The following is a 225396-nucleotide window of genomic DNA, read 5'->3' on the forward strand; positions in this document are numbered from 1 at the left end:
TCACTCAAACTCAAAGAGTGATCAAAGCGTCGCGGGATGGAGCAGCCCGGTAGCTCGTCAGGCTCATAACCTGAAGGTCGCAGGTTCAAATCCTGCTCCCGCAACCAAAAACTCAAATCAACGCAAACGGGCTAGACAAGATATCAATCTGGCATGCGGCGCGTTTTGCAAAGCCGCGAAACAGTTTGAATGGAAATTCCAGCGGAAAACGTCGCTACCAAGGAAGCCGCACCCAATCGCAATTCAACAGCAGACCAATCGGAAAGAATTGAATATCGCAAGGCGGGAATTCGCCATTCCGTTGTCGTGTTAGAGCGCACGCGATTTACCCAATAGCTTTTCCGGTCGGACGGGCAGTGCTCATTAATTGTCATCAGTTGGACAATAGCTAAGTTTGGAACGTCTCTCCCAGCATGAATTTTTGACAAGACCCGCAAAAACGAGCTTGATTAACGCCACGTTAAGGGTGGGGATGCCAAATATAAACATCAAAGGTATTTTTGCTGCTATCACTGTGGCTCTGGGCGTGTGCTCCGGTGCAGCGCATGCCAGCACATTGCTGGGAGAAGACGTAACCGGGGCATTGCAGTTTGGCAGTGTTCCGTTGAATTTTTACGATTCCGCAAATGGCTTTGTTCCCAGCGGATACTTGAACTCGAGCGGTTCGACAACGGTCACGATCGCTGACCCGGCCGAGGAATTCGGGTTTATTGATGGATTCTCCGGGATTTACTCAGATTTCACGAATGGCTCATTGATAATCGACCAAGTGGCTTCTTCAGGTTCCGGCGGAGCGAGTAACTGGTCGCTCGTTTTCACAAGTTCCGCTTTCATCGGTGCCACGTTCATCAAAACGTCGGACGCTTTCTCATCGGGCGTGGTGGGCACTCTGCTTGGCGATACGTTCACGGTCGCTTTTGGTGGAGGAAGTCTTTCCACCGGTTCTAATGTGGCGACGTTCTCAATCGAAACGGCGACAGCTGCCGTTCCACTGCCTGCATCCCTGCCGCTTTTCCTGGGTGTACTCATGGCAGGTGCAGCGGTTGTGCGAAGAAAGAGCCGTACATAACCATTTGCTCGGCTCCGCTTTGAAAATCTGTCAAGGGTCTCTTCGTGGAGGCCCTTTTCGCATGTCCTGACGTTCACCTGTTCCTTTCCCACCCGAACGGATTGATTGCCAAATAGTGGGCTCCTCTTGGGCAACATGCGGCTCTAGGGACAACAAGCCTACGGCTCGACATTTCCATTGCAGGGCAGGGATGGCGATCCCAGTACAACCCGGCTTCGAACCCGAGACGGCAGTCTTTCTTTTCAATCCGCTGATCGGCTGATTGTAGATCATTCGGAAGCGTCTGCCGTTTGATTACCACTTTGGCACTGCCTGGGAGCGCTTGCCGAGCGACGTGGAAACGCTGGGCCAACAAATAGTTGGGGCACTCCCCAGTCGCACGTCGTGCGCTCACCGTTTCCCAATGCCGCACAAGAGAGCAACACATCCTAGTAAAGCAAATGATGTAAGAATTTGGTGGAGCCTAGCGGGATCGAACCGCTGACCTCCTGCATGCCATGCAGGCGCTCTCCCAGCTGAGCTAAGGCCCCATCCTTGGGTGCATCTTCGTAAGTTCGTCGATGCCGTGCGCGGGTGATTACGCAATGCTGCGGGCGGGATCAAGCAGAAAAATCCCGCCTCGCAAAAGTTTTTAAGAGTCGTCGTCGCTCTCGCTGGCGACGTCCGCAATTTCGTCCAAAGAGACGTTTTCGTCGTCTTCGTCCTCAAGAACATCATCATCGCCCAGATCAACATCGACGTCATCATCGTCCAGCAGATCGACCTCTTCGCCTTCTTCAGACGCCTTGGCCTTGCCAGCTTTGTCTTCGCCATCTGCTTCGATCTGGCCGCGCTTTCCGGTGTCGAGGTTCACAACCTCACCGGTGTAGGGGCTGACGATCGGATCGCGGTTCAGGTCATAAAAACGTTTGCCGGTGGTCGGGCAGACGCGCTTTATACCCCATTCTTCTTTGGGCATCAGAGATTCCCTTTCAAACTCGTGGTCATGTCGACAATCTGCGCCAACTGCCATAACACTGCGAGCATGTCAAAGCCTTTGGCGCCAATCACGTGGACAAGCGGCATATGGGGCAAATTCGTCTTTCCGGCAACCCACCGATCTCTGTGACCGTACGGCGTTCGGCGCGCGCAAAGAAGCTATCGTTGCGGTTGTCGCGACTCGACGGGCGGGTGACTTTGACACTGCCAAAAGGGGTGAGCGAGCAGGAGGGGCGGGACTTTGTCCTGTCCAAGGAAGACTGGTTGCGCGGGCATCTGGACAAACACGAGGCGGCGGCGATTGTCTCACTTGGACAGTCTCTTCCGATCCATGGAAGAAATGTGGCGCTGGTCCCCGGGTCAGGGCGATCCGTGAAACGTTCCGGCGATACGTTGATGATCCCCGGTGCCGAGGCGCAGGTGCCCCGCCGGGTTCAGGCCTTTTTGAAGACCCTGGCGCGGGACAGGCTTGCAGAGGCATCGGATCGCTACGCTGCGCGCCTTGGCCGTCCGTACAATCGACTGACATTAAGAGACACGCGGTCCCGCTGGGGCTCCTGCACGGCTGATGGCGGGCTCATGTATTCCTGGCGCTTGATCATGGCGCCGCCAGAGGTGCTTGACTACGTGGCGGCGCATGAAGTCGCCCATCTTCAGGAAATGAACCATTCCGCGGCCTTCTGGGCGGTTGTAGAGCAGCTCTATGGCGACTGGCGCGGACCAAGGCGGTGGCTGCGAGAGAATGGCCCGGCATTGCACCGCTATCGTTTCGATTAAGTGCGGGCGGACCGGCGAGAAGGCTATTGACCGCCCTTCATTTGTGATCACAAATGAAGCCATGCAAGCAACCATTTCCCGCCCCGCCGATACCGCCACTTCTGCGCATGATCGCGTGTATCGTGGTCTCAGAAGCCGCATCATGCATGGGCAGATCGCACCGGGTCAGGCTTTGACCCTGCGGGGCCTTGGAAAGGAGTTCGAGGTGTCCATGACACCGGCGCGCGAAGCGGTGAATCGCCTTGTCGCCGAAGGGGCGCTGAGCATGTCGTCCTCGGGGAGAGTTGCAACGCCCGAGTTGTCGAACGAACGGATTGAGGAACTTGCGGCGCTGCGATCCCTGATCGAGGTCGAGCTGGCGTCTCGTGCCCTGCCACGGGCTCACATGGCCCTGATAGATCGGCTGCAAAGCATCAACAGCACAATCGCGGATGCGGTCAGCAACCGTGACGCGGTTGGGTATATCCGGACCAATCTGGAGTTTCACCGAACGCTTTATCTGCGCGCTCAGGCCCCGGCGATGCTGGCGATGTGTGAGACGGTCTGGCTGCAGCTTGGACCGACGATGCGGGCGCTCTACGGGCGTCTGCGACGGTCTGAGCCGCCTCAGTTCCATAGGCTGATCATTGCTGCGCTGAAAGCAGGCGACGAGCCGGGTTTGCGGCTCGCCGTTCGGTCTGATGTGACCCAGGGTCTACGGATGCTCGCCAGTTAGGCGGATGCTGCGCCAAGAGCGGCGTCCATCAGTGCCTTGATGCTGCTTTGCGAGGTCTGCGCGATGATCCGGCCAAGTTCCTGATCCCCTTTCAGCGCAACCAGTGTCGAGCGGCGCGGGATTTTCAGGGATTTCACCAGATCGGACTTGCCGTACTGGTCCCAATCCACGTCGATGAAGACAATGGACTGCTCATAAGCCGGGTTTTGCTTTTTGAGAGCGTTGATAACTCGTTCTTGCGCGGCGCAGGTGCTGCACCAGCTGGCTTTGAAGTCGAGGAAGACGGTATCGCCTGCCTTCAGGTGTTTCGAAACAAGCCCCGGCTTGTAGTCCATGGACGCCGCCGAAGCCGTCAACGGCAGCGCCGTTGCGGCGCCGGTCAGGATGAGAAAGTCGCGTCTGTTCATGAGGTCCTCCTAAGATCAAAGGGAAACGGAAAGGTCGATAAGCCACGTAGGCAAAACCTGGATCAGCCAGGCTTCGATCACGTGATGCCAGTTCAGGATCAGGGCGGTGCCGACAAGGATGAACGTCGCGCCAAGGATCGGGCGGGCTTGTACGGCAAGACGGCGGAGCAATGCGTTGTGCCGCCCAATCGCGCCACGCGTTCCATAAGCAAGCCCGAGAATCAGGGTCGACACACCGGCTGCAAAGCCCAGCATGATAAAGCCCGCCCGCAGGAGGCTCTCACCCTGGCTGGCAAGGCCGATGGCGCTGCCGAGCGTGGGTCCGATGCACGGGCTCCAGACGGCTCCCAAAAGCAGACCGCCGAGGAACTGCCCGGTCAACCCGCCGCGATCAACATTGTCTAACTGAGCATCGGCGCGCGACGACAGGCCAGCAGTGGCGCCGGCCATGATTGCGCTCGCCTGCGGCAAGAGCAGCGCCGCACCGAAGAGGATCATAATGGCCGCCCCGGCTTTTGAGACTGTATCGATATCCAGACCGATGGCATGACCAAAGGCGGTGATGCCAAGCCCGAGACTGACAAAAGACAGGCTCAAACCCGCCGCCATGGCGACCGGCCCGAGGCGACTGGCCTGAAGCGCCGTCGCAATGACAATGGGCAGAACCGGTACCACGCAGGGGTTGATCAGCGTCAGCAGGCCCGCGCCATATGCAAAAACGATTTCCATGCCCTTGTTATGCCGAGAGACATTCCGCGCGTCATCAAACGATGCGCTGACAGGCGGTCACTTGGCTGTGGGAATTGTTTCGTTTCGGTCAGATGAACCCGTTTGCCCGGAAGGAATACTCGGTCTCCTTGCCAATGATCACGTGGTCATGAACAGTCACGCCGATCACGCCGACAGCGCTGACGATCTGTTCTGTCATGTCGATATCCGCAGAGCTGGGTGTGGTGTCGCCGGATGGGTGGTTGTGCACGAGGATCAGCGCAGTTGCGTTCAATTCAAGCGACCGTTTTGCCACCTCGCGCGGATAGACCGGCACGTGATCGACCGTGCCGTCCGCCTGCTTCTCATCGGCGATGAGCTTGTTTTTTCGATCGAGGTACAGAATGCGGAACTGCTCCGTATCCCGATGCGCCATGGCGGTACGGCAGTAGTCGATCAAGGCATCCCAAGAAGACAGCAGATCACGCTCCAGCGTCTTGGCTTTGGTCATGCGGTGCGCCATCGCCTCTGCAATCCGCAGCTGGAGGAAAACCCAACGATCCGCGCCTTGCACCTGAAGGATTCGGTGTTCGGAAGCAGCAATGACGCCACTCAGATCCCCGAACTCTGCCAGCAGACGTTTGGCCAGCGGTTTGACGTCAATCCTCGGAATAGCATTAAAAAGCAGCAGTTCCAGCACCTCGTACTCCGGCATCGCCTCATGGCCGCCTTGCAAAAAGCGTTGGCGCAAGCGTTCCCGGTGGCCGTGGTAGTGAGGACGGGTGTTGCCGCGATCATCCGTGATCAAGCCACCGCCTGCGGCGTTCTTGGGCGAGAGCCTGTCACTGTGCTGGTGGCTGGGCTGAAAAGCAGGGCGGGCGTCGATATCAGGTGGCGGAATGCGCGCTTCGAGGTCTCTCAGCCCTTGCATGGCGGCCTCGGAAAATCCTTTTGCGCCGCCGCTACTACTCGGTTGAGCGTACCCGCGGTTTGCGCCGTCTTTGGTCGGGGCGCTCTTGTTCTTTTTCACGTAATCCAAGTGCCGGGCGATCCAGGCCGGCATGCCAGCGCCGCTCATGCCTCGACCCTCCGAGACAGCTTCGGGAAAAATGATTTAGCCATTGGTGACATGCAGAATCGGCTCTTGGTCCCAGGTCAGGACAAAAGCATGCGTTCACGAAGGTTAATTTGCCGTAAACCACCGGGCGGCCCGCAAGCGCGCCCGAAAAGTATTGTCGCGCGGCAACACGCAGCCATACTGCCCTGTTTTGGTTAGGGCCGTCAGACTTGTCCGAGCGGAGTGTCCGCGATCAGGCCGCCAGCCCCTTGGAACCAAGCCCGAGGAACTTCGTCCGTCGCGCATCTACCAGATCCTTGCCCGATTTCCCGGACAGATCTTCGAGCATTCCTGCGATGGTTTTGCCGACGAGCTGAATCGTAGCCTCGCCGTCTCGGTGTGCGCCGCCCAGGGGTTCCGGAATGACGCGATCTGCGACACCCAGTTTGAACAGGTCCTGCGCGGTCAGCCGCAGAGCCTCAGCCGCTTCGCGCATCTTTTCAGCGTCTTTCCAGAGGATCGAGGCGCAGCCTTCTGGGGAGATCACTGAATATACAGAGTGCTCCAACATCGCCAGACGGTTCGCCGTGGCAAAGGCCACTGCGCCGCCGGAGCCGCCTTCGCCGATGATAACGGATACGAGAGGCACGCCGATTTGCAGGCATTTCTCGGTCGAGCGGGCGATCGCCTCCGACTGGCCGCGTTCTTCGGCCCCTTTGCCGGGGTATGCGCCGGGGGTGTCGACAAGGCTCACCACTGGCAGGCCGAACTTGTCGGCCATTTCCATCAGGCGGATGGCCTTGCGATAACCCTCCGGGCGGGCCATGCCGAAGTTGCGCTCGATGCGGCTCTGAGTGTCGTTGCCCTTTTCATGACCAATGACGACAACGGGCATATCGTTAAACCGCGCAAGTCCGCCCATCACAGCGTGGTCATCCGCAAAGTTCCGGTCCCCCGCCAGCGGCGTGTATTCCGTGAACAGCGCGTCGATATAGTCTTTGCAGTGCGGGCGGTTCGGGTGGCGGGCGACCTGGCATTTGCGCCAAGGCGACAGTTTTTTGTAGAGGTCCTGCAGCAGCGCAGACGCCTTGCGGTCGAGCGCTTTGGCCTCGTCCTCAATGTCCATATCCTCGTTGCCCTGCGCCATGGCGCGCAGCTCTTCAGCCTTGCCTTCAATTTCCGCAAGCGGCTTCTCGAAGTCGAGGTAATGGGTCATGCACGGGTCTCCTTGGTTCCTGCGCTATATGGCCGCGCTTTACGGCGAATGCAACAAAGCAAGATTTGTCGCGCCGGAATGGGTAATGCTGACGGCATGAAAGACAATGAGACACAGACAGGTTTGGAAGGTCGGATCCGCCGCGTGATCCGGCACATCTTTGACAATCCTGCCGGGGATTTATCCGTGGACGCGCTGGCCGAGATTGCCGCTTTGTCGCGGTTCCACTTCCATCGCGTGTTCTCTGCGCTGACCGGCGAAACTGTGGCCGGGGCGGTGCGGCGTATTCGGATGCATCGGGCGGCAATGTGGTTGGCCCATACGCAGATGTCCGTTGGAGAGGTGTCGACGCGATGTGGCTATGACAACGGTCAGAGCTTTGCCCGTGTGTTCAAATCCCAGACTGGCATGACCCCTCTGCAATTCCGGCAACGCGGTGTCCCGGAGCCGGACATTCTTCCCCTCAAGACAGGAGTGAGCCCCATGTTACCGTATGAAATCAAAGACCTTCCGGACCTCCGTTTGGTCGGCCTGCCGCACAAAGGCGCCTACTATGAGATAGGGCGTGCGTTCGAGCAGGTGGGCGCGGTGTTTGCGGCGCAAAACCTCTGGGACCAAGCTGTGGGGATGGTTGGCCTCTATTTCGATTCGCTTGATGAGGTTGAGGAAGCCGATTTGAACAGTTTTGCAGGTGTTGTGGTCAAAGCAGAATTCGACAAGCCTGCGGCCTTGCAGGACTATCTTATCCCGGGCGGTCCTCACCTCGTGACCACGTACAAGGGGCCTTACGCTGGGTTGCCGAAGGCCTGGGAAGACACCTATTGCAATGCAGTCTCTCAAAGCGGGGCCGAATTGGCTGACCGCGCGCCGTTTGAGAGCTATCTAAACAGCCCGATGTTTGTGAAGCCGGATGCGCTGCTGACCGAAATCTGCGTGCCTCTTGTGTCCTGAGGCAGGACGGCCGGTGTCCCGGGGCTTTGCCCCGGGCCGCTGTCATGTCAGCAAAACGGGGATCATCGAAGCAAGCAGCAGACCTGCCATGATCCAGTTGAAGACCCGCAGCCGCGAGGGGTTTGCGAGCATCCGCCGCACAGCGGTTCCAAGTGTCGTCCATGTCAGGGCAGATGCCAGACCCAGCACTGCAAAACTGCCCGCAACCCAGAGAATCGCGCCAAGATCCCGGCTCGTGGCGTACAGCGTGATCGCGCCCAGAGCCATGGACCAGGCTTTGGGGTTGACCCATTGGAATGCTGCCGCCTGCACGAAGCTGAGAGGACGTGCGCCTGAGGTCCGGTCCTGCACTGGCGCTGCATGAGCGATCTTCCATGCCAGCCACAGCATGTAGGCAAAAGACACGATGCGCAGCACGGTGTGCGCAGGCGGCCAAAGGTCGAAGATCTGCATGACGCCAAGGCCGACGGGGACAATCATCAACGGAAACCCGAACGCGACCCCGGCCAGATGCGGCACGGTGCGGCGCAAGCCGAAATTCGCGCCTGAGGCCATGAGCATCAGGTTATTTGGACCCGGAGTGAACAGGGTGGCGGCGCAGAACAATGCAAGGGCGAGTAAGATATCAAGTGTCATCCTGCAATTTCTAGCCAAATGGCGAACAATTAAATTGCAAAGATCGCTGCCAAGGCTGTAATGACGCAATTTATGATCGAAAGCGATGAGATTGACCGCAGGATACTGCGCGAACTGGGCCGCGACGGCAGGCAGTCGAATCTGGCTCTGGCCGAACGGGTCGGGCTTTCCCCTTCTGCCTGTCTGCGCCGGGTCGCGTCATTGGAAAAGCGCGGTGTGATCCAAGGGTATCGCGCCGTGGTGTCTGCAGAGAAAACCGGGATCGGCTTCACGGCCTATATCACGGTGGGTCTGAACACACACACGAAGGCGTCCCAGGAGAGCTTTGAGCGTGCGATGTTGGCGGCCCCGCAGGTGCGGGAGTGCCACAATATCACCGGGGCCGTTGAGTATCTGATGCGGGTCGAAGTGGCCGACCTGCCAGCTTACAAGGCGTTTCACACCGATGTTCTCGGTGCCCTTCCGCAGGTGAATACACTGCAGACCTATGTGGTTATGGGCTCACCCAAGGATGAAAGGGCCTGACTCTACCCGCGCCTGCGGAGGGGTTTTGGGGCGTTGCCCCAGTCGCAGCGTAGCTGCGCCTTCCCCAGGATATTTTGGGCACAAAGAAGCGGAGGCCGGGCGCCTATCCTATGCAGGGCGCCCGGCTTCCTTGCTCAGTTGCCAGCGATCATTTCAGACTGCCGCACGATCACTTCAGCCTGTTTGATCGACGCGATGTCGACGAGGCGGCCTTTGTAGACGGTTGCGCCTTCGTTGTTGGCTTTGGCCTGCTCCATTGCGGCGAGGATTTCACGCGCTTCGGTGACAGCGGCTTCGGACGGGGTAAAGACTTCATTGGCCAGAGCGATCTGCTTGGGGTGGATGGCCCATTTTCCAACCATGCCAAGCGTCGCGGAACGCAGCGCCTGTGCGCGGTACCCGTCATCATCGGAGAAATCGCCGAAAGGACCATCGACGGGCAGCACGCCGTGAGTGCGGCAGGCGGCAACGATGGCAGTCTGCGCCCAGTGCCACGGGTCGGACCAGTGCTTCTGGCCTTCATGCAGCATGTAATAGTTTTCCTGCGTGCCGCCGATGCCGGTGGTCGCCATGCCCATGGAAGCGGCGAAGTCCGCGGCGCCAAGGCTCATTGCGGCCATGCGCGGGCTTGCTGCAGCGATTTCCTCGACATGGGCGATGCCCGCGGCGCTTTCGATGATCACCTCGAAGTTGATCGGCTTCGTGCGGCCCTTGGCGCGCTCGATAGCCGTGACCAGCGCGTCCACGGCATAGATATCTTCGGCGCAACCCACCTTGGGGATCATGATCTGATCAAGGCGCTCGGAGGACTGTTCCAGAAGATCGACCACATCGCGGTACCAGTATGGCGTGTCGAGACCGTTGATGCGCACGGACAATGTTTTGTTACCCCAATCGATGTCGCCGATTGCTTCAATGGCCATTTTGCGGGCCATGTCCTTGTCCGTGGGGGCGACCGAGTCTTCCAGATCAAGGTTGATCACGTCGGCAGCAGAGGTGGCCATCTTCGGAGGCAGCTTGGTGTTGGACGCCGGGCCAAACAGCTGACAGCGGTTTGGGCGCGCGGGGGCAGTGGGCTGGATGCGGAAGGACATGCGTACACCTTTGGGTAAGGAAATTTCGTTTCGAGCTGCTGTTTGGTTATGAAATTACAAGGAGCTGCGCAAGAACTTTGTGCAGGTGCAGCATTTCTACGGGGAGCCCGTCGGTTTGGTGGGAGAATCTTGCGTTCATGATGCAATTTGACGAAGAAAATTCGAGCATGATCAATTCATGGGCGCGTTTTGGGGCGAAATTTTCGAAGGCCAGTGTGCAAAGTACACCGAGCTTTGAAAGGGGGATGCCATGATCGAGACACCATATCTTCTGTTTTTGGGGGATGCGCCTGACGCGCTTGCAGCCAAGGTCGCTCAGGGCATCAAGGATTGGCGCCCGGAAAACTGCGTGGGGCAGTTCCGCATGGAGGGCTGTCAGGCGGACCTTGGTCTGACGGACATGGGCCTTGAAGAGGCGAAAGCCGCAGGAGCGAAGACGCTCGTGATCGGCGTCGCCAACCGCGGTGGCAAGATCAGCCAGAGCTGGAAAAAGGTTCTTGTGGCTGCTTTGGAAGAAGGGCTCGATCTGGCGTCTGGCCTGCATAATCTGTTGCAGGATGAGCCGGACCTCGCAGCCGTTGCGGAGGCTTGCGGTCGGAGTCTGCATGACGTGCGCGTGCCGGAAGTGGACTATCCTATCGCCAGCGGTGAAACGCGGACGGGCAAGCGCGTGCTGGCTGTTGGCACCGATTGTTCTGTCGGAAAGATGTACACGACTTTGGCCGTGGACAAGGCGATGCGCGAAGCCGGGATGAAAAGCACGTTTCGGGCGACCGGGCAGACCGGCATTCTTATCACCGGCGATGGCGTGCCGCTGGACGCCGTTGTGGCAGATTTCATGGCCGGTTCGATCGAATGGCTGACCCCGGACAATGATCCCGACCACTGGGATGTGATTGAGGGGCAGGGAAGCCTGTTTCACGTCAGTTTCTCTGGTGTGACCATGGCGCTGATCCACGGCGGGCAGCCGGATGCGCTGATCCTGTGCCATGAACCGACGCGCGCCCATATGCGGGGCCTGCCGGGGTATAAGCTGCCGACGATTGAGGCGGTGCGGGATCTGTCGCTGGAGCTGGCCAAGGTTGCCAACCCGGCGTGCCAGGTCGTCGGTGTCTCGATCAACACACAGCACATGGGCGAGGCGGAAGCGGCGGAGTATTGCGCGGAGGTCGAAAAACGGCTGGGCCTGCCGACGGTTGACCCGTTCCGCCATGGAGCCGCGAGACTGGCGGAGGCTTTGGCCGCGCTGTAAACGGTGCGCGGCGCTGTTTGCCCGATTGGGCAAAGGCGCCCCGCCCACCGTCCCGATTTGGCACCTGTCCGCGCCTTGGAACGGCGGGTTCGATCGGGATTTTTTGATCAACAGGAAACGAAGGGTCTGGGCATGGGTTTGAAGGTTGAGCGGGATGTGTTTTGGCTGGCTGAGGCATTTACAATTTCGCGTGGCAGCCGGACCGAAGCGCAGGTTCTGACGGTTTCCGTGAGCCGCGGAGGCCATGTCGGACACGGCGAGTGCGTGCCCTATGCCCGCTATGGTGAAAGCCTTGAGAGCGTTGAGGCTGAGGTCATGGGATTGCCCCAGGACGTGACCCGCGCCGCCCTGCAGAACCTTTTGCCCGCCGGTGCGGCCCGCAACGCGGTCGATTGTGCGTTGTGGGATCTGGAAGCCAAAATGGCGGGGCAACGCGCGTGGGAGATCGCCGGTTTGACGGCACCGGGGCCGGAAATCACCGCCTTTACCTTGTCTCTGGGTGAGCCGGACGCGATGGAAGCGGCGGCGCGCAAGCATGCGCATCGCCCGTTGCTCAAGATCAAGCTGGGCACACCCGACGACATGCCGCGTCTCGAAGCGGTACGTCGTGGCGCGCCTGAGGCCCGGATCATTGTCGATGCCAACGAGGGGTGGAGCGCAGAAGTCTACGCGGACCTATGCCCGCATTTGCAGCGCTTGGGCGTGTCTCTAGTTGAGCAGCCCCTGCCTGCCGGCGAAGATGATGCATTGCGCGATATCGCAAGGCCGGTCCCGGTCTGTGCTGATGAAAGCTGTCATGACCGCGAGAGCCTGCCAAAGCTCAAGGGCAAATACGACGTGGTCAACATCAAGCTGGACAAGGCTGGCGGCCTGACAGAAGCGCTCGCCTTGCGGGACGCCGCGCGCGCGGAAGGCTACGATATCATGGTGGGCTGCATGGTTGGCTCCTCGCTGGCGATGGCTCCGGCCGTGCTGCTTGCGCAGGGCGCGTTGGTCGTCGATCTCGACGGACCGCTGCTCTTGGCGGAAGACCGCGCGCATCCGCTGACTTTTGATACAGCCGGTGTGCACCCGTCCGAAGCAGCGCTCTGGGGGTGAGCCATGAAGCCTGTGCTGACAGTTTGACTGTCTGATTGCGGGAAAAGTGGGCCCGGATCCGGCGACGCGACGGGATGCACAGATTTTCACGCACCCTTGACCTTGCCGCAGGAACCTAAGATCACCCAAGCAGGATACTTCTGAGAGGACCATCATCATGACCCGCACCGTCTATCTGAACGGAGAATACCTGCCCGAGGCTGAGGCCAAGGTGAGCATCTTTGACCGGGCGTTCCTGATGGCGGATGGTGTGTACGAGGTGACCTCGGTTCTGGACGGCAAACTGATCGACTTTGACGGCCATGCGAAACGGCTCGAGCGCTCCCTGAACGAGCTTGATATGCCGAAGCCCAAGGCGTTTGACGATCTGCTGGAAATCCACCGCGAGTTGGTCCGTCTGAACGGAATCGAAGAAGGGATGATTTATCTTCAGATCACACGCGGCGCACCGGATGATCGTGATTTTGTCTTCCCGGATCCCGAAACCACGGAGCCGACGCTGGTCCTGTTCACCCAGAACAAGCCCGGTCTGGCAAATAATCCGGTGGCCAAGAAAGGTATCAAGGTCATTTCCATCGAGGATGTGCGCTGGGGGCGGCGGGACATCAAAACCGTGCAGCTTCTCTACCCGTCCATGGGCAAGATGATGGCCAAGAAGGCGGGGGCGGATGATGCCTGGATGGTCGAAGACGGTTTTGTGACCGAAGGCACCAGCAACAACGCCTACATCATCAAGGGCAACACGATCATCACGCGGGCGCTTTCGAACGACATTCTGCACGGGATCACCCGAGCGGCCGTTCTGCGCTTTGCCCGTGAAGCACAGATGAAAGTCGAAGAGCGCAACTTCACCATCGACGAGGTCAAGGACGCGGATGAGGCTTTTGTCACCTCGGCTTCAACCTTTGTGATGCCGGTGGTCGAGATTGACGGCGCTGCAATTGGCGGCGGTGTTCCGGGTGAACGAGCGCTGCGGTTGCGCGAGATTTATCTCGAAGAAAGCCTGAAGGCCGCCGTCTAAGCCCCGCGCATGCGCGATTTCCTCGCCATCGTCGTGATTGTCCTGGTCGTGATCGGACTGGGTGTGTTCCGTGTGCCAAACGAGGACGCGCTGGTGGCGGCGGGGATCAGGGCCGAAGCGCAGGGGGTTCTCTACCAGGCGAAACATCCCTTGTCCGTGGCGGTCGAACGGCGCGCCGTGACCGTTTCCGGCCGGGTGGAAAGCGAGGCCGAAGCCGCGTCCGTGGTCGCTTCGCTCAGGGCGCTGCAAGGTGTCGAAAGCGTTGTCTCCAAGCTGGAGATATTGCCAGCGGTCGACCGCTTTGTCCTGACGATGCGGCGCGAGGTGTCCACCGGAGAAATCGAAGCGGAGGGGTTTGTTCCGAACGCGCAGACGCGGGATGCGATTGGCGGGACGCTTGGCATCGAGGCCAGCCAGTTGACCGTTGCGACCGGCGTCCCGGATGGCAACTGGTCCGACGTCGCAACGCGTCTGGCTGTAGCTTTGGCAGGGCTGGACGTTTCCGGTGTGGCGCGATTGGACGGGCAAACGGCCGTGCTGTCCGGCACAACAACCTTCCCGGCGCAGGCGGATGCGGTGCGCTTCAAGCTGGGTGACATACCGGAAGGCTACGCGCTTGAAACGGACATAAAGGCGCTGGATGACGGTCTGCCGTACAGCTTTATCTTCAGCCGGGATCCTGTGATGGGTGTGCGCTTCGAGGCGAAAACACCACCTGGTTTCGATTGGAGCGCGATGCCGGATCTGCAGGAGGTGTTCAGCCGCCGCAGCTATGAGGCGGCGGGGAACATGGATGACGGGGCTTTTGCACAGGCGCTGACAGCGGTTCTGCCACGGATTCCGGCGTTGCAGAGCGGAGCGATTACCGTGACACCAGGCCTTGTGACCTTCAACGGCGTACCGGTTTCGGATGAGCAGGCGGGGCAGATCGAAGCGTTGCAGGACGCATTGCCGGAGCGGTGGACTATGCTGGCACAGCTTGTGCCCTCCGACACCGGCGCGCCGTTTTGGTTTGAAGCGGATTGGGATGGCGAAATCCTGCGAACCAATGGCGACGTTCCTGCGTTTTTCTGGGGCTGGTTTGATGTGCATGAGCCCGATGCGGCACACCCGGATCCGGGTGAGACCATCGCAGCAAAGATAAACCGACCCGTGTCGGTGTTGGACAGTACGGAGATTGGGAGCATTCCGGATATGAACGACTGGGCCGACCCTGTCTGGACCGGTCTGAAGGCGCTTGTCACCCTGCGGGAGGGGCAAATGCGGTATGATGCGGAGGGGGTGCGTCTGTCCGGTGTCGCAGCCAACCCGGCCGCACGACAGGCAATGCGTGACGCGCTGGGCGATGCGGGCGCGGCGGATGTTCTGCTTGCAGACGATGGCGCGCCGGTGGCTTTCACAGTCTCCTATGATGCGGCAACCGGAGCGGCGATCACCGGCAAGCTGCCAATGGATCTCAACGCGCAGATTTTGGCCGAGGCACTGGGTCTTGAGAGCATGCGCGGCACGCCGACCGTGGGGCCTTACGGCTCCGGCGTGGAGGCATTGAATCGTTTGCGGGCCTTGGCGAATGTTCTGCCGGTCATCGAAACGGCGACGCTCGAATTTGCCGAAGGCGATCTGACGCTCTCGGCCACGGTTACACAAGGTGTGACGCCCGAAGACGTGCCTCTCGACGCAAAGGTTGAACAGGCGGCGGAGCCGCGTCTCGGGACGCAGCGCACCCATGTCCTAACCGGAGAGGCCCAGGTTTTCACCGATGGCTTCTGGTTGCCGGTGGTGCGCCCTGAGGTCTCCGCCTCTACCTGTGAGAAGGGCATGACCTCGTTGCCCGAGGTCCCGTTTCAGGAAGGCTCCTTTGCGCTCCGCTATGACGCGGCTCTTGCGCTTGCGCCCGTGGCGGCCTTCGCGCGGGCCTGCACCTGGACGGGCGATCTTGCGCTGACCATCGACGTGCAAAGCATCGGAACCGGTTTCGAGGCGCTGGACAAACAGCGTGCGCGGCGCCGCGCGGAAGCCATCCGGCAAGCATTGATCAAGCGCGGGGGGGATGCTTCGCGGGTGGCGGCCAACGGTGAGGCGGGGCCAGATTCGATTGGGTACCGCTGGGAATAACCCGTTTCTAGGCTCGCAAACACGCCTTGGCGGCGGCCTGTCCGGCCCAAAGGCCGGTCGCAAGACAGGCGGACAAGAGATAGCCACCTGTCGGGGCATCCCAATCCAGCATCTCGCCAGCGCAATAGGTGCCGGGATGGCTTTTCAGCATGAGATCAACTGTCAGCGCATCCCATTTCAGGCCACCGGCTGTCGAGATGGCCTCGTCAATCGGGCGCGGGCCCTGGTGCGGGACGGGCAGGTGCTTCACGAGCGTTGCCAAGGCTGCGGGCTCGGGCGGCAAAGGGCGGCCGCATTCCATCAGCAAGGCCTGGGCCGCAGGGTTGAGTTTAAGCGATTTGCGCAAGACGTTGGACAGGCTTTGCTTGCCGCGCGGCTTTGACAGGCGGTTGATGAGTGTCTGCGCATCAATGTCCGGGCATAGATCAACGTACAGCGCGGCACCCTCGCGCAGGGCGGGGGTCAGCGGATAGATCGCGCCACCTTCAAGCCCGCGTTTGGAAATCACGGCTTCTCCACGGCTTGTGTGAGCTTCGGACTGGAACCGAACGTTCTTGAGAGGCGCGCCGAAATGACGTGTCATGTGGGCCGACCACGGCACGATCAGCCCGGCGTTTGATGGGGAGAAGGGAGCAACGGGCAGGCCTTGTTCGGCGAAGGGGATGGTCCAGGCGCCGTCTGAGCCAAGCCGCGCCCAGCTTCCACCGCCCAAAGCAAAAATGGTCACATCCGCTTCGAGTGCCGTGGGGCCATCCGGTGTGTCAAAATGGTGCGCCACCCCGTCCCAGCCGGTCCAACGCCACCGGGTGTTCACGGCCAACCCCATACCGTCGAGCCGCGCAAGCCACGCGCGCAGAAGCGGCGAGGCTTTCATGACCTTCGGAAAGAGGCGCAATGTGGAGCCGGTGAACGTGTCTTGCCCCAATCCTTCTGCCCATGCCTTTATCGCATCGGGTGGAAAGGCGCGCAGCATGGGTTCGAGTTTTTCCCGACCGTGCGAATAGTGGTTCAGAAACGTCTCGATGTCCTGCATCCGGGTCAGGTTCAGCCCGGACTTCCCGGCCATCAGGAACTTGCGCGCAAGCGATGGTTTGGCTTCGCAGAGCGTTGTGTCGATGCCGGCGGACACAAGCGCATCTGCAGCCATCAGACCGGCAGGCCCACCGCCAATGATCAGCGCCCGAGGCATTCCGGACCGCCGGGCGTGGGGGTGTGAGGTACGGGCACGCGGTTAAGCATCGTCTTCCGCCTTGCGCAACTCGACCACGCGGCGCGGGTAGGGGATTTCGATGTCATGTTCCTTGAGGGCGTTCCAGATGAGGAAGCCGACGTCAGAGCTGTACTTGTTCTTCCCGTCATCAAGCCCGTTCACCCAAAACTCGACGGCAAACTCGATCCCGCTATCCCCGAAGGCGCGCCATTCACAATCAGGCGGGAACGGATCATCCAGGACGTCCGGATGCGTGGCGACCGCCCTTTCGATGATGTCCGGAACAAGGTTTATGTCTGTGTCATAGCTGACCGAGAACGGGACTTCGTAGCGGTTGGCGCTGCCTTGATCGGAGTAATTGACGATCCGCGTGGTGATGAAGTCCTCGTTCGGGACCACAACCCAGCGGCCATCGAAGGTCTCCAGGATCATCGCGCGGGCCGTTGTCTGAACAATCGTCCCTGCTTCGCCATTGTCCAGTTCGACAAAGTCACCGACGGTGGCCTGTCCTTCCAGCAGCAGGATGACGCCGGAGATATAATTCGACGCGATTTTTTGCAGACCAAATCCAAGACCGACACCAATGGCCCCGCTGAGCACCGCCAAGGAGGTGAGCGGAATGCCCATGATGTTCATCAACAGCAGGAAAGCGATGCCGAAAATGGCGATCTCGGCGGCCTTGGAGGCCAGTTGCCGCGTGGCGGGCGGCATTTCCTGCTGGTTGTTGATGAAGGTCCCGGTCTGCGTGTTGGACCAGCGGCCCAGCCAGAACAGGATGGACCCGGCGATCACACCACGGATCACCGACATGACGGTGAACTCGATGTTGCCGAGGGCAATGGTCATCTCGTTCAACTCGGCAATGGAGTCGTCGAGGAACCCGACTGCATAAAGCGCCATGATCGGCAGCAGGATGAAGCGGCCCAGAACCTTCAGGAAACCATCGGTGACAATCTCGTGCACAAGGATGCGTGCAGCCAGAAACAGGAAGAGACGTTTGCCAAAGGCAATGACAGCGCCAGAGCCGAACAGGGCGCGGGTTGCCTGTTCGCCGATTGCGGTGAAGGCAAAGGCAAGCACCGGCAGCAGGAGCGGTACGAAGATCAGCGCAAAACGCCGGATCGTTGTCAGCAGCCCGCGTTTGCCTTCGGCAGGCGTGAGCCATCCCGTCAGCAGCGGTTTGAGCTGCCGGGTCAGCAGCAGGGCCAGCACGAAAGACGCCGCAAGCAGACCAAACTGCGACCAGGCGGCAGGCGAGGTCAGCCAGGCTTTGGCGATGTCCAGCCCCTGAAGCGCGTATCCCACGACAGGCTGAAGAGCTGGCGGCAGAGAGGCAGGATCAAAGAGCATGGCGCGTCGGAAGCTTTCTGCGAAAACAGGTTTGACCAGACTTGTGCCTTGCACAGCTTGCCGGGGCAAGGGGCGGCGGCGCTTTGGAACTTGCCTTCCGTAACGTGAACAATGACGGATTTCGCTCGGCCATTAACCGCAAGTTCAGGAACAATCGGGAACCCTACACGCGGGGCGTTAGAGAAGCGGGGGCAATTCGCTTGTATCGAATCAGCGTCAGCCTCTTAATAACCCCATCTGTTTAAGGGAGAAAACGTATGTCAAAGAAGTTTGTTTTCGCTGCAATGATGGCCGGAATCGGTTTTTCGCCGGCTCCAGCGGCAGCTGATGATTTCATCAAGGGGCTTGCTGTCGGGATCATTGGCGGTGCGATTGCCAATCAGCCGAAAAGGCGCACAACAACGGTCCGTAGAACGACGAGTTCCAAGCCGAAATACTCCGCTGCGCGTGCCCAAAACCGCGAAACGCAAACGGCACTCAATTACTTTGGCTTCAACGCAGGCTCTCCCGATGGCGTGTTGGGGCGCAAGTCCCGCGCAGCCGTTACGCAATACCAGGTCTTGATGGGCTATGTGGCCTCTGGTCAACTGACGGAGTTCGAGCGGAACTTCCTGATGACATCGTACCAACGCGCCCAAGCGGGCGGTGCGACCACGGCAACCCTGATCGCGCAAAATCCGCGCGGGGTTCAGGGCCTGTTGCTCGATTACCGTGACGAGCAGACGGGCGGCGTGGGCGCGCGCTCGGCGCTGGCGGGGCATTACGGGCTGCCGCCGGTGATCGCCCAGACTGTCAACGAGATTGCCAAGAGTTCCGACCCGACGGCAGAGCAACTGGTGAACCGGCACGGCTTTATCCAGCTTGCGGACATCAACGGCGATGGTCAGACCGACTACATCATCGACACCTCTGTGACCGGTTCGGCCTTCTGGTGTTCGGCGCAGGCTTGTACCGTGCGCGTCTTTGCGTCGACCCCGGAGGGCTATGAACGGAACGATTTTCAGGCGTTCAACGTGACCCCGGCGATGTTTGCCTGCACACGTGGCACCTGTTCCAAAACCAACGATGGCGGCACGCTTATGGCCGCAGCGCCTGTGCCAGCCCCTGTTCCGGCCCCGATGCCACAGCAGCCACAGACCCAGATGGCAGCGGTGACTGTCTCGACAGGCGGCGGGACCGCGCCGGTGCCTTCGGCGGTGCCCTCGGTTCAGGCGCCGCAAACGGCTGCAGTGTCTGGCACGGCCATGCCGAGCTTCTTTGGCGGAGGCGCCGCCCCGGAACGCTCGCTCGCGTCGCATTGCAACATGGTCACGCTCCTGACCACCACCAACGGCGGGTATGTCACGGCGGACACGATGACGGACCCGATGGCGGCCATGGGAGAGCAGATGTGTTTCTCGCGCAGCTATGCGATGGCCAACGGCGACGTGTTGGTGGCGGATTTGACTGGTGTTACGGCCGAGCAGATCTCTCAGCAATGCGCCGGTTTCGGCACGCTGTTGAAAGATCACGTGAATGCCGCGGCGCTGCAGCCGCGCGTCGATGTCCTGCGGAACGTCGGGCAGTTTGTGCTTGGTTCGGGCATGGCCCCGGCGCAGCTTGAGAACACGGCGATGGTCTGCCTGTCGTCTGGCTACAAAACCGATGACATGAATGCGGCAGTGGGGTCTGCGCTTGTGCTGGTTGCGCTGGGCAAGGCGCCTTACGCAGAGCTGATCGGGCACCATCTGAGCCAGGGCTTTGGTATGCCGGAACGCGCGGACTTGTCGCTGGCCTGGTACGGACAGGCGACCGAGGCGCTCGACAGTGGCGCAAAGGCGGTCTTTGGCGCAGGCATGCCGGAACGCGTGACCTTGCTCAAAGCGGCCATGGGCGGTCTTCCGGGCGGTGCCGCGCCAACGGCGCAACCGGTTCAGGCCGGAACAGCAATCCCGGTGTTCGGTTCGGAATAATCTGATCCGCTTACCGCAGCGCGGGCGTCCCAACCGGGGCGCCCGTTTGCCTTTGGGCCTCGGCTGCGGGAGGATGCAGCATGTCCGACCCGATTTGCCCCCTGTGCCTGCGCCATATTCCGGCAGAGGCCAAGCAAAGCCTCCACCACCTGATCCCCAAGCTGAAAGGCGGGAAAGGCGGGCCCACGGTGCTGCTCCACCAGATTTGCCATTCAGAAATCCACGCGGTTTTTACAGAGGCGGAGCTGGCGCGGGAGTACAGCACTGTCGAAGCCTTGCGGGCGCATCCGCGCATGGCCAAGTTCCTCTCGTGGGTCGCGAAACGCCCGCCTACGTTTCATGCCCGCAGCGCAGGTGGAAGACGGAAGCGCTCGAGGTAAGGGGCTATCTTGCGCGGACCTCTTTTCACGGCACGGGCCTCTCGCTAGAGTCCGCGCAGCAACACCGGAGACCAAACCCCATGCCGCACGCACACGTTTTTCCCGTTCGTGTTTATTACGAAGACACTGACATGGCCGGGATCGTGTATCACGCCAACTACCTGAAATTCATCGAACGCGCGCGCTCGGATTGGGTCAAGGAACAGGGGTTGGACCAGAACGCCATGCGCGAAGAGGGCATCGTGTTTGTAGTGCGGCGGATCGAATGCGATTACCTTTTGCCAGCCAAATACGATGACGCTCTCGAAGTCCGGACCACGGTGAAGGCTATGACCGGCGTGCGTTTGGTCATGCTGCAAGAGGTGGTCCGCGGCGAGGAAGCCCTGTTCCGCGCAGAGGTCACGGCGGTTTGCGCGACAACAGAAGGCCAACCGTCTCGGCTTCCTGTGGGTTTGAGAAAGAAGGTTCATTGACTCTTCCAGACCCCGATGTGGTTGTTTCAGTCCGTCAAGGCATGATCTGGGCGGTAGAGAGCCTCGTTGACTTCGAAGAGACACTCAATGCTTTGGGTTTTTCAGGGTACTTCGAAATGATGTTCGATTGGTTTCCTTACAGCGATACACCTGAGCCAATTGATCAAGGAGCTTTGAGCGAGGCTGAGTTGGCAGCAATGGAGCGTGTTCGCTCGGTTATCGGCGCAGCATCCGATGCGACACCGAACGACATGGTACAAGCCGATTTCATTGCGACAGGTTGGCCGCAACGCGTTGCTGTCGTGGCGAAGCAGGCCATCTTAGTTTTCAGAGAGGGTGAGCCGGCAGACGACGCTGTTCCGGCCCTTGGCCGAAAGCCGCCCCGCCCGCCATCCCATCAACGCACGCCAGTCAAGCGATCGTGAGAGCCCCTCGGGCAAAGTCCCGCCGATCCTGCGATATTTCCGGCGGTCTGCCGCAATCTGTTGGCCTTTCCCCTGCAAATCGGGTATGAATCCCGTAATTACGGCCCCAACAGAGGGCTGAGAGGCAGAAAAAGAGCAGGTTCATGGAAACAGAAACCCTTGCGCTCGCGCAGGAGATCGATTTCTCCATGTGGGCGCTGTTTGCGCGCGCAACACTGACCGTCAAACTGGTGATGCTGGTGCTGATCATCGCCTCCATCTGGTCGTGGGGCATCATCATTGACAAACTGGTAGCCTACCGAAAAGCCCGCAAAGAAGCGGCGCGGTTTGATCAGGCGTTCTGGTCAGGGGAGCCGCTGGACGAGCTTTACGACCAGCTGGGCCCTGAGCCAACCGGACGGGCCGAGCGGGTGTTTGCCTCGGGCATGACTGAGTGGCGGCGCTCGCATCGCGAAGATGGCGGGCTGATCGCCAATGCCCAGAGCCGGATTGACCGCAGCATGGATGTGTCCATCCAGAAAGAGGCTGAAGCCTTGCAGAAAGGTTTGCCGGTGCTGGCAACCGTGGGCTCGACAGCCCCCTTCGTCGGGCTCTTCGGCACGGTGTTCGGCATCATGCACTCTTTCATCGAGATTGCGCAGCAGCAGAACACTTCGCTGGTGGTTGTGGCCCCCGGTATCGCCGAAGCGCTTCTTGCCACGGGGCTGGGCCTGATGGCGGCTATTCCAGCCGTTGTTTTCTACAACAAGCTTTCGGCTGACAGTGATCGCATCCTCAGTGGCTACGAGGCCTTTGCCGACGAGTTTTCCACCATCCTTTCGCGCCAGTTGGACAGCTGAGCCATGGCTGCGAGTGTGGTGAAATCCGGGGGCGGGGGCGGAAGCCGCCGCAGGCGTCGCCGCAGGAGCGGTGGCACGCAGCCCATGTCCGAGATCAACGTCACGCCGTTTGTGGACGTGATGCTGGTACTTCTGATCATTTTCATGGTGGCCGCGCCTTTGCTGACCGTGGGTGTGCCGGTGGAGCTGCCGAAGACTGCCGCGCAGGCCTTGCCGCAAGAAACCGAGGAACCTTTGACCGTCACGATCGCCGCAGACGGCTCGATCCTTCTGCAGTCGACCGAAATCAGCCGGGATGATCTTGTTCCGCGTCTGCGGGCGATTGCCGCAGAACGCAGCGATGACCGTGTTTACCTGCGTGCCGATGGCGTTGTGCCTTACGAAGAGGTGGCTCAGGTCATGGGCGCTTTGAACGCTGGCGGCTTTTCGTCGATCGGGCTTGTGACCGACATTGGCGGCCCGGCGCTGAACGGCACGGATCAGTAGGGTCAGGACGTGACAAAGGGGCAGTCCATATCCGCCGGTGCCCACGGCCTTCTGTTGCTGTGGCTCATGGTTGGCGGTGTCTTTGACGCCGATCCGCCTGACATGCAGGTGGCGGATGTCTCTGTTTTGTCCGAGGCGGAGTTTGCGGCGCTCACACAGCCCTCTGCACCGCCCTCGCCCGACCCCGAACCAGAGCCCGAACCGGCTCCTGAACCTACGCCCGCACCTGAACCGGAACCTGAGCCTGCGCCGGAGCCGACTCCGCCGGAGCCTGAACCGACGCCGGAACCAGAGCCGCTTCCAGAGCCCGACCCAGCGCCACAACCGGCCCCTGTTCCAACGCCAATCGAGCCCCCAGCGCCCGATCCCGACCCCGTGCCAGCTCCCACGCCTGCGCCGCCGCCGGTTTTCGCGCCGGAGCAGTCGGTGCGCCCTGTCCCGCGACCCGCCCCGCGCGTTGCGCCAGAGTCTGTTGCGCCCCCAGAGCCGGACACCACCGTGGCCGAAGAGGTCCAGCAGGCCGCAGATCCAGACGCGGAAAACCCGGATCAAGTGGAAGACGCGCAGGAAGCAACCGCGCCGGAAGAGGCGGCAACGGAGATCGTCACCGAAGCCGAGGAACCGGCACACAGCGTCGCCCCAACCGCCAGCCTGCGTCCAAAGACACGTCCTGCAAATGTACGGCCATCGGTACCGGAACAGCCGGTTGAAACCGCCCGGCCCGAGCCTGTCCCGGACGAGGCCGATACGGCCGATGCCGTCACGGCGGCTTTGGCAGAAGCCTTGTCTGGCGGCACGGAGCCTGACGCACCCAGCGGGCCGCCTATGACGCGTGGTGAACGTGAGGGGCTGCGTTTGGCGGTTCAGGAATGCTGGGTCGTGGACGTCGGCAGTCAGGCTGCGAATGTGACCGTGACGCTTGCAATGGAAATGGGCCGGGATGGCCGAGTGATTTCGGGCAGCATCGACATGATCGGTGCCAGTGGCGGCAGCGGCGCGGCGGTTGATACGGCGTTCCAAGCCGCACGTCGCGCGGTGCTGCGTTGCCAGAAAGACGGCTATGATCTGCCGACGGAGAAATACGAGCAGTGGCGAAAGATCGAAATGACCTTCAACCCGGCACAAATGCGTCTGCGATGAGCAGCAAACCGCGCAAATTCCCCGTGACGGCCCCGGTGCCGGGTGTTTTGCAATTCGGTAAATGCGCCTATGGTGGCGCAAACTGCCGGGGATATGAGCAGACCCCGAGGAGGGACGAGACATGATGCGGCGACTTGCCAGTCTTTTGATTGCGGTTCTGGCGCTGATTGGGGGCTTGGCTCCCTTGGCCGTGATGGCTCAGGAACCTCTAAGGATCGAGATCACCGAAGGCGTCGTTGAGCCGATGCCTTACGCGATCCCGGCTTTTGTTGCCGAAACCCCGGATGCAGGACAGCTCGCCGCCGAGCTGAGCCGGGTTGTTGCCGAAGATCTGACAGGCACGGGCCTTTTCCGCGAAATCCCGCGTGACGCGCATATCTCGACCATTGCCAGCTTTGGCGCGCCGGTGCCTTTCGCCGATTGGAAGGCGATCAATGCACAAGCTCTGATCACCGGGGCGGTAAGCCTCGACGGGGCAGGGCGGGTTGTTGTGAAGTTCCGGCTTTGGGACGTGTTTGCCGGCGTCGAACTGGGCGACGGCATGCAGTTCACCGCAACACAGGACGGCTGGCGGCGGCTGGCACATAAAGTGGCCGATCAGGTCTACGCCCGCCTGACCGGGGAGAGCCCGTATTTCGACAGCCGTGTGGTCTTTGTCTCGGAAACCGGACCCAAGAATGCCCGAGCCAAGCGGCTCGCGATCATGGATTACGATGGGGCCAACGTGCAGTACCTGACAGGCTCGGACGCCATTGTTCTCGCACCGCGCTTCTCGCCCAACGGCGAGCGGGTGCTCTATACCAGCTATGCCACGGGCACGCCGCGTGTGCATGTTCTGAATGTCGGTGATGTGCAGAGCCGTGTGTTCCAGGCCGATCAGGGTGTCATGAGCTTTGCACCGCGGTTCTCGCCGGATGGGCGGACGGTGATCTACTCGCTGACCAATGGCTCGAACACGGATATTTGGGCCATGGACATTGCATCGGGCGCGGTGCGTCAGCTGACTTTTGGCCCTTCGATTGAAACCGCGCCGAGCTATTCCCCGGATGGCCGCCAGATTGTTTTCGAAAGCGACCGCAGCGGCACGCAGCAGCTTTACATCATGCCCGCGCAGGGCGGCGAAGCGACACGCATCAGCTTTGGTGATGGCCGCTATGGCACGCCGGTCTGGTCTCCGCGTGGGGATCAGGTGGCCTTCACCAAGCAGAACGCGGGCCGGTTCCATATCGGGGTGATGCGGACCGATGGGTCCGAGGAACGGCTTCTCACGGCATCGTTCCTTGACGAAAGCCCCACGTGGGCACCGAATGGCCGGGTGATCATGTTCTCGCGTGAAACCCAGGGCGCGCAAGGGGCTTCGGCGCTCTATTCCGTGGATATTTCCGGGCGTAATCTCAAACGGGTGCGCACCCCGGCCGGCGGATCGGATCCAAGCTGGGGGCCGCTCCAGTGAGCAAACTTTATCAGACCTGTCGGCTGTGGTAGGCTTTCGGGCAAAATCAACAAAAATGAGCAGGACGGAACGATGACACATATGACAAAGGCGATTTTGCTGATCGCGGCGCTGGCCATGTCGGCCTGTACCAATGCAGATCGGTTTGGTGATGGAGCAGGCGCGGGTGGTGACGCAGGCGCAGCTGTTGGCACTGGGATCATTCCGGGCAGCGCCAACGATCCCACCTCCCCGGCCTATTTCAGCCAGACCGTTGGCGACCGCATCTTCTTTGCCGTTGATCAATCGACCCTGAGCCCCGAAGCGCGTCTGACGCTTGATGCGCAGGCGCAGTGGCTGCTGACCAACTCCGATTTTCTCGCCGTGATCGAAGGGCACGCGGACGAGCAGGGCACGCGCGAGTATAACATCGCGCTGGGCGCACGCCGCGCCAACGCCGTGATGGAATACCTGACGTCCCGAGGCGTTCCGGCGAGCCGTTTGAAGTTTATCTCCTATGGCAAGGAACGCCCGGTGGAGATTTGCTCTGTCGAAAGTTGCTACGCCAAAAACCGCCGCTCCGTGACGGTGATCTCCATGGGTTCGGGTGTCTGACATGAAGTTTGGTGTTGTTCTGGCCCTTGGGCTGACCGTTCTGGCCGGAACAGCCCCGGCGCAGCAAAGCGAAACGCTGGCGGACATTCGGCAGGACATTGTTGTGCTGCAAAACGAGCTGTCGCGTCTCAAGCAAGAGCTTAACACAACGGGCTTCGGCGCGGATGGTTTGCAAACCGGCGGGCCGTTGCTGGACCGGGTGAACGCGATTGAGGCCGAACTTACCCGGATCACGGCAAAGACCGAACAGATGCAAAACCGGATCGATACGGTCGTGCGCGATGGCACCAACCGGCTGGGTGATCTGGAGTTCCGGGTTTGCGAGGTGCAGCCAGGCTGCGACATCGGCAACATCGGCGCCACCCGCCCTCTGGGGGGCGAGACGCCGCAGGTGGTCGCGGTTTCGACGCCGCAGCAGCCCGGCACGGACAGTTTGCCATCCCATTCGGGCGAACTTGCGGTGAGCGAAGAAGCCGATTTCGTCGCGGCCCAGAACGCGCTCAAGGCCGGTGATTTTCATGCAGCGGCGCAAATGTTTGCAACCTTCCGCGATATCTACCCAGGTGGCCCGCTGGAAGCGGCGGCGCTGGTGTTCGAAGGGCGCGCTTATGATGGCCAGGGCGACACGCGCGAAGCGGCGCGGCGCTATCTGAATGCGTACTCGGGCTTCCCGGAAGCGCAGGCCGCGCCAGAAGCCCTGTGGCGTCTGGGCGTGTCGCTCGGCAAACTCGGCAGCACACCGGAAGCCTGCGTGACACTGGCCGAGGTCGCGGGGCGCTATCCGGCTTCCGATTTCGTGCAAAAGGCAGCAGGCAGCCGCGCCGACCTCGGGTGCCAGTAACCGGCCGATGATGGCGGACGCCCCTCTTTCGCTCGATCAACGTTTTACCGATGCCATGGGGCAGCTGATCGGGCCGGATTTCCCGTCTGACATTGGTCTGGCCGTTTCCGGCGGTGGCGACAGCATGGCGATGCTGGCTTTGGCGCACAACTGGGCGCATCGCTGGGGCACGCGGCTTTGGGTCATGACGGTTGATCATGGCCTGCGCGCGGAAAGTGCCGATGAGGCCGCGATGGTCGCCGCCGAATGCGCTACGCTTGGCCACCCTCACGCAACGCTACGCTGGACGTGGGACGGGCAGGGCAACCTCATGGACGAAGCCCGCCGCGCAAGGCTGGAATTGATGTCGTTCTGGAAAGGGCGGCTGAGCCATGTGCTCGTGGCCCACACGCTCGACGATGTGGCAGAGACCTTCCTGATGCGTCTAAAGCGTGGCTCCGGTGTGGACGGCCTGTCCGCCATGTCCACACAGCGCGCTTTGCAGGATCGCCCCGGCGATGCCATGCCGGACCATGATGGCACTTTGCCTCCGCGCCTGAGCGAAGAAGAGGCCAAAGGCCGCCGTCCAAGTTTCCTCTACCGTCCCTGTCTCGCGATGCGGCGGGAGGAGCTTCGCCACTATATTCGAACGCTTCAGGTGCCATGGGCCGACGATCCGTCCAATGATGATCCCGGCTACGAAAGGGTGCGCATGCGGCGGTTGCTGTCCGTACTGGAAAGCGAAGGGCTGCCCGCGTCTGCGCTGGCGCATACCGCGTCGCGTCTGTCGGAGGCGCGCCGGGCACTCAACGAGTCCACCGCCAAGGCCTGGCAGGTGGTTGGCCAAGAGCCGATGGGCACCGGGGATTTGCTGTTTGACCGGGATGGATTCGGGTTGCTGCCAGTTGAGGTTCAGCGCCGGCTGATCGCGTCTGGCCTGCGCTATGTCGCCTCGACAGAGTATGCGCCGCGCGCCGAGAAGGTTGAGACGCTATGGACGCGTGTTCTGTCAGGCGGGGGCGGTACCCTCAACGGGTGCGAGATTCGGCATGAGGGTCCCCGTTTTCGCATGTTCCGAGAGTACAAAGCGGTGGAATCCGAGACACCAACAGATGGGCTTTGGGACGCGCGCTGGTCATTCCAGCTTGGCCGCGCCAGCCATATCGCCGCGCTCGGGGATGCAGGCTGGCGGCAGGTTGCAGAAAAACCCGAAGGTGCGCCGCCTTATCACGCGGCTCGCTCGCTGCCCGCGCTATGGCAGGGAGACAGGCTGATAGCCTGCCCTGCACTGGGTCTGGGCCAGGCAAATTGCATCGTCCTGCGACCGATGCGCCGAAGCGTGCCGGATTTCCATCGTTTCCTTCTTTCGCATTGAACCGCGCGTTATCATGTCTATGTTACGCTGCAACACGCCGACATAGGCGTTTTTCCGAATTCAAAGGAGTTTTCCCTTGGGCAACGCACGCAACATCGCCTTCTGGGTCGTCCTCTTTCTGCTGATCCTGGCGCTGTTCAACCTCTTCTCCGGCGGCGGCTCCACGCTGCAAAGCCGCGAGGCGAGCTATTCCGAGTTTGTTCGCGCCGTTGACGACAATTCCGTCAGCAGCGTGGTCATCGACGGCGAGCAGGTCCGCTTCCGCACCAACGACGGCCAGGACTTTGTCACCATCAAGCCCGAGGATGCCTCGGTCACGCAAATGCTGGTCGACAAGGACATCCCTGTGCGCGCAGAGCAGCAAGAGCAATCCGGCTTCCAGTCCTTCCTGCTTTCGCTTCTGCCGTTCCTTCTGCTGATCGGGGTCTGGATTTATTTCATGAACCGCATGCAGGGCGGCGGCAAAGGTGGCGCGATGGGCTTTGGCAAGTCCAAGGCCAAGCTGCTGACCGAAAAGCACGGGCGTGTGACGTTTGACGACGTGGCGGGCATCGACGAGGCCAAGGAAGAGCTTGAAGAGATCGTCGAATTCCTGCGCAACCCGCAGAAATTCTCGCGTCTTGGTGGCAAAATCCCGAAAGGCGCTTTGCTTGTCGGTCCTCCGGGAACCGGTAAGACGCTGCTGGCGCGGTCCGTGGCCGGTGAGGCCGGTGTGCCGTTCTTCACCATTTCGGGCTCCGACTTTGTTGAAATGTTCGTCGGTGTCGGTGCCAGCCGCGTGCGCGACATGTTCGAACAGGCCAAGAAAAACGCGCCTTGCATCGTGTTCATCGACGAAATCGACGCTGTGGGCCGGGCCCGTGGTCAGGGCTACGGTGGTGGCAATGACGAACGCGAGCAGACGCTCAACCAGCTTCTCGTCGAGATGGACGGTTTTGAGGCGAACGAAGGCGTCATCATCATCGCCGCGACCAACCGCCGTGACGTGCTTGACCCTGCTCTGCTGCGCCCGGGCCGTTTCGACCGCCAGGTGACTGTCGGCAATCCGGACATCAAGGGCCGCGAGAAGATCCTTGGCGTGCACGCTCGCAAGACGCCGCTTGGCCCCGATGTGGACCTGCGCATCATCGCGCGCGGCACGCCGGGCTTCTCCGGTGCTGATCTGGCGAACCTTGTAAACGAAGCCGCGCTTTGGGCGGCACGCGTGGGGCGTCGTTTCGTGACGATGGAAGATTTCGAGAACGCCAAGGACAAGGTCATGATGGGCGCGGAACGCCGCTCCATGGTTCTGACCGACGACCAGAAGGAAAAGACCGCCTATCACGAAGCCGGTCACGCGGTTGTCGGCCTGTCGCTGCCGCAATGTGATCCGGTCTACAAGGCGACGATCATCCCGCGCGGCGGCGCCTTGGGCATGGTTGTCTCCCTGCCGGAGATCGACCGTCTGAACTGGCACAAGTCCGAATGCGAGGAAAAGCTGGCGATGACCATGGCGGGCAAGGCCGCCGAGATCATCAAGTACGGCGAAGAGAACGTCTCGAACGGACCGGCCGGCGACATCCAGCAGGCGTCTGCCTTGGCCCGTGCCATGGTGCTTCAGTGGGGCATGTCCGACAAGGTTGGCAACATCGACTATCGTGAGGCGGCAGAGGGCTATTCCGGCAACACGGCGGGCCTATCGGTATCGGCGCATACGAAAGAGATGATCGAGGAAGAGGTCAAGCGGTTCGTGCAGGAGGCCTACGAACGCGCGTTCCAGATCCTGACGGACCGCAAGGACGATTGGGAACGTCTGGCGAAGGGGCTCTTGGAATATGAAACCCTGACCGGCGAAGAGATCGAACGGGTTATGCGGGGCGATCCTCCGACCTCCGAAGACGACGACGATGGCACCAGTGCCGCTGAGGAAAAGCCCAGCGTGACAGCGATCCCGAAAACCAAACCCAAGGCCAAGCCGAAAGGCGATGGCGGGATGGAGCCGGAACCCACGGCCTGATCACATCACAAGAAAACGGCCGGTCCCTGGGATCGGCCGTTTTTCTTTGTTCGGCCACGTGTCGCAAATGCTTGCACCGCCCCCGCTTTCCTGTTTCGATTCACCGTAATCACCACATCCGGGATAGGAACAATGGCTCAGTCCGATTGGAACCCCACCCTTTATGCAAAGTTCGCAGGGCTGCGTTTGCGCCCGGCTTTGGATTTGCTGTCCCGCGTGCCGGAGTTGCCGGATGGATCGGCGGCCTATGATCTGGGATGCGGCAATGGCGCTGTGGGCCCGGTGCTTCGGGCAAGGATGGGAGACAGGCAGGTTGTGGGAATCGACAGTTCTCCAGCGATGCTCGCCAAGGCGCAATTGACGCAAGCCTACGACTGGTTTGAGGAAACCGATATTGCGGACTGGGCCCCGAACCCGGATGCGCCTGCCGGGCTGATCTTTACCAACGCCGCGCTGCACTGGCTCAAGGGACACGAAACCCTGTTGCCGCGCCTGGCAAAAGCGCTTGTTCCGGGTGGCACTCTGGCGGTGCAGGTGCCGCACCAGAACCGCGCGCCGTCTCACAGGATGTGGCTCAGCCTCGTGGATGAGCTGTTTCCCGGGCGTCTGGATCATGACACGCTGCCCGGCGTTCTTCTGCCGGCGGAGTATCATCACCTGCTCGATCCGCTCGGGCGGTTTGATCTGTGGGAGACGGAATACTACCAACCCCTGCCGGCAAGCGACGATGGTCATCCGGTGCGCCGGTTCTCGGAAAGCACCTATGCCCGCCCGATCTTGTCCGTCCTGAACGAGGACGAACAGGCGCAGCTTGTTGCCGCCTATGAAGCGGTCATTGGAAAGGCTTACCCATCCGCGCCGGATGGCTCGGTTCTGTTTCCAATGCGCCGCATGTTCTTCACTCTTACCAAATCCGCGGCCTGAACTGCCGCCTGCGATCCGGAGATTTTGATGCCCGCTCTGATACCGACCGACCACACTGCCGAGATCACATGGCTTGGGGTGGTGACCAACATGGACCGAGAAGAGCTGTTGTCCGAGGTGCACGACGCGTTGGATCTGCGGTTTGATGGAATCGCCGGATCTGTCCACGGCGGGCTGACCCGCGCGTCCTGTTCCCGTGTCAAATCGCAGTATCCCAAAGGCACGGAAATTCGCAACGAGCGCCAGCTTAGCATCGTGTCGGAAGAAGAGCTTGCGATCATCGCTGAGACGATGGGTGTGGATGCGCTGGACCCAGCGCGGCTCGGCGCTTCGATGGTCATTCGTGGCATCCACGATTTCAGCCATGTCCCGCCGTCCTCGCGTCTCCAGGCCCCATCCGGGGCGACCGTGGCGATCGACATGTTGAACCAGCCTTGCCAGTTCCCGGCCAAGAGCCTGCGGCATGTGCTCGGCGATCCTGCCAAAGGCTTCAAACCCGCCGCTGAAGGGCATCGTGGCGTGACCGCCTGGGTCGCGCGGGAAGGGCGCGTTGCGGTGGGGGATAAGCTGACTTTGCATGTGCCGGGACAGCGACATTGGCAGCCACACGGCTGAGTCCCTGTCTGGTGCCTTGTTGCGTTCGCGCGAAAAGGGTTTCCGATGCACGTCATTTCGTGACTGGGAGAAACGGCGCGCGCCGCACAAAGCGCGAAAAATGTCGGATTTGCTAGGACAGCCTGTCGCATGGGAAGCTAATCCTTTGGTCAATTACAGCAATCCACCAGACCAACGGGACAGCGCGCAAGATGGCTTTCAAGACCGACATCGAAATCGCCCGCGAGGCAAACAAGCTGCCGATCAAGGAGATCGGCGAAAAGCTCGGCATCGCTTATGAGAACCTTGTGCCCTACGGCCATGACAAGGCGAAGGTGAACCAGGATTTCATCAACTCCGTGAAGGACCGCCCGAACGGCAAGCTGATCCTCGTCACCGCCATCAACCCGACCCCGGCGGGGGAAGGCAAAACCACCACCACCGTCGGTCTCGGCGATGGTCTGAACCGGATTGGCAAGAAAGCCGCTGTCTGCATCCGCGAAGCTTCGCTTGGGCCGAACTTCGGCATGAAGGGTGGCGCGGCCGGGGGCGGCAACGCGCAGATCGTGCCGATGGAGGACATGAACCTCCACTTCACCGGCGACTTCCACGCGATCACCGCGGCGCACAACCTGCTGTCGGCGATGATCGACAACCACATTTATTGGGGCAACGAGCTTGAGATCGACGAGCGCCGCGTGACATGGCGCCGCGTGCTCGACATGAACGACCGCGCGCTGCGCGACACCGTGACCTCGCTTGGCGGTGTGGCCAATGGCTTCCCGCGCCAGACTGGCTTTGACATCACCGTGGCCTCCGAGGTCATGGCGATCCTCTGCCTCGCGACCGACCTCGAAGACCTTGAAAAGCGTTTGGGCGACATGATCGTGGCGTACCGCCGCGACCGCTCGCCGATCTACTGCCGCGACATCAAGGCGGACGGCGCAATGACCGTTCTTCTGAAGGATGCGATGCAGCCGAACCTGGTGCAAACGCTCGAAAACAACCCGGCCTTCGTGCACGGTGGCCCGTTCGCGAATATTGCGCATGGCTGTAACTCCGTCATCGCCACGACCACGGCGTTGAAACTCGCCGATTACGTCGTGACCGAAGCGGGCTTTGGCGCCGACCTCGGTGCCGAGAAGTTCATGAACATCAAGTGCCGCAAGGCTGGTCTCGCGCCCGATTGCGTGGTGCTCGTGGCCACCGTGCGCGCCATGAAGATGAACGGCGGTGTTGCCAAGGCGGACCTCGGCGCGGAAAACGTTGATGCGGTGAAGGCGGGCTGTGCCAACCTCGGCCGCCATATCGGAAACCTCAAGCAATTCGGTGTGCCGGTTGTTGTGGCGATCAACCACTTCGTTGCCGACACCGATGCAGAGGTGCAGGCGGTCAAGGACTACGTCACAAGCCAGGGCTCCGAAGCGATCCTGTCGCGCCACTGGGAGCTTGGCTCCGAAGGCTCCGCCGATCTTGCGACCCGCGTTGCAGAGATTGCAGACAGCGGCGTCAGCCAGTTTGCTCCGCTCTACAACGATGAGCTGCCGCTCTTCGACAAGATCGAGCGCATTGCGAAGTCGATCTATCGTGCCGATGAAGTTCTCGCCGATGCAAAAGTGCGCAACCAGCTCAAGGAATGGGAAGACGCGGGCTTTGGCAATCTGCCGATCTGCATGGCCAAAACGCAGTACTCTTTCAGCACCGATCCAAACCTGCGTGGCGCGCCGGTCGGGCACTCCGTGCCGATCCGCGAAGTGCGTCTGTCCGCAGGGGCTGGCTTTGTCGTTGTGATCTGCGGCGAGATCATGACCATGCCGGGCCTGCCACGCAAACCGGCCTCCGAGAGCATTCACCTCAACCAGGAAGGCCTGATCGAAGGTCTGTTCTAAGACGAAATGCAGCGCGCGATCCGATTGCGGATCGCGCGCGCACCGTTTAGGGCAGAGGCGCGAAATCCTTGGATGGAGACACCATGCTTGATCCCGCCGAATGCCCCGATATGCCAACTCTGCGTGACCAGATTGACGTTCTGGACCGCGACCTGATCAACCTGCTGAAAAAGCGTGCGGGCTATATCGACCGCGCCGTTGAAATCAAATCCGCCGTTGGACTGCCTGCCAACATCCCCGCCCGGGTCGAAGATGTGGTGGCCAAGGTGAAGGCGGCGGCGCAGGAGCAGCAGTTGGATTCTGATCTGGTCGAGACGCTGTGGCGGAAATTGATTGAATGGTCGATTGCCCGTGAAGCGCAGACCATCAAAAGAGATTGAAGGGAACCCCATGCGAGCGGCCTTGATTGACGGAAAATCCATCGCAGCGGACATGCGTGCCGATGTCGCAAAAGAGGCCGCGGCCTTGTCAGAGGCCGGATGGTCCCCGAAGTTGGTTTCGATCAGTGTGGGCGACACGGCGGCGGCGGAGCTTTACGTTCGCAACCAAAAGCGCAACGCCGAAAGCGCCGGTGTCGAGTTCGAGGCGCGGGCTTATCCCGAAGAAACCTCGCTCGAACAGCTGACCGGTATTCTGCAGGGGCTCAACGCCGATGCGCGGGTCAACGGCATCATCATTCAGCGTCCCTTGCCGGACCATATCCCGGTCAAGGTGCTGCAAAAGCTGGTGCATCCGCTGAAGGACGTCGAGGGGATGCACCCGGCTTCCATCGGTAATATCGTCTATAACGATCTGGCTCTTGGCCCCTGTACGGCCGTTGCGGCGGTGGAAATCCTCAAAACCTTGCCGCTGCCCATTGAAGGGCTGAATGTGACCGTCATCGGCCATTCCGAGATCGTCGGCAAACCGATTGCCTTCCTGATGATGGGGCTGGGCGCGACGGTGACGGTTTGTCATCACATGACACGCAGCGTTGCCATGCACAGCCGTGCCGCCGATGCGGTCTTTGTTGCCGTAGGCAAACCGGGGCTGGTGACCGGCGATATGCTCAAACCGGGTGCGGCTTTGATCGACATCGGGATCAACCGCGTCGATGGCCCCGATGGGCCGCGCACTGTGGGCGATGCGGATTTCGAGAGCTGTGCCGAAGTGGCCGGCTGGATTACTCCTGTGCCCGGCGGGGTTGGTCCGGTGACGGTGGCGACCTTGATGCAGAACGCGGTTATGGCCACTCGGATGCAGATGGAACAATACCGGGCGTCTTATGCCCGGACAGATTACTGAAGAGGACAACGAGATGACGGCGACTGTGATCGACGGCAAGGCCTTTGCCGCAACTGTGCGTGACAAGGTGGCGGGCCATGTGGCGCGTCTGAAAGACGAACATGGTATTACCCCCGGTCTTGCCGTGGTGCTTGTTGGGGAAGACCCCGCGTCTCAGGTCTATGTCCGCTCCAAAGGCAAGATGACCGTCGAAGTCGGTATGAACTCCTTCGAGCACAAGCTGGATGCGGATACCTCCGAGGCGGATTTGCTGGCGCTGATCGATCAGCTCAACGCCGATCCGACGGTTCATGGCATTCTGGTCCAGCTGCCGCTGCCGAGCCATCTCAACGAAGATCTTGTGATCAACTCCATTGAACCGTCCAAGGACGTGGATGGCTTTCATATCTCCAACGTCGGTCTTCTGGGGACCGGGCAGAAGAGCATGGTGCCCTGCACCCCGCTTGGCTGTCTGATGATGCTGCGCGACCACCATGGCAGCCTGTCCGGCATGGATGCGGTTGTCATTGGCCGGTCCAACATTGTCGGTAAGCCCATGGCGCAGCTTTTGCTGGGCGACAGCTGCTCCGTGACCATCGCGCATTCGCGGACCAAGGATCTGCCTGAGGTGGTGCGCCGCGCTGATATCGTCGTTGCGGCCGTGGGCCGTCCGGAGATGGTTCCCGGGGATTGGATCAAGGATGGGGCCACGGTCATCGACGTGGGCATCAACCGCATTGATGCGCCGGAAAAGGGCGAAGGGAAGACCCGTCTGGTGGGGGACTGCCACTATGAGAGCTGCGCAGAGAAAGCGGGAGCGATTACCCCGGTGCCGGGCGGCGTTGGACCGATGACCATTGCCTGTCTTCTGGCAAACACCGTGACGGCCTGTTGCCGCGCGAATAATCTGGCGGAGCCGGACGGGCTGACCGCCTGATCGTCAGACAGGGACCGGCACCATGGTGCCGGTCAACAGCGCGATCTGCTTTTCCGTGCCGTTCCGAACGGCAAAGACCTCGGACGTGACCACCACAAGCCGCCTGCCGGGCTTGACCACGCGCCCGCGGGCAATCAGGGACTCGCCAATGGCCGGGGAGAGCAGGTGGATCTTGATCTCCGAGGTCACCACCTCCGTGTCCTCGGGCATCACGCTCAGCGCCGAATACCCGGCAGCGGAATCGCCGATGGCAAAGGCAAGCGCCGCATGGGCGAACCCCTGTTGTTGCGACACGTCCGGGGTGATGGGCACTGATATGGTGACCGTCCCGGGTTCTACCGAAAGAATGCGAGCGCCGAGCGTGGTCATCATGCCCTGGCGGGCGAAGCTGTTATAAACTCTGTCCATGCGGCATTGGCGCATGATCCGGCAACAGAGACAAGCCTAGGGCGTTTGCAGTTATAGCCCGGATCACCAATACTCTGCCGCGCTTCGCGCTCTCGAGCCATTGGTGATGGTTGTTGCTTTGATGCAAACTGGAAACGCGTCAGCGCGGCATCGGGATCGCAACGGCGCGCGCGCCGGTGAGAATTGCCATGGCGCCGTATCCCATCATCTCTGACAAAGGCGCGCGGCAGCAGAACAGCCCACCGGTGTAGGCTCCGAAAGCTGGCAGGATCAGGCGCTTTTGATCGACAAGGAAACAGGGGCGGGACAGGCTTTTGCCGCGCGCGGACAGTCTTGCCTTGGGGTGGTAGTGGCCGGAGACCTCCCCGGTTGCCTCCGATGCGATGTGGCGAAAGGTCAGCGGCCCGATGACCAGTGCGTCACGGTGCGCCCCGCCAAGGGATACAGGGCCGGGATCATGGTTTCCTTCGATCCACGTCCAGTCCCGCCCGGCTTGCAGGCGGGTAATCCAAAGCCGTTCGTCCTCGCGCAGGGCCGCTTCAATCTCTGGCGCGTCAAAGCTGTCGCCAAGACAGATCACCCGCTGCGCCGCCGTCGCTTCGATGTCGCGCTCCAGCTTCATCAAGGTCTCGCGGGTCTCGTAGGGCGGCAGCTGTGCGCCGCCAACCGCCGAGAGACGTGCGCTCTTGCCAAGATGAAGATCGGAGACGACCAGCAAACGCGCGTCCGGCCAGAAGAGCGACCCGGACGGCAGGGCTTCGAGAGCCGCTCCGTGAAAATCAAAGGAATGCGAAAGACGCGTGTTCATGACTTGTTCCATGCCATGTCCCTCAAGTCCCGGCAAGAGCTAGCGGGTTAGCCGACCTCGGCCAGCCCGCTTTCCCTGAGCAGTCGGGTTACTTCTTCATCGAGCAGGCGTTCCTCTGCGCCACCGTTTACGGGCACGCGTCCGGGTTCCAGAAACAAGGGGGCCGAAAGCGGTGAGAGGCGGCTGAGGCGAACGTGGTCAATCCGGTTTCCCACGCGGGCGTGCATGTCCCGGATGCGGGAGAAATCGACCAGACCTTTCATGGCTTCAAGCCGCGTGACCTGCATCATCAGGTGATCCGGATCATACTTGAGCAGCGTGTCGTAGAGGATGTCGGAGGACATGGTGGCCTGCCGTCCGGTCTTTTTCGTGCCGCCGAGCCGCCGCTCGATCAATCCGGCGATGGTGGCGGAGGCGCGAAAGGTGCGTTTCATCACGGCGTTGCCGGCAAGCCAGCCATCCAGCCCGACCTCCAGCGCTTCAAGATCGAAAAGCGTACTCGGCTCGCCGACGGCATCCAATCCCCAGAGCAGTGTGGCATAATCTGTGCTGACAAAACCCATCGGGGCGAGGCCCATTTCCTCCATGCGCTTGCTCAGGAGCAGCCCCAGCGTCTGCTGCGCATTGCGCCCGGCAAAGCCGTAGACCACCATGTTTTCCCTCCCATCGTGTGGGAAGGTTTCGATCAACAGGCGGCCGGGTTGCGGCAATTGGCTGTAGTGTTGTTGCAGGCGGAGCCAGTCGGCGGTGTGCCCTGGCAGGCTGGACCAGTCGCTGGCATGAAACAGGCGCAGGATCCGTCCGGAGAGCTGCGTGGAGGTGGCGAATTTGGTGCCGTTGAACGTGGCGATCTTCGGCTTTTTTGCCGCGTCTCGCGTGACCTCGACGATCATTTCGCGCAGGCGGTCATAGCGCACGATCTGCCCGCCGATAAGAAACGTATCGCCGGGCGTCAGGCTGGCGGCGAAGCCTTCTTCCACTTCGCCCAAAGCTGCGCCGCCGCGCCCGCGCCAGCGGACCTTGAGCGTGTCGGTATCCTGAATGGTGCCGATGTTTTGCCGGATACGCTGCGCGGAACGCGGGTCTCGCAGCTGCCACAGGCCATCGGGGCGCTGGATCAGGCGTTTCCATTGGTCATACGCTTTGAGCGCGTAGCCACCTGTCGCGCAAAAGTCGAGGCAGGCATCGAACCTCTTACGGGTCAGCGCCGAAAATGGCCCCGCGCCGTGCATTTCCTCGAACAGTGCATCCGCGTCGAACGGGCCGGAACAGGCGGTGATCAGAATATGCTGGCACAGCACGTCGAGCGGCCCCGGTCCGCGCGGCTCGCCGTCCAGATCGTGCGCCTTTACCGCTTCCAGCGCAGCAATGCATTCGACCACTTCGAAGCGGTTGGCCGGGACGAGCAAAGCTTTGGACGGGGCGTTGTAGCGGTGGTTGGCGCGGCCGATCCGCTGCACCAGCCTTTTCACGTTCTTGGGCGCTCCGATCTGGATCACAAGGTCCACATCGCCCCAGTCGATCCCGAGATCGAGCGAGCCAGTGCAGACAATCGCGCGCAGCTGCCCCGCCACCATGGCAGCCTCGACCTTTTCGCGCTGCGCCCTGTCGAGCGAGCCGTGGTGGATGCCGATGGGCAAAGCCTCTTCATTGGCAAGCCACAGATTGTGAAAGAAGATTTCCGCCTGGGCGCGGGTGTTGTGAAAGATCAGGGTAGTGCGGTGCTGCCGGACCGCGTCCAGCACGGCTGGAATGGCATAGGCCGCGCCACCCCCGGACCACGGAGGCGCTTCTTCGACCTCAAGCATGGAAATGTCCGGTTCCGGTCCGGGATCGGCTTCGATGATTGCACAGGGATTGGGGTGCCGGGCGAGGAACGAGGCCAAAGCTGGCGGGTCTTCAACGGTGGCAGACAGCCCGACCCGGCGTAGGTCAGGGCAAAAATGGTGAAGCCGCGCAAGCGCCAGCATCAACTGGTCGCCGCGTTTGCTTTCCGCCAGAGCGTGGATTTCATCCACGACCACCCGCTTCAACCCCGCAAACATGCGCGGTGCGTCCTCATAGCTTGTGAGAAGAGCCAGCGATTCCGGGGTGGTCAGAAGGATATGCGGAGGATCCGCCCTTTGCCGCCTTTTCTGGGTGTAGGAGGTGTCCCCCGTCCGGTCTTCGACCCGGATCGGAAGCCCCGCCTCTTCGATTGGAATGCGCAGGTTGCGGCGGATGTCAGCGGCCAGAGCCTTGAGGGGGGAGACATAAAGCGTGTGCAGCCCCTCCGTCTCACCTTCCGACAACTCGCACAGGCTCGGCAGAAACCCTGCAAGCGTCTTCCCGCCGCCGGTGGGCGCGATGAGCAAAAGCGACGGCTCGCCCGCCTGATCCAGCATGGCTTGTTGGTGCGGGTGAATGGACCAACCACGCTGGTCGAACCAGTCTTGAAGAGGTGGGGGCAATACCATGATCCATAGATAGCGAGCCTTTGGCAAAAGCAACACGCCTCATCGTCTAAACCCCTTCCCAAGGATTGATTAATCCGCTTCACTCATCGCCGGGGGGACATCCATGCTACACGGAATCCGCATCATCGAATTCGAGGCGTTGGGGCCTGCGCCTTTTGCCGGAATGCTGCTGGCGGAGCTTGGGGCAGAGGTGATCGTCGTGCACCGCAGGTCCGGTGGAGAGAACCCGGCAAAGCAGACGGAAAACCTTCTCGATCGTGGAAAGCGGTCCATCGCGCTCGACCTGAAAAACGCCGATGATCTGAAGGTTGCCAAGGGGTTGATCCGCTCTGCCGACGGTCTGACAGAAGGGCTGCGGCCGGGGGTCATGGAGCGGCTTGGGCTTGGCCCGGAGGAAGCGCTCTGCCTGAACCCCAAGCTTGTCTACGGGCGTATGACGGGTTGGGGGCAGACCGGACCACGCGCCACACAGGCGGGGCATGATCTCAACTATCTCGCCCTCAGCGGGGCTTTGTTCTATGCCGGGCAGCAAGGTCCGCCGCAAACACCGCCGACGATGCTGGGCGATATTGGCGCGGGGGCGATGTATCTCGCTGTCGGAATGCTCGCCGGGTTGCTGAATGCGAAAGCGACGGGCAAAGGCACGGTGGTCGATGCCGCCATTGTCGACGGGGCGAGCCATATGATGGCGCTGCTGCTGTCCATGGGCGCACAGTTTTCGACAACGGCACGGGGGCAATCGCTTCTCGACGGGCCGCATTGGTCGCGCTGCTACACCTGCGCAGATGGCCGGAGCCTGTCCGTGCAGTGCCTGGAGCCACAGTTTTATGCGCTGTTTCTGGAAAGGCTGGGCCTTTCAAACGACCCTGCGTTTGCGCAGCCCTATGAGCCGTCCACATGGGCCGCTGCCACGACACGGCTGGAACAGGTGTTCGCGAGCGCGCCGACGGCGCATTGGGCGGACCTGTTTGCGGGATCGGACGCCTGTGTCGTGCCGGTCCTGACGCCGGAGGAAGCCAAGTCCGATCCGCATATCAGCACGCGAGGTATTTGGCAGGGCGATTTCCCGGCACCCGCGCCCCGTTTTGACGGCGTTGCTGTGCAGCCTGGACCTGTCCCGAACCGGGGACAGGACAGCGCGGCTATTCTATCCGATCTTCAAGACAGAGGTTTCCTATGAGCCAATCAGAAGCCGAGGCACTGCGCGCCTTGCTGGACAGGCGGTTTTCCTGCCGTGCCTATCAGCCGGAGCCCGTTCCGCGCGAAAGTATCGAGGCCGCTTTGGCAGACGCGCAGCGGGTTCCCAGCTGGTGCAACTCGCAGCCCTGGATGGTGCATGCCTGCGGCGTTGAGGAAACGGAGCGGCTTCGGGCTGCGTTGACGAGCCATATCGAAACGGCAACCCATGCACCGGACATCCCATTTCCGCAAAGCTACGAGGGCGTGTACAAGGACCGCCGCCGAACCTGCGGCTGGCAGCTGTATGATGCCGTTGGCGTGGAGAAAGGGGATCGGGCGGGATCGGCGGCAGAGATGCGCAAGAACTTCGCCTTCTTCGGCGCGCCGCATTTTCTGTTGGTCACAACGCCGAAGAAACTGGGCGCCTATGGAGTGCTGGACTGCGGAGCATTTCTGACGGCGTTTCTTCTGGCGCTCGAGGCGCGCGGGATTGCGTCAGTACCGCAAGCCGCCGTTGCCAGCTATTCGGGATTCATGCGTGACTGGTTTGATGTGCCGGATGATCGCGACGTGCTTGTTGGCGCGTCTTTTGGCATCGCGGACGGCGATCACCCTGCCAACAGTTTTCGCACAGAACGGGCGGACCTGCCCGAAGTTGTGATCTGGCGTTGAGACCTCAGTGTCTTCAGATCGAAGAGGAAGAGCCATGTCCGATCATACCGCACACGTGACGGTGCAAACCGACGTTGACGAGAAAGCCGACAAGGTAATCGATGACGGGCTAGAGGTTTTTGGAGAAAAATTTGTTCCCAAGGCCGAGGAAAACCAACAGATCCGGGTCTATGCCCATGCCGCAGATGGCCGGTTCCTGGGCGGGGTGAGAGGCAACACTGGCTATGGTTGGCTTCACATTTGGCAAGTCTGGGTTGACGAAACCGCTCGGCGCCAAGGGTTGGGAACCCGTTTGCTTAAAGCTGCGGAGATAGAAGCTGTTCAGCGCGGGTGTCACTCCGCACATCTCGACTCGCTGAGTTTTCCCGGGGTGCAGGAATTCTACGCGGCACAAGGATGGCTATGTTATGGGGTTCTGGAGCGGTACTTTGCCGAGTACGACTGGCACTCTTTGCGCAAGCGGCTCGTGCCGGTGGATGCGGAAGCGCCCGGAGGCGCTCCCGCGTAGTGATTAATTCGGCACTTCTGCGGTGATGCCTTCGACATAGAAGTTCAGACCAGCCAGATCGCCGTCCGAAGCCACTTCGCCCTCGGCAAGCCAGACAGAACCGTCCTGCTTGTTGATCGGGCCTGTGAAGGGGTGGTACTCGCCCGCCGCGATGGCGTCTTTCATTGCCAGCGCTTCGGCCTTCACATCTGCCGGAACAGCGTCGGTGATTTCACCGATGCCAACCATGCCGGTGGAGATGCCGTCCCATGTGTCTTTGGATTCCCATGTACCATCGAGAACCGCTTGCACGCGTTCGATGTAGTAGGGGGCCCAGTTGTCGATGATCGAAGACACGCGGGGCATGGGGGCGTACTCGCCCATGTCGGACGCCTGACCAAAGGTGATCACGCCGCCCGCTTCCTGTGCTGCCGCTTGCGGTGCGGTGGAGTCGGTGTGCTGCAACACCACGTCTGCGCCGTTTTCAATCAGAGCGCGGGCCGCGTCTGCTTCTTTCGCAGGGTCAAACCATGTGTAAAGCCAGATGATCGAGAACTCGACATCGGGGTTCACCTTCTTGGCGTGCAGATAGGCGGAGTTGATGCCGCGGATAACTTCCGGGATCGGAATGGACGCGATGTAACCAATCTTGTTGGTCTTGGTCATCTTGCCGGCGATGTGGCCCTGAATGGCGCGGCCTTCGTAGAAACGCGCGGAATAGGTCGTCACGTTGTCAGCGCGCTTGTAGCCAGTGGCGTGCTCGAACTTCACGTTCGGGAACTTCTCGGCTACGGCCAGCGTCGGGTCCATGTAGCCAAAGGACGTAGTGAAGATGATGTCCGCACCGGTCAGGGCCATCTGGGTGATGGCGCGCTCCGCGTCGGCGCTTTCCGGTACGTTTTCCTGATAGACGGTTTTCACACGACCGTCGAAATGCGCTTCCATTTTCTGGCGCGCCTGATCGTGTTCATACGTCCAGCCACCGTCACCCGGAGGGCCGATGTAGATAAAGCCAGCGGTCAGTTCTTCTTCTGCAAAGGCAGCGCCGCCAAGGCCAAAGGCCACAGCAGCCGAAGCCAGAAGGGTACGTCTTAGCATGGGTTTGTTCTCCTGTTGGATGGTTTTTTGTCAGTTTAATGGATCAGTGCGACGCGTGGAAGGACCGACCGAGAGAGCCGGGCGCACCATGCGCGCCGCGCGCCGAGATGAAGACAAGCACGATGATCGTGATGAGGTAGGGCGAGGCGCTGAGCAGGGCGACGGGCACATTTGCCCCGGCGGCTTGCAGGTTCAATTGCAGAACCGTGACGCCGCCAAACAGGTAAGCCCCGATCAGCACACGCCCGGCGCGCCAGCTGGCAAAGACCACGATGGCCAGCGCAATCCAGCCCGCGCCTGCGGTCATGCCTTCGGTCCATTGCGGCACGCGCACAAGGCTCAGATACGCGCCACCCAGCCCGGCACAGGCCCCACCAAAGAAGATGGCCATGAGGCGGACCGTGACCACCTTGTAACCAAGCGCATGAGCGCTGTCGTGGCTCTCACCCACCGCGCGCAGGATCAGCCCGGCGCGGGTGTATTTGAGGAAAGCCCAGACGGCGACGACAAGCAGAAGGCTGACGTAGATCATCACATCATGGCTGAAGAGCATTTTGCCGAACACGGGCATGTCCGAAAGGCCGGGAATGTGCACCTTGGAAATCGGCGGCGCTTTCATGCCCTCATAGGGTTTGCCGATCAGGCTCGACAAACCCAGACCCACCAAAGTCAGGCCAAGCCCGGTGGCGACCTGATTGGACAGCAGGAATTGCGTCAGGACACCGAAGCTGAGCGACAGCACAGCGGACGCGGCGGCGGCGGCAAGAAATCCGAAGTAGGGATTGCCGGAGGTCACGGCGACGGCAAAGCCGACCACCGCACCGGTAATCATCATGCCTTCGACCCCAAGGTTCAGAACGCCAGCCTTTTCGACGACCATCTCGCCGATGGCGGCCAAGAGGATGGGCGTCGCCGAAACCATGATGGAGGCGACAAGAAGGACGGGGTTGATCGAACCGAGATCCATTACGCGGCCTCCCTTTTGCCAAACCTGATCCGGTAGTTGGTGAACACGTCTGTCGCCAGAAGGAAGAACAGCAGCATGCCCTGAAACAGCTGAATCGACGCGCCCGGCAGGCTCAGCATCAGTTGTGCCAGCTCTCCACCGATGTAGGTCAGAGCCATCAGTAGCCCGGCCAGAAGGATGCCAAACGGGTTCAACCGGCCAAGGAAGGCAACGATGATCGCCGTGAAGCCGTAGCCTGCGTTGAAGTTGCCGGTGATTTGCCCCGCCGGGCCAGTGACTTCAAAAAGCCCCGCCATCCCGGCCAGAACCCCTGAGATACCAAGGCAGAGCAGGATGATCCGCGCCGGATTGACCCCGGCAAACCGGGCGGCGCGGGGCGCTTCACCGGAGAGGCGGATGTTAAAACCCTGAATGTGCCGGGCCATCAGAACGTAGGCGGCGATGACCGCGATGAAAGCGGTGACAACGCCCCAGTGCATGCCAGTGCCCGCGATGATCTCGGCGTTGTGCGTTGCATCCCACTGCTTGAAATTGCGCGAGCCGGGGAAGCCCATGCCTTCGGGATTGCGCAAAAGGCCTGTGGAGACAGAAATCAGGATGTTCTGCGCCACATAGACGAGCATCAGGGACACCAGAATTTCATTGGTGCCGAACCGGGTTTTCAGAACCGCCGGGATCATGGCCCATAGAAAGCCGCCCAATGCGCCGCACAGGATCATCAGCGGGAAGATCAAGATGCTTTCCGAAGGGTAGAACGCGAGGCCTGCCGCGGCTCCGCAGATCGCGCCCATGATGTACTGACCTTCGGCGCCGATGTTCCAGATACCCGCGCGGAAACCGATGGACAGGCCAATCGCTATCAGGATCAGCGGGCCTGCCTTGACCAGAAGCTGGGGCCTTGAGAAGCCCGCGAACTGCGGATGGAAAAGCGGATCCCAGAAAATCGTGCGCACGGCTTCGATCGGATCAACACCGAGCAAAGCAAACATCAATCCGCCCACCACCATGGTCAGAACGACCGCAAAGATCGGGGTGATAGCGGTCCAGAGCCGCGACGGCTGCGGGCGTTTTTCGAGCGAAATCATGTCAGTGCCTCCGGGCTGGGCCGGGACCAAATCTCATTCATGAGATTTGCCAATTCCATTGATGGAATTGCCGCGCCTCTGCCGTGCCGGTTATCCATGTACATGGGCCACCTCCATGTCATGCGCGCCGCCCATCATCAGGCCAATCTTTTCCATATTCAGGTCCGCCACCGGATGCGCAGGCGACAAGCGGCCTTCGTTCAGGGCGGCAAAGCGGTCAGATATTTCCATCAACTCGTCGAGATCCTGGCTGATCACCACAATCGCCGCCCCTTTGGCCGCAAGGTCCAGCAGCGCTTGTCGGATTGCGGCGGCGGCAGCGGCGTCCACGCCCCAAGTGGGTTGGTTCACGATGAGAACCTCGGGGTTTTGATGAATTTCGCGCCCCACAACGTATTTCTGCAAGTTGCCGCCAGAAAGCGCCCGCGCGGCCGTGTCAGGCCCCGGAGTGCGCACGTCGAACCGTTCGATCACGGCCTCGGTGAATCCTTGGGCCTTGCGCCAGTCGATTAGACCGTTCTTGACGAGGCTTTCCCGCCGCGATGCCGTCAGTACGCCGTTTTCCGTCAGGCTCATATCCGGCGCGGCGGCATGGCCAAGCCGTTCCTCGGGCGCTGACAGCAATCCCATGTCGCGGCGCGCGACCGGGCCGTCGCTGCTGATATCATTGCCTTTGAGCAAGACCGTTCCGCCATCCGACGTCCGTTCCCCGGACAGCGCGGCCAGAAGCTCGTCCTGCCCGTTGCCCGCAACCCCGCCAATGCCCAGCACTTCGCCCGCGCGCACCGCAAAACTCACCTCGCGCAGGGGCGTGCCGAAAGCGCCGGGGGCCGGCAGGCTCAGGGACTTTGCCTCTAACAGAACCGCGCCTTTCTCCACATCCCGCGCAACGGGGGCGGCGAAACTGTTTCCGACCATCAGTTCGGCGAGTTCCTTGGCGGAGGCCTCGGAGGGTGTGCTCTCGCCCACCTTCTTGCCGAGGCGCAGGATCGTGGCGTGATCGCAAATGGCGCGGATTTCTTCGAGTTTATGCGAGATATAGAGGATCGAAGTGCCTTCGGACTTCAGCTGCATCAGTGTCTCGAACAGGATCTCCACCTCCTGTGGCGTCAGCACGGAGGTTGGTTCATCCATGATCAACAGGCGCGGATTTTGCAGAAGGCACCGGATGATTTCGACCCTTTGCCGTTCTCCGGCGGACAGGGTGCCGACGGTACGCGACGGATCGAGCGGCAGGCCATAAAGTTCAGACACTTCCCGGATGCGGCGCGCCAGATCGCGCATGGGCGGCGGATTCTCCATGCCAAGCGCGACATTTTCCGCGACGTTCAACGCGTCGAACAGCGAGAAGTGCTGAAACACCATCGCAACGCCGTTTTGCCGGGCTTCGGAGGGTTTGGAGGGCGAAAAGCTCTGTCCGTCCAGCGTCATCGCGCCTTTGTCCGGCGCAACAAGACCGTAGATCATCTTGACGAGAGTCGATTTGCCCGCGCCGTTTTCGCCGAGAAGCGCGTGAATTTCACCCTTTTGGATGTCGAAGGACACATCGTCATTCGCCACCACGCCGGGATAGGCCTTGGTCAGGCCCTGGATGCCAAGAAGGATGTCCGACATGCGTCCCCGTTCCTTTTTTGTCCATCAATTAGCTGTGCGGCGACCCCGATGGCAATGGCGGCGGGGTGTTTGCCGAGGTGTTTTTGCCCAATTGGGCAGCAGATGCGTTGAATTTGAGCATCCGAGTGACCGAGCGCGGCGAGCCTTTTGCGAAAGCGCGCCCACTTGGTGTCCGAGCCGATCAGGCCGCAAAAAGCGAACCCGTGACCGAGCGCGGCGTGGCACAGGTCAAGGTCCAGCGCGTGCGAATAGGTCACGATCAGGTGGTCCGCGTCCATGGGGGCGTGTGGCATCAGGCGTGCGGGCTGCGCGGCCGGTAGCATGGTGACGCCTGCGGGAATGTCATCGGGAAAGCGTTCGGTTTCGGTGTCGATCCAGGTGACTGCCAGATCCGGAAGCGGTGAGAGAACCTGTACGAGCGCCCGGCCGACATGGCCCGCTCCCCATATCCAGAGGTGGCGCTGCGGCTCGGCCAGAGGCTCGACCATCCAGCCATCCGTGAATGACGAAGGCGGGCGGCACCCTTGACCTCTCGCTTGCGCCAGTACGCGCTTAACAGACAGAGGCATGTCGCCCGGTCCGCGCGCGATGACCGGGCCTTGCAACGCGTCGAGGTCCGGCGCCTCGAACACGTCCGTCCAAAGCGTCACCGCCCCTCCGCAGCATTGACCCATGTCCGGGCCAAGCGCATGGCGCGTCGCTCCGCGCCGCTCAAAGGCGCTTTGCGCGGCTTCCAACTCCAGAGTTCCGCCGCCGATGGTGCCGCTTTGTCCGCCCTCCCAAACAAGCATGGATGCGCCAACCTCGCGCGGCGTGCTGCCGCGCACTTCGGCCACAACGACCCGCGCGACCCGTCCACGTGTAGCAACGGCGGCTTTGAGTTCGGCAAGATCAAAGGACACCGCGCACCCTCCGAACTGCTTTCAGAACGGCTTCCGGCGTGGCGGGGGCGTCAAGCGCAGGATACGCTTCGCCACACGCACTGACCGCATCGGAGAGCGCCATCAGCACGGAAATCCCGTGCATAAAGGGGGGCTCGCCCACAGCTTTGGAGCGATAGATCGTCTCCTCACGGTTTCGCCCGTCCCAGAGCGAGACGTTGAAAACCTCCGGCCGGTCGGAACAGGCCGGGATTTTGTACGTTGACGGCGCGTGGGTGCGTAGCCGCCCATGGTCATCCCAGACCAGTTCTTCCGTCGTCAGCCAGCCTGCACCCTGCACATATCCGCCCTCGATCTGTCCTTTGTCCAGCGCCGGGTTCAGCGAAGCGCCGCAGTCGTGCAGGATGTCCGCGCGCAGGATGCGGTACTCGCCGGTCAGCGTGTCGATCACCACTTCCGAGCAGCTTGCCCCGTAGGCAAAATAGAAAAATGGGCGGCCCTGCCCTTTGATCATGTCCCAGCTGAGTTTCGGCGTCTTGTAGAAGCCGGTGGCGGAGAGGCTCACACGGCCTTCGTAACAGGCTTTGGCGGCCTCAGCGAAGGGCAGGCGATTGCCGCCCACGTGCACTTCGCCGTCCCTGAAGACAACGTCCGCAGGTTCGTCCTGATGAATCCTGGCCAGATGCTCGGCCATGCGATCCCGGATCGCTTCGCAGGCGGCTTTCACGGCCATACCGTTCAAGTCAGACCCGGAGGAGGCGGCCGTTGCAGAGGTGTTGGGCACCTTGGCGGTGTCGGTTGCGGTGATCTTCACCACGTCCATATCCACGCCAAATTCGCTCGCGGCCACCTGGGCAACTTTCTGGAACAGACCCTGACCCATTTCCGTGCCGCCGTGGTTCATGGCGATGGAGCCGTCCTGATAGACATGCACCAGCGCCCCGGCCTGATTGAGATGCGTCAGGGTGAACGAAATTCCGAACTTCACAGGGGTCAGGGCGATGCCGCGCTTGAGCACCGGGTTTTGCGCGTTCCAGTCCGCGATGGCCTCGCGCCGTTCGGTGTAGTCAGAACGCGCCTTGAGCGTTTCAGTCAGATCATTCAGGACAAAGTCCGTGACTGGCTGGCCATAGGGGGTGGACTGCGCTTTGTCTTCCGCAAAATCGCCGTAGTAATTGGCGCGCCGCACGTCGAGCGGGTCTTTGCCCAAGGCGTGCGCCACGTGGTCCATCACCCGCTCGATCCCGAGCATACCCTGTGGTCCGCCGAAACCGCGATAGGCGGTGGCGCTTTGCGTGTTGGTTTTCAGACGGTGGCTTTCAATGCGGACATGATCAAGCGCATAAGCATTGTCCGAATGCAGCATCGCCCTATCCGCAACCGGGTGCGACAGGTCCTGCGCCCAGCCACAGCGGGCGAGTTGCAGAAACTCGACCCCGTGCAGCTTCCCGTCATCATCATGGCCGACCCGGTATTCGATACGGAAATCGTGACGCTTGCCGGTGATCATGAAATCATCGTCGCGGTCATACCGCATCTTGGCCGGACGGCCTGTGGCGCTTGCCACGACGGCGCAGGCGATGGCCAGCGCGTTGCCCTGACTTTCCTTGCCACCGAACCCGCCGCCCATCCGCCGCGTTTCAACGCGCACGGCATGCATGGGAAGATGCAGCGCGTGGGCGACCTTGTGCTGGATCTCGGTCGGATGCTGAGTTGAAGAATGTACGAGCATGTCGCCATCTTCCTGCGGCAAGGCCATGGCGGCCTGCCCCTCGAGATAGAAATGCTCTTGTCCGCCCATGGTGATCTCGCCTTCGAGCACATGCGGCGCGGTGTCGATGGCTTCCCCGGCATCGCCTTTTTGCCAGATACGTGGCTCGCCAAATCGACTGTCCGCATCCATGGCTTCATCGACGGTCAGGATGGCGTCACGGGATTGATAGTCGATTTTCGCAAGGCTCGCGGCCTTGCGCGCGGCAAGATGCGACGTGGCGGCGACAAGGAAGATAGGCTGGCCAAGGTAACGAATTGTGTGCCCGGCGAGCATCGGCTCGTCATGGGCCGACGGTGAACAGTCGCAGTCCGATGGCAGGTCCGAGGCTTCCCAGACGCGCAGAACGCCGGGCGCTTTGCGGACCGGATCCAGATCAATCGCTGTGATCCGCCCGGCGGCGATCTGAGACAGTCCAAAGGCGAGGTGCAGGGTGTTCGCGGGCGCGGGGATGTCATCGACATAACGCGCGGCACCGGTGACATGCAGCCGGGCGGCATCGTGCGGAAGCGGCTTTGCAACGCTCATGCGCGCACCTCCAGCACGGAGGTTGCTGCGCCGAGGTCTTCCAACAGGCAGCGCGAGAGCATGTTGCGCGCCGCGCTCATGCGGTAATCCGCGCTGGCGCGCATGTCGCTGAGTGGCGTGAAGTCCTCTTCCCAGGCATTCCACGCGGCGATGAGTGTCTCATCGGACCACGGCTTGCCGATAATCGCAGCTTCGACGGCGCGGGCGCGTTTCGGTGTTCCGGCCATGCCGCCAAACGCGATCCGGGCCTCTGAAACGGTACCGTTTTCAACGGTTATGTTGAACGCACCGCAAACGGCGGAGATATCCTGATCGAACCGTTTCGACAGCTTGTAGACCTTCAGGGTGTCGGCCTGTTTCGGGATGCTCACGGCCACGACAATCTCGCCCGGGTGGCGATCCTGATTGCCATAGTCGATATAGAACTCTTCCAGGGGCATTTCGCGGTGCGTCTCGCGATACCGCAAATGAACAATGGCACCCAGCGCGATGAGAGGCGGGGGATTATCCCCGATCGGAGAGCCATTGGCAATGTTGCCGCCAATGGTCGCGGCGTTGCGCACCTGTGTGCTGCCGTAGCGGCGGATCATCTCCGCGTAACTTGGAAAATGCGCCTCCATCAGCTTGTGCACCCGGTCCATCGTGACGCCCGCGCCGATGCGCAAATGGGTCTCGGTTTCTTCGATGTGCTGCATGTCCTCGCAGCGATTGAGGAAAATCACCTCTCCAAGCTCGCGCAGCTGTTTGGTGACCCAAAGGCCGACATCCGTGGCCCCTGCGATCAACGTCGCGTCCGGAAGCCGTGCGGCAAGCTCTGCCAACTCGTCGATGGATTGTGGAGCGTGAAAGCCGGGGGACTGACTGTCCCCCGGACCCCCGGTGGATATTTCCGGCACAAAGAAACCGCGGTCTGGTCTGATATGGTTGGGAACCGGTTCCAAGGCTGCGGCTTTGGCGGCGCGGATGATTGGGGCATACCCCGTGCATCGGCACAGGTTCCCGGCGAGCGCGTCGTCAAACGCAGTCTCGCCGTTGAGATGGGCCGTGGCCATGGAACAGGCAAATCCGGGGGTGCAGAAGCCGCATTGCGATCCATGATGGTCGATCATGGCCTGCTGAACCGGATGCAAGGTGCCGTCCGGCGCCGCGAGCCCCTCCACAGTATGCACGGATTTGCCATGCAGTTGCGGCAGGAAAAGAATGCAGGCGTTCAGCGCCTTTGCGCCATCCGCGTCCTGCACCATGACGGTACACGCGCCGCAGTCCCCTTCGTTGCAGCCTTCTTTTGTTCCCTTGAGGCCGCGTTCGTCGCGCAGCCAGTCCAGCAAAGTGGCGGTTGGTGAAACGCCACTCAACGCGATTTTCTCCCCGTTGAGAAGAAAGGCGATTGTCATCGTGAAAAGCCTGCCGCCTTACCATACCTGGCCCAGATTGTCTGGGTCGCGTCCTCGATGCGGCGTAGAAAACGCGTCTTTCTGTAAGTTCAGGCTAGGCGGCGGTGACGCGCATTGGCAAGAAAAAAATGTTGAACCGATGAGCAGTCTCGAAAATCTGCCTGTCTTTTGGGCGGCGCTCTGCGGCGCGGACATCCGCATTTTCGCGCTTCGCTCTTTCGACCGGCTTGGCGAGCGGCTACGGTGCGCCCATGGCCGATCCTCGATTCATTCACCTGCGTACCCACACCGAATATTCCCTGCTTGAAGGGGCTATTCGATTGAAGAAGCTGCCCGCGATGTGCGAGGCGATGGGGCTTCCGGCCATTGCGGTCACGGACACGAATAACCTCTTTTCAGCATTGGAATTTTCGGTTTCTGCCAGTGGTGCGGGCATTCAGCCGATCATCGGATGCCAGTTTGACTTGCGCTATGTTGAGCCTGCCCAGGGGGAGCGCCCGAGGCCGCCTGCGCCAATCGTTTTGCTGGCGCAGAACGAGGCCGGATATGAGAACCTGATGTTGCTCAATTCCTGCCTCTATATGCGGCAGGGATCGGAGCTGCCCTATATCAGTCTGGAGGAACTGGCGCGGAATTCCGAGGATGTGATTTGCCTCACCGGCGGGCCCGACGGTCCCGTAGGCCGGCTGCTTCGCGCCGGCCAGCATCCGGCAGCACAGGCCTTGATGGACCGACTCAATGAGATTTTCGGCGATCGGCTTTATGTCGAGTTGCAGCGTCATCCCGGCGAAGACGGCGCGCCCGAGGCGGAGCGGCTGACCGAGCGGCCCTTTGTCAAGATGGCCTATGCCATGGACCTGCCGCTGGTGGCGACGAATGACGTCTATTTCCCGAAGGAAGAGATGTACGAGGCGCATGACGCGATGATCTGCATCGCCGAGGGCGCTTATGTGGATCAGCAGGAGCCGCGCCGCCGCCTGACGCCGCAGCATTACCTCAAGACGCCGCAGGAAATGGCAACGCTTTTTGCCGATCTGCCGGAGGCCTTGGAAAACACCGTCGAGATCGCCAAACGCTGCGCGTTCATGGCCTATCGCCGGGATCCGATCCTGCCGAAGTTTGCCGATGATGAGGTCAGCGAGCTGCGCCGCATGGCGAACGAAGGCCTGCAGGAGCGTTTGCGGGTCATTCCCCATGCGGTCAGCGTTGAAGAATACCAGGAACGGCTCGATTTCGAGCTCGGCATCATCGAAGGCATGGGATTTCCCGGCTACTTCCTGATCGTGGCCGATTTTATCCAATGGGCCAAAGACAACGACATCCCGGTTGGGCCGGGCCGGGGGTCCGGGGCGGGCAGTCTTGTGGCTTATGCGTTGACCGTGACGGACCTTGATCCGCTGCGCTACAGCCTTCTGTTCGAGCGTTTCCTCAATCCCGAACGGGTTTCCATGCCTGACTTCGATATCGACTTCTGCATGGATCGCCGCGAGGAGGTGATCCGCTACGTGCAGGACAAATATGGCCACGACAAGGTTGCGCAGATCATCACCTTTGGCGCTCTGCTCTCGAAGGCAGCTGTGCGCGATATGGGCCGGGTTTTGCAGATGCCTTACGGGCAGGTGGACCGTCTGTCGAAGATGATCCCGGTGGAAGGCGTGAAGCCGGTCAGTATCGAACAGGCCCTGCGCGATGAGCCGCGTCTGGCGGAAGAGGCGCAGAACGAAGAAGTCGTGGATCGCCTGTTGAAATACGGCATGCAGGTCGAAGGGCTGCTGCGCTCTGCGGGTACGCACGCGGCAGGTGTTGTGATTGCGGACCGCCCGACAGATCAGCTGGTCCCACTCTACCGCGATCCACGCTCGGACATGCCCGCAACCCAGTTCAACATGAAATGGGTTGAGCAAGCAGGACTGGTGAAGTTTGACTTTCTGGGCCTGAAGACGTTGACCGTCATTCAGAACGCGCTGGATCTGATCCTCAAGGGCGGGAGGCAGCTTCACATCGCGGCGGATGGCACCGAGCTTTATGAGCCTGCCGAGGGTGGTGAGAACCAGATGAACCTCATCCCGCTCGACGATGAGGCGACGTACAAGCTTTATGCCTCTGCCAAGACCGTCGCTGTGTTCCAGGTTGAAAGCTCGGGCATGATGGACGCGCTCAAGCGGATGAAGCCCACCTGTATCGAAGACATTGTTGCGCTTGTGGCTCTTTATCGTCCCGGCCCGATGGAAAACATTCCGACCTACTGTGAGGTCAAGAACGGGCTCAAGGATATCACCTCCGTTCACCCGCTCATCGACCATATCCTTGAAGAGACCCAAGGCATCATCGTTTATCAGGAACAGGTGATGCAGATCGCGCAGGTCATGGCGGGCTATTCGCTTGGCGGCGCGGACCTTCTGCGCCGGGCCATGGGTAAGAAGATCAAGGAGGCCATGGACGCCGAACGCCCAAAGTTCGAGAAGGGCGCGGCGGAAAATGGTGTGGACAAGAAAAAGGCGACAGAGGTTTTCGACCTTCTGGAGAAATTCGCCAACTACGGTTTCAACAAATCCCACGCGGCGGCCTATGCGGTGGTGTCCTACCAGACAGCATGGCTGAAGGCGAACCACCCGGTGGAGTTCATGGCCGGTGTCATGAACTGCGATATCCACCTGACGGACAAGCTGGCGGTTTACTTTGAAGAGGTTCGCAAAGGGCTGAAACTGCCCTGGGTACCACCTTGCGTGAACCGTTCTCAAGCGACGTTTGATGTGGTCGATGGGAAGCTGATTTACGGGCTCGGCGCGCTGAAAAACGTCGGTGTCGACGCGATGAAGCTGATCGTCGAAGGGCGCGGAGACAAGACATTTGCGACGCTGTTTGATCTTGCCCGCCGGGTGGAGCTTAAGAAGATCGGCAAGCGACCTTTGGAAATGCTTGCGCGGGCCGGGGCGTTTGATCAACTCGACAGCAACCGTCGCCGGGTGTTCGACAGCCTTGATGCCTTGGTAGCTTATTCGACCGCAATCTTCGAACAGAAAGCCTCGGCGCAGGTTTCTCTATTTGGCGAAGCGGGTGAGGACTTGCCCGAACCGCGCATGTCCCCGGTGACCGATTGGTTGCCTGCGGAACGCCTTGCGGAAGAATTCAAGGCGGTGGGCTTCTACCTCTCCGGCCATCCGCTGGATGACTACATGCCAGCGCTCAAGCGGCAGGATGTGATGACGCTTGATGAGGTAACAGGGCGGGCGGAGCGTGGGGCACTGGTCGCCAAGCTGGCCGGGGTTGTGGCGGGCCGTCAGGAACGCAAATCCGCTCGCGGCAACCGCTTTGCCTTTGCGCAGCTGAGTGACCCGACAGGGGCTTATGAGGTCACGCTCTTCTCGGAGACTTTGGAGAAGTCTCGCGAGTATCTGGAAACCGGGGCCAAAGTGGTGGTGACGGTCGAGGCCACCATGGAGAGCGATCAGCTCAAGCTGCTCGCGCGCGGTGTTGCGCCGGTGGATGCCGTGGCTTCGGGCGGCGGCGTCATGGGGTTGAAAATCCACATCGAAGAACCCGAAGCCCTGCCGCACATTGCGTCGGTTCTGACACGGGCAGTGGATCAACTGCCCAAAGCTGCGCGCGGCCCGGTGATGCTCTGTCTCAACCATGCAGGGCTGCCCGGCGAAGTGGAAATGGACCTCAAGGCGGACTTCCCGGTGACCCCGGAAATCAAAGGCGCGATCAAATCGCTCGATGGTGTTCTTGCAGTCGAGGACTTCTAGCGCGTTTGGGTTTTGGCGTCTCAAAGGGATACCGCATGGCCTCGGGCCTTGGCGGAGCGATTCATTTCAGGTTAAGCATAGGGCGCTTTTGAAACAGGGGCTGTGATGCAGCCTGCGGAGGTTCCATGCGCCTGCCTTTGTTGACCTTGTTCTGCCTAGTGGTTGCCGGTTGTTCGGTGGATCCGCTGGCGCGGGTCGATCGGTTGGATGATGTGGTCGTTGCAGAGGACGCAGGGCGTCTCGACGCCTTGCCGAATTCGGAAGAGCCCGATCTGACCGAGGTCGAAACACCTGCCGCTGCAGTAGCAGAGAAACCGCAGGGCGGGTTTCTTGGGTTTCTGAAGAGGAAAGCTGAAACGGCACAGGCCTCGGAAAATGACCCTGCCGAAGCGCCGCAATCCGCCAGCGCCGCTGTTGAGGAAACACAGGAACAATCCGCCGATGCTGAGCAGGCAGAAGCGCCGTTGCAGACAGCAGAAGCCGCCGCAGAGGATGCACCGCCGCGCGAACGCTCTCTTTTTGTCCGGCTTTTGGGGAAGAACGACACGGACAAAGGCGATCTGACCGAGCCAGAGCAGGTTCAGCTTGCCGCGCTTGCCCCGGAGACGGCGGAGCCTGAAGCACAGGCAGAGCTCGAGGTGGAGCCCCAAAAACGCGGCTTGTTCGGACGGGTTCAGAAAGACGCTGAGCAAAGCGCACCCGCCGGTCCGCAACCCGGAGCGCCGGATTATGCGAAGGTTGGTCCCGGTGTGAAACTCCCTCATGGTGAGGTGGCCCGGCTTTGCGGTGTGTCGCCGCGCAGCTTGGGCAAGAAAGCGGAAAGCTTCCCGAACCGGGGCGGCTATACGCTGTTTGACAGCGAACCCGGAAGCACCGGCGTGCGCAACTTCTATCTTTCCGGATTCGACGATGGCTGCCTGCGTCAATTCAGTGCGGCGCTTGTGATGTTCGGCTCGGTCGAGAGCTATGAACAGATTCACTACGGCGCGCCGGGTATGACCTTGCCGCGTGGTGCGACGGATCAAGCGTATGAGCGGCTGAAAGGGCGTGTTTGCGGCGTGCCGTCAAACAAACCTTGCGGCGCCAAACGCGGTCGGCTGTCAGCAAACACGGCCTTTGTCAGCATCTACGAGCGCTTTGAAAGCACCGGCCGCTGGAGCACGTTGCTTGTGCATGATGGCGCCGTTCTTGCAGTCGACACCAAGGGATAAGCTGGATCTTCGATGAGGTCCCAGATCCGGTCCGGGACAGCGCCGTGCTTCAGTAGTGCGGCGGCGTTTCATCCGCGAAATAGGTCCCGCCACCAGCATCCGCTTCGCGCGTAGCCTCGCGTTGCATCAACATCGCGACCTGCCGGACAAGCTGCTCCATGGCCGAATCCTGCCGGGCGATCACGTCAGAGAGATCTTCGACGGTACGTTCCAGATACGCGATGCGCTCTTCAAGGGCCTGTGTCGTGTCACTCATCTGAGCACCTTTTGCCGGATTGTCGGTCCAGTTAGGCGCTTAGGGGCCCGGCGTCTACCCCGGCCTTTGCTTGCCCCTGCCTGTCCAAATGGGTAGAGGGAGCGCGACCAGTCCAGTCAAGGGAATGAGGCCCATGGCCAAAGTGAAAAAAGCCCCCCGTCCCAAGGCGCAAACGCCCAAGGGATTCCGCGACTATTTCGGAGCGGAGGTGAGTGAGCGCGCACATATGCTGCGAGCCATCGCCGAGGTGTATCATCGCTATGGCTTTGACGCGCTGGAATCCTCTGCGGTAGAGACGGTCGAGGCGCTCGGCAAGTTCCTTCCGGACGTGGACCGCCCGAATGAGGGCGTCTTTGCATGGCAGGACGAAGACGATCAGTGGATGGCACTGCGCTACGATCTGACGGCACCTTTGGCGCGGGTCTACGCTCAGCACCGCAATGACCTGCCTTTGCCGTATCGGCGCTATGCGATGGGGCCGGTCTGGCGCAATGAAAAGCCGGGACCGGGGCGGTATCGTCAATTTTACCAATGCGACGCAGATACGGTGGGTGCGGCAAGCGTGGCGGCAGACGCGGAGATCTGCGCGATGTTGTCCGATACGCTGGAAACCGTAGGGATTCCGCGCGGGGACTATCTGATCCGTGTGAACAACCGCAAAGTGCTGAACGGTGTTCTGGAAACCATGGGTCTGACCGACGAGGCGCAAGCGGCAGATGTTCTGCGGACCATCGACAAGTTCGACAAGGTTGGCGAAAGCGGCGTGCGTGAATTGCTTGGCAAAGGCCGCCTCGATGCCTCGGGGGCCTATATCGACGGTGTTGGTCTGAGTGATGATCAGGCCGCGCCTGTGCTGGCTTTCCTGACGTCGAAGGGCGCGGATGCGGCAAAGACCTTTGCCAACCTGCGGGACGCGATTGGCAGCAGTCAGACCGGGGCCACGGGCGTGGATGAGCTTGAGCAGATCGCGGATCTTCTGCACGCCCAGGGCTATGGCGCGGATCGGATCGACATTGATCCATCGGTGGTGCGCGGCCTCGGTTACTACACCGGGCCGGTTTATGAGGCAGAGCTGACTTTCGAAATTCTCGACGAGAAGGGCCGCAAACGGCAATTCGGATCGGTCTCTGGCGGTGGGCGCTATGACGATCTGGTCAAGCGGTTCACTGGGCAGGAAGTGCCAGCAACGGGCGTTTCGATCGGCGTTGACCGACTGTTGGCAGCGCTCCGCGAAAAGGGCCGCATTCAGAGCACGGCGCAAGGGCCCGTGGTAGTCACCGTCATGGATAAGCAGCGCATGGCTGACTATCAGGCGATGGTTGCCGAGCTGCGCAACAACGGCATTCGCGCAGAGGTCTACCTCGGCAATCCGAAGAACTTCGGCAACCAGCTCAAGTACGCGGACAAGCGCAACTCGCCCATCGCGGTGATTGAAGGGGGTGACGAGAAGGAAAAGGGTGTCATCCAGATCAAGGATCTGATCCTCGGCGCAAAGCTGGCGGCGGACGCCAGCCTGGAGGAATGGAAGGATCACCCAAGCCAATATGAAGTGCCGCGTGACCAGTTGGTCGCCAAGGTGCGTGCGCTTCTGGACCTGCACAAATGACCCTGAGCCAGATCAAGGCCAAGGCCGCCAGCCTGATGGCGGGATTCGAAGGCGAGGGGGCGCAGACGGTTGACTGTGCGATCCTGCAGCCTGCGGAGGTTCTGCTCGACCTCTACGGCGAGGACATTCGCACGCGCGCCTACGTCACGCAGGATCCGGTGCGCGGCGAAGTCATGCTGCGCCCGGACTTCACCGTGCCGGTTGTGGAAATGCATATGGCCGATGGCGCGGAGCCTGCGCGCTACACTTATAGTGGCGAGGTTTTTCGACGTCAGGAAGAGCACCCGGAGCGGGCCTCGGAGTATTTCCAGGTCGGCTACGAGGTCTTTGACCGGACCGATCCGGAGGCTGCGGATGCGGAAGTTTTTGCGCGGTTTTCGGAAGTTCTGGCGCCTTACGGCCTGCGTGCGGTCACCGGAGACATTGGCATCCTGACCGCCGCTGTATCGGGGTTGAAGACCACGGAGGCGCGCAAAGCCGCCCTGATGCGGCATATCTGGCGGCCCCGGCGGTTCCGGGCTCTGCTGGACCGCTACTCCGGCAAAACACCCATACCGGCCTCGCGCAAAGCGCTTCTGGAGAGCGCGGACCCGTGGGTGTCCTGTGCGCCGATGATCGGTATGCGCTCTTCGCGCGAAATCGGGGCGCGCATCGAAGCGTTGCACAAGGATGCCGCCGCCGATCCGATCAGCCACGATGAAGTTGCCTTGATCGATGGGTTGCTGAAAGTCTCCGAAAGCTGCGATTTCGCCTTGGAACGGTTGCTTGATATCGCGGTTGATCTTCCGGCCATCTCGGAGGCGGTCGAGCGGTTCGCGCGGCGCTGCGCGGCGCTGGACGCACGCGGGATCGACACCGGCTCTCTGGCGTTCGAGGCCAGCTATGGGCGCAGTTCGATGGAATACTACGATGGCTTTGTCTTTGGCTTTCTTGCCACCAGCCGCCCGGATTGGCCCGCGGTCTCGTCCGGTGGGCGCTATGACGCGCTGACGCGGCAGCTTGGTCAGGGCCGGGAAATCCCGGCGGTCGGGGGCGTGCTGCGTCCGGGGCTTCTCGTGGATCTGGAGGCAGGGCAATGACGATCAAGCTCGGCGTGCCGTCCAAGGGGCGGCTGATGGAAAAGACCTTTGACTGGTTCGGAGCACGCGGCGTTGGCCTTGCCCGGACCGGATCGGAGCGGGAGTATTCCGGCGAAGTGACAGGTGTGGAGGGCGTGGAGCTGGTTCTGCTGTCCGCCGGAGAGATCCCGCGTGAACTGGCGGCGGGCCGCATTCACCTTGGTGTCACCGGCACGGATCTCGTTCAGGAAAAACTGGTGCAATGGGACCAGAAGGTTGCGCCTTTGGCGGAGCTTGGCTTTGGTCACGCGGATCTGATCATCGCGGTTCCGGCCTGCTGGATTGATGTTGATACGCTGGACGACCTGGATGCAGCAGCGGCGGCGTTTCGTGCGGAGCACGGCTTTCGTATGCGGATCGCAACGAAATATCACCGGCTGGTGCGGGCCTATCTGCATGACGGCGGCGTTGCCGATTACCAACTGGTTGATAGTCAGGGGGCGACGGAGGGGACCGTGCGCAACCTCACGGCGGAGGCTGTGGCGGATATCACGTCGACCGGGGAGACCCTGCGCGCGAACCATCTCAAGGTCTTGGGTGAAGAGCCGGTGCTGCGCTCTCAGGCGACCCTGTTCAAATCGCGGGTCGCGAAGAAAACCGATGCGGAACGCAAGGCGCTGAACGCGCTGTGTGACGTTCTGAAAGTCGGCTGAGACAAGACTGGGGCGCTCCGGGTTATACGAAGCGCCCCTTGGCCTTTAGCCGATCTTGTCTTGTGTTTTCGTCTGGAAATCAGACGCATCATGGCGTTCGTGCAGCTGGCCTGACGGATCGCCACTGGTTCTGTTGACCATCTGCCCACGCTGCACCGCAGGCCGGGCTGCGATCTCATCCGCCCAGCGGATCACGTTCTTGTAGATGCCCACATCGAGGAACTCCGCCGCATCGTAGCTCCCGCCGTGCACGGTGCGCCCGTACCACGGGAAAATCGCGATATCGGCGATGGTGTACTCGTCGCCCACCATGAATTTGCTGTTGGCCAGATGCCGGTCCAGAACATCCAGTTGGCGTTTGACCTCCATGGTGAAGCGGTCGATCGGGTATTCCATGGGGTAGGGCGCATAGGCATAGAAATGCCCGAAACCGCCGCCAAGGTAAGGCGCACTGCCCATCTGCCACATGAGCCATGACAGCATTTCCGCCCGGTTTTCTGTGCTCAGGAAAGCCCCGTATTTCTCGGCGAGATGCATGAGGATGGCCCCGGATTCAAAAATCCGAACGGGCTTGTCGCCGGTGTAGTCCATCAGGGCGGGGATCTTGGAGTTGGGGTTTACCTCGACAAAACCGGAGCCGAACTGATCGCCGTCGCCGATCCTGATCAGCCAGGCGTCGTACTCGGCGGCAAATCCGGCTTCGAGCAGTTCTTCGAACAGGATCGTAACTTTCTGTCCGTTCGGCGTGGCGAGGGAATAAAGCTGATAGGGGTGCGCGCCGCGTGGCAGATCCTTGTCATGGGTCGCGCCGGCAATGGGGCGGTTGAGGGAAGCCCATTCGCCGCCGTTCTCCTTTTCCCAGACCCATTTCTTCGGAGGGGTATACTGTTCGCTCATGGCTTTGTCCTTTGTCGCGTTTGACGCCAAGGTAACCACCCCTGACAGGAATTCCAGAGGCTGGCGGCGGCGGGATACCTGTGCTTTTCTGCACAGATGCAAACTGATCCCCGACCCATTGCGCTTGTGCTCGGTGCCGCTGTCTGGCCGGGCGGGCAACCCTCTCCGACATTGCGCCGCCGCGCCTTGCACGCTGCTGATCTTTGGGTTCAGGGGAAGGTGCGGTTGATCGTGGCCTGCGGCGGGCTTGGGCAGCACGCGCCGAGCGAAGCAGAGGTCATCGCCGCGCTTTGCGAAACCCGCGGGGTGTCCAAAGACGCGCTTCTTTTGGAAGAGAGATCGACCACCACGGAAGAAAACCTGCGATTCGCATTGCCGTTTCTGGCGGACCGTAAGCCGAGCGAGGTGGTGATCGTCACGGACCGGTACCATGCCCCCCGCGCCCGCCTGATGGCGCGCCGACTGGGATTGATCGCGCGCACGGATTGCCCGCCCTTGCCAAATGCGCGTCGCCTGAGGGTGGTTCGGCAGGTTCTGCGCGAAGTGCCTGCTTACGCCTGGTACTGGTTCACCAAGCGCTGAGCTTACAAGACGCCGATCTCCGCCAGCGCCCCGGCCAGTTCCGGCGGAAGGGTGTCTTCGCTTTGGCGCGATCCCGACAAATCGACAGGGGCATCTTCCGGCTTGAGATATCGCCAGCCCTGGAAGGGCCGTTTCGGGGCCGTGGCGGTTCGGATCAAACCCGGCTCCAGAACGATGGCGCAGCGGTCGATGCCGTCTTCTCCCGTCACCCGGTCAAGCCGCAGGATTCGTTGGCGGCACTGGATCAGCCCTTTGATCACCCAGAAGATCGATCCGCCGTTCAAAACTTCGGTCTCGCGCCGAGGCCACATGCGGGTTACGTGGCGCGGCAGACCGTCGGCAAAGCGGGCGCGATAGGTCTCTTGCCAGGCTTCCAGCCCTTCGACGCTTTCCGTGCCGACGCTCAACTTGATCAGGTGTACGGACTTATCCACAGATTCTTCCCCAGATTTCCTATATATCGTATCTTTCTGGTGCCCGTCTTCAAGGTGTTGATGTGGCGCATCGTGAAGAGTAGTCTAGCTATCCATCCGAATCCAACGGAGTCCGAGCCATGACCCGCTTCGCCGCGCCAATCGCAGAACAGATCTGGGATATGAAATACCGCCTCAAAGAGGCGGATGGCACACCGATCGACAGCACGGTCGAGGACAGCTGGCGCCGGATCGCGCGGGCTCTGGCGACTGTCGAACAGGATCAGGCCGGGTACGAAGAGCAATTCTACCACGCGTTGGAGGACTTCAAATACCTGCCCGCCGGCCGCATCACCGCTGGCGCGGGTACTGACCGCAGCGTGACACTGTTCAATTGTTTCGTCATGGGGACGATCCCGGACAGTATGGGTGGTATTTTTGACATGCTCAAAGAGGCCGCGCTGACGATGCAGCAGGGCGGTGGCATCGGCTATGATTTCTCCACCATTCGCCCCAAGGGCGCGCCGGTGCAGGGCGTTGCGGCGGATGCGTCGGGCCCGCTGTCCTTCATGGATGTTTGGGACGCGATGTGCCGCACCATCATGAGCGCAGGCAGTCGGCGCGGGGCCATGATGGCCACCATGCGCTGTGACCATCCGGACATCGAGGACTTCATTTCCGCCAAGTCTGACAGCGCCCGCCTGCGCATGTTCAACCTGTCGGTTCTGGTTACGGATCCTTTCATGGAAGCGGTCAAAGCCGATGGATCCTGGGAGCTGAAATTCGACGGGGTTGTTTACAAGACGATCCAGGCGCGCACGCTCTGGAACACGATCATGCAGGCGACCTACGATTATGCCGAACCGGGTGTGATCTTCATCGACCGGATCAATCAGGCCAACAACCTGAACTATGTAGAGACGATTGCCGCAACGAACCCCTGCGGTGAGCAACCCTTGCCGCCTTACGGCGCCTGCCTGCTTGGTTCAATCAACCTTGCCCGGCTGGTTTCCATGCCGTTCACGGATGCCGCGCATATCGAGGACAAGCATCTCGATGACTTGGTCGCAACGGCGATCCGGATGATGGACAACGTGGTGGATGCCTCGAAGTTCCCGCTCGAAGCGCAACGGCAAGAGGCGCAGAACAAGCGCCGCATCGGGCTTGGGGTGACAGGTCTGGCCGATGCCCTGCTCATGAAGGGTTTGGAATACGGCACCGCAGAGGCCGCCGCGCAGACCGAAGCGTGGCTCAAGCAGATCGCGCGGGCGTCTTATCTGGCTTCGGTGGAGCTGGCGAAAGAGAAGGGGACGTTTCCGCTCTTTGATGCGGAGAAGTATCTCGCGTCCGGCAACATGATGAACATGGACGAGGATGTGCGGGAAGCTGTGCGCGAACATGGCATCCGGAACGCCTTGGTCACTTCCATCGCGCCCACAGGGACGATTTCGCTTTATGCGGGGAATGTCTCTTCGGGGATCGAGCCGGTTTTTGCCTACAGCTATACCCGCAAGGTCTTGCAGAAGGACGGCAGCCGGACCGAAGAGGAAGTGGTGGACTACGCCGTTCAGCTTTACCGCGACATCCACGGGGAAGAGGCGGAGCTGCCGGATTACTTCGTGAATGCCCAGACGCTGGAGCCGCTGGCGCATGTTCGGATGCAGGCGGCGGCTCAGAAATGGATCGACTCATCGATTTCCAAGACGATCAACTGTCCGGAAGACATCTCCTTTTCGGACTTCAAAGATGTCTACATGGAAGCCTACGAGACAGGCTGCAAAGGCTGCACGACCTACCGTCCAAACGATGTGACCGGCTCGGTCTTGAGTGTTTCGGAGGAGAAGAAGGAAAAGGCTCCCGAAGTCATCGCCAAAACCGATGCCGAGCCGCAAACGCCCCATGGCGACGTGGTCTACATGTCGGAGCCGCTCGACCGGCCGGAGCATCTGGAGGGTAACACCTACAAGCTCAAATGGCCGGATAGCGAGCACGCGATTTATCTGACCGTGAACGACATCGTGGTTGGCGGCCGCCGTCGGCCGTTCGAGGTGTTCATCAACTCCAAGAACATGGAGCACTTCGCCTGGACCGTCGCCCTGACACGGATGATCTCGGCGGTGTTCCGGCGTGGCGGGGATGTGTCCTTTGTCGTGGAGGAGCTCAAGGCTGTGTTCGATCCGCGCGGCGGGGCCTGGGTGCAGGGCAAGTACATTCCGTCGATCCTCGCGGCTATCGGAGGGGTGATTGAACGCCACATGATCGCGACCGGTTTCCTCGAAGGCGAAGGCATGGGGCTCAAAGCCGATCCGACCGCGCAGGTGGTCAATATGGACGCCCCGCGCGGCAAGGCCTGCCCGTCCTGCGGCCAATATGACATGCGCATGGTCGAAGGCTGCATGACCTGCGCGTCCTGCGGTCATTCGAAGTGCGGATAACGGGTGTTTGGCTCTTCCCATTCCCGTCCGGTGCTGACAGCATGGCGGGATGACACAAGATATTGTTGACCCCCGTACCCTCGACCGCCTCGCAGATGTCGCCATCTCCGTCGGCCTGAATTTGCAGCAAGGTCAGGATCTTATCCTGACGGCCCCCATGGATGCTCTGCCGCTTGTGCGGCGCATTGCGGCGGCAGCGTATCGGGCCGGGGCCGGTGTCGTCACGCCGATCTTCTCCGACGAGGAACTGACCTTGGCGCGGTATCGCAATGCGCAGGATGAAAGCTTTGATCGCGCGCCGAACTGGCTGCTGGACGGCATGGCCGCCGGGTTTGCCTCGGGTGCGGCGCGGATGGCGATTGTCGGCGACGATCCAATGCTGCTTGCAGAGGAAGATCCGGAAAAGGTGGCACGTGCAGGCAAGGCCAACTCCATCGCTTACCGGCCCGCGCTGGAGCATATCGCGAACTTCAAGATCAACTGGAGCATCCTGAGCTATCCGACGCTATCCTGGGCCAAACGGGTGTTCCCCGATCTGCCTGATGACGACGCGGTGGCCAAGCTGGCGGATGCCATCTTTGCAGCCTCGCGTGTTCTTGGGGAGGACCCGGTCAGCGAATGGAAAGCGCATAACGCAGCGCTCGCGGAGCGGACCGCCTGGCTCAACGGCAAACGGTTTGACGCGCTGCATTTCACCGGTCCGGGCACGGATCTAAAGGTGGGTCTCGCTGACGGTCACGAGTGGATGGGTGGCGCGTCGACGGCGCAGAACGGGGTCACCTGCAATCCCAACATGCCGACCGAAGAGGTTTTCACCACGCCGCACGCGGCAAAGGTCGAAGGGTATGTTCGCTCCACCAAACCACTGTCCCATCAGGGCAGCCTGATTGATGAGATCGAGGTCCGGTTTGAAGGCGGAACAATTACCGAGGCCCGCGCGTCAAAAGGCGAGCAGGTTCTGCTCAAGCTCCTCGATACGGACGAAGGTGCGCGGCGACTTGGGGAAGTGGCACTGGTGCCGCACTCCTCGCCAATCTCGCAATCCGGGCTGCTCTTCTACAACACGCTCTATGATGAGAATGCCGCCTGCCACATCGCTCTGGGGCAATGTTATTCCAAGTGTTTCCTGAACGGCGCGTCACTTTCGGAAGACGAGGTAAAGGCCAAGGGCGGCAACAGTTCCATGATCCACGTCGATTGGATGATCGGAGGGGCGGAGACGGATATTGATGGGATTGCCGAAGACGGCAGCCGCGTACCGGTCTTCCGCCGTGGGGAGTGGGCGCGTTAAGCTTCAGGAATGATGCCCTTTTTCAGGATGATATTGCCGTAAAGACGGCTTTCCCCGGTTTGGACGGCAGCAAAACATCCACGGGCGCGCTCATAGAAGGCGAAGCGTTCCAGTGATCCGAGGTCCGCGGGGTTGTCGGCGGTGCCATCTATGATGCGTTGAAACTGGTCGCAGATCTCCGGGCGCGCGTCCGGATCTCCGACCACCTGCATGGTCAGAGCCGGGTCGGGCACATAGCTGTCGAGCGGCATAAGGGTCAGAATGGCTTCGAGCACTTCGGTTGCGCTAACCCCGTCAAGGCGATGCACGCGCGCGCATGTGGATGTTGCCGGGAAGTTCGCGTCCGCAATGACGATTTCATCACCATGCCCCATGGCGCGCAGATCATGAAGCAGGTCCGGTGAAAGAATGGCGGGAATATTGCGTAGCATGGGGGTCTCCTTGGCTCCACAAAACGCCAGAGCGCGGGAGGTTGCAAGACGTGTCTGAACAGGCGTTGTGCCCCGCCCGGGATCGCGGCAGTCTACGAGCGCAGAACAGGAGCGAGACATGGGATTGATTTGGGTCGGGATCGTGATGGGGCTTGTCGGGACGGCGGCGATGGATCTCTGGGCAATCTTGTTGAACCGTCTGATTGGCCAACCCTTGCCGAACTGGGGCAATGTGGGGCGCTGGGTTGCGCATCTGCCCCGGGGGACCGTGTTTCATGACGATATCGGGGACGTGGCGCCAGTGGCCGGCGAGACCGGCATCGGCTGGGCGTTTCACTACGCGGTCGGGATCCTCTACGGCGTGGTGTTTCTGGTTCTGGCGGGCGGCGGTTGGCTGGCGTCACCGTCTTTTCTGCCGCTCTGGATCTTTGCGCTGGTTACTATCGCGGCGGGATGGTTCCTGCTGCAACCGGGGATGGGGCTCGGCAAAGCCCTGTCCAAAACGGACCGCCCATGGAAAGGGCGGATCATGGGCCTTATTGCTCACACGGTGTTTGGATTCGGCATGTGGTTGCCCGCTGTCGTTCTCTTCTAAAACGAAAAAAAGCGCCCCTCGCAGGGCGCTTTTCCTTTGAGCATCGGCGATGGCCGATGTTCAGAGCAGTTCGATGTTCGACGCGCTTTCGCGGCCGTCACGGCCGGATTGCAGTTCGTACTGAACTTTCTGGTTGTCGGCGAGGCCGGTCAGGCCGGAACGCTCGACTGCGCTGATGTGAACAAAGATGTCTTTGCCGCCTTCATCGGGTGCGATGAAGCCGTAGCCTTTGGTGGTGTTGAACCATTTCACGGTGCCAGTGGCCATATCCGTGGTCTCCTTCAATTAATGCCGCTCGCGGAGGTGCAACGGCCCGGCGTCTGTCAGAGCAAAATCGGTGCTCTGTCGCCGGGTGAGGGAGACAGGTAGGCGATAAAGGTAACTTAGCAGCGCCAGTGTATGGCAGAGCGGGTGATTCTGGGCAAGGGGGGACGACACTGCGGTTGAGTGCGCACCATGGAAAACGGCGGGGCGGATCAAAACCCGCCCTGCCGCGCCTTGTTTAGCGCGTGAACTTCTTGTGCTTCATGCGCTTTGGTTCGAGCGCGTCCGCGCCGAGGCGACGCTTCTTGTCTTCCTCGTAGTCGGTGAAGCCCCCTTCGAACCATTCCACATGCGCATCGCCCTCAAAAGCGAGGATGTGGGTGCAGATGCGGTCGAGAAAGAAACGGTCGTGGGAGATGACCACGGCGCAGCCCGCGAAATCAACCAGAGCATCCTCCAGAGCGCGGAGGGTTTCCACGTCAAGATCGTTGGTCGGTTCGTCAAGCAGCAGGACGTTGCCGCCTTCTTTGAGGAGACGCGCCATGTGCACGCGGTTGCGTTCTCCGCCCGAGAGCGAGCCAACCTTCTTCTGCTGATCGCCACCTTTGAAGTTAAAGGCAGAGCAATAGGCGCGGGAGTTCATTTCCGCATCACCCAGCTTGATCTGCTCGGCCCCGCCGGAAATCGCTTCCCAAACGGTGTCATTGCCAGCGAGATCATCACGCGATTGGTCCACATAGGCGAGCTGCACCGTGTCCCCGTAGCTGATCGCGCCTTCGTCCGGCTGTTCGTTGTCCGTCAGCATCTTGAAGAGCGTGGATTTGCCCGCCCCGTTGGGGCCGATCACCCCAACGATGCCGCCCGGAGGCAGGGAGAAGTTCAGCCCTTCGATCAGGAGTTTATCCCCCATGGCTTTCTTGAGGTTTTCGACCTCGATGACCTTCTGCCCAAGGCGGGGGCCATTCGGAATGATGATCTGCGCGCGGCTGAGCTTTTCACGCTCGGACTGGTTCGCCAGGTCATTATAAGCGGAGATCCGGGCCTTGGATTTGGCCTGACGGGCCTTCGCACCTTGCCGCATCCACTCCAGTTCGCGTTCCAGCGTCTTTTGCTTGGCCTTGTCCTCGCGGGCTTCCTGCTCCAGCCGTTTCGCCTTCTGTTCGAGCCATGCGGAATAGTTGCCCTCGTAGGGAATGCCCCGGCCGCGGTCGAGTTCGAGGATCCAGCCGGTAATGTCATCGAGGAAGTAACGGTCGTGGGTGATGATCAGGATCGTGCCCTTGTAGTCGATCAGGTGCTGTTGCAGCCAGGCGATGGTCTCGGCATCGAGGTGGTTGGTCGGCTCGTCCAGAAGCAGCATCTCGGGCGCTTCCAGCAGCAGCTTGCAGAGCGCAACGCGTCGCTTTTCACCGCCAGACAGCGTGGCGACATTGGCATCGTCGGGCGGGCAGCGCAGGGCTTCCATGGCCACGTCGATCTGGCTGTCGAGATCCCACAGGTTGTTGCTGTCGATCTCGTCCTGCAGCTCCGCCATCTCGTCGGCTGTCTCATCTGAGTAGTTCATGGCAAGCTCGTTGAAGCGGTCCAGCTTGGCCTTCTTCTCCGCCACACCCAGCATGACGTTGTCCCGAACCGAAAGGGATTCGTCGAGCTGCGGTTCCTGCGGAAGATAGCCCACGCGCGCGCCTTCGGCGGCCCAGGCCTCACCGGAGAAATCCTTGTCGATTCCCGCCATGATCCGCATCAGCGTGGACTTACCCGCGCCGTTGACGCCGACCACACCGATTTTCACCCCCGGAAGGAAGCTCAGGCGGATGTTTTCAAAGCATTTTTTTCCGCCGGGATAGGTCTTGGAGACGCCATCCATGTGATAGACATACTGATAAGAGGCCATGATCCGCTCCGATACCATGCGAGAAGTTTGAATGAGGGAAGTATCCTGTTGCGGCGGCAGGTGCAATCGCGGCGCCATTGGAGTTTTTCCACCTTGTCTTGAAGCGCGGGCTGTATGCCCGTATTGCGAAGGAGGTCCAGGATAGACCGCTTGGGGAGAAGGCTTTTGGGTGTGCATGCCGAGGACGGTTTTCTGTTGCGTCCCGGGATGCGGGTCGGGGTTCTGGGAGGATCGTTTGATCCGCCGCATGTAGGCCACCGTCACCTTTCGCTGGAGGCGCTGAAGCGGTTCGACCTTGATCGGGTCATCTGGCTTGTCAGCCCCGGCAATCCCCTCAAACCCGAAGCACCGGCGGCGTTTACCCGCCGTATGGTCGCGGTCAGAGAAATGACGCGGCATCCCAAGCTTCTGGTCAGCGATTTCGAACTTAGGACCGGATCGCGATATACGGCCAACACGCTGGCGCTCATGCAGAAGCGTTGGCAGGGCGTCCGGTTTGTCTGGCTGATGGGGGCGGACAACCTGATCGGGTTTCATGCGTGGAAAGACTGGCAGGGAATCATGGAGCGTGTGCCCGTTGGTGTTCTCGCAAGACCGGGGTCCCGATTGAAAGCCCGGTTTTCGAAGGCGGCGCGGGTCTATGCCCAGGCGCGGCTTCCCGACAGGTCCGCCGGATTGCTTGGCAGGGTTGATGCGCCTTGTTGGTGTTACGTGAACATCCCGCTCCGCCCGGAAAACTCCACGGCGATCCGGGCGAGCGGACAATGGTGAGCGGGACCCGGCAGGGGCATCGGCGAATTGACAAGATGTGATTGGAGAGCGGCTCGAAATGCTTGCTCCCAATTGGGGCTTCCGCTTAGATCGTGACATGACGAAAAACATTTCCAGACGAAGATTTATTTGGTCGGCCTTGTCTTCCGGGGTCGCCATGTCGGCTTTACCGGCATGCGCGAATGCCCCCGAACGGTCTTTGCGCCCGATTGAACGCGGCGCAGGTTTCCTCAAGCAGATCCAAACCCCGGCCGAGGCGCTGATTTCGCGCGCCAAGCTTGGTGGTGACGTCGCGTTTTGCGTGGCGGATGCGCGGACAGGCAACATCCTTGAAGAGTACAAGGCTGGCTTGAAGCAACCTCCGGCAAGTGTGGCCAAGGCTTTGACAGCGGCTTATGCGCTCGACGTGCTTGGCGCAAATCATCAGTTCGAAACCCGGGTTGTGGTGACCGGCGGTGTCAAGAACGGGGTTGTTCAGGGAGATTTGATCCTTGCCGGGGGCGGCGATCCGACCCTCGACACGGACGCGCTTGCGGCGCTCGCGGCCAAGGTGAAGGCCGCCGGGATCACATCCGTGAAGGGCGGGTTCAAGGTGTGGGGCGGTGCACTGCCAAGCGTGCGCACCATCGACACGGGTCAACCGGATCACGTGGGATACAGCCCGGCGGTGTCGGGGCTGAACCTGAACTTCAACCGCGTGCACTTCGAATGGCGCAGGTCGGGGGGCCAATACACGGTGACCATGGAAGGGCGCAGCGAGAAACATCGCCCGGCGGTGAAATTCGCGCGCATGGCTGTCGAGGCGCGTAGCTTGCCGGTTTATATCTACAAGGATCGCGGCGGGCGCGACGAATGGAGCGTCGCGCGCGGCGCGCTTGGCAATGGTGGTGCGCGTTGGTTGCCGGTCCGTAAGCCTGAGATCTATGCCGGTGACGTTTTCCAAACCTTTGCCCGATCTCAGGGGATCACCCTTGGCGCGCCGTCGAGCGTTGGCAAACTGCCTTCGGGAGAGACGGTGGCCCGACATCAGAGCGCGCCGCTCCAAGACATTTTACGAAACATGTTGAAATGGTCGACAAACCTGACGGCGGAATGCGTCGGCATGGCGGCGACCGCGAAACGGTCCGGGAGCAGGCCTGCGGGCTTGAAGGCGTCTGCCAAGGCCATGAACGGATGGGCGCGCGATAAGTTTGGTCTCACGAGTATGAGTTTCGTCGATCATTCGGGATTGGGCGAGGCGAGCCGGATCAGCGCGACAGACATGATGCGCGCATTGCGGGCGCTTCGTCAGGAGAGTGGTCTCAAGACCCTGCTCAAACGGTTCCATTTCCGGGATGAACAACGGCGTATTCTCAAAAACCACCCGGTGGAGGTGCACGCCAAAACTGGCACGTTAAACTTCGTGAGCGGATTGGGGGGCTTCGTGGATCTGCCGGATGGTACGGAACTGGTCTTTGCGATCTTCGCCGCAAACATGAAGCAGCGCGCTGGGCTCGGCAAAGATGACAGAGAGCGTCCGCCGGGTGGGGCGTCTTGGAACAGGCGCGCAAAAACGCTGCAGCAAGCGCTGATCGAACGATGGAGCGTCTTGTACGCGGCCTGAGAGCCTGACGCAGCGAGATGATAGCCTGCCGCGCCAGTGACTATCAGTTCTGGATGACAACCCGCATGTTCTGTTTCCCGACCCGTTGGGTGAGTTCGAACAGGCGCGCGGCATGGTCCGGATGCAGGCGCACGCATCCCGCAGACGCCGGGCGGCCGAGACGACTGATCTGATTGGTGCCATGGATCGCGTAATTGCCATTGAAGAAAATGGCGAATGGCATGGGCGCGTTGTTGTAAAGGCTGGACTTGTGATGCCGGGACAGCCATTTCGCGGACCACGTGCCACGCGGTGTGTATTTGCCCGTGCGCGCGGTCGAGACCGGCCAGCGGTAGGCGACTTCGCCATTGTAAACCACGGTCATGGTTTGGGCAGAAACATCGACCTTGGCCACGAGCGGCGCCGCGGCGCCAATGACAGGCATCAGGCTAAGCAGAATGATGCCGACGACAGTGAAAAGCGTTTTGTTCATTTTGACCCCCGAAACGAAAATGAGTTCTTCCAACCCTAAGCTTATGCATCCACTGTACAGCACCGTTGGTTTCCGATCAGTCATGGAAACCTGACCCAAGCCAGTGTTTTTGCCTAAGGTTTGAAGCAGAAGCGTTTCGAATTGGGGGTAGAGGGCTTACTCCGAAAGGTGCCGAGCCCTGGCACCGCGTTCGATCGCGGCAGCGTGCAGCCGGTCGATGTTCAGTTCGTAACGGATTTCCTCGAGCAACCGCAGTTCGGCTTCGCGCAACGTGCCGTCCGCCGCGGCGACATCGCAGGCCAGTGCATAGGCCGTTTCAAACAAACGCTCGGGGAGATTGTCCCGGATCAGACCGAAAAGCGCGTCGAGCCCGTCTTCCTGTTCGAACAGATCAAACACAAGAGTGGACATGACGCGAATGCGATCGGCGTCATACGTGCCGAAGATCGGCAGGTTGTTGACCGCACTCTCGATTTTCACCAACTCGGCGGTCCGCACGTTCTCATCCGAGGCGGAAACGGCAATCATGAGGGTGACAAGACTGTCCTGGGGGCTGAGCGGGTGCGTGATGTCGTTCATGATTTTGCTTTCTGACGTAATGCGGCGTTGCGGCACAATTTATTGACGCGACTGCCCCGGGGCAATAGGAAGCGCACTCGATATCCCAATTGGAGTGTTTCAGATGTCCGAGATTCGCGAAGCAGCGATGAACTCGAAAGCGTGGCCCTTCGAAGAAGCGCGCCGGATTCTGAAACGCTACGAGAAAAAGCCACCGGAAAAGGGCTACGTGCTGTTCGAAACCGGCTACGGGCCGTCGGGCCTGCCGCATATCGGTACCTTTGGCGAGGTGCTGCGCACAACGATGATCCGCCGGGCGTTTGAGGTGATCTCGGACATTCCGACGCGGCTGATCTGCTTCTCTGACGATCTGGACGGTATGCGGAAGGTGCCCGGCAACGTGCCGCAACAGGATATGTTGCAGGAGCATTTGCAAAAGCCGCTGACCTCCGTGCCGGATCCGTTTGGGACGCATGAAAGCTTTGGCCACCATAACAACGCCATGTTGCGCCGTTTCCTTGATACTTTCGGGTTCGACTACGAGTTTTACTCGGCTACGGAGTTCTATGGCTCGGGCAAGTTTGACGAGGTGCTTCTGCGCGCGGCGGAAAAGTATGATGACGTCATGGCGATCATGCTCAAGTCGCTGCGCGAAGAGCGGCGGCAGACCTATTCGATCTTCCTGCCGATCCATCCGGAGACCGGGCGGGTTCTTTATGTTCCCATGAAGAACGTCGATGCGGCCAAGGGCGAGATCACATTCGACGACGAAGACGGGCGGGAATGGACGCTTCCTGTGACAGGCGGAAATGTGAAGCTGCAGTGGAAGCCCGACTTCGGCGCGCGCTGGGCGGCGTTGAGCGTCGATTTCGAAATGTATGGCAAGGACCATTCGACGAACACGCCGATCTACGACGGCATCTGCCGGGTTCTGGGTCAGCGGGCACCAGAGCACTTTACGTATGAGCTGTTCCTCGACGATCAGGGCCAGAAGATTTCGAAGTCGTCGGGCAACGGCATTTCTATTGACGAATGGCTGACTTATGCCTCGACGGAGTCGCTTTCGTACTTCATGTATCAGAAGCCGAAAACGGCCAAGCGGCTGTTTTTCGACGTCATTCCCAAGGCGATGGACGAATACCATCAGCAACTTCGCGCCTACCACGGTCAAGATGTGAAGGCGCAGCTGAACAATCCGGTTTATCACATTCACAACGGTGATGTGCCGGAGAGCCGCATGGTCGTGCCGTTCTCGATGTTGCTCAACCTCGCCAGTGCGGCAGGCGCACACGACAAAGAGACCCTTTGGGGGTTCATTCGCCGTTATGCGCCTGATGCGACGGCGGAAACGCATCCCGATCTGGACGCGGCGGCGGGTTTTGCCGTGAAATACTGCGAAGACTTTGTTTTGCCGAACAAGGTGTTCCGGGCGCCTGATGAAAAGGAGGCTGCGGCTCTCGAAAGCCTGGCGACGCGGTTGCGGGCGTATGAGGGCGAGGCCAACGATGAAGACCTGCAAAGTCTTGTCTTTGCCGTTGGCAAAGAGAACGGGTTCGAGCCGTTGCGCGATTGGTTCAAGGCACTATACGAGGTATTGCTGGGCCAAAGCCAGGGGCCGCGCTTTGGCGGCTTCATCGCGCTCTACGGGGTGGACGAAACGGTTGCTTTGATCGAAGCAGGATTGGCCGGGAAACTCGGCTGATCCGGATCAGGACCCAATGCGCCGTGCATATCCGCCAAAGGAAGGCGTCGGCGCGGCATGTTCCACTGGTTTTGCAGGCTCCGGCTCTTGCTCGGGCGCTGCAGGTGTGAATGGATCCTCATCTTCGTCAGCTCCGAACGACTGTTCAGCTTCGGCTGGTTGTGTCAGGTCCAGCAGCTTTGCCCGATCATAAACGGCTTGCGTCGGGACGTTGAGCGTTTCGGCGACGTTTTGCGCCTTGCCTTCGAACCAGAGTGTCTTGAACGTTTCTTGAGGCATCAGAAGTTCTTGAGCGAAGCGTCGCGCTTCAAGCAGGGCCGTATCGTCCTTTGGGTGGTATAGAGCCTGAATCCCGACGCCGGGGTGCAACTCGCGTGTTATCGGAATGTGCAAAAGCCAATGTCCCAAGCCTGTGGCGAGCGTCACCCTGTCTTGCCGCGTCCGACCGGTATGGGGCAGCCAAATAACGGGATGTCGGCCCAAGGGAACGTCTAGCAGGACGTCGTTCGGCCTTTCAGAATACTCGACGTCGACGTTGAGCGCCCGGGCGAGCTTGTCCAGCGGACCACCATCCCGCAGCGACATGCCCGGTGTCTGTGACAGCATGTCGTCGACCATTTGCGCGATCTCTTCTCCTGAGATGTCCGCCGCGATAGGTTCGACGTAGGGGTAGCAGGGATAGGCTCGGGGCATTGTCGCTCCTGTTCGGTTTTACAGAAGATTCGTTTTCGGCATTGGCTCGGCTGCTTTTACACGCGGATTCTTTAAGGTTTGCCAAACTAATGCGCCGCTTTTGACCTGAATCTGAGACGATCTACATAGAGTTGATCAAAGGATGGGAGGGTGACATGCGCGGAAGATTATTCGCAATTATACTTGCAGTGCTCTGGTCAGGTTCGCTTTGGGCTCAAGAAGCTTTGCCGCCCAACCCGAAGATACAGGATGTTATCGAAGGGCAGGTTGAAGCTTTTCTCGCGGATGATTTCGGAACCGCCTTCACATTTGCCGGCCCTAGCATTCAGCGGATGTTCCGGGACCCGGAAACCTTCGGATCCATGGTGCGCAACGGCTATCCCATGGTTCATCGACCGTCGGACCTTATGTTTGGCGAACTGAGGGAGATCTCGGGTCTTTTATGGCAGAAGGTCATCGTGGTGGATGGTGCAGGTCAGACCCATGTGCTGGACTATCGTATGGGTGAATATGAGGACGGGTGGCGGATAGATGCGGTGCAAATTTTGCCGACGCCCGGTGTCAGCGCCTGAAACCTGACTTCACGTCATAGTTGTTGTGCAATCCGTAGCGGATTGAATTCGTTCTTTTTTCGAGAGGGTTTATCGCGTGAAACGAGCACCGTACGGTGGTGCAAATACCCGTTAACCTCCGGGCAAGTATTTCTCTTTCCGATCGAGGCAAAATGGCCTCTCGCGTGGAAAGGGAACCCGATGAACAAAGCGATCACCGACGGAATCGTCTTTATGCCGCCGGCCTTTGCAGCCGATAATCTGGGGCAGTTTGCCCGGGGAGATGGAACCCCCGGCTCTGCCACTTACAACGGTTTGCCGACGGCCGCTTTTGTCCCGGCGGACGCGGACTTTGCCGGGTGCCTGGAAGTCCAGAAAACCGACAGCACTCAGAAACTGCGCTATATGGGGCAGACGCCGATCTTCCCCGGATGTTATTTGCGCGTGTCGGTTCGCATCAAGGCGATGGCGGGCAGCCTTGCCAACGTGCGCATTGCCGGTTGGCCGGGGGACGCGGGGGAAAACCAGGTTGGCGGCGTGACAATGACCGGGCCTGAAACCACGCTGACAAGCTACGGCGAGGTGGTTGAGGTCAGCGCGATTGTCGGCACGGGATCGCGCGGCGGTGTGGATATGGCCTGGGGGCCGACGGCGACCTATGGCCATTTCGGGATCGACCTCACCGGCGCCAGCGGCGGTGTTGTCCGCATCGACGATATCGTTATCGAGGACATCACCGAAGCCTTCCTGCGAGACATGATCAACGTCGTGGACGTGCGCGACTTCGGCGCGGTTGGGAACGGCAGCACAAATGACAGCGCGGCTTTCGAAGCGGCGGATGCGGCGGCCAATGGGCGGAAGATTTTCGTTCCGGCAGGCACGTATCGCTTGAACGACTCTGTCGAGATCAACAACCGCATCGAGTTCGAAGGCAAGCTGAGCATGCCGGATGGAGCGATCCTGTCGTTGACCAAGGACTTCGAACTGCCCACCTATATCGACGCGTTCGGCGGGGATGAGGAACTGGCGTTGAAGAAAGCAATCCAGTCGCTGATGAACAACTCCGATCACGAAAGCCTGGACCTTGGTGGGCGTCGTATTTCGATTCATGGCCCGATCGACGTACAGGCGGCGGTTCCGAACCGTACCACCTATGCGCAGCGCCGGGTGCTCCGGAACGGCCAACTCCGGGCCGAGGAAAATGCGGCGTGGGATGAGGAAACGGTGACCAGCCAGGCAACCTATTCCACGAGCAATCAGTGGAAGCTGACCAATGTCGTGAACATTGCCAACATCAAGGAAGGCAGCCTTGTCAAAGGGGCCGGTGTCGGCCGCGAGATCTACGTGCGCAGCGTTGATGTGGGCGCGGGCGAGGTCAACCTGTCTCAGCCGCTTTCGGATGCTATTGGCACGCAGAATTATACCTTCACTCGCTTCAAGTACCTTCTCGATTTCAGCGGCTTTGACCGTCTGAACGTGTTCGAGATCGAAGGGGTGGAATTCCAGTGCAACGAGCGCGCCAATGGTGTGATGCTTGCGCCGCTTGGCACGATCAACGTGATCCGCAACTGTGTTTTCAACCGCCCCGCCAAGCGTGGGATCACCTCTCCCGGTGATGGCTGTCAGGGTATGTTGATCGACCATTGCCAGTTCATCAGCCACGAAGGCGGCGTCTATGCGCAAGACCGTGAAGGGGTGGCGATCAACACCAACGCCAACGATGTGAAGATCCGCAATTGTCGGGCGTCGCAGTTCCGCCACTTCGCGGTGATCAGTGGGGCGCATACGATCATCTCGGGCAACCACTTCTTCCAGGGCGATGCCTCGCCGACCGGGATTCGCACGGCCGGGATCATCATCGCGATCCGCGCCTGCAACTGCCAGATCACCGGAAACTACATCGACAACTGCTTTGTCGAATGGACCAATGAGCGCGAGCCGGAGCCGGACTTTTCCGGGGGCTTCGGCTTTGCTGGCCTGTCGATCACCAACAACGTGATGTTGTCGTCGGAAGTGGCGTCCTGGTTTACCTCGATCGTGGTCAAGCCTTATGGCACCGGCCATCACATCAACGGGATGAATGTCTCGGGCAATACGTTCCGCTGTGTGAATGCCGGGATTGACCGGGTGGAGCGTGTGGACACGTCTTATGCGAACCTGAACTTTGCCAACATGAAGAACGTCTATTTCAGCGGTAACACCTACCACAATATCACCTCGGGCGCGGAAAACCCGCTTCTGGTCAAGCACAGCCAGAACTCGGCCGCGCAGGTTTGGGACGTGGATACAGACAATCGTCTGCCGTTTGGTGGACGGGCGCTTGAGATCGAAAGCCTTGTTGTGCGGTCCCGGCCGCGCGACGAAAACAACGTCTCGAAGTATCACAATCCTTATGCGGTAGGGCAGCAGGGCTCTGATCTCGACAAGGTGCACGTGCTTTGGCCGGAGCCGATGCTTGGGGATGTGACGCTCAAGGTCCGTATGGACAAGTAACCCCTTCGGGGCAAAAGACCGGCCGCCAGTTGGTCAAGCCGGGCTCGTCTTGGACGGGTCCGGCTTTATGCTGTCAGATCGTCGAGGCTCAGAATGAAAGCTTTGCCAAAACCGCCGTTGAGGAAGGCCTCGCTGGGCTGCATCTGCATGATCGAGAAATCGCCGAAGCCGATGTAGAGCTTGGCTTTCGGCTGCAAGGAAACATAGTGCGCGGCAAGTGCGCTGTGTTCCGGATCGCCGTGCCGGACAAAGCGCACGCGGCCCTGCAGGCTCAGGCGCGGATGGGTGAGCGGATCCCCTTTGGGACCCGGCTCCCCCACCATGAGCGAACAGACAGGGTTGGCTTTCAAGGCTGCCGTATGTGCGGCAAGGTCCGAGACCAACGCGAGGGGCAAGCCATCCGGGCCCGGCACAACGCCGATCCGGCTGACCAGAGGCGCGCCGGTATCGGGATCAAGCACCGCGATGGCGCCGAATCTGGCGCGTTGAATGAGCCCTTTGGCAAGGTCGCGGGCTTCGTCGTCTGTCGGGCGGATTGGTGAGGTCATGCTCGTGAAGCTACAGCAAACCCATGACCCGGAAAATCCCGCATCGCTCCGCCTGTCAGAAGTTTCGCCAAATGCCCAGCTTCAAACCCATGGAGGTATCCCCGGTGACACCATAGGTCACGCCGGTTTCCACCATCATTCCGCGTTTGCCAACCGGGAAGACATAAGACGGGGCGAGGCGCAGGAAGGCGGGATCCTCCGCTGGTTGGCCGGTCTGGACTTGCAGGAGAACCTTCCGGTCATTCTTGAGATTCCGGCCCCAGGTTATGTCCATCTTGTAGTCCATCAGCCCGCTTTCGACCTGGTATTCCGCAAGCGTATCCAGCGTCACCCAGCCTTTCTTCAGGCCCCAACCCACGGACAGACCCGGGCGGACCACCGTTTGCTCGCCGATCCGGCCAAGGCCAAGCGCAAAGGCAACTTTCGGCCCGCGATCGCGGTCGCGCAGGGGCCATTGCAGGAAACCCACGGTTTTGCCGTCGCCCGATACGGATCGCCCAAGATCGAGTCCAAATGTTAGCCGGTCCGTCAGCCCATATTCGAGATAGAGCGTGTAATATTGCTCGGTCGGATTTGAGGAGGTCCAGTGTTCAAGGTTCTGTGGCCAGGCGAGGCGCACAGCGGTGCTGAAGAAGCCATGCCCTTTCTCCCGCGGCCACGCGCCTGCAGAGAGGGTCGCCCCCCAAAGTGACAAAACAATTGCCGATATCAACAGGCGCAAGACCATTGTGCCTCCTTCCAGCCCCGTAAGAATGCGTTCATTTCGGTTAATGGCTGGTTAAATCAGGTCGCCGGGGCTGGATTCTCTTTTTCTGCAGGTGCAAAGTGATCCGGTACAACCCCGGGGGTAAACCATGTCTGGCCAGGTCATCACAGTCGCGCAGCAAAAAGGTGGGTCGGGCAAGACAACGACGGCGGTGAACCTAGGTGTTGGTCTTGCCGCTTTGGGCCATCGCGTGGCCTTTGTCGATCTGGACCCGCAAGGGAGCCTCGGGCGTTGGTTCATGACACGCGTGGAGACCCATCCGGAGCGGGTGGAAGGCATGGAGTTCGCCACTTCGTCCGCCTGGGGTATTTCCTACGAAGTGCGCAAGATGACGGCGGATTTCGACTATGTGATCGTCGACACCCCGCCGAAGGCGGACAGCGATCTGCGCCCGGCCTTGCGCGTGGCGGACCTGGTGATCGTCCCCGTCTCGGTCAGCCATGTGGACTTGTGGGCCACCGAAGGGGTGCTGGATCTGGCACAGCGCGAAAACGCGGGCACGTTGCTTGTGATGAACCGGACGCGCGCGGGCACCCGGCTTGGCGCGGACGTGGCCCAGGCGGCGACACAGATGGACGCGGCCATCGCCGAGACAGGCATGGCCAACCGCGTTGTTTATGCGGAATCGCTGGGTCTGGGGCTTGGCGCGCTGGAGATGCCAAAAGGGCCGGCCCATGCAGAAGTGCAGGCCCTCACGGCAGAGGTGGTGCAAGCGCTTTCAAACGGGTAAGAGCGGCACAAAGGAGTGCCCCTTATGACCGATCTTGCCGCCCTTGCCGATCTGATCCGCGCCGATTCCGCCTCGCGCGGCCAGACGATTTCGAAACTGGGGTATTTCTGTGCGCCGTTTCAGCCGCGCTCCGGGCCGTTTGCGGACAAGGTCATCAAAGTCTATCGCGGCCTTCCGGACGCCGAGGCGCTGGACAAGCTGAAACGCTGTCATGACCACTATGTCGAGGCGTTGAATGCTGCCGACGTGGGCCTGCCGGAGACCGAGTTTCATCTGCTGGAGATGGATGGCGCGCGAATCCCGGTGATCGTGCAGGCGGCCCTGCCCACGGATCGGCTCATGCGGCCGCTCATGCAAGCGGGTTCGCGCGACGAGACGCTTGAGATGATGGAAGCGGCAGGCGTTGTGATTGCCCGCTTCTGGCATTGGGCGGAAGGCTCCAACGCCCGCGTCGGGTTTCACCCCTCCATCCGGAACTTTGCCTATGTCGACGGCACAGCCCGGTTCTTCGACACCTTCCCGCCGCTGATCCATTACTCCCGCGACGAAATGGGAAAACTCCTTCTGCTGTTCTCGGAAAAACGCCTGATGCGCATGGTCGGCCCGTTCCTGCAAACGAAGGTCACCGGCATTCAGGATGAATGGTACTCGCCGCCCGAGACGCTGGTTGGTCTCGTCGGCAGCGCCTGCCGCCTGCGTCCGGAATTCGCACAGGACTACCTCTCATGGGGCCGCGATTTCGCTGCGCGCGAGATGCAGCCCTGGGCGGAGGAGGCCATCGCAGGCATGAAAACCCCGCCGCGCCTGCCCGGCTACTGGACGGGCTTCCGCAAAATTCTTGGCCTTCAGGGCGCGCCGAACATCGACAAAACATAAGGCGGGGAACACACTGCACCCCGCCCTTGGTTTCTTTGGGCCAAAAATACCTCGGGGAGTCCGGAAGGACGGGGCAGCGCCCCAATCGCGCCGAAGGCGCGCTCGTCGCCTCGCGAGACGCGAGGCGAAACGCCTCAGACGATCTTGATGCCCGCGTCGGCAATGTCCTTCAGGAACTGGTCAAGCCCCTTGTCCGTCAGAACGTGGTTCGCCATGGCCTTGATCACGCCCGGAGGCGCTGTAGCGACATCCGCACCAATCTTGGCGCATTCGCTCATGTGGTTGGCAGAGCGGATGGAAGCGGCGAGGATGTTTGTCTCGAAACCGTAGTTGTCATAGATCTCGCGGATGTCAGCGATCAGCTCCAGACCGTCGAGGTTCAGATCGTCGAGACGACCGATGAACGGAGAGATGAAGGTCGCGCCTGCCTTGGCGGCCAGCAGCGCCTGGTTGGCGGAGAAGCAGAGCGTGACGTTGACCATCTTGCCCTCATCCGACAGCACCTTGCAGGCCTTCAGACCGTCCCAGGTCAGCGGCACTTTCACGGCGATGTTCTCGGCGATCTCGGCCAGCTTGCGGCCTTCTTCGATCATCTTGTCCGCGTCCACGGCGGTCACCTCGGCGGAGACCGGGCCCGAGACGATGTCACAGATTTCCTTGGTCACTTCGAGAATGTCCCGACCGGACTTCTTGATCAGGGAGGGGTTGGTCGTCACACCGTCCACCATGCCCAGATCGTTCAATTCACGGATGGCATCGACGTCAGCAGTATCGACAAAGAATTTCATGGGGTGCGCTTCCTTTTGATGGCTTGGCCTTTCCTCTCCAGCGCTTTACCCCTTTTGCATGGCGCACAAAACCCTTGATTGTATACCAAGCGATCCCGGCTTCTATGAGACCGGTACGCTTGTTGCGGTGCTCACCACGCAACCCCTTGATCGGCCTTTGGATTACAAGGCTCCGGAGGGTGGGTGTTTTGCTGGCGCGTTTGTCGAAGTGCCGCTTGGACCGCGCAAGGTTCTGGGGGTGGTCTGGGGGCCGGGTCTGGGCGGTTTTGATCCGGCCAAGGCGCGCTCGATCATCCGGGTGCTGGATACACCGCCCATGCGGGACGAAATGCGCCAGTTTCTGGAGAAATGCGGCAGTTACACGCTGACGCCGCTCTCGATGATGTTGCGGCTGGCGACGCGTGCGCCGGGTCTTGGTGACGCGCCCTCCATGCGAAAAGTCTATCGCATGGGAGCCGGTGAGCCGCCGCGCATGACCGATGCCCGGCGCCGGGTGATCGAGGCTGCGCAGGAGATGGGCGGGCTGGCTCTGACGTTGAAAGAACTGGCCGAGACCGCCGGCGTGACGCCGCAGGTGGTCAAAGGGCTGCTGCCCTCGGGCGCAATTATCGAAGAGGAAAGCCCGCGCGACACGCCGTTTCCGCGTTTGGACCCTGACTACGGGGCCAAAGACCTGACCGAAGATCAGAAGGCTGCTGCCGAGCAATTGCGCGCGGCGCAGCGTACGGGCGCCTACAAGACGACATTGCTCAAGGGTGTTACCGGCTCGGGCAAGACCGAGGTGTATCTTGAAGCGGTGGCCGAAGCCCTGCGGCAGGGGCGACAGGCGCTGGTGCTGCTTCCCGAGATTGCCCTGTCGGCGGAGTTCCTGTCCCGCGTCGAGGCGCGTTTCGGCGCGCGGCCCGCGGAATGGCATTCCGGTGTGACCATGACAGAGCGCCGCCGCACGTGGCGCATGGTGGCGGAAGGCCATGCGCAGCTGGTCGTCGGCGCGCGCTCTGCCCTGTTCCTGCCGTACCAGAACCTTGGTCTGGTGGTGGTCGACGAGGAACACGACACCTCTTACAAGCAGGACGAAGGCGTGATGTACAACGCCCGCGACATGGCCGTTCTGCGCGCCTCGATCCTCGGGGCGCAGGTGGTTCTGGCCTCTGCGACGCCGTGCCTTGAAAGCTGGGCCAACGCGGAGGCGGGCAAATACGACAAGCTGGTTCTGGCATCGCGCTTCGGCGTGGCGGTACTGCCAGAGATGAAGGCGCTGGACATGCGCCCGGAAAAGCTGCCATCGACCCGCTGGATCTCTGCGCAGATGGAAACCGCCGTGCGCCAGCGGATGGAGGCGGGGGAGCAGGCATTGCTGTTCCTGAACAGGCGCGGCTATGCGCCGGTGACCATCTGCCGGGCTTGCGGCCATCAGATCGCCTGCCCGCACTGCGATGCGCGCATGGTCGAACACCGGTTTCTGCGGCGTTTGGTTTGCCATCAATGCGGTGAAAGCACGCCGATCCCGGAGCGCTGTCCCTCCTGTGACGCGGAGGACAGGCTGGCTCCGGTTGGTCCCGGGGTTGAGCGGCTTGAGGAAGAGGCAACAGCGCTGTTTCCGGACGCGCGGATCGCGGTTTTGTCGTCGGATCTCTACGGCACCGCGCGCGAGCTCAAGGAACAAATCATCGAAATTGCGGAAGGTGCGGCGGACATCATCATCGGCACGCAATTGGTGGCCAAGGGGCATAACTTCCCGTTGCTGACATTGGTGGGTGTGATTGACGCCGATCTGGGTCTGCAAGGCTCTGATCTGCGGGCGGCCGAACGCACGTTTCAGCTGATGCGGCAGGTTGCGGGCCGGGCTGGACGCGCCGAGAAACCGGGCGTGGCCCTGCTCCAGACCTATCAGCCCGAACACCCGGTGATCCGGGCGATCCTGGGCGGGGACGAGGAAGCGTTCTGGAAAGCGGAGGCCGAGGAACGCCGCGCCGCCGGGATGCCGCCTTATGGCCGTCTCGCCGGAATCATCCTGTCCGGCAGCGAGGCGCAGCAGGTCTTCGACCTCGGCACACATCTGGCGCGCAACGACGCGCCTTTGCGCCGGGCCGGCGCGGTTGTCTATGGTCCCGCCCCTGCGCCGATTGCACGCGTGCGCGGACGCCACCGGGTGCGGCTTTTGGTGAAGGCGGACAAGGGCGTCCTGCTTCAGGGGGCTTTGCGAGAGTGGGTCTCAGGCGTGAAGCTGCGCGGCGACTTGAGGCTGGCGATCGACGTGGACCCGCAGAGTTTCTTTTGAAACGTGTTAGGGCCGAGTGTGGACATTGAACATGACGCGTCCCGGACTTAATCCGGGACCTCTTGGCCAACGCTGAAGCCATATAACGCGTTGCTATCGCCGTACCACGGCCCGCCAATGGCGCGGCTCGTACTCTGACGATGAGGTCCCGGATCAAGTCCGGGACAGGGCCTCCAAATGACCGTTCAAGCCCAACCCCGTCACACCACGGCGATGCCTTCAAAAACGCCCCGCAGTCTTTGCGACATAGCCAGTGGTTTCCCGTCCGGCCCCGTCAAAACCATGGCGAAGAACCCTTCCGCGTGAGCCTGATCCACGTCACCCGGAAACAACCCGACCTCAAACCGGACAGAAGACCGGCCGAGATGACTGATCCGTATCCCGGCATTCACCGGATCCGGAAACCCAAGCTCCGCATGAAACCGGAGGCCGGTTTCCACCACCACAAACCGATGCGCGCCGGGACCGCGGATTTCGATACCCTGCCCGATCTTCCACAGGCTGACCGCCGTATCGATAAGCGACAGGTAAGCGGCATTGTTCATATGCCCGTATTCGTCATTGTCCGCCCAGCGGGTCTGCAGCGGGACAAAGGCGCGGTAGTCCGCGCGGGTTCCGGCAGGCAGGCGGCTCATCTTTCCCTCAACAGGCGGAAGGCGGTGGAGGCGATCCAGCCCGCACCGATGGCGATGGCGAGCGAAAGCAGACCGTAGGCCAGCGGATTGCCCCGGGACAGCTCATACAACCAGCGCTCGAGACCCACTTTACGCACGTCGATTTTCGTCTCGAAGGACGACACCACAGAGCCGTCGCGCGTGAGGAAAATCCGCATGGGATAGCGGCCCTCAACAAGGTTCGCGGGCATGGTGACGGACGTATTGAACAGGGTCGACTCGCTCATCTCGACCGCGCCTTCGAGCATCTGATACTTGTCCTGGTTCTCCCGAATGCGCACGACGGCAGCGGAAAAAGCCTGCGAATCCTGAACCTGCATCGGAGCGCCAACAGAGCGGATGGCACGCTCGATGGACACATGGTGGCGCAGGTCCTCGACTTGGGTGATGACATCGTTCCAAGGGCCGGATGTTGCCACGGCATAGAAGGAGGGCGCGGCGTCCACTTCAACTGCCTGCGTGTTGACCCAGATGCCGAACCGGCGCTCCTTGCGCCAGACCGTCAACGGTTGAAGCGGGCCAGCGAGAGTGATGACCACTTCGAGCGGAGCGCCTTCCGGGATCGGCGATTCCCGCTTGATCGCGCCGAAAATCAGGATTTCGGAACCGTCAAAATCCGTGGAAATGGAGACCTGATCCTGGCTCAGGCCAAGAACCACCTCTTCGGCCCCGAGGGGCAGGGCGAAGAGAAGCCAGAGCAGGGCAAGGCAAACGGCGCGCATCCCTACATCCCCGCGATGCTGAAGACCTCGGCCGGTTCCAGCAAGAGTTCCAGCGCCAGCTTCGCGCATACCAGCAGCACCAACCCGGCCAGCAGGACGCGCAATTGTTCTGCCTTCAGCCTCGCACCAAGCCCGGCGCCGAACTGCGCGCCGATCACGCCGCCGACGAGCAGCAGCACGGCGAGCAGGATGTCCACGGTGTAGTTGGTCGCGGCGTGCAGCATCGTGGTAAAGGCGGCGACAAAGATGATCTGAAAGAGCGATGTGCCAACGACGACCTTTGTCGGCATGCCCAGCAGGTAGATCATCGCCGGCACCATGATGAAACCGCCGCCAACCCCCATGATCGCGGCCAGAACACCCACCAGAAAGCCAACCATCAGCGGCGGGATGACAGAGATATAGAGGCCCGATGTGCGAAAGCGGACCTTGAGCGGCAACCCGTGGATCCAGTTGTGCTTCTTGCGCTTGGGGCGCACGCCGGATTTGGATCGGCGCAGGGCACGGATGCTTTCGATCATCATCAGGCCGCCGATCACGCCCAGAAAGACGACGTAGAACAGCGAAACCAGCAGATCGACCTGGCCGAGCTTCTTGAGGAAGTTGAAGAGCGCGACGCCCAGACTGGCTCCGACAAGCCCTCCTGCGAGCAGAACGCCGCCCATCTTGAGATCCACGGCACGCCTTTTGAAATGCGCCAGAACCGCCGAGATTGAAGAGGCAACAATCTGGTTCGCCCCGGTGGCCACCGCGACCGCAGGCGGAATGCCGATGAAAAAGAGCAGCGGTGTCAGAAGAAAGCCACCCCCGACCCCAAACATGCCGGACAATACCCCGACCATACCGCCAAGACCGAGGATCAGCAGGAAATTGACCGAAACCTCGGCAATGGGCAGGTAGATTTGCATGGCGGCATTCTGCGCTGCCGCACCGTCAAAGGCAACGGGCGACAGCGGGTTTTTGTTGGCGCTAAAGCTTAGCGTTCCTTTACATAAGGCTCGCCCCCGGCGCGCGGCGGGATGGCCTTGCCGACAAACCCGGCGAGGATGACCACAGTCAGGATGTAGGGCAACGCGTCCATGACCTGCACCGGGATCGTGGTGCTGACAACGCTCTCCACCACATCCGGGCGCAGCGAAAGGGCTTGCAGGAAGCCGAAGAGCAGGCAGGCAAAGAGCGCATACCATGGCCGCCATTTCGCGAAGATGAGGGCTGCCAGTGCGATGTAGCCGCGTCCGGCGCTCATCTCCCGGACGAAACCGGCCTGCAGACCTGTTGCAAGATAGGCTCCCGCGAGGCCGCACAGCACACCGGTGATCACCAGCGAGCTGTAGCGCAAGCCGGTGACGGAGACGCCCGCGGTGTCCACCGCTTCGGGGGCTTCACCCACCGCGCGCAGGCGCAGGCCAAAGCGGGTGCGGTAGAGCGTCCACCATGTCAGCGGCACGGCCAGCAGCGCGACGTAGACGAGGAACGAATGTCCGGAAATCATATCGGCGTAGATCGGCCCCAGCACAGGCACACCGCGCAGGGCTTCGGCGAAGGGCAGGGTGATTGGCTCGAACCGCCCGCCCTGCATCAGCGAAGGCGTACGTCCGCCCTGTCCGAACCAGACCTGAGCAATCAGAACGGTCACACCGGACGCGAGGAAGTTCAGCGCAACGCCCGAGATCAGCTGATTGCCCCGGAAGGTGATCGAAGCGAGGCCGTGCAGGCCCGACAGCGCCATGGAGGCGGCAATGCCCGCCAGCATCCCGATCCAGACAGAGCCGGTTGAGAAGGCAAAGGCGGCGGAGAAGAAGGCGGCGATGAGCATTTTGCCTTCAAGCCCGATGTCGATGACGCCGGACCGCTCGGAGAACAGCCCGGCAAGACAGGCCAGAAGCAGAGGGGTGGACAGGCGGATGGTGCTGCCGCCGATCTGGATGAGGGTGTCGAGATCCATGGGCTAAACCTCTGAAGTCGCGAGTTTGAAAGCGGCGAAGCCGAAGACGAGGCCAAGCGCGGCCTCAATCTTGCCACGGGCGGCCGCGTAAGCGTTTTGGAAGGGGCGGCTGGAGAGGGCAAAGCCCCAGGCCGCATGTCCGAAGAACGAAATCACGCCGCCGCACAGCACGTAGAGCGCGATAACCGGCAAGGACGCGTTTGTGACGGCACCGACCGCCGATATGGCCAGCCAGAAGCCCACGGCTTTCGGGTTGGTGACTTGCAGCAGGTATCCCTGAACCAGCCGGGCCACGGTGCCGCGGGTTCCGGTTTTGACCCGGGTCACCGCTGGCGGGCGCATCGCTCTGCGAAACGCGCCGTAGGCGAGCCACAGGAGATAGGCCGTCCCAAAGGCCTTCAGGGCCTGCATGGCCCAGGCTACCTGGCTGAGCAGGAGCCCGATCCCGGCTAGGGTCAGAAGGTTCAGGGTCATGCTGCCCAAGGCAATGCCAGCGCAGGTTGTCAGGGCGGCGCGGCGCCCTTCGCTGCTTGCGATGCCGAGCAGCAGCGCCACGGCAGGCCCCGGCGACAAGGTGCCGACCAGCAAAATGGTATAGGCGGTCAGGATACCGGCAAGCAGGCTCATGTGCGTTTTCCTCGCCCGAACAGCAGGAACAGCTTTTCAAGCGGCATGCGCACCATATTGTCGAGCGCGCCCGTGAACATGATGACCAGCGCCTGGATGACGGTGATCAACTCGCGCGGGATCGAGGTCCAGAGCGCCAATTCTGCGCCGCCCTGATAAAGGAAGCCGAACAGAAGGGCCGCCAAAAACACACCCAAGGGGTGCGACCGGCCCATAAGCGCCACGGCAATGCCGATGAAACCGGCGCCTTCCGTTGCGTTCATCACAAGCCGTTCGGCCTCGCCCATTGTGGTGTTGAGCGCCATCAGCCCGGCAAGACCGCCCGAAATGAGCATGGCCACAACGATGATCCGCACAGGCGAGATCCCGGCGTATTTCGCGGCCGTTTCGGAATGGCCAAAGGCGCGGATTTCGTACCCCAGCCGTGTGCGCCAGATCAGGAACCAGAAGCCGATGCAGGCGAGCACGGCAATGAAGAAGGTCACGTTGGCCGGGGATCCCCGGAACAGCGGATTGTCGGCAGTGGCGAACATGTCCTGGAACGTCGGCAGGTGGGTCGCCTCGGGGAAAGGGCCGGTGGCCGGGTCCATCGCGCGCGGCGGACGCAGCACGTTCACCAGCATGTAGTTCAACACCGCAGAGGCGATGAAGTTGAACATGATCGTGGTGATCACGATGTGGCTGCCGCGTTTTGCCTGCAGGTAGGCCGGGATAAAGGCCCAGGCCGCGCCAAACAGCGCAGCGGAGAAGGTCGCCCCGATCAGGGCAATCGTCCAATGCGGCCACGGGATGTAAAGACAGGCCAAGGCAACCCCAAGCCCGCCGATCATCGCCTGCCCTTCACCGCCGATGTTGAACATGCGCGCATGGAATGCGACGGCGACGCAAAGGCCAGTGAAGATGAAATTGGTCGCGTAGTAGAGCGTATAACCCCATCCGGATGAGCGCATCAGCGCGCCGTCGACCATCAGCGAGAAGGCCTCAACCGGGTCTTCTCCGATCGCAAGGATCACAAGGGCCGAGATAAGCGCGGCCAGAAGGATCGAAAACAGGGGGACGAGAACCGCGTCGGCCCAGGCGGGCATTCTGTTCATGTCGTGCGTCCTTCAGGCTTGTGCGGCGCTTTGCGGGGGGCGGATTGGGCTCTGGAACCGCGTAAAAGCAGGGTGCGATCAGGCATCGGCTTTCTCCGGTTCCGATTTGTTTGTGTCGGTGACGCCCGCCATCAGCAAACCCAGTTCAGTCTGATCGGTTTCCTCGGGCAGGCGTTCGCCCATGATCTGACCGTCGAACATGACGGCGATGCGGTCCGACAGGGACATGATTTCATCGAGCTCCACCGAGACAAGCAGGATTGCCTTCCCCTCATCCCTGAGGCGGACGATCTGCTGGTGGATGAACTCGATTGCGCCGATGTCCACGCCGCGCGTGGGCTGACCGACAAGCAGAAGGTCCGGGCTTTTCTCGATCTCGCGGGCGAGGACGATTTTCTGCTGGTTGCCGCCGGAGAAATTCGCCGCCGCAAGGTTCGGGTTGGGCGGGCGCACGTCAAAACGCTCCATCTTGGCCGCGGCTTCTTCCTTGATCTTGGCATTGTCCATCAGAAGACCCTTCTGGATCTCCGGATCGCGGTGATAGCCGAAAACAGTGTTTTCCCACGCGGTGTAGGGCAGGATCAGCCCTTCGTGGTGGCGGTCTTCCGGCACATGGGCGATGCCGCGCGCGCGGCGGCTCTGACCATCGGAATGCTTGCCCGTCAGGTCGATTTCCTGTCCGTTCATCCGGATGGTGCCCTTGGCATCGGCATACCCGCCGAGCACTTCGAGCAGTTCGGACTGGCCATTGCCCGATACACCCGCGATGCCGACAATCTCGCCGGCACGGACGTTCAGAGAAATACCCTTGAGGCGCTCAACCCCGGCGCTGTCCACGTAACGCAGGTTCTCGATTTCCAGAACGTTGCCACCGGGATGGGCCGGTTTCTTGTCGACGCGCAACAGCACTTTGCGGCCCACCATCAACTCGGCCAGTTCCTCTGGCGAGGTCTCGGACGTCTTGACCGTTGCGGTCATCTCGCCGCGCCGCATGACGCTGACCGTGTCGGTGATCTCCATGATTTCGCGCAGCTTGTGCGTGATCAGGATGATGGTTTTGCCTTCTTTGCGCAGCCCTTCGAGGATGCGGAACAGGTGGTCGGCCTCTGCCGGTGTCAAAACGCCGGTAGGCTCGTCCAGAATGAGAATGTCGGCCTCGCGGTAGAGCGCCTTGAGGATTTCCACCCGTTGCTGGTGCCCGACGGAGAGGTCTTCGACCAGCGCATCGGGATCGACGTTCAACTCGTACTCATCAGACAGTTTTTTGAGTACGCTGCGCGCACGGGCAAGGCTTGGACGCAGCATCGGGCCGTCCTCTGCGCCCAGAATGATGTTTTCCAGAACGGTGAAGTTCTGCACCAGCTTGAAGTGCTGAAAAACCATGCCGATGCCAGCGGAAATCGCCGCCTGGCTGTCCGGGATCTCGGTTTTGTTGCCGCCGATGTGAATTTCGCCGCTGTCCGCTTTGTAAAACCCGTAGAGGATGGACATCAGCGTGGACTTGCCCGCGCCGTTCTCGCCGATGATGCCATGGATCGAGCCGCGCGCGACCTGGATCGAGATATTCTTGTTCGCCTGAACCGGACCGAAGGCCTTGGAAATGCCTTTGAGTTCGATCGCGAGCGGGGCGTTGCCGTCCTTGGGGGGAGTAGTCACTCGGGGGCTCCTGTGCCGACGAATCCGGTAATCTTGGCGAGCAGACCGTCTGCATCGCATTCAACGAAGTATTGACCCAACTGCTGCATCTCGCTGCCATCAGGGCCGGTGCCGCCAAAGGCGATCGTCGCCCGGATCAGGCCTGCGGTTTCGTCGGATTTGACAACGCTGGCGGTCCAGCCGGGCGCATTGGCGCTGAAAGCGCCGGTGTATTCGGTCAGGGCCTCGCGGCCGGATATCGGTTCCGGGCAGCGCGGGTCGCTGTAGACGGCGTTCGCGGCGACCGAAGCGCTGATCTTGTCCGCGCGTTGGTCCGCGTCGCTTTCGCTCCAGGCGGAAAAGAACGTTTCCAGTGATTGAGACATGGCACCCTCTTTTCATCATTTCGGCTGACGAGGTGGTCTGGACAGCCATCATGTTACGGAAAGGGATGAGGTGCCAGAGAAATCAGTGTGGATCGCGCCGTCGGGGGCGCGATCCTTGGTCGTTTCAGGGTCGCCGGATCAGAAATCCAGGACCGGGCAGCTGTCGTTGTCGTAGTAGGCCACGACGTTCAGACCGCCATCAATGATCTGCTGGCGTGCTGCATCGACCGCCATTTTCATGTCGTCGGACACGAGCGGAGCGTTGTTGTCGTCCAGCGCATAGCCAACACCGTCTTCGGCGAGACCAAGGGTCATGAACTTTCCGGTCTCAAGGCCTTCGCCCGCTTTCATGGCCTCGTACACGGCCACGTCAACGCGCTTGAGCATGGAGGTCAGAACCTTGCCCGGGTGCAGGTGGTTCTGGTTGCTGTCCACGCCGATGGACAGGATGCCTTCGTCCGCTGCGGTTTGCAGAACGCCAACGCCGGTCCCGCCTGCGGCCGCGTAGATCACGTCAGCGCCTTGGCTGATCTGGGCATTGGCCAGCTCGGAGCCTTTGACCGGGTCGTTCCATGCCGTCGGCGTGGTGCCGGTCATGTTGGCGATGATCTCGATGTCCGGGTTCACAGCCTTTGCGCCCTGCGCATAACCGCAGCCGAAGTGACGGATCAGCGGAATGTCCATGCCGCCGATGAAGCCCACTTTGCCGGACTCGGACGCCATCGCAGCCATCATGCCGACGAGGTAAGAGCCTTGGTGTTCCTGGAAGTTGATCAGCAGCACGTTTTCGGGCACTTCCGGCAGCCAGCCGTCAACGTTGACGAACTTGGTGTCCGGGTAGTCCTTGGCGACCTCACCCATGATGCTCGCGATGGCAAAGCCGGTGGTCACAATCGGGTTGAAGCCGTTTTCGGCAAAGCGGCGCAGGGCCTGCTCACGTTGGGCTTCGGACTGGATTTCGATGTCGCGGTAGGAGCCGCCGGTGTCAGCGACGAACTTCTCGGCACCGTTGAAAGCCGCTTCGTTGAAGGACTTGTCGAACTTGCCGCCAAGGTCATAGATCAGCGCCGGATCGGCCAGCGCAGCGCCTGCGCTGAGCGCAAGGGCGGCGACGGTGCCGAGGGTCTTTGCGAAAAAGGTCATGGAACTCTCCCAGTCGGTTTAACGGGCAGCCCATCTTTGGAGCCACCTCGAGGAATGCTCACAATTAGGGCGCGTGGCTGCCGGATGGTCAACCGATTCTTGGCACTTTGTCGCAGCGGGGCGTTGCTAAATCCCGGTTACGTCAGGGCAAATCCAGTTTCAGGATCAAAGCATCGACGGCTTTTCCCGGGGCGGGATGGTAGTATCCCGGCCGTCTGCCGACCTGTGCAAAGCGTTTAGCCTTGTAAAAAGCGAGCGCCGGGGTGTTTTCCTCGGAGACCTCCAGGAAAACCGTGCGCGCCTCGCGCGCTGCGATGTCGCTCAAAAACTGGGCAAGAGCGGCGCTGGCTGCGCCAGTGCGCTGGTGTTCCGGATCGGCGGCGAGTGCGAGAATTTCCGCTTCCCCGGCAATGACTTGCCCCAGGACAAACGCATGATCGCTTGCACTAAGCAATGCGAATGGCTGCTCCAGAGAGGCTTCGATCTGATCGGTGCGCCACGGTGTCATATGTTTGTAAGCCCGTGCGGAAATGTCCGCAGCCTGCTCGGGCGTCACTGCGCCTGCTCGCGGGGCGCGTCGAGGATCACCGGTGGTGTATCCCGCGAAGGGGCAGCGTCGGCAGGCCGAATGTAGAGCGGGGCTGGGCGGGGGAAATCCGCCGTGTTGGACAGCCGGGATAGCGCAACTCGGCCTATGACCTCTGCGATTCCACCTAAGTTGTCCATTGAGAGACAGTCGTAGCCCAGCATAAAACCATGCGCTTCGTTCAGGATAGCGTCGAGAGTTTCCGCGCGTGCTCCGACGATCGGCAGACCTGACGGAATGCTGCCCAGTCGCGCGTTGTTTTCGGCCGACGCCCCAACTGTGTCTTCGTAGAGCGCCAACTCAACAGGCTGACCGATGCCGAGTCCTTTTTCAAAAACTTGGACCACGACGTCCACGCCGCGGCGCTGTCCGGGAAGACTCACAAGACAGTCCTCAGCTTCTACAATATCGCGGCCCGAGTGCATCGCTTCGAAGCCCGAAACGCCGATTGCCGGAATGCCAAGTGCGAGGCTCAGTCCGCGAGCCGCGCTGACTGCAATGCGTATTCCGGTGAAATTGCCAGGACCAGTTCCGACTGCGATGGCGTCGAGTTCCGCCCAAACCATGCCATGCTCGTCGAGCATCGATTGGAGCAAAGGCATGAGCCGCTCGGCCTGCCCCTTGGCCATCTCTTCGGTTCGGGAAGACAGAACTTTGCCGCCACACAACAAAGCGGCGGCGCAATGCGCCGCCGATGTGTCAAAGCCAAGGATCAGAGGATCAGACGACAACAGGCCGAACCTCGGTCACTTCGGGAATGTAGTGCCGCAGAAGGTTTTCGATGCCCATTTTCAATGTCAGCGTCGAAGACGGGCAACCCGCGCAGGCACCCTGCATGTGCAGGTACACAACACCCCGATCGAAACCGTGAAAGGTGATGTCGCCGCCGTCCTGAGCCACGGCCGGGCGCACGCGGCTGTCGAGCAATTCCTTGATCTGACCGACAACTTCTCCGTCCTCGCCATCATGCTCCGCATGACCGCCAGCCTGCACCGCTCCGTCGCCCATGACGGGCTGACCGGACTGGAAGTGCTCCATGACCGCACCAAGGATGGACGGTTTGAGGTGATCCCAGTCAATCGTCTCCGCTTTTGTCACGGTGATGAAATCGGTGCCAAAGAACACGCCGGTCACGCCATCGACGGCAAACAGCCGCTGCGCCAGCGGCGACGCAGATGCGCTTTCCGATGACGGGAAATCAGCGGTACCCATTTCCAGCACGGTCTGGCCGGGCAGGAACTTGAGGGTGGCGGGGTTCGGAGTGGATTCGGTCTGGATGAACATCTGGGACGTACCTTCTGTCGCTTCCCTCCTATATGCGCTCCTCCGAGGCCACCGTCAAGATTTGGAACTGTTCTAAATTTGTCTGCGCCGCATCAGAAAGGTGCCGCCGAGGCCCAGCAGGAGAAGCGGCAGGGTCGCCGGGAGCGGCACAACGGCGGCTTTGTAGCCCCAGGCGATATTGTCGATGGCCCAGCCCGACGCGCCGCTGCTGTCGTAGAGCACGTCGATTGTGGTCACGGTTTCCGACGGCGCAAACACGAAGCCCCGGAACTCTGCGGTTTCGCCACTGGACCCGGTGGCACCTGTGTTCACGGAACCCGCACCGTAATTCACCGTATGGGTGCTCGCATCGATCATGTAAAAGGACAGGTAGGCCAAGGCGCTTTCGAAGGTCAGCGAAAGAACCGTCATGCCGCCGTAAGAGCCATCATCTGCCAGTTCCAGCGCATAGCTGCCAATGGGGTTGGAGCCGCCAATGTTGCCAGTCCCGCTTTCAATGGTGGGGTCCCCACCGCCTTGACCGATGCCTGCAATGCTAAGGCCGCCATAGCCGATGGCGCCCGAAACGGTTTGACCGTCGGTGTATCCTGTTTCGAAATTCAGCAGGTACTCCGGGCTGGCGATGCCTGCGGTTCCGAGCCAGAGCGCCTCGGCGGCGGCATTGTCGGCGAAAGTTGCCGCTTCGTTATAGGTTGCGGCAGTTGCGGGCAGGGCCAATGCGGCAAAGGCGGCGGAAAGAATGGCCAAACGAGTCATGAAAAGACCTCCGAATGCGAGAGACGCGTGATGAAAAAGCTTCCCCTACGGTAAGCCGTGCGGGCGATTCGGTCAATTTTTCATGGGCTAAGGAGGCTTGGCAGGCGGCCGGATATGCTTAGGTCACAGACTTGAGACGCTCGCGGCTCATGTCCCCGGGAACAACCGTGATCGGGATCGGCAAAGAGCCTGCGTTCTTCGTCAACTGCGTGACCAAAGGCCCGGGGCCTTTCTTGTCCGCCGCTGCGCCAAGGACCAGCACGCCGATTTCGGGATCGTCGTTGACCTGATCAAGAATCTCACTGACTGGATCACCCTCTCGAATAACCAGTTCGGGATCGATGCCCTGCTTGTCGCGCATCCACTTTGCGAAGACCTCGAAATGCGCCTCGATGCGCTCGCGGGCCTCTTCGCGCATGATATCGCCGACGCCGATCCAGTGGTTGAACTCGTCCGGCGGAATGACGGACAGGATCTCGACACCGCCGCCAGTGTTTGCGGCACGCATGGCGGCAAATTGCATGGCGTTCAGGCATTCTCGGCTGTCGTCGAGCACGACGAGGAACTTGCGCATTGTGGTCTCTCCTGACGGTGGACCGTGGCAGACGGGGTTGCCTCTGTCCAGCGCCGAAGCGAGCCGAGCGGCGGCCGGGCGCTGTTTGCGTGACCGCAAAGGCGCCCCACCCGCCGTCCCGTCAGGCTTCGCTAAGCGCCCAATCCCAATACATTTCCCGCACGCGGCGCGTGACAGGACCGGATTGATAGGCGGTGTCTTCGAAACCCGTCACGGCGGTGACCTTGCTCATGTTGCCGGACAGGAAAACCTCGTCCGCGCCGTGGAAGTCGTCGAAGCTCAGCACGGTCTCGTGCACCTCCATGCCATCCGCGCGCATGTTGGTCATGTGCCGAGCCCGGGTGATCCCCGCGAGGAAGGTGCCATTGGCGATCGGCGTGAAAATCGCGCCGTCCTTGACCATGAAGACATTGGCCGTGGCGCTTTCGGCGACGTTGCCCATGGCATCGGCGACCAGGGCATTGCCGAACCCGCGGGAGCGAACCTCGCTCAGCATGCGGGCGTTGTTCGGGTAAAGACAGCCTGCCTTTGCGTTCACCACGGAGCTTTCCAGAACCGGGCGGCGGAAACGGGTCATGCCGAGTTTGACCGACGCGGTGTCCGGCGCGAAGGGGATTTCCTCAAGACAAATGGCAAAGCCGGTCACCTCGGGCTGCGGCACAATCGCGGTGATGTCGCCGTTGATGCCCCAGTACATCGGGCGCACATAGACGGCGGCGTCCTTGGGATAAGCCTTGAGCCCTTCCCAGACGATCTGAACCATTTCTTCGGTGGTAACAGTTGGGGTCAACATGAGGGCCGCAGCGGAGCGATTGACCCGGTCGCAGTGGGCCTTGAGATCAGGGCAAACGCCGTTCACGTAACGCGCGCCATCGAACACGCCGGAACCGAGCCATGCGCCGTGATCAGCGGCGCGAATGATCATTGCATCGCCTTCGTGCCACTGGCCGTTGAACCAGGTTCGGATATTGCTGCCGGTGGCCATCGCCGTCTCTCCCATCGTCGTTTGGCCGGAGCCTATGCCCGGCGTGCGGCGGCGTCCAGAGGGGGCGTGGCGGTGCGGATCAGTCCCAGTGCACGTCGCCGAGAAAAATATAACCCGCACCATAGATCGTCTTGATCAAACGCGGGTTTTTGGGGTCTTCCCGGAGTTTGGTGCGCAGGCGGGAAATGCGGACATCCATGGCCCGGTCAAAGCTTTCACCCGCCGCGCCGCCCAGCGTTTCCTGCATATGCGCGCGGCTGATCAAGCGCTTCGGGCTTTCCAGGAACAGGCGCAGCACTTCGCCTTCGGCCTGGCTGAACGGGGTTTCGGTCCCTTCGGCATCTTCCAGGGCAAAGCGATCAAAATGTGCGGTCCAGCCGTTGAAACGGGCCACCGTCCCGGTCTCGGTCCGTTTGGGCCCGCGCAGCCGGGCGCGAACGCGGGCGACGACTTCGGACGGGTCGAAAGGTTTGATGATGTAGTCATCCGCGCCAAGTTCCAGCCCGGTGATCCGGTCCTGCACCTGCGCGCGGCCGGATATGATGATCACGCATGCGCCCTGCTCCAGCGCGAGACGGTGCACGAGGCTGAGGCCGTCCCGGTCCGGCAGGCCCAGATCGACAAGACAGATGTCCGGCGTCGTGCGGCGCAGAGCGGCCTCGAATTCCGTGGCGCGGCCAAAGGTCATCGTGCGGTAGCCCGCATCGGTCAGGGCTTCCGAGAGCATCTCGCGGATGGCCGGTTCGTCGTCGAGGATGGTGACTAGTGCGCTCATGGCTGTGGCATAACCTCGCCAAGAAAGGCGGTCAAACCTTCCGCGGAAAATGGCTTTCGCAAGACCGGCACATGCGCGCGGGCCTCAATGTGATGCGGATGATCCGAGGGCAGCGACGTCATCAGGCGCAGCGGCGTGCCGGGCAGGCGGTCAATCAGGGCGAGGCCCGTCTCATCCCCTTCAAGCGAGATGTCCGACAGGATCAACGCCAGATTGGGCAGGCCTTCGGCGAGCGCGATGGCTTCGGCGACGGAAGCGGCTTCGACCACGGCATAGCCGAGCGCGGTCAGCATGTCGCGCACCGAGGCCCGCAGATCGTCGCTGTCTTCGACCAGCAGGGCCAGTGCATCACCAGCCTGCGGTTTCGCCACAGGTTCCGCTGGCCGCAGAGGCAGGCGCAGGGTCACGCGCGCGCCGTTCCGGACGTTGGACAGGCGGGCGGAGCCGCCGGCGAGCTTGGTCATGTCATAGACCATGGCAAGGCCAAGGCCGGACCCTTCGCCGCCCTTGGTTGTGAAAAACGGATCGAGCCCGTGTTCCAGTGCGGTTTCCGAAAAACCGGGGCCTGAATCGGTGACTGTCCATTCCAGCCATGTGTCCTGTATCGCGCGGACCTGCAGATCGATCGCCCCGGTTTCGCCGCAGGCGTCCCGTGCGTTCAGGATCAGGTTCAGCAAGGCATCCTGCAAAAGGCCTTCATCCACCATGAAGGCGCCGGTTGTTGTGTTTTCGGTGGTCAGGGAAATGCCTTCGGGCAGCGTTGGTGTGGCGAGAACCCGCAGGTCGGACAGAAACGCGTCAACGTCCAGCACGCCGGGCTGCCAGCCGCGTTTGCTTGTGATGTCGGCGATCCGTCCAAGCATGTCACCACCGCGCCGCGCAGCGGAGAGGGTGGCGGTGATGAGCGGCTGGGCGGACTCGTCCGTTACTTGACGCGCCAGTTTGGACTGCATCCCCAGGATAATGGTCAGAAGATTGGAGAAATCATGCGCCATACCGCTGATCAACTGGGCCGCCAGTTCCCGGCGGCGGGTCTGCTGCAGGGCGGCGCGGGTTTGGGTTTCCTCGGTGATGTCCTGACTGAGGATATAGACGCCGGGCTCCAGCGGATCAGGGGTGAAGGCCACGCGAATGCGCCGCGAACTGGCTTCATGGGTGAATTCGAACGTGCTGGGCTGCCCGTCCATGGCGGCTTCGAGGTGGGGCTGCACGCGGCCATAGGCCTGAGGGCCAAGGGCTTCGGAGATGTGCTGGCCCAGAATGTCAGAGGGTTGACCGGGCATGACCGTCGCTAGGCGTTTGTTGGAAAACGTATAATGCCCCGTCGCATCGACGCGGGCGATATGGGCTGGAACCATTTCCGTGGTTGTCCGGGTGTGGGCCTCGCTCTCCTGCAACTCGCGCCGAGCCTGTTTCAGGGCCTTGTTGGTTGCCGCAAGCTCGCGGTTGGTCTTGGCCAGTTCCTCGGAGCGTTTGAGCACCTCTTCGGACAGGGTTTCGGAATGGCTGCGCAGCAGTTGTTCCTGAGCCTTGGTGTCTGTGATGTCCGTGTAGACCGTGACCCAGCCACCCTGCGGCAGCGGCGCGCCTTCGACCGAAATGGTGCGCCCATTGGCGCGGGTGCGTTCCATGTAATGCGGCTGAAAGGCGCGGGCGACGTCAACGCGGGTCTGGATGAAATCTCCGGGATCATCCACGGGGCCATATTCGCCGCGCAGCACGAGATGGCGGATCGTGTCTTCGAAGCGTGCGCCGGGGGTCGTGTGTTCGGGGGGCAGATCAAACATTTCAGCAAAGCGTGCATTGCACACTTCGAGACGCAGATCGCTGTTGTAGATGGTCAGGGCCTGCTGAATGAGGTTCAGACCGGCTTGGGTCAGGGCGGTGGTGCTCATGGGGCGGACCCTATGTCGGGGCGCGAGGCTTGGGAAGAGGCCGTGGCGGCGGAGCTGTTTCTTCGAAAGCCGCCCCGCCCGCCCCGACGATCCCGAAAGCGCGTTGTTACAATTGGTTAGATTTTGGAAAAGTTCAGGAAAAAGTTGACCGCCAGCCTGAGAGGCGACCAAGATGGTCACCAGAATCGCGCGAAGCGATCGGGCCTTTGAGGAGAGGTCCAGTCTGGGTGCCGCTATGTCGGCATGACGGGAGGAAAAGCTTTGGTTGAGATGGTGAAGGGCGCAGAGGGACTGCGCTCGGTCCCTGCCTTGTTGGCGCGCAACGTGCGGGAGTTCGGGGATTCCCCGGCTTACCGCGAAAAAGAATTCGGCATCTGGCAAAGCTGGACGTGGAAGGAAACCGCCGAGGAGATCGAGGCGCTTGCGCTTGGTCTGTTGAACCTTGGCGTGAACCCGGGCGATCACATCGCCATTATCGGGCGCAATCGCCCGTCGCTCTATTGGTCGATGGTCGCCGCCGAGATGTGCGGCGCCGTGCCGGTGCCGCTCTATCAGGATGCGGTCGCCGAAGAGATGGAATACGTGCTGGGCCACTGCGGTGCCCGGTTTGTCATCGCGGCGGATCAGGAGCAGGTCGACAAGGTCATCGAGATTCAGGACGACCTGCACCAGTTCGAGCATATGATCTATGTCGATCCGCGCGGCATGCGGAAGTATGATCACACGACATTGCATGACTTCAGCCATGTGCAGGCGCAGGGGCGTGCAGCCTACGACGAATACATCAAGGAGCTGGAGAAGCGGCGCGGGGCGCTGGGCTATGACGACACATGCGTGATGCTCTACACCTCCGGTACCACCGGCAAACCCAAGGGCGTTGTGCTCTCGAACCGCAATATCATCGAAGCCGCCAAGTCCTCTGCCGAGTTCGACGATCTGCGCCGCAGTGATGAGGTTCTGGCCTATCTGCCGATGGCATGGGTCGGGGATTTCATCTTTTCGATTGGCCAGGCGATGTGGAAAGGGTTCTGTGTCAACTGCCCCGAAAGCGCCGATACGCTGCTGACCGATCTGCGGGAAATCGCGCCGAGTTACTATTTTGCGCCGCCGCGGATCTTCGAGACGCAGCTGACGCAGATCATGATCCGGATGGAAGACGCCGGGCCGACCAAGCAGAAGATTTTCAAGCATTTCATGGAGCACGCCCGCAAAGTGGGTCCTGCGATCCTAGACGGCAAACCCGTGGGCATGATGGACCGGCTGAAATACAGCCTTGGTGAGTTCATGGTCTATGGGCCTTTGAAGAATGCCATGGGTTTTTCAAAAGTCCGCGTTGGCTACACCGCCGGGGAAGCGATCGGGCCGGAAATCTTTGATTTCTATCGCTCCTTGGGGATCAACCTGAAGCAACTCTACGGCCAGACGGAGGCCTCGGTGTTCATTACCGTGCAGCCCGATGGCGAAGTGCGGTCGGACACTGTGGGCGTGCCTGCACCGGGCGTGGAGATTCGCATCGCCGACAATGGCGAGGTGTTCTACCGCTCGCCGGGGACCTTCGTGGAGTACTACAAGAACCCGGAAAGCACCGCAGACACCAAGGATCCGGAAGGCTGGGTCGCAACCGGGGATGCGGGCTTCTTCGAGGAAACCTCCGGGCATCTTCGGATCATCGACCGGGCCAAAGATGTGGGTCAGATGGCTTCGGGCGCGATGTTTGCGCCGAAGTACGTGGAGAACAAGCTGAAGTTCTTCCCCAATATTCTGGAAGCCGTGGTGTTTGGCGCGGGCCAGGATCGCTGTGTGGCCTTTATCAACATCGACCTGACAGCGGTGGGCAACTGGGCAGAGCGGAACAACATTGCCTATGCGTCCTACCAGGAACTGGCGCAGCATCCGCAGGTGCTTGAGACCATTCAAGGCCACATCGAAGAGGTGAACACCTCCGTGGCTGAGGATGTCATGCTGTCGGGCTGTCAGATTCACCGGTTCCTCGTCCTGCACAAGGAACTGGATGCGGATGACGGGGAAATGACCCGGACGCGCAAGGTGAAGCGCAAGGTTATCGGCGAGAAGTTCGATGATCTTCTGGCGGCTTTGTACGATGGATCGGACAGCGTCTACACCGAAACGGAAGTGACCTACGAAGACGGGCGCAAAGGCGCGATCAAGGCGACGCTGAGCCTGCGCGATGCGAAGGTTGTGCCCGTGGCGGCCAAAGTGGCGGCGGAATGATGGCTGTCGCTGGTTGCCGGGGGCAACATCGCCCCACCCACCATCCCGTGGGCGCGGCCCTTGGGCTCTGCGTCGGGCTTTCCGCCGCGGGGCCTGTGGTGGCGGCTTCGGCGGACACTGGCATCTGGTTGACTGCTGCAGACCGGTGCATGGAGGCAATGGTCAACGGTGAGCGTCTGAACGTGGAGGGCTTCACCCCTCTGTTCAACAATGCGGATGCAGACAGTGCGTGGCCAGCGCAAGAGTTTTGGCACGCGGGACGCGTGGCAATTGAACAAGTCTCTCGGGAAACCGGGGCAACAGTTCCGATCCGAAGCTGCAAGGTCGTGTCTCAAGCGAAGTTTTCGTCAGACGCCCTGTCCGAAATTGGCGAGACTTTCGGAGAGAGACTTGCAACTGAAAAGGCAAATGGAGCGTTTGTCGACGGGAAAACGCGCCGAAAGGTCGATCTTGGTCGCGTCGTTGCATTGAGCAAGGCAGAGCCAAATGCACGCGGATGCCAAGTGAATGTGCTGTTCATGGTCGATCTGGACAAGGCATTGGCCGTCGCTGAATTCAAAGAACGTCCGGGCCAGGACTGCGGAACAGTTTTGTCGAAGGAAAGCAGTGAATGAAAGACACTGAAGGATACGTCACAGCCGATGGGCGCCAGATTGGCGGCACCCTGATGGAGTTGAAGAACATCACGCTGAAGTTCGGCGGGGTGACGGCGATTTCCGATATCTCCTTTGATATCCACGAGGGAGAAATCCGGGCGATCATCGGGCCGAACGGCGCGGGCAAGTCCTCCATGCTCAACATCATCAGCGGCTTCTACACCCCGACGATTGGTGAGCTGTGGTACAAAGGCGCGAAACGTCCGGCGATGAAACCCTTTGAGGTCGCGCGGATGGGCGTGGCGCGGACGTTCCAGAACATCGCTCTTTTTGAAGGGATGACAGTACTCGACAACGTCATGACCGGACGGCTGACGCATATGCATGCCGGGATCGGGGCGCAGGCGCTTTGGTATGGCAAGGCGCGCAACGAGGAGATCGAGAACCGCGAAAAGGTGGAGGAGGTCATCGACTTCCTTGAGATCCAGAACATCCGCAAAACGCCGGTTGGCCGCCTGCCTTATGGTTTGAAGAAGCGGGTTGAGTTGGCGCGGGCGCTGGCGGCAGAGCCGTCGATCCTGCTGCTCGATGAGCCGATGGCGGGCATGAACGTCGAGGAAAAAGAGGACATGTCCCGCTTTATCCTTGATGTGAATGACGAATTTGGAACCACGATTTGCCTGATCGAGCACGACATGGGCGTGGTCATGGACTTGTCTGATCGTGTGGTGGTCATGGACTACGGCAAAAAGATCGGGGACGGTCCGCCAGAAGAGGTGCGCAGCAATCAGGACGTGATTGATGCCTATCTGGGGGTGGCGCATTGAGACGGGTTGCAAGATTGGGGCGCTGCCCCGCCGCCTGCGGCGCGCGCCCCGGGATATTTGACGCACAAAGAAACGCGCGAGAGACGCGGACGGGAGAGCGGACATGCTGAAAGACATCTTCATCACACCCTTCGCGGATATGATCGACGCGCCGGACTTCCTCTTGCAGGTGCTCTGGGAAGGGCTCGTATCCGGCATTCTTTACGCGCTCATCGCGCTGGGGTTTGTCCTGATCTTCCGCTCGTCCCGGATTTTCAACTTTGCGCAAGGCATCATGGTGGTGTTTGCCGCGTTGACGCTTGTGGGGCTGCATGCCTTTGGCGTGCCCGCGTGGATTTCCGTGATCCTCACGCTGGGGGTCATGTTCGGGCTTGCGGTGAGCATTGAGCGGATCGTGTTGCGGCCGCTGGTCGGGCAACCGGACATCATTCTGTTCATGGCGACCATTGGGATCACGCTTTTCCTGATTGGTTTTGGCGAGATCATCTTCGGCGGTGAAAACAAGGTGATGATCACCGAAGAGCTGGGCATTCCGACGGACAGCGTCCTGCTGGAGCCTTGGGGTGGTCTGCTGATCCTGGAGGAAAAGGACATCACGGCAGTTGCGGTCGCGGCGCTTCTGGTGATTGCGCTGCTGGCTTTCCTGAACAAGACGCGTATGGGCCGGGCGATCCGGGCTTTGGGTGACGATCATCAGGCGGCTCTGTCCGTGGGGATCTCGCTGCAGACGGTCTGGGTTCTGGTCTGGTTCATCGCAGGGATTATCGCTCTGGTCACAGGCATCGCCTGGGGCGCACGGGCCGGGGTCAGCTTTGCGCTCGAAGTGATCGCCTACAAGGCTCTGCCGGTTCTGATGCTGGGCGGTCTTGAGAGTATCACCGGGGCGATCATAGGCGGGCTTCTGATTGGCCTGTCTGAGAAGCTTTTTGAGATTTACTGGGGTCAGCCGCTTCTGGGGGGCAACACCGAGACCTGGTTTGCCTTTGTGCTGGCGCTGATCGTGCTGCTCTTCCGCCCGCAGGGTCTGTTCGGGGAGCGCATCATCGAAAGGGTCTAGGGCGGCGCGGGGCGCGCCGCCGGGGAGATCGAAACGGGTCAAGGCCCCAGGATCTCCCCGACAGAAGGTTGGAAAGAAGATCGCATTTGGCGACAGTGCAGAACGAAGTAACTGAAGGAAAGCGTCGAAAGTCGTGAAGGGAGCCAAACCATGTCCAAGCTAATCGCAATTCTGAACGTTATCGCATGGTCGGGTTTCTGGTGCTTTGGATATTTGGCGCTGACGACTGATCCGGATGCATCCGGGCGCATGGTGACCGCGATGGTGCTGGCGGTGGTTGGCGCGGGGCTTGGGCTTTGGGCCTGGTTCTGGCTGGTCAAGCACACCGAGGAGATCGGCTACGCGCCGAAGAGCGGTAGCCGGGCGCGGTACGAAGTGGACGAGGGTCTCGATGTCTAAGCAACCGAGATTGGATGGAGAGTTTGACGACGCGCAGGCCGAGACATCGCGGGAGCGGGATGTGGCCGACTTGGCCCGCGGGGCCGATGGCCTGACGGAAGGCTACGACGCGGAGACGGTTGCGCGTGGTCTTCTGGAGGCGCAACTCGCGGCGGCGAGTGCCATGTTCACGGCCTCCATGGCCGTCACGACAGGATCGTTCAAGGCCATGGCAGCCTTTTGGGGCGCCGATCAGACCGGCCGGGACGACAAGGACAAGTCATAGGGGCCTGCTTGGGCGGGCCCTGACACAGGGAGGAACCGGGCGTAGGGCGGGGCTTTGCCCCGCACGCCTGGAAAAGGGAAGAGACGGATATGCTGTATCGCACCGCAGGGCAGTTCAAAACGAGTTATGAGGCTGATCAGGCCTTGTTCCCGATCAAGCAGGATGCCTTCCTGCTCGGGGTGATCCTTCTTCTGGCCGTGGTGGTCTTTCCGCTGACTGCCAGTGAATTTACCTTTCAGACGCTGCTGATCCCGATCCTGATCTATTCGCTTGCGGCATTGGGGCTCAACATCCTGACGGGGTTTGCCGGGCAGTTGTCGCTGGGCACCGCCGCCTTCATGGGGGTCGGGGCTTATGCCTGCTACAAGATGATCACCCTGATGCCGTGGATGAACCCGATTGTGGCGATTCTGCTTTCTGGCGTGTTCAGCGCCGGGATCGGGGTTGCTTTCGGCATTCCGTCCTTGCGGATCAAGGGGTTCTACCTCGCAATCGCGACGCTGGCGGCACAGTTCTTTCTCGTCTGGCTCTTCGAGAAATGGGCCTGGCTCTACAACTACAACGCCTCTGGCGCGATCCAGGTGCCGAACCTTGAGATGTTCGGGGTCTACGTGTCCGGCCCGCAGGCCAGTTCGATTGTGCAATACTATGTGGTGCTCTTCATCGTCGGACTGCTGACCTGGGTCTGCATCAACCTCACACGCGGCAATCTGGGCCGGACGTGGAAAGCGACGCGGGATATGGATATCGCGGCGGAGCTCATCGGCATCAACCTGATGAAATCGAAGCTCACGGCCTTTGCAGTCTCTTCCTACATCGTCGGTGTGGCAGGAGCGCTGTTCGTCTTCATGTGGCGCGGGGCGGCGGAACCGAACCTTTTCGACATCCCGCTCAGCTTCCGCATCCTGTTCATCGCGATCATCGGCGGGCTGGGGTCCGTCATGGGCAACTACCTTGGCGCGATCCTGATTGTCGGCCTGCCGGTTGTGCTCAACCTGCTGCCCAATGCGCTGGGCATTCCGATTGGCTCGGCCACGGTGGAGCATCTGAATATCATGATCGTCGGCTCGCTGATCGTGTTCTTCCTGATCGTTGAGCCGCATGGGCTGGCACAGCTCTGGCGGTTGATCCGGGAGAAACTGATCATCTGGCCTTTCCCCCACTAAGGGGACGCGGGGCACAGCCCCGCCCTACGAACTCTGCGCGCCCCGAAGAGGAGCGGGGCGCGCATCCTCAATCCGAAGTGACAAACAGAATTCTCAGGGAGGAGATACCATGAAACACTTCACCAAACTGGCGATTGCCGCCGCAGTTGCGGGTGTGACCGCCGGCGCGGCCATGGCGCAGGAACTTTATACGCCGAACCTCGCCTACCGGACCGGCCCGTTTGCCGCGACCGGTATTCCGCTGATGAACGGTCAGGCGGATTACCTGAACATGCTCAACGCCCGCGATGGCGGCATCGGCGGCATCATGATCAACGCCGAGGAATGCGAAACCGGCTATTCCACCGAAAAAGGCGTGGAATGCTATGAGAAGACCAAGGGCAAGGCGATCGTGACGCAGCCGTGGTCCACCGGCATCACGCTGCAGGTTCTGCCGAAGACCAACGTGGACGAGATCCCGATCCTTGCGCCGGGCTACGGCTTCAGCCCGATGATGGAAGGCACCACCTTCCAGTGGGCTTTCAACGCACCGTCCGGCTATTGGGATGGGGCGGACATGATCGTTCAGTACCTCGAAAGCCAGGGTGATCTGAGCGGCAAGACCATTGCCTTCCTGCACCTTGACCACCCCTACGGCAAAGAGCCGATCCCGGTGTTCGAGAAGATGGCAGGTGACAAGGGCTTTACCTTTGAGCCGATCCCGGTTGGTCTGAAGGAAATGCAGAACCAATCCGCGCAGTGGCTGCAAATCCGCCGCATGCGTCCCGACTATGTCGTGATGTGGGGCTGGGGTGCGATGAACGCCGGTGCCATCACCGAAGCGGTGAAAACCAAGTTCCCGATGGAAAACATGATCGGTGTCTGGTGGTCCGGTCATGACGCCGACCTCGCCATCGTTGGTGACAAGGGCAAAGGCTACAAGTCCATCAGCTGGTCCTTCCCGAACATGGACGCGCCGGTCATGGCGGACATCAAGAAGCACGTTGTCGATGCGGGCAAATCGCAGTCGAACGACACCGAGATGCAGGGCGTGTTCTACGGTCGTGGTATCGTGATCTCCGCGGTTCTGGCCGAAGGTATCGCGGCGGCGCAGGCCGAGTATGGTACCGCCGAAATCACCGCAGCTCAGCTGCGCTGGGGTCTTGAGAACATCAACATGACCGAAGAGCGGATCAACGAGTTGGGTCTCACCGGCATGGTTGCCCCGTTCTCCACCTCCTGCTCCAACCACACCGGTCACTCCGGCGGCTGGATGCTTGAGTGGGATGGCGCGAAGTTCGTCAAGGTCTCTGACCACCTGACGCCGAATGTTGCGTCCTATCAGGAACTCGCGAACACCAAGGCGGCTGAATATGCCGAAGCCAACGCGCCTTGGCCGACAAACGAGAACTGCGGCGGCTGATCGCGGTTTGCCACCGGCGGCGCGATGCGCGTCGCCGGTGGTGCTCAGGCTTTCGCCCGGACCGGAGCGCCGGATAAAGCCAAAGGATTTTGGGTATTTTTGCCAAGAAGACGCAGGGGCAACGTGCCTTTGCCTGAGAGGGATGCACCATGCTGGATGCCGGTAAAACCGACGAAACCCTATTGGAAGTCAACAATATCGAGGTGATCTACAATCACGTGATCCTCGTTCTGAAAGGGGTTTCGCTGAGCGTGAAGCAGGGCGGGATCACGGCGCTGCTCGGCGGCAACGGTGCGGGCAAGACGACGACGCTGAAGGCGATCTCCAACCTGCTGCACTCCGAGCGCGGGGAAGTGACCAAAGGCTCGATCCTCTACAAAGGGGAACGCGTGCAGGACCTTGACCCGGCGGCGCTTGTGAAGAAGGGCGTTATTCAGGTCATGGAAGGGCGCCACTGTTTCGAGCACCTGACCGTTGAAGAGAACCTGATGACCGGCGCCTATACCCGGCGCGATGGCAAAGGCGCGATCGAAGCGGATCTTCAGATGGTCTATGACTACTTCCCGCGTCTCAAAGAGCGTCGGAAGAGCCAGGCCGGGTATACCTCAGGCGGCGAGCAGCAGATGACGGCGGTGGGCCGTGCGCTGATGAGCCGTCCGGAGATGATCTTGCTGGACGAACCGAGCATGGGTCTTGCGCCGCAGCTGGTGGAGCAGATCTTCGAGATCGTGAAATCCATCAATGAAAACGAAGGCGTGTCCTTCCTGTTGGCCGAACAGAACACCAACGTGGCGCTGAAATACGCGCATATGGGGTACATTCTGGAGAATGGCCGGGTGGTGATGGACGGGCCTGCCGCAGAGCTGCGCGAGAACCCTGACGTCAAGGAATTCTATCTCGGCATGTCTGATGAAGGCCGCAAGTCCTTCCGCGATGTGCGTTCGTATCGCCGCCGCAAGCGGTGGCTGGCGTGAGCCAGCGCGGGGCCGCGTACGGAAACGAATGATGTCAGACCACGCTCTCTTCCCGCATCTCGTCGATCCGGGCCAATGCTTCGGCACGCGTGTTGCGGATGTTCGGGCGGAAGTCCTGCGCAGTGGCGCGGCGACGGATTTCCTCTTCGGTCTCGGAGCCGGGCGCATACCGCACGGTGCCGAGCGAATGGGAAAGGTTGATCTTCTTGCCGCGAAACGCGTGCTGAACCCAGGCGGCCGGTTCGATGCGGCAGCCATCGTAGTTGATGAGGAAGAACCATTTGTCCTGCCCCGTGTCGCGGATGCGTTCCTCGATGTGGTCGTAGAAATCCCCGACGTCGCGGGCGTGGAAGAAAGTGAAATGCGAGAAGTCGATTTCGAGAATGCCGGCCTCATGGTCAAACGACACCCGCCGTACGAAATCGCCCGGCGCGTAGTTCGGATCGTGCAGGATCCCGGTGGCCCGTCGTTTGGAGGGCAGGGCATCGAGGCGCACGATGGCGTCTTCGCGGCTGGTGAACAGGTTCGGGTCGAACCGTTCGGTGCGCGCGTCCCGCTCGATCTGCGCCGCCGTTTCCGGCGAGGCGTCAAAGCGGACAGAGCCCATGGAATGCGCCTGGTTCAGCGCGCGGCCACGGCGCGCGTAGTCCACCCAGGCAGCGGGATCAATGCGCATGCCGTTGAGGTTCACAAGGAAGAACCAGAGCGACTCGCCGCTTTCGGCGATACGTTCTTCGATCCGGTCGTAGAATTGGTTCACCGTGGAACCGCTTTGAAAATGCAGGTCGGTGAAATCGACCTCCATGATCTGGCGGGCGTCATCAAAACGGATACGCGGATCAAACTCTGTTTCGGGCACGGGGGCTCCTCCTCTCCTCCAGGTGGCTCACAACCTATAGGCGCGAATGCGTCTCAACCTTGTTTCAGATCAAAGCGCCCGGCCTTGGGCGGATGGAGACGGCGATGACCAGTTACTTTGACGAGCTTGAAACCCGGACGCAGGACGCGCGGGAGGCGGCGCAGCTTGAGGCGCTCAACGTTCAACTGGCGAAATACGGCATGGATGCGCTTGGCGCTCTGGCGGACCTCAAGGGGCTTCCGGTTCTGCGCAAGTCGGAGCTGTCCAAGCGGCAGGCGGAGAACCCGCCGTTTGGAGGTCTGCCGGTGTCGAACATCGCCCATATCTTCCAATCGCCCGGTCCGATTTACGAGCCGGGCGGAACGAGCCACGATTGGTGGCGCATGGGCCGTTTCCTCAATGCCTGCGGCATCGGGCCGGGCGACGTTGTGCAAAACTGTTTCGGCTATCACCTGACACCGGCTGGCATGATCTTTGAAAATGGCGCGCGGGCCGTCGGGGCAACCGTTCTGCCCGCTGGCACCGGCCAGACAGAACTTCAGGTGCAGGCCGCCCGTGACGTCGGCGTTACGGCTTACGCTGGCACTCCGGATTACCTCAAGATCATCCTTGAGAAGGCCGACGCGATGGGCGTTTCGCTGGGCATCACGCGCGCAGCCGTCGGCGGCGGTGCGCTCTTCCCGAGCCTGCGCGCATGGTATGCAGAGCGCGGCATAACCTGCCTGCAATGTTATGCCACCGCTGATCTGGGAAACATCGCCTATGAAAGCCCGGCGCAGGAAGGCATGATCCTCGATGAGCATGTCATTGTTGAAATTGTCACCCCCGGCACCGGCGATCCGGTTGCACCGGGCGAGGTAGGCGAGGTTGTGGTGACTTCGCTCAATCCCGATTACCCGCTGATCCGCTTCGCGACCGGCGATCTTAGTGCCGTGATGGACGGGGTCAGCCCGTGCGGACGCACCAACACGCGGATCAAGGGCTGGATGGGCCGCGCGGATCAGACCACGAAGATCAAAGGCATGTTCGTCCGGCCTGAACAGGTCGCGCAGCTTGTCGCCAAACATGACGCGATCGAGCGCGCCCGCGTGGTGGCCAGTCGCGAGGGTGAAATGGATGTCATGACGGTTCGAATCGAAACCGGCGCAAACGACGCGGCGGCGTTCGAAGCCAGCATCTCCGAGGTTCTCAAGCTGAAGGGCCGCGTGGAACTGGTGCCCGTCGGCGGATTGCCGCGCGATGGTCTCGTGATCGAAGACGTGAGAACCTATGACTGAGGCCCTTTTTCAGGCTGATATTGGATAACTGCAGGTCTCCATCGTAGGGTTTTCATGCGGCACAGCGTTTGTGCCGGGAGTCCACGTGGAGGATGTAGGCATGGGTATTGGCAAACTGGGAGCGGCGACAGTTCTGATCGCTGCCGGACTATTGGGCGGCGTCGCTCAGGCGGCGGGAGATGCGCTGATTATTGGAAATGCCCGCTATGGAGCGGGTCAGTCCTTGTTCGGTGCTGACCGTGTGCATGCAGCGGCTGAGCCTCTTCGCAGAGCCGGGATCAGCGTAACGGCTGTCAATGATGCGGATGAGCCCGCCATGAACAAAGCCTTTACCGACTTTGTTCGCGGCATCGATCCCAAGGATGCGCCTCTGGTTGTCGTGCTTTTGGGGCGGTTTTTGCACAGCCAGAGCGGCACGTATCTTCTGCCGACGGGGGTCGGGCCGCGGATTTCCTCGGAGCGCGTTCTGACCCGGGCCTTCCCGGTTGACGCGGTTCTTGCCGTGCTGGCCGATCACCCCGGGCGCGCTTTTCTGGTTCTGGGAGAAACCGCTGAGGACGTCGACGCTGGTCGCTACCTCAAAACCGGGATCGGAGACCTGGATATTCCGCAAGGCGTGACCGTGATGCAGGGGGCCGCGACGGACGTCGGGTCCTATGTCGTCAATGAACTGGCGCGGCCCAATGTGTGGGTGAGCCGGGCGGAGCGACGCTATGGGTTGACGATTGACGGCTTCAATCCGCGAGAGCACGTGGTGTTTTTGCCCGATGACATTGCAGCGCCGGGCGGTATCGACGGCTCGCAGCCCGATCGCCAGACACGCGAACAAGCGGACAACGCCGCATGGGGCCGTGCGCAGAGGGCGGACAGCGCCGACGGATACCGCAGATACCTTCAGGCATACCCGTATGGCTTGCACGCAGCCGCCGCGCGCCAGCGCATCAAGGCGATTTCCGCAGAGCCGTTTTATGCGCAGCGTCGTGCTGAAGAGGCCTTAGGTCTCAACAGGGAGGAGCGGCGGAAAATTCAACGGAATCTGACGACCTTGGGCCACGGCACGCGCGGCGTGGACGGCATTTTCGGCTCGGGAACACGCAACGCCGTGAAATCCTGGCAGCGCGCCACGGGCCGGGTGCAGTCCGGGTATCTTGATCGGCCACAGATCGTGGCTCTCTCCCGCGCCGCCCGTGCCCGCGCAGAAGAAATAAAGGCTGAAGAAGAGCGCCGGGCTGCGGCGCTCAGGAGTCAGGATAACCAACTCTGGGAGCAGGTGACGCAGCGGGGAGATGAGGAGAGCGTTCGGCGCTATCTGAAAACCTACCCCAAGGGGCTGCACGCAAAAAAGGCGCGCGCTCTGCTTGCGGAGTTCGAGGCCCAGCGTGCCAGGCAGAAGGCCCTTCTGGACCGGGAAGCCTGGGATGATGCGCGCTATGCGGACACGGTGAAAGCCTATCGTGGTTATCTTGATGCCTACCCCAAGGGCGCGTTTGCCGCGCGCGCTCAGGCCCGGATCAAGGAGTTGCGCGGTGTGCGGGACGATGAGCAGGCGTTGGCCAAGGCGCGGGCTGCAGAAAAAGCGTTGGGGCTCAATCCGGTCACGGCGCGTCTGGCCGAAGCGCGGTTGCAGCAGCTCGGGTTTGATCCCGGCCAGGTCGATGGCAAGTTCAACAAGCGTACCCGCGAGGCCCTGCGCGCCTTCCAGAAGACGCATGGACTGAACGTGACGGGCTATCTGAACGAGCAGACCGTAGTGCGGCTGCTGGCGGATGCGATCATCCGGCGCTAAAGCGCAATCGGAAAAGTGGGAACCGGTTCTCAGGCCAAATTGTGCGACAAAACAAAAGGATAGAGCATCGCCTTTGGGCGATGCTCTAAGCAAGCACCTGATCCAGAGCCCTGTCCAGCGCGCCTGCATCCGCCAGTTCCAACCGAACCGGCAGGGTCAGCACCTTGAAGCGAAACGCGCTGGGCAGGCGCACCGCGTCCTTTTCCGTTGTGACCAACTGTGCACCGAGCACGGCAGCTTCCGTCTCGAGCCGGGTCATCAGCGATTGGGTGAGCGGCTGATGATCGTCCAGAGCCTCGGCCCGTTTCACCTCCGCACCCAGACTGCGCAGAGTGGCAAAAAACTTCTCAGGGTGCCCGATCCCGGCAAAGGCCAATGCCGGAAGGCCGTCCCAATCCATACCGGTTTGCAGCGGCGCGAGATGGCCGGTCAGGTGCGGAACGGTGATTTTGTCCTGCCATGTCTCGCGGAAACGCGTCTGCGCCGGGTCGGCGCCGATGGAAAGAAGGAGATCCGCCCGAGCCATCCCAGCCTCCACCGGCTCACGCAACGGGCCAGCGGGCAGGCAACGGCCATTGCCGAACCCGGCAACCGCATCGACCACCACGATCGACAGGGCCTTGGACAAAGACGGGTTCTGAAACCCGTCGTCCATCACCAGCACCGTGGCCCCGGCAGCTTCGGCTGCGCGGGCAGTGGCGGTTCGGTCCTTGCCGATCCAGGCCGGAGTGAAGGCTGCGATCAGGAGTGGTTCGTCCCCAACGTCCGCCGCTGAATGGTTGCGCGGGTCCACCTGCACCGGGCCGTCCAACCGTCCGCCATAGCCGCGCGACAGCACATGAGGCGTCTCACCGCGCGTAATCAAATGCTGAACCAATGCAATGACGGTCGGGGTTTTGCCGGTGCCGCCCGCGTTGATGTTGCCAACGCAGATCACGGGGATCCCTGGGGTGTGCTCCGCAGGCTGCGCCACCCGTTTTGCCGTGACACGGGCGGTCAGGCGCGCCAGTGGGGCCAGCAGTCTTGCACGCAAACCGGGCGCATCAGGTGCGGTGAACCAGAACCGGGGCGGGCGCATCAGGGGCTCCCTTCGCGGTCAAGATGTGCAGCGACATCTGCCAGCACGGTATCGATCAGATCCGCCCCGGCGGTAACCGCATCCCAACCCGCATGGGCCATGGTCGCCGCTTGGTCCGGAGCCACGAGGTTGGACACGGCGCTGGCCAGCGAATCCGCGTCGCGCACAATCCGCGCCGCGCCCGCTTCGACAAGGCGCGAATAACTGGGCAGGTGGTTGGAGACATTGGGGCCGTAAAGGATCGCCGTGCCGAGCGCGGCGGCTTCGAAAGGGTCCGTGCCTCCATGACCAGATGTCATGGACCCTCCAAGGAACGCCAGCGGCGCGGCCCGATACCAGAGCCCGATTTCCTCGGGCCCCTCTACGAGCAGGACCATGGTGTTGTCATCCGGGCTTTCGCCTGCGTCCCAGTTGCAGACGCGCAGTTGCTGGTCCGCGACACAGCGTTCAATGGCAAAAAAGTCTTCTTCCGACGCAGGGACCACGATTAACAGCAAACGGTGCGCCAGTCGTGTAGCCCGCCGATGCGCCCGAAGCACATCGGACGCCTCGCAGGCGCGCAGCCGCGCCGCCAGCCAGACGGGACGCCCAGCCAAGGCCGCAGCGACCTCTTCATACTGACCATCATCGCAGTCCAGCGGCGTGCCTGTGTCTGTCAACGGGCCGGATACGGTTATGATGTCTGCGGGCACACCTGCCCGGCGCAGTTGCCTTTTTTCGGTGACGTTCGCTGCATGGATCCGATTGAACACCGCCATCGTGGCCGGGGTCGGATCCGGGAGCCAACGTGGCACGGCGCAGCGCCACGGGCCGCCCGGCGGGGGCAGAGCGATGGTCTGCCCACCGCTCGCCTGCATGCTGTGCAAAAGAGCGGGACGCAGGTCCGACGCGCCCCACAGGCACAGATCAGGGCGCAGCCTTGCGACAAAGCGTTCGCACTCTGCAATCCGTTCGGGCGGAATCGCGATCTTTTGCATGTCTGGCGGAACAACATCCGCGCCGGAGACATAGATTTGGGCATCTGGGTGTTGCTGAGCAATGCGGCTGCACAGGTTGACGAGCGCCCGCCCGTGATCTGCACCATCCGCATGAGCCCAGATCACCGGGCCCGGCCCCGGTTCGGGCCAGCTGCGTTCCGAACCGGGAGAGCCAAAGGCCATGCCGCTGCGCGCGTAGGTCAGGTATGCCTGCAAGCTAAGGGCGCGCTTGGACAAGAATTACCCCAGTTCTTCTGTCGGAGAGACTTCTTTTTCTTCATCGCGCAAACGGTGCAGGTGGGCGATGTAGTAGCGCATATGCGCATTGTCGACGGTCTTCTGCGCCGCCGCTTTCCACGCGTTGTAAGCTTCTTCGTAGTTCGGGAAGATTCCCACAATGTCGAGCGCGTCCACATCGCGGAACACGGATTTCGACGGGTCGACCAGTTCGCCGCCGAAGACAAGATGAAGTCGTTGCATGTCTGGCTCCTTTGCCTGCCGCGTATGACGATAGCGAGGTTAGCGGGAATTCGCCGAACCTTGAACCGCTTTTCGCCGATGCGGCGTTACAGCCATGTAAACATTGAAGAAGGTCAGAGCAACCTGTCGAGCAGAAGGCTGTGAAGATCAGGCCCGGCGGCCAGTACGCCATTGGTCTGCGGGACGGGATTGTTGAAGCGCAGCGGCCCGCCGCGTTTGTCGGTGGCGCGGGCGCCCGCTTCGTTCAGGATCAGTGTTCCCGCCGCAATGTCCCACTCCCAGGACGGGCGGAACGTGAACATGGCGTCATAGCGCCCCTCGGCCACGAGGCTGAGCCGGTAGGCCAGTGAGGGCCGGTGGCTGCGCTTGAGGTCCGGCACCCCGCGCGGCCAGTGTTCGGCGCGAAGGCTGGGGCGCGTGGCCAGCACCTTGGCCTCTTCGATAGCCGCAGTCCGGCTGACGCCGATCGGCGCGCCGTTGAGCCGGGCGCCGCTGCCAAGCGCGGCGCTATAGAGCTTGTCACGCGCGGGCAGGTAGACCACGGCGGCGGTGACTTCGCCGTTGCGCACGACGGCCAGCGCATGAGCCCAGGTGTTGGAGCCTTCGATGAAGCTGCGGGTGCCGTCGATGGGATCGACAATGAACACGGTTTCGGCGTCCAGCCGCTCTGCGCCGTCCGCGCTTTCCTCTGAAAGCCAGCCGTAATCCGGACGGGCGCGGCGCAGGCGATCTTCCAGCAGGGCGTTCACCGCGAGATCGGCCTTGGTCACAGGCCCTGCACCGTCACCTTTGTCGCGCACCTGCAGGTCGCCACCCACATGGGACAGCGCTTCCTTGCCAGCGGCGCGGGCGGCGTCGATCAGCAGGGAGAGGTCATTCTCCGGCAAGTGTCAGCCCTTCGACAAGCAAAGACGGCACAACACGGCTCAGATGTGTGCGGGCGTCGTTGGCTGGGATCATCCCGCGCAGCATGTCGCGCAGATTGCCCGCGATGGTCACACCGGAAACAGGCCCGGTGATTTCGCCATTCTCAACCCACAGGCCGGCAGCCCCACGCGAGTAATCGCCGGTGTTAGGATTGATCGTCGCGCCGATCATCGAGGTCACGATCAGGCCGGTGCCCATCTCGCGGATCAGATCGTCACGGCTGTGCGCCCCTTGGGTCAGTTCGAGGTTCCACGGAGTCGGAGAGGGGCCCGAGCCCGCACCGCGCGCGGCGTTGCCGGTGGAGGCAAGACCCAGTTTGCGGGCATTGACAAGATCCAATGTCCACCCTTTCAAAACGCCATTCTCGACAATGCTGCGCTTTTGGGTCGGCAGACCTTCGGCATCAAACGGACGGGAACCCGCCGCCCGGGGACGGTGCGGGTCTTCGATCAGAGAAATCCCGTCCGACAACACTTGATCACCCATGTTTTCCAACAACCAAGACGCGCCGCGCGCGATCGCAGCACCATTGGCCGCCGCCATCAAGTGACCGATGAGCGAGGCTGCAATACGCTCGTCAAACAGAACGGGATAGGCGCCGGTCTTTGGCTTGCCCGGGTTCAGGCGGGCGAGCGTGCGCTCTGCTGCGCTAAGGCCAATGTCTTCGGGGCTGCGCAGGTCGCGCTGGAAGGTACGGCTATCACCGTCGTAGTCGCGCTCCATGCCAAGGCCGGTGCCCGCGATGGCCACACAGGAGGTGCTGCGCGAGGTGCGGCGGTAGCCACCTTCAAAACCGTTGGAGGCGGCGAGCCAGACATCGCGTGCGCTATAGCTGGCAGAGGCAGAATCGACTTGGGTGATGCCGTCCTGGGACAGAGCGGCAGCCTCGGCACGGCGGGCGTCGTCTTCGAGTGCCTTGGGGGCAGGTTCCGGTGTGTCGTCGGCAAGCTCCAGAGCCGCAAGATCCCAGGATTGGGCGAGCATGTCCGGGTCGGCAAGCCCGATGTACGGGTCTTCCGGGGCCTCGTGCGCCATGGCCACGGCGCGGGTGGCCATGGCTTCGATTGTGCTGGCGGATGTATCGGAGGCGGACACGATGGCGCTGCGTTGCCCGACAAAGACGCGCAATCCGATGTCATTGCCTTCGGCGCGCTCGGCCTGTTCCAAAACCCCGGCGCGCACGTCGATGGAAACGGCAGCCCCGTTCAGCGCGATGGCATCGGCACTGTCGGCACCGGCGGCCTTGGCGGCGGAGAGCAAGGATTGCGTCAGGTCCTGAAGCGATGTCGGCATGGGGCGTCCCGGATCATTTGGCGTTCCAAACGAGGTAGGCCGGAACGCGGTGCGGTACAAGGGTTTGTCGCCCGGCTTTGACGTGCGCACCCAAAAAGTCGTGCACGACTTTTGCAAATTGCATGGATGCAATTTGGCGCTACTCGGAGGTGACCGCTACGATGGGACCCATTTGCCGGCCCAGGTCGGCGCGGTTCAGCGACGGGGCGAACAGGCGCGAGACGTTGCCATCAAGAAAGAGCGCATTCGGCAGGGTCAGACCGTCGCGGAACAGGCGGGCGAACTCGTAGAATGTGACGGAGGTATCGGAGATCACGAACACGGCGCGTTTGCCGTCTGCAGATGTGCCAACGCCATTGCGCACATAGCGTGAGGTGCTGTCCGGCAGAAAGCGCGGATGCAACTCGCCGTCGATCACAAGCATCGGCCCGGATTGCGTGGCGAAATCGCAGTCCGGACGCTGGCGCTGGTAAGCGCGTGTTTCGATGACATCGGCACGGTTCGCCTGAATACAGAGCAAACCATTGGGCAAAAGGCCGAAGTTGCCGGGGCCGGGGTTGGCAATCACGCGCATCCGTTCCTGCCCGTCTTCGACGTAATGCCCGACAGGCGCGCGATCGTCGTGATACATCCCGGCGTTCATTGCAAAGAGCAGCGTTTTGCCATCGGCGTTCAGTGCGGTCTCGAGCGATGAAAAGTCGCCATACGGCTGATCAGAAGGGTCGTTCAGAAACAGCCGCAGATGCTCGTGCTCCGGGGCCACTTCACAAACCGCGTAGCGGTTGCCTTCAAAGCGCAGGCTCTCGCAAGACAGGGCCGACGCGCCGGTGGCAAGGCCCACGGCGGTCAGTGTCAAAAGAGCCCAAAACGCGCGCATCACCCGTCAAGATCGCGGCGCACCGCGTCCTGAGACATCAGGCGTCGATGCTCATCAAGCTGATCAAACGTGTCGTCCAGCCGGAAGTGCAGCTGCGGCGTATGCTTGAGCTTCATGCCTTTGGACAACAGGTGGCGCAACTCGCCGCGATGTCGGTGCAGGAGGTCGAACATATCCTGCTCGCCCTTTCCGCCCAAGGGCACCACGTAAGCCGTTGCAATGCGCAGATCGGGAGAAACGCGTACTTCGCCCACGGTGATCGACAGACGGTTCAGGTCCGGATCATGGATTTCGCCGCGCGAGAGGATTTCCGACAGGCGGCGGCGCAGGAGTTCGCCCACGCGCCTTTGGCGCTGCGACTGACCGGGACCTTCGGGGATTCTGTTCTTTGCCATGGCCGCAGATGTAAGCCGCTTCATCGCCTTTGCCAAGCGGGGCGCGCCGCGCTATGGGGTGGCAAACGAGAAAGAATGGAGAAGGATGATGACCGAACTGCCGGGCGTTGTGATCACCGGGGTATCCGGACGTATGGGCCAAATGCTGGCGCGCGAAGTGCTGGCCAGTGGATCGCTCAAGCTGGCAGGGGGTCTGGAGCGCGAAGGGCACCCTTGGGTCGGCCGGGATCTGGGCGAATGCATGGGAGGCGCCGCCAATGGCGTCATGGTGAGCGATGATCCGCTTGAGGCGTTTGCCCATGCTCAGGCGGTGATCGATTTCACGGCCCCTGTTGCAACGGTTGCCTTTGCCGAACTGGCGGCGCAAGCGCGGGCGGTGCATGTGATCGGCACCACAGGTCTGTCCGAGGACGATCTTGCGAAGATCAAGGCAGCCTCCCGCCATGCTGTCGTGGTGCGGGCCGGGAACATGAGCCTCGGTGTGAACCTTCTGACCCAGGTGACCAAGCAGGTCGCCGCCGCTCTGGACGCGGATTGGGATATCGAGATCATCGAAGCGCACCACCATCACAAGGTTGATGCCCCGTCTGGAACCGCGTTGATGCTGGGTGAAGCGGCCGCCGAAGGGCGTGGCGTGGCGCTGGACGAGGTCTCTGATCGTGGCCGGGATGGAATCACCGGCGCGCGCAAGAAGGGTGACATCGGGTTTCATGCCATTCGCGGCGGCGATGTTGTCGGCGAACACGAGGTCATCTTTGCCGCCCCGGGCGAGCGCATCGTTATTAAGCACATCGCGTCTGACCGGGCGCTGTTTGCCAGAGGCGCTTTGAAAGCAGCGCTTTGGGGGCAGGACAAAGCACCGGGCGAGTACGACATGCTGGACGTTCTGGGGCTGAAGTAAGTCTTTTCGACGGGCTCATGAAATTTTTGTTTGATTTTTCACGTGGCATCCTGCAGCGTGAAAAAGAGCGCGAAAATTTCATGAGCCATGTCACAGCCAACCTCCCAAACCCTCGGCGCTGATTTGCGCGCAGTCCGCCGGATGCGGGGGCTGACGCTGCAGGATATGGCGCAGGCCCTGAACCGCTCGGTCGGCTGGGTCAGTCAGGTGGAGCGGGATCTGTCAGAGCCGTCGATCACCGATCTGCGCCAGATGGCGTCGCTGCTCGACATCCCGCTGTCCTCGCTTTTCGGCAGGGCGGACACACCATCCGATGAAGAAGGCTTGATCGTCCGCGAAGGGGCACGGCGGCCGATCGGGTGTCGTCAGGCCGGGCTTGTCGAAGAGCTCTTGTCTCCGGATCTGACGGATGACTTTGAAATGGTGCATTGCACCTTTGCCCCCAACTCCGAATGCGACGCGCCGGTCTGCCGTCCGACGCAAGAGATGGGCTACCTGACAAAAGGTCGGCTTGACCTGATCATTGCAGGCAAGCGGTTTTCGCTGAACCCCGGCGACAGTTTCCGCATCCGGGGCGAGACCTTCGAGTGGATCAACCCTCATGACGACCCCGCCGAGGCGATCTGGGTCATCGCGCCGCCGGTGTACTGAGATGAGCTTTGAAGGGTGGATCATCTTTGCGTCGTTCTGGGTGTTGTTCGTCACATCGCCGGGGCCGAATGCGGTCAATTGCATTCAAAACGGCATGACTTTTGGATTCGTGCGGTCGCTGTGGGGCGTGCTGGGCATCCTGACGCAGGCGCTCTTGTTCCTGTTTCTCTCGGCGGCGGGGATCACGGCGCTGCTGACGGCCTCCCCAACCGGGTTCCTGATCGCCAAGGTGATTGGCGCGTTGGTTCTGATTTGGCTGGGCGTGCGCAACTGGCTGCGCGCGGCGCGGCCCGTGCAGGCGGAACCGGCCCCGTCGCACCACATCTATTCCCGCGCCTTCACGATCGCGACGATCAATCCCAAATCGGTCGCCGGCTACCTGGCCGCCTTTTCGCAGTTTGTCCAAACGGACGTGCCAAGCGGTCCGCAAATGTGGGTGATCGTGCCCACCGCACTGACCATCACCGCCGCCAGCTACATGACCTACACCCTGCTTGGCGCAGTGCTTGGCCGGGCGGCGCTCTCTGCGGTGGCCAACATCACCATCCGCCGCGTTCTGGCCGGGTGTTTCATCCTGTACGGTCTGGCGCTTGCCGCGACGGCCATACCCAAAGGAGCGGTATCATGAAGGGTTCTTGTGCCTGCGGGACCATTGCGTTCACTGTCTCCGGCGAGCCTATCGGGGCCTCCTGCTGTCATTGCTCGCAATGCCGCAAGATGTCCGGGCATGTTTGGAGTTCTGCCTACCTGCCAGCGACGCAAATCGAAATCACCGGCCCGGTCAAATGGGTCTCTCTGAGCGCGCAGGCGAAGCGCGGCATCTGCCCCGAGTGCGGCGCGTTCCTGTTCTGGAAAGCCCATGACGAGGAAACGATGAGCTTCGCGCTGGGCGCCATCGACGGCGACACCGGCCTGACCCTTGAAAAGCACATCTTCACCGCGATGAAGGGCGACTACTACGCCCTGTCCGATGGGCTTCCGCAGAAGGACTGAGGCATGAGCAAACCGGCAATCACGCTGCTTGATGGCGGCATGGGGCAGGAGATCATCCGGCGGTCTGGCGAAAAGCCGACGCCGCTCTGGTCGACTCAGGTCATGATTGACCAGCCCGGTCTGGTGGCACAGGTGCACGGCGATTACTTCGACGCTGGCGCGACGGTGGCCACCGCGAACAGCTACGCGATCCTGCGTGATCGCCTGCGGATGGCCGATATCGAAGACCAGTTCGAGGCGCTGACGGTTGGCGCGATGCAAGAGGCCCGAGCGGCGCGCGATGCGCATGGCTCGGGGCGGATTGCCGGGTCGATTGGGCCTTTAAAAGCCACGTATCGCCCGGACCTGCACCCGCCGGTGGCCGACTCCATTCCGCAGTACGCCGAGATTGGCCGGGCCCAGGCGCCGCATGTGGATTTCTTTCTTGTGGAGACCATTGCCTCGCTCAGACATGCAGAGTCGGCGCTCTCCGCACTCAAGGATCTGGGAAAGCCGGTCTGGCTGTCGGTCACGCTGGATGACAAGGACGGGACAAAGCTGCGGTCCGGCGAGGCTGTCGCTGACGTCCTGCCCATTGCGGCGGATGGCGCGGCGGTGCTTCTGGCCAACTGCTCCATGCCCGAAGCTATGCCCGCAGCCCTGGAGATCTTCGCAAAGCAAAGCCTGCCCTTTGGCGCCTATGCCAACGCTTTCACCGAGATTTCCAGCGGCTTTCTGAAAGAGGCACCCACTGTTGATGCGCTGACCGCGCGCACGGATCTCACGCCGGACACCTATGCCGATCACGCCCTGCACTGGATCGACATGGGCGCAACCATTGTCGGCGGCTGCTGCGAAACCGGCCCTGCTCATATTGCTGAAATCGCGCGTCGTCTTCGGGCGGCGGGCTTTGACACCGTTTAACCCTTCGCCGAGGAGCGATTCATGACTGACATTCCCCGCCACGCGCGCGCTGTAATCATCGGGGGCGGCGTAATCGGCTGCTCTGTCGCCTATCACCTGACCAAACTCGGCTGGACGGATGTGGTGCTCCTTGAGCGCAAGCGCCTGACCTCTGGCACCACCTGGCACGCCGCGGGTCTGATCGCGCAGCTGCGCGCGACCAAGAACATGACCAAGCTGGCGAAGTACTCGCAAGAGCTTTACGGGCAGCTTGAGGAGGAAACCGGTCTGGCAACGGGCTTCCGCCGCACCGGCTCCATCACTGTCGCGCTCACCGATGAACGGCATGAAGAAATCCGGCGGCAGGCGGCGATGGCGCGGGCCTTTGGGGTGGAGGTAGAAGAGATCGGCGTGGATGCGGTCATGGACCGTTACCCGCATCTGAACGCGGACGGCGTAAAGGGTGGCGTCTATCTGCCCAAGGACGGGCAGGGTGATCCGGGCAACATCGCCCTGGCTCTGGCGCGCGGTGCGCGGGATCGCGGCGCCCGGGTGATTGAAGGCGTCAAGGCCACCGGGGCCACGCGCGCCGACGGCCGTGTCTCTGCGGTGCAATTCGAGACCGAAGCAGGCGAGACCGGCGAGATCACCTGCGATCATGTGGTCAACTGTGCGGGCATGTGGGGCCGCGAGATCGGCACGATGCTCGGCGCGCCGGTACCGCTGCACGCCTGCGAGCACTTTTACATCGTGTCCGAGCCGATTGCTGGGCTGGAGCCGCTGCCGGTTCTGCGGGTGCCGGATGAATGCGCCTACTACAAAGAAGACGCCGGGAAGATCATGCTCGGCGCGTTTGAGCCGAAAGCCAAGCCATGGGGCATGAACGGCATTTCGGAAAGCTTCGAATTTGATCAGCTTCCCGAAGACTTCGACCACTTCGAGCCGATTCTGGAGGCGGCCGTGAACCGGATGCCGATGCTGGAGCAGGCGGGCATTCACACTTTCTTCAACGGACCGGAAAGCTTTACGCCGGACAACGCTTATCACCTGGGTCTTGCTCCGGGGTCTGACAATGTCTGGGTTGCAGCGGGTTTCAACTCCATCGGCATCCAGAGCGCAGGCGGCGCGGGCATGGCTCTGGCGCAGTGGATGGAAGACAATCAAAAGCCGTTTGATCTGGGGGATGTGGACATTGCTCGTACCCACCCGTTCCAGCGCAACCGCAGCTATCTGAAAGAGCGGGTCAGCGAGACGTTGGGCCTGTTGTATGCGGATCACTTCCCGTACCGGCAGAAAGCCACCGCACGCGGCATCCGCCGCTCACCGTTCCATGGCCACATGGCACAGAAAGGCGCGGTGTTTGGAGAGTTTGCTGGCTGGGAGCGGGCGAACTGGTTTGCGTCCGAGGGGCAAGAGCCAGCTTATGAGTACACCTGGGGCAGACCGAACTGGTTTGCCAATCAGGCGCGCGAACACGAGGCGATCCGCACGGGCGTTGGCATCTACGACATGTCGTCCTTCGGCAAGTTGCGGGTCGAAGGGCCGGAGGCCTGCGCTTTTCTGAACTATGTCTGCGGCAATGACGTGGACGTGGAGCCGGGACGTCTTGTCTACACGCAGTTCCTCAATGACCGCGGCGGGATCGAAGCGGATGTGACGGTCACGCGCCTGTCCGAGACGGCCTACCTCGTGGTGACACCGGCGGCGACGCGGGTCGCCGATGAGGCATGGATGCGGCGGCTTGTTGGTGAGCATCGCGTGGTGATCACCGATGTGACGGCGGGGGAAGGCGTGCTGGCGCTCATGGGGCCGAAGGCGCGCGATGTGCTGAGCATGGTGACGCCCGATGATGTCTCGGACGCCGCCTTCCCGTTCGGGACGGCGCAGGAGCTGGAAATCGGCATGGGCCTCGCCCGCGCCCACCGTGTATCCTACGTCGGTGAACTCGGCTACGAGATCTACATCAGCGCCGACATGGCCGGGCATGTGATCGAAACGCTTGATGCGGCCGGGGCCGAACACGGCATGACCTATTGCGGTCTGCACACCATGGACAGCTGCCGCATCGAGAAGGCCTTCCGCCACTTTGGCCACGACATCACCTGCGAAGACCATGTGGTCGAGGCGGGGCTCGGCTTTGCCGTGAAGACCGCCAAGCCGGACTTCATTGGCCGCGATGCGGTGCTGCGCAAGCGCGAGGCGGGGCTGGAGAACCGGATGGTCCAGTTCCTGCTCACGGATCCCGAACCGATGCTCTATCACAACGAGCCGATCATCCGCGATGGGCACATCGTGGGCTACCTGAGCTCAGGCGGCTATGGCCATACGCTGGGTGCCGGTGTTGGCCTTGGCTATGTGCCGTGCAAAGGCGAAGGCGCACAGCAGGTCCTCGAGTCGACCTATGAGATCGACGTGGCAGGGCGGCGTGTGGCGGCAAAAGCCTCGCTCAAGCCGATGTATGATCCCAAGGGTGAAAGAATGCGGGGATGATCGCTTGCGCCCCCCTTGGCCGCAGGGCCTGCAGCGTTTCGGGACATTACTGAAACAGAGGAGCGTCCATGTGTTGAGAACGCAGCTTGCGTGGCAGAGCATTGGCGATTCACTCTGGTCTCGAAAGGCTATAAAGGGGGCGCATGAGTGATACCTACGATCCGCCGCAGGGCGACATTCCTGTCCTGCATGAAGACAGCGATCTGCTGATTGTCGACAAACCGGCCGGGCTGTTGTCCGTGCCGGGCAAGGGCGAGGGTCTGCAGGACTGCCTGCTGACCCGGCTAGAGGCGGCGTTTCCGACGGTGCGTCTGGTGCACAGGCTCGATCGGGACACCTCCGGCGTGATGGTTTTCGCGCTGACCGCGCATGGGCAAAAACACCTTGGCCAGCAGTTTGAGACCCGCAAGGTCAAGAAAACCTACGTCGCGCGGGTGACGGGGATTCTGGAGCCGAAAGAAGGTGAAGTGGACCTGCCGTTGATCGTTGACTGGCCCAATCGCCCCCGCCAGATGGTTTGCCACGAGACGGGCAAACCGGCTTTGACGGGGTACAAGGTGATCAAGTCCGGGGGCGGCGAGAGCCGCGTCCGGTTGTTCCCGCACACGGGCCGCAGCCACCAGTTGCGTGTGCATATGTTGGCTCTGGGTCATCCGATTCTGGGTGATGCGCTCTATGCGCCTGAAACGGCGGAACAATATCCCCGGATGATGCTGCACGCCGAAGAACTGAGGCTCAACCATCCGGAAAACGGGCGCGGGATGAAGTTTCGGGCAAAGCCTGCGTTCTGAAAGGTTTTGGTTCAGGCGATGCCGGATCCGACAGGAGGCGCTTCCCTTGGAAGCGCCAATGGGGCGCTGCCCCGCCGCAGCAGAGCTGCGCCTCCCCGAGGTATTTTTGGCCCAAAGAAACCCGGGTTCGCGAAAAGGAAGGCGCCCCGATCTGATCAGGGCGCCCGTGTTTGATGCGAGAGCGGTTTTAAGCGGTTTGCCAGCCGCTGACGGCTTTGACCTCGACAAAGTCATGAATGCCCCAGGCACCGGCTTCGCGGCCATTGCCGGAGGCTTTCATGCCGCCGAAAGGCGCACCGGCGCCACGGGGCTGCCCGTTCATTTCAACCATGCCGGAGCGCAACTGACGCGCCAAACGTTGGCGGCGGTCGTCATCGACGCTTTGAACGTAGTTGGTCAGCCCGTAAGGGGTGTCATTGGCAATCTGGACTGCCTCCGCCTCGTTTTCAAACTTGAGGATCGACAGGACGGGGCCGAAGATTTCTTCGCGTGCGATGGTCATGTCGTTGGTCACGTCGGCGAAAACCGTGGGGCGCACGTAGAAGCCTTTGTTGAGGCCTTCGGGACGGCCAAGACCCCCGGCTACAAGGCGCGCGCCTTCGTCGATGCCCTTCTGGATCAGATCCTGGATCTTGTTCCACTGGGTCTCGTTCACCACCGGGCCGATGTGGCGGCCCTCTACGGAAGAGGGGCCAACCTCGACCTTTGCGGCGACAGCGGCGGCCTCTTCGACGGCCGCGTCATACCGCGAAGACTCGACCACCATGCGCGAAGGTGCATTGCAGGACTGGCCCGTGTTGTTCATGATGTGCAGCACGCTGCGCTTGACGGCCTTGTCGTCGGCATCGGCAAAGATCAGATTTGCGCCTTTGCCACCCAATTCGAGGTGCACGCGCTTGAGCGAGTCGGCGGCGGATTTGGAGATTGCGATCCCGGCACGGGTGGAGCCGGTAAAGCTGACCATGTCCACGTCCTTGTGTGCGGAGAGCTGCGAGCCCACGCCGACGCCATCGCCGTTCACCAGGTTGAACACACCCGGCGGCAGGTCAGCGGCATCCATGATTTCGGCGAAGATCACCGCGTTCAGTGGGCTTTCCTCGGAGGGCTTGAGTACCATGGTGTTGCCCGCCACAAGCGCCGCGCCAACCTTGAGCGTGATCTGGTTCATCGGCCAGTTCCAAGGCGTAATCAGCGCACAGACGCCTACCGCTTCGTGGATGATGCGATCATTCGGGGCGTGATCTCCGAGCGGGAAGTCCCATTGGAAGTCCTTGGCTGCCTTGATGAAATTCTTCAGATGGTTGATGCCGGTGCCAACCTGCGCGGTCTTGGACAGGGCAACCGGAGCGCCCATCTCCATGCTGATGGCACTGGCGAGATCCTCGGTGCGGGTCTTGTAGGCGGCATAAATGCGCTCGAGGGCCGCGATACGCTCTTCCGGCGGGGTGGCCATCCAGCCCGGCAGGGCGGCTTTGGCCGCGGCCACCGCGGCGTCGGTGTCCGCCTGGCCACCAAGCGAGATCACCGCGCAGGCTTCTTCGGTGGACGGATCGATCACCGAATGGTCGGTGCCGGCGATTGGATTAACCCATGCACCATTGATGTAGAACTGCTTTTTCTCGATCATGTCTTTGCCTCCCGTTGGCGATCGGAAATGTAGAAAGGCCGACCAAACGGTCGACCTTTTGCGACACTCTGTCACTGCAAAGGAGAAGGTGCAAGTAGCGCCTTTACATCACTAGTTTAGAATGTATCTAAATACAAGACACGGATATCTGAGAGAAACACACAGGAAAGGATGTTTCCATGGCTCTGCGCATCAATCAAGAAATCCCCAACCTCACCGTTCCCACCGATCTGGGGGAGATCACTCTGCACGACTGGATCGGCGACAGCTGGGCCATCCTGTTTTCCCACCCGAAGGACTTCACTCCCGTTTGCACCACCGAGTTCGGCGCGGTCGCGCAGCTTTCCGACGAATGGGAAAAGCGCAACACGAAAGTGATGGGTATTTCTGTTGACGGTGTTGAAGAGCACAAGGCCTGGAAAGGCGACATCGAGAAAACCAGTGGCGCGTCCGCCGGGTTCCCGATTGTGGCGGACGAGGGCCTGACCGTATCCAAGGCGCTCGACATGTTGCCCGCCGACGCCTACCTCCCGGACGGTCGTACCCCGGCAGACAGCGCCACAGTGCGCTCTGTCTTTATCATTGCGCCGAACAAGAAGGTTCAACTCATGATGACCTACCCGATGTCCGTAGGCCGCAACTTCGCCGAAGTTCTGCGCGCGCTTGACGGGTTGCAGCGCACCTATGAGCAGCCGCTGGCCACTCCGGCGAACTGGGAAACCGGCCAGGACGTAATTGTCGCTTTGGCGCTCGATGATGCCGCTGCGGCGGAGAAGTACGGCGATCTGGACATCAAGCTGCCCTACCTGCGCTACGCTAAGGATCCGGCATAAGCCAAGGCCGTTTCATTAGCGCTCTGAGCGCTTACAAGGACCCCCGAAGCCCTGCGCCTCGGGGGTCTTTTGCCAAGTGACGTCCCGCACAGACGCGGGTTCGAAATTGGCGCACTCTTATGCCAATCCTTTTCGGTTGAAGGCACAGGAGGGCTTCCCATGACGACGATCCCCGGAACCCGGACCAAGGCGGTGTTCATGCCCGTTGCGGACGGGTCATTCCCGCCGCTGTACTATGGCGCAGGCGAGGGCAGCGTCGCCATAGCCTCAATGAATGCGGGCAATTCCCAAGGCCTCTATGTCGGCGGCGACGGGATCAACAAAGGGTTCAGGCACGCGCTGTCCAAACAAAAAACCGATCTTTACGCATCAGAGCACACGGCCATGGCGGGTGCGGCGGCTCCGGGCGCCATCGTGACCAAGACTTACACCCCCGAAGATCCCTGCGCTTGCATGACACTGTGCAACAAGCGATTGCCGGGAACCTCCGGCTACACCGGGCTGGCTTTTGCGGATGTTTTCTCGGATGCCCTGTGCCCCCATGGCAATACCATGAACCGGGGCATGTCCTACGTCGCGCCACCTTATGGCGGGGATTACACCAGGGACGCGGATTTTCTGGATGCGATCCGCGAACTGGGGGGCACTGCGGTTGAGGCTGTGCATGGGTACAATCTCTGGGCGAAGGCCAATAGTGCGCCGGAGATCGGCGGATTGCGGCTCTGCATGTACAGTTCCAGCATCTACAATCCGAAGGGCGTGCCGCAGAACGACATTGCGATGGCGATCTATGGCGGGGTGCGGGCCGGGATCATCGCCACCGGTGCCAGCTTGTCCGAAGTGCAGATGCCCGTCGCGTCATCCGGCCCGACCGCGCACAAACCATACTTTGCCGCTGTGAAGGCTTCACTGACATCCTGACCTCGGCTTGCACCCTCCCGCGCGGCGTTGCACTCTGCGCGCAAACGCGAACGGGAGAGCGGCAATGGGCTTTACACTGGCAACCTGGAACATCAATTCCGTGCGGCTTCGGGCGGGGCTGGTCGAGCAGCTATTGCGCGAGGAATCGCCGGATGTGCTCTGCCTGCAGGAATGCAAGAGCCCGGTGGACAAGATCCCGATGGAGGGCTTCGAAGCGCTCGGCTATGGCCACATGGTGGCGCGCGGGCAGAAAGGGTACAACGGCGTTGCGATCCTGTCGAAACTGCCGTTGCGCGATGTGGGTGACAAGGATTTCGCATCGCTGGGCCATGCCCGCCACGTGGCGGCGGAGCTTGAGAACGGCGTGACGATCCACAACTTCTATGTACCAGCGGGGGGCGATATCCCGGACCGGGAGAAGAACGAGAAGTTCGGGCAGAAGTTGGATTACCTGTCGGAAATGCGCGACTGGTTCCATGCTGAACGCCAGTCGAAGTCCGTTCTGGTCGGCGATCTGAACATCGCTCCGCGTGAGGATGACGTTTGGGATCACAAAAAGCTTCTGAAGATCGTCAGCCACACACCGGTGGAGGTTGAGGCTTTGGGGGCGGTGCAGGATGCGGGGGGCTGGGCCGATGTGACCCGCGCTGATATTCCCGAAGGTAAGCTCTATTCATGGTGGTCCTACCGCGCCCGCGACTGGGACGCGGCGGACAAAGGGCGGCGGCTTGATCACGTCTGGGCGACGTCTGACATCGCTTCGTCGGGCCATTCGTCGAAAGTGCTGCGCGATGCGCGCGGCTGGGAGAAACCATCTGACCATGCGCCGGTGTTTGCCTCGTTTGATTTGTGAGGGAAGGGTGGGCTTCGGACCTAGGGTTGATCGCAGGTGTTTGGCGGGTAAAGTTCTGCCATCTGGTGTCGGCTCAGGAGGAGCGTCATGATAAAGGGCCCCTTGGGATTTGAGTTGGATATGGCCCGCAAACTCGCCGAAATCGAAGCGGAAGAACGGCGGCTTGGGCAGAAAGAGGACGCGACCGACGCAGATCTCGCCGAAGCGCGGGTGCCGTCAGAGGCTGACAAGGCCTATGCCGGCGCCGAGGCGCTGATCGCGAAGGCAAAGGCGGATGGCCGGCAAAAGCTTAGCCTTGACCGCGAGGAATTTCGCGCGCTGGACCGGCTACCCAATGAAGTAAGAGATTTGCACCGCGTAGTTGAACTCGACTTTAGCAGTACAAGAGTCTCAGACCTTTCGCCTCTGGCTGATATGGTGTGGCTAAAAGAATTGAATTTTTACGAAACCCCGGTGGACGACTTGTCGCCGGTTTCCGACCTTGTTGAACTTACGTTCCTGGGAGCCGGAAAAACGAAAGTCAACGATCTGCGGCCCCTTGAAAACCTGAGGCAGCTTGACACGTTGGTTGTTTCTGGAACGGAAATTTCGGACATCCAGGTTCTTGCACGTCTAAGTCGTTTGGAGGCGATTTGGATCGGTGACACGAAGGTACGAACATTTCATGCATTGAAATCGTTACCTTATCTCCACACGGTTAGTCTGGATCATATGCGCGGTGCCGACTACTCAGCGCTAAGCCAATTGGAAGGACTAACGGCTTTGCTCTTGGAGGATTCTGATGTCCAAGACATTGGCTTTGTTAAATCTATGACCGACCTCAATTGCTTGGACATAAGAGGAACGGCTGTCGTTGATCTAAGGCCAGCGTACGAGAATCGAAAAATTCTATCTGGCAACTACAATCATTTCTTTGCAGATGATGAGGCCGGGAACGGTTCTTGGTCCGGGATAGTCTTTGAAGGATGTCAGGCGACTCGGGATGATCCTAACTTGGAAGCGATTTCCAAACTAGAAGACGATACTAAGCGCGCGCAAACCTTGTTCGATTACCTTGAGGATTGGGTGCCGCCAAGGAAGGTGAAAAACCACCGCGAAAACCCAACTCCGCCGCAACCTGGTATTGCACCGCTCCAAACTGAAATTCTCGATGGCCGCTTGGTTCGCAGCGGTGCGCATGGTTTGCCGGAAAGCGACGCAATGGCACGGGCCGAGGCCGGATGGTGGGCCTTGAAGGAATATCGCAAAGTCTTTGGCAACAGTTGTAATGTGCATAACTATGGTCAGTTGGTTGCGGTTCTGGATGGTTTCGACATGGCTATGGGTGAAACCTTCGATCCGGATCGGTTGATTCTGATCGGAACGATGGGATCGGCGGTGGTGGCACTGTCCGATGATGGCGAGTTTTGCGAAATGCTGCCAACCGGAGCCAGCGCGCTGCTTGGGCAGTTCGGGGTGCAGATCGAGACCTTTCTCAACCGTTTTCCGGATTGGGTGACCTATAAGGAAGAGGCACAGGGGACCCAATTGACGGTCTCGGATGTTGTCTCCGAGCGCGCTGTGTTTGAACAAATCGAAGACGGGTTGCGCGAGAGCGCTGAAACGGACCGTGAGGTGGTCGAGGATTACGCGGTTCAAGTTCAGTACGGGGCAATAGAGGGTGCTGACCCTGTGGTTGCCAAGGGGCTGGTGGCTTCCACGCGCGAAACTGTTCGGGTTCTGTCGGAAGAGGCGATTAAGGGAGTTCAGTCCGGCGAACTCGTAAGGGGCGAGTTAGATGCCATTGACACGGTCCATAAAACAGAGCTCGCGAAGGTGAAATGGTACGCGGGCGGCTGGGCTATCGTGTTGCTGCGTCGGCGAAGTGCGCCTCTCAGGCAATTGTCGAGACGGTTCCCTGCCCAAATGGGCTGGGTTGATCGCATTTTGGATTATATCGGCGCGCCGAAGGGACTCTGATCGGACGCGGAGCGATAGCCCTGTCCTAAAGATTGCTCCGCTCCCAAAATGCTCTTGCGCGGGTCTGTAGGGCGGGGCTTTGCCCCGCTGCCCTTGCAAGACGGGCCGCGCTGCGCCATCTAACAAATAAAGGTAACCGCAAGGGCGGAGGCAAAGATGCTGGAATTGGGACAAGGGCAGGCGCCGGCAGGCGATCTGGTCAAGGATATCACCGAAGCGGAGTTCATGACCGAGGTGGTCGAAGCCTCGCAGACCGTGCCGGTGATCGTGGACTTCTGGGCGCCGTGGTGCGGGCCGTGCAAGACGCTTGGTCCGGCTCTGGAAGCCGCCGTCGCTGACGCGAAGGGCGCGGTGCGGATGGTCAAGGTCAACGTCGATGAGGCGCAGATGATCGCGGGTCAAATGCGCATCCAGTCGATCCCGACGGTCTACGCCTTCTGGCAGGGCCAGCCGGTTGACGGCTTTCAGGGGGCTTTGCCCGGCTCGGAGCTTAAACAGTTCATTGACCGGGTGATCGAGGCCGCCGGGGGCGACGCCTCGGGTGGGCTGGACGATGCCATTGCGGCGGCGCAGGAAATGCTGGAGCAGGGCGCGGCCGTAGATGCGGCGCAGACCTTTGCGGCGATCCTCGGCGAAGACCCGGCCAATGCGACGGCCTATGCGGGTATGGTGCAGGCGCATATCGCCATGGATGATCTTGATCAGGCCGAAGCGATTCTGAACGGTGCACCGGCGGAAATCTCAACCGCTCCGGAGCTTGAAGCTGTGCACGCGGCGCTCGAGCTGGCCAAGCAGGCGGCGGATGCCGGACCGGTTGCGGAACTGACCGCACAGGTGGAGGCTGACCCGGACAACCACCAGGCGCGCTTTGATCTCGCACAGGCGCTTTATGCCAACGGCGATGGCGAAGCTGCCGTGGATCAGTTCCTCGAGTTGTTCCGCCGGGATCGGGACTGGAACGATGGCGCGGCCAAGGCCCAGCTCTTCACCATCTTCGAAGCGCTCAAGCCGAATGATCCCGTGGCATTGAAAGGGCGTCGCAAATTGTCGTCCATGCTGTTTGCCTGAGGCGGCTTGCGGGCTAGGTCGCGTCTTATGACACGCCTCAAAGATCTGCCGGACATCATTCCCGTTTTCCCGTTACCGGGCGCGCTGCTTTTGCCACGCGCCCGCCTGCCGTTGCACCTTTTTGAGCCGCGCTATCTCGCGATGCTGGAGGACTGTCTCAAGACAAGCCACCGGCTGATCGGGATGGTGCAGCCAAACGAAGTGCCGGGACGAGACGGCCCTGGCCTGCACCGGATCGGTTGTGCGGGGCGTGTCACGCAGTTTTCCGAAACGGAAGACGGGCGCTACATGATCACCCTGACTGGCATGTCGCGGTTTCGGGTTCAGGATGAGGTGGACGGCTTTACACCGTATCGTCGCTGCTCTGTGACATGGACCGGATTCGAGCAGGACTTGCGCGAGGTGGAGCGCGACAGCGGGTTTGACCGGACGGCCTTCCTGAAGCTGCTTGACCGCTACTTCGAGACGCGGGAATTGTCGGCGGACTGGCAAACGCTGGAGGATGCGGAGGATGAGCTGCTCATCAATTCGCTGTCGATGCTTCTGGACTTTTCACCGGAAGACAAGCAGGCCCTGCTGGAGGCCCCGTCTCTCGGCACCCGCCGCGAGACTCTGGTGACCTTGATAGAATACGCCATGCGTGGCGGCGATGGAGATGTGATGCAATGAGCGAAAAAGCGTTTGATCCAAGGATGTTGGAGGCTCTGGTCTGTCCGGTGACCCAAGGCGGTCTTCGCTATGATGCCGAGGCGCAGGAACTGGTGAGCAAAGCCGCCAAACTCGCCTTCCCAATCCGCAACGGGATCCCCGTGATGCTGGTTGATGAAGCGCGCGAGTTGAACGCTTAACCCTTCAGTGTCGCGAGCGCGCGCTCGAAGACAGCCTCGTCCACATTGCCGCCGGAGATCGTACAAATTACGGTCTCGGCCTCATGCGCATCGCCGTGAAACAATGCGCCTGCGAGAGCCACGGCACCGCCCGGCTCTGCGACAACTTTCAGATGCCGGAATGCCAGCGCCATGGCGCGCAAGGCTTCCTCTTCGCTGACCACCACACCGGGGCCGCAAAGGCGCGAGGTGATCGGGAAGGTCAGCGCTCCGGGCATAGGGGTCAGGATGGCATCACAGAGCCCGCCCGCTTCGGTTGCATTGCTGAGCCGCTCGCCGGCGCGAAGCGACCGGGCGGTGTCATCATAGCCCTCCGGTTCGGCAGGGCGCACTTGCATGCCGGGCGCGCGGGCTTCCAACGCCAGTGCGATCCCTGCGGTCAATCCCCCGCCGCCACAACACACCAGAACCTCTGCGTCTGACACGCCGAGTTCCGCTGCCTGTTCGGCAACTTCCAGTCCACAGGTTCCCTGCCCGGCAATGACCTCTGGCTCATCATAGGGGCGGATCAGGGTCAGACCGCGTTCCTTTGACAGACGATCCCCGATCTCCTCTCGCGCCTCCCGGCCGCCGCGCTCATAAAGAACAACCTCTGCACCAAGCGCCTTCGTGTTCTCGATCTTTAAGGTCGGCGCGTCTGACGGCATGATGATCACGGCAGGCGCACCATGTTCCCGCGCGGCGAGGGCGACGCCTTGTGCATGGTTGCCGGAGGAAAACGCGATCACACCGCGTTTGCGCTCCGCTTCGGGCAATGCGGAGACCGCTGACCAGCCGCCCCGGAACTTGAAACTACCCGTGCGCTGGAGGCATTCCGGTTTGACCAGAACCCGGCGACCAGCGATCTCGTCAAGCGCGGACGCGCCAAGCAAGGGCGTGCGTCGCGCGTGCCCTTTGAGCCGCGCGGCGGCGGCTTCGATGCGGGTGATGTCCATGGCGTGTCTCCTCGTGAGCGTGGCCGAAGTTGGGGAGCAGAATGCCCCGGTTGTCAACGCCGCAAGACCCCGGCAGAAGGGGGCATGATTGAAAAACGGGCAGAACGGGACGGGGAGCGCAGCCTGGCGCTCTTTTCGGAGTGTGAACGGTATCGTTACGGGTTGAGCCGGACATGGGACGAGACGTTGCCCAGTGTCCTTTTCATCATGCTAAACCCCTCCACTGCGGATGAGCTGCGTAACGATCCCACGATCGAGCGCTGCCAGAGACGCGCGCAGGCGCTGGGCTACGGAAGTCTCCTGATTGCCAACCTTTTCGCGTGGCGGGCGACGAAGCCGGAAGACCTGCGCAAGGCCAAGGATCCGGTTGGTCCGGAGAACGACGGCGTGCTGCAGGATTGGGGCGCGCGATCGGACATGATCATTGCGGCCTGGGGCGTGCATGGGGCTTTGCTGGGGCAGGCAGAACGCGTTGCGCCGCTCCTGACAGGCGATGTGCGGCACCTGGGGCTGACCAAGGCTGGCCATCCGCGCCATCCTTTGTATGTTTCCTACTCCATCCATCCTCAGAAATGGCCAAAGAACACCCGCTATGCCGTCTGATACAGAGCAATCCCAACCCCTTCAGCAAGAGATCAGCCGCCTGACGACAGAGGTGCAGCGATTGAACCAACATCGGTTCATCCGCGTGCAGAACTCGGTTCCGCGTCTGATCCTGTTCCAGTTCGTGCGGGGGTTGGCCTTTGGCCTCGGCACCGTTGTGGGGGCCTCAGCCTTGGTCTCGATCATCGTTCTTTTGCTCAGTCAGGTGGAGTTCATTCCGATCCTTGGCGATCTCGCGACTCAGATCATTCAGGAAATCCAGCCGCCCGGTGCGGAGTAAGCCCCGTTAAGCGCGGTTAACCTCGAATATCGAAATCCGTTGAACGAAAGCCCGGCATCGCGAATACTAAAGGCGGTGGAGTGCGAGGTTTTCGACCATGTTCTTTCTTGCTGGCCTCATGGGAATGATGGTGCTTGGGTCTGTGGCCTTCGTTGGCTTCCCGACCGGGCAGGATGATGACGACGGCGACCCAGTCGATACTGCGCCCACGGGCGGGGGACCCGCCTTGGAAGAGGGCGGTGAAGAAGACGATGCCCAGGATGGGTCAGGGATTCTGGACTTTGCCACACAAGGAGAAGAGTCGGAAACCGCCGCGCAAGAGCCCGCCACCGCGGGTGAAGCTGCCGCAGAGCCGTCCGCAACCGCTGTTAACAACACCAATGCGGCAGAGCCTGTTACCCAAACGCGCTACGTGGACATTGGCATGACACCGGACCCGGGCAGTGGCCCCCCGTCGGGTGTCAACACACTGTTTGGGCGTATGGGTTTGATCAATATGCCGGGCCTGATCGAGGCGGGCGGCGAAGCGGATGACACGCTGACCGGCACCCCGCAGACGGACCTGCTCAACGGCGGTGCCGGGGACGATTTCCTTGATGCCGGGGCGTCCGATGACCAGCTCCACGGCGGCGATGGCGACGATACACTGCTGGGTGGCGGCGAGAATGATACGCTGCATGGTGATGCAGGCAATGATGTGCTGTCCGGCGGGGCGGGCGAAGACGAGCTTTTCGGCCATGATGGCGCGGACACGATGGTTGGCGATGACGGCGATGACGCGCTTTGGGGCGGTCTGGGTGATGACCTGATGTCAGGAGGTGCGGGCGCCGACGCACTCATGGGCCGAGAAGGCGCTGATACGCTGTCTGGTGGGCTTGGACAGGATACGCTGTTCGGTGGCTGGGACAACGATGTGGTTATCGGTGCCGAACGGGATGCGACCGGGGCGGACCTGGACGAAGGGGACTTCCTGAACGGCGGCGACGGTGATGACACGATCATTGCTGGCGAAGGCGATATTGTGTCTGGCGGGGACGGCGCGGATACGCTGGTCCTCGGAGATTGGATCGTCAACCAGGCCGCCACGCTGATGGACTTCGATGAGAGTGAAGATCAGATCATCGTTGTTTATGACGACAGCAATCAGCAAGCAGACCCGGTTCTGGAGGTTCGCGTGAGCGAGGCGGACCCGGACGTAACCGAGATTGTCGTTGACGGCACCGTTGTGGGCACGCTTGACACGGCCACCGCGCCGAGCGTGTCGTCGCTTGTGTTGGTTGGCGAAAGCGCTGCCTCGGCCGTGATCGGGACCTGATACCGTCGAGCTTGGCAAAATACAGAGAATTGTATTTGCCAAGCCTTCAAAGCCCTTCCCAAATCCAGATGAATCGTTTATCAGCCCGCATCCGCCTGATGCACGGGCGGATATCTCCACGGGCCTTGCTGGACGACATCCCGGCTTGCGCCATAACCCTTGATCCGAAAGGAGACCCCGATGTCGATTACGCCGGAAGAAAAGAACCGCCTGATGAAGGAATTCGCAACCAAGGAAGGCGACACCGGTTCACCGGAAGTCCAGGTTGCCATTCTGACTTCGCGTATCTCCACCCTGACCGAGCACTTCAAGACGCACAAGAAAGACAACCACTCGCGTCGTGGCCTGCTCAAGCTGGTTGCTCAGCGTCGTAAGCTGCTGGACTACACCAAGGCCAAGGATGAAGCGCGCTATCAGGACCTGATCAAGCGCCTCGGCATCCGCCGCTAAGCGCATCTCGGCCCGCTACGGGCCACGAGGGACAAACAAGAGCGCCCGTCTTCCAGCAGGAAGGCGGGCGTTTTTGTTATTCAGTCGGAGAACTCTTGCAGGTAGAGGCGCACGGCCTCTTGCACATGCCGAAATCGATCGCCGCCAAGATGTTTGCCGCCGTACCAGCGGGTCACCACCACGATGTGATCCCGGACGCCTTCCCGTTCGAGCATGCGCAAGATCACCATGCCTGCTCCACTTTCGCCATCATCGTTCTTCAAGGGGCTGTCATGCGTCAGGCAGGCCCAGGTGTTGTGGGTCGCTTTGGCAAACTTCTTGCGGCGTTTCAGCTCCTTTAGAAAGGCCGCCGCCTCTTCGGAAGAGGTGCAAGGCCCGCCGGACACGGCATAGCGTGAACCGCGATCACTGATGATGTTTTCCAGAACGTTCATGACACCGGCGTAGGAGGCAAAGCGGCATGGCACAAGAGTGCTGATGCGGCAAAAGGTAAAAAGGCCCTGGCATCCCCGCCAGGGCCTGCGGACGCATCCCGTGAGTGACACAGAGTCCGGTACCAGTACATGCCTTTTGAAGGCTTAACGTTAGCGGGTCATTGGTAAAGAATCCCTGAAGTTCCCAGTATGGAATTCCGGAGCTTTCGTTGATTCCGCTGGGTTTTCCGGATTCGTGACGTGACGGCACAAAAAAGGGCGCCAGAATTGGCGCCCTTGATCTTCGAAAGCAGGAAGCGATTTACGCTTCTTCTGCCTTGTTTTTCTTCTCCGGAACGATCTCTTCGCCGGTTTCCTGATCGACCACTTTCATCGACAGGCGCACCTTGCCACGATCGTCAAAGCCGAGCAGCTTGACCTTCACGTCCTGACCTTCCTTGAGAACATCAGACGGGTGGTTCAGGCGACGGTTTTCGATCTGCGACACGTGCACGAGGCCGTCTCGCTTGCCGAAGAAGTTCACAAAGGCGCCGAAATCGACGATCTTCACGACTTTGCCATCATAGATCTTGCCCTCTTCCGGCTCTGCCACGATCGAGTAGATCATGTCGTAAGCCTTCTTGATGGCCTCGCCGTTCGGGGATGCGATCTTGATGATGCCTTCGTCGTTGATGTCGACTTTGGCACCGGACACTTCGACGATCTCACGGATCACCTTGCCGCCGGAACCGATCACTTCACGGATCTTGTCGGTCGGGATCTGCATGGTTTCGATGCGCGGAGCGTGTACGGAGAACTCGGAAGCCTCCGACAGTGCCTTCGACATCTCGCCGAGGATGTGCATGCGGCCTTCCTTGGCCTGTGCCAGAGCGGTCTTCATGATCTCGGGCGTGATGCCTGCAACCTTGATGTCCATCTGCAGCGACGTGATGCCGTTCTCGGTACCCGCCACTTTGAAATCCATGTCGCCGAGGTGATCTTCGTCGCCGAGGATGTCGGACAGAACCGCGTAGTCGCCATCCTCTTCCAGCACGAGGCCCATGGCCACACCGGCAACCGGTGCTTTCAGCGGAACGCCCGCGTCCATCATGGACAGCGAACCACCACAGACGGAAGCCATCGAGGAGGAGCCGTTGGACTCGGTGATCTCGGAAACGAGACGCAGGGTGTAGGGGAAATCCGTTGCTGCCGGCAGAACCGCCTGCAGCGCGCGCCATGCCAGCTTGCCGTGGCCAATCTCGCGGCGGCCGGGGCCACCAACGCGACCAACTTCACCAACCGAGTAGGGCGGGAAGTTGTAGTGCAGCATGAAGTTGGATTTGAAGTTGCCGTGCAGCGCGTCGATGAACTGCTCATCGTCGCCGGTGCCGAGCGTGGTCACAACCAAGGCCTGCGTTTCACCACGGGTGAACAGCGCGGAGCCGTGCGTACGCGGCAGCATGCCGGTTTCGGAGACAATCCCGCGGATTTCGTCCAGAGCGCGGCCATCGATGCGTCGCTTGTTCTTGACCACGTCGGAACGCAGCACAACGGACTCGAGCTTTTTCAGCGCGGAGCCGAGGTTGGCATCGGCCAGCTGCTCTTCGGAAAGGGCGGCTTTGATGTCTTCCTTGGCGGCGGCAACAGCGGCAACGCGCTCCTGCTTGTCGGAGATGGCGTAGGCGGCCTTCATCTTCTCTTCACCGGCGGCCTTGGCGGCCTCAAACAGCTCGGAGTAATCCGGCGGGGTGAAGTCGAAGGGCTCTTTCGCGCATTCTTCGGCCAGATCGATGATCAGGTCGATCACCGGCTGGATCTGCTCGTGAGCAAACAGAACCGCGCCGAGCATTTCTTCTTCGGTCAGCTCGTAAGCTTCGGATTCCACCATCATCACGGCGTCTTTGGTGCCGGCGACAACGAGGTCGAGACGCTGCTCGGGGTTCTCGCGGAGGCCCTGCATGTCATCGACTGTCGGGTTCAGAACGTATTCGCCATCCTCAAAGCCAACGCGGGCGCCAGCGATCGGACCACGGAACGGCGCGCCGGAGATGGTCAGCGCTGCGGAGGCTGCAATCATGGCAACAACGTCGGGGTCGTTGACGAGGTCGTGGCTCAGCACGGTACACATCACCAGCACTTCGTTCTTGAAGCCGGGGACGAAAAGCGGGCGGATCGGGCGGTCGATCAGGCGGGCGGTGAGCGTTTCCTTTTCGGTCGGACGCGCTTCACGCTTGAAGAAGCCACCCGGAACCTTACCGGCGGCATAGTATTTTTCCTGATAGTGGACCGTCAGCGGAAAGAAATCCTGACCTTCGCGCGGCTCTTTGGCGAAGGTGACGTTGGCCATGACGGAGGTCTCGCCCAGAGTGGCGATGACGGTGCCGTCGGCCTGACGGGCAACCTTGCCCGTTTCCAGTGTGAGCGTCTCTTCGCCCCACTGCATCGACTTTTTCGTTTCTTTGAACATCGTATATCCTTTTGGAAGCACTCGCGGGCCCTCCCGCGTCTCCCGTTTGAATGGCGGCCCCATTGCCGCCGCCCCCTTCATCCTGTCATGCGCCGGGGACAAAGCGTCACGTCTCAGATGCGCCGCGCATACATGTTTTTCGGGCTTTTGGAAAGCGGGGAAAGCACGCTCTGGTTGGAAAACAGGGCGTTTTTCCGATTTGCTGAACAGCAAGCGGTGAGGCAAAAAAAAGACCCGGGACAAGCCCGGGTCAGTCCAACAGGGAGGTGCGTGCGATGACCCGCACACGCAACGGGTATACCTTCGTATATTGCATGACTTAAAGGTGCCCATGCAATGCGACTTTGATATGGATCAAGAAACGCTGTGTCTTTCCCGCATCATACACCGCAAGATATTGAAACCTTTACGAAACAAGGCGATATCCACCCGACTCCGTCACCAGCAAAGAGGCATTTGACGGGTTCGGCTCGATCTTTTGTCGCAGGCGATAGATGTGAGTCTCCAGCGTGTGGGTCGTCACACCGGCGTTATAGCCCCAGACTTCGTGCAGCAAAGTGTCCCGCGGAACCACGCCTTCGGTGGCCCGGTAAAGGAACTTGAGGATGTTGGTTTCCTTCTCCGTCAGGCGAATTTTGCGATCATCTTCGGTAATCAGCATCTTCATCGCGGGCTTGAAGGTGTAGGGGCCAACCGTGAAGATCGCGTCTTCCGATTGCTCGTGCTGGCGCAGTTGGGCGCGGATTCGGGCAAGCAGGACCGGGAACTTGAATGGCTTGGTCACGTAGTCGTTGGCACCAGCGTCGAGCCCGAGGATCGTATCCGCATCGGAATCGTGACCGGTCAGCATCAGGATCGGAGATTTGACGCCCTGTTTGCGCATCAGACGGCACAGTTCGCGTCCGTCCGTGTCAGGCAGGCCAACGTCCAGAATGACGAGGTCATAATCCTGCTCCTTGACGCGCCCCATGGCGTTGGTGCCGTTTTCCGCTTCGAAGACTTCGAAGTCTTCGGTCATGATCAGTTGCTCGGCCAACGCCTCACGCAGATCATCATCGTCGTCCACCAACAGAATGTTCTTCAGCTGTGCCATGCTTGGGTCTCCGTCTTGCCTTTTCCGTCAGATGTGGACATTTTGCCGGTCCGGCAAGGATTGCTGCAAAACATTCACGCTCTCGTGTCCCGAGCCGTCAAATGTTACAGAAACTCCCGCCTTTTGTTACGGACCCGAGGCCTTTCTATGTCCTTTTCGCCAGATGTGAACGAAATCCTGTCACGGGCGCGGTCTGACCTGCGCATGGGCGTTCCGGTCGTTCTGGAAGGCCCGGACGAGGCGGTTTTGGTTGCATCGGCCGAAACCATCAGCGCGGCGCGCCTGGCGGATATTCAGGCCATGGGGGTCGTGGATCTGGTCCTGACCGGGCGCAGGGCGGAAACGCTCAAGGCGCGGGCATATGATGGCGATGTGGCGCGGGTGGTGCTGCCGGAGGGGGCAAAGATTTCCTGGGTGCACGCGCTGGCCGACCCGGCGGACGATCTCAAATCGCCGATGAAGGGCCCGCTTTCGACCCGCCGTGGGGGGGATGCCCGATTGCACCGAATGGCGATCGCCCTTTGCAAAAGCGCGCGGCTGCTTCCGGCTGCGCTGATGACGCAAGTTGATCGGGGGTTTGGCGCTTCGCGCGGATTGACCTCCATTCCGGCGGATGATGCCGCGCCTCTGCTCGTGGCCTTGCCGCCGCTCTCACACACGATTTCCGCCAAGGTGCCGCTTGGTGCGGCGGAAAACGCGCGGCTCCACATCTTCCGCCCGCAGGATGGCAGCGATGAGCACTATGCCATCGAAGTCGGCCAGCCGGATCGTAGCGCCCCTGTGCTGGCACGGCTGCATTCGGCCTGTTTTACCGGCGATGCCCTCGGGTCCTTGAAATGCGACTGCGGCCCGCAACTGGATGCAGCGCTGACCCAGATGGGGCAGGCAAACAGCGGCGTGCTGCTGTACCTGAACCAGGAAGGGCGCGGCATTGGATTGGCCAACAAGATGCGAGCCTATTCGCTTCAGGATCAGGGGTTCGACACGGTTGAGGCCAATCACAGGCTGGGTTTTGAAGACGATGAACGGGATTTCCGGCTTGGCGCGCAGATGCTGCAGACCATGGGATTTGGCTCGGTCCGGCTTCTGACCAACAACCCCAAGAAGGTAGCGATGCTGGAACAGAACGGCATTGCTGTCGCGGAACGTGTGCCGCTCAAGGTGGGGCAAACGCCTCAGAACGAACGGTATCTGGCGACGAAAGCGGCCAAGTCCGGTCATCTGTTCTGAGGTTTCGCCGGGGGTTCGGGGCAGAGCCCCGCCCTACGGACCGTCTCGTGGGCTTGCAGCGTGTGATCGGGATCATAGGTTGGACCCGAAGGCTATCGGAGGCAGATATGCGATACTCCCTGTTGGATTTGTCACCAGTGCCGGAAGGTTTCACGGCCTCTGACGCGCTGCGGAATACAGGTGATCTTGCCCGACATGCGGAAGGCTGGGGGTTTCATCGCTATTGGATGGCCGAGCATCACAACATGCCGGGGATTGCCTCTGCGGCGACGGCTGTGCTGATCGGCCATGTGGCCGGGCTGACGCGCGAGATGCGGGTCGGGGCAGGGGGCATCATGCTGCCGAACCACGCACCTTTGGCCGTTGCCGAAGCCTTTGGCACGCTGGCGACCCTCTATCCGGATCGGATTGATCTGGGTCTGGGGCGGGCGCCCGGCGGGGATGCTGCGGTGATGCAGGCACTTGGGGTGAACCCGCAGCGCTCCGAAAATTTCCACAATGAAGTGGCCGAGTTGCGCGCCTTGCTTGGACCGGTCAGCCCGGATCGGCAGGTGCGTGCCTTGCCGGGGGAGGGGACGCGAGTGCCGCTCTGGATCCTGGGCTCTTCGATGCACGGGGCGCAGGTTGCTGCACTGCTTGGGCTGCCTTATGCCTTTGCCTCGCATTTCGCCCCGGCGGCGCTGGAACAGGCGCTGGAGGTGTACCGGCGGTATTTCAAACCTTCAGAAAGCCTTGAGAAGCCTCACGCCATGATGGCGATCAACGTGTTCGCCGCAGAACAGGAACACGAAGCGCGTCGATTGCGCACGACGATGCAACAGGCGTTCTATCGCCTCCGTACGGGGAAGCCGGGCAAGTTGCCTGCCCCGGTGGACAAGTTGTCCGATGTGGTCCCGGCAAGTGCGATGCCCGCGCTGGACGAGGCCTTGCGCATCAGCGCGGTCGGTGATCCGGATCAGGTGGAGCAGCAGATGCGACAACTGATTGAGACGTACCGGCCGGATGAGGTGATCCTGACGGGACAAATCCACGACCACCGCGCGCGCCTGCGCAGCTTTGAAATTGCGGCCGACGTTATGACGCGCATCAACGCAAGACAGGATGCAGCATGAACCGGGATGCGATGGTTCTGACGAAAACGGGTCTGCGTTTTGCAGGCCGTATGTGGCCGTGCACCGTTGGCCGGGGTGGCGTTACGGCAACCAAACGCGAAGGCGATGGCGGCACGCCCACGGGCGAGCATCGGATCGCCGGGGTGCTTTTCCGGCCGGACCGGATTGCACGGCCCAATGTCTGGGCGACGCCGATCAGACCGGGGGATCTGTGGTCAGATGATGCAAGCGATCCAGCTTACAACACGCAGGTCAAAGCGCCCTATGCGCCCAGCCACGAAACGCTGCGCCGGGCCGATCCGCTTTATGATCTTGTGCTGCTGACAGACTGGAACTGGCCAGACGCCGTGCCGGGCAAAGGCTCCGCGATCTTCCTGCACCGCTGGCGGCGTCCGGGCTTTCCGACAGAAGGCTGCATTGCTTTCCGCCCCGATCACTTGCGCCAGATTGCGGCGCTGATCCTGCCCGGAACGCGGGTTATCGTCCCGCAGGGGCTCGCGCGGTGAGCGGTTACGCCGTCAGATAGCGCTCCAGCCCGACCAGCATGTCGAGGCATTTCTGCAATTGGGCCCGCGTGATGAACTCATCCGGCTTGTGTGCCTGCGCAATAGAGCCGGGGCCGCAGACGACGACACTCGTGCCCATCTGCTGAAACAACCCGGCCTCGGTGCCAAATGGTACCACATCGCAGGCATTTCCGCCGGTCAACTGATGCAGCAGATCGCGGGCGGGATTGTCCTTGCGCGGTTCGAGGCCGACCACTTCGCCAATCGTGTCTGTCGTGATGCTTGCCTGTGGCGTGACGGTGCGCATGGCGGGAAGAAGCTCCGTTTCGACAAAGCGATTCATGGCCTCGTTAACGAAATCCGCATCGCTCCACTCGACCGGGCGCATCTCCCAGTCGACCTCGGCCTTGCTGGGGATGACGTTGTGCACGGTGCCGCCGGACAGCCTTCCTATGTTGATGGTCGTCCATGGTGGATCGAACCGGGAGCCCGCAGGCGCGCGTGACTTCAACTCTTCAGCGAGATCCAGCAGCCGCGCCACATAGCGCGCTGCGTAGGCCGCGGCGTTTACGCCCTTGTCTGGCGCCGAGCCGTGCCCTTCGAGGCCGGCAAAGCGGGTGGTGTACTCGCAGCAGCCCTTGTGCCCTTCGATGATCTGCATTGACGTGGGCTCGCCTACAATCACCATGGCGGGTTTGATCCCGCGCCGCGCCAGTTCCGGAACAAGGCGTCTTGCGCCGAGACAGCCCACCTCTTCGTCGTAGGTGAAACTGAAGTGCAAAGGGCGCGTCAGAGGGCGCGCGGCCCAGTCCGGGGCTATGGCCAGGGTCGCTGCGAGAAAACCCTTCATATCGCAGGTGCCGCGTCCGAACAGGCGCCCGTCCCGTTCCGTCAAAACAAAAGGATCGGTACTCCAGTCCTGCCCCTCCACAGGCACCACATCGGTATGACCGGAGAGCACAATGCCGCCGGGACCGTCCGGGCCGAGCGTCGCCCAGAGGTTGGCTTTTGAACCGGTTTCATCGTGCCAAATGGAGACGCGCGCGCCGATCGCTTCCAATCGTGTTGCCAGATCATCAATGATTTCGAGATTGCTGACCGCAGAAACCGATGGATGCGCGATCAGCTCTGACAAGATGGATTCGGTTCGGGCAAGAGGCGTCATGAGGCTGTTTCCGACTTGGGCCACTGGGGCAGCACTTCATTGAAAGGTATCAAGCGGCTCATTGCACAAGAGGCGCGGCGGGGCGGTTCAAATTTGGTCAGTTTGTAAGCTGTGGCATGAAAATCGGGCGTTTCGGGAATGAAAACGAACGGTTTTGAAGTGAAAACGACAGTCTTCGACCCGTCAGTGCAGGGTGTGGGAGCGAAAGACTGCCGGGAAAAACTGCAATATCGTGCCGCGCGGTGGCGCAAATTGCCTGCGATGCGTCGCTTTCCCGGTCAGATTTCCCGGAATTCCTGTCAAGTTTTGAAAAATCAGGGAACCGGTTGCAACGCATGCGCGGTCGCGCTTTAGTTCCATGGTATAGAGACAGCGGAAAAAACCGCGACACTGACACGGGGAGCCTGCTTTGGCGGATCAAACAAACGGCGACGCATTCGTCGCCTTTGAGCATGTTCAGAAAAGCTATGACGGCGAAACGCTGGTCGTCAAAGATCTGAACCTATCCCTGCCCAAGGGCGAATTTCTGACAATGTTGGGGCCGTCCGGGTCAGGCAAGACGACCTGCCTGATGATGCTGGCCGGCTTCGAGACCGCCACGCACGGCGAGATCAAGCTTGATGGCACCAGCATCAACAACATCCCGCCGCACAAACGTGGCATCGGCATGGTGTTCCAAAACTATGCCCTGTTCCCGCACATGACCGTGGCGGAGAACCTTAGCTTCCCACTCGAAGTTCGCAAGATGGGCAAGTCCGACCGCGAAGCGAAAGTGAAGCGCGCGTTGGACATGGTGCAGATGGGCGCCTTCGGCGGTCGCCGTCCTGCGCAGCTTTCGGGTGGTCAGCAGCAGCGGATCGCGCTGGCGCGCGCGCTGGTGTTCGAGCCGGAGCTGGTTTTGATGGACGAACCGCTCGGCGCGCTGGACAAGCAGCTGCGTGAACACATGCAGTTCGAGATCACAAAGCTGGCGCATGATCTCGGGATCACCACGGTTTACGTGACGCACGACCAGACCGAGGCGCTGACCATGTCGGATCGCGTGGCGGTCTTTGACGATGGTCGCATCCAGCAGCTCGATCCGCCGGATACGCTCTATGAAAAACCCCGCAACAGTTTCGTGGCGCAGTTCATCGGCGAAAACAACACGCTCGAAGGCATCATAACCGAGATCAAGGGTGAGACCTGCGTGGTCAAGCTTGAGGACGGTCAGGAAATCGACGCCGTACCGATCAACGTTGGCACGGTTGGCGAAAAGACACGTGTGTCGATCCGCCCGGAGCGCGTCGAATTCAACAAGGATCGCCTGAAAGAAGGCGCGCACACGATCAAGGCGACAGTGCTCGAGTTCATCTACATGGGTGACATCTTCCGCACGCGTCTTCGGGTCGCGGGCAAGGACGATTTCGTCATCAAAACCCGCAATGCGCCGGACCAGGTGCGCCTTGAGCCGGGCACCGAGATCGAGATTGGCTGGTTGCCGGAAGATTGCCGCGCGCTTGATGCGGATTAAAATCTAAAGAATTGCAGCGGGCTGGTCGGGGATGATCGGGCCGCTGGCAAGTAAGGGGTCGGAGGTTCGAACCCGTAACGCCGGCCCCCTCAATCAAACGGGTAGTAAAACCTTAGGGAGTATAACGATGAAACTCACCAAGACCCTCATGGCCACAACCGCGCTGACGGTTGCAGCTGCAGCGGCCCACGCGGACGGTCACGGCATGGCAGACAGCATGACGCTTGTTAGCTGGGGTGGCGCGTACCAGTCTTCGCAGCAGAAGGCCTATGTTGAGCCCTACCTGGCAATGAACGACGGTGTGTCTTCCACCTGGGACGAGAGCTCTGCTGAAGCCGTGGCCAAGCTGCGCGCGATGAATGAAGCGGGCAACGTGACCTGGGACGTGGTTGACGTTGTGGCGGCAGACGCCATCCGTCTGTGCGACGAAGGCCTCGCTCTGGAGATTGACCCGGACTCCGATCTAGCGGCGGCGCCCGATGGCACCTCTGCAGAAGATGACTTCGGCGACCTGCTGGTTTCCGACTGCTTCATCCCGCAGATCGTGTATTCCACCACCTTCGGCTATCGCACCGATCTGGTTCCGGAAGGTGTTGATGCACCGTCCGACATCTGCTCGGTCTTCGATCTGGAAACCTACCCGGGCAAGCGCGCGCTGGAAAAGCGTCCGATCAACAACATGGAATGGGCGCTGCTCTGTGACGGCGTGGCCAAGGAAGACGTCTACGACGTTCTGGAAACCGACGAAGGTCAAGACCAGGCGCTTGCCAAGCTGGGCACCATCAAGGACAGCGTTGTCTGGTGGTCCGCTGGTGCTGACACGCCGCAGCTTCTGGCTGATGGCGAAGTCTTCATGGGCTCCACCTACAACGGCCGTCTTTTCTCGGCCATCGTCGAGCAGAACCAGCCGATCGGCATGATGTGGGACGCGCAGGTGTTCGACCTTGACGGTTGGATCATCCCGGCGGGTCTGTCTGATGACCGTCTGGCCCGTGCCAAGGACTTCGTAAAGTTCGCCACGGACACCCAGCGTCTTGCGGATCAGTCCAAGTACATCTCCTACGGCCCGGCGCGCGCGTCTTCGGCTCCGATGGTTGGTCAGCACGCAGAGCTCGGCATCGACATGGCACCGCACATGCCGACCGACCCGGCAAACGCTGCCAACACCTTCCTGTACAACTACGAGTTCTGGGCTGACTACCGCGACGACATCGACGCGAAGTTCCAGGCGTGGCTGGCACAATAAGCCGCTGAGGCGAAACGGCTGAGGCGGGGTTGAACCCCGCCCGCCAAGACAAACCGTGCGAGGCGGGCCTGGTCCCGCCTTGCGCCACCAACGACAAGGGACAGGGACATGCCCAAAGGCTATATCATCGGCCATATCACGGTGAACGATCCCGAGGCTTACAAGGAATACATCGAGCGCGACACGCCGATCCTTGAGAGCTTTGGCGCGAAGTTTATCGTCCGTGGCGGGCAGTCTGAGACTCCCGAAGGCGAAACGCAGAACCGCCACGTCGTTATTGAATTCCCCGATTTTGAGACCGCGAAGCGGGCGTACAATGATCCGGCCTACCAAGAGGTTGCCGAGATCCGCCGCCGCACCGCGACCAGCACCATCATCCTTGTGGAGGGCGCGTGAGCCATGAGTGACGCAACCAATTCCGGCCCCGTCCTGTCTGCCGATGGCACGCCGCTGAAGCGCAGCCTCGCGCGGGCCCTGCGCCGACAGAAGATGCGCGCCCTGATGCTGATCGCGCCGCTCCTGATTTTTGTACTGGTGACCTTCATTCTCCCGATTGCCGACATGCTGTGGCGCTCGGTCGAGAACCAGATTGTGACCAACACCATGCCGCGCACAGTGGTTGCATTGGCCGATTATGACGGCGCGAGCGGTGAGTTGCCCGGTGAGGCGACCTTTGAAGCGGCTTACTACGACCTTTACATCGCCGCCGAGCGCAAGCTGCACACCCGTCTTGGCAGCCGCCTGAACTATGAACAAACCGGCGCGTCCTCGCTGTTCCGCAAGTCCGGTCGCGGGCTTGATGACATCGGCGAAGTTTACATGGATCAGTTCGAAGATCTCGACAAGAACTGGGACGAGGCTGAGCCCTGGGCGGAACTGATGGGCGATCCCGCCTGGCTTGAGGCACAGGGCAAATGGCAGAAAGGTCAGACACAGCCAACGTTCAAGGCAAGCGGTGCGATCAAGGAACTGTTGCCGCGCACGGCGGAGCAATACGCGCTCTTCGCGGAGTTCCAGCAAGTCGACAAGGACAAAAGCCCGCTGCGCGAAGAGCCATGGTCGGCGGTTCACACCGCGCTCTATCAAGATTTGGCCGAGGCGGACGTCTCCGGCTACACCGGCCCTCAGGCCGATTTGCTCAAGGCCGCTGATGCGCTTGTCGCAAGCCCGGATTTCGAGACGGTCACCTTCAAGGCGGGCTTCGAAGAAATCGACGAGGACTGGATGGACCCGGAAATCTGGGTGACGATCCAGACCTACAGCCCGGAACTGACCAACGGCTATTTCCTGAACGCTGTCGATATGCAGAAATCGCCCGATGGCGCCGAGTTCCGCGACGAGCGGGAGCGCATCTACGGCCTGCTGTTCAAGCGCACGATCTTCATGTCCATGGTGATCACGATCAGCTGTATCCTGCTGGCCTATCCGGTCTCTTACCTGCTCTCCAACCTGCCTGCGCGCTCTGCGAACCTGCTGATGATCCTGGTGCTTCTGCCGTTCTGGACATCGCTTCTGGTGCGCACCTCGGCCTGGAAGGTGATGCTGCAGCAACAGGGCGTGATCAACGATATCCTCGTATGGATTGGCATGGTGGCCGATGACAGCCGCCTGACCATGATCAACAACCAGTTCGGCACGATTGTCGCCATGACGCACATCCTGTTGCCGTTCATGATCCTGCCGATGTACTCGGTGATGAGCACCATCCCGCCGTCCTACACCCGCGCGGCCAAGAGCCTCGGGGCGACCAACTGGACAACCTTCTGGCGGGTCTATTTCCCGCAGTCTGTGCCGGGGATCGGGGCGGGCAGTATCCTCGTCTTCATCCTGTCGATCGGCTACTACATCACGCCCGAAATCGTCGGTGGCACCACCGGGACATTCATCTCCAACCGGATCGCCTATCACATCTCGTCCAGCCTCAACTGGGGTCTGGCGGCGGCGCTGGGCACGATCCTTCTGGCGGTGGTTCTGCTGCTCTACTGGGCATACGACCGCATCGTCGGCATCGACAACGTGAAGCTGGGGGGCTGATCCATGGCTGTAGAAACACAAGCAATCAAACGCCCCATCAATTTCGCCGCGCCGACGGTTGGCGGTTTCGGAGCTTTCTTCGGAACCTTTGTCGGGGCCTCCAACGGCTCTTCGATCTTGGGCATCCTTGCGGGCTTCGTCATCATGGCGGCCATCGCCTATGTCCTGCTCGAAGTGCTGGATACGGGAATGGAAAAATCTGCACGTTGGGGGCTTGTCGCGCTCATGGTCGTGGCGGGCTTCCTTCTAGGGGGGATCCCCGGCGCCGTGGTCGGCGGCCTGTTGGGCTGGTTCTTTGGCTGGCTGATCTACTGGGTCGGCATGGGGCGCTACCGCGTGCCACTGCCGCCGTACCTGACCGGCGGGCAAGTGCTCTGGCACTACACCTTCCGTGTGATGTGTGGGGCGATCTTCTTTTTCCTCGTCTCGCCGCTGGTTCCGGTGATCTGGCTGAGCTTCAACGCGCAGGACTTCTTTACAATCACCCCGGAAATGCTGCGCTTTGACCCTGAAGGGTACAGCTTCAAGCACTACCGTGACTTCTTTACGTCGTCTGAGTGGCAGCAGGCGCTGCGCAACTCGCTGATCATTGCACCTCTGGCCACCTTCCTCTCGGTCAGCTTCGGTACGCTGGCGGCGATTGGCCTGAGCTCCGAGCACGTGCCGTTCCGACGCGCGATCATGGCGATCCTGATTTCGCCGATGATCGTGCCGCTCATCATTTCGGCGGCTGGCATGTACTTCTTCTACAGCCGCATGGGGCTGCAGGGGACACTCTTCGGCGTAGTGCTGGCGCACGCGGCGCTCGGGATTCCCTTCGTGATAATCACGGTTACGGCGACCCTGGTCAGCTTTGACCGCTCCTTGACCCGCGCGGCGGCGAACATGGGGGCCGATCCGGTGACAACCTTTTTCCGCGTGCAGATGCCGCTTATTCTGCCGGGCGTTATCTCCGGCGGGCTCTTCGCCTTTATCACCTCGTTTGACGAAGTGGTCGTGGTGATCTTTGTCGGCTCCGCGAAACAGCAGACCCTGCCATGGCAGATGTTTACGGGCCTGCGCGAACAGATCAGCCCGACGATCCTTGCGGTGGCGACGATCCTCGTCTGTATCTCCATCGCGCTTCTGACGACGCTCGAACTTCTGCGTCGCCGGTCGGAACGCCTGCGCGGTATGAGCCCTGGTTAAAGAAATGCCTAAAATGCCTCGCGAATTGCAACTATTCGGCAGGTAGGTTTAGGCGTTTCTTAAAGAGCATGAGCGAGGTTTCCCGGGAACAGTTTTCCGGGGAGTCTCATGACCGAACTCAATCCAGATTTTGCGGCTGAGGCTGCGCGAACAACCAAGCAGGGAGAGGTCTCCTTCTCGGTGAGCGAGGCCTTTTATTCCCGCACGGACAAACGCGGTGTGATAGTCGCGGGCAACACTGTGTTTCAGCGCTTGTCCGGTTATGATTGGGAAGAAATTCTTGGCGCGCCACACAAGATAATTCGGCATCCCGACATGCCCAAAGGGGTGTTCCACCTTCTGTGGGAGCGCCTGCAAAACGACAAGGTCACAGGCTGTTACGTCAAGAACAGGGCCAAGGACGGGCGTTATTACTGGGTGTTTGCGCTCGTCTCACCCACAGACAGTGGTTATCTTTCGTCGAGGATCAAACCAACTTGCGATCGTCTTCCATTGGTAGAGGAGCTCTATGCTGACCTGCTGAAGCGGGAAAAAGAGGATGGTCTCAAACCTGCAGAAAGCGCAGCGCTGCTCGAGGACATGCTTCGGGATCATGGATATGCCAATTACAATGCATTCCAGTCGAGCGCCTTGGCCGATGAGTTCCGCTCGCGCCACGCGCAACTGAACATTCCCCTCGATACCGTTCAGTTGAAATACCTGGAAATGTCCAAGGCGATCAGCGAAGTTGCTGCAGAAACCACCGGCATGACAGAAGCATTCCAGGCGATCCGCACAGTTCCAATGAACATGAGCATCATTGCGTCCCGGCTGGAGAACGCCGGGGGGCCGATCAGCGCGATTTCCGTAAACTACAGTCAGATGCTTGAAGAGATGTCGAGTTGGGTGAACACCTTTGTCGACGGCGACAAATGCGTGTTTTCGCGCATGCGAGCGGCCATTTTGGAAGGTCAGTTCCTGAGTTTCGCACGCGCTTTGAAATCTGACATGCGTGTGTTTTTCGAGCAGGAAGATCCCGCTTGCTCTGATGATGTCGATCTGGACGAAGAGATCTCGCGGCTTGAAAAGCGGGAAGCTGTTCTTTTGGAAAAGACGCTTGCCTCTTTGCAGAACGTCGAAGTTGAAGCCCGCCGGTTCGCGCGAAGCGTGCTTGACATGAAGCGTTATGTGACCGGCCTGAGTTCGACACGGATGATGTGCAAAATTGAAAGCGCTTCGCTGGCGCAATCCGGAACGGAACTGGCGGGGATTGTCGATCAACTCGACGCCGGGCAAAACGAGATCGAAATGCGCCTTGCGCGCGTCGTCGAGTTGAATGCAGTAATTCAAGGCAGCACTTCTATGCTGCGCTCACTCTTCTGAAGTCAACCGGGGCCAGATCCGAGTGCAACTCACCACGGTGATGCTGTCTTTCAATCTGCGCTTAGGGTTTTGACTGACGGCTCGTAGAACGAGAAAGGCACCGGAAATCCGGTGCCTTTTGATTTGGCCCAATGCGAGGCTTAGCTGCGTACGAGCACTTCGTAGGCTTCGGCGATCTCGCGAGTCAGCGCGCCGACCTCGAAGGTATAGTCGCCAATTTGCCCGACCGGTGTAACCTCGGCGGCAGTACCGGTGAGCCAGCATTGCTCGAAACCATCCAGTTCTTCGGGCATGATGTGCCGTTCGTGGACGGTCACGCCACGGTCCGCCAACATGCCGATCACGGTTTGCCGGGTCAGCCCGTTCAGGAAGCAATCGGGTTTCGGCGTGTGCACTTCGCCGTCCTTGACGAAGAAGATATTCGCCCCGGTCGCTTCGGCCACATAACCGCGATAGTCCATGAACAGTGCGTCGGAACAGCCCTTGGCTTCGGCCTCATGTTTCGAGGTCGTACAGATCATGTAGAGCCCGGCGGCCTTGGCATGGACCGGGATTGTCTCCGGCGAGGGGCGCTTCCACTTCGCGATGTCGAGCTTTGCGCCCTTCATCTTGGCATCCCCGTAGTAGCTGCCCCATTCCCAGGCCGCGATGGCGAGGCGGACCGGGTTGCGCGCAGACGCGACACCCATGTCTTCACCCGCTCCGCGCCATGCAACCGCGCGCACATAAGCGTCGGTCAGGCCGTTGGCTTCGAGTACGGCGGCCTTGGCGGCTTCGATCTCGTCCACGGTGTAAGGGATTTTGAAATCCAGCTCGCCAGCGGAGAAGTGCAGGCGTTCGGAATGCTCCCGCGACAAGAAGATCTTGCCATTGTATGCGCGCTCGCCCTCGAAGACGGAACTGCCGTAGTGCAGGCCATGCGTCAGGACGTGGACCTGCGCATCACGCCATTCTACCAGTTGGCCGTCCAGCCAAATCTTGCCATCGCGATCATCATATGCGCCAGTAGCCATAACCATCCTCCTGTTTGCGCTTTTTCAAATGTTGCGCTAATTGTGTCCGTTTCGGACATAAAATTGCGCAAAAACTGAGATTCGCTAACAGTTCCGACTTGGAATGTCAACAAGGCTGACTTAAAGTCTCCTGCAACAGGTGAATTGGGGTGATTGTTCATGGCAGACACTCAGGGAAATCAAACCGTTGGTCAGGAGACTTTGCTCTACCTGACGGACGAGCAATTGCGGCAAGGCATCGAGGCAATGTTCTTTGCGTATCGGGGCTTTACGGCTGATCCGGATCGCATCCTTGCAACGCTGAGTTATGGGCGGGCGCATCATCGCGCACTGCATTTCATTCATGGCGCTCCGGGAACGACGGTCAATAACTTGCTTTCGATCCTTGGCGTTACGAAACAATCGCTCAACCGGGTGTTAAGAACATTGATCGAAGACGGTCTGGTCGAGTCGCGTGTCGGACGGCAAGATAAGCGGGAGCGCCATCTCTTCCTGACCGAAGATGGCGTGGCGTTGGATGCGCGGCTGTCGGATGCTCAGCGGGCGCGTATGCGCGCGGCCTACAAACAGGCCGGGCCAGAGGCCGTGGCCGGGTTCAAAACGGTCCTGGAGGCCATGATGGACCCGGAGATGCGGCGACAGTATCAAAGGCTCAGGGAGGGCCGCGGATGAGTGAACCGGACGCGCATTTGCTGATCGTCGATGACGACGAGCGTATTCGTGGATTGTTGCAGAAGTTCCTGATCCGGAACGGTTTCATGGTCAGTGCCGCACGGGATGCTGCGCATGCCCGGCGACTGCTTGCGGGACTTGAGTTCGACATGGTCGTGCTTGATGTCATGATGCCCGGCGAGGATGGCGTGAGCCTGACCAGAAGCATTCGCGAAACCATGGCCACGCCGATCCTGCTCTTGACGGCAAAAGCGGAAACCGAGGACCGGATTGCCGGGCTTGAAGCCGGGGCGGACGATTACCTGTCCAAACCATTTGAGCCGAAAGAACTGCTGCTCAGGATCAACGCGATCCTGCGCCGGATGCCGGAAACGCCTGCAGAGGAGGCCGCACCCAAGCTGCTGACTTTGGGAGAGTTTCGTTATGATATCGAACGCGGCGAGATGTGGCGGGGCGAAGAACTGGTGCGTCTGACCGCAACGGAAAGCCAACTCATGCGGATCTTTTCCAAGATGCCGGGCGAGGCAATCAGCCGGGCGAAACTGGTCGAGGACCTTGGCAGGGACAAGGGACAGGCGCAGGAGCGCGCGGTCGACGTGCAGATCACCCGTCTGCGGCGCAAGCTGGAGAGCGACCCGAAACAACCGCGCTATTTGCAGACGGTTCGGGGCGCGGGCTATATGTTGGCTCCTGACTGAGGTCGGCCCGAAGGGGCCACATTCACAGATTGAACGATAAAAGCAGAGAGGGCGCGCCATGGCGACGGCATTGATCACCCATTCCGATTGCCTGAAACACGTCACGCCGCAGGGGCATCCGGAGCGCGTGGCGCGGCTTGAACATGTCGGGCAGGCGTTGGAAGCGCTGGACTTGATTCGGGTCGACGCGCCGGACTGTACGGATGAAGATCTGCGGCTGTGCCATCCGCAGGCCTACATTGATCGAATCGGGGCTTCGGAGCCTGTTGGCGGCGCGGCGCAGATCGATTCCGATACCTGGATGTCTCCCGGCTCCATGATCGCGGCGAAACGCGCGGCAGGTGGGGCTTTGAAGGCTGTGGATATGGTGCTTGGAGGCGAAGTGGCCAACGCCTTTGTCGCCACACGTCCGCCCGGCCACCATGCTGAGACAGAAACGCCGATGGGGTTTTGCTTCTTCGGCAATGCGGCTCTGGCTGCAAAACATGGGCTCGAGCGACATGGGCTGAGCCGCGTGGCGGTTTTGGATTTCGACGTGCACCATGGCAACGGCACACAGGATTTGCTCTGGAATGAGCCGCGCAGCCTGTTCATTGGATCGCACCAGATGCCGCTTTGGCCTGGCAGCGGCGATGCCTCGGAGCGCGGCGCGCATGACAACGTGCTGAACCTGCCGCTGGCCCCCGAGACGGGCGGGGCGGAGATGCGTGCGGCCTGGACGCCAGCGCTAGGCCGTTTGCGCAGTTACGCGCCGGAGATGATTGTCGTATCGGCAGGTTTCGACGCGCATCAGGATGATCCTCTGGCGCAGCTCAACTGGAGCGTAGACGATTTCCGCTGGATCACCGGGGAAATCTGCACAATTGCTGCGGATGTCTGTGCGGGCCGTGTGGTATCCGTGCTCGAAGGCGGCTACGATCTCGGCGCGCTGGCAGCATCTGCCAAGGCGCATGTGGACGTGCTTTTGGAGGCTGGGAAATGAGCGACAAGCCGGTAACGGAGATGACCTTCGAAGAGGCCATGGCGGAACTTGAGCAGGTTGTCGGCCAGCTTGAGCGCGGTGACGTGGCGCTTGAGGATTCGATCAAGCTCTATGAGCGCGGCGCGGAACTGCGCAAACGCTGTGACGCAAAGCTGAAAGAGGCCGAAGAGAAAGTCGCTGCGATCACGCTGGATGCGGATGGCAACCCGGCAGGCACGAAAGCGGTTCAGGGCCTGTGAGCGACACCCAGACCATGACGCGAGCGTTTCCGGACGTTCTGAAGGCGGACGCCGCCAGGATTGCGCAGCGGTCCAGCTTTCTGAAAGTGCCGAACCGCCCGCTGACCGATGCCATGCATTACGCTTTGGAAGGCGGAAAGATGCTGCGTGGGTTTCTGGTCCTGGAGAGCAGCCGACTGCATGACGTACCGGAAGCGGCGGCTTTGCAGGCGGCATTGGCTATTGAATGCCTGCATGGTTACAGCCTGATCCACGACGATCTGCCTTGCATGGACGATGACGACATGCGCCGGGGCCGTCCCACGGTGCATCGCAAGTGGGATGAGGCGACGGCGGTTCTGGCGGGCGACGCGCTGCAGACCTTGGCATTCCGCCTGCTTACCAAACCGGAGATCGCGGATCTCGAAGCGCCGGTCAAATACGCAGCTTCGCACCGTTTGACCGAAGGTCTGGCCAAGGCGTCGGGCGATGCGGGTATGGTTCTGGGACAGATGCTCGACATGGAAGCAGAGGCCGCAGACGCGCCTTTGTCCCTGCGGGAAATCGAGCGGCTGCAATCTTTGAAAACGGGCGCGCTTCTGCTCTGGTCCGCAACCGCAGGCCCGGTGATGGCTGGCGCGGAAACCGGTTCGCTGCACAAGTACGGACAGAAGCTGGGGCTGGCGTTCCAGATCTGGGACGACGTGCTCGATGTCGAAGGGGATGCCGCTGAGGTTGGCAAGGCCGTCGGCAAGGACGCCGGGCGGGGCAAGGCAACCTTTGTCAGCCATCTGGGCCTCGACGGGGCGAAACGCCGCGCCGGAGAGATCGTGACAGAGGCCTGCGATGCCTTATCTGTTTACGGAAGTAAGGCCGAATGCTTGCGACAGGCCGCCCGCTTCGTTATTTCGCGCCGAAACTGACCGACCGGAAGGCCCTTTCATGGCTGAGCACCCTGCCACCCCGCTGCTAGATCGCGTGACGCTGCCTTCGGATATGAAGCAATTCTCCGATGCGGAACTGGAACGGCTTGCGGCAGAAGTGCGAGCAGAGACGATCCATGCGGTGAGCCAGACCGGTGGGCACCTTGGGGCGGGGCTTGGCGTGGTGGAGCTCACCGTGGCGCTGCACGCGGTATTCGACACCCCTCGGGACAAAATCATCTGGGACGTCAGTCACCAGTGTTATCCGCACAAGATCCTGACCGGTCGCCGCGGTCGCATGCACACCCTGCGCCAGCAGGACGGGCTGTCAGGCTTCACCAAACGTTCCGAATCGCCTTTCGATCCTTTTGGCGCTGCGCATTCCAGCACGTCGATCAGTGCGGCGCTTGGCTTTGCCGTGGCCCGCGATCTGGGCGGCAACTGCGATACAGGGCACGGGGATGCCATTGCAGTGATCGGGGATGGCTCGATCAGTGCGGGCATGGCCTACGAGGCGCTGAACAACGCCGGTCATCTGGGCAAGCGTCTGATTGTGATCCTCAACGACAACGAGATGAGCATTGCGCCGCCGACAGGGGCCATGTCGTCCTACCTCAGCCGCCTCTATGCCGAAGCGCCGTTCCAGGACCTGAAAGCGGCCGCCAAAGGGGCTGTGAGCTTCCTGCCGGAACCTTTCCGGGAAGGGGCCAAGCGGGCCAAGGACATGCTCAAAGGCATGGCCGTGGGCGGCACACTCTTTGAAGAACTTGGTTTCAGTTATGTCGGGCCGATTGACGGCCACGATATGGACCAGCTTTTGCCAGTGCTGCGCACGGTGCGGCAGCGGGCGACCGGGCCGATCCTGATCCATGCCCTGACCAAGAAGGGCAAAGGCTATCATCACGCGGAACACGCCGCCGACAAGGGACACGCCCGGGGCAAGTTCGATGTGGCCACCGGTCAGCAGAAGAAGGCTCCCTCGAACGCGCCGTCCTACACCAAGGTCTTTGCCGACGCGCTGCTGCAACATGCCGCCGAGGACCCGCAGGTCTGCGCCGTCACGGCGGCTATGCCGGATGGGACAGGGCTGGATCTGTTTGCGGAACGCTACCCCAGCCGGTGCTTTGACGTGGGTATTGCCGAACAACACGGCGTGACCTTCTGTGCCGGGCTTGCGGCGGGCGGGATGAAACCTTTCTGCGCCATGTATTCGACCTTCCTGCAACGCGGCTACGATCAGGTGGTGCATGATGTGGCCATCCAGCGCCTGCCGGTGCGCTTTGCCATTGACCGTGCCGGGCTGGTTGGGGCCGATGGGGCGACTCATGCGGGCTCGTTTGATGTGGCCTATCTCGCGAACCTGCCCGGGATGGTGGTGATGGCTGCCGCGGATGAGGCGGAACTCAAGCACATGGTTGCCACCGCCGTTGCGCATGACGAAGGGCCGATTGCCTTCCGCTATCCGCGCGGCGAGGGTGAAGGCGTGACCATGCCGGAGCGCGGCGAGGTGCTGGAGATCGGCAAAGGACGCATGATCCAGGAGGGCAAGGGTGTGGCGATCCTGTCTTTTGGCACGCGTCTGGGTGAAGTGCAGAAAGCCAGCGAAGCGCTACGCGCGCGCGGTATCACACCCAGCATTGCCGATGCCCGCTTTGCCAAACCGCTGGACCGCGATTTGATCCTGAAACTGGCCGCGGATCATGACGCGCTGATCACCATCGAAGAAGGCGCCGTGGGCGGTTTCGGCAGCCATGTGGCGCAACTGTTGGCGGACGAGCGGGTCTTTGACCACGGGTTGAAGTTCCGCTCCATGGTCCTGCCCGATATCTTCATTGATCAGGCCAGTCCCGAAGCGATGTACGACGTAGCGGCGATGAACGCAGAGCACATCGAGGCGAAGGTGCTGGATGTTCTGGGCGTCGCGAGTCTCGACAAGCGCGCCTAAAGCACCCCAGCCCACAGGCAAACCACGATGCTGTAGAGCACGATGCTCTGAACATATCCGGCAAGGATATAAATCCCGTCACGTGTCATCAGGCCGAACATGATCATCGACACCGCCCCGGCGCTGAATGAGGTCACAAACGGCACGATCTCCAGCAGCGGCCAGGACAGGGCCAGCACGAAGGTCACGAGATAGGCGATCCAGCGCAAAGGGCGGCTGCTGAGGATTCGGAGCCTTCCCTGGCTGTAGCGATCCATCCAGCCTGCGGGTTTGCGCAGCCAGTTCAGGCCTCTTTGCAGTTTGGCGGCGCCGATCTGGCGTCTTGTCAGAAATCCGGGCAACCAAAGGTGCGCGCGTCCAAGCAGCGCTTGCAAGGCCAGCACGGCGACCAGCAAACCGGCAAGGCTTGGCACCGTGGGTATGCCCGACAGGGGCGAGACCAAAAGCACCGAAGGCGCTAGGATGATGGCCGGAAACGAGCGCGTTCCGATCCGGCGCAACATGTCTTCGACAGAAACGCGGTCTTCGTCGCCTTGCGGGGCAACGCGATCGAGAACATCGCACAGGCTGCTTGGCCCTTCGTCCATATCGCCAGTGGCGGCGGCGAGGGAGAGCGTCTCTGCCTTATTCATTGCAAAGCGCCTTCAGGCCGGTGCGATAATCGGGGTAGCGCAACGTGACCCCAAGCTCGCGTTTGATGCGCGTGTTGGAGGTCCGTTTGTTGTCCATGTAGAAACTGCGCGCCATGGGCGGCAGGTTGGCCTCTTCAAAGCGCACCTCGGGTGGAAGCGGCATGCCGAGCAACGTGGCCGCATAGGCGATCACGTCCTGCGGTGGCGCCGGTTCGTCATCACAAACATTGTAAATGGCCCCGGGATTGGGGCTTTGGATGGATGCCTCCAGAACCTGCGCGATATCGTCCACATGAATGCGGCTGAAGACTTGGCCGTCTTTGACAATCCGCCTTGCTGTGCCGCTTTTGACCTTGGAAAACGGCCCGCGCCCCGGGCCGTAAATTCCGGCAAGACGGAAGATGTGCAAAGGCAGATCCGGGATCGCGGCCCAGGCTGCCTCTGCCTCCGCGCGCAACTCACCGCGCCGCGTGGTCGGCGCAACCGGCGTAGTCTCGTCCGTCCAGGCACCGTCATGATTGCCGTAAACGCCGGTTGTCGACAGGTAGCCGGCCCACTCAAGGTTCGGCGCATGGCGCGGCAGCGCTTCGCCGAGCAGGTTTATCGAAGGATCACCGGCTTCATCGGGTCCGGCGGAAATCAGCAGGTGCGAGGCTTGCTCCAAGGAACTCGCAATGGCCTCTTTCTCCCACTGCAGGGGATGGACCCCCTCCGCCCGAATAGCATCCGCCGACCCCGCAGATCGAGTGGTCCCGAAAATGGTCCACCCCTGGGGAACCAGTTGCTTTGCCAAGGCGCTCGCAGAGTAGCCATGTCCAAGAGAAAGAAGTGTTTTTGACATGCGGGGAAGGTATGCCGATCCTATCTCAATGCAAGGGGCGTTGGGCGGCGCTTCGCCGACATCGCGCGGTCCTGCTCGCATCACAGGCCATTTGGCACTAGCCTGAAAGCGCAGCTATTGAGAGGGTTTGCCGCGTGTTTTCCCGCCGACGTGTTTTGTTTTGTCTTGCGAGCTTGCCGATGGCATGTGCAGCGCCCGCTCCGGAAAACAAACCGCCCACGGGTTTTGATCCGCCGCTTTATCCGAACGAAACCCCGGAACTGCGGGCGCAGATCAACACATGGGCCGATCACTATGAACTGCCACGCGCGCTTGTGCACCGTCTGGCGATCCGCGAAAGCACGCATCGCCCCTGGGCACGCAATGGCCCCTACTGGGGCTTGTTCCAGATCCTGCCCCAGACGGCTCGCACCATGGGGTTTCGGGGGCCAAATGAGGACTTGCTCAAGGCGGACGTGAACCTTGAGTTCGCGCTGAAGTATCTCAAGGGCGCATATCTCATTGCCGGCGGCGATCATGACGCGGCCATCATGTGGTATGCACGCGGGTATTATTACGAGGCCAAGCGGCTCGGGCTTTTGGTGGAAACCGGGCTGCGGCCGGGATAGGCGGCAGCCCGAACGACGTCACGTGGCGTAGGTGTCGCCTTCCTCATCCAGAATAAGGCGCAGCTCTTCCAGAAAACGTGCCTCCTGATCGACAGGATAAGCTTCGATTTCACCGGCGGTTTTTTCCGCAACCTCGTCCGACAGGATATCGAGAGGCTGGCCGGTCTGAAGCGCGCGGATATAGGTCTCGGCGGCGCGCTCGAAGTAATACAGGCGGCTGAAGGTCTCGGCGACGGTATCACCAATGACCATCACGCCATGGTTGCCCATGATCATGACTTTCTTCTTCGGATCGTCGAACAGCGCGGCGCAGCGCGCGCCTTCGTCTTCGAAAGCCAGGCCGCCATAGCCTTCGTCGATCACCGTGCGGTTGAAGAACATCGCGCAGTTCTGATCAATCGGCGGCAGACGCTTGTCCTTGAGCGTGGCCAACACCGTTGCGTGGATCGAATGAACGTGCATCGCACAGCGCGCATGCGGGCAGGCGCGGTGCAAGCCGCCATGCAACCCCCAGGCCGTGGGATCCGGTGCATCAGGCCGTGCCATGCTGTCCGGATCATTCGCATCCATCAAAAGCAGATCCGATGCGCGAATGCGGGAAAAGTGCTTGAGGTTGGGGTTGATCAGGAACTTCGTTCCGTCGTCATTCACTGACAGACTGAAATGGTTGGCCACGCCTTCATGCATGTTCATGCGGGCCGTCCACCGAAAGGCCGCAGCGAGATCACAGCGGTCTTGCCAATGTTCGATGTTCGCAATGGGCTGGGGTGCAGACATGGGATCCTCCTGATGTTTGGAGCATAGAGCCAGCGCGCCACGCCGGAGTCAATTGTGCGCGAAGCCCGCTTGAAGCGCGTTCCACACCTTGCGGCCCCTGTGACAAGCTGTCACCCTGCGCGGCAAAACAAAAGGGAGGTGGTCCATGCAGGATCACAAGTCAGGTTTGCAACTGGTGGTGCCGGATGCACCAGAGCCGGAACTGTTCGACGATCCAAGAGCGGCGGTAGAGCGGCTCATCGCTCTCTATGATGAAGCGGCGGCATTCCTGCGGGATCGCTTCATGAAAGCGATGGCCGAGGGGCATCCCGGTGTGCGGATTCGCGCCTACTATCCCGAAATCCGCCTCGCAACGACGAGCTTTGCCTCGGTCGACAGCCGCCTGAGCTTTGGTCACGTCACCGCGCCTGGCTTGTTCGCGACAACAGTCACCCGGCCCAAGCTGTTCCGCCACTATCTTGAGCAGCAGCTTGGCCTGCTGATCGGCAACCACGGGGTGCCCGTTCAGATCGGTCTTTCGCGGACACCGATGCCGGTGCATTTTGCCGTTGCCAACTTCCCGGAAATCACGGTGCCGCAGGAGGGTGCGGCGCAGTTCATTCTGCGCGATGTGTTTGACGTGCCGGATCTGGCGAGCACCAATGATGACATCGTGAATGGGGTGGCCGAACCGGATGCAGACGGCACATTGCCACTTGCGCCCTTCACAGCGCAACGTGTGGATTACTCGCTGGCGCGACTGGCGCACTATACCGCAACCGCCCCGGTGCATTTCCAGAACCATGTCCTGTTCACCAATTACCAATTCTATGTGAGCGAGTTCGAGGCCTACGCCCGTGCGATGCTCGCGGATCCGGACAGTGGCTACACCAGTTTCGTCAGCACCGGAAACGCCGAGATCACCACGCCGGATGGCGAGTTGCCCGTCGCGCCGCGCATGCCGCAGATGCCGACGTATCACCTCAAAAAGGCAAACGGCTCCGGCATTACTCTGGTGAATATCGGCGTGGGGCCGTCGAATGCCAAAACGGCAACAGACCATATCGCCGTGCTGCGCCCGCACGCCTGGATGATGGTTGGTCACTGTGCCGGACTGCGCAACTCACAAAGCCTCGGGGACTTTGTTCTGGCTCATGCCTACCTGCGCGAGGACAAGGTGCTGGATGACGACTTGCCGGTCTGGGTGCCTGTGCCCGCGCTGGCGGAGATCCAGATTGCCCTGGAAGAAGCAGTTGCCGCCGAGACGGAGCTGAAAGGGTATGACCTCAAACGCGTGATGCGAACAGGCACCGTGGCCAGCGTCGACAACCGCAACTGGGAGTTGCGCGAGCACAGCGGGCCAGTGCAACGGCTCAGCCAGTCCCGCGCCATCGCCCTCGACATGGAAAGCGCGACAATTGCCGCCAACGGGTTCCGCTTTCGCGTGCCCTACGGGACCTTGCTTTGCGTGAGCGACAAGCCGCTGCACGGAGAGTTGAAACTGCCCGGTATGGCCTCTGATTTCTACCAGACACAGGTGGGGCGCCATTTGCGTATAGGGATTCGCGCGATGGAAACCCTGTCCCGTATGCCGCTGGAACGCATCCACAGCCGGAAATTGCGCTCTTTCGAAGAAACTGCCTTCCTCTGACGCCGGGTAAAGCCGCTTGAATGGCGCGAAAACGCTTATTCTTATGGGTTTTCGATCCACTAAGCGTTGTGTTTGACCTCTATATACGGTTTTAATGCGCGGCAGAGGCCCAAGGAACTGGGCAGTGAAGGAGAGATAAAAATGTCCAAGCCTATGACGAAAACCCAGCTGGTCGCTGCACTGGCAGAAAAAATGGACAGCGACAAGAAGGCCGCAGGCGCGGCTCTGGACGCGATTGTTGAAATCATCACCTCGGAAGTGTCCGCTGGCGGTGCCGTGACCCTGCCGGGCGTTGGCAAGATCTACTGCCGCGAGCGCCCCGAGCGCATGGTGCGCAACCCCGCTACCGGTGAACAGTTCAAGAAAGAAGCCGACAAGCAGGTCAAGATGACCATTGCCAAGGCTCTGAAAGACAGCGTGAACGGCTGACCTGTTTCCACAGGTTGAGTCTGGAAGGGTCGTCTTCGGGCGGCCCTTTTGCATTCTGGACGGGGACGGCGCTTGTCCGGCAGAGCCGAACGGCGCCCCGCCCGCCGTCCCGTTGGCCTCCGGCGGGGATATTTGAGGCACAAAGAAACCGGGGCGTCAGCAGTCCTGCAGTCGCCGCTTCTGATTGCCGTCGTCGTCAAAATTGCTCTGGTCGAGCCAGACTTTGAACCGCACGTTGAGTGCGTGCCATTCGCTGTCGAGGATTGAGAACCACGCTGTGTCGCGGTTTCGGCCCTTGTACATCGTGGCTTGCCGGAAAATGCCTTCGAAGGTGAAGCCGAGCCGGGTGGCCGCCGCGCGGGAAGGGGCGTTCAGAGCGTCGCATTTCCATTCGAACCTGCGATAGCCCAAATCGTCGAAAGCGTGGCGCATCAGCAAAACCATGGCCTCTGTCGCCGCCGGCGTTTTTTGAAGGCGCGGGGCAAAGTGGATAAAGCCGACTTCGATGCTGCCGACCGCCGGGTCTATTCTGAGCAAGGAACAAAAGCCGGAAATCACGCCGTAACTGTCTGTAATCGTATAGAACATCGGATCTGCCGACCCCTGCGCCTTGCGGCAAAAAGCTTCGGCGTCCGCGATTCCTTGCCACGGTGCATCCGGCAGGTAGGTCCAGCCTGCGTGCGTGGTGTCTTCTGCAAAAGCCGCAAGAAGGGCCTCGGCGTGCGCCTCCCTTGTCGGCGAAAGCGTCACATGCCATCCGGCGAGCGGGACATGGGGCGGGCGAGGGCGCGGGAAAGCGCCCTCGACGGGCAACCCGATGGGTTGCCCAAGGTCGTTTGTCGTATGGGTCACGACGTCAGCCATACACGCGGGTCAGCGCGCCATCGACGGCTTCGACGATCTGGTCGATGTCGTCTTTGGTGGCGATCAGCGCCGGGCTGAAGCACAGGGTGTTGTTGTAGCCCGGGACCGAGCGGTTGGTTGCGCCGATGATGACTCCCTGGGCCATACAGTCGCCGACAACCGCCTGCACCTGCGCTTCCGGGCTCGGCGTTCTGCTATCGCGATCCGAAACAAGCTCTGCGCCGAGGAACAGACCTTTGCCGCGCACCTCTCCGATGACCGCGTGCTTGTCCTGCAACTCGCTCAGGCTGCCAAACATGTAATCGCCCATCTCGGTGGTGTTCGCCAGCAAGCCTTCGTCTTCAATGATCCGCATGTTTTCCAGCGCGGCCGCGGGCCCGGCTGTGCAACCGCCGAAGGTGGAGATGTCGCGGAAATAGTTCATCGGATCCGACGCGTCGTCCTTGAACAGATCAAACACGGCTTCGGAGGTGGTCAGGCAGGCGATGGCGGCATAGCCAGAGGCGACGCCCTTCGCCATTGTCACCATATCCGGCTCGATCCCGTATTGCTGATAGCCGAACCATGTGCCGGTCCGGCCTACGCCGCAGACCACCTCGTCGATGTGCAGAAGAATGTCATACTTGCGGCAGATCGCCTGCACCTTCTGCCAGTAGCCTGCGGGGGGTGTGATGACGCCGCCACCCGCGGTGACCGGCTCAAGGCAGAGCGCGCCGATGGTGTCCGGGCCTTCGCGCAGGATGACCTCTTCGATCTGGGCAGCCGCCCATTCGCCGTAGTTCTCCGAAGGTGCGCCCTGATCGCCGGCGCGGTATTCAAGGCAATGCGGCACGCGGACAAATCCGGGTGTGAAGGGGCCATACTGCGCACCGCGTTCGTCCTGACCGCCAGCCGACAGGCAGGCGATGGTGGTGCCGTGGTAATCGCGGTCCCGGAACAGGATCTTGTTTTTCTTGCCGCCGTAGCGTTTGTGCGCAATCTGGCGCACCATCTTGAACGCCTTTTCGTTGGCTTCCGAGCCGGAGTTGCAATAGTAGACGCGGCTCATACCGGGCATCTTCTCGATCAGTTTCTCGGAAAACAGGGCGCCGGGAACAGAGCCTGCCGACCCGGCGAAATAGTTTAGTTTCATCAACTGGTCATAAACAGCCTTGGCAATGGTTTCGCGACCATAGCCGACGTTCACGGTCCAGACGCCGCCAGACACCGCATCGAGGTGCTCTTTGCCCGCCTGATTCCAGACGCGCATGCCTTTGCCTTCGATGATAATGTTGGGGTCTTTGGACTCAAAAGCCTTGTGTTGGATAAGGTGGTGCCAAACGTGGGCTTTGTCCGCCTCGACGATATGGCTCAGGTCGTTTTGTGAAAGCGTGCCGTCCATGGGAACCTCCTGAGTGGGCGGGTTTTTCGATACTGTAGCAAAGGCACATGAGCCACAAAAGCGGGCAGCCTATAGGGCCAGTTTAAGCGCTCATGTGAGTCCAATAAGAGTGGGTTTCCCTGGGGGCGGCAATTCCGAATTCTTGAATCTCACATTATATCAGATGGTTATACGGTTTTTGCGGTCTTTCGAGGCAGGTCGCAGCGCAAAACCATGGTGCTCGGCAGTTGAATAATCATTGATCGGTTGCGCGTTTTCCGCTCGGATCAGGTCAGAGCGCGAAAAAATGCGCCGCATGAGAGGCAAGCGTCTCGCTTGTCTAGAACAAGAACCTCGCGCCGGCATGGCCCGGTGCGCAACAGGGGAGTTTGAAGTCCATGACATTCAAAAAAGCTTTGCTCGGAGCCGCCAGCGGTGTGGCTCTCTTGACCGGAGCGCAGGCCGCGATGGCGGATGGCCACGGTGGGATCACCGTTGCCTACTTCCTCGAATGGCCGATGCCGTTCCAGTATGCCAAGGCAGAAGGCATGTACGAAGAGGCGCTCGGCGTCGACATCAACTGGGTCAGCTTTGAATCCGGTGTGAAGATGTCCGCGGCCATGGCCTCCGGTGACGTGCAACTGTCCGTCAGCCAGGGTCTGCCGCCCTTCGTGGTTGCAACCTCCGCCGGTCAGGATCTGCAGATCCTCGATGTGGCCGTGTCCTACGCGGACAACGACAACTGCGTCGTGGCCGAAGCGTTGGAAATCGACAAGGACAGCGCAGGCGAACTGGCAGGCAAAAAGGTTGCCGTTCCGCTCGGGACTGCAGCCCACTATGGCTTCCTGAAGCAGATGGCACACTTCGGCGTGGACGTCTCTTCGATGGACGTGGTCGACATGGACCCGCCGGATGGCGCTGCGGCGATCAGCCAGGGCGCGGTCGACATGTTCTGCGGATGGGGCGGCTCGCTGGCTCGTGCCAAGGAACACGGCAACGTGCTGCTGACTGGCGCTGAAAAAACCGAACTGGGTATCCTCGTGTTCGACGTGACATCCGGGCCGGCGGCTTGGGTTGCGGAAAACTCTGATATGGCGGCCAAGTTCCTCAAGGTGACAGCAGATGCCAACGCCATGTGGGCAGACGAGGCCAACCAGGCCAAGATGCTGCCGATCATCGCCAAGGACGCGGGCATGGACGAAGATGCGGCTGCGAGCAACCTCGCAAGCTTCACCTTCCCGGGCGTGGACGATCAGCTGTCCGGCAAGTGGCTCGGTGGCAACGCGCAGACCTTCATGAAAGGTGTGGCGGATGTGTTTGTCGAAGCGGGTTCCATTGATGGTGCGCTCGACAGCTATGCCGATGCGGTGAACACCGGCCCGCTGGAAGCGGCCAAAGGCATGTAATGCGCCTTGGTGCGGAGGCGGCCCGGCTGCCTCCGCATGACAAACCGTCCGCGGTTTTTTCATATCCTCCCATCCCGAATTGCCGGCCCCACCCGGAAGGAAGAGCCCCGTCATGAGCGGTCTCAAGATCGAAAACCTGTCCATGCGCTTCGACCTGCCCAATGGCACGTCTGTTCAGGCGCTCAAGGACGTCTCCCTAAACATCGCCGAGGGCGAAATCATGAGCGTGCTGGGCCCGTCGGGCTGCGGCAAGACCACGCTTTTGAACATCGTCGCCGGTTTTCTCGCCCCGACTGAGGGCGGCATTTTCATGAATGGTCATCAGGTCACCGGACCCAACGCCGAACGCGGCATGGTGTTCCAGCAGGGCGCCCTGTTCGAATGGATGGACGTGCGGTCCAATGTCAGCTTTGGCCCGCGGATGGCAGGCAAGCGCGAAGCGGAATGGGGCGAACACGTCGATCATCTGCTCGACGTTGTGGGCCTGCGGGACTTCAAGGAAAAGGCCGTTTACGAACTGTCCGGCGGGATGCAGCAACGCGTGGCCTTGGCGCGCTGTCTGGCCAATGACCCTGACGTTATCTTGATGGACGAGCCTCTGGGTGCGCTGGACGCGCTGACCCGCGAGAAGATGCAGTCCCTTGTGCTGAAACTCTGGAAAGAGACCGGCAAGACCATCATCCTGATCACCCACTCCGTGGAAGAGGCGCTGCTCTTGGGCGAACGCCTTTTGGTCATGGCGCCACGCCCGGGCCGCATTCACAAGGAATATAACCTGCCGTTTGCGGATCTTGGCGTGAATGCGGATCTGCGTGAAGTCAAGAAACACCCCGAGTTCGCCGAACGGCGCGAAGAGATCCTGGGCATGATCTGGGACATGGAAGAAGAAATCATGGGCAGAGCGGAGGAATCGGCATGATCGTTTTCCTGATTTACGCGGCGATTTTCGTCATCTCCTTCTTTGTCGTGAAATACGTGGTTCAAAAGGCCACCAACGATTTCACCTCGCTCAAGACCGTGACCTTCGGGGATGAATCGGCGGTCAAACCGAACCGGGTGGCGAGCGTCATCTCGGTGCTGACCATCTTCCTGCTCTGGGGTGCGTTTACCGGCTCCAAGCTGGTGCCAAGTTTTGTGCATGCTCCGGGGCCTTTTGTGGGCGACGCGACGTTCACCTACACGGCTGAAGCGGACGGTGTGGAGGCGGACGATGCCACAGTGACCGTCCGGGTATTCCAGGTTGGCACCGATGTCGAAGCTCCGGCGGTCGAGCCGGGCGAAGGCTGGGCCAAAAATGACGCGGACACAGTGGGCGCGTGGCGTTCGGGCCTGATCCGCGTGGACAAGAACGACGAAAAGTCTCGTGGCGAAGGACACAAGGTGGTTGCGGTCAACGGCGAGCCGATTGCGCCGGGCGGTTCTGTTCAGACAGAGTTTGGTCGCATCGGCATGTCGCCGAAAGGCTCGCTCAACTTCGAGCCGAACAAGGGTTGGCAGATGGAGCCGATCTGGCTGCCGCCGCCCGAAGCCGTGCTCAAGCGCATGGGCGAGATTGCCAGCGAAGGCTACCGCGACAGCACGCTTTGGGAACACCTGGGCTATTCGCTCTTCCGGGTTGTCATCGGGTTCTTCTTCGGCGCGCTGGTCGGTATCCCGCTCGGCTATGCCATGGGCCTCAGCAACTGGTTCCGCGGCTGGTTTGATCCGATTGTCGAGTTCATGCGCCCGGTGCCGCCCTTGGCCCTGATCCCGCTGGTGATCATCTGGGCGGGTATTGGCGAGACGGGCAAGATCATCTTGCTGTTCCTCGCGGCGCTCTGGATCATGGCCATCGCGGCGCGGGCCGGGGTGTCTGGCGTGGCGATCTCGAAAGTGCATGCGGCTTATTCGCTCGGTGCCAGCAAGTTTCAGATCATGCGTCACGTGATCGTGCCCAACTCCCTGCCGGAGATTTTCACCGGTGCGCGGGTTGCGATGGGGGTCTGCTGGGGCACGGTTGTGGCCGCTGAACTGGTCGCCGCTGAAAAAGGCGCGGGCATGATGATCATGGTCGCCTCCAAGTTCCAGCTGACCGACATCGTGATCATGGGGATCATCCTGATCGGGATCATCGGTTTCGGGATCGATATCCTGATGCGTCTGGCAGAAAAGGCTCTGGTGCCTTGGAAGGGCCGGATCTGATCGGCACCCCACCTCATAAGCGAAGCGTCACTCCCGGTGAATGACGCAAGGAAACAAGGGCCTGCGGCGACGCAGGCCCTTCTTTTTTGCGCGGGGCTGGGCTTATACTTCGGGGCAAAACCGGAGCAGCGCCATGATCCCCGCAGCGACGCTTGGCCGTTTCACGTCCGCCTTGCCGTTCTTCTTGTCCTTCATCCTGATCCCGCTGGTCTGGATCGGTGCGATCAAGGGCGACCTTTGGGTTCTGATCACGCCGCTTTGCGCGTGGTACCTGTTTTCGGCGATTGATTATCTGGTGGGGCTGAACACCGAAAACGCGGACCCGCAAACTGGGGAAGAGCATCTTTACTGGTACAAACTGCTCACGCAGATCTGGGTGCCGCTGCAGTTCTTTACCCTCTTCGGACTGATTGCCTATGTCAGCGGCTCCACGCATCTGAACGGCTGGGAAAAGCTTGGTGTATTCTTTGGCACCGGCATCATGACCGGGACGGTTGGCATCGTTTACGCGCATGAGCTCATGCATCAACGCAATACGCGCGAGCGTTGGCTGGGGGACATCCTGCTGGCGATGGTGCTTTATTCGCACTTCCGTTCCGAGCATCTGCTTGTGCATCACCGTTATGTCGGCACGCCCCGCGATCCGGTCACGGCGCGTTACAACGAAGGGTTCCATCGCTTCTACCCGAGGGTCCTGCGCGAGAGCCTGCTGTCTTCCTTCAAGGCCGAGAAAGACCTGCTCGCCCGCAAGCAAAAGCCATGGCACGACCGGCGCAATCCGTTCTGGCGCTATTGGGCGCTGCAGCTGGCGATGCTGGGTCTGGCCTTTGCCGTCGGCGGCTGGGGCGGGCTGTTCATGTTTGTTGGGCAGGCCGGTGTCGCGATCTGGCAGTTGGAAGTGGTCAACTACGTCGAGCACTACGGGCTGACGCGCAAACACCTTGGGGATGGCAAATATGAACATGTCCTGCCGCGCCATTCGTGGAATGCGGCGCACAAGGCGACGAATTGGCTGATGATCAACCTGCAGCGCCATTCGGATCATCACTACAAGCCGGACCGGCGCTTTCCCTTGCTTCAGAATTACTCTGAAGACGAGGCACCGCAACTGCCTTTCGGCTATCCGCTGATGGCGATCAGCGCGATGATCCCGCCGCTCTGGCGACGGGTGATGAACCCCAAGGTGCGGGCCTGGCGCACGCGGTACTACCCGGAAATCGAAGATTGGGCGGCGTACAACAAGGGCCGCACACCCCTGCCGCGTTAAGCGTGCTGCGGTGCAGCATGGTCGCACCCCGATCATGGCGGGGTGACATATGAAGCCGGCACAGGTAAAGGGGCGTCAAAACACCCATTCGCATGTGAGGATTCCCATGACCACGCAGGTTTTCGGCCACAAAAGCCCCGACACCGACAGCACCGGCAGCCCGATCATCTGGGCCTGGTATCTCAACGAAATCAAAGGCGAAGCGGCCAAGCCGGTTCTGCTGGGCGAGCCGAACACCGAGGCGGCCTTCGTGCTTGAGCGCTGGAACCTCGACAAGCCGGAAATCATCGCGGACGTCGAAGCGGACGCACCGGTTGTCATCGTTGACACCAACAACCCGGCCGAGCTTCCCGAGAGCATCAACAGCGCCGACATCCGCGCGATCATCGATCACCACAAGCTGGTCGGCGGTCTGGAAACCAAAGGCCCGATCGACATCACCGTGCGTCCGCTCGCCTGCACCGCGACGATCATGCACGACCTGATGGGTGACGACGCGGCCAAGATGCCCGAAGCCATCAAAGGCGCGGCCCTGTCCTGCATCCTCTCCGACACGCTGGAGTTCCGCTCGCCGACCACCACGGACCACGACAAGGCCGTGGCCGAGAAGCTGGCCGCCGATCTGGGCGTCTCCATCGCTGACTACGCGGCTGAGCTGTTTGCAGCCAAGTCCGACGTGTCCGCTTTCTCCGATGCCGAGCTGATCCGCATGGACTCCAAGGAATACGAAGTCGACGGCACCAAGTTCCGCGTCTCCGTTCTGGAAACCACCGCACCGGCCATCCCGCTCGATCGCAAAGCCAGCCTGATGGAAACCTACAAAACCGTCTGTGCCGAAGATGGCGTGGATGAGGTTCTGCTGTTCGTTGTCGACATCATCAAAGAAGAAGCGACCCTTCTGGTGCCGAACGATCTGGTCAAAGGCGTGGCCGAAAAGAGCTTTGGCGCGACGGTTTCGGGCGACACGGTTGTTCTGCCGGGCATCATGAGCCGCAAGAAGCAGATTATCCCGAACCTCAAGGTCTGAGATTGCTCAGGTTCTGAGTATTTTCGCCAAGAAAAAGCACGAAAGGCCTTCGCAAAAGCGGAGGCCTTTTTCTATGCCTCGAAGGGGAGAGGATTGCCAAGGGTGACGCCTGCCGGGCTGATCCGACAATCGAAGCAGAGGATTTCGACACCTTTCGCGCGGGCCTCGGCACAGGCGTTTGCGTAGGTCGGATCAATGTCCGAAGCGAGGCTGACAGAGGTGCAATCGGTGCGCTGGACAAGGTAGAGCATGACAGCGCGGTGCCCGGCCTGTGCCATGTTGGCCAGCTCATTGAGATGCTTGGTGCCGCGCGCGGTGACACTGTCGGGAAACTCGGCAAGGCCGTTTGTGCGAGAGAGGGTGACAGATTTCACCTCGACATAGGCATCTGGGCGGGCGTCATCCGAAAGCAGGAAGTCGATGCGGGAGTTCTCTCCGTATTTGACCTCCGGACGGACCATTGCATACCCATCCAGCCCCGGCACATCGCCCGCCATCAGCGCCGCCTTGAGCATCCGGTTCGGCACGCCCGTATCAACACCGGTGAAATGCCCGCCTTCATGTTCCACCAACCGCCATGCGAATTTCAGCTTTTTCTTGGGATCATCGTTCGGCTCCAGCCAGATCCGCAGTCCCTCGTCCTTGAGCCCCAACATCGAGCCGGGGTTGGCCACATGGGCCGTAATCTCGCGGCCATCCTCCAAAAGGCAATCCGCCAGGAAGCGTTTGTAGCGGCGAATAAGCGTGGCGGGGATGAGGTCGGTTTGAAAGCGCATGTCAGAGGGCTATACCGTGCATGAGACCCACGCAAGGAGCCGCCTCATGTCCAACCCCACCGCCGCAATGCTTGTCATCGGAGACGAAATCCTGTCCGGGCGCACGCGCGATGCGAACATGCACTTTCTGGCGCAGGAGTTCACCAAGCACGGGGTGGATCTCAAGGAGGTCCGTGTGGTGTCTGACGACAAACCGGCGATCATCGATGCGCTGAATGCACTAAGGGCTGGATTTGACGTGGTGGTGACGTCAGGCGGCATCGGGCCAACCCATGACGACATCACCGCCGATTGCGTGGCCGAAGCCTTTGGCGCGCACATCGACGTGCGCGATGACGCGCGCGCGCTGCTTGCGGCGCATTATGAGCGGCAAGGCTCTGAGTTCAACACGGCGCGCCAGCGCATGGCGCGTATTCCCGATGGGGCCACGCTGATCGACAATCCGGTCAGCATCGCGCCGGGCTTTTCCATGGAAAATGTGCATGTCATGGCCGGGGTGCCCGCCGTGTTTCAGGCCATGGTGGCCAGCCTTCTGCCCCATATCACCGGCGGCGCGCCACTGCTGAGCCAATCTTTGCGGATCATGCGGGGGGAAGGGGAAATCGCAGAGCCGCTCGGCGCACTGGCCGCACAGTACCCGGATTTGTCCTTTGGCTCTTACCCGTTCCAGCGTGACGGAGTTTACGGGGCCAATGTGGTGGTGCGCGGGAGCGATGGGGCCAAGGTCGATCATGCCATGGCCGCCTTGTCCGCGCTTTTTCCGCAAACCTGAAATTGCCGCATTCCGGTGATGGACAGTGCAGAAGCTGCGCGCCATAAACGGGGTGTGACTGATACAAATCCTTCCAACGACCGGCTTTTTGCAGCCGTCAACGCCACTTGGCCCGCCGCCGCAACGGTCGAGGCCGGCCCTTGGGTGCTGCGCGAAGGACGGGGCGGGGGCAAACGCGTCTCTGCCGCATCTCCGGTTGGATCGTGGGATGAGGACGACATCTCCGCAGCGGAAAAATCCATGCGGTTGATGGGGCAGACCCCACTGTTTTCGCTCCGGCCCGAGGACGCGGCGCTTGACGCCACGCTGGCGGACCGCGGCTATGAATTGGTTGATTCCACAAACGTCTACGTGATCCCGGCCGCCGCCCTGACCGACAAACCGCTGCCGAGGGTTTGCGCCTTTACCGTCTGGGAGCCGCTCGCCATCATGCGGGAGATCTGGGAAACCGGGGGCATCGGCGAAGCCCGTCAGGCCGTCATGGAACGCGCGATGGGCCCCAAGACCGGTCTTTTTGGCCGGGTCTCCGACAAACCGGGCGGCAGCGGGTTCTGTGCCATTCACGATGGTATCGCCATGGTGCACGCGCTCGAAATCCTGCCGCAACAGCGCATGAAGGGGCTGGGCGGCTGGATGATGCGTGCGGCGGCGTTCTGGGCGGTCAGGAACGGCGCGGACTGGCTCTCGATCCTGGTGACCAAGGCCAATGTGCCGGGCAATGCGCTTTATACCTCTCTTGGCATGCAGCGCGTGGGGGAGTACCACTATCGTATACTGCCGGATAGTGAAGAGACCTGACCGATTTGACCCAAGACACCTCAGACAGCCCGACCGCGCTCAACCTGCCCATGGCAGACCCATTGCCGCCCGAGACGCAGAAATACTTCGACATCTGCCAGGAGAAGCTTGGCATGGTGCCGAACGTGCTCCGGGCCTATGCCTTTGATGTTGAAAAGCTGAACACATTCACGGCGCTGTACAACGACCTGATGCTTGGTGTGTCCGGTCTGAGCAAGCTGGAGCGGGAGATGATCGCCGTGGTGGTCTCTTCGGTGAACAAGTGTTTCTACTGCCTGACCGCCCATGGCGCGGCGGTGCGCGAGCTTTCAGGCGATCCCAAGCTGGGCGAGATGCTGGTGATGAACTGGCGTGTGGCAGACCTCGATCACCGCCAGCGCGCGATGCTGTCCTTTGCCGAGAAGATGACCAAGGCCAGCGCAGAAATCATGGAATATGACCGCGAAGCGCTGCGCGACGCGGGCTTTTCGGAGCGGGACATCTGGGACATCGCCAATGTCGCCGGGTTCTTCAATATGACAAACCGAGTGGCCAGTGCGACCGATATGCGTCCCAATGATGAATACCACGCGTCAGCGCGCTAAAGCGGCCGGGATTGTCTGGCTGCTCTGCGCCGGGGCAGGCATGGCGCAGGATCTGTCGCTGCCGAGCGGCGCCGTTGTGACGCGGGAGTTCACGCGTGATGCAGGGGCTTATGATCTGCCCATCGGCCCTTGGGCGGGTGAGGGCGGCGTGCCCGTCCGCCGCATCGAAGGCACGGTCAGCGCGCAAAGCTGGCGTATCGAAAGCAGCAGCCTCACACCGTTTCAGATCGTCGCGCCCATACGCGAAAAACTGGCGGAGGTTGGCTACGAGATTGTGCTCGATTGCGTGGCGCAGGGCTGCGGCGGGTTCGACTTCCGCTTTTCGACCTTTGTTCTGCCCGAACCGCAGATGTTTGTTGATTTGACGGACTTCATGGCGGTCTCCGCCGTGAACCCTGAAGGCAGCGCCGTGTCCTTACTGGCCAGCCGGGACGCGACCTCGGCCTATGTTCAGATTGTTCGTGTGGGCCAGGCTGCGGCCCTCGCAAGCACCAAGACCGATCTGGCCCCGGTCCGCAGCATGCCGGCTGCGGGCGACGTTGTCTCGCAACTGGAAAGCACCGGGTTTGCCATCCTGCGCGACATGGTATTTGAAACCGGCTCGTCTTCGCTTGGTGAGGGCAACGTGCCGTCTCTGGACGATATCGCGACCTACCTGCGCGCCAATCCTTCGCGGCAGATCCTCTTTGTCGGCCATACGGACGCCGTAGGATCGCTTAGTGGTAATCAGGCCCTGTCGAAGAAACGCGCCGAGTCCGCGGTTCGCTACCTGCGTGACCGGTTTGACATCCCTGCCGCGCAAATCGGCTCTGACGGCGTGGGGTTCCTCGCCCCGGTTGCCAGCAATCTGACCGCCGAAGGACGGGATGCCAACCGCCGTGTGGAGGCGGTTCTGATCTCAACTCAGTAATGCTGCCCTAGGCAGGCTTGCGTCGGAACAGGCTGGTAAAACTCGACCAGGCACCGGCGAGGAAGGCAAACAGCGCGTTAAGCCCGAGCCAACCCGCCACGAACCCGCTCCCGGCAAACACCGCCCCTTCGAAGGTGACGGGCGCGGCGGGTTTGTAGGTGGACATCGCCCGCTCCGCAATGTCGCGATCACCCAGATGGGTGGCCAGCTTGGCCCGCATGAAAGGCCCCGCGCCCTGCAAGGTGGCAAGATCGGCGCTCAGACGATCATGCCGGGCGATATCGCTGCGCATATTGTCCGCCTGTTTCTCGCTCAGCGGGCCTTCTTCGCCCAGCCGTACGAGCAGTTCATCGAGCGTCAGCCCAACCTTTTCGGCGTCCGTTTCATAGCGGGTGACTTGCCGGGACAGCTCGTCAACCGCGCCGCCAAGGCGCTGCATGTACTGTTGAGAATACTCCGGAAACTGCGAAAAGGCGGCTGCACCGCTGACGCCGCCCGCCAAGGCCAGGGTTCGCAAAATCATGCCCCATACTCCTACTCAAGCCCGCGCTCTTTTGCAGTCATGGCGCGTGCGCGCAGTCTAACACAGGGGAAAAGCGGTGACTAACGCCCCGTTAAACCACTTTGATTACTCGCTGTTTTCCGCTTCTGGCGCGGTCTCGGAACTCATGCCATCAAGCGATTGCATGAGACCGGTGACCTGTTCGTCCAGCGCAATGCGCAGCCCATCGACCCAGGACACATAGCCATCCATTGCAGGGGCAGCTTGCGGGACGGATGCGCTGATCTGCGGGGCAAAGACGTAAATGGCGAGGGCCACGGCCATGAGCACCACGATCAGGAAGAAGCCGCGCGCGAAACCGCCGCCGGATTTGGCAGGCTTGTCGCTGTCTCCAACGGATACCCGCCCGTCGTTTGAATCGGTGACACGCGGCTCGGAACTCGCTCGAAGAGTCTGATTGATCTCTTCAACGTCTGGAAGAAGCTCTTTGCGGGATTCCGCTGCGACGGTTGCCGCTTCTGCGGCGGCGCGCCCGGCCACGGCGGCTTCGGACACGGGCCGGTTGCGACGACGGCGCGGCTGTGGGTCCGGCTCCGCATAGGTCTCTTCTGACACTTCGTTGTCTTCGGGTGCAAGATCTTCGCCCCGAATGTTCGCCATATGCGCGCGCGCTTCGCGTGCGCGGCGGGCCTGTTCGTCCTCGTCCGGCTCGGTCAGGCCAAGATCCTGCTGCATTTCGAAGGCTTCGGCTTCCGCCTGGCGCTGACGGCGCTCCCGCTCCGCCTCTTCGCGCAGAACCTCGGCCACTTCGGGATCAAGCTCCCGGCGCCGCGCTGCGGGTGCAGGCTCTTCGGCAACCTCCGCCGCCTCCATCTCCGGCTCCGGTTCAGGCTCCCAGGTTTCCTCCGCTTCGGGCGCGCCGGACAGATCGTCCGCCGTCGCCACCTCCTGATCGGGGTGGTTCTGGAACCAGGTGTGGCCGCAGTTGGAGCACTGCACATCGCGGCCACCTTCCGGGATAACCTCGAGAGGCACCTCGTACTGCGCGTCGCAGTTGGGGCAGATCAGCCGAATTCTGCTCACGTCCTGTCCTTCTTCTCTGCAAGGAGCCGTTGTTCCTGCATAAGTTGCCTGTAGCGCGCGGAAAAGTCCAATCCTTAACCGCGGAACATTGAAACCGGAGCCAACCTGTAGCAAATAGGGGCATCCACGGTAAAGGTGCGGAGCAGACAAGCGTGATCGAGCTGGAAAACGTGGCCTATTCCTACGGCGGTGAAGCGCTGCTCACGGATATGAGCCTTTCCCTGCCTGCCGGGTCTTTTCACTTTCTCACGGGGCCGTCCGGCGCTGGTAAAACGACGTTTCTCAAGCTGTGTTACGGTGCTCTGCGGCCCACGTCCGGCGCACTGAGGCTCTTTGGCGAAGACCTTGCCGCCTTTGATCGCGATGCCGTGGCGCTGGCGCGGCGGCGGATCGGGGTTGTGCACCAGGATTGTCAGTTTCTGGACCACTTGCCCGTGATTGAAAACATCGCGTTGCCGCTCAGCGTCTCGGGCCTTGCCGCGCAGGATCAGGAAGACAACCTTCAAGAACTTCTGAACTGGGTTGGGTTGACCGGGCGCGCCAATGCGCTGCCGCCGGAACTGTCGGGCGGGGAGAGGCAAAGGGCCGCCCTGGCCCGTGCGCTGATCCTTTCGCCGGACATTATCCTCGCGGACGAGCCGACGGGCAATGTGGATTGGGAAATGTCACAGCGGCTTCTGCGCCTTCTGGTCGAGCTCAACAAGATGGGCAAGACCGTGATGATTGCCACCCATGATCTCGCGCTGATCCGAGCGGCCAAGGCGCAGGTGCAGGCCCGCGTCCTGCGCATATCGGATGGCAGCATTCAAGCGGCGGGGGCGGATCTGTGAAGGCCTGGCTCGACATGATGCGCGCCGTGCTGACGCGCGATGCGGGCGCAGACCGCGTTGTCCCGCCCGCCGGGTTCACGGTCTGGCTGACTGTGTTCACAAGCGGGGCCATGGCCTTTCTGACCGTATTTGCCCTGGCACTTTCGCTCGCCTCCGGGCGGCTGGCGGAGTCCTGGGACAACGAACTGGCCCGCAGCGCCACCTTGCGGATCTCCGCGCCTGCCGGGCAGATGGCAGAGCAAACCGCCGCCGCGTTGAAGGTGCTGGAGCAAACGCCCGGTGTGGCCTCTGCCCGCGCCTTGAGCGACGCGGAACAACAGGCGCTGCTCGAACCTTGGTTCGGCCCGGATCTGCCGATTGACAGCCTGCCTGTGCCCCAGCTGATCGAAGTGATCGAAACCGAGGACGGCTATGACAGCGAGGGCCTGCGCCTGCGTCTGCAGGCCGAAGTGCCCGGCGCGGTTCTTGATGAGCACACACGCTGGCGCAGACCTCTCATCGCCGCCGCCGCCAAGCTGCGTGCTCTGGGCTGGGTGTCGATCCTGCTGATTGGGGCTGCCACAGGTGCGATGGTCACGCTTGCTGCCAATGCCGCGCTCGCCGCCAACTCCCGTGTGATTGCCGTGCTGCGCCTCGTCGGGGCCACGGACAGCTACATCGCCAGCGCCTTTGTCCGCCGGTTCACCCTGCGCACGCTCATCGGGGCTGCGGGCGGCACGCTTCTGGGCCTGATCGCGGTCCTGCTGATGCCGGGGGCAGGGGATGCGGGTGCGTTCCTGACCGGCCTGCGTTTTCAGGGGCTACACTGGATTTTCCCATTCTTCGTGCCGCCGCTGGCCGCGCTTGTGGCTTTCCTCGCCACGGGTTATGCCGCGCGGCGCGTTCTTGAAAGGCTCGACTGATGCTGCAATGGATCCGAAGCTGGATATTCCTGATCCAGATGTACCTGATGATGGCGATCCTCGGGCTGTTCTTCTTTCCCGGTGTGATCTTTTCGCCCAAGGTCGCGCGGTTTGCCTGTCGCCTCTATGCCAACTGGGTACGCTGGACCGCTGGCTGGATGGTCGGCCTGAAAAGCGAGATCAGGGGCGAAATTCCGACCGGCGAGGTGCTGATCGCAGCCAAGCACCAATCGTTCTTCGACATCATCCTGATCTTTGGCGCGGTTCCCACGGCAAAATTCATCATGAAGCGGGAGCTTCTCTGGACGCCGTTCATCGGCCTTTATGCTTGGCGTCTGGGCAGTGTTCCGGTGGACCGGGGCAAGCGTGCTCAGGCAATCACCAAAATGATCAAGGATGTTGAGAGAGGCGCGGTGGAGGCCGGGCAATTGGTCATCTACCCGCAGGGCACCCGCGTCGCGCCGGGCAAGAAAATCCCCTACAAGGTTGGGGCCGCCGTGCTCTACAAGCAGTTGCAGCAGCCTTGTGTACCGGCCGCGACCAATGTCGGCGTGTTTTGGCCTCGGACCGGCGTCTACCGCAAGCCGGGGCTTGCCGTGGTCGAATTCTTGCCTGCGATTCCTCCGGGGGTAGACCAGTCGACCTTTGTGAGGCAACTTGAGGATGAGGTCGAAACGGCCTCCAACAAGCTCATGAAGGAAGCTGGCTTCGATGCGGATACTGAAAACGCTTGAAGACCTGCACGCGCTCTATGCGGAGCCTGTGCCAACATCCCTTACAAAGGTTACCGCGACCCTGACGCCGAAATATCGGGCCTGGATCGAAGGCAGCCGGTTTTGCGTCCTGTCGACAGTTGGGCCGGAAGGGGTGCATGGCACACCGCGTGGAGATGATGGACCCGTGGTGCGGGTGCGCGACGAGAAGACGCTTCTGATGCCGGATTGGTGGGGCAACAACCGTCTCGATGCGCTACGCGACATCATTCGGGATCCGCGCGTGGCGCTTCTGTTCCTGGTGCCGGGCAGCAATACGACGATCCGCGTGAATGGCCGCGCGGTTCTGACCGATGACGAAGCCCTGCGCGAAAGCTTCCGCAAAAAGACGCGCCTGCCTGCGACGGTTCTGGTTATCGAGATTGACGAGGTCTACAGCCAATGCGCCAAGGCGCTGATGCGATCGGAACTGTGGGCGCGCAATGACAAGGAAACCGTGCCGACCGTCGGACAAATCTTGTCAGAGATCACCAATGGCGCAGAAGGCGGCGAGGTTTATGACCGGGACTATGCGGAACGGGCCAAGCCCAAGATGTGGTGACCGGCGCGTGGTCAGGCCTGCGCATCCTTGGTTTTGAGCGCGCCGCGTGGACGGTATTTCAAGAGTGCTTTGGCCGCCAAGGCAAAGAGGATGACAAAGGGCAGGCCCCACGAGCCTTTTAGTCGCTCCACCAGAGGTATCGCCGGGGTTTCCGGCAGCTCGGCCGGCAGCACCCCGCGCGACTTTAACCCGGCGATGTCGGCGCGGGTTAGGGGCAAATATCCATCCGGATTGCACTCGTCGGCGGACAAGCTGTATCCCAGAGTCCTGTGCCACATAGGAAGACCGATGACGCGGGCGGTTCCACTGTGATCGCAAAGCTGCATCACGCGCCCATCAGCGCCGGGCAGGCCGCTTTCGACGACGTATGACATTTGCCGATCAAAAGACACAGGTGCGGAGCTGGCCAGAAACGCGACCAAAAGGCCCAAACCCAGCCCCCCAATCCAAACCCGATACCGCATCAGCCTCACCACACATCACCTGTCCCTGTTCTGGCGAACCCTTTTGGCGAGAATTCTGCGTCAATAAGGTTAATTCTGGGCGAGTAGGCATGAAAAAACCCGGTCAGACGGCGCTGACCGGGTTTCTTGTTCTGGCAGGATTGCCTTGATCAGGAGTGGATCGGGCCGTCGCCGCAAGCCAGCGCCGCTTCGCGGACCGCTTCGGAAAAGGTCGGGTGTGCGTGGCAGGTCAGCGCGATGTCCTCGGCGCTGGCGCCGAACTCCATGCCGACGCAGATCTCGTGGATCAGATCGCCCGCGCCCGGTCCGATGATGTGACAGCCGAGGATGCGATCCGTGGCCTTGTCCGCCAGCAGCTTCACAAAGCCTTCGCCCTGGAACACGGCCTTGGCGCGACCATTGCCCATGAAGGTGAACTTGCCGACCTTGTAGGCGACGCCTTCGGCCTTGAGCTGGTCCTCGGTCTTGCCAACCGTTGCCACTTCCGGCGCGGTGTAGATGACACCGGGGATCACGTCATAGTTCACGTGGCCGTGCTTGCCCGCAATGACCTCTGCGACGGCCATGCCTTCGTCCTCGGCCTTGTGCGCAAGCATCGGGCCTTCGATGGCGTCGCCAATGGCGTAGACGCCTTTGACGTTGGTCTGCCAATGGGCATCCGTCGCGATCTGACCGCGCTCTGTCATCTTCACGCCAAGCGCGTCGAGGCCCAGCCCGTCGGTGTAAGGACGGCGGCCGGTGGCGCAGAGCACCACATCGGCGTCAATCGTCGCCTCGCTGTCATCCTTGCGCAGCTTGTAGGTGACGGTTGCCTTGGTCTTGCTCGCGTCCACTTTCTGAACCGCAGCACCCATGATGAAGTTCATGCCCTGCTTCTTCAGAATGCGCTGGAAGGTTTTCTGAACCTCGGAGTCCATGCCGGGGGTGATGGCGTCGAGGAATTCGATCACGGTCACCTCGGTGCCGAGGCGCGCATAGACAGAGCCCATTTCGAGACCGATCACACCGGCGCCGATGACAACCATCTTCTTCGGGATCTTCGGCAGGGTGAGTGCGCCGGTGGAGGTCACGACGACTTTCTCATCAACCGTCACATCCGCGCCCGGAACCGGCGACGGCTCGGAGCCGGAGGCGATCACGATGTTCTTGGCTTCGTGGATCTCGTCGCCAACCTTGACCTTGCCAGCCTCGGGGATGCTGCCCCAGCCTTTGATCCAGTCGATCTTGTTCTTCTTGAACAGGAATTCCACACCTTTGGTGTTCTGGCCGATCACGTCGTCCTTGTAGGCGAGCATCTGCTTCCAGTCGACGGAGGGGCTTTTGCCCTTGAGACCCATCTTGGCGAAGTTGTGCTCGGCTTCATGCAGCTGGTGCGACGCGTGCAGGAGTGCTTTCGACGGGATACAGCCGACGTTTAGGCAGGTGCCGCCAAGCGTTTCGCGGCCTTCGACACAGGCGGTCTTGAGGCCAAGCTGGGCGCAGCGGATGGCCGAAACATAGCCGCCGGGGCCACCGCCGATGATGATCACGTCATAGGATGCCATTTGGATGTCCTTTCTTTAGGGGAGCAGAGGGCGCTGCCCTCTCTGGGCCGTTGGCCCATTCACTCCCGGGATATTTGGGGCACAAAGAAACGGGGGCCTGCGTCATAGCAAGGCCCGGATGAGCAGGTAGACCGTGGCGAGAAAGCCAACGACCCAGATGAGGGAACGCCAGGGGCTGAGCCCCAGCAGATAAGCCGGCAGGTAGAGCGCGCGCGCGATCAGATAGAGGATGGCCACAGCGCCGGTGCTGTGTGTGGCCTTGTCGGCGAATGTGATCGTCAGCGCAGCGATGGCGAAGAGGATGAGGCTTTCGAAATGGTTGTTCATCGCCCGCTGCGCGCGGCCCGCCGTGCCGGTGAGATCGCGTTTGCTGTCGCGCGGGGAGAGCGCATAGCCGGTGCCAACCTGCATCTGCGCCGTGACCGAGTAGATGCAGAAGTGCAGCACCTGAAGCAGGGCGGCGAGGGTGAGGGCGGTGAGTTCGGGGGTCATATTAACACCGGATGGATTCTGTCCTGCCAAACTGGCGATACGCGGGTCATGTGCCTGTCCCCACGTCAGCGCTGCAGTTGGGGCAAGCCAGTGTTTTGCTACCATCGCTGGCGGTCAGGAAGGGCCCGGCGTCTTTTACGCGGTCGTAGGCAGGGCCCTCGCCTGGTTTTGATTGAGGGCCTATCCCGATCACCCGAATGACCTGACCTGAGAACCCGCATTGCGGGCAGGTCAGGTTTTTCGGTTTGAGGTAGGCCACCCGTTTTACAGATCCATCAGCAGGCGGCGCGGATCTTCGAGCGCTTCCTTGACGCGCACGAGGAAGGTCACGGCGCCTTTGCCGTCGACGATGCGGTGATCGTAGGACAGGGCGAGGTACATCATCGGGCGGATCTTGATTTCGCCGTTGATGACCATCGGGCGGTCCTGGATCTTGTGCATGCCGAGGATGCCGGACTGCGGGGGGTTGAGGATCGGCGAGGACATCAGCGAGCCGTAAACACCGCCGTTGGAGATGGTGAAGGTGCCGCCCTGCATTTCCGCCATGGAAAGCTTGCCGTCACGGGCGCGCTTGCCCTTTTCGGCGATGGCTTTCTCGATGTCGGCAAAGGACATCTTGTCCGCGTCACGGATGACCGGAACCACGAGGCCCTGCGGCGTGCCTGCGGCGATGCCCATGTGCACGAAGTTCTTGTAGACGATGTCCGTCCCGTCGATCTCTGCGTTGACCTCGGGCACCTCTTTCAGAGCATGGCAGCAAGCCTTGGTGAAGAAGGACATGAAGCCGAGGCGGGCGCCGTGCTTCTTCTCGAAGAGGTCCTTGTACTCTTTGCGCAGGGCCATGGTCTCCGTCATGTCCACCTCGTTGTAGGTGGTCAGGATCGCGGCGGTGTTCTGCGCGTCCTTCAGGCGGCGGGCGATGGTCTGGCGCAGACGGGTCATTTTGACCCGCTCTTCGCGGGCTGCGTCATCGGCAGACACCGGGGCGCGCGGTGCGGCGGCCGGAGCCGGAGCGGGCGCAGCGGCGGCGGCTGCCACGGCAGCAGCAACGTCAGCCTTGGTGGCGCGGCCATCGCGGCCGGTGCCGGTCACGGCGTCACGGTTGATGCCAGCCTCGGCCATGGCTTTCTCGGCGGCGGGGCCGTCCTTGACGTCTTTGCCAGCGGGCGCGGCGGACGCGGCCGCGGCAGGCGCATCGGCGGCAGCCGGGGCGGCGGCAACAGCGCCTGCGCCCGAGGCGATCACGGCCAGCTTGGCGTCGGCTTCAACCGTTGCGCCTTCGGCGGCCACGATTTCGGTCAGGGTGCCGGAGGCCGGTGCGGGCACTTCAACGCTGACCTTGTCGGTTTCCAGCTCGCAGAGCATTTCGTCCTGCGTAACCGCATCGCCGACCTTCTTGAACCACGTGGAGACGGTGGCCTCCGACACGCTTTCGCCCAGCGTCGGCACCATCACGTCAACCGATGCGCCACCTTCAGCGGCGGCAGGGGCTGCTGCGGGAGCGGCTGCTTCGGCTTTGGGGGCCGGGGCGGCATCGCCTTCAGAGATGTTGGCCAGCAGGGCGTCCACGCCCACGGTTTCGCCTTCACCGGCAACGATGTCGGCGAGGGTGCCTGCGACGGGCGAGGGCACCTCGACGGTCACCTTGTCGGTTTCCAGCTCGCAGAGCATTTCGTCCACGGCAACGCTGTCGCCGGGCTTTTTGAACCATGTGGCCACGGTTGCTTCGGTCACCGATTCACCCAGCGTCGGAACGCGTACTTCGGTCATGTCAGTCTTCCTTCTTCTTACCTTGGGCGCGGGGCCACGGGGTTATTCGATGGTCAGCGCTTCGTTCACGAGCGCCGCTTGCTGTGCTTTATGCTGGCTGGCCAGACCCGTTGCCGGGGAGGCCGAGGTTGCGCGTCCGACGTAACGGGGGCGTTTGTGGCTCGCCTTGATGCGGCCCAGAACCCACTCGATGTTCGGCTCGATGAAGCTCCAGGCACCCTGGTTCTTCGGTTCTTCCTGGCACCAGATCATCTCCGCGTTCTTGAAGCGCTCCAGCTCCTTGACGGCGGACATGGCCGGGAAGGGGTAGAACTGCTCGAAACGCAGCAGGTAAACGTCGTCGATGCCGCGCGCGTCGCGCTCTTCGAGCAGGTCGTAGTAGACCTTGCCGGAACACATCACCACGCGTTTGATCTTGTCGTCGGCGACCAGCTTGGTGTCCGAGTTGCCCTTCTCCGCATCATCCCAGAGGACGCGGTGGAAGGAGGAGCCGGTGGTGAACATCTCGGCGTCGGAGATGCAGAGCTTGTGGCGCAGCAGCGACTTCGGCGTGACCAGAACCAGCGGCTTGCGGTAGCTGCGGTGCAGCTGGCGGCGCAGGATGTGGAAGTAGTTCGCCGGGGTCGAGCAGTTTGCCACGATCCAGTTGTCCTGACCGCACATCTGCAAGAAGCGTTCGAGACGGGCAGAGGAGTGCTCAGGGCCCTGACCTTCGAAGCCATGCGGCAGCAGGCAGACGAGGCCCGACATGCGCAGCCACTTGGATTCGCCGGAGCTGATGAACTGGTCGAACATGATCTGCGCGCCGTTGGCGAAGTCACCGAACTGGGCTTCCCACAGGGTCAGCGCGTTCGGCTCTGCCAGCGAGTAGCCATATTCAAAACCCAGAACCGCGTATTCGGACAGGGCCGAGTCGATCACCTCGTATTGGGCCTGACCTTCGCGGATGTTGTTGAGCGGGTAGTAGCGCTCTTCGGTTTCCTGGTTCACGAACCCGGAGTGCCGCTGCGAGAAGGTGCCGCGGGTACAGTCCTGACCGGCCAGACGCACCGGGTAGCCTTCGACCTGAAGCGAGCCAAAGGCCAGTGCCTCTGCGGTGGCCCAGTCAAAACCCTGACCGCTCTTGAACATCTTGGCGCGGGTGTCGACAAGACGGCCCACGGTCTTGTGGATCGGGAACCCCTCGGGAATGCGGGTCAGCGCCGTGCCGACCTCGGCGAGGGTCTCTTCCTTGATGGAGGTCTGACCGCGCTGGTAGTTGCCCTCTTTTTGCTTGTCGAGGTGGCTCCAGCGACCGTCCAGCCAATCCGCCTTGTTCGGCTTGTAGGTTTTCCCGGCTTCGAACTCTTCGTTCAGATAGGCCTGAAACGCGGCCTTCATGTCTTCGATTTCGCCTTCGGGGATCAGGCCGTCCTTGACCAGACGCTCGGTGTAGAGCGACAGGGTGGTCTTATGGCCTTTGATCTTCTTGTACATGATCGGGTTGGTGAACATGGGCTCGTCGCCCTCGTTGTGACCAAACCGGCGGTAGCAGAAGATGTCGATGACCACGTCCTTGTGGAACTTTTGGCGGAACTCCGTAGCAACCTTGGCAGCATGGACCACAGCCTCCGGATCGTCGCCGTTGACGTGGAAGATCGGCGCCTCAACCACCAGCGCGTTGTCGGTGGGGTAAGGCGAAGAGCGCGAGAAGTGCGGCGCTGTGGTGAAGCCGATCTGGTTGTTGACCACGATATGCATGGTGCCGCCGGTCTTGTGACCGCGCAGGCCCGAGAGAGCAAAGCATTCCGCCACAACACCCTGACCCGCAAAGGCCGCGTCGCCGTGCAGCAGGATCGGCAGAACCTGCGTGCGCTCGGCGTCTTTCATCTGATCCTGCTTGGCGCGAACCTTGCCCAGAACAACCGGGTTCACCGCTTCGAGGTGGCTCGGGTTGGCTGTCAGCGACAGGTGCACCGGATGGCCGTCAAACTCGCGGTCGGATGAGGCGCCGAGGTGGTATTTCACGTCGCCGGAGCCATCTACGTCCTCGGGCTTGAAGCTGCCCCCTTGGAATTCGTTAAAGATCGCCTTGTACGGCTTGGCCATCACATTGGCGAGCACCGACAGGCGGCCGCGGTGCGGCATGCCAATGACGATTTCCTTGACGCCAAGGTTGCCGCCGCGCTTGATGATCTGCTCCATCGCGGGGATCAGGCTCTCGCCGCCGTCCAGACCAAAACGCTTGGTGCCCATGTACTTGACGTGCAGGAACTTCTCGAAGCCCTCGGCTTCAACCATCTTGTTAAGGATCGCTTTACGACCTTCGCGGGTGAAGGCGATTTCCTTGCCGAACCCTTCGATGCGCTCCTTGAGCCAGGCGCTCTGCTCCGGGTCGGAGATATGCATGTACTGCAGGGCAAAGGTGCCGCAGTAGGTGCGCTTCACGATGCTGACGATTTCGCGCAGCGTGGCGATCTGCAGACCCAGAACGTTGTCGATGAAGATCGGGCGATCCATGTCCGCTTCGGTGAAGCCGTAGGACTTCGGATCAAGTTCCGGATGGGCGCTGTCGTCGCGCATGCCGAGCGGGTCAAGATCCGCTGCGAGGTGGCCACGGATACGATAGGCGCGGATGATCATCAGGGCGCGAATGCTGTCGAGCACGGCGCGCTGGATGGCGTCGTCGCTGACCGTGACGCCCTTGGCCTCGGCGGCTTCCTTGATTTTCTTACCGGCGCCCTTGGCTTCGGCCGGAACGGCGGGCATCGGCCATTCGCCGGTCAGCGCGCCGGTCACGTCATCGGCAGGGGCGGGCGGCCAGTCGGCGCGGGCCCAGGACGGGCCGGAGGCCTCGGCCTTGACGTCCATGCCATCGTCGCCAAGCGTGGAAAAGAACTCCTGCCAGGCCGCATCGACCGCGTTCGGGTCATTGGCGTAACGCGCGTACATCTGTTCGAGATATTCGGCGTTGTGCCCCTGCATGAAGCTGGAGGCGTGGAAGAGATCGTTGGGGCTCTGGTCGTTCATGAGAGCGGCTCCTGCTGGTGGGCCTGATTGCCATTGCTTGTTCGGGTGGTTAGCGTGCTTGGGTGTATCTTCATGAAATCAACGGCTAATGAAACACAATTATCTTTTTCTGATTGGCGCTGCGAAGTCTGCGACGACCAGCGTCGCGGCCATGCTTTCGACGCATCCCGATGTCGCGGTCGCAGCGTCCAAGGAGCCCTGCTTTTTTACGGATTTTGCCGCAAGAGACTGGAGCGGACCCAGCGGTGACGCCTTCAGCGCGCGGCTCGTGCGCAGCTTGGGCGACTACGACAGCGAGTTCGCAGCCAATCCTGATGCGTCGTGGCGCGTCGATGCCTCCACCGATTATCTCAGCTGCCCGGTCAGCCCGCAGCGGATCGCCGAATTCGCGGCGTCCGAGCGTGTCGGGCGTGTCATTGTCATGGCGATCCTGCGCGATCCGTTGCAGCGGGCACTGTCCGAGTACCAGCACACCTTGCGGGACGGTCACGAAACGCTGTCGCTGCGAGAGTCCCTGGATCTGGAGGCCACGAGGCGCGAGGATGGGTTTCAGCCTTTGTTCTGGCATGTCGAGCGCAGCAGCTACGCAACGCACATTGCGCGCTGGCGTTCCACAGGGCTGGACTTGAACCTGTTCGGATACGAGGCGGTCAGCACGCCCGATACGTTTATCCGGGATGTTTTCAAACTGATGGATCTTGCGCCGTTGGAGGCGATGCCGAAGGCGGAGACCAAAAATCGCAGCTACACTTACAAGAACCCGATCATCGGCCAGATCATGCGGCACGGCGCGGTCCTGCGCGCGGCGCGCGGCATTGTGCCGAAGCAGTTTCGCGCGGGCGTCAAGGACGCCCTGCTGCGGGTTGTCGGGGCCAAGTACACGCCCGGCCCTGACGAGATTGCCCTCCTGCGGGAGGCGCTGCAAAGCGAAATCGACGCATGTGTCCAAGACCCAGCCATCCCGACGGACGGCTGGACCCTGAGCAAGGCGTGAGAGATCGCTCTGCCGGCTGAGCATGGCTTAGCCGATCTCGATCGCTTGCATGACGGCCTCGCCAAGCGTGGCGGGGCTGTCGGCAACCACGATACCAGCGGACTTCATCGCTTCGATCTTGTCCTCGGCACCACCTTTGCCACCGGCGACAATCGCGCCAGCGTGGCCCATGCGGCGGCCCGGAGGGGCTGTGCGGCCCGCGATGAAACCAGCGGTCGGCTTCCAGCGACCTTTTTTCTTCTCGGCGGCGAGGAATTCTGCGGCTTCTTCTTCCGCGGAGCCACCGATTTCACCGATCATGATGATCGACTGGGTTTCATCGTCCGCGAGGAACATCTCCAGCACGTCGATGTGCTCGGTGCCCTTGATCGGGTCGCCACCGATGCCCACAGCGGAGGACTGGCCGAGGCCCATGTCGGTGGTCTGCTTGACCGCCTCATAGGTCAGGGTGCCGGAGCGGGACACAACGCCGACGGAGCCGCGCTTGTGGATGTGGCCGGGCATGATGCCGATCTTGCAGGCGCCGGGGGTGATCACGCCGGGGCAATTCGGGCCGATGAGGCGCGAGCTGGAGCCTTCGAGAGCGCGCTGAACGCGCATCATGTCGAGCACCGGGATGCCTTCGGTGATGCAGACGATCAGTTCCATCTCTGCGTCAATCGCTTCGAGGATCGAATCGGCGGCGAAGGGCGGCGGCACGTAGATCACGGAGGCGTTGGCCTCGGTGACGTGCTTGGCTTCATGGACCGAGTTGAAGACCGGCAGGTCGAGGTGCGTCTGACCACCTTTGCCCGGGGTCACACCCCCGACCATCTTGGTGCCATAGGCGATTGCCTGTTCAGTGTGGAAGGTGCCCTGCGAGCCGGTGAGGCCCTGACAGATCACTTTGGTGTTTTCGTCTACGAGGACTGCCATTTTGGCGTTCTCCTGAATTGTTCCGGCTGATCCGGACGTTTCTGTTTTGGCGGAGCTTTGGTCACGACTTGTACAGCGTGAGGCCCCAGGATTGACGGCGTTTCTTGTAGATGGATTGCAGGCGATACTTGGATCGACCAACCTTGACGGACCAGGATTCGTTCCGTTTTCCCTTGCGATAGACAGAAACCTCACCGCCGACTCTGCGTGCCAGCTCGGTTATGATCTGTTTCTCAAGGGCCAACGAAACATCCGGCTCCGACCCGTCCGCATTCAAAGGAATGCCGTCCAAATGGATGCGGCAGCTTTGCGCGGGCACGACACTCAGGAATGCACCTGAGCCGGTCGGGAACTTCGCTTTGCCAACCTTCTGGAAAGATGCCTTGACCTTGTGGCTCTGAAAACTCGGAGCATGGTCAACGCAGATTTCCTTGAAGGCGCGAACGATCGTCTCGCTTGTCGAATTTGCATACGCGGCACTGCCGGACGCAAGAACAAGCGCGATAACTGCCGCTGACAAACCTGCGAACCGCATCAGCCTTTAACCGCCTTTACGATTTTCTGCGCACCGTCTTTGAGGTCATCCGCGGCAATCACATCAACATCGGAGTTGTTGATGATGTCCTTGCCCGCTTCGACGTTGGTGCCTTCGAGGCGCACAACCAGCGGAACCTGCAGGCCAACTTCTTTCACAGCAGCCACAACGCCCTCTGCGATCACGTCGCAGCGCATGATGCCGCCGAAGATGTTGACGAGGATGCCTTTGACGTTCGGGTCGGAAGTGATGATCTTGAACGCTTCGGTCACCTTCTCTTTGGTCGCGCCGCCGCCTACGTCGAGGAAGTTGGCAGGCTCGGCACCGTAGAGCTTGATGATGTCCATGGTCGCCATGGCAAGGCCCGCGCCGTTCACCATGCAGCCGATCTCACCGTCGAGCGCGATGTAGTTCAGGTCGAACTTGGAGGCCTGAAGCTCTTTGGCATCTTCTTCGGTCTCGTCACGCAGCTCGGAGACTTCCGGCTGGCGGTAGATGGCGTTGCCGTCAAAGCCAACCTTGGCGTCGAGAACTTTCAGCTCGTTGCCGGGCATGACGATCAGCGGGTTGATCTCCAGCATCTCCATGTCTTTTTCCATGAAGGCTTTGTAGAGAATGCCCATCAGCTTCACGCACTGCTTGACCGCTGCGCCTTCGAGGCCGAGCGAGAAGGCGATGCGGCGGCCGTGGAAGGCCTGGTAGCCGGTGGCCGGATCAACGGAGAAAGACAGGATCTTTTCCGGTGTAGAGGCTGCAACCTCTTCGATGTCCATGCCGCCCTCGGTGGAGCAGACGAAGGACACGCGGGATGTCTGGCGATCCACCAGCAGCGCGAGGTACAGTTCGCGCTCGATGTCGGAGCCATCTTCGATGTAGATGCGGTTGACCTGCTTGCCGATCGGGCCGGTCTGGTGCGTGACAAGCGTCTTGCCGAGCATCTTCTTGGCTTCTTCAGCGGCCTCTTCGACCGATTTGGCCAGGCGCACGCCGCCCTTTTCGCCTGCTTCGGCTTCCTTGAAGGAGCCCTTGCCGCGACCACCTGCGTGGATCTGGGCTTTGACGACCCAAAGCGGGCCATCGAGTTCGCCTGCGGCGGTCTTGGCATCTTCGGCCCGAAGCACAACGCGGCCATCCGAGACCGGTGCGCCGTAGGAGCGCAGCAGCGCCTTGGCTTGATATTCGTGGATGTTCATGGGTCGTCTGTCCCCGTTTTGCTACGATTTGATGACGATATAGGCGCGCATACACCGACGGGTTAAACAAAAAATTTCTGTTTTGCAGGAAATAGGGCGCTTTTTCGACATTTGTGATCACACCCTGACGGGCTGTGATCACAAGTTGATTTTATGTTAGCGCTTGGCAGAGATTCGCGCTCTGGTTAGGGTCGCGTGACGTTGAGGTCAATCAGGAGAAACCGGTGCAGAGTTGGGCCACGGTCATGACCGTCCGCGAGCCACCGCAGCTCGTTCTGAGCAATGTGATATGGCATCTGGAAACGGGCGCGGCAGAGGTTCATGTCTGTTTCGATGACCCCGACGACGGGCTTGCAGATGATCTGGAGCAGATCCCCGGCGTCTTTGTCAGGCGCTGCGATGACGCGCACTGGCGCGCTCTGGCACCGCGCCGAAAGCGCCCGGACTCGATCAACCGCCGTCAATCGCTCAATGCCAATCACGCGCTCGGCGAGACGAAGGCAGACTGGCTGTTTCATATAGATGCAGACGAGTTTCTCTGGCAGCAAAGTCCGCTTGGCGCGGAGCTCGAGGTTGTCGCGGAACTCGACTGCGAGTTGCATCTGCCCGTGGCTGAACGGCTCTATCCGGCCGGTGCTACGCGAGCGACGATCTTCGACGGGTTCTTCCGCACCAGCACCAAGGGCCTGAACCGCCGCGCAGATGGCACGTCAAATGATCCGGTGATCTTTGGCGATCATCTGGCCGTCCTGCTGCACGGAGTTCTCGGCCATTCGGCGGGCAAATGCGGTGTGCGGCGCGGGGCCGGGCACCGTTTGGGCATTCATTGGTCTTACAAGGGCGACACGCGCCACCGGACCGAACGCTACAAGAGCACATCGACCCGGCTCTTGCATTTCGACGGGCTGACCCCGCTGCACTGGCTGTCAAAACTGATCCGCTACCGCGATACGGACCCCGAAGTCATGAACATCGCAGACCACCGCAAAGAGCAGATCGGCCTGATGCAGGCGATGATTTCAGAGCCGGATGGCTTGCGGCAGCTGCATGACGAGCTGCGCGTGTTCGATGAGGCGCGCCTGCAGCGCCTGCGCGCTTTCGGCCTGCTCGCCGAGATTGGGTTTGATCCGGCCCCCGTGTTTGCGAAGTGGGGTGTGAGCATGCCGGATCTCACGCCGGAAGCCTTCGACGCGGCGCTGCTCGCGCAGAATCCGGAGCTGCAGGAGCTACAGGCGATCCTCCATGACTGACACCCGCACGACATGGGGCACGGTTTCGACGGTGCTGGAGCCGCCGCAGATTCTGCTGGCCTTTGCCGCGTATCATTTGCACGCCGGGGCCTCGGAAGTGCACCTTTACCTTGATGCGCCTTGCCCCGACGCGGAGCGATGGCTTGCGCAGAAACCGCGTGTGACGGTTACAATCTGCGACGCCGCGTATTGGCAAAGTGAACACGGTCGAACCCGCCCGACGGATTCGCGCGAACGGCAAGTTCTGAACGCGCGGCACGCCTATGCGCGGACAAACTGCGATTGGCTGGCGCATATCGACGCGGACGAGTTTCTGATCCGGGTGCCGCAAATCGTGCGGTTTCTTGCGGACTGCTCGCCGCAGATCAAGGTTGTCTCTTTACACAATGCAGAGCGTGTTCTGCGCCGTGGGCAAATTCCCCGAACGGTCTTTGACGGCCTGTTCCGCAAGCCCTTCCCGACAAAGAACAGCGCCGCCGAACGCAAAATCTACGGCGAGGGTGCGGACTTCCTGTTGCGCGGCTTTTCCGGTTACGCCATCGGCAAGAGCCTTTATCGCGTCGGGGCAGGGCTGAAACTCGACCTGCACGAACCGGCGCCGACGGACTATTGGCGTGGCCCAACGCCGGAACGGGTCTGGTTTCCGCGCATGGGGCTATTGCATGTGGACGGCTACACGCGCGCCCATTGGGAAGACAAGCTCCGCAAGAAAACCCGCCTGCTTCGCCAGGATACACCGTCCGGACACAATCCGGCCCGCACCAGGCAAATCGCGCATTTCCTGGAAGAACCTGACGGGGATGTGGACACCGACCGGCTTTATGACATGACGCGCTGCCTGTCGTATCGCCAGCTGGCCCAGATGCTTTTGCACCGCAAGCTTCTGCCCGAGACGCTGTCGCTCCGTGCGGCCCTAAAAGCCGAGTTTCCCGAAGCAACGGTCGATCTTTCGCCCGAGGCCATCGACGCGGCACTGGCGGATATCAGACATCGCAGCCAATAAAAAAGCCCGGGGCCAATGGGCGCCCGGGCTTCGATCTTCAATCAGGTCTGGCTTATGCCAGGGAGCTGTCGATGCCTTTGCAGGCTTCAACGAGACCTTTGACCGCGTCGACCGACTTGTCGAACATCTCTTGCTCTTCCTTGTTGAGCTTGATGTTGACGATCTTCTCGATGCCGTCTGCGCCGATGATGGTCGGAACGCCGACATACATGCCTTTGACGCCGATTTCGCCGTCACAATAGGCTGCACAGGGCAGGACGCGCTTCTGGTCCTTGAGGTAGGCTTCGGCCATCTCGATTGCGGAGGTCGCCGGTGCATAGAACGCGGAGCCGGTCTTCAGCAGGCCAACAATCTCTGCGCCGCCGTCACGGGTGCGCTGAACGATTGCGTCCATCTTCTCTTGCGTGGTCCAGCCCATCTCGATGAGGTCCGGCAGCGGGATGCCGCCAACGGTGGAGTACCGTACGGAAGGCACCATTGTGTCGCCGTGACCGCCCAGAACGAAGGCGGTGACGTCTTTCATGGAGACGTCGAATTCTTCGGCAAGGAAGTGGCGGAAGCGGGCGCTGTCGAGAACGCCGGCCATGCCGCAAACCTTGTTCGCCGGCAGGCCGGAGAACTGCTGCAGTGCCCAGACCATCGCGTCGAGCGGGTTGGTGATGCAGATGACAAACGCGTCGGGTGCGTTGGCCGCGATGCCTTCGCCCACGGACTTCATGACCTTGAGGTTGATGCCCAGAAGGTCGTCACGGCTCATGCCCGGCTTGCGCGGCACACCCGCGGTCACGATGCACACGTCCGCGCCCGCGATGTCGGCGTAGTCCTGCGTGCCCTTGAGCTTGGCGTCAAAGCCTTCGCTGGGGCCGGATTCGGCGATGTCGAGCGCTTTGCCCTCAGGGGTGCCCTCTGCGATGTCGAACAGGACGACGTCGCCCAGTTCTTTCATTGCTGCGAGGTGCGCGAGCGTGCCGCCGATTTGTCCAGCGCCGATTAGGGCGATCTTGGGTCTGGCCATGGATCTCTCTCCAGTCCTTCTTGAAATACGCAGCTTGCCTAAGCCTTTCCCCGGCGTCGCGCAAGGGCGCTGCGGCGCGGCGCAATGTCCGTTAGGGCTATCACCTGCTTCGCGAACGCGATAATGGCAGAGTATTCGACAGCTTAGAGAGGAAAGCCCGTGGAGCTTTTCACCGCATCCGTTTTTGCGTTCACGATCCCTGCGGTGATTTTTGCCGGAATTTCCAAGGGAGGGTTCGGGTCCGGCGTGGCCTTTGCCAGCGCGTCGATTCTGGCGCTTGTGCTGGAGCCGGGGGTGGCTCTGGGCCTCATGCTGCCGCTTCTGATGTTGATTGATGTCAGCAGCTTGCCCGCCTACTGGCGCAAATGGGATTGGTCGGCCGCGCGGGTTTTGCTGATCGGCGGTATCCCGGGGACGATCCTTGGCGCTCTGTTTTATGCGTGGGCAAACCCCGATGCGATCCGTTTGATCATCGGACTCGTCGCTTTGCTTTTTGTCGCGTGGCAAGCCGCGCAGAAAGTCGGGCTGATCCGGCTGGGCGCGGCGCGGTTTGGCGAGAAAACCGGATTCGTTGCCGGTCTGGTTCTTGGCTTTACCAGCTTTGTCAGTCACGCTGGCGGACCGGCGGCTGCGGTGTACCTGCTGGGGCAGGGGCTTTCCAAGACCACCTATCAGGCCACAACGGTCCTGATCTTCTGGGCAGTCAATCTCTTTAAGTCCGGGTTTTATGCCGGAATGGGGATTTTCACCCGCGAGACCTTGATGCTCGATCTCGCTCTGGCGCCATTTGCCATTCTTGGCACGTGGCTTGGCATCAAGGCGCACCACAAAGTCAACGAGCGGGTTTTCTTCGCAATCACTTATGTCGCGTTGGCGCTGACCGGTATGAAGCTGATCTGGGATGCGCTCACTTAAGGTCCCGAGCGTCGCAATCCACTATAGGAAAGTGCATGATGGGGGAGTTGCCGTTGCAATGGGTCACTGGATCCAACCGGCGGCACGAGGCCAGCCGTCTCCCCCGGTCAGATCACGCATCGTCCCCTTGAGGTGGCAACGCTTCGGCCAGTTCTTCGAAGGCCTGGCCGCTGGCAACGAGGCAGGTAACGCCCTGGGCCGTGGTCACGGTAATCGTCCACGAGCCGGTCTCGAGAGAGGCGAACACTTCCATCATGTTGTTGTTGGCCCCAAGGCCCATGGACTGGCGCGTTTCGCCGTATTTGTCCGCGAGGCGCTCTACAACCAGATCGCGCGGTGCACAGTTTTGTGCGCCCTGCGCCTTTACCATTGTCGCGGCCCCAAGGAGGATTCCCGCGGAAAGCATGGTCAGTTTCACAAATCTATCCGTCATCGCTTTGCCCTTTCGGCTGGCGCCCGGTGGTGTCGCGGCTTTGCCGCCTGACCGGGAGTATGGATCCTCTCTTGCTTTGATGAGCGCTCCCTCAAGCGCCCGTGTTCTGCCATTGTTCGGCTTGATCCAACTTTGTGGTTCAGCCTCCAACAAAAGGTTAATGCAGCGTACGGTCGTTCCAATGTGACACATTTCGCCGGAAAACATGGGAAAAATCCGGGCAGTTCTGCGCTGCGGCAATTTCCTTCTTGAACTTTCCGGTAAAAAATGCCCTTCCTCACGCAACAATATTGCTCAGAGGAATCTCCCATGGACATGGCCGCCCGCCCGTATCGCTCCGTTCTCTACATCCCCGGTTCCAAGGAGCGCGCGCTTGAAAAAGCCCGTGGCCTGCCTGTGGATGCCGTCATTTTTGACCTTGAGGATGCGGTTGCACCGGGCGAGAAACCGGCTGCGCGGGACACGCTGAAGGCTGCGCTGGCCGAAAGCTACGGCAACCGCACGCGCATCGTGCGTATCAATGGTCTTGATACCGAATGGGGCGCGGACGATGCCCGGGCTGCGGCGGACATGGACTGCGATGCGGTGCTGCTTCCGAAGGTTGAAAGCGCCGCCCAGCTGGACGCTCTGGCTGCGCTGGTCGGGGACAAGCCGCTTTGGGCGATGATGGAAACGCCGAAGGGCATGCTCGCCGCTGCTGAAATCGCCGCGCACCCGCAACTCAAGGGCTTTGTCATGGGCACCAACGATCTGGCCAAGGAGCTGAACTCCCGCTTCCGCCCGGATCGCCTGCCCATGATGCCGGGGATCGGCCTGTGCCTGCTCGCCGCCAAGGCGCATGGCGTGGTTATCGTCGATGGCGTCTATAACGCCTTCAAGGATGACGAAGGGCTCAAGGTGGAATGCGACCAGGGCCGCGACATGGGCATGGACGGCAAAACCCTGATCCACCCGGCGCAGGTGGACATCGCCAACACCGCCTTTGCCCCGTCTGATGCGGAAATCGACCTCGCCAAGCGCCAGATCGAAGCCTTTGAGGAAACCGTGGCCTCGGGCGGCGGTGTTGCGGTGGTTGACGGTAAGATCGTCGAGAATCTCCATGTCGAGACCGCCCGCAAGACGCTGGCCAAGGCAGAGGCCATTGCGGCCCTTGCCGAATAACGTCAGTCTCGCTGCAGCACAGCAAAGGAGAAAGCCATGCTGCTTCTGAGTCTCGGCGTCGCGCTCTGGTGCGCGGCGCATTTCTTCAAGCGCCTCGCCCCGGAGGCCCGCGCCAACATGGGCGACAAGGGCAAAGGTCTTGTCGCTCTGGCCATCGGTGTTTCCATTCTCATGATGATCTTCGGATACCGCATGGCGGATGGCACCTTTTTCTGGGGGCGGCACCCCGCGACGGTCGGCATCAACAACCTGATCATGATCGCCGCGCTCTACCTCACCTCGCCCGGCCCGTCGAAAGGCGCGCTGTTCTACAAAATGCGCCACCCGATGCTCACCGGCTTCCTGCTCTGGGCGCTGGCGCACCTTCTGGTCAACGGCGACACACCCTCGTTCATCCTCTTTGGCGGCCTCGCGCTCTGGGCGGTTGTCGAGATGAACGTCATCAACCGGGCCGAGCCGGACTGGACGCCGCCGGAAAAGGGCAGCATCCGCAAAGACGCCATCTTCCTTGTGGCTTCTGTGGTGCTGCTTGGCGTGATCGGTATGGTCCACACCTGGCTTGGATACCCAACTTTCGGATAAGCTCATGAAACTCTATCGCTTCCTTTCTGCCGATGACACGTCGGACTTCTGTCACAAGGTCACCGCGGCCCTGAACAAGGGGTGGGTTCTGCATGGCGACCCGACCTACGCCTTTGATGCGGCCAATGGCGTGATGCGGTGCGGGCAGGCCGTGGTGAAGGACGCGTCGGGCGAATACACACCTGATCTCAAACTGGGAGACCAATAAATGGCCAAGACCAACCCCGGCCGCTTTTTCGAAGACTATGCCATCGGTCAGACAATTGATCATGCCGTCCCGCGCACCGTGTCCGGTGGGGAACGGGCGCTCTACCACGCGCTCTATCCCGCCCGTCACGCGCTCTACTCTTCGGATCAGTTTGCACAGGCCTCCGGCCTTCCTGCCTCGCCAATCGACGATCTGGCCGCGTTCCACATCGTCTTTGGCAAGACCGTCCCGGATGTCTCGCTCAATGCGGTGGCGAACCTGGGCTATGCCGAAGGGCGCTGGCTCAAGCCGGTTTACCCCGGCGACACTCTGCGTTCGACCTCCGAAGTTATCGGCCTGAAGCAGAACTCCAATGGCAAGACCGGCGTTGTGTACGTCCGCACGCGTGGCCTGAACCAGCGTGACGAGACCGTCATGGAATATGTCCGCTGGGTCATGGTGCGCAAATCGAACCTTGATGCGCCTGCGCCGGACACCGTGCTGCCGGATCTCAAGAAGGTACTGGTGCCCGAAGATCTGACCATCCCCGAGGGACTCGATTTCTCGGGCTATGACTTCACCCTCGCAGGGGAGCCGCATCGCTGGGGCGACTATGAGATCGGTGAAAAGATTGACCACGTCGACGGTGTCACCATCGAAGAAGCGGAGCACATGATCGCAACGCGCCTATGGCAGAACACGGCCAAGGTGCACTTTGATCTGACGTTCCGCCCCGAAGGCCGGCTGATCTACGGCGGGCACGTGATCTCCATGGCGCGCGCCTTGTCCTTCAACGGTTTGGCCAATGCACAGATGATCGTTGGCCTCAACGGGGGTGCGCATGCAAACCCCTGCTTTGCCGGGGATACTGTGAAAGCCTGGACAGAGGTTCTGGACAAGGCAGAAACCAGCGCTCCGGGCGTCGGGGCCATTCGCCTGCGCCTTGTTGCGACCAAAGGCGGCGAGGCCTTTACGCTCAAGAACGAGGAAGGGCGGTATGACAAGAACGTCCTGCTCGATCTCGATTACTGGGCGCTTATGCCAATGTGATGCACGGATCTCATGCGAGCGCGGTGCATCGCAGCGGTTCAGTCAGATCCAATTTGCCCCCGTCACGGCTGCCGTGTCGGGGGTTTTTTCGCTCCAAGGTCAGGCAATCAGCATAGTCGGCCAGATTAGGCGTTTTCCCGTACCCCAAAAATAAACGCCATTCTTACGAGCAGATCGCCTGCTTTCGTCATGTCTTTGTCAAAAATCAATGACTCGTGCCAACCGCTGCTTGTAGCCTTGAGACGTGGGAGAGATTTGTCTGCTCAAAAGGGGGTACTATGTCACCACTCAGTCTTCCGGCCGCGCCCGCCGATGTGTTGAACATACCGGACCATGAAATCGCGACGGTTGTTCGCGATCTGATCGGTCACCGCAAACTGTCGCCCCTCATGCGCCGGATCAACGCGGGTCTGTCCTCAGAAAACCAGACCTTGCGCCAGCAAAGCCGGACGGCATTGGACCGCCTTGGGTTTCCTGAGTAAAAAAATCAGACTTGGAATCAAGGCGGTTGCCTGCGAATTAGGCTTCTGCCCCCGGGTTTTGCAATTTGTGATCACGCTTTTTGTGCTGTGATCACAAATTAACAGAAAACCGCCAAATTGCGCCAAAAAACCGCGCCTGTTAGCGCTTAGCCCTCGTGACTTGCCCGGCCAAACCGTTAAAACACCCTCGAAGAGAACTCATAAGAGGGAAATCTCGCATGGCCGACGTCAACCGGGGCAATCGCCCGCTCTCTCCATTCATGATCGGGCAATACTACCGTCCGCAGATGACCTCGATCTCCTCCATCATGGTACGGATCACAGGCATTGCTTCGCTGGGTACGGCATTCTTGCTGGTCTGGTGGCTGCTGGCAGCAGCAAGCTCGCCTTCGTATTTTGCCGTGATCGACGGGATCCTGCGCAGCTTCATTGGCGATATCATCCTGCTGCTCTCCACCTGGGCCATCTGGTACCACATGCTCGGCCGTCTGCGTCACGTGATCTGGGACCTTGGTTACTGCGTCGAGGTCGAGATTTCCGAGAAGATGGGGCTCGGCATGTTTGTCGGCGCCACCGTCCTGACCCTGTTCACCGCACTCGTTGTATAAGGAGACCGCGACATGGCATTCCTGACAGATCGCAAGCGCGCCATTGGTCTTGGCTCCGGCCGCAGCGGCACGCACCATCACTGGAAGATGATGATCACCTCCGCCGCTCTGGTTGTGCTGGTCCCTCTCTTCGTCTTCACCTTCGGCGCAGGCATGGGCGGCACCCATGAAGAGGTTCTGGCCTACTTCTCCCGCCCGTTCCCGGCCATCATCACCGCTCTGACCGCCGCCGTCGCGATCCTGCATTTCAAGGCAGAGACCGAGGAGGCGATCGTCGACTACGTGCACGGCGTGACCGGCAAGCTTTTGATCGTGGCGGTCACGGCGTTTTCCTACGTCCTGATCGCAGCGGCGCTCTTCGCCCTCGTCAAAATGGCCCTCTGATCCCCGCGCGCTGCAAGGAAAAAGAACAATGACAACAGCTTACCAATACGAGACGCATGACTATGACGTCGTGGTGGTCGGGGCCGGTGGCGCCGGTCTGCGCGCGACGCTCGGCATGTCGGAGCAAGGTCTCCGCACCGCCTGTGTGACCAAGGTTTTCCCGACCCGCTCGCACACCGTCGCGGCTCAGGGCGGCATCGCCGCCTCGCTTTCCAACATGGGCCCGGACAGCTGGCAGTGGCATATGTATGACACGGTCAAAGGCTCCGACTGGCTCGGCGATACCGACGCCATGGAATACCTCGCCCGCTCCGCCCCGGCAGCGGTCTATGAGCTTGAGCACTATGGCGTGCCTTTCTCCCGCACCGAAGAAGGCAAGATCTACCAGCGTCCTTTCGGCGGCCACACCACCGAATACGGTGAAGGCCCGCCGGTTCAGCGCACCTGCGCCGCGGCTGACCGCACCGGCCACGCCATCCTGCACACGCTCTATGGCCAGTCGCTGAAGAACAACGCCGAGTTCTACATCGAGTATTTCGCCATCGATCTTCTGATGGAAGACGGCGTCTGCAAAGGCGTTCTGTGCTGGAAACTCGACGACGGCACGTTCCACGTCTTCAACGCGAAGATGGTGGTTCTGGCGACTGGAGGCTATGGCCGCGCCTACTTCTCCGCGACCTCCGCGCACACCTGCACCGGTGACGGTGGCGGTATGGTAGCCCGCGCTGGTCTTCCGATGCAGGACATGGAGTTCGTTCAGTTCCACCCGACCGGCATCTACGGCTCCGGCTGCCTGATCACCGAAGGCGCACGCGGCGAGGGTGGTTATCTGACCAACTCCGAAGGCGAGCGTTTCATGGAACGCTACGCGCCGACCTACAAGGACCTCGCGCCGCGTGACTACGTGTCCCGCTCCATGACCATGGAAATCCGCGAAGGCCGCGGTGTGGGCGACGAGGGGGATCACATCCACCTGAACCTGTCGCACCTGCCTGCCGAAGCCTTGGCCGAGCGCCTTCCGGGCATCTCCGAATCCGCGAAAATCTTCGCCGGTGTGGACGTGACCAAAGAGCCGATCCCGGTTCTGCCGACCGTACACTACAACATGGGCGGCATTCCGACGAACTACTGGGGCGAAGTGCTCAACCCGACGGCAGACGATCAGAACGCAGTTGTTCCGGGCCTCATGGCCGTGGGCGAAGCGGGCTGTGCCTCTGTTCACGGTGCCAACCGTCTTGGCTCCAACTCGCTCATCGACCTTGTGGTCTTTGGCCGCGCCGCCGCGATCCGCGCTGGCAAGGTTGTTGACCCGAGCACCGCAACCCCGGTTGCGCCGAAGTCGGAGATCGACAAGTCGTTTGACCGCTTCGACGGGCTGCGCAACGCGTCCGGCGCGATCCCGACGGCTGACCTGCGTCTTGAGATGCAGAAGACCATGCAGCGCGATGCTGCCGTCTTCCGCACCGGCAAGACAATGGCCGAAGGCGTTGAGGCCATGACCGAAATCGCCGGCAAGATGGGCGATCTAAAGGTCACGGACCACAGCCTTGTGTGGAACTCGGACCTGATGGAAACGCTTGAGCTGACCAACCTCATGCCGAACGCTCTGGCGACAATCGTCGGCGCAGAGGCGCGCAAAGAAAGTCGTGGCGCTCACGCCCATGAGGACTACAGTGAACGGGATGATAAGAATTGGCGCGTACACACGATTGCTCGCGTCAATGACTCTGCGGTTGACCTCAGCTATCGCCCCGTCATCACCGATCCTCTGACCACCGAGGATGAAGGCGGCATCGAACTGAAGAAAATCGCGCCCAAAGCGAGGACCTTCTAATGCGCATGCCCCTTATCCTTTCCGCCACCATTGCCACTCTTGGCATGTCTTTGCCTGTCGCCGCCCTGGCGGACGACACTTCGGCGGAATCGGAACAGGGGCAACGCGACATCCTGATCGCCTGTAACGATCGCCTGTTCGGCGTGCCCCACGGCGGGCAGGAGATCGTCATGGAGACCACCTGGCGCAACAACATGCCCATGGTTCGTGTGATCGAGGGCGGCGCCCGCTCCGAGCACGAAGCCTTTGAAGTCAACGCTTGTGCGGCGCGTCACCTCGGCCTTGGTGCCGTGACGCGCGGGGCAGGAGGCATGGGCTATGGCGGTTGCTACCCCGGTGCGCCGAAAATGATCCGAGGCACGACTTATTGCTTCAACTGAACGCACATAAGACGGCGCTTTTGATCGGCGTGCTGGCTCTTGGCGCCTGCGATTCGCAGACCCAGGATCGCATCGCCCGCGAGGCAGCCCGATCCACCGTGACCCGTGTTGTCACCGACCGCTTCCCCGGTGTTCCGGTGGAGCCCACGATCAACTGCGTGATCGACAACGCCACGGCCCCTCAGATCCGCGCGCTTGCGCTGGACACCGTGGGCGGCGTGACGGAGTCGAGCATCGAGATTGTCACCAATATCGTCTCGAAACCCGAGACCCTGACCTGCCTGGCGGCCGAGGGGCTGCCGGCCCTGCTTCTATAAGGAGAGCGAGATGGTCCAGTTTACACTCCCCAAAAACTCTACAATCCGCACCGGCAAAACCTGGCCCAAGCCGGACGGCGCAACAAACGTCCGCAAGTTCCAGATTTACCGCTGGTCCCCGGACGATGGGGAAAACCCGCGTGTCGACACGTACTTCCTCGACATGGACAAGTGCGGCCCGATGATTCTCGACGCGCTGATCAAGATCAAGAACGAGATTGACCCCACGCTGACCTTCCGCCGCTCCTGCCGCGAAGGCATCTGTGGCTCGTGCGCGATGAACATCGACGGGATCAACACGCTGGCCTGTATCTATGGTCTCGACGAGATCAAGGGCGACGTGGTCAAGGTCTACCCGCTGCCGCACATGCCGGTGGTCAAGGACCTGATCCCCGACCTCACCCACTTCTACGCCCAGCACGCCTCCATCATGCCGTGGCTCGAGACGAAAACGAACCGCCCGGCGAAGGAATGGAAGCAGTCCATCGAAGACCGCAAGAAGCTCGATGGCCTCTATGAATGCGTCATGTGCGCCTCCTGCTCGACATCCTGCCCGTCTTACTGGTGGAATGGTGATCGTTACCTCGGACCGGCCGCGCTGCTGCATGCGTACCGCTGGATCATTGACAGCCGTGACGAGGCCACCGGCGAGCGCCTTGATGAGCTTGAAGATCCGTTCAAGCTCTACCGCTGCCACACCATCATGAACTGTGCCCGCACCTGCCCGAAAGGCCTGAACCCGGCCAAGGCGATTGCGGAAATCAAGAAGATGATGGTTGAGCGCGCGGTCTGATCCAAAGACCGGTTCAACCAAGACAAAACCCCGGGACGTCCAGCGCGCCCCGGGGTTTTTCTTTTATTTTCCAGAAGGTTGACGCCACGACAATTGCACCCTGCGCAAAACGCGTTTGCAGGAATTGGGGGCTGTCTCGCCGTGCTTTCGCGCCTATGTCACAGGGCAGGGAGGAGTAGCCAACCCCTTGAAAGGCAACTCCAATGAGTGAACGTGTAACACCTCCGCAAGGTCAATCCGCCGCCGCCCGCGCCGCGCTTGAGGCACTGGAACAGGCCTGGGCCTATTTCACACCCGAGACCCGCAAGGAAGCCGACACGCCGGTCTATGAGGACATTCCCCTGGCCGCCTGAGCCTCTGATGAACCCTGCATCGCAAACCTGTGGTGCAGGGTGCTCTTTCTTTTTCTGTTCAGACCCAAGGCCAGTCATTGTAGGGCTTGGAAATGCTCGTCTTTGTCGGCCTGATCATCGCCTTTGTCCTCGTTGCGGTCTTTTCGAACCGCAAAACACGCCGCTGCCGATGGCGTGAATACCGTCTGGCACAAGACAGCCGCTGGACATGTGTGGCCTGTGGAGGCGAGATAACCGGACCACGGGGCACACCCCCAAAATCCTGCCTGATGGACGATCAGAACAGATGACGAAGGACAACCAGACATGAGCCAGCCCCCGAACGACGCGGAGGCCCGCCGACAGATCAAACCGGTGATCTGTTATCCGACGCAGACGCTGCCGCAACCTGACCTCGGGCTCTACACGGCGGCCCTCTCCACAACACACGTCACACAGACGGTCCTCGCCCCGCCGCGCGATGCCTGCGCCTTTCACGTGCCGCGCGGCCACTTCTTTCGCATCACTTCCGTCGACGGCCCTCAGGTGGGGGATCTCAATCTGTGGAACGCCAACGATCTGTCCGAACGGTTCTATTCCGGCAAAACCCGGGCGCTGCACGGTACGCATGTGACAACCGGCGACAGGCTCTGGAGCAGTTTTCCGGCCATGCGCCCCATGGCGACCATCGTCGAGGACACGCTGGATTGGTACGGCATTGATGAATTCGGCGGCTCCGTGCACGATGTGATCGGCACCCGCTGCGATCCGTATACGAACCATCTTCTCAGCGGCGGGCAATACCACAACTGTTGTCATTCAAACCTGACACGGGCGCTCGCCAGCGCCACGGATCTGCCGCTGCAGGATGCCGAGCCACATGTCCACGATGTGCTCAACGTTTTCATGTGCACCGGGTTCACGCGCGACACGGGGCAGTACTTCATGAAAGCCTCACCGGTTCGCCCCGGAGATCATCTGACGCTGTTCGCCGAGATTGATCTGCTTGGCGCACTCAGCGCCTGTCCCGGCGGCGATTGCAGCGCGGAGCACAGCTCCGACGTCGCCGCCTGTTACCCTTTGCAGGTCGATGTTCTGGCTCCGGATCCGGCAACGCTTGCCAATTGGCAAGAGCCCGCGCGCAACGGCTACAACCGCACCCACGGTCTGTAGGGCGGGGCTTTGCCCCGCGCCCCTTTGAGCAAAAGAAACGCCCGCAGCCGAAATGGCGCGGGCGCATCTGATTCAAAAAGGGAACCGGTTCAGGCGAAAGCCGCCTCCAGCGCGATTTCCACCATGTCCCCAAAGGAGCGCTCTCGCTCTTCGGACGGCAGCGCCTCATGCGTCAACAAGTGGTCAGACACGGTCAGAACCGCCAAGGCCCGCACCCCGTATCTTGCCGCGAGATTGTAAAGCTCCGCCGCTTCCATTTCGACGCCGAGAATGCCGTGCCGTGTCATCTGCTCGTTCAGATCCGGGCGCTCGTCGTAAAACACATCCGATGAATAAATCCCGCCCACATGGCAGGAAATACCCCGGTTTTGGGCAACATCGGCTGCATTTTTCAAAAGCCCGTAATCCGCACAAGGCGCGAAATTCAACTCTTTGAATATTCCGCGCGACGGTGTGGAAAGGGATGATGCTGTCATTGCCAGAATGACGTCCCGAATATTGACGCGTTCCTGCATTGCACCGCAGGAGCCAATTCGGATCAGCGTTTTTGCGCCATAATCCCGGATCAATTCGTTGGCATAGATCGACAGGCTCGGCATCCCCATGCCCGAACCATGGATCGTCACCCGGTTCCCCTTATAGGTCCCGGTATAGCCCAACATGCCGCGCACGCGATTGACGCAGGTCGCCTCGTCCAAAAAGGTCTTGGCTGCCCATTCCGCCCGAAGCGGGTCGCCCGGGAGCAAAACGGTTTCAGCGATTTGACCCGGCTCTGCACCGATATGAACTGTCATTCGCGCAGCCGTTCAGAGGCTGAGGTCGTCGAGCGACGAGCCGTTTTTCAGTGCGTCGATGACCCAATTCGGTTTGCGGCCACGGCCGGTCCAGGTTTGTGACGGATCAGCGGGGTTGGCGTATTTCGGCGCACCTTTGGAACCTTTGGTACCTGCACCGATGACTTCATCAAGCGAATAGCCGAATTCCTTTGCGGCTTTTTCAGCGGCGCGTTTGGCTTCGGCGCGGCGACGCGCATCAACAGATTTCAAAGCTTTTTGCGCGTCCTTGATGAGTGTTTCAAGTTCTTCGCGCGCCATTTTTTCAAGGTCGATCGACATTGTTTTTCTCCATTTCCTGTTTCGACAAATAAAATTAACCCGGCAATTCACAAGCGTACTTTTGTGTCAGAAGGTTAATAAACTCAAAATAGGCGGAAAGTGACGCTAAAAAGCGAAAGGCGGCTCTCCGTTTGGGAGAGCCGCCTTTGCGTCAATCGTTTCGCAGTTGTTGCTGCGGATCGGTTATTGTGCCGCAACCGCCTTGGGGTCAGCCAGCACCGCCACATCATGCATGATGGCGTTCAGTTCAAAGTCTTTCGGGGTGTAGACCTTGGCAACTCCCATGGCCAGCAGGCGCTGGGCGTCGTCGTCGGGAATGATCCCGCCGACAACCACCGGGATGTCCAGACCTTCGTCGCGCAGGCGTTTCATCACCTCTTCGAGCAGCGGAATATGGCTGCCGGACAGGATGGACAGGCCGATCACATGCGCGCCATCCTTGGCCGCTTCGATGATCTGCTCCGGGGTCAGGCGAATGCCTTCGTAGTCAATTTCCATGCCGCAATCGCGGGCGCGGAAAGCGATCTGCTCAGCGCCGTTGGAGTGACCATCAAGGCCCGGCTTGCCAACGAGGAAGCGCAGGCGTTTGCCCAGCCGGTTCGAAACCGCGTCGACCAATTCGCGAAGATCATCAAGGCCTTCAGTCTTGTTCGAGATGGCTTTCGACACACCCGTCGGGCCGCGATACTCGCCATGGACATTGCGCATCTCGCCGGCCCATTCGCCCGTGGTGACGCCCGCCTTGGCGCATTCGATGGAGGCCGGCATGACGTTTTCGCCGGTTTTGGCAGCCTCGCGCAGCGCGGCCAGCGCGGCTTTCACGGCGGCATCGTCACGCTCCCCGCGCCATGCGTTCAGACGCGCGACCTGCTCTTGCTCGACCGCAGGGTCAACAACCATGATGCCGCCGTCTTCGCCCACGAGAGGCGAGTCCTCGCCTTCCGTCCAGCGGTTCACGCCCACCACGGTGGTTTCATTCCGTTCAATACGGCCGAGGCGTTCCGCATTCGATTCAACGAGGCGGCCTTTCATATAGTCGATCGCGCCAATTGCGCCGCCCATGCTTTCGATATTCGCCAGTTCGGACCGCGCGCCCTCTTTCAGCGCCTCAACCTTGCGATCGACCGCCGGGTTGTTCTCAAACAGGTCGTCGTATTCGAGCAGGTCCGTCTCATACGCGAAAATCTGCTGCATGCGCATGGACCATTGCTGATCCCAGGGGCGCGGCAGGCCAAGCGCTTCGTTCCATGCGGGCAATTGCACGGCGCGGGCGCGGGCTTTCTTGGACAGGGTCACCGCCAGCATTTCGATAAGAATGCGATAGACGTTATTCTCGGGCTGCTGTTCGGTCAGGCCAAGCGAGTTGACCTGAACGCCATAGCGGAAACGGCGGAATTTCGCATTCTCGACGCCATAACGTTCGAGCAGAATTTCATCCCACAGATCCACAAAGGCGCGCATCTTGCACATCTCGGTGACAAACCGAATGCCTGCGTTCACAAAGAAGGAAATGCGGCCACACAGCGCCGGGAAATCTTCCTCGGCCACGCGGGGGCGCAATTCGTCCAGAACCGCAATTGCCGTGGCCAGCGCAAAGGAAAGCTCCTGCTCCGGCGTCGCGCCCGCTTCCTGCAGGTGATAGGAACAGACGTTCATCGGGTTCCATTTCGGAACGTTGTGATAGCAATATTCCGCCACATCCCCGATCATCTTAAGGCTCGGTTTCGGCGGACAGATATACGTGCCGCGGCTCAGGTATTCCTTGATCAGGTCATTTTGCACGGTGCCCTGCAATTTGCTGACATCGGCCCCCTGTTCCTCGGCCACCGCGATATAAAGCGACAAGAGCCATGGCGCTGTCGCATTGATCGTCATGGAGGTGTTCATCTGTTCCAGCGGGATCTGGTCGAACAGCGCGCGCATGTCGCCCAGATGACAAACCGGCACGCCCACCTTGCCCACTTCGCCGCGGCTCAGGATATGATCGCTGTCATAGCCTGTCTGTGTCGGCAGATCGAACGCCACGGAAAGGCCGGTCTGACCCTTGGCCAGATTCGCACGGTACAGCGCGTTGGATTTTTCGGCTGTCGAGTGTCCGGCGTAAGTGCGGATAAGCCACGGGCGGTCGCGTTCGGGCTGGGTGGTCTCGGTCATCGGGGCCTCCGTAGAGCAGGAATCTTTACCGCAATCATCTTGCGTTTCAGACTGGGTACACGAAATTTTATGACCCTGTCAATTCGCCGCGTTGCAGCGATTGGGTTAGATTAGCGCAGCAGACTGTCTTTTGGGAGTCGCTGCGGCGCGGCGAAGCGCCTCGCTTGGCGATTTGGCCCTGTTTGCGTCCGGGCAAAGCGTCCCGATACCAATCCCGCTCTTGCCCAAAGCCGCCTTGCTTGCAAGGCTGCGGGCAATGACGCAACCGGTGACACTTCCGCTCTGGCTTTTTGTGCTCATCCTGCTTTTCGCGGTGGTGACATTTGCCTCGCATTTTCTGTTTCCTTCCGTGCGCTGGTTCTTTCGGCGCCGGATGGAACGGGCTGTCGGGCAGCTCAACAAACGTCTGGAGCGGCCCATCGAGCCGTTCAAGCTGTTGCGCCGGTACGATCTGATTCAGCGTCTGTGCTACGACCCGGACGTGACCGAAGCCATTGTCGACTATGCCCGCGAAAACGGTGTGCGCGAGGACGTCGCCTTTGAGCGCGCGCGGCGATACGCGCGCGAGATTGTCCCGTCCTTCTCGGCCTTCTCCTATTTCGGCTGGGGCGTGCGCGGGGCGCGGTTTTTGTCGAACGCGCTTTACCGCGTGCGGTTAGGCCACATGGATGCAGAGGCGCTGGCAAAGGTCGGGACCGACTCCACCGTGGTCTTTGTCATGAACCACCGCTCCAACATGGACTATGTTCTGGTCACCCATTTGGCGGCGGATCGGACCACACTCTCTTATGCGGTGGGCGAATGGGCGCAGGTCTGGCCGCTCTCCGCGCTGATCCGGTCCATGGGCGCTTATTTCATCCGGCGCAGATCGCGCGACGGCCTCTATCGCAAGGTTTTGCGGCGCTATGTGCAGATGGCCACGGCGGGTGGCGTGACGCAGGCGATCTTCCCGGAAGGGGGGCTGAGTCTTGACGGTGCGCTGCGCGAACCCAAGCTGGGGCTGCTCAGTTACATCCTTGATGATCTCGATCTGGACGCGCGCGACGTGGTGTTTGTGCCGGTGGCCCTCAACTACGATCGCGTACTCGAAGACGTGACGCTGATCAATAAGGACAAGACCGGTGCGGACCGCTTCGGCGTGTCTGTGCGGCATGTGTTTGCGGCCATCGGCAAGCAGATCTGGCTGCGTGTGACCGGACGGTTCCATCGCTTCGGCTATGCTGCGGTCAGCTTCGGTGCGCCGCTCTCGCTGCGCCTCTTTCCCGAATTGTCGGAGCAACCGGACAAGCTCAGCGAAGAACTGATGCAGCGCATCGCCGGGATTGTCCCGGTTTTGCCGGTGCCCTTGGTCTGCCACATCCTTCTGGACGGGCCGAAAACCCGCGCAGAGGTGGAGGTTGCCTTTGCCGAGCATCTAAAACAGCTGGGAGGCGTGCACGTCCACCTTCCGCGCAACAATCGCGACTATGCGGTCGAAACAGGTCTGCGCGCGCTGGTCGAACGCGGCATCCTAACGGAGCAGGACGGGCGTTTCGGGATCGCCCAAGGCAAGCGCGACATCGTGACATTCTATGCAAATTCTCTCGCCCATCATCTGAACGCCTGAAAAACAAGGGCTTTCTGCAAGCGCATTGGAAATTCTGCAATCGCTCGGTTATAAAATTACAAAAACGGCGCCCACGTGGTTGCAATATTACGCGGCCGCGCGTATTCAGGGCTTCAATCCGCGATTCTGCAGTGCAGAGGGAGCGGTTAACGAATGGACAAGCTAGGAGGCCGCCATGGCACTTGATCTGCAATCCGGGATCGCCCAGTACGACGCGCCGGAAAAAGACCTCTACGAAATCGGTGAAATGCCGCCCATGGGCTATGTGCCCAAGCAGATGTACGCGTGGAGCATCCGCCGCGAACGTCACGGCGATCCCGACAAGTCGTTCCAGGTCGAAGTGGTCGACACCTGGGAAATCGACAGCCACGAGGTTCTCGTTCTCGTTATGGCGGCAGGCGTGAACTACAACGGCGTCTGGGCGGGCAAGGGTGTTCCGATCAGCCCCTTCGACGTGCACGGTCAGGATTACCACATCGCAGGCTCCGATGCGTCCGGCATCGTTTGGGCCGTGGGTGACAAGGTGAAGAACTGGAAAGTGGGCGACGAGGTTGTCATCCACTGTAACCAGGACGACGGCGACGACGAAGAGTGCAACGGTGGCGATCCGATGCTCTCCCCGACGCAGCGTATCTGGGGTTATGAGACCGGCGACGGCTCCTTTGCCCAGTTTGCCCGCGCTCAGGCACAGCAGCTCATGCGCCGCCCCAAGCACCTGACATGGGAAGAGGCCGCCTGCTACACGCTGACGCTCGCCACCGCCTACCGCATGCTCTTCGGTCACCACCCGCACGAGCTGAAGCCGGGCCAGAACGTTCTGGTCTGGGGTGCTTCGGGTGGTCTTGGTTCCTACGCGATCCAGCTGGCCAACACCGTTGGTGCCAACGCGATTGGCGTGATCTCGGACGAGAGCAAGCGTCAATTCGTGATGGATCAGGGCGCCAAGGGTGTCATCAACCGCAAGGACTTCAACTGCTGGGGCCAGCTCCCGACGGTGAACAGCCCCGAATACAATGAGTGGCTCAAAGAAGCGCGCAAGTTTGGCAAGGCGATCTGGGAGATCACAGGCAAGGGCAACAATGTCGACATGGTCTTCGAACACCCCGGTGAGGCGACCTTCCCGGTCTCCACTCTGGTTGTGAAGAAGGGCGGCATGGTTGTGATCTGCGCCGGCACCTCCGGCTTCAACACCACCTTCGACGTGCGCTACATGTGGATGCACCAGAAGCGCCTGCAGGGCTCCCACTTCGCCCACCTCAAGCAGGCCGCGGCCGCCAACCAGCTGATGCTGGAGCGTCGCCTCGATCCGTGCATGTCCGAAGTGTTCCCGTGGGACGAAATCCCCGAGGCGCACATGAAGATGCTGCGCAACGAGCATAAGCCGGGCAACATGGCCGTGCTGGTTCAGGCCCCGACAACTGGCCTGCGCACCTTCGAGGACGCACTCGAAGCCAAGAAGTAAACACGTCGGCCGAATCCCTCTCGGCCTCGAACGCCCGCGAATCGCCTCCCGGCATTCGCGGGCGTTCTGCGTCTCAAGCCGCCTCATTTAAAACCAGACACTTGCGCAAACGCCCCCTCGCAGTTTTTGGGGAGGGATTTTTCGCGAATATTAACTCAAATCACCGCATGCTAGAGTTGTCTTAACGCTTCATTAACCACCGAAGAGAGAGGCTCACTATGGGACATGATTGGATACTCGACGTTCTGACCGACCTGGAAACGTTCGCACGCTCGAATGGTCTGCCGACTCTCGCAGCGCAGCTGGACGAGGTGCATCTTATTGCACAGGCCGAGATGGCGTCCCGTGGTGAGGGAACCAAAATTGGCGTTCGCGGACAGCATGCCGCAGTTGGATGCTCTGATAGAGCAATTGGAATGCGCGGAGTGTCTTGACGACCTCCAGGGCGTGATCGAAACCCTGCGCGATGCGTTTGGTGTCGATCACCTGATTTACCATTGGGTTAACAGTGATGGCGATCAATATGGCTGCGGCACCTACGATATGGTCTGGGTCGAGCGTTACATCGCCAAAGGGTATCTTCGCATCGATCCGGTTATTGTTGGCTGTTATCAGCAATTCCACCCGGTCGACTGGAAACAACTGGATTGGTCAAGCAAGGCAGCCCGCACCTTCATGCAGGATGCCATTGCTCACGGTGTCGGTAATCAAGGTTACTCCATCCCGATCCGGGGGCCGAACGGGCAATTTGCTCATTTTACGCTCAGTCACAACTGCAGCGACGAGGAATGGGAGGTCTTCAAGAAGCAACACCGCCGTGACCTGATCCTGATCGCGCATTCATTCAATCAAAAGGCGCTGGAGTTCGAGCCGGGGCGCAAGCCCGAAGCCGCCCAGCCCCTGTCCCCCCGCGAGATCGAGGCCATGACGCTGCTCGCCAGCGGCTATAACAGGGCACAGGCGGCCAACTCGCTTTCCATTTCCGAGCACACGCTCCGGGTGTATGTCGAAAGCGCGCGCCACAAACTGGGCGCGATGAACACCACCCATGCAGTGGCCCGTGCCCTGAGCCGGGGGCTGATTGTTGTCTAATTGTTAAGCTGAGTGAACCTCGGCTTAATTTCCCGTGCGCCGTGGTCAAATCTCATTAACCACGCCCCGTCAGATTTTCCCCATCAACGACGCATTGCTCAGGGGAAAACACAATGATCCGTTACGTTTATGGGGAAGACCTGCACAAGTTTCCGCGCCTCGCCCGCACCATGTTCGAGGACCGCGCCGCCCAATTCAAATCCCGCCATGACTGGGACGTCTCCGTGGACGAAGACGGTCTGGAGCGCGACGAATACGATCACGACAACCCGCTCTACATCATCTGGCAGAACGCGGATGGCACCCACGGCGGCTCGCTGCGCCTGATGCCGACCATGGGCCCGACCATGGTCAACGATCATTTCACCCATCTGACGGACGGCGTAACGATCAAGTCGCCGCTGATCTGGGAATGCACCCGCTTCTGTCTCGCCAAGGGCGCGCGCCCCGGCGTCGCCGCCGCTTTGATGCTGGCCGCCGGTCATATCATGGAAGAGTTCGGCGTCGAGCATTTCGTCGGCGTGATCTTTGCCCATATGGTCCGCGTTTTCCGCCGCATCGGTTCCTGCCCGGAAGTGCTCGGCACAGTCGGCGAAGGCCGCGAAGCGATCAGCGTCGGCCTGTGGGAGTTCACCGAAGACACCCAGCGCGCCGTGGCCAAAAGCGCAGGTCTGTCCATTGACCTCTCCAAGCGCTGGTTCGAAATGGCCTTTGGCAGCACCATGACCACCGAAGAACTCGCCGCCGCCTAAAGCGTCTGGCACCCGGCAGACGCCGGGGGTAGGGTGCGCGCATGAACGCCCCAGCCCTCACGCTCTCCGACGATCAGGCCCACGCTTTTGACCAGGTGACCACGCTTCTGCGTGGCGCCGGGGTCGATCTGGACGAAGGGCTTTGCCTGCCCGCACAAGAGGGACGTCAAAGGGTCATGGCCCTGATGGGTAAGGCGGGAAGCGGCAAGACGCTGCTTCTGGCCGAACTGGTCAAGGCCCTCGAAGCCATTGATGTTGAAATCATTTCCGGCGACTATGAGAGCAAGCGTCGCCGCGAAAAACGTACCCTCGCCATCCTCGCCCCCACCAACAAGGCCGCCAGCGTCCTGCGCATGCGCGGCGTTCCGGCCACGACGATCCACCGAATCATCTACACGCCGGTCTACGATCCCGAATATGAAAAGCTGGCCGAATGGCTGATGGGGAACGGCGAACGCCCTGATCTCGAAGAGATGTCAGAAGAGGCCTTCGCCCGCGCCGAGGCCAGCTATGTGGCGAACAAGTCCGTCCCGGCCGCTTTGGCCGCCGCCGGTCTCAGAGGCAGCGATTTCATTACCGGCTGGAAGCGCCGCGACGAGCCGCTTGACATCGGCTTTGTCGATGAAGCTTCCATGCTCGACGATCGTCAATTCGATGATCTCAAAGAGATTTTCCCCAACCTCGTCCTCTTCGGAGACCCGGCCCAGCTCGCGCCCGTCAACCAATCCGGGAAGCTCGTTTTCGACAGCCTCGCCGATGAGCAAAAGCTCGAGCTCAGTCGCATTCACCGACAGGCCGCCGACAACCCGATCCTTGATCTCGCTCACGCGCTGGCCGATCCTCAGCTCGGCTTCGAGGATTTCGAACGCCTCGTCGAAGAAAAAGCGGCGCAGGACGACCGCGTCATCTGGGCACAGCGCGTCGAGGTCGACCTCATGGCCCGCAGCCCGGTTCTGGTCTGGCGCAACGCCACCCGGATTCGCCTGATCAAAGCGTTCCGCGCCGTCCATGGCGCTCCAGACACCGAACTCCTGCCGGGTGAACCTCTGATCTGTGACGGCATCGAACTGCCTCTGAAACACCGCAAAAAGCGCCTCGATCTGGAGGCGCGCGGGCTGATCAAAGGCGCGCAGGTCATCTACCTCGGCCCGGGTCGCAAACCGGGCTTTTCCAAACTGCATGTCATGGGCGCGCTGGAGCCGCAGGTCTCCGCTGCCTCCATCGTCAAAATCGAAAAACCGGACGAAGAAGAGCCGTTCATCCCCTATGCCGCCCGCATGGGCGCCACCTTCCTGCATGGCTCTGCCGTCACGATTCACAAGGCGCAGGGCTCGCAATGGGATGACGTTCAGGTCTTCGCCCCGGACCTTTATGCCGCCGCCCGCATGGGCCGCACCGAAGCGGGCCAGCCTTTGTGGAAACGCCTCGCCTATGTGGCCATCACCCGCGCCCAATCGCGCCTGCACTGGGTGGTGCGCAACCGCCTGTCGCGCCCCGTCGAAGGGCTCAGAACAGACGATCTCGGTGGCACCCCCGCGCCGCTCGCGCTGGAAATGGAACAGGACGGCCCAACCCTGCTTTGAGAGCGCTCTCGCGGTTTCTTTGGGCCAGAAATACCTCGGGTGAGCCCCAAGGGGGCGAGGGCAGCGCCCTGAACCGCGTTTCTGCAAGAAACGCGCTTGCGCGGTGAAACCCCTAACGATTGAGTTTCTTGAGCCGCGCCGTCACCGACAAACCATGCGCCTCAAGGCTCTCGGACGACGCCAGAACCTCCGCCGCCGGTCCAATCGCGCGGAGCGCTTCCGGCGACATGCGCGCCATGGTCGTGCGTTTTACGAAATCCATCACCGACAGGCCGGAACTGAACCGGGCCGAGCGGGCCGTGGGCAGAACGTGGTTCGGCCCGCCGACGTAATCGCCAATCGCCTCCGGCGTCCATTGCCCGAGGAAAATCGCCCCCGCGTGGACACATTTTTCGGCAAGCCCCTCCGGGTCCGCCACGCACAATTCCAGATGCTCCGGTGCAATCCGGTTCGACAGCGCCGCCGCCTCATCCAGATCCCGCACCGTAATCACAGCGCCAAAATCGCGCCAGCTTGCGCCCGCAATCGCGCGCCGCTCCAGTGTTTCCAGACGTTTGTCCACTGCCTCGGACACCGCCTGACCAAAATCTGCGTCCGTCGTGATCAGCAGAGACTGCGCGCTTTCGTCGTGCTCCGCCTGGCTCATCAGGTCGAGCGCGATCCAGTCCGGATCATTCTCCGCGTCGGCAATCACCAGAATCTCGGACGGGCCGGCAATCATGTCGATGCCCACCTTGCCGAACACCCGGCGCTTGGCCGCCGCGACAAAGGCGTTGCCCGGCCCGGTGATCTTGTCCACCGGCGCGATGGTCTCGGTGCCATAGGCCAGCGCGGCAATCGCCTGCGCGCCGCCGATCCGGTAAATCTCGTCAACACCCGCGATCTTCGCGGCAAGAAGAACGGCCGGGTTGGCCACGCCATCGGGCGTCGGCACGGTAATCGCCAGCCGCTCCACACCCGCCACCTTGGCCGGAATCGCGTTCATCAGAACCGAGGAAGGATAAGAGGCCAGCCCGCCGGGCACATAAAGCCCCGCCGCAGACACCGCCGTCCAGCGCCAGCCCAAGGTCGCCCCTTCGGCGTCGGTCCAGCTTGCATCCTCGGGCATCTGCCGGAGGTGATAAGCCCGAATGCGCTCCGCCGCCTGCTCCAGCGCGCGCGCCTCCTCTTCGGGCACCTGCGCGCACAGCGTGTCGATCTCAGCTTCCGAAAACCGCATTCCGGCGGCATCCAGCTCCATGCGGTCAAACTTCGCCGTCAGTTCCAGCACCGCCGCATCGCCGCGCGCGCGCACATCGGCGATGATCCCGGCGACGACATCGTCAACATCCGGGCTGTCCTCGCGTTTGGCGCTCAAAAGCGCGGCAAAGGCGCGCTCGAAATCATCCTGCTGGCTGTCGAGAAAGACGGGCATGGCACGGTCCTTGAAATTGAATGGAAAGGCTCAGCGGCCTTTCTTGGCGGGCTTCACCTTGCGGGCACCCTTGGCGGCGGCGAGGATTTCCTCGGCGATTTCCTCGGCCTCTTCGGGTTCGAAATCCATCGGGATCTCAAGCCCCTCGCCGTAGATGAACAAACGCACCATGCCGTGATCGGTCGGCCCGATCTGCAGGTTGGCTTCGATCTCGCGTTCGTCGTTGATGCCCATGTTTAGGTCCACCTTGTTTTGACATGGGTAGGTAGCGGGGCAGGGCTTGCTTTGCAAGGCGGCCTGAGGTCACTTGCGGTTATGACCGTGACACTCGCCCCTTTCTCGCCCGATGACATCGACTGGCTCGTCGAGGCCCACCAAAGCCAATACGCACAGGACGAAGGCTTCGATGAAAGCTTTGGCGCGCTGGTGGCGCAGATTCTGAACGATTTTGCCGCAGACCATGATCCCGAGCGAGAGCGCGGCTTCATCGCCTGGGAAGACGGACAGCGGCTCGGCTGCATCTTCTGCGTGCGGCTCAGCGATGAGACCGCCAAGCTGCGCCTGTTCTTCCTCACGCCCGACGCGCGCGGCAAGGGGCTGGGCAAGCGGCTTTTGCAGGCCAACATGGATTTTGCCAAAGACGCGGGTTACCGTCGCATGGAGCTTTGGACACATGAAAGCCACCGGGCTGCCTGTGCGCTTTATGCGGCACATGGCTGGGTGCTGCGCGCGTCCAAACCGGTGACCAGCTTTGGCGTGCCGTTGATCGAGCAGGCTTGGGATATCGATCTGTCTTTGGTATGATTTTGCTCGAAAGGCTCCGGATTCGGTCTTGCAATCGGATTTTGCAGATTGTATCCCGCCGCCAGTGCCGCCTTAGCTCAGTTGGTTAGAGCGCCTGATTGTGGATCAGGAGGTCCCCCGTTCGAGCCGGGGAGGTGGTACCACCCCCACCCATCTTTTGATTGTCATTTGAGCGCCTTGCGTGGTTTCTATTGCTGTGAACCGGCAAAGGAACGCGCGTCATGTGGCAACAATCCGAATTCTACCCCGATCCGCGGATCGAAATCCTCGATGAGCGTTTTCGCCCGCTTCTGGTGACAAACACAGCCGTAGAACGCCTGCACACTGGCATGCGCTGGGCCGAAGGACCGGTTTGGTTCGGGGACATGCGGTGCCTGCTGGTCAGCGACATTCCCAACAGTCAGATCCTGAAGATCGAAGAGGAAACCGGCGCGGTTTCCGTGTACCGGCGCGGTCCCTTCACCAATGGCAACACCCGTGACCGGCAGGGGCGGCTGGTGTCCTGCGAGCACGGCACGCGCAGCGTGACCCGCACGGAGCTTGATGGCACGGTGACGGTGCTGGCAGACAGCTACCAGGGCAAACGGCTCAACGCGCCCAATGACGTGGTGGTGAAATCCGATGGCTCGGTCTGGTTCACCGATCCGACCTTCGGCATTCGTGACTACTACGAGGGCTACCGGGCCGAACCGGAACTGCCCACTCATGTCTACCGCATTGATCCGTCAGGGGAAATCACGGCGGTGATCACCGAGATCGACCATCCCAACGGGCTGGCGTTTTCGCCGGATGAGCGCATCCTCTACGTGGTGCAATCGGGCGCGCCGCGCTGCATTCATGCCTATGACGTCTCGGGAGATGGGCTGACTGTGTCGAACGGGCGCCGCCTGATCGAGGCCGGGGAACAGGGCACGCCGGACGGTTTCCGGCTTGATACGGACGGCAACCTCTGGTGCGGCTGGGGCACGGGCGAGGGGCTCAACGGCGTGCGCGTCTTTGCCCCGGATGCCACGCCCATCGGCATGATCCAACTGCCTGAACGCTGCGCCAATGTCTGCTTCGGCGGCACCTACCGCACGCGGCTTTTCATGGCGGCGAGCCAGTCGGTTTACGCCCTGCACGTCCGGGCGCAGGGCGTGGCTTATTTCTGAAGGTGAAAATTTTGCCGGGACAAAATTTTGTTTTGGGGGCGCTGCCCCCGTCCTGCGGACTCCCCTGAGGTATTTTAGGCCCAAAGAAGCGGGGCGGGTTACACCTTGATGATCGTCTTTCCGGTATTGCCGCCTTTGAGCATGGCGATGAAGGTATCGGGGGCGTTTTCCAGACCGTCGGTGATGTCTTCGAGGTAAGTGATCTCGCCGGCGGCGACTTTCGGGGTTATCTCGGCGAGGAAATCGGGCAGGGCGTGCCAATGGTCGAAGATAATGAAGCCGTTTACATTCAGGCGCTTGGTCAGGATGGCGCGCCAGATGTGGGGCAGCTTGTCGGAGGTGCCGCCGCCGTACCAGGCGATGGTGCCGCAGAGCGGGATGCGCCCGCCGGTGTTCATCAGGGGCATGACGGCCTCGAGCACCTTGCCCCCGGTGTTTTCCCAGTAGATGTCGATGCCATCCGGGCAGGCTTTGCTTAGCGCCTTGCGCAGGTCCGAGGCGCTGTCATAGGCGCGGTGATCAATGGCGGCGTCGAAGCCGAACTTTTCTGTGGCCAGCGCGCATTTCTCCGCGCCGCCCGCCACGGCCACGGTGCGCAGCCCCTGCGCCTTGGCCAATTGGCCAACCATGGCACCGACCGGGCCGGTGGCGGCGGCAATGGCGAGGGTTTCGCCCGGCTTGGGCCGCCCGTATTCGCTGAGCGCGCGCCAGGCCGTGAAGCCCGGCATGCCGAGAACGCCAAGCGCGGTCGTCACCGGGACCGATGGGTCCAGCTTGCGCAGGTCCCCGCCTTTCAGCACCGCATGTGAGGCCCAGCCGGTCATGCCGGTCACACTGTCGCCCGCTGCCAAACCGTCTGCCCGAGAGGTCAGAACCGTGCCAACCCCTTGACCAACCATGGTTTCGCCCAAGTTCACCGAGGCCGCATAGCTGCCCGCGTCATCCATGCGGCCGCGCATGTAAGGGTCCAGAGAATGGTGGCTGACCGCGATCAGAACTTCGCCTTCGCCGGGGTCCGGTACCGGTCCGGTTTGCAGGGCGAAGTCCTCCGGAACCGGTTGGCCAACGGGTCTGCGGGCGAGGGTGATCCGGCGCATCTGGTCTGTCATGGAAAATTTTCTCTCATTGGTTTTGTCAAGAAGACTTGCGCCATCCGGGTTCTGCCCCACACTTTAGGATCAGAACAGCGGACAGCAAGGGAGGGCTGGATGCAAGGTATGATGATGGAAATGCCGTTGCGGATCATCGAGATCCTGAAATACGCGGCCGAGTGTCATCCCGGGGCGGAGATCGTTTCGAGACGCTGCGAGGGGGATCTGCACAGGGAAACCTACGCACAGGCCTATGCACGCTCCGCGCAACTGGCGCATGGTCTTGCGCGCCTTGGGGTGTCTGCCGGGGATCGGGTCGCGACGCTGGCGTGGAACGGCTACCGGCATTTCGAGCTCTATTACGCCATCAGCGGCATGGGGGCGGTGTGCCACACGATCAATCCGCGTCTGTCGGCGGAACAGATGCTCTACATCATCCAGCACGCGGGCGATCAGGTGATCTGCGTCGACCTGACCTTTGTGCCGATTCTGGAGGCGCTGGCAAAGGCGCATCCCGAGGAAATGCGGCTGGCCCAGACCCATGAGAACGGGCGGCAGATTGTCGTGATGACGGATCGCGCGCATATGCCGGACAGCGATCTGGATTTGCTGTGTTACGAAGAGCTTCTGGACGGCCAGCCAGAGACCTATGACTGGCCGGTGCTGCCCGAGGACACGGCGGCGGGGCTGTGTTACACCTCCGGCACCACGGGCCATCCCAAAGGCGCGCTCTACACGCACCGCTCGACCGTTCTGCACGCGCTGTTCCTGTCGGTCACCGTACCGCGCAGCCTGCATGAGGGGGCGCGCATCCTGCCGGTCGTGCCGATGTTCCACGTCAATTCATGGGGGCTGCCCTATGCAGCGCCGATCGTGGGGGCCTCGCTGATCATGCCGGGCGGCGCGCTGGATGGGGCTTCAATCTTTGATCTGATGGAGAGCGAACAGGTCACCGCAAGCTGGGGCGTGCCGACAGTCTGGCTCGGCCTTGGGGCAGAGGCCGAGAAACGCGGGGCCGTACCGTCCGCGCTGGATCAGCTTGTGATCGGCGGCAGTGCCGCGCCGCGCTCGATGATCGAGTTTTTCGAGACACGCGGTGTCGATGTCTGCCACGCATGGGGCATGACGGAGATGAGTCCGGTCGGCACCCATGGCCAGCTGTCTCATCACATGAAGGACAAGCCTTTCGAAGAGCAGATGGTGATCAAGTCCCGGCAGGGGCGGCGGGTTTTCGGGGTCGAGATGAAGATCTCGGACGAAGACGGCAAGACCCTGCCGCAGGATGGCGAAGCGGTGGGCGAGCTTTATGTGCGCGGCAACTCCGTCATAGCGGGCTACTTCAACAACGAAGAGGCCAGCCAGGAGGCATTTGACGATGCGGGCTGGTTTGGCACCGGCGATGTGGCGTCGATTGACCCTGACGGCTTCCTCTACGTGCAGGATCGCGCGAAAGATCTGATCAAGTCGGGGGGCGAGTGGATTTCCTCGATTGATCTGGAAAACATCGCCATGGCGCACCCCAAGGTCGCCTCCTGCGCGGTGATTGCAATCCCGCATCCGAAATGGGATGAACGGCCTCTCTTGGTGGTTGCCCCGGTCTCGCCGGAAGACCCGCCGAAACTGGAGGACATACACGAGATGATGCTCGAACACGTGGCGAAATGGCAGTTGCCGGACGCGATGGAATGCGTCGAAGCCCTGCCCCTGACAGCGACGGGGAAGGTATCAAAACTCACGCTGCGCAAGCGGTTTGACGGATACGTTCTGCCCGATGCTGGCTGACGATCTGCGGGGTAAGGCCCCTGTCACCACCGATTGGTTCACGCTGGATGCCGCACGCGTTCAGGCCTTTGCCGATGCGACCGAGGATTGGCAGTTTATCCATCTCGATGAGGCCCGCGCCGCAGAGGAAACACCCTTTGGCGGGGCCATCGCGCACGGGTTTCTGACGCTCTCCATGCTGTCGGCCATGTCTTACCAGGTGGTGGACGCGCTGCCCGGCGTGGCGTCGAGCGTGAACTACGGTTTTGACCGCGTGCGTTTCATCAGCCCCGTGCGGGTTGGCGGGCGTATTCGCGGGCTGTTCACCGTGGCTTCGGTTGACGAGCTTGACGGGGCGCTTGACGTGCATTGGGACGTGGAAGTGCAGATCGAAGGGCAGGGCCGCCCGGCGCTCGCCGCCAATTGGATCACCCGGTTTTTTCTGGAGCAGTCCGATGGATGAGCGGTTTCGCGAAGAGGCCTACGCGTGGTCGGCGCATATCGGCATGCGGATGCTGGATTGGTCCGACGGATTTGCGCAGTTCGAACTGCCGCTGGAGCCGTTTATCATGAACCGCCACGGCAATCCGCATGGCGGCGCGCATGCCTCATTGCTCGATACGGTCATGGGCTATGCGGGCTGCTGGACGGGCGATCCGGAGCAGCGCCAGATGTGCCTGACGCTGAACCTCAACGTGCAGTATCTCTCGCGCCCCAAGGGCCAGCGCTTCATCGGCACCGGGCGCAAGACGGGCGGCGGGCGCAGCACCTTCTTCGCCGAAGGTGAGATCACGGATGAGACCGGCGAGTTGATTGCCAAGGCCACCGGGACGTTCCGCTATCGCAAGGGCGGGTGAGCCCGAAGATCAGCGCGCCGCGATCGCGTCCCGGATCGCCTGCATGTTCGCGCCGTAAACCTCCGGCTGCTCAACCGAGCCGCCCCGGAATACGGCGGAGCCGGCCACCAGCACATCTGCGCCAGCCTCGGCGACGAGAGGCGCGGTTTTCGGGTCCACACCGCCGTCGATCTGGATGTGGATCTCGCGATCCCCGATCATCTCGCGCACGGCGCGGATCTTGGCTGTCATGTCGATGAACTTCTGCCCGCCGAAACCGGGGTTCACCGTCATGATCAGCACCATGTCCGCCAGATCAAGTACGTCACGCACCGCTTCGGCAGAGGTGCCGGGGTTCAGCGCCACGCCCGCCTGCATGCCTGCGCCGCGGATGGCTTGCAGGGTGCGGTGGATATGCGGGCCGGCCTCGACATGCGCGGTCAGCATATCCGCGCCTGCATCCGCGTAGGCCTCGATATAGGGGTCCACAGGCGCGATCATCAGGTGCACGTCCATGAAGGTCTTCACATGCGGGCGGAAAGCTTTGACGGCGGGCGGGCCGAAGGTCAGGTTCGGCACGAAATGCCCGTCCATGACATCCACATGCACCCAATCGGCGCCCTGATCTTCGATGGCGCGGATTTCCTGCCCGAAGTTGGCGAAATCGGCGGACAGGATCGACGGGGCGATCTTGATGGAACGGTCAAAGGCCATGACAGGTCTCCTGATGCGAGCTTGTTTAGGCTTTAGAGTGCAATCCGAAAAGTGGGAACCGGTTTTCGGAAAAAATTGCACGAGATGGCAAAGTGCAATCCGAAAAGTGGGAACCGGTTTTCGGAAAAAAGTTCTGGGCGGCGACCCCGGTTTTCAGGTCAGAGGGTGGTTTGCGAGGTAGAAACGCGGGACGTGACTGTCAGCGTTAGGCCTGTAGCCCCACGTCCCGGACTTGATCCCGGACCTCAGGGTTAGAGCACAAGCCGCGCCTATCGACGGGCCGTGGTACGGCGATCCAACCCTTGTTCCCCTTGATTTATTTCAAAAACTGGCGCGCTAGGCTGGTGTAGTGCCAGGCACCAACCCAATCGCCGTGCCGCGGGGACGGCCTGTCGATGGGCGCGGCGCCCTTCGGGCTTGATTCCGCGCCCGTGGTGAGGGGAATGACCGCCGTCAGTACCCGGCGAGCCGATCAACCAGCCCGATCAGCGGCATCCCCGCTTCGCCGCGTCGGATGTTTTCTGCGATCACCCGCGCGGCAGAGCCGGGGCGGGTTTCGGACGCCACATGCGGGGTGACGGTCACACGCGGATGGGCCCAATAGGGATCACCGGACGGCAGCGGCTCCACCCGGAAAACGTCCAGTGTCGCGTGGCTCACCTGACCGCTGTCCAGCGCTGCGAGCAGCGCCGCATCGTCGATCAAAGGCCCGCGCCCCGGGTTGATCACCACCGCCCCGCGATGTAGCAGGGCCAGCGACTGGGCGTTGAGAATGTTCTCTGTCGCCCGCGTCTCCGGCAGCAGCAGCACCACGATCTGTGCCCCGCGCAGCGCCTGCGCCAGACCGGTGTCGCCATGCAGGCACTGGATGTTGGCGATCTGCTTGGGGCTGCGGCTCCAGCCTGTCACCGGAAAGCCAATGCCGCGCAGCGCCCGCGCGCAGGCCTTGCCCAATGCGCCCAGCCCGAGGATCGTCACCGGGCGATCCGCCGCGATGGGCGGCGCTTCGTGTTCCCAGACGCCGTCCGGGTTCACGATATGCTTGTCCATGCCAAGGTGATGGCGCAGCACATGTCCCGTCACCCATTCCACCATGCCCTGGGTCAGCCCTTCCTCATCGATCATCCGGCACAGGGGCACCGTCAGGGTCGCATTGCCGATCACCTGCTCGACCCCGGCCCAGAGGTTCAGCACCGCCTTCAAACGGGTGAAAGGCGTGAAATCCTGCACCTCCGAGGAAGGCGCGTAGACGATGTAATCCACGGCTTCGGGCGCCATCTCGGTGCCGATTTCAGTGTCCAGACCGGCGGCCGCCAGCGCTTCGGTCAAGGGCGCTTCATACGCCGCCCAGTCTTCCTTCGGGGCGGCGAAAAGGATGTTTACAGTCATCGAGAGCCTTTACGTCTTATCTTGGCCTGTGGATATGCGCGCTCTGCACCAGGCCGAATGCGATCATCAGCACCAACATGGCAGAGCCGCCGTAACTCACAAGGGGTAAAGGAACCCCTACGACAGGCGCAAGACCCATCACCATGGACATGTTCACCGCAAAGAACAGGAAGAAGGTCAGCGCGATCCCGAGCGTCAGCAGCGACGAGAAGCGGTCCCGGTTCTGGACGGCGGCGACGATGCAGAAGATGAGAACCAGCACATAAAGCGCCAGCAGGGAGAACCCGCCGACAAAACCGAACTCTTCGGCCAGCGTGTTGAAGATGAAGTCCGTGTGTTTTTCCGGCAGGAAGTTCAGACGGCTCTGCGTGCCCTGCATGAAGCCGCGCCCGGTCCAGCCGCCGGAGCCCATGGCGATCTTGGCCTGCGTGATGTGATAGCCCGCGCCCAAAGGATCGGAGGAGGGATCAAGGAAGGTGTCGATGCGGCGGAACTGGTAGTCTTTGAGCAGTTGCCATTCGGTGCCACGGCTCTGGAACACGGCCCAGATCCCGCCCACGCCAGCCGCGATCACGGTGGCGAAATAGGCCCAGTGCACACCAGCCAGAAACATCATCAAGCCGCCCCCCGTCAGCAGCAGGATGGCGGTGCCAAGATCCGGTTGCATCAGCGTCATGGCGGTGGGGACGAGGATGATGATGACCGGCAGGATCACCCAGAGCGGGCGCGATGTCTTGTTCAGAGGCAGCCAGTCGTAATAGGCGGCGAGGAACATCACGAGGGTGATCTTCATCAGCTCCGAGGGCTGGAGCCGCATAAAACCAAGGTCAATCCAGCGCTGGGCGCCCATGCCCACCGCGCCGAAAAATTCGACCATCAGCAAGAGGAACAAGGCCCCGAGATAGGCCACAAGCGCAAGGTTGCGCCACAGCCAGATCGGCACCATGGCCACCACGAACATTGCCGCGAGGCCCAGCCCGAAGCGTTTCATTTGCGGTTCGGCCCAGGGGCTGAAGCTGCCGCCTGCCACGGAATAGAGCATCAGGAAGCCGACGCTGGCCACTGCGGTCAGCAACACCACCAAAGGCCAGTTCAGATGCAGGATCTTGCGCCAGCCGGTGGGGACGGTTTTGACGGAATACTCAAGATAGGTCATGCGCGCCCTGACCGTCCGGCCGCCCGTTCTTCGCGTTCCCGCGCGAGGCGTTCCTGCTGTTCCTTGATCCTCGGGCGCATGCTCTTGGGGTAGGCCTCCAGCGGCGGATCGCCCTTGTAGAGCGCCTGCAAGGTCACATCGCGGGCAATCGGGGCCGCCGCCGTGGAGCCGCCGCCGCCGTGTTCCACCACCACGGACACGGCGATCTGCGGCGTGTCATGCGGCGCGAAGTTGACAAAAAGCGCGTGGTCCCGCTCTTCCCACGGCGCGTCATTTTTGACGATGCGGTTGAGGACCTGCGCGGTGCCGGTCTTGCCGGACATGCGCACGCCTTCGCCGATGATGCGCGATTTGTACGCGGTGCCCTGACGGTTGTTGGTGACCGCATACATGCCGCGCCGGATCTGGCGCAGATGGTCCTCGTTCAGCCCCAGCGAGGTGCCCGCGCGGGACGGCGTCTCGATGCCGTTGATGCTTTTGACCAGACGCGGCGAGATATCCCGGCCGGTGGCGATGCGTGCGGTCATCACCGCCAGTTGCAGCGGCGAGGTCAGAACGAAACCCTGCCCGATGGAGGCGTTCACGCTGTCGCCGATTACCCAATCGCTGCCGCGTTCGCGCAGTTTCCAGGATTTGTCCGGCATCAGCCCGGCGGTGACGGCGGACATCTCGAGCCGATGCGATTCCCCAAGGCCGAGGCGGCGGCCCATGGCGGCGATGTTCTCGATCCCGACTTTCAGCGCCAGATCGTAGAAATACACGTCGCAGCTTTCGCGCAGCGCCCCTTCGAGGTTCATATGACCATGGCCAACCCGCTTCCAGCAGTGGAAGCGGCGGCTGCCCACCTCCATGTGGCCGGGGCACCAGACGGTCTCGTCGGGGCCGACCAGCCCCGCCTCCATGGCGGCAAGCGCCGTGACCATCTTGAAGGTCGATCCGGGCGGGTAGGCGTCCTGCACGGTTTTGGAGGCCAGCGGGCGGTGATCGTTGTCGCGCAAGCCGCTGTAATCGGCCACGGAAATCCCGCGCACAAATTTGTTGGGATCGTAGGACGGAGCGGAGGCGATGGCCAGCAGATCGCCTTTCTCCAGATCCATGATGACCACGCTGGCGCTTTCCTCGCCGAGCCGCACTTTGACGTAGTCCTGCAGGGCGCTGTCGACGGTCAACTGCACATCCGAGCCGGAATCGCCCTCACGCCGGTCCAGCTCGCGCATGACCCGGCCCACGGCGTTGACCTCGACGCGCTTCGCGCCGGCCTTGCCGCGCAGCGACTCCTCGAACTTCGATTCAACGCCGACCTTGCCGATCTGGAAGCGCGGTATGCGCAAGAGCGGCGGCGGATCTTCGAAACGGTTGAGATCGCGGTCCGACACAGGCCCCACATAGCCGACCACATGCGCAAAGGTTTCGTGCTGCGGATAAACCCGCGAAAAGCCCTCTTCGGTGACAATACCGGGCAGGGCCGGGGCGTTGACCGCGACGCGGCTGATGTCTTCCCAGCTCACGCGATCGGCCACGGTCACCGGAAAGAATGGCGGCGTGCG

225 protein-coding genes and 3 tRNA genes (1 of these 228 only partly in view) are annotated in these 225396 nt (G+C 61.1%); 136 read left to right on the forward strand and 92 right to left on the reverse strand.

Annotated elements, in window-relative coordinates; genetic code table 11:
- The first annotated feature begins 30 nt into the window (after positions 1 to 30).
- A tRNA-Met gene (locus tag E4662_RS17185) sits at positions 31 to 107 on the forward strand.
- Between the two features lie 287 nt (positions 108 to 394).
- A complete protein-coding gene (locus E4662_RS17190) occupies positions 395 to 1069 on the forward strand; it encodes a hypothetical protein (protein WP_136442853.1) in 675 nt (224 codons plus the stop codon).
- A 454-nt stretch (positions 1070 to 1523) separates the two neighbouring features.
- Here E4662_RS17190 and E4662_RS17195 read toward each other — a convergent pair.
- Positions 1524 to 1599, reverse strand: a tRNA-Ala gene (locus E4662_RS17195).
- 101 nt (positions 1600 to 1700) lie between these two features.
- The gene (locus E4662_RS17200) at positions 1701 to 2027 is read right to left on the reverse strand and encodes a TIGR02300 family protein (RefSeq protein ID WP_136442854.1); all 327 of its coding nucleotides are present in this window, start codon (positions 2025 to 2027) and stop codon (positions 1701 to 1703) included.
- Positions 2028 to 2134: 107 nt separating this feature from the next.
- On the opposite strand from E4662_RS17200, the gene E4662_RS17205 reads away from it, so the two are divergent.
- Entirely contained in the window at positions 2135 to 2824 is a 690-nt protein-coding gene (locus tag E4662_RS17205; protein WP_136443149.1) for a M48 family metallopeptidase, read from the forward strand.
- Between the two features lie 61 nt (positions 2825 to 2885).
- The gene (locus tag E4662_RS17210; protein ID WP_136442855.1) at positions 2886 to 3539 is read left to right on the forward strand and encodes a GntR family transcriptional regulator; all 654 of its coding nucleotides are present in this window, start codon (positions 2886 to 2888) and stop codon (positions 3537 to 3539) included.
- Here the strand turns inward: E4662_RS17210 and E4662_RS17215 are convergent.
- From E4662_RS17215 to E4662_RS17230, 4 genes are all read right to left on the reverse strand, one after another.
- Positions 3536 to 3946: a thioredoxin family protein gene (locus tag E4662_RS17215; protein WP_136442856.1), complete on the reverse strand. Its 411-nt coding sequence runs from the start codon at positions 3944 to 3946 to the stop codon at positions 3536 to 3538. The genes E4662_RS17210 and E4662_RS17215 overlap by 4 nt on opposite strands.
- 15 nt (positions 3947 to 3961) lie before the next feature.
- A complete protein-coding gene (locus E4662_RS17220; RefSeq protein WP_136442857.1) occupies positions 3962 to 4675 on the reverse strand; it encodes a cytochrome c biogenesis CcdA family protein in 714 nt (237 codons plus the stop codon).
- 88 nt (positions 4676 to 4763) lie between these two features.
- Complete coding sequence (radC, locus tag E4662_RS17225) at positions 4764 to 5585, reverse strand: RadC family protein (protein ID WP_136443150.1); 822 nt, start codon at positions 5583 to 5585, stop codon at positions 4764 to 4766.
- 379 nt (positions 5586 to 5964) lie between these two features.
- Positions 5965 to 6927, reverse strand: coding sequence for an acetyl-CoA carboxylase carboxyltransferase subunit alpha (locus E4662_RS17230; protein ID WP_136442858.1), 963 nt, complete (start codon positions 6925 to 6927; stop codon positions 5965 to 5967).
- A gap of 96 nt (positions 6928 to 7023) precedes the next feature.
- Here E4662_RS17230 and E4662_RS17235 point away from each other — a divergent pair, with 96 nt between their 5' ends.
- Positions 7024 to 7878: an AraC family transcriptional regulator gene (locus E4662_RS17235; RefSeq protein WP_136443151.1), complete on the forward strand. Its 855-nt coding sequence runs from the start codon at positions 7024 to 7026 to the stop codon at positions 7876 to 7878.
- A 42-nt stretch (positions 7879 to 7920) separates the two neighbouring features.
- Here the strand turns inward: E4662_RS17235 and E4662_RS17240 are convergent, their stop codons facing one another.
- Positions 7921 to 8514 (reverse strand): LysE family translocator, encoded by a 594-nt coding sequence (locus E4662_RS17240; protein WP_136442859.1) that lies wholly within the window; start codon positions 8512 to 8514, stop codon positions 7921 to 7923.
- Positions 8515 to 8586: 72 nt separating this feature from the next.
- On the opposite strand from E4662_RS17240, the gene E4662_RS17245 reads away from it, so the two are divergent.
- Entirely contained in the window at positions 8587 to 9039 is a 453-nt protein-coding gene (locus E4662_RS17245) for an Lrp/AsnC family transcriptional regulator (protein WP_136443152.1), read from the forward strand.
- 134 nt (positions 9040 to 9173) lie between these two features.
- Here E4662_RS17245 and E4662_RS17250 read toward each other — a convergent pair whose 3' ends face one another.
- The gene (locus tag E4662_RS17250; RefSeq protein WP_136442860.1) at positions 9174 to 10133 is read right to left on the reverse strand and encodes an L-malyl-CoA/beta-methylmalyl-CoA lyase; all 960 of its coding nucleotides are present in this window, start codon (positions 10131 to 10133) and stop codon (positions 9174 to 9176) included.
- A gap of 250 nt (positions 10134 to 10383) precedes the next feature.
- Here E4662_RS17250 and dgcN point away from each other — a divergent pair, with 250 nt between their 5' ends.
- The 4 genes from dgcN (at position 10384) to E4662_RS17270 (ending at position 15619) form a co-directional block, all read left to right on the forward strand.
- A complete protein-coding gene (dgcN, locus tag E4662_RS17255; protein ID WP_136442861.1) occupies positions 10384 to 11385 on the forward strand; it encodes an N-acetyltransferase DgcN in 1002 nt (333 codons plus the stop codon).
- 132 nt (positions 11386 to 11517) lie between these two features.
- Entirely contained in the window at positions 11518 to 12483 is a 966-nt protein-coding gene (gene dgcA, locus E4662_RS17260; protein ID WP_136442862.1) for an N-acetyl-D-Glu racemase DgcA, read from the forward strand.
- Positions 12484 to 12640: 157 nt separating this feature from the next.
- Positions 12641 to 13504, forward strand: coding sequence for a D-amino-acid transaminase (locus E4662_RS17265; protein ID WP_206080308.1), 864 nt, complete (start codon positions 12641 to 12643; stop codon positions 13502 to 13504).
- 9 nt (positions 13505 to 13513) lie between these two features.
- Positions 13514 to 15619, forward strand: coding sequence for a BON domain-containing protein (locus E4662_RS17270; protein ID WP_136442864.1), 2106 nt, complete (start codon positions 13514 to 13516; stop codon positions 15617 to 15619).
- 7 nt (positions 15620 to 15626) lie between these two features.
- Here E4662_RS17270 and E4662_RS17275 read toward each other — a convergent pair whose 3' ends face one another.
- Together E4662_RS17275 and E4662_RS17280 are read right to left on the reverse strand one after the other, a co-directional pair.
- Complete coding sequence (locus E4662_RS17275) at positions 15627 to 16808, reverse strand: TIGR03862 family flavoprotein (RefSeq protein WP_136442865.1); 1182 nt, start codon at positions 16806 to 16808, stop codon at positions 15627 to 15629.
- Positions 16809 to 16850: 42 nt separating this feature from the next.
- Positions 16851 to 18179, reverse strand: a complete 1329-nt coding sequence (locus tag E4662_RS17280) for a mechanosensitive ion channel family protein (protein WP_136442866.1) — start codon at positions 18177 to 18179, stop codon at positions 16851 to 16853.
- Positions 18180 to 18436: 257 nt separating this feature from the next.
- On the opposite strand from E4662_RS17280, the gene E4662_RS17285 reads away from it, so the two are divergent.
- From E4662_RS17285 to folD, 18 genes are all read left to right on the forward strand, one after another.
- On the forward strand, positions 18437 to 20131 hold the full coding sequence (locus E4662_RS17285) for a peptidoglycan-binding domain-containing protein (RefSeq protein ID WP_136442867.1): 1695 nt from the start codon (positions 18437 to 18439) through the stop codon (positions 20129 to 20131).
- Between the two features lie 80 nt (positions 20132 to 20211).
- Positions 20212 to 20511 (forward strand): HNH endonuclease, encoded by a 300-nt coding sequence (locus E4662_RS17290; RefSeq protein ID WP_136442868.1) that lies wholly within the window; start codon positions 20212 to 20214, stop codon positions 20509 to 20511.
- 80 nt (positions 20512 to 20591) lie between these two features.
- Positions 20592 to 20984: a tol-pal system-associated acyl-CoA thioesterase gene (ybgC, locus tag E4662_RS17295; RefSeq protein ID WP_136442869.1), complete on the forward strand. Its 393-nt coding sequence runs from the start codon at positions 20592 to 20594 to the stop codon at positions 20982 to 20984.
- Positions 20981 to 21409: a hypothetical protein gene (locus tag E4662_RS17300; protein WP_136442870.1), complete on the forward strand. Its 429-nt coding sequence runs from the start codon at positions 20981 to 20983 to the stop codon at positions 21407 to 21409. The genes ybgC and E4662_RS17300 overlap by 4 nt, the downstream gene beginning before the upstream one ends.
- Before the next feature lie 143 nt (positions 21410 to 21552).
- Positions 21553 to 22248 (forward strand): protein TolQ, encoded by a 696-nt coding sequence (gene tolQ / locus E4662_RS17305; RefSeq protein WP_136442871.1) that lies wholly within the window; start codon positions 21553 to 21555, stop codon positions 22246 to 22248.
- Positions 22249 to 22251: 3 nt separating this feature from the next.
- Entirely contained in the window at positions 22252 to 22734 is a 483-nt protein-coding gene (gene tolR / locus E4662_RS17310) for a protein TolR (protein ID WP_136442872.1), read from the forward strand.
- A 9-nt stretch (positions 22735 to 22743) separates the two neighbouring features.
- Entirely contained in the window at positions 22744 to 23874 is a 1131-nt protein-coding gene (locus E4662_RS17320) for a cell envelope biogenesis protein TolA (protein WP_240705233.1), read from the forward strand.
- 121 nt (positions 23875 to 23995) lie between these two features.
- On the forward strand, positions 23996 to 25327 hold the full coding sequence (gene tolB, locus E4662_RS17325; RefSeq protein ID WP_136442874.1) for a Tol-Pal system beta propeller repeat protein TolB: 1332 nt from the start codon (positions 23996 to 23998) through the stop codon (positions 25325 to 25327).
- A 72-nt stretch (positions 25328 to 25399) separates the two neighbouring features.
- Positions 25400 to 25921, forward strand: a complete 522-nt coding sequence (gene pal / locus E4662_RS17330; protein WP_136442875.1) for a peptidoglycan-associated lipoprotein Pal — start codon at positions 25400 to 25402, stop codon at positions 25919 to 25921.
- A gap of 1 nt (position 25922) precedes the next feature.
- Positions 25923 to 26762 (forward strand): tol-pal system protein YbgF, encoded by an 840-nt coding sequence (gene ybgF, locus E4662_RS17335; RefSeq protein ID WP_136442876.1) that lies wholly within the window; start codon positions 25923 to 25925, stop codon positions 26760 to 26762.
- A 10-nt stretch (positions 26763 to 26772) separates the two neighbouring features.
- Positions 26773 to 28116, forward strand: a complete 1344-nt coding sequence (gene tilS / locus E4662_RS17340; protein WP_240705234.1) for a tRNA lysidine(34) synthetase TilS — start codon at positions 26773 to 26775, stop codon at positions 28114 to 28116.
- Between the two features lie 76 nt (positions 28117 to 28192).
- Positions 28193 to 30112 carry an ATP-dependent zinc metalloprotease FtsH gene (gene ftsH, locus E4662_RS17345; protein WP_136442878.1) on the forward strand — a complete coding sequence of 640 codons (1920 nt, stop codon included), beginning with the start codon at positions 28193 to 28195 and terminating at the stop codon, positions 30110 to 30112.
- 132 nt (positions 30113 to 30244) lie between these two features.
- Entirely contained in the window at positions 30245 to 31036 is a 792-nt protein-coding gene (locus tag E4662_RS17350) for a methyltransferase domain-containing protein (protein WP_136442879.1), read from the forward strand.
- Positions 31037 to 31063: 27 nt separating this feature from the next.
- Positions 31064 to 31651: an MOSC domain-containing protein gene (locus tag E4662_RS17355; protein ID WP_136442880.1), complete on the forward strand. Its 588-nt coding sequence runs from the start codon at positions 31064 to 31066 to the stop codon at positions 31649 to 31651.
- 191 nt (positions 31652 to 31842) lie between these two features.
- Positions 31843 to 33519 (forward strand): formate--tetrahydrofolate ligase, encoded by a 1677-nt coding sequence (locus tag E4662_RS17360; protein WP_136442881.1) that lies wholly within the window; start codon positions 31843 to 31845, stop codon positions 33517 to 33519.
- A gap of 83 nt (positions 33520 to 33602) precedes the next feature.
- A complete protein-coding gene (locus tag E4662_RS17365) occupies positions 33603 to 33899 on the forward strand; it encodes a chorismate mutase (RefSeq protein WP_136442882.1) in 297 nt (98 codons plus the stop codon).
- Between the two features lie 10 nt (positions 33900 to 33909).
- Positions 33910 to 34803 (forward strand): bifunctional 5,10-methylenetetrahydrofolate dehydrogenase/5,10-methenyltetrahydrofolate cyclohydrolase, encoded by an 894-nt coding sequence (locus E4662_RS17370; protein WP_136442883.1) that lies wholly within the window; start codon positions 33910 to 33912, stop codon positions 34801 to 34803.
- A gap of 13 nt (positions 34804 to 34816) precedes the next feature.
- The gene (gene folD, locus E4662_RS17375; protein ID WP_136443153.1) at positions 34817 to 35719 is read left to right on the forward strand and encodes a bifunctional methylenetetrahydrofolate dehydrogenase/methenyltetrahydrofolate cyclohydrolase FolD; all 903 of its coding nucleotides are present in this window, start codon (positions 34817 to 34819) and stop codon (positions 35717 to 35719) included.
- Between the two features lie 3 nt (positions 35720 to 35722).
- Here folD and E4662_RS17380 read toward each other — a convergent pair whose 3' ends face one another.
- From E4662_RS17380 to E4662_RS17390, 3 genes are all read right to left on the reverse strand, one after another.
- Positions 35723 to 36127: a PaaI family thioesterase gene (locus E4662_RS17380; protein ID WP_136442884.1), complete on the reverse strand. Its 405-nt coding sequence runs from the start codon at positions 36125 to 36127 to the stop codon at positions 35723 to 35725.
- A gap of 139 nt (positions 36128 to 36266) precedes the next feature.
- Entirely contained in the window at positions 36267 to 36935 is a 669-nt protein-coding gene (gene pdeM, locus E4662_RS17385; protein WP_136442885.1) for a ligase-associated DNA damage response endonuclease PdeM, read from the reverse strand.
- 47 nt (positions 36936 to 36982) lie between these two features.
- Complete coding sequence (locus E4662_RS17390) at positions 36983 to 39391, reverse strand: ligase-associated DNA damage response DEXH box helicase (RefSeq protein ID WP_420819274.1); 2409 nt, start codon at positions 39389 to 39391, stop codon at positions 36983 to 36985.
- Between the two features lie 103 nt (positions 39392 to 39494).
- Here E4662_RS17390 and E4662_RS17395 point away from each other — a divergent pair, with 103 nt between their 5' ends.
- The 3 genes from E4662_RS17395 to E4662_RS17405 are packed head-to-tail and all read left to right on the forward strand — an operon-like array spanning position 39495 to position 41750.
- Positions 39495 to 40571: a CaiB/BaiF CoA transferase family protein gene (locus E4662_RS17395; protein WP_136442886.1), complete on the forward strand. Its 1077-nt coding sequence runs from the start codon at positions 39495 to 39497 to the stop codon at positions 40569 to 40571.
- Positions 40568 to 41242 (forward strand): nitroreductase, encoded by a 675-nt coding sequence (locus E4662_RS17400; RefSeq protein WP_136442887.1) that lies wholly within the window; start codon positions 40568 to 40570, stop codon positions 41240 to 41242. Before E4662_RS17395 ends, E4662_RS17400 begins: the two co-directional genes overlap by 4 nt.
- A gap of 34 nt (positions 41243 to 41276) precedes the next feature.
- Positions 41277 to 41750, forward strand: coding sequence for a GNAT family N-acetyltransferase (locus tag E4662_RS17405; RefSeq protein WP_136442888.1), 474 nt, complete (start codon positions 41277 to 41279; stop codon positions 41748 to 41750).
- A gap of 3 nt (positions 41751 to 41753) precedes the next feature.
- Here E4662_RS17405 and E4662_RS17410 read toward each other — a convergent pair whose 3' ends face one another.
- The 7 genes from E4662_RS17410 to xdhA all read right to left on the reverse strand — a co-directional run bounded on the left by E4662_RS17410 (position 41754) and on the right by xdhA (position 51067).
- Positions 41754 to 42827: a BMP family ABC transporter substrate-binding protein gene (locus E4662_RS17410; RefSeq protein WP_136442889.1), complete on the reverse strand. Its 1074-nt coding sequence runs from the start codon at positions 42825 to 42827 to the stop codon at positions 41754 to 41756.
- 43 nt (positions 42828 to 42870) lie between these two features.
- Complete coding sequence (locus E4662_RS17415) at positions 42871 to 43794, reverse strand: ABC transporter permease (RefSeq protein ID WP_206080309.1); 924 nt, start codon at positions 43792 to 43794, stop codon at positions 42871 to 42873.
- Positions 43794 to 44879, reverse strand: a complete 1086-nt coding sequence (locus E4662_RS17420) for an ABC transporter permease (protein ID WP_136442890.1) — start codon at positions 44877 to 44879, stop codon at positions 43794 to 43796. The genes E4662_RS17415 and E4662_RS17420 overlap by 1 nt, the downstream gene beginning before the upstream one ends.
- 90 nt (positions 44880 to 44969) lie before the next feature.
- Positions 44970 to 46493 carry an ABC transporter ATP-binding protein gene (locus E4662_RS17425; RefSeq protein ID WP_136442891.1) on the reverse strand — a complete coding sequence of 508 codons (1524 nt, stop codon included), beginning with the start codon at positions 46491 to 46493 and terminating at the stop codon, positions 44970 to 44972.
- Entirely contained in the window at positions 46460 to 47395 is a 936-nt protein-coding gene (gene xdhC / locus E4662_RS17430) for a xanthine dehydrogenase accessory protein XdhC (protein WP_136442892.1), read from the reverse strand. Before xdhC ends, E4662_RS17425 begins: the two co-directional genes overlap by 34 nt.
- Complete coding sequence (xdhB, locus tag E4662_RS17435) at positions 47385 to 49673, reverse strand: xanthine dehydrogenase molybdopterin binding subunit (RefSeq protein WP_136442893.1); 2289 nt, start codon at positions 49671 to 49673, stop codon at positions 47385 to 47387. The genes xdhC and xdhB overlap by 11 nt, the downstream gene beginning before the upstream one ends.
- Entirely contained in the window at positions 49670 to 51067 is a 1398-nt protein-coding gene (gene xdhA, locus E4662_RS17440) for a xanthine dehydrogenase small subunit (RefSeq protein ID WP_136442894.1), read from the reverse strand. Before xdhA ends, xdhB begins: the two co-directional genes overlap by 4 nt.
- Before the next feature lie 251 nt (positions 51068 to 51318).
- Here xdhA and dnaE point away from each other — a divergent pair, with 251 nt between their 5' ends.
- Both dnaE and E4662_RS17450 read left to right on the forward strand, forming a co-directional pair.
- Complete coding sequence (gene dnaE / locus E4662_RS17445; RefSeq protein ID WP_136442895.1) at positions 51319 to 54816, forward strand: DNA polymerase III subunit alpha; 3498 nt, start codon at positions 51319 to 51321, stop codon at positions 54814 to 54816.
- A gap of 125 nt (positions 54817 to 54941) precedes the next feature.
- Complete coding sequence (locus E4662_RS17450) at positions 54942 to 56027, forward strand: hypothetical protein (RefSeq protein ID WP_136442896.1); 1086 nt, start codon at positions 54942 to 54944, stop codon at positions 56025 to 56027.
- A 49-nt stretch (positions 56028 to 56076) separates the two neighbouring features.
- Here E4662_RS17450 and E4662_RS17455 read toward each other — a convergent pair whose 3' ends face one another.
- Positions 56077 to 56283, reverse strand: a complete 207-nt coding sequence (locus E4662_RS17455; protein ID WP_136442897.1) for a SlyX family protein — start codon at positions 56281 to 56283, stop codon at positions 56077 to 56079.
- A gap of 133 nt (positions 56284 to 56416) precedes the next feature.
- On the opposite strand from E4662_RS17455, the gene hisS reads away from it, so the two are divergent.
- From hisS to hisG, 3 genes are read left to right on the forward strand one after another with little or no spacing between them, the layout of a single operon-like run.
- The gene (gene hisS / locus E4662_RS17460; RefSeq protein ID WP_136442898.1) at positions 56417 to 57889 is read left to right on the forward strand and encodes a histidine--tRNA ligase; all 1473 of its coding nucleotides are present in this window, start codon (positions 56417 to 56419) and stop codon (positions 57887 to 57889) included.
- Positions 57886 to 58968 carry an ATP phosphoribosyltransferase regulatory subunit gene (locus E4662_RS17465; RefSeq protein WP_136442899.1) on the forward strand — a complete coding sequence of 361 codons (1083 nt, stop codon included), beginning with the start codon at positions 57886 to 57888 and terminating at the stop codon, positions 58966 to 58968. Before hisS ends, E4662_RS17465 begins: the two co-directional genes overlap by 4 nt.
- Entirely contained in the window at positions 58965 to 59660 is a 696-nt protein-coding gene (hisG, locus tag E4662_RS17470) for an ATP phosphoribosyltransferase (RefSeq protein WP_136442900.1), read from the forward strand. The genes E4662_RS17465 and hisG overlap by 4 nt, the downstream gene beginning before the upstream one ends.
- Before the next feature lie 45 nt (positions 59661 to 59705).
- Here the strand turns inward: hisG and yghU are convergent, their stop codons facing one another.
- Entirely contained in the window at positions 59706 to 60557 is an 852-nt protein-coding gene (yghU, locus tag E4662_RS17475) for a glutathione-dependent disulfide-bond oxidoreductase (RefSeq protein WP_136442901.1), read from the reverse strand.
- A gap of 96 nt (positions 60558 to 60653) precedes the next feature.
- Here yghU and E4662_RS17480 point away from each other — a divergent pair, with 96 nt between their 5' ends.
- Positions 60654 to 61139, forward strand: a complete 486-nt coding sequence (locus tag E4662_RS17480; protein WP_136442902.1) for a YdcF family protein — start codon at positions 60654 to 60656, stop codon at positions 61137 to 61139.
- Between the two features lie 2 nt (positions 61140 to 61141).
- Here E4662_RS17480 and E4662_RS17485 read toward each other — a convergent pair whose 3' ends face one another.
- Positions 61142 to 61573 carry a DUF1489 family protein gene (locus E4662_RS17485; RefSeq protein WP_136442903.1) on the reverse strand — a complete coding sequence of 144 codons (432 nt, stop codon included), beginning with the start codon at positions 61571 to 61573 and terminating at the stop codon, positions 61142 to 61144.
- 119 nt (positions 61574 to 61692) lie between these two features.
- Between E4662_RS17485 and E4662_RS17490 the strand changes: the two genes are divergently transcribed.
- Positions 61693 to 63987: an adenosylcobalamin-dependent ribonucleoside-diphosphate reductase gene (locus E4662_RS17490; RefSeq protein WP_136442904.1), complete on the forward strand. Its 2295-nt coding sequence runs from the start codon at positions 61693 to 61695 to the stop codon at positions 63985 to 63987.
- A gap of 49 nt (positions 63988 to 64036) precedes the next feature.
- Positions 64037 to 65278, forward strand: a complete 1242-nt coding sequence (locus E4662_RS17495; protein WP_136442905.1) for an aminopeptidase — start codon at positions 64037 to 64039, stop codon at positions 65276 to 65278.
- Here E4662_RS17495 and E4662_RS17500 read toward each other — a convergent pair.
- Positions 65275 to 65709, reverse strand: coding sequence for an RbsD/FucU family protein (locus E4662_RS17500; protein ID WP_136442906.1), 435 nt, complete (start codon positions 65707 to 65709; stop codon positions 65275 to 65277). The two genes, E4662_RS17495 and E4662_RS17500, sit on opposite strands and share 4 nt — an antisense overlap.
- 118 nt (positions 65710 to 65827) lie before the next feature.
- Here E4662_RS17500 and E4662_RS17505 point away from each other — a divergent pair, with 118 nt between their 5' ends.
- Entirely contained in the window at positions 65828 to 66304 is a 477-nt protein-coding gene (locus E4662_RS17505) for a DUF2938 domain-containing protein (protein WP_136442907.1), read from the forward strand.
- Between the two features lie 60 nt (positions 66305 to 66364).
- Here E4662_RS17505 and E4662_RS17510 read toward each other — a convergent pair whose 3' ends face one another.
- Complete coding sequence (locus E4662_RS17510; protein ID WP_136442908.1) at positions 66365 to 66571, reverse strand: cold-shock protein; 207 nt, start codon at positions 66569 to 66571, stop codon at positions 66365 to 66367.
- A gap of 235 nt (positions 66572 to 66806) precedes the next feature.
- Complete coding sequence (gene ettA / locus E4662_RS17515) at positions 66807 to 68462, reverse strand: energy-dependent translational throttle protein EttA (protein ID WP_136442909.1); 1656 nt, start codon at positions 68460 to 68462, stop codon at positions 66807 to 66809.
- Positions 68463 to 68612: 150 nt separating this feature from the next.
- Between ettA and E4662_RS17520 the strand changes: the two genes are divergently transcribed.
- A complete protein-coding gene (locus tag E4662_RS17520; RefSeq protein WP_276606313.1) occupies positions 68613 to 69233 on the forward strand; it encodes a nicotinate-nucleotide adenylyltransferase in 621 nt (206 codons plus the stop codon).
- 157 nt (positions 69234 to 69390) lie between these two features.
- Positions 69391 to 70836, forward strand: coding sequence for a D-alanyl-D-alanine carboxypeptidase/D-alanyl-D-alanine endopeptidase (dacB, locus tag E4662_RS17525; RefSeq protein WP_240705235.1), 1446 nt, complete (start codon positions 69391 to 69393; stop codon positions 70834 to 70836).
- 43 nt (positions 70837 to 70879) lie between these two features.
- Here dacB and E4662_RS17530 read toward each other — a convergent pair whose 3' ends face one another.
- Both E4662_RS17530 and E4662_RS17535 read right to left on the reverse strand, forming a co-directional pair.
- On the reverse strand, positions 70880 to 71308 hold the full coding sequence (locus tag E4662_RS17530; RefSeq protein ID WP_136442912.1) for a L,D-transpeptidase: 429 nt from the start codon (positions 71306 to 71308) through the stop codon (positions 70880 to 70882).
- A 156-nt stretch (positions 71309 to 71464) separates the two neighbouring features.
- The gene (locus E4662_RS17535) at positions 71465 to 71887 is read right to left on the reverse strand and encodes a tellurite resistance TerB family protein (RefSeq protein WP_136442913.1); all 423 of its coding nucleotides are present in this window, start codon (positions 71885 to 71887) and stop codon (positions 71465 to 71467) included.
- Positions 71888 to 71990: 103 nt separating this feature from the next.
- Between E4662_RS17535 and E4662_RS17540 the strand changes: the two genes are divergently transcribed.
- Complete coding sequence (locus tag E4662_RS17540; protein WP_136442914.1) at positions 71991 to 73568, forward strand: lysine--tRNA ligase; 1578 nt, start codon at positions 71991 to 71993, stop codon at positions 73566 to 73568.
- Between the two features lie 6 nt (positions 73569 to 73574).
- Here the strand turns inward: E4662_RS17540 and E4662_RS17545 are convergent, their stop codons facing one another.
- A complete protein-coding gene (locus tag E4662_RS17545) occupies positions 73575 to 74261 on the reverse strand; it encodes an ImmA/IrrE family metallo-endopeptidase (RefSeq protein ID WP_136442915.1) in 687 nt (228 codons plus the stop codon).
- Positions 74262 to 74416: 155 nt separating this feature from the next.
- On the opposite strand from E4662_RS17545, the gene E4662_RS17550 reads away from it, so the two are divergent.
- Both E4662_RS17550 and E4662_RS17555 read left to right on the forward strand, forming a co-directional pair.
- Positions 74417 to 74833, forward strand: coding sequence for a DUF4864 domain-containing protein (locus E4662_RS17550; RefSeq protein ID WP_136442916.1), 417 nt, complete (start codon positions 74417 to 74419; stop codon positions 74831 to 74833).
- A 180-nt stretch (positions 74834 to 75013) separates the two neighbouring features.
- A complete protein-coding gene (locus tag E4662_RS17555; protein WP_136442917.1) occupies positions 75014 to 77305 on the forward strand; it encodes a glycosyl hydrolase family 28-related protein in 2292 nt (763 codons plus the stop codon).
- A gap of 65 nt (positions 77306 to 77370) precedes the next feature.
- On the opposite strand, the gene E4662_RS17560 is transcribed toward E4662_RS17555, so the two are convergent.
- On the reverse strand, positions 77371 to 77853 hold the full coding sequence (locus E4662_RS17560; protein WP_136442918.1) for a HugZ family pyridoxamine 5'-phosphate oxidase: 483 nt from the start codon (positions 77851 to 77853) through the stop codon (positions 77371 to 77373).
- A gap of 55 nt (positions 77854 to 77908) precedes the next feature.
- Positions 77909 to 78580 carry a hypothetical protein gene (locus E4662_RS17565; RefSeq protein WP_136442919.1) on the reverse strand — a complete coding sequence of 224 codons (672 nt, stop codon included), beginning with the start codon at positions 78578 to 78580 and terminating at the stop codon, positions 77909 to 77911.
- A gap of 127 nt (positions 78581 to 78707) precedes the next feature.
- Between E4662_RS17565 and parA the strand changes: the two genes are divergently transcribed.
- Complete coding sequence (gene parA, locus E4662_RS17570) at positions 78708 to 79349, forward strand: ParA family partition ATPase (protein ID WP_136442920.1); 642 nt, start codon at positions 78708 to 78710, stop codon at positions 79347 to 79349.
- A gap of 24 nt (positions 79350 to 79373) precedes the next feature.
- Positions 79374 to 80225: a DUF6206 family protein gene (locus tag E4662_RS17575; RefSeq protein ID WP_136442921.1), complete on the forward strand. Its 852-nt coding sequence runs from the start codon at positions 79374 to 79376 to the stop codon at positions 80223 to 80225.
- 134 nt (positions 80226 to 80359) lie between these two features.
- Here the strand turns inward: E4662_RS17575 and fsa are convergent, their stop codons facing one another.
- Complete coding sequence (fsa, locus tag E4662_RS17580; RefSeq protein ID WP_136442922.1) at positions 80360 to 81013, reverse strand: fructose-6-phosphate aldolase; 654 nt, start codon at positions 81011 to 81013, stop codon at positions 80360 to 80362.
- A gap of 58 nt (positions 81014 to 81071) precedes the next feature.
- Here fsa and E4662_RS17585 point away from each other — a divergent pair, with 58 nt between their 5' ends.
- Complete coding sequence (locus tag E4662_RS17585) at positions 81072 to 83294, forward strand: primosomal protein N' (protein ID WP_136442923.1); 2223 nt, start codon at positions 81072 to 81074, stop codon at positions 83292 to 83294.
- A gap of 200 nt (positions 83295 to 83494) precedes the next feature.
- Here the strand turns inward: E4662_RS17585 and E4662_RS17590 are convergent, their stop codons facing one another.
- The 17 genes from E4662_RS17590 to E4662_RS17670 form a co-directional block, all read right to left on the reverse strand.
- Positions 83495 to 83929: an acyl-CoA thioesterase gene (locus E4662_RS17590; protein ID WP_136442924.1), complete on the reverse strand. Its 435-nt coding sequence runs from the start codon at positions 83927 to 83929 to the stop codon at positions 83495 to 83497.
- Positions 83926 to 84690 carry a TIGR02186 family protein gene (locus E4662_RS17595; protein ID WP_136442925.1) on the reverse strand — a complete coding sequence of 255 codons (765 nt, stop codon included), beginning with the start codon at positions 84688 to 84690 and terminating at the stop codon, positions 83926 to 83928. The genes E4662_RS17590 and E4662_RS17595 overlap by 4 nt, the downstream gene beginning before the upstream one ends.
- Before the next feature lie 2 nt (positions 84691 to 84692).
- Positions 84693 to 85598: a sulfite exporter TauE/SafE family protein gene (locus E4662_RS17600; protein ID WP_136442926.1), complete on the reverse strand. Its 906-nt coding sequence runs from the start codon at positions 85596 to 85598 to the stop codon at positions 84693 to 84695.
- A gap of 68 nt (positions 85599 to 85666) precedes the next feature.
- On the reverse strand, positions 85667 to 86635 hold the full coding sequence (locus tag E4662_RS17605) for an ABC transporter permease (RefSeq protein WP_136442927.1): 969 nt from the start codon (positions 86633 to 86635) through the stop codon (positions 85667 to 85669).
- 3 nt (positions 86636 to 86638) lie between these two features.
- Entirely contained in the window at positions 86639 to 87262 is a 624-nt protein-coding gene (locus tag E4662_RS17610) for a LysE family translocator (RefSeq protein WP_136442928.1), read from the reverse strand.
- Entirely contained in the window at positions 87259 to 88356 is a 1098-nt protein-coding gene (locus E4662_RS17615) for an ABC transporter permease (protein ID WP_136442929.1), read from the reverse strand. The genes E4662_RS17610 and E4662_RS17615 overlap by 4 nt, the downstream gene beginning before the upstream one ends.
- Before the next feature lie 78 nt (positions 88357 to 88434).
- Positions 88435 to 90012 carry an ABC transporter ATP-binding protein gene (locus E4662_RS17620; RefSeq protein WP_240705236.1) on the reverse strand — a complete coding sequence of 526 codons (1578 nt, stop codon included), beginning with the start codon at positions 90010 to 90012 and terminating at the stop codon, positions 88435 to 88437.
- Positions 90009 to 90377, reverse strand: a complete 369-nt coding sequence (locus E4662_RS17625) for a nuclear transport factor 2 family protein (protein WP_136442931.1) — start codon at positions 90375 to 90377, stop codon at positions 90009 to 90011. The genes E4662_RS17620 and E4662_RS17625 overlap by 4 nt, the downstream gene beginning before the upstream one ends.
- A gap of 138 nt (positions 90378 to 90515) precedes the next feature.
- Entirely contained in the window at positions 90516 to 91520 is a 1005-nt protein-coding gene (locus E4662_RS17630; RefSeq protein WP_136442932.1) for a BMP family lipoprotein, read from the reverse strand.
- Between the two features lie 142 nt (positions 91521 to 91662).
- Positions 91663 to 92076 carry a GNAT family N-acetyltransferase gene (locus E4662_RS17635; protein WP_240705237.1) on the reverse strand — a complete coding sequence of 138 codons (414 nt, stop codon included), beginning with the start codon at positions 92074 to 92076 and terminating at the stop codon, positions 91663 to 91665.
- Positions 92073 to 92837 carry a tRNA (adenosine(37)-N6)-threonylcarbamoyltransferase complex dimerization subunit type 1 TsaB gene (gene tsaB, locus E4662_RS17640; RefSeq protein ID WP_136442933.1) on the reverse strand — a complete coding sequence of 255 codons (765 nt, stop codon included), beginning with the start codon at positions 92835 to 92837 and terminating at the stop codon, positions 92073 to 92075. Before tsaB ends, E4662_RS17635 begins: the two co-directional genes overlap by 4 nt.
- The gene (locus E4662_RS17645; protein ID WP_136442934.1) at positions 92827 to 93390 is read right to left on the reverse strand and encodes a NifU family protein; all 564 of its coding nucleotides are present in this window, start codon (positions 93388 to 93390) and stop codon (positions 92827 to 92829) included. Before E4662_RS17645 ends, tsaB begins: the two co-directional genes overlap by 11 nt.
- Before the next feature lie 72 nt (positions 93391 to 93462).
- Complete coding sequence (locus tag E4662_RS17650) at positions 93463 to 94146, reverse strand: PEP-CTERM sorting domain-containing protein (RefSeq protein WP_136442935.1); 684 nt, start codon at positions 94144 to 94146, stop codon at positions 93463 to 93465.
- Positions 94147 to 94264: 118 nt separating this feature from the next.
- Complete coding sequence (locus E4662_RS17655) at positions 94265 to 94720, reverse strand: universal stress protein (protein ID WP_136442936.1); 456 nt, start codon at positions 94718 to 94720, stop codon at positions 94265 to 94267.
- 121 nt (positions 94721 to 94841) lie between these two features.
- Positions 94842 to 95705 (reverse strand): branched-chain amino acid aminotransferase, encoded by an 864-nt coding sequence (locus E4662_RS17660; RefSeq protein ID WP_136443157.1) that lies wholly within the window; start codon positions 95703 to 95705, stop codon positions 94842 to 94844.
- A gap of 79 nt (positions 95706 to 95784) precedes the next feature.
- Entirely contained in the window at positions 95785 to 96480 is a 696-nt protein-coding gene (locus E4662_RS17665; RefSeq protein WP_136442937.1) for a response regulator transcription factor, read from the reverse strand.
- Positions 96477 to 98375, reverse strand: coding sequence for a hybrid sensor histidine kinase/response regulator (locus tag E4662_RS17670; protein WP_136442938.1), 1899 nt, complete (start codon positions 98373 to 98375; stop codon positions 96477 to 96479). The genes E4662_RS17665 and E4662_RS17670 overlap by 4 nt, the downstream gene beginning before the upstream one ends.
- 270 nt (positions 98376 to 98645) lie before the next feature.
- Between E4662_RS17670 and E4662_RS17675 the strand changes: the two genes are divergently transcribed.
- The 9 genes from E4662_RS17675 (at position 98646) to E4662_RS17715 (ending at position 107293) form a co-directional block, all read left to right on the forward strand.
- A complete protein-coding gene (locus E4662_RS17675) occupies positions 98646 to 100607 on the forward strand; it encodes an AMP-binding protein (protein ID WP_136443158.1) in 1962 nt (653 codons plus the stop codon).
- A gap of 149 nt (positions 100608 to 100756) precedes the next feature.
- Positions 100757 to 101221 carry a hypothetical protein gene (locus E4662_RS17680; RefSeq protein WP_136442939.1) on the forward strand — a complete coding sequence of 155 codons (465 nt, stop codon included), beginning with the start codon at positions 100757 to 100759 and terminating at the stop codon, positions 101219 to 101221.
- Complete coding sequence (locus E4662_RS17685; protein WP_136442940.1) at positions 101218 to 102030, forward strand: ABC transporter ATP-binding protein; 813 nt, start codon at positions 101218 to 101220, stop codon at positions 102028 to 102030. The genes E4662_RS17680 and E4662_RS17685 overlap by 4 nt, the downstream gene beginning before the upstream one ends.
- Before the next feature lie 103 nt (positions 102031 to 102133).
- Positions 102134 to 103087 carry a branched-chain amino acid ABC transporter permease gene (locus E4662_RS17690; protein ID WP_136442941.1) on the forward strand — a complete coding sequence of 318 codons (954 nt, stop codon included), beginning with the start codon at positions 102134 to 102136 and terminating at the stop codon, positions 103085 to 103087.
- Positions 103088 to 103237: 150 nt separating this feature from the next.
- A complete protein-coding gene (locus E4662_RS17695) occupies positions 103238 to 103486 on the forward strand; it encodes a hypothetical protein (RefSeq protein WP_136442942.1) in 249 nt (82 codons plus the stop codon).
- Positions 103479 to 103751 carry a hypothetical protein gene (locus tag E4662_RS17700; RefSeq protein WP_136442943.1) on the forward strand — a complete coding sequence of 91 codons (273 nt, stop codon included), beginning with the start codon at positions 103479 to 103481 and terminating at the stop codon, positions 103749 to 103751. Before E4662_RS17695 ends, E4662_RS17700 begins: the two co-directional genes overlap by 8 nt.
- Positions 103752 to 103840: 89 nt before the next feature.
- Complete coding sequence (locus E4662_RS17705) at positions 103841 to 104917, forward strand: branched-chain amino acid ABC transporter permease (protein ID WP_136442944.1); 1077 nt, start codon at positions 103841 to 103843, stop codon at positions 104915 to 104917.
- 109 nt (positions 104918 to 105026) lie between these two features.
- Entirely contained in the window at positions 105027 to 106319 is a 1293-nt protein-coding gene (locus E4662_RS17710; RefSeq protein ID WP_136442945.1) for an ABC transporter substrate-binding protein, read from the forward strand.
- Between the two features lie 149 nt (positions 106320 to 106468).
- Positions 106469 to 107293 (forward strand): ABC transporter ATP-binding protein, encoded by an 825-nt coding sequence (locus E4662_RS17715; RefSeq protein WP_136442946.1) that lies wholly within the window; start codon positions 106469 to 106471, stop codon positions 107291 to 107293.
- A 34-nt stretch (positions 107294 to 107327) separates the two neighbouring features.
- Here the strand turns inward: E4662_RS17715 and E4662_RS17720 are convergent, their stop codons facing one another.
- Complete coding sequence (locus E4662_RS17720; protein ID WP_136442947.1) at positions 107328 to 108152, reverse strand: hypothetical protein; 825 nt, start codon at positions 108150 to 108152, stop codon at positions 107328 to 107330.
- A 104-nt stretch (positions 108153 to 108256) separates the two neighbouring features.
- Here E4662_RS17720 and E4662_RS17725 point away from each other — a divergent pair, with 104 nt between their 5' ends.
- A complete protein-coding gene (locus E4662_RS17725) occupies positions 108257 to 109429 on the forward strand; it encodes a phenylacetate--CoA ligase family protein (RefSeq protein WP_136442948.1) in 1173 nt (390 codons plus the stop codon).
- A 100-nt stretch (positions 109430 to 109529) separates the two neighbouring features.
- Positions 109530 to 111215: a peptidoglycan-binding protein gene (locus E4662_RS17730; protein ID WP_136442949.1), complete on the forward strand. Its 1686-nt coding sequence runs from the start codon at positions 109530 to 109532 to the stop codon at positions 111213 to 111215.
- Between the two features lie 85 nt (positions 111216 to 111300).
- On the opposite strand, the gene lpxK is transcribed toward E4662_RS17730, so the two are convergent.
- From lpxK to rbfA, 7 genes are all read right to left on the reverse strand, one after another.
- Complete coding sequence (gene lpxK, locus E4662_RS17735; protein WP_136442950.1) at positions 111301 to 112293, reverse strand: tetraacyldisaccharide 4'-kinase; 993 nt, start codon at positions 112291 to 112293, stop codon at positions 111301 to 111303.
- Complete coding sequence (locus tag E4662_RS17740) at positions 112293 to 113507, reverse strand: 3-deoxy-D-manno-octulosonic acid transferase (protein ID WP_240705238.1); 1215 nt, start codon at positions 113505 to 113507, stop codon at positions 112293 to 112295. Before E4662_RS17740 ends, lpxK begins: the two co-directional genes overlap by 1 nt.
- A gap of 3 nt (positions 113508 to 113510) precedes the next feature.
- Positions 113511 to 113750, reverse strand: coding sequence for a DUF4170 domain-containing protein (locus tag E4662_RS17745; protein ID WP_136442951.1), 240 nt, complete (start codon positions 113748 to 113750; stop codon positions 113511 to 113513).
- 113 nt (positions 113751 to 113863) lie between these two features.
- Positions 113864 to 114637 carry a 3'(2'),5'-bisphosphate nucleotidase CysQ gene (locus E4662_RS17750; RefSeq protein ID WP_136442952.1) on the reverse strand — a complete coding sequence of 258 codons (774 nt, stop codon included), beginning with the start codon at positions 114635 to 114637 and terminating at the stop codon, positions 113864 to 113866.
- Positions 114624 to 115970: a TldD/PmbA family protein gene (locus E4662_RS17755; protein ID WP_136442953.1), complete on the reverse strand. Its 1347-nt coding sequence runs from the start codon at positions 115968 to 115970 to the stop codon at positions 114624 to 114626. Before E4662_RS17755 ends, E4662_RS17750 begins: the two co-directional genes overlap by 14 nt.
- A 139-nt stretch (positions 115971 to 116109) precedes the next feature.
- Positions 116110 to 116847: a phosphodiester glycosidase family protein gene (locus tag E4662_RS17760; protein WP_136442954.1), complete on the reverse strand. Its 738-nt coding sequence runs from the start codon at positions 116845 to 116847 to the stop codon at positions 116110 to 116112.
- On the reverse strand, positions 116847 to 117242 hold the full coding sequence (rbfA, locus tag E4662_RS17765) for a 30S ribosome-binding factor RbfA (protein ID WP_136442955.1): 396 nt from the start codon (positions 117240 to 117242) through the stop codon (positions 116847 to 116849). The genes E4662_RS17760 and rbfA overlap by 1 nt, the downstream gene beginning before the upstream one ends.
- Before the next feature lie 88 nt (positions 117243 to 117330).
- On the opposite strand from rbfA, the gene dapB reads away from it, so the two are divergent.
- From dapB to E4662_RS17800, 7 genes are all read left to right on the forward strand, one after another.
- A complete protein-coding gene (gene dapB, locus E4662_RS17770; RefSeq protein ID WP_136443160.1) occupies positions 117331 to 118143 on the forward strand; it encodes a 4-hydroxy-tetrahydrodipicolinate reductase in 813 nt (270 codons plus the stop codon).
- 87 nt (positions 118144 to 118230) lie between these two features.
- Positions 118231 to 118794 carry a helix-turn-helix domain-containing protein gene (locus tag E4662_RS17775; protein ID WP_136442956.1) on the forward strand — a complete coding sequence of 188 codons (564 nt, stop codon included), beginning with the start codon at positions 118231 to 118233 and terminating at the stop codon, positions 118792 to 118794.
- Position 118795: 1 nt separating this feature from the next.
- The gene (locus E4662_RS17780; protein WP_136442957.1) at positions 118796 to 119422 is read left to right on the forward strand and encodes a LysE family translocator; all 627 of its coding nucleotides are present in this window, start codon (positions 118796 to 118798) and stop codon (positions 119420 to 119422) included.
- Complete coding sequence (locus E4662_RS17785; RefSeq protein WP_206080311.1) at positions 119416 to 119787, forward strand: GFA family protein; 372 nt, start codon at positions 119416 to 119418, stop codon at positions 119785 to 119787. Before E4662_RS17780 ends, E4662_RS17785 begins: the two co-directional genes overlap by 7 nt.
- 3 nt (positions 119788 to 119790) lie before the next feature.
- Positions 119791 to 120690, forward strand: coding sequence for a homocysteine S-methyltransferase family protein (locus E4662_RS17790; RefSeq protein ID WP_136442959.1), 900 nt, complete (start codon positions 119791 to 119793; stop codon positions 120688 to 120690).
- Positions 120691 to 120711: 21 nt separating this feature from the next.
- Positions 120712 to 123159 (forward strand): GcvT family protein, encoded by a 2448-nt coding sequence (locus tag E4662_RS17795; protein ID WP_136442960.1) that lies wholly within the window; start codon positions 120712 to 120714, stop codon positions 123157 to 123159.
- A 143-nt stretch (positions 123160 to 123302) separates the two neighbouring features.
- On the forward strand, positions 123303 to 123950 hold the full coding sequence (locus tag E4662_RS17800) for an RluA family pseudouridine synthase (protein WP_136442961.1): 648 nt from the start codon (positions 123303 to 123305) through the stop codon (positions 123948 to 123950).
- Positions 123951 to 124137: 187 nt separating this feature from the next.
- Here E4662_RS17800 and E4662_RS17805 read toward each other — a convergent pair whose 3' ends face one another.
- Positions 124138 to 125577 (reverse strand): aldehyde dehydrogenase family protein, encoded by a 1440-nt coding sequence (locus tag E4662_RS17805; RefSeq protein WP_136442962.1) that lies wholly within the window; start codon positions 125575 to 125577, stop codon positions 124138 to 124140.
- 179 nt (positions 125578 to 125756) lie between these two features.
- Between E4662_RS17805 and E4662_RS17810 the strand changes: the two genes are divergently transcribed.
- The 7 genes from E4662_RS17810 (at position 125757) to E4662_RS17840 (ending at position 132059) form a co-directional block, all read left to right on the forward strand.
- Complete coding sequence (locus tag E4662_RS17810) at positions 125757 to 126410, forward strand: redoxin domain-containing protein (protein ID WP_136442963.1); 654 nt, start codon at positions 125757 to 125759, stop codon at positions 126408 to 126410.
- Between the two features lie 159 nt (positions 126411 to 126569).
- Positions 126570 to 127331 carry a hypothetical protein gene (locus E4662_RS17815; protein WP_136442964.1) on the forward strand — a complete coding sequence of 254 codons (762 nt, stop codon included), beginning with the start codon at positions 126570 to 126572 and terminating at the stop codon, positions 127329 to 127331.
- Positions 127332 to 127395: 64 nt separating this feature from the next.
- Complete coding sequence (locus E4662_RS17820) at positions 127396 to 128184, forward strand: exodeoxyribonuclease III (protein WP_136442965.1); 789 nt, start codon at positions 127396 to 127398, stop codon at positions 128182 to 128184.
- A gap of 87 nt (positions 128185 to 128271) precedes the next feature.
- Complete coding sequence (locus E4662_RS17825; protein WP_136442966.1) at positions 128272 to 130143, forward strand: leucine-rich repeat domain-containing protein; 1872 nt, start codon at positions 128272 to 128274, stop codon at positions 130141 to 130143.
- Between the two features lie 156 nt (positions 130144 to 130299).
- Positions 130300 to 131211, forward strand: a complete 912-nt coding sequence (gene trxA / locus E4662_RS17830) for a thioredoxin (protein WP_136442967.1) — start codon at positions 130300 to 130302, stop codon at positions 131209 to 131211.
- A gap of 27 nt (positions 131212 to 131238) precedes the next feature.
- Positions 131239 to 131880 carry an LON peptidase substrate-binding domain-containing protein gene (locus tag E4662_RS17835; protein ID WP_136442968.1) on the forward strand — a complete coding sequence of 214 codons (642 nt, stop codon included), beginning with the start codon at positions 131239 to 131241 and terminating at the stop codon, positions 131878 to 131880.
- Positions 131877 to 132059, forward strand: a complete 183-nt coding sequence (locus E4662_RS17840; protein WP_136442969.1) for a Trm112 family protein — start codon at positions 131877 to 131879, stop codon at positions 132057 to 132059. Before E4662_RS17835 ends, E4662_RS17840 begins: the two co-directional genes overlap by 4 nt.
- Here the strand turns inward: E4662_RS17840 and E4662_RS17845 are convergent.
- On the reverse strand, positions 132056 to 133033 hold the full coding sequence (locus E4662_RS17845) for a threonine ammonia-lyase (protein ID WP_136442970.1): 978 nt from the start codon (positions 133031 to 133033) through the stop codon (positions 132056 to 132058). The genes E4662_RS17840 and E4662_RS17845 overlap by 4 nt on opposite strands.
- A gap of 84 nt (positions 133034 to 133117) precedes the next feature.
- Between E4662_RS17845 and E4662_RS17850 the strand changes: the two genes are divergently transcribed.
- The 4 genes from E4662_RS17850 to rpsO all read left to right on the forward strand — a co-directional run bounded on the left by E4662_RS17850 (position 133118) and on the right by rpsO (position 135681).
- Positions 133118 to 133636 (forward strand): DUF1643 domain-containing protein, encoded by a 519-nt coding sequence (locus E4662_RS17850; RefSeq protein ID WP_136442971.1) that lies wholly within the window; start codon positions 133118 to 133120, stop codon positions 133634 to 133636.
- Complete coding sequence (locus E4662_RS17855; RefSeq protein ID WP_136442972.1) at positions 133626 to 133916, forward strand: DUF5665 domain-containing protein; 291 nt, start codon at positions 133626 to 133628, stop codon at positions 133914 to 133916. Before E4662_RS17850 ends, E4662_RS17855 begins: the two co-directional genes overlap by 11 nt.
- A gap of 97 nt (positions 133917 to 134013) precedes the next feature.
- Positions 134014 to 135231, forward strand: a complete 1218-nt coding sequence (locus E4662_RS17860) for a calcium-binding protein (RefSeq protein WP_136442973.1) — start codon at positions 134014 to 134016, stop codon at positions 135229 to 135231.
- A gap of 180 nt (positions 135232 to 135411) precedes the next feature.
- Positions 135412 to 135681, forward strand: a complete 270-nt coding sequence (gene rpsO, locus E4662_RS17865) for a 30S ribosomal protein S15 (protein ID WP_136442974.1) — start codon at positions 135412 to 135414, stop codon at positions 135679 to 135681.
- Between the two features lie 80 nt (positions 135682 to 135761).
- Here the strand turns inward: rpsO and E4662_RS17870 are convergent, their stop codons facing one another.
- The 3 genes from E4662_RS17870 to E4662_RS17880 form a co-directional block, all read right to left on the reverse strand.
- Positions 135762 to 136115, reverse strand: a complete 354-nt coding sequence (locus tag E4662_RS17870; RefSeq protein WP_136442975.1) for a YigZ family protein — start codon at positions 136113 to 136115, stop codon at positions 135762 to 135764.
- 301 nt (positions 136116 to 136416) lie between these two features.
- On the reverse strand, positions 136417 to 138561 hold the full coding sequence (gene pnp / locus E4662_RS17875; protein WP_136442976.1) for a polyribonucleotide nucleotidyltransferase: 2145 nt from the start codon (positions 138559 to 138561) through the stop codon (positions 136417 to 136419).
- 406 nt (positions 138562 to 138967) lie between these two features.
- Positions 138968 to 139654 carry a response regulator transcription factor gene (locus tag E4662_RS17880; protein ID WP_136442977.1) on the reverse strand — a complete coding sequence of 229 codons (687 nt, stop codon included), beginning with the start codon at positions 139652 to 139654 and terminating at the stop codon, positions 138968 to 138970.
- A 147-nt stretch (positions 139655 to 139801) separates the two neighbouring features.
- Here E4662_RS17880 and ribA point away from each other — a divergent pair, with 147 nt between their 5' ends.
- From ribA to E4662_RS17895, 3 genes are all read left to right on the forward strand, one after another.
- Positions 139802 to 140884 (forward strand): GTP cyclohydrolase II, encoded by a 1083-nt coding sequence (gene ribA / locus E4662_RS17885; RefSeq protein ID WP_136442978.1) that lies wholly within the window; start codon positions 139802 to 139804, stop codon positions 140882 to 140884.
- 107 nt (positions 140885 to 140991) lie between these two features.
- Complete coding sequence (locus E4662_RS17890) at positions 140992 to 141996, forward strand: LLM class flavin-dependent oxidoreductase (RefSeq protein ID WP_136442979.1); 1005 nt, start codon at positions 140992 to 140994, stop codon at positions 141994 to 141996.
- Positions 141993 to 142502 carry a L,D-transpeptidase family protein gene (locus E4662_RS17895; RefSeq protein ID WP_136442980.1) on the forward strand — a complete coding sequence of 170 codons (510 nt, stop codon included), beginning with the start codon at positions 141993 to 141995 and terminating at the stop codon, positions 142500 to 142502. The genes E4662_RS17890 and E4662_RS17895 overlap by 4 nt, the downstream gene beginning before the upstream one ends.
- A gap of 4 nt (positions 142503 to 142506) precedes the next feature.
- Here the strand turns inward: E4662_RS17895 and argE are convergent, their stop codons facing one another.
- Positions 142507 to 143667 carry an acetylornithine deacetylase gene (argE, locus tag E4662_RS17900; protein WP_136442981.1) on the reverse strand — a complete coding sequence of 387 codons (1161 nt, stop codon included), beginning with the start codon at positions 143665 to 143667 and terminating at the stop codon, positions 142507 to 142509.
- A 409-nt stretch (positions 143668 to 144076) separates the two neighbouring features.
- Between argE and E4662_RS17905 the strand changes: the two genes are divergently transcribed.
- The 6 genes from E4662_RS17905 to E4662_RS17930 all read left to right on the forward strand — a co-directional run bounded on the left by E4662_RS17905 (position 144077) and on the right by E4662_RS17930 (position 151010).
- On the forward strand, positions 144077 to 145180 hold the full coding sequence (locus tag E4662_RS17905) for an ABC transporter ATP-binding protein (RefSeq protein WP_136442982.1): 1104 nt from the start codon (positions 144077 to 144079) through the stop codon (positions 145178 to 145180).
- Between the two features lie 127 nt (positions 145181 to 145307).
- Positions 145308 to 146426: an extracellular solute-binding protein gene (locus tag E4662_RS17910; protein WP_136442983.1), complete on the forward strand. Its 1119-nt coding sequence runs from the start codon at positions 145308 to 145310 to the stop codon at positions 146424 to 146426.
- A 108-nt stretch (positions 146427 to 146534) separates the two neighbouring features.
- Positions 146535 to 146822: a DUF1330 domain-containing protein gene (locus tag E4662_RS17915; RefSeq protein WP_136442984.1), complete on the forward strand. Its 288-nt coding sequence runs from the start codon at positions 146535 to 146537 to the stop codon at positions 146820 to 146822.
- A gap of 3 nt (positions 146823 to 146825) precedes the next feature.
- Positions 146826 to 148460 (forward strand): ABC transporter permease, encoded by a 1635-nt coding sequence (locus E4662_RS17920; protein WP_136442985.1) that lies wholly within the window; start codon positions 146826 to 146828, stop codon positions 148458 to 148460.
- Positions 148461 to 148463: 3 nt separating this feature from the next.
- Positions 148464 to 149648, forward strand: coding sequence for an ABC transporter permease (locus E4662_RS17925; RefSeq protein ID WP_136442986.1), 1185 nt, complete (start codon positions 148464 to 148466; stop codon positions 149646 to 149648).
- A 108-nt stretch (positions 149649 to 149756) separates the two neighbouring features.
- Positions 149757 to 151010, forward strand: a complete 1254-nt coding sequence (locus E4662_RS17930) for a PAS domain-containing protein (protein WP_136442987.1) — start codon at positions 149757 to 149759, stop codon at positions 151008 to 151010.
- 140 nt (positions 151011 to 151150) lie between these two features.
- Here the strand turns inward: E4662_RS17930 and E4662_RS17935 are convergent, their stop codons facing one another.
- Complete coding sequence (locus tag E4662_RS17935; protein WP_136442988.1) at positions 151151 to 152023, reverse strand: branched-chain amino acid aminotransferase; 873 nt, start codon at positions 152021 to 152023, stop codon at positions 151151 to 151153.
- Between the two features lie 159 nt (positions 152024 to 152182).
- Here E4662_RS17935 and E4662_RS17940 point away from each other — a divergent pair, with 159 nt between their 5' ends.
- From E4662_RS17940 to dxs, 6 genes are read left to right on the forward strand one after another with little or no spacing between them, the layout of a single operon-like run.
- On the forward strand, positions 152183 to 152695 hold the full coding sequence (locus E4662_RS17940) for a MarR family winged helix-turn-helix transcriptional regulator (RefSeq protein ID WP_136442989.1): 513 nt from the start codon (positions 152183 to 152185) through the stop codon (positions 152693 to 152695).
- Positions 152692 to 153393, forward strand: a complete 702-nt coding sequence (locus tag E4662_RS17945) for a response regulator (protein ID WP_136442990.1) — start codon at positions 152692 to 152694, stop codon at positions 153391 to 153393. The genes E4662_RS17940 and E4662_RS17945 overlap by 4 nt, the downstream gene beginning before the upstream one ends.
- A gap of 58 nt (positions 153394 to 153451) precedes the next feature.
- Positions 153452 to 154375: a histone deacetylase family protein gene (locus E4662_RS17950; RefSeq protein WP_136442991.1), complete on the forward strand. Its 924-nt coding sequence runs from the start codon at positions 153452 to 153454 to the stop codon at positions 154373 to 154375.
- Complete coding sequence (locus E4662_RS17955) at positions 154372 to 154614, forward strand: exodeoxyribonuclease VII small subunit (protein ID WP_136442992.1); 243 nt, start codon at positions 154372 to 154374, stop codon at positions 154612 to 154614. The genes E4662_RS17950 and E4662_RS17955 overlap by 4 nt, the downstream gene beginning before the upstream one ends.
- A gap of 14 nt (positions 154615 to 154628) precedes the next feature.
- Entirely contained in the window at positions 154629 to 155516 is an 888-nt protein-coding gene (locus tag E4662_RS17960; protein ID WP_136443161.1) for a polyprenyl synthetase family protein, read from the forward strand.
- Positions 155517 to 155535: 19 nt separating this feature from the next.
- Positions 155536 to 157461: a 1-deoxy-D-xylulose-5-phosphate synthase gene (gene dxs, locus E4662_RS17965; RefSeq protein ID WP_136442993.1), complete on the forward strand. Its 1926-nt coding sequence runs from the start codon at positions 155536 to 155538 to the stop codon at positions 157459 to 157461.
- On the opposite strand, the gene E4662_RS17970 is transcribed toward dxs, so the two are convergent.
- The gene (locus tag E4662_RS17970; RefSeq protein WP_136442994.1) at positions 157458 to 158093 is read right to left on the reverse strand and encodes an exopolysaccharide biosynthesis protein; all 636 of its coding nucleotides are present in this window, start codon (positions 158091 to 158093) and stop codon (positions 157458 to 157460) included. The two genes, dxs and E4662_RS17970, sit on opposite strands and share 4 nt — an antisense overlap.
- Positions 158086 to 158934 carry an SDR family oxidoreductase gene (locus E4662_RS17975; protein WP_136442995.1) on the reverse strand — a complete coding sequence of 283 codons (849 nt, stop codon included), beginning with the start codon at positions 158932 to 158934 and terminating at the stop codon, positions 158086 to 158088. The genes E4662_RS17970 and E4662_RS17975 overlap by 8 nt, the downstream gene beginning before the upstream one ends.
- 179 nt (positions 158935 to 159113) lie before the next feature.
- On the opposite strand from E4662_RS17975, the gene E4662_RS17980 reads away from it, so the two are divergent.
- Positions 159114 to 159542 (forward strand): transglycosylase SLT domain-containing protein, encoded by a 429-nt coding sequence (locus E4662_RS17980; RefSeq protein WP_136442996.1) that lies wholly within the window; start codon positions 159114 to 159116, stop codon positions 159540 to 159542.
- An 18-nt stretch (positions 159543 to 159560) separates the two neighbouring features.
- Here E4662_RS17980 and E4662_RS17985 read toward each other — a convergent pair whose 3' ends face one another.
- Positions 159561 to 160319, reverse strand: coding sequence for a class II aldolase and adducin N-terminal domain-containing protein (locus E4662_RS17985; RefSeq protein ID WP_136442997.1), 759 nt, complete (start codon positions 160317 to 160319; stop codon positions 159561 to 159563).
- 145 nt (positions 160320 to 160464) lie between these two features.
- Here E4662_RS17985 and E4662_RS17990 point away from each other — a divergent pair, with 145 nt between their 5' ends.
- Positions 160465 to 161949: an AMP nucleosidase gene (locus E4662_RS17990; protein ID WP_136442998.1), complete on the forward strand. Its 1485-nt coding sequence runs from the start codon at positions 160465 to 160467 to the stop codon at positions 161947 to 161949.
- Between the two features lie 141 nt (positions 161950 to 162090).
- On the forward strand, positions 162091 to 162378 hold the full coding sequence (locus tag E4662_RS17995; protein ID WP_136442999.1) for an HU family DNA-binding protein: 288 nt from the start codon (positions 162091 to 162093) through the stop codon (positions 162376 to 162378).
- A gap of 156 nt (positions 162379 to 162534) precedes the next feature.
- Here E4662_RS17995 and E4662_RS18000 read toward each other — a convergent pair whose 3' ends face one another.
- Both E4662_RS18000 and E4662_RS18005 read right to left on the reverse strand, forming a co-directional pair.
- Positions 162535 to 163242 carry a GNAT family N-acetyltransferase gene (locus E4662_RS18000; protein ID WP_136443000.1) on the reverse strand — a complete coding sequence of 236 codons (708 nt, stop codon included), beginning with the start codon at positions 163240 to 163242 and terminating at the stop codon, positions 162535 to 162537.
- A complete protein-coding gene (locus E4662_RS18005; protein WP_136443001.1) occupies positions 163235 to 164623 on the reverse strand; it encodes an aminotransferase family protein in 1389 nt (462 codons plus the stop codon). Before E4662_RS18005 ends, E4662_RS18000 begins: the two co-directional genes overlap by 8 nt.
- 377 nt (positions 164624 to 165000) lie before the next feature.
- Here E4662_RS18005 and E4662_RS18010 point away from each other — a divergent pair, with 377 nt between their 5' ends.
- From E4662_RS18010 to E4662_RS18030, 5 genes are all read left to right on the forward strand, one after another.
- Positions 165001 to 166008, forward strand: coding sequence for a taurine ABC transporter substrate-binding protein (locus E4662_RS18010; protein WP_136443002.1), 1008 nt, complete (start codon positions 165001 to 165003; stop codon positions 166006 to 166008).
- 112 nt (positions 166009 to 166120) lie between these two features.
- Positions 166121 to 166927 (forward strand): ABC transporter ATP-binding protein, encoded by an 807-nt coding sequence (locus tag E4662_RS18015; RefSeq protein WP_136443003.1) that lies wholly within the window; start codon positions 166121 to 166123, stop codon positions 166925 to 166927.
- Complete coding sequence (locus tag E4662_RS18020; protein ID WP_136443004.1) at positions 166924 to 168189, forward strand: ABC transporter permease subunit; 1266 nt, start codon at positions 166924 to 166926, stop codon at positions 168187 to 168189. The genes E4662_RS18015 and E4662_RS18020 overlap by 4 nt, the downstream gene beginning before the upstream one ends.
- Positions 168190 to 168322: 133 nt before the next feature.
- Positions 168323 to 169456, forward strand: a complete 1134-nt coding sequence (locus tag E4662_RS18025) for an alkane 1-monooxygenase (RefSeq protein ID WP_136443005.1) — start codon at positions 168323 to 168325, stop codon at positions 169454 to 169456.
- Positions 169457 to 169562: 106 nt separating this feature from the next.
- Positions 169563 to 170483: a manganese-dependent inorganic pyrophosphatase gene (locus tag E4662_RS18030; RefSeq protein WP_136443006.1), complete on the forward strand. Its 921-nt coding sequence runs from the start codon at positions 169563 to 169565 to the stop codon at positions 170481 to 170483.
- Between the two features lie 71 nt (positions 170484 to 170554).
- Here the strand turns inward: E4662_RS18030 and sfsA are convergent, their stop codons facing one another.
- The gene (sfsA, locus tag E4662_RS18035) at positions 170555 to 171259 is read right to left on the reverse strand and encodes a DNA/RNA nuclease SfsA (protein ID WP_136443007.1); all 705 of its coding nucleotides are present in this window, start codon (positions 171257 to 171259) and stop codon (positions 170555 to 170557) included.
- 46 nt (positions 171260 to 171305) lie between these two features.
- Between sfsA and E4662_RS18040 the strand changes: the two genes are divergently transcribed.
- Genes E4662_RS18040 through E4662_RS18055 form a run of 4 tightly spaced genes read left to right on the forward strand, consistent with a single transcriptional unit; the run spans position 171306 to position 174323 of the window.
- Positions 171306 to 172031, forward strand: a complete 726-nt coding sequence (locus tag E4662_RS18040; protein WP_136443008.1) for a competence/damage-inducible protein A — start codon at positions 171306 to 171308, stop codon at positions 172029 to 172031.
- 54 nt (positions 172032 to 172085) lie between these two features.
- Positions 172086 to 172829, forward strand: coding sequence for a GNAT family N-acetyltransferase (locus E4662_RS18045; RefSeq protein ID WP_240705239.1), 744 nt, complete (start codon positions 172086 to 172088; stop codon positions 172827 to 172829).
- A 50-nt stretch (positions 172830 to 172879) separates the two neighbouring features.
- Positions 172880 to 173413 (forward strand): peroxidase-related enzyme, encoded by a 534-nt coding sequence (locus tag E4662_RS18050; protein ID WP_136443162.1) that lies wholly within the window; start codon positions 172880 to 172882, stop codon positions 173411 to 173413.
- Entirely contained in the window at positions 173385 to 174323 is a 939-nt protein-coding gene (locus tag E4662_RS18055) for an OmpA family protein (protein ID WP_240705240.1), read from the forward strand. Before E4662_RS18050 ends, E4662_RS18055 begins: the two co-directional genes overlap by 29 nt.
- Before the next feature lie 7 nt (positions 174324 to 174330).
- On the opposite strand, the gene E4662_RS18060 is transcribed toward E4662_RS18055, so the two are convergent.
- Both E4662_RS18060 and E4662_RS18065 read right to left on the reverse strand, forming a co-directional pair.
- Positions 174331 to 174846 (reverse strand): DUF2937 family protein, encoded by a 516-nt coding sequence (locus E4662_RS18060; protein WP_136443010.1) that lies wholly within the window; start codon positions 174844 to 174846, stop codon positions 174331 to 174333.
- A gap of 105 nt (positions 174847 to 174951) precedes the next feature.
- Entirely contained in the window at positions 174952 to 175908 is a 957-nt protein-coding gene (locus tag E4662_RS18065) for a zinc-ribbon domain-containing protein (protein WP_338113515.1), read from the reverse strand.
- Positions 175909 to 176060: 152 nt separating this feature from the next.
- On the opposite strand from E4662_RS18065, the gene E4662_RS18070 reads away from it, so the two are divergent.
- From E4662_RS18070 to E4662_RS18085, 4 genes are read left to right on the forward strand one after another with little or no spacing between them, the layout of a single operon-like run.
- Positions 176061 to 176738: a cell division ATP-binding protein FtsE gene (locus tag E4662_RS18070; protein WP_136443011.1), complete on the forward strand. Its 678-nt coding sequence runs from the start codon at positions 176061 to 176063 to the stop codon at positions 176736 to 176738.
- A gap of 14 nt (positions 176739 to 176752) precedes the next feature.
- Positions 176753 to 177640 (forward strand): cell division protein FtsX, encoded by an 888-nt coding sequence (locus tag E4662_RS18075; protein ID WP_136443165.1) that lies wholly within the window; start codon positions 176753 to 176755, stop codon positions 177638 to 177640.
- Positions 177640 to 178374: a lysophospholipid acyltransferase family protein gene (locus tag E4662_RS18080; protein ID WP_136443012.1), complete on the forward strand. Its 735-nt coding sequence runs from the start codon at positions 177640 to 177642 to the stop codon at positions 178372 to 178374. Before E4662_RS18075 ends, E4662_RS18080 begins: the two co-directional genes overlap by 1 nt.
- Positions 178352 to 178954, forward strand: coding sequence for a pyridoxamine 5'-phosphate oxidase family protein (locus E4662_RS18085; RefSeq protein ID WP_136443013.1), 603 nt, complete (start codon positions 178352 to 178354; stop codon positions 178952 to 178954). The genes E4662_RS18080 and E4662_RS18085 overlap by 23 nt, the downstream gene beginning before the upstream one ends.
- A gap of 11 nt (positions 178955 to 178965) precedes the next feature.
- On the opposite strand, the gene E4662_RS18090 is transcribed toward E4662_RS18085, so the two are convergent.
- From E4662_RS18090 to E4662_RS18110, 5 genes are all read right to left on the reverse strand, one after another.
- Positions 178966 to 179205 carry a hypothetical protein gene (locus E4662_RS18090; RefSeq protein ID WP_168798014.1) on the reverse strand — a complete coding sequence of 80 codons (240 nt, stop codon included), beginning with the start codon at positions 179203 to 179205 and terminating at the stop codon, positions 178966 to 178968.
- Between the two features lie 362 nt (positions 179206 to 179567).
- Positions 179568 to 180962: a dihydrolipoyl dehydrogenase gene (gene lpdA / locus E4662_RS18095; protein WP_136443015.1), complete on the reverse strand. Its 1395-nt coding sequence runs from the start codon at positions 180960 to 180962 to the stop codon at positions 179568 to 179570.
- Positions 180963 to 181064: 102 nt separating this feature from the next.
- A complete protein-coding gene (locus E4662_RS18100; protein WP_136443016.1) occupies positions 181065 to 181454 on the reverse strand; it encodes an MAPEG family protein in 390 nt (129 codons plus the stop codon).
- A 264-nt stretch (positions 181455 to 181718) separates the two neighbouring features.
- Positions 181719 to 183224 (reverse strand): 2-oxoglutarate dehydrogenase complex dihydrolipoyllysine-residue succinyltransferase, encoded by a 1506-nt coding sequence (gene odhB / locus E4662_RS18105; protein WP_136443017.1) that lies wholly within the window; start codon positions 183222 to 183224, stop codon positions 181719 to 181721.
- 42 nt (positions 183225 to 183266) lie between these two features.
- Positions 183267 to 186233, reverse strand: a complete 2967-nt coding sequence (locus E4662_RS18110) for a 2-oxoglutarate dehydrogenase E1 component (protein WP_136443018.1) — start codon at positions 186231 to 186233, stop codon at positions 183267 to 183269.
- Between the two features lie 88 nt (positions 186234 to 186321).
- Between E4662_RS18110 and E4662_RS18115 the strand changes: the two genes are divergently transcribed.
- A complete protein-coding gene (locus tag E4662_RS18115) occupies positions 186322 to 187227 on the forward strand; it encodes a sulfotransferase family protein (protein ID WP_136443019.1) in 906 nt (301 codons plus the stop codon).
- 27 nt (positions 187228 to 187254) lie between these two features.
- On the opposite strand, the gene sucD is transcribed toward E4662_RS18115, so the two are convergent.
- The 3 genes from sucD to sucC all read right to left on the reverse strand — a co-directional run bounded on the left by sucD (position 187255) and on the right by sucC (position 189870).
- The gene (gene sucD, locus E4662_RS18120) at positions 187255 to 188142 is read right to left on the reverse strand and encodes a succinate--CoA ligase subunit alpha (protein WP_136443020.1); all 888 of its coding nucleotides are present in this window, start codon (positions 188140 to 188142) and stop codon (positions 187255 to 187257) included.
- A 61-nt stretch (positions 188143 to 188203) separates the two neighbouring features.
- Entirely contained in the window at positions 188204 to 188677 is a 474-nt protein-coding gene (locus tag E4662_RS18125) for a hypothetical protein (RefSeq protein ID WP_136443021.1), read from the reverse strand.
- Positions 188677 to 189870, reverse strand: coding sequence for an ADP-forming succinate--CoA ligase subunit beta (gene sucC / locus E4662_RS18130; RefSeq protein ID WP_136443022.1), 1194 nt, complete (start codon positions 189868 to 189870; stop codon positions 188677 to 188679). Before sucC ends, E4662_RS18125 begins: the two co-directional genes overlap by 1 nt.
- Positions 189871 to 190094: 224 nt before the next feature.
- Here sucC and E4662_RS18135 point away from each other — a divergent pair, with 224 nt between their 5' ends.
- Positions 190095 to 191120 (forward strand): glycosyltransferase family 2 protein, encoded by a 1026-nt coding sequence (locus E4662_RS18135; RefSeq protein WP_136443023.1) that lies wholly within the window; start codon positions 190095 to 190097, stop codon positions 191118 to 191120.
- Positions 191113 to 192123, forward strand: a complete 1011-nt coding sequence (locus E4662_RS18140; RefSeq protein ID WP_136443024.1) for a glycosyltransferase family 2 protein — start codon at positions 191113 to 191115, stop codon at positions 192121 to 192123. The genes E4662_RS18135 and E4662_RS18140 overlap by 8 nt, the downstream gene beginning before the upstream one ends.
- 52 nt (positions 192124 to 192175) lie before the next feature.
- On the opposite strand, the gene mdh is transcribed toward E4662_RS18140, so the two are convergent.
- On the reverse strand, positions 192176 to 193138 hold the full coding sequence (gene mdh, locus E4662_RS18145) for a malate dehydrogenase (protein ID WP_136443025.1): 963 nt from the start codon (positions 193136 to 193138) through the stop codon (positions 192176 to 192178).
- Positions 193139 to 193297: 159 nt separating this feature from the next.
- On the opposite strand from mdh, the gene E4662_RS18150 reads away from it, so the two are divergent.
- Positions 193298 to 194053, forward strand: coding sequence for a sulfite exporter TauE/SafE family protein (locus E4662_RS18150; protein WP_136443026.1), 756 nt, complete (start codon positions 193298 to 193300; stop codon positions 194051 to 194053).
- Positions 194054 to 194165: 112 nt separating this feature from the next.
- Here the strand turns inward: E4662_RS18150 and E4662_RS18155 are convergent, their stop codons facing one another.
- On the reverse strand, positions 194166 to 194459 hold the full coding sequence (locus E4662_RS18155) for a hypothetical protein (RefSeq protein WP_420819276.1): 294 nt from the start codon (positions 194457 to 194459) through the stop codon (positions 194166 to 194168).
- A gap of 336 nt (positions 194460 to 194795) precedes the next feature.
- On the opposite strand from E4662_RS18155, the gene E4662_RS18160 reads away from it, so the two are divergent.
- The 13 genes from E4662_RS18160 to E4662_RS18220 all read left to right on the forward strand — a co-directional run bounded on the left by E4662_RS18160 (position 194796) and on the right by E4662_RS18220 (position 203769).
- Positions 194796 to 195647, forward strand: coding sequence for an HpcH/HpaI aldolase/citrate lyase family protein (locus E4662_RS18160; protein WP_136443027.1), 852 nt, complete (start codon positions 194796 to 194798; stop codon positions 195645 to 195647).
- Positions 195648 to 195683: 36 nt separating this feature from the next.
- Entirely contained in the window at positions 195684 to 196229 is a 546-nt protein-coding gene (locus E4662_RS18165) for an NnrU family protein (protein ID WP_136443028.1), read from the forward strand.
- A 4-nt stretch (positions 196230 to 196233) separates the two neighbouring features.
- The gene (locus E4662_RS18170; RefSeq protein WP_136443029.1) at positions 196234 to 196437 is read left to right on the forward strand and encodes a DUF1737 domain-containing protein; all 204 of its coding nucleotides are present in this window, start codon (positions 196234 to 196236) and stop codon (positions 196435 to 196437) included.
- Positions 196438 to 197466: a MaoC family dehydratase gene (locus E4662_RS18175; RefSeq protein ID WP_136443030.1), complete on the forward strand. Its 1029-nt coding sequence runs from the start codon at positions 196438 to 196440 to the stop codon at positions 197464 to 197466.
- A gap of 278 nt (positions 197467 to 197744) precedes the next feature.
- Positions 197745 to 197948, forward strand: a complete 204-nt coding sequence (locus E4662_RS18180; protein WP_136443031.1) for a hypothetical protein — start codon at positions 197745 to 197747, stop codon at positions 197946 to 197948.
- A gap of 218 nt (positions 197949 to 198166) precedes the next feature.
- Positions 198167 to 198556, forward strand: a complete 390-nt coding sequence (gene sdhC, locus E4662_RS18185; RefSeq protein ID WP_136443032.1) for a succinate dehydrogenase, cytochrome b556 subunit — start codon at positions 198167 to 198169, stop codon at positions 198554 to 198556.
- 12 nt (positions 198557 to 198568) lie between these two features.
- On the forward strand, positions 198569 to 198940 hold the full coding sequence (sdhD, locus tag E4662_RS18190; protein WP_136443033.1) for a succinate dehydrogenase, hydrophobic membrane anchor protein: 372 nt from the start codon (positions 198569 to 198571) through the stop codon (positions 198938 to 198940).
- 28 nt (positions 198941 to 198968) lie between these two features.
- Positions 198969 to 200774: a succinate dehydrogenase flavoprotein subunit gene (sdhA, locus tag E4662_RS18195; RefSeq protein ID WP_136443034.1), complete on the forward strand. Its 1806-nt coding sequence runs from the start codon at positions 198969 to 198971 to the stop codon at positions 200772 to 200774.
- Entirely contained in the window at positions 200774 to 201154 is a 381-nt protein-coding gene (locus E4662_RS18200) for a hypothetical protein (RefSeq protein ID WP_136443035.1), read from the forward strand. Before sdhA ends, E4662_RS18200 begins: the two co-directional genes overlap by 1 nt.
- The gene (locus E4662_RS18205; RefSeq protein ID WP_240705241.1) at positions 201142 to 201471 is read left to right on the forward strand and encodes a hypothetical protein; all 330 of its coding nucleotides are present in this window, start codon (positions 201142 to 201144) and stop codon (positions 201469 to 201471) included. Before E4662_RS18200 ends, E4662_RS18205 begins: the two co-directional genes overlap by 13 nt.
- A gap of 10 nt (positions 201472 to 201481) precedes the next feature.
- A complete protein-coding gene (locus E4662_RS18210) occupies positions 201482 to 202264 on the forward strand; it encodes a succinate dehydrogenase iron-sulfur subunit (RefSeq protein ID WP_136443036.1) in 783 nt (260 codons plus the stop codon).
- 203 nt (positions 202265 to 202467) lie between these two features.
- Entirely contained in the window at positions 202468 to 202617 is a 150-nt protein-coding gene (locus tag E4662_RS24135; RefSeq protein WP_168798015.1) for a hypothetical protein, read from the forward strand.
- A gap of 306 nt (positions 202618 to 202923) precedes the next feature.
- On the forward strand, positions 202924 to 203769 hold the full coding sequence (locus tag E4662_RS18220; protein WP_136443038.1) for an urea carboxylase-associated family protein: 846 nt from the start codon (positions 202924 to 202926) through the stop codon (positions 203767 to 203769).
- Between the two features lie 89 nt (positions 203770 to 203858).
- Here E4662_RS18220 and deoD read toward each other — a convergent pair whose 3' ends face one another.
- From deoD to E4662_RS18235, 3 genes are all read right to left on the reverse strand, one after another.
- Positions 203859 to 204563: a purine-nucleoside phosphorylase gene (deoD, locus tag E4662_RS18225; RefSeq protein WP_136443039.1), complete on the reverse strand. Its 705-nt coding sequence runs from the start codon at positions 204561 to 204563 to the stop codon at positions 203859 to 203861.
- Positions 204564 to 204575: 12 nt separating this feature from the next.
- Positions 204576 to 204884, reverse strand: coding sequence for an H-NS histone family protein (locus tag E4662_RS18230; protein WP_136443168.1), 309 nt, complete (start codon positions 204882 to 204884; stop codon positions 204576 to 204578).
- A gap of 183 nt (positions 204885 to 205067) precedes the next feature.
- A complete protein-coding gene (locus E4662_RS18235; protein ID WP_276606315.1) occupies positions 205068 to 207104 on the reverse strand; it encodes a protein meaA in 2037 nt (678 codons plus the stop codon).
- 190 nt (positions 207105 to 207294) lie between these two features.
- On the opposite strand from E4662_RS18235, the gene E4662_RS18240 reads away from it, so the two are divergent.
- The 5 genes from E4662_RS18240 to E4662_RS18265 all read left to right on the forward strand — a co-directional run bounded on the left by E4662_RS18240 (position 207295) and on the right by E4662_RS18265 (position 213533).
- Positions 207295 to 208644, forward strand: a complete 1350-nt coding sequence (locus tag E4662_RS18240; RefSeq protein WP_136443041.1) for a 1-acyl-sn-glycerol-3-phosphate acyltransferase — start codon at positions 207295 to 207297, stop codon at positions 208642 to 208644.
- A gap of 175 nt (positions 208645 to 208819) precedes the next feature.
- The gene (gene ccrA / locus E4662_RS18245; protein WP_136443042.1) at positions 208820 to 210106 is read left to right on the forward strand and encodes a crotonyl-CoA carboxylase/reductase; all 1287 of its coding nucleotides are present in this window, start codon (positions 208820 to 208822) and stop codon (positions 210104 to 210106) included.
- Positions 210107 to 210487: 381 nt separating this feature from the next.
- Positions 210488 to 211198, forward strand: coding sequence for a helix-turn-helix transcriptional regulator (locus E4662_RS18255; protein WP_136443044.1), 711 nt, complete (start codon positions 210488 to 210490; stop codon positions 211196 to 211198).
- Between the two features lie 113 nt (positions 211199 to 211311).
- The gene (locus E4662_RS18260) at positions 211312 to 211950 is read left to right on the forward strand and encodes an acyl-homoserine-lactone synthase (RefSeq protein WP_136443045.1); all 639 of its coding nucleotides are present in this window, start codon (positions 211312 to 211314) and stop codon (positions 211948 to 211950) included.
- Positions 211951 to 211991: 41 nt separating this feature from the next.
- Positions 211992 to 213533, forward strand: coding sequence for an ATP-dependent DNA helicase (locus E4662_RS18265; protein ID WP_136443046.1), 1542 nt, complete (start codon positions 211992 to 211994; stop codon positions 213531 to 213533).
- 112 nt (positions 213534 to 213645) lie between these two features.
- On the opposite strand, the gene hisD is transcribed toward E4662_RS18265, so the two are convergent.
- Both hisD and E4662_RS18275 read right to left on the reverse strand, forming a co-directional pair.
- On the reverse strand, positions 213646 to 214947 hold the full coding sequence (gene hisD, locus E4662_RS18270; RefSeq protein WP_136443047.1) for a histidinol dehydrogenase: 1302 nt from the start codon (positions 214945 to 214947) through the stop codon (positions 213646 to 213648).
- Positions 214948 to 214977: 30 nt separating this feature from the next.
- Positions 214978 to 215181: a DUF6324 family protein gene (locus tag E4662_RS18275; RefSeq protein WP_136443048.1), complete on the reverse strand. Its 204-nt coding sequence runs from the start codon at positions 215179 to 215181 to the stop codon at positions 214978 to 214980.
- Positions 215182 to 215262: 81 nt separating this feature from the next.
- On the opposite strand from E4662_RS18275, the gene E4662_RS18280 reads away from it, so the two are divergent.
- The 3 genes from E4662_RS18280 (at position 215263) to E4662_RS18290 (ending at position 216902) form a co-directional block, all read left to right on the forward strand.
- The gene (locus tag E4662_RS18280) at positions 215263 to 215751 is read left to right on the forward strand and encodes a GNAT family N-acetyltransferase (protein WP_136443049.1); all 489 of its coding nucleotides are present in this window, start codon (positions 215263 to 215265) and stop codon (positions 215749 to 215751) included.
- 66 nt (positions 215752 to 215817) lie between these two features.
- Positions 215818 to 215894 (forward strand) — tRNA-His (locus E4662_RS18285).
- A 78-nt stretch (positions 215895 to 215972) separates the two neighbouring features.
- The gene (locus E4662_RS18290; RefSeq protein WP_136443050.1) at positions 215973 to 216902 is read left to right on the forward strand and encodes an SMP-30/gluconolactonase/LRE family protein; all 930 of its coding nucleotides are present in this window, start codon (positions 215973 to 215975) and stop codon (positions 216900 to 216902) included.
- A gap of 98 nt (positions 216903 to 217000) precedes the next feature.
- Here the strand turns inward: E4662_RS18290 and E4662_RS18295 are convergent, their stop codons facing one another.
- Positions 217001 to 218011 carry an NADP-dependent oxidoreductase gene (locus tag E4662_RS18295; RefSeq protein ID WP_136443051.1) on the reverse strand — a complete coding sequence of 337 codons (1011 nt, stop codon included), beginning with the start codon at positions 218009 to 218011 and terminating at the stop codon, positions 217001 to 217003.
- A 99-nt stretch (positions 218012 to 218110) separates the two neighbouring features.
- Between E4662_RS18295 and E4662_RS18300 the strand changes: the two genes are divergently transcribed.
- The 3 genes from E4662_RS18300 to E4662_RS18310 are packed head-to-tail and all read left to right on the forward strand — an operon-like array spanning position 218111 to position 220611.
- A complete protein-coding gene (locus E4662_RS18300; protein ID WP_136443052.1) occupies positions 218111 to 219775 on the forward strand; it encodes a long-chain-fatty-acid--CoA ligase in 1665 nt (554 codons plus the stop codon).
- On the forward strand, positions 219765 to 220217 hold the full coding sequence (locus E4662_RS18305; RefSeq protein ID WP_136443053.1) for a MaoC family dehydratase: 453 nt from the start codon (positions 219765 to 219767) through the stop codon (positions 220215 to 220217). Before E4662_RS18300 ends, E4662_RS18305 begins: the two co-directional genes overlap by 11 nt.
- Positions 220210 to 220611 (forward strand): PaaI family thioesterase, encoded by a 402-nt coding sequence (locus E4662_RS18310; protein ID WP_136443054.1) that lies wholly within the window; start codon positions 220210 to 220212, stop codon positions 220609 to 220611. Before E4662_RS18305 ends, E4662_RS18310 begins: the two co-directional genes overlap by 8 nt.
- 9 nt (positions 220612 to 220620) lie before the next feature.
- Here the strand turns inward: E4662_RS18310 and rpe are convergent, their stop codons facing one another.
- The 4 genes from rpe to mrdA all read right to left on the reverse strand — a co-directional run.
- Complete coding sequence (gene rpe / locus E4662_RS18315; RefSeq protein ID WP_136443055.1) at positions 220621 to 221304, reverse strand: ribulose-phosphate 3-epimerase; 684 nt, start codon at positions 221302 to 221304, stop codon at positions 220621 to 220623.
- Between the two features lie 453 nt (positions 221305 to 221757).
- Entirely contained in the window at positions 221758 to 222693 is a 936-nt protein-coding gene (locus E4662_RS18320; RefSeq protein WP_136443056.1) for a 2-hydroxyacid dehydrogenase, read from the reverse strand.
- Positions 222694 to 222709: 16 nt separating this feature from the next.
- The gene (rodA, locus tag E4662_RS18325) at positions 222710 to 223849 is read right to left on the reverse strand and encodes a rod shape-determining protein RodA (protein ID WP_136443057.1); all 1140 of its coding nucleotides are present in this window, start codon (positions 223847 to 223849) and stop codon (positions 222710 to 222712) included.
- Positions 223846 to 225396: the 3' portion of a penicillin-binding protein 2 gene (gene mrdA, locus E4662_RS18330; RefSeq protein ID WP_136443058.1), read on the reverse strand. Its footprint extends 366 nt past the window's final position; the window shows 1551 of its 1917 coding nt (coding positions 367-1917); the start codon falls outside the window, past its right edge; it ends in the stop codon at positions 223846 to 223848. Before mrdA ends, rodA begins: the two co-directional genes overlap by 4 nt.

It is taken from the genome of Pacificoceanicola onchidii (assembly GCF_004804335.1).
Taxonomy (GTDB): domain Bacteria; phylum Pseudomonadota; class Alphaproteobacteria; order Rhodobacterales; family Rhodobacteraceae; genus Pacificoceanicola; species Pacificoceanicola onchidii.

Bases quoted from the DNA above. Each gene is read 5' to 3' on its own strand.
- E4662_RS17200 (WP_136442854.1), bottom strand. From the start codon at position 2,027: ATGCCCAAAGAAGAATGGGGTATAAAGCGCGTCTGCCCGACCACCGGC.
- E4662_RS17205 (WP_136443149.1), top strand. From the start codon at position 2,135: ATGGGGCAAATTCGTCTTTCCGGCAACCCACCGATCTCTGTGACCGTA.
- E4662_RS17210 (WP_136442855.1), top strand. From the start codon at position 2,886: ATGCAAGCAACCATTTCCCGCCCCGCCGATACCGCCACTTCTGCGCAT.
- E4662_RS17215 (WP_136442856.1), bottom strand. From the start codon at position 3,946: ATGAACAGACGCGACTTTCTCATCCTGACCGGCGCCGCAACGGCGCTG.
- E4662_RS17220 (WP_136442857.1), bottom strand. From the start codon at position 4,675: ATGGAAATCGTTTTTGCATATGGCGCGGGCCTGCTGACGCTGATCAAC.
- radC (WP_136443150.1), bottom strand. From the start codon at position 5,585: ATGCAAGGGCTGAGAGACCTCGAAGCGCGCATTCCGCCACCTGATATC.
- E4662_RS17230 (WP_136442858.1), bottom strand. From the start codon at position 6,927: ATGACCCATTACCTCGACTTCGAGAAGCCGCTTGCGGAAATTGAAGGC.
- E4662_RS17235 (WP_136443151.1), top strand. From the start codon at position 7,024: ATGAAAGACAATGAGACACAGACAGGTTTGGAAGGTCGGATCCGCCGC.
- E4662_RS17240 (WP_136442859.1), bottom strand. From the start codon at position 8,514: ATGACACTTGATATCTTACTCGCCCTTGCATTGTTCTGCGCCGCCACC.
- E4662_RS17245 (WP_136443152.1), top strand. From the start codon at position 8,587: ATGATCGAAAGCGATGAGATTGACCGCAGGATACTGCGCGAACTGGGC.
- E4662_RS17250 (WP_136442860.1), bottom strand. From the start codon at position 10,133: ATGTCCTTCCGCATCCAGCCCACTGCCCCCGCGCGCCCAAACCGCTGT.
- dgcN (WP_136442861.1), top strand. From the start codon at position 10,384: ATGATCGAGACACCATATCTTCTGTTTTTGGGGGATGCGCCTGACGCG.
- dgcA (WP_136442862.1), top strand. From the start codon at position 11,518: ATGGGTTTGAAGGTTGAGCGGGATGTGTTTTGGCTGGCTGAGGCATTT.
- E4662_RS17265 (WP_206080308.1), top strand. From the start codon at position 12,641: ATGACCCGCACCGTCTATCTGAACGGAGAATACCTGCCCGAGGCTGAG.
- E4662_RS17270 (WP_136442864.1), top strand. From the start codon at position 13,514: ATGCGCGATTTCCTCGCCATCGTCGTGATTGTCCTGGTCGTGATCGGA.
- E4662_RS17275 (WP_136442865.1), bottom strand. From the start codon at position 16,808: ATGCCTCGGGCGCTGATCATTGGCGGTGGGCCTGCCGGTCTGATGGCT.
- E4662_RS17280 (WP_136442866.1), bottom strand. From the start codon at position 18,179: ATGCTCTTTGATCCTGCCTCTCTGCCGCCAGCTCTTCAGCCTGTCGTG.
- E4662_RS17285 (WP_136442867.1), top strand. From the start codon at position 18,437: ATGTCAAAGAAGTTTGTTTTCGCTGCAATGATGGCCGGAATCGGTTTT.
- E4662_RS17290 (WP_136442868.1), top strand. From the start codon at position 20,212: ATGTCCGACCCGATTTGCCCCCTGTGCCTGCGCCATATTCCGGCAGAG.
- ybgC (WP_136442869.1), top strand. From the start codon at position 20,592: ATGCCGCACGCACACGTTTTTCCCGTTCGTGTTTATTACGAAGACACT.
- tolQ (WP_136442871.1), top strand. From the start codon at position 21,553: ATGGAAACAGAAACCCTTGCGCTCGCGCAGGAGATCGATTTCTCCATG.
- tolR (WP_136442872.1), top strand. From the start codon at position 22,252: ATGGCTGCGAGTGTGGTGAAATCCGGGGGCGGGGGCGGAAGCCGCCGC.
- tolB (WP_136442874.1), top strand. From the start codon at position 23,996: ATGATGCGGCGACTTGCCAGTCTTTTGATTGCGGTTCTGGCGCTGATT.
- pal (WP_136442875.1), top strand. From the start codon at position 25,400: ATGACACATATGACAAAGGCGATTTTGCTGATCGCGGCGCTGGCCATG.
- ybgF (WP_136442876.1), top strand. From the start codon at position 25,923: ATGAAGTTTGGTGTTGTTCTGGCCCTTGGGCTGACCGTTCTGGCCGGA.
- tilS (WP_240705234.1), top strand. From the start codon at position 26,773: ATGGCGGACGCCCCTCTTTCGCTCGATCAACGTTTTACCGATGCCATG.
- E4662_RS17350 (WP_136442879.1), top strand. From the start codon at position 30,245: ATGGCTCAGTCCGATTGGAACCCCACCCTTTATGCAAAGTTCGCAGGG.
- E4662_RS17355 (WP_136442880.1), top strand. From the start codon at position 31,064: ATGCCCGCTCTGATACCGACCGACCACACTGCCGAGATCACATGGCTT.
- E4662_RS17360 (WP_136442881.1), top strand. From the start codon at position 31,843: ATGGCTTTCAAGACCGACATCGAAATCGCCCGCGAGGCAAACAAGCTG.
- E4662_RS17365 (WP_136442882.1), top strand. From the start codon at position 33,603: ATGCTTGATCCCGCCGAATGCCCCGATATGCCAACTCTGCGTGACCAG.
- E4662_RS17370 (WP_136442883.1), top strand. From the start codon at position 33,910: ATGCGAGCGGCCTTGATTGACGGAAAATCCATCGCAGCGGACATGCGT.
- folD (WP_136443153.1), top strand. From the start codon at position 34,817: ATGACGGCGACTGTGATCGACGGCAAGGCCTTTGCCGCAACTGTGCGT.
- E4662_RS17380 (WP_136442884.1), bottom strand. From the start codon at position 36,127: ATGGACAGAGTTTATAACAGCTTCGCCCGCCAGGGCATGATGACCACG.
- pdeM (WP_136442885.1), bottom strand. From the start codon at position 36,935: ATGAACACGCGTCTTTCGCATTCCTTTGATTTTCACGGAGCGGCTCTC.
- E4662_RS17390 (WP_420819274.1), bottom strand. From the start codon at position 39,391: ATGGTATTGCCCCCACCTCTTCAAGACTGGTTCGACCAGCGTGGTTGG.
- E4662_RS17395 (WP_136442886.1), top strand. From the start codon at position 39,495: ATGCTACACGGAATCCGCATCATCGAATTCGAGGCGTTGGGGCCTGCG.
- E4662_RS17400 (WP_136442887.1), top strand. From the start codon at position 40,568: ATGAGCCAATCAGAAGCCGAGGCACTGCGCGCCTTGCTGGACAGGCGG.
- E4662_RS17405 (WP_136442888.1), top strand. From the start codon at position 41,277: ATGTCCGATCATACCGCACACGTGACGGTGCAAACCGACGTTGACGAG.
- E4662_RS17410 (WP_136442889.1), bottom strand. From the start codon at position 42,827: ATGCTAAGACGTACCCTTCTGGCTTCGGCTGCTGTGGCCTTTGGCCTT.
- E4662_RS17415 (WP_206080309.1), bottom strand. From the start codon at position 43,794: ATGGATCTCGGTTCGATCAACCCCGTCCTTCTTGTCGCCTCCATCATG.
- E4662_RS17420 (WP_136442890.1), bottom strand. From the start codon at position 44,879: ATGATTTCGCTCGAAAAACGCCCGCAGCCGTCGCGGCTCTGGACCGCT.
- E4662_RS17425 (WP_136442891.1), bottom strand. From the start codon at position 46,493: ATGTCGGACATCCTTCTTGGCATCCAGGGCCTGACCAAGGCCTATCCC.
- xdhB (WP_136442893.1), bottom strand. From the start codon at position 49,673: ATGAGCGTTGCAAAGCCGCTTCCGCACGATGCCGCCCGGCTGCATGTC.
- xdhA (WP_136442894.1), bottom strand. From the start codon at position 51,067: ATGACAATCGCCTTTCTTCTCAACGGGGAGAAAATCGCGTTGAGTGGC.
- dnaE (WP_136442895.1), top strand. From the start codon at position 51,319: ATGGCCGATCCTCGATTCATTCACCTGCGTACCCACACCGAATATTCC.
- E4662_RS17450 (WP_136442896.1), top strand. From the start codon at position 54,942: ATGCGCCTGCCTTTGTTGACCTTGTTCTGCCTAGTGGTTGCCGGTTGT.
- E4662_RS17455 (WP_136442897.1), bottom strand. From the start codon at position 56,283: ATGAGTGACACGACACAGGCCCTTGAAGAGCGCATCGCGTATCTGGAA.
- hisS (WP_136442898.1), top strand. From the start codon at position 56,417: ATGGCCAAAGTGAAAAAAGCCCCCCGTCCCAAGGCGCAAACGCCCAAG.
- E4662_RS17465 (WP_136442899.1), top strand. From the start codon at position 57,886: ATGACCCTGAGCCAGATCAAGGCCAAGGCCGCCAGCCTGATGGCGGGA.
- hisG (WP_136442900.1), top strand. From the start codon at position 58,965: ATGACGATCAAGCTCGGCGTGCCGTCCAAGGGGCGGCTGATGGAAAAG.
- yghU (WP_136442901.1), bottom strand. From the start codon at position 60,557: ATGAGCGAACAGTATACCCCTCCGAAGAAATGGGTCTGGGAAAAGGAG.
- E4662_RS17480 (WP_136442902.1), top strand. From the start codon at position 60,654: ATGCAAACTGATCCCCGACCCATTGCGCTTGTGCTCGGTGCCGCTGTC.
- E4662_RS17490 (WP_136442904.1), top strand. From the start codon at position 61,693: ATGACCCGCTTCGCCGCGCCAATCGCAGAACAGATCTGGGATATGAAA.
- E4662_RS17495 (WP_136442905.1), top strand. From the start codon at position 64,037: ATGACACAAGATATTGTTGACCCCCGTACCCTCGACCGCCTCGCAGAT.
- E4662_RS17500 (WP_136442906.1), bottom strand. From the start codon at position 65,709: ATGCTACGCAATATTCCCGCCATTCTTTCACCGGACCTGCTTCATGAT.
- E4662_RS17505 (WP_136442907.1), top strand. From the start codon at position 65,828: ATGGGATTGATTTGGGTCGGGATCGTGATGGGGCTTGTCGGGACGGCG.
- E4662_RS17510 (WP_136442908.1), bottom strand. From the start codon at position 66,571: ATGGCCACTGGCACCGTGAAATGGTTCAACACCACCAAAGGCTACGGC.
- ettA (WP_136442909.1), bottom strand. From the start codon at position 68,462: ATGGCCTCTTATCAGTATGTCTATCACATGGATGGCGTCTCCAAGACC.
- dacB (WP_240705235.1), top strand. From the start codon at position 69,391: ATGTCGGCTTTACCGGCATGCGCGAATGCCCCCGAACGGTCTTTGCGC.
- E4662_RS17530 (WP_136442912.1), bottom strand. From the start codon at position 71,308: ATGAACAAAACGCTTTTCACTGTCGTCGGCATCATTCTGCTTAGCCTG.
- E4662_RS17535 (WP_136442913.1), bottom strand. From the start codon at position 71,887: ATGAACGACATCACGCACCCGCTCAGCCCCCAGGACAGTCTTGTCACC.
- E4662_RS17540 (WP_136442914.1), top strand. From the start codon at position 71,991: ATGTCCGAGATTCGCGAAGCAGCGATGAACTCGAAAGCGTGGCCCTTC.
- E4662_RS17545 (WP_136442915.1), bottom strand. From the start codon at position 74,261: ATGCCCCGAGCCTATCCCTGCTACCCCTACGTCGAACCTATCGCGGCG.
- E4662_RS17550 (WP_136442916.1), top strand. From the start codon at position 74,417: ATGCGCGGAAGATTATTCGCAATTATACTTGCAGTGCTCTGGTCAGGT.
- E4662_RS17555 (WP_136442917.1), top strand. From the start codon at position 75,014: ATGAACAAAGCGATCACCGACGGAATCGTCTTTATGCCGCCGGCCTTT.
- E4662_RS17560 (WP_136442918.1), bottom strand. From the start codon at position 77,853: ATGACCTCACCAATCCGCCCGACAGACGACGAAGCCCGCGACCTTGCC.
- E4662_RS17565 (WP_136442919.1), bottom strand. From the start codon at position 78,580: ATGGTCTTGCGCCTGTTGATATCGGCAATTGTTTTGTCACTTTGGGGG.
- parA (WP_136442920.1), top strand. From the start codon at position 78,708: ATGTCTGGCCAGGTCATCACAGTCGCGCAGCAAAAAGGTGGGTCGGGC.
- E4662_RS17575 (WP_136442921.1), top strand. From the start codon at position 79,374: ATGACCGATCTTGCCGCCCTTGCCGATCTGATCCGCGCCGATTCCGCC.
- fsa (WP_136442922.1), bottom strand. From the start codon at position 81,013: ATGAAATTCTTTGTCGATACTGCTGACGTCGATGCCATCCGTGAATTG.
- E4662_RS17585 (WP_136442923.1), top strand. From the start codon at position 81,072: ATGGCGCACAAAACCCTTGATTGTATACCAAGCGATCCCGGCTTCTAT.
- E4662_RS17590 (WP_136442924.1), bottom strand. From the start codon at position 83,929: ATGAGCCGCCTGCCTGCCGGAACCCGCGCGGACTACCGCGCCTTTGTC.
- E4662_RS17595 (WP_136442925.1), bottom strand. From the start codon at position 84,690: ATGCGCGCCGTTTGCCTTGCCCTGCTCTGGCTTCTCTTCGCCCTGCCC.
- E4662_RS17600 (WP_136442926.1), bottom strand. From the start codon at position 85,598: ATGCAAATCTACCTGCCCATTGCCGAGGTTTCGGTCAATTTCCTGCTG.
- E4662_RS17605 (WP_136442927.1), bottom strand. From the start codon at position 86,635: ATGGATCTCGACACCCTCATCCAGATCGGCGGCAGCACCATCCGCCTG.
- E4662_RS17610 (WP_136442928.1), bottom strand. From the start codon at position 87,262: ATGAGCCTGCTTGCCGGTATCCTGACCGCCTATACCATTTTGCTGGTC.
- E4662_RS17615 (WP_136442929.1), bottom strand. From the start codon at position 88,356: ATGAACAGAATGCCCGCCTGGGCCGACGCGGTTCTCGTCCCCCTGTTT.
- E4662_RS17625 (WP_136442931.1), bottom strand. From the start codon at position 90,377: ATGTCTCAATCACTGGAAACGTTCTTTTCCGCCTGGAGCGAAAGCGAC.
- E4662_RS17630 (WP_136442932.1), bottom strand. From the start codon at position 91,520: ATGACCTTTTTCGCAAAGACCCTCGGCACCGTCGCCGCCCTTGCGCTC.
- E4662_RS17645 (WP_136442934.1), bottom strand. From the start codon at position 93,390: ATGTTCATCCAGACCGAATCCACTCCGAACCCCGCCACCCTCAAGTTC.
- E4662_RS17650 (WP_136442935.1), bottom strand. From the start codon at position 94,146: ATGACTCGTTTGGCCATTCTTTCCGCCGCCTTTGCCGCATTGGCCCTG.
- E4662_RS17655 (WP_136442936.1), bottom strand. From the start codon at position 94,720: ATGCGCAAGTTCCTCGTCGTGCTCGACGACAGCCGAGAATGCCTGAAC.
- E4662_RS17660 (WP_136443157.1), bottom strand. From the start codon at position 95,705: ATGGCCACCGGCAGCAATATCCGAACCTGGTTCAACGGCCAGTGGCAC.
- E4662_RS17665 (WP_136442937.1), bottom strand. From the start codon at position 96,480: ATGAGCGCACTAGTCACCATCCTCGACGACGAACCGGCCATCCGCGAG.
- E4662_RS17670 (WP_136442938.1), bottom strand. From the start codon at position 98,375: ATGAGCACCACCGCCCTGACCCAAGCCGGTCTGAACCTCATTCAGCAG.
- E4662_RS17675 (WP_136443158.1), top strand. From the start codon at position 98,646: ATGGTGAAGGGCGCAGAGGGACTGCGCTCGGTCCCTGCCTTGTTGGCG.
- E4662_RS17680 (WP_136442939.1), top strand. From the start codon at position 100,757: ATGGAGGCAATGGTCAACGGTGAGCGTCTGAACGTGGAGGGCTTCACC.
- E4662_RS17685 (WP_136442940.1), top strand. From the start codon at position 101,218: ATGAAAGACACTGAAGGATACGTCACAGCCGATGGGCGCCAGATTGGC.
- E4662_RS17690 (WP_136442941.1), top strand. From the start codon at position 102,134: ATGCTGAAAGACATCTTCATCACACCCTTCGCGGATATGATCGACGCG.
- E4662_RS17695 (WP_136442942.1), top strand. From the start codon at position 103,238: ATGTCCAAGCTAATCGCAATTCTGAACGTTATCGCATGGTCGGGTTTC.
- E4662_RS17700 (WP_136442943.1), top strand. From the start codon at position 103,479: ATGTCTAAGCAACCGAGATTGGATGGAGAGTTTGACGACGCGCAGGCC.
- E4662_RS17705 (WP_136442944.1), top strand. From the start codon at position 103,841: ATGCTGTATCGCACCGCAGGGCAGTTCAAAACGAGTTATGAGGCTGAT.
- E4662_RS17710 (WP_136442945.1), top strand. From the start codon at position 105,027: ATGAAACACTTCACCAAACTGGCGATTGCCGCCGCAGTTGCGGGTGTG.
- E4662_RS17715 (WP_136442946.1), top strand. From the start codon at position 106,469: ATGCTGGATGCCGGTAAAACCGACGAAACCCTATTGGAAGTCAACAAT.
- E4662_RS17725 (WP_136442948.1), top strand. From the start codon at position 108,257: ATGACCAGTTACTTTGACGAGCTTGAAACCCGGACGCAGGACGCGCGG.
- E4662_RS17730 (WP_136442949.1), top strand. From the start codon at position 109,530: ATGGGTATTGGCAAACTGGGAGCGGCGACAGTTCTGATCGCTGCCGGA.
- lpxK (WP_136442950.1), bottom strand. From the start codon at position 112,293: ATGCGCCCGCCCCGGTTCTGGTTCACCGCACCTGATGCGCCCGGTTTG.
- E4662_RS17745 (WP_136442951.1), bottom strand. From the start codon at position 113,750: ATGCAACGACTTCATCTTGTCTTCGGCGGCGAACTGGTCGACCCGTCG.
- E4662_RS17755 (WP_136442953.1), bottom strand. From the start codon at position 115,970: ATGCCGACATCGCTTCAGGACCTGACGCAATCCTTGCTCTCCGCCGCC.
- E4662_RS17760 (WP_136442954.1), bottom strand. From the start codon at position 116,847: ATGCGCGCGTTTTGGGCTCTTTTGACACTGACCGCCGTGGGCCTTGCC.
- rbfA (WP_136442955.1), bottom strand. From the start codon at position 117,242: ATGGCAAAGAACAGAATCCCCGAAGGTCCCGGTCAGTCGCAGCGCCAA.
- dapB (WP_136443160.1), top strand. From the start codon at position 117,331: ATGACCGAACTGCCGGGCGTTGTGATCACCGGGGTATCCGGACGTATG.
- E4662_RS17775 (WP_136442956.1), top strand. From the start codon at position 118,231: ATGTCACAGCCAACCTCCCAAACCCTCGGCGCTGATTTGCGCGCAGTC.
- E4662_RS17780 (WP_136442957.1), top strand. From the start codon at position 118,796: ATGAGCTTTGAAGGGTGGATCATCTTTGCGTCGTTCTGGGTGTTGTTC.
- E4662_RS17790 (WP_136442959.1), top strand. From the start codon at position 119,791: ATGAGCAAACCGGCAATCACGCTGCTTGATGGCGGCATGGGGCAGGAG.
- E4662_RS17795 (WP_136442960.1), top strand. From the start codon at position 120,712: ATGACTGACATTCCCCGCCACGCGCGCGCTGTAATCATCGGGGGCGGC.
- E4662_RS17800 (WP_136442961.1), top strand. From the start codon at position 123,303: ATGAGTGATACCTACGATCCGCCGCAGGGCGACATTCCTGTCCTGCAT.
- E4662_RS17805 (WP_136442962.1), bottom strand. From the start codon at position 125,577: ATGATCGAGAAAAAGCAGTTCTACATCAATGGTGCATGGGTTAATCCA.
- E4662_RS17810 (WP_136442963.1), top strand. From the start codon at position 125,757: ATGGCTCTGCGCATCAATCAAGAAATCCCCAACCTCACCGTTCCCACC.
- E4662_RS17815 (WP_136442964.1), top strand. From the start codon at position 126,570: ATGACGACGATCCCCGGAACCCGGACCAAGGCGGTGTTCATGCCCGTT.
- E4662_RS17820 (WP_136442965.1), top strand. From the start codon at position 127,396: ATGGGCTTTACACTGGCAACCTGGAACATCAATTCCGTGCGGCTTCGG.
- E4662_RS17825 (WP_136442966.1), top strand. From the start codon at position 128,272: ATGATAAAGGGCCCCTTGGGATTTGAGTTGGATATGGCCCGCAAACTC.
- trxA (WP_136442967.1), top strand. From the start codon at position 130,300: ATGCTGGAATTGGGACAAGGGCAGGCGCCGGCAGGCGATCTGGTCAAG.
- E4662_RS17835 (WP_136442968.1), top strand. From the start codon at position 131,239: ATGACACGCCTCAAAGATCTGCCGGACATCATTCCCGTTTTCCCGTTA.
- E4662_RS17840 (WP_136442969.1), top strand. From the start codon at position 131,877: ATGAGCGAAAAAGCGTTTGATCCAAGGATGTTGGAGGCTCTGGTCTGT.
- E4662_RS17845 (WP_136442970.1), bottom strand. From the start codon at position 133,033: ATGGACATCACCCGCATCGAAGCCGCCGCCGCGCGGCTCAAAGGGCAC.
- E4662_RS17850 (WP_136442971.1), top strand. From the start codon at position 133,118: ATGATTGAAAAACGGGCAGAACGGGACGGGGAGCGCAGCCTGGCGCTC.
- E4662_RS17855 (WP_136442972.1), top strand. From the start codon at position 133,626: ATGCCGTCTGATACAGAGCAATCCCAACCCCTTCAGCAAGAGATCAGC.
- E4662_RS17860 (WP_136442973.1), top strand. From the start codon at position 134,014: ATGTTCTTTCTTGCTGGCCTCATGGGAATGATGGTGCTTGGGTCTGTG.
- rpsO (WP_136442974.1), top strand. From the start codon at position 135,412: ATGTCGATTACGCCGGAAGAAAAGAACCGCCTGATGAAGGAATTCGCA.
- E4662_RS17870 (WP_136442975.1), bottom strand. From the start codon at position 136,115: ATGAACGTTCTGGAAAACATCATCAGTGATCGCGGTTCACGCTATGCC.
- pnp (WP_136442976.1), bottom strand. From the start codon at position 138,561: ATGTTCAAAGAAACGAAAAAGTCGATGCAGTGGGGCGAAGAGACGCTC.
- E4662_RS17880 (WP_136442977.1), bottom strand. From the start codon at position 139,654: ATGGCACAGCTGAAGAACATTCTGTTGGTGGACGACGATGATGATCTG.
- ribA (WP_136442978.1), top strand. From the start codon at position 139,802: ATGTCCTTTTCGCCAGATGTGAACGAAATCCTGTCACGGGCGCGGTCT.
- E4662_RS17890 (WP_136442979.1), top strand. From the start codon at position 140,992: ATGCGATACTCCCTGTTGGATTTGTCACCAGTGCCGGAAGGTTTCACG.
- E4662_RS17895 (WP_136442980.1), top strand. From the start codon at position 141,993: ATGAACCGGGATGCGATGGTTCTGACGAAAACGGGTCTGCGTTTTGCA.
- argE (WP_136442981.1), bottom strand. From the start codon at position 143,667: ATGACGCCTCTTGCCCGAACCGAATCCATCTTGTCAGAGCTGATCGCG.
- E4662_RS17910 (WP_136442983.1), top strand. From the start codon at position 145,308: ATGAAACTCACCAAGACCCTCATGGCCACAACCGCGCTGACGGTTGCA.
- E4662_RS17915 (WP_136442984.1), top strand. From the start codon at position 146,535: ATGCCCAAAGGCTATATCATCGGCCATATCACGGTGAACGATCCCGAG.
- E4662_RS17920 (WP_136442985.1), top strand. From the start codon at position 146,826: ATGAGTGACGCAACCAATTCCGGCCCCGTCCTGTCTGCCGATGGCACG.
- E4662_RS17925 (WP_136442986.1), top strand. From the start codon at position 148,464: ATGGCTGTAGAAACACAAGCAATCAAACGCCCCATCAATTTCGCCGCG.
- E4662_RS17930 (WP_136442987.1), top strand. From the start codon at position 149,757: ATGACCGAACTCAATCCAGATTTTGCGGCTGAGGCTGCGCGAACAACC.
- E4662_RS17935 (WP_136442988.1), bottom strand. From the start codon at position 152,023: ATGGCTACTGGCGCATATGATGATCGCGATGGCAAGATTTGGCTGGAC.
- E4662_RS17940 (WP_136442989.1), top strand. From the start codon at position 152,183: ATGGCAGACACTCAGGGAAATCAAACCGTTGGTCAGGAGACTTTGCTC.
- E4662_RS17945 (WP_136442990.1), top strand. From the start codon at position 152,692: ATGAGTGAACCGGACGCGCATTTGCTGATCGTCGATGACGACGAGCGT.
- E4662_RS17950 (WP_136442991.1), top strand. From the start codon at position 153,452: ATGGCGACGGCATTGATCACCCATTCCGATTGCCTGAAACACGTCACG.
- E4662_RS17955 (WP_136442992.1), top strand. From the start codon at position 154,372: ATGAGCGACAAGCCGGTAACGGAGATGACCTTCGAAGAGGCCATGGCG.
- E4662_RS17960 (WP_136443161.1), top strand. From the start codon at position 154,629: ATGACGCGAGCGTTTCCGGACGTTCTGAAGGCGGACGCCGCCAGGATT.
- dxs (WP_136442993.1), top strand. From the start codon at position 155,536: ATGGCTGAGCACCCTGCCACCCCGCTGCTAGATCGCGTGACGCTGCCT.
- E4662_RS17970 (WP_136442994.1), bottom strand. From the start codon at position 158,093: ATGAATAAGGCAGAGACGCTCTCCCTCGCCGCCGCCACTGGCGATATG.
- E4662_RS17975 (WP_136442995.1), bottom strand. From the start codon at position 158,934: ATGTCAAAAACACTTCTTTCTCTTGGACATGGCTACTCTGCGAGCGCC.
- E4662_RS17980 (WP_136442996.1), top strand. From the start codon at position 159,114: ATGGCATGTGCAGCGCCCGCTCCGGAAAACAAACCGCCCACGGGTTTT.
- E4662_RS17985 (WP_136442997.1), bottom strand. From the start codon at position 160,319: ATGTCTGCACCCCAGCCCATTGCGAACATCGAACATTGGCAAGACCGC.
- E4662_RS17990 (WP_136442998.1), top strand. From the start codon at position 160,465: ATGCAGGATCACAAGTCAGGTTTGCAACTGGTGGTGCCGGATGCACCA.
- E4662_RS17995 (WP_136442999.1), top strand. From the start codon at position 162,091: ATGTCCAAGCCTATGACGAAAACCCAGCTGGTCGCTGCACTGGCAGAA.
- E4662_RS18000 (WP_136443000.1), bottom strand. From the start codon at position 163,242: ATGGCTGACGTCGTGACCCATACGACAAACGACCTTGGGCAACCCATC.
- E4662_RS18005 (WP_136443001.1), bottom strand. From the start codon at position 164,623: ATGGACGGCACGCTTTCACAAAACGACCTGAGCCATATCGTCGAGGCG.
- E4662_RS18010 (WP_136443002.1), top strand. From the start codon at position 165,001: ATGACATTCAAAAAAGCTTTGCTCGGAGCCGCCAGCGGTGTGGCTCTC.
- E4662_RS18015 (WP_136443003.1), top strand. From the start codon at position 166,121: ATGAGCGGTCTCAAGATCGAAAACCTGTCCATGCGCTTCGACCTGCCC.
- E4662_RS18020 (WP_136443004.1), top strand. From the start codon at position 166,924: ATGATCGTTTTCCTGATTTACGCGGCGATTTTCGTCATCTCCTTCTTT.
- E4662_RS18025 (WP_136443005.1), top strand. From the start codon at position 168,323: ATGATCCCCGCAGCGACGCTTGGCCGTTTCACGTCCGCCTTGCCGTTC.
- E4662_RS18030 (WP_136443006.1), top strand. From the start codon at position 169,563: ATGACCACGCAGGTTTTCGGCCACAAAAGCCCCGACACCGACAGCACC.
- sfsA (WP_136443007.1), bottom strand. From the start codon at position 171,259: ATGCGCTTTCAAACCGACCTCATCCCCGCCACGCTTATTCGCCGCTAC.
- E4662_RS18040 (WP_136443008.1), top strand. From the start codon at position 171,306: ATGTCCAACCCCACCGCCGCAATGCTTGTCATCGGAGACGAAATCCTG.
- E4662_RS18050 (WP_136443162.1), top strand. From the start codon at position 172,880: ATGGCAGACCCATTGCCGCCCGAGACGCAGAAATACTTCGACATCTGC.
- E4662_RS18055 (WP_240705240.1), top strand. From the start codon at position 173,385: ATGATGAATACCACGCGTCAGCGCGCTAAAGCGGCCGGGATTGTCTGG.
- E4662_RS18060 (WP_136443010.1), bottom strand. From the start codon at position 174,846: ATGATTTTGCGAACCCTGGCCTTGGCGGGCGGCGTCAGCGGTGCAGCC.
- E4662_RS18075 (WP_136443165.1), top strand. From the start codon at position 176,753: ATGATGCGCGCCGTGCTGACGCGCGATGCGGGCGCAGACCGCGTTGTC.
- E4662_RS18080 (WP_136443012.1), top strand. From the start codon at position 177,640: ATGCTGCAATGGATCCGAAGCTGGATATTCCTGATCCAGATGTACCTG.
- E4662_RS18085 (WP_136443013.1), top strand. From the start codon at position 178,352: ATGCGGATACTGAAAACGCTTGAAGACCTGCACGCGCTCTATGCGGAG.
- lpdA (WP_136443015.1), bottom strand. From the start codon at position 180,962: ATGGCATCCTATGACGTGATCATCATCGGCGGTGGCCCCGGCGGCTAT.
- E4662_RS18100 (WP_136443016.1), bottom strand. From the start codon at position 181,454: ATGACCCCCGAACTCACCGCCCTCACCCTCGCCGCCCTGCTTCAGGTG.
- odhB (WP_136443017.1), bottom strand. From the start codon at position 183,224: ATGACCGAAGTACGCGTTCCGACGCTGGGTGAATCGGTGACCGAAGCA.
- E4662_RS18110 (WP_136443018.1), bottom strand. From the start codon at position 186,233: ATGAACGACCAGAGCCCCAACGATCTCTTCCACGCCTCCAGCTTCATG.
- E4662_RS18115 (WP_136443019.1), top strand. From the start codon at position 186,322: ATGAAACACAATTATCTTTTTCTGATTGGCGCTGCGAAGTCTGCGACG.
- sucD (WP_136443020.1), bottom strand. From the start codon at position 188,142: ATGGCAGTCCTCGTAGACGAAAACACCAAAGTGATCTGTCAGGGCCTC.
- E4662_RS18125 (WP_136443021.1), bottom strand. From the start codon at position 188,677: ATGCGGTTCGCAGGTTTGTCAGCGGCAGTTATCGCGCTTGTTCTTGCG.
- sucC (WP_136443022.1), bottom strand. From the start codon at position 189,870: ATGAACATCCACGAATATCAAGCCAAGGCGCTGCTGCGCTCCTACGGC.
- E4662_RS18140 (WP_136443024.1), top strand. From the start codon at position 191,113: ATGACTGACACCCGCACGACATGGGGCACGGTTTCGACGGTGCTGGAG.
- mdh (WP_136443025.1), bottom strand. From the start codon at position 193,138: ATGGCCAGACCCAAGATCGCCCTAATCGGCGCTGGACAAATCGGCGGC.
- E4662_RS18155 (WP_420819276.1), bottom strand. From the start codon at position 194,459: ATGCTTTCCGCGGGAATCCTCCTTGGGGCCGCGACAATGGTAAAGGCG.
- E4662_RS18160 (WP_136443027.1), top strand. From the start codon at position 194,796: ATGGACATGGCCGCCCGCCCGTATCGCTCCGTTCTCTACATCCCCGGT.
- E4662_RS18165 (WP_136443028.1), top strand. From the start codon at position 195,684: ATGCTGCTTCTGAGTCTCGGCGTCGCGCTCTGGTGCGCGGCGCATTTC.
- E4662_RS18170 (WP_136443029.1), top strand. From the start codon at position 196,234: ATGAAACTCTATCGCTTCCTTTCTGCCGATGACACGTCGGACTTCTGT.
- E4662_RS18175 (WP_136443030.1), top strand. From the start codon at position 196,438: ATGGCCAAGACCAACCCCGGCCGCTTTTTCGAAGACTATGCCATCGGT.
- E4662_RS18180 (WP_136443031.1), top strand. From the start codon at position 197,745: ATGTCACCACTCAGTCTTCCGGCCGCGCCCGCCGATGTGTTGAACATA.
- sdhC (WP_136443032.1), top strand. From the start codon at position 198,167: ATGGCCGACGTCAACCGGGGCAATCGCCCGCTCTCTCCATTCATGATC.
- sdhD (WP_136443033.1), top strand. From the start codon at position 198,569: ATGGCATTCCTGACAGATCGCAAGCGCGCCATTGGTCTTGGCTCCGGC.
- sdhA (WP_136443034.1), top strand. From the start codon at position 198,969: ATGACAACAGCTTACCAATACGAGACGCATGACTATGACGTCGTGGTG.
- E4662_RS18200 (WP_136443035.1), top strand. From the start codon at position 200,774: ATGCGCATGCCCCTTATCCTTTCCGCCACCATTGCCACTCTTGGCATG.
- E4662_RS18210 (WP_136443036.1), top strand. From the start codon at position 201,482: ATGGTCCAGTTTACACTCCCCAAAAACTCTACAATCCGCACCGGCAAA.
- E4662_RS24135 (WP_168798015.1), top strand. From the start codon at position 202,468: ATGAGTGAACGTGTAACACCTCCGCAAGGTCAATCCGCCGCCGCCCGC.
- E4662_RS18220 (WP_136443038.1), top strand. From the start codon at position 202,924: ATGAGCCAGCCCCCGAACGACGCGGAGGCCCGCCGACAGATCAAACCG.
- deoD (WP_136443039.1), bottom strand. From the start codon at position 204,563: ATGACAGTTCATATCGGTGCAGAGCCGGGTCAAATCGCTGAAACCGTT.
- E4662_RS18230 (WP_136443168.1), bottom strand. From the start codon at position 204,884: ATGTCGATCGACCTTGAAAAAATGGCGCGCGAAGAACTTGAAACACTC.
- E4662_RS18240 (WP_136443041.1), top strand. From the start codon at position 207,295: ATGACGCAACCGGTGACACTTCCGCTCTGGCTTTTTGTGCTCATCCTG.
- ccrA (WP_136443042.1), top strand. From the start codon at position 208,820: ATGGCACTTGATCTGCAATCCGGGATCGCCCAGTACGACGCGCCGGAA.
- E4662_RS18255 (WP_136443044.1), top strand. From the start codon at position 210,488: ATGCCGCAGTTGGATGCTCTGATAGAGCAATTGGAATGCGCGGAGTGT.
- E4662_RS18260 (WP_136443045.1), top strand. From the start codon at position 211,312: ATGATCCGTTACGTTTATGGGGAAGACCTGCACAAGTTTCCGCGCCTC.
- E4662_RS18265 (WP_136443046.1), top strand. From the start codon at position 211,992: ATGAACGCCCCAGCCCTCACGCTCTCCGACGATCAGGCCCACGCTTTT.
- hisD (WP_136443047.1), bottom strand. From the start codon at position 214,947: ATGCCCGTCTTTCTCGACAGCCAGCAGGATGATTTCGAGCGCGCCTTT.
- E4662_RS18275 (WP_136443048.1), bottom strand. From the start codon at position 215,181: ATGGGCATCAACGACGAACGCGAGATCGAAGCCAACCTGCAGATCGGG.
- E4662_RS18280 (WP_136443049.1), top strand. From the start codon at position 215,263: ATGACCGTGACACTCGCCCCTTTCTCGCCCGATGACATCGACTGGCTC.
- E4662_RS18290 (WP_136443050.1), top strand. From the start codon at position 215,973: ATGTGGCAACAATCCGAATTCTACCCCGATCCGCGGATCGAAATCCTC.
- E4662_RS18295 (WP_136443051.1), bottom strand. From the start codon at position 218,011: ATGACAGACCAGATGCGCCGGATCACCCTCGCCCGCAGACCCGTTGGC.
- E4662_RS18300 (WP_136443052.1), top strand. From the start codon at position 218,111: ATGCAAGGTATGATGATGGAAATGCCGTTGCGGATCATCGAGATCCTG.
- E4662_RS18305 (WP_136443053.1), top strand. From the start codon at position 219,765: ATGCTGGCTGACGATCTGCGGGGTAAGGCCCCTGTCACCACCGATTGG.
- E4662_RS18310 (WP_136443054.1), top strand. From the start codon at position 220,210: ATGGATGAGCGGTTTCGCGAAGAGGCCTACGCGTGGTCGGCGCATATC.
- rpe (WP_136443055.1), bottom strand. From the start codon at position 221,304: ATGGCCTTTGACCGTTCCATCAAGATCGCCCCGTCGATCCTGTCCGCC.
- E4662_RS18320 (WP_136443056.1), bottom strand. From the start codon at position 222,693: ATGACTGTAAACATCCTTTTCGCCGCCCCGAAGGAAGACTGGGCGGCG.
- rodA (WP_136443057.1), bottom strand. From the start codon at position 223,849: ATGACCTATCTTGAGTATTCCGTCAAAACCGTCCCCACCGGCTGGCGC.